This is a genomic window from Paenibacillus nasutitermitis (assembly GCF_014641075.1).
Taxonomy (GTDB): Bacteria; Bacillota; Bacilli; order Paenibacillales; family Paenibacillaceae; genus Paenibacillus_Z; species Paenibacillus_Z nasutitermitis.
Map to the genome: position 1 here is coordinate 1,903,160 of NZ_BMHP01000001.1, position 230,686 is coordinate 2,133,845.

Sequence of the window (230,686 nt, forward strand, 5' to 3'; positions counted from 1 at the left end):
CTGTGCTCGTGACTTCATTTATGACCTTCCAAGGTACGGAATGGGGACCGTTATCTGCCGCAGGCACATTTATTATGGTTCCGATGCTCATCTTTGGGATCTTCGTGCAGAAGCATTTGGTCAAAGGAATGACGATGGGAGCGGTTAAATAAAGATCGGGAGGAAAGTGCACATGGCTAATTTATCACCTATTTTCCGGCGCAGAGGGTTGATTGTATCCGCGCAAGCGCTCGAGGACGAACCGCTTCACGGCGGGGATACGATGGCCAAGATGGCCCAGGCCGCAAAGGCGGCCGGGGCCATCGGAATTCGTACGAACGGAGTCTATGATATCCGGGCGATCAAGGCTGCTGTGGACTTGCCCGTGATCGGCTTGATCAAACGGGTAATCCCGGGCTCGGACATCTTCATTACGCCAACGGCGGAAGAAGTATCGGCAATTCTGGACGCAGGCGCGGAGATCGTGGCCATGGATGTAACAAACCGCGAAGGGCGGCTGGATGCCGTCGCCGAGTTGTTTGCACTCGTCCATGAACAAGGCGCGGCGGTCATGGCCGATGTGTCCACCTACGAGGAAGGCGCTGCCGCCGCCAAGCTGGGTGCGGACTTTGTCGGGACGACGCTGTCGGGGTATACGTCCTACAGCGAGCAGCTGGAAGGACCGGATCTGAATCTGCTTCGCCGCTTGAGCGGGGAACTGAACATTCCTGTCATCGCTGAAGGCCGAATCTGGACACCGGAAGATGCGGTAGCCGCCCTGGATGCCGGAGCCGACTACGTGGTCGTCGGCAGTGCTATTACCCGGCCGCAGCTCATTACAGCCCGGTATGTCAAAGCGATTCGGCAGAAGCTCGGATAGGGGGAAGAGCAAGATGGGCATTTATTCTCACGACCCGGCATCCTTATATGCGATCGGTGTGGATATAGGGGGGACGAAGATCAATGCCGGCATCATCAGCCATGATGGCAAGACGCTTTATTCCGAAAGCCTTCCAACGCGGGCGGGCGAGAGTCCGGTCGTGGAACGGATTGCCATTGCGGTGTCCCGCCTACTGGCTTGGGCGTATGGGAACGACCCGCGGATCGCTCTTAGGGGAATAGGCATCGGGACTGCAGGGCAGGTCGACTGGCAGACAGGGACGATCCGGCACGCATCCGAATTGCTGCCGGGGTATACCGGCACGCCATTGAAGGCGTTTATGGAGCAAAGATTTGGCATGCCCGTCCATGTCGATAACGACGTCAATGTCCTGGCCTTGGCCGAGTTGTATGCCGGCGCGGGCAAGGATATCAGGCAGATGATCTGTCTGGCACTTGGAACGGGAATCGGCGGTGTCATCGTTGACGACGGTAAAATTATGCACGGCAAATGGGGAGGTGCCGGTGAAATCGGTCATATGAGCATCGATTTTCGCGGGCTTCCCTGCATTTGCGGCAGCAGAGGCTGCCTTGAGGCCTATGCGTCCGGAACCTCAATCGCAAAGCGGATGAATGAACGGCTGGCCGAAAGGGGCACGCAAGCTTCGGATGGACCGCGCAATACGCGAGGGATCATCGCAAGCTGGCTTTCGGGGGATCCCGACGCGACCGCAATCATGGACGACGCGTTCGAAGCGCTTGGAGCAGCAATCGCAAGCCTGCTTCACATCTGCAATCCGGAGCTGATTATTATCGGCGGAGGACTCGCGGATGTCGGCGAACCGCTGCTGCGGCGAATCGAGGAAGAAACGCACAAGCGGGCGATGTCTTCCTTTCAGTCCGGCGTCCGGATTCTGCCGTCCAGCCATGGAAGCTTGGGCGGCATGATTGGGGCTGCAATGCAGTTGTGGGAATATGAATAAGACAATAGCCCAGGTTGGGCAATCCTATAACCAGCTTGCCAATAGAGAAGGGGCTGACCCAAAAACCATCAGGTTTTTGGGTCAGCCCCTTTGTGTTATACCAAAGCATGGACAACATCAGATTCAACTAACCGCCACATCACCTGTTATCGCGCTGGAAGTCTTCATCCCATTTGTACTTTTCGTTGTAAATGGTCATAACCTCTTCATATAAGGGGCCGTTATTCGCGGTCTGGCTGCTTTGTATCATTCGATAGAGCCGCAGGAAACGGTCTTTGGGAAGCTTGCGCGCATAGCGCAGCAGCAAATGCGGATAAAGCGTAATATATCGCTTCATTCGGACTACGGCACCAGCAACGCCGATGAGAATGCTCTCGCCATGTTCCATTTTCAAAATCTGGGCCTCATGCAGCAGGATATACCGGAACGCATTTTCTTTCAGCAGGTCCCGCCTTATTTTCGCGAGTTCTCCAATATATTCGACAAGGTCGGAATTAAAATGATTCATCAGGAGCGGGTCCAGCATGAGATCCATATCTTTGCGCAGCACAAACGATTGCAGCAGCAGAATTTGCTCGATCCGAAGCTGGTCCGTATGGACAAGTGCTCCGATTTCACGCAGCATTTCATAGGCAAGCGGTTTATTGCCGCTTTCAAACACTTTAATGGCCGCCTCCCGGTCCTTAACAAGGCCGTTACAGAGGGCATAAGCCTCATTTTGAAATAATTTTTCCAATTGTACATGCAATAAAGCAAACTTCGTCCGCCGCTGAATCGTCCATAATAGAGCGAGCAGCAGCAAGCTTCCTGCAACAAACAGGATCGTCTGTTTTGTGGACTCGCTCAGCGCTATGCCGACAAGCATGATCAACAATACGACGAACCAATCTTTCCACATGGAGCGCTGCAGCATGGAGGCAGCCCTTTTCTCCACGTTTTGCAGGGCAGCATGGCCGCATACCGGGCAATCCGCCTCTCCCAGCACAGTGAAATGATTGCAGCGGCGGCAAATTTTAAGCTTCCTATAAGGGTAGCGTGTTTTAATATAAGGAGTCAGCAGTACCGGCAGCTTCTTCATCATTCGCGGTCACGCTGCCCGCTGCTTCTCAGGATGGAAATGACCAGCTTATTAAGCTGCTCGGGAGAAGGTGTTCTTTTCAGGCGTGAACGGTAGATAATAGCTTTGAAGATGACATAAAGAAACAAAATTCCAAGACAGACGTATGTAACCATATGCTGTTCCTCTCATACCGTAAAAGTGATTTCCGGGAATCTATCAGTTATACTTACATTTATAGTATATCATTATAAGGGTAGCGGTGACTAACCGTGACTATTGGACCAGCATAACAGATCTGCTTGTCCTATCGCGAAGGAGTACAAACATGAATCGACTTAGACGTATTTCACTTCAAATTATTGCGGTCTCCGCCGCTGTTCTGCTGCTGCCTTTCATCAGCTTATCCCCGGTGCATGCAGGACAGGATACCTCTCAAATCGATGCGGTGCTGGTGCTCGATGTGAGCAAATCGATGAGCACAAGCGATCCGGGGAAAATCGGGAATGAAGCGATGAAGATGTTCATCGATATGCTGTCGGAGCAGGGCAATCAGGTTGGAATCGTGGCCTATACCGATCAGATCGAGCGTGAGAAGGCTCTGCTTAATATCAAGTCGTCAGCGGATAAAAAGAATCTCAAGAGCTTCATTGACCAATTGAACCGCGGCGCCTATACGGATATCTCCGTCGGCGTGAAGGAAGCGATACAAATTCTCGACGATGGAGCCGATCCCAATCACGAACCAATGATCATTGTGCTTGCTGACGGCAACAACGATTTCAATGCCAGTACGGGCAGAACACAAGCCAAGTCCGATGCGGATATGGACAAGGCCATTAAAGAAGCGAATGACAGCGGAGTGCCGATTTACACGATTGGGCTGAACGCGAACGGCAAACTGAATGAAGCGGCATTGGCCAGAATTTCGGATCTGACCGGCGGCAAGTCGTTTGCTACCGCCTCGGCAGATGATCTGCCGAATATCTTGAGCGAAATATTTGCCAGCCATCTGGAATTGAACGTTGTGCCGGTCGATTCCATTACTGCGGACGGAAGCTACCAGAACGTGAAAATTTCCGTGCCTAATGCGAATGTGCTGGAAGCGAACATTTCCATTATGTCAGCCAAGCCTGTTGAGGCGAAGCTTGTCGATCCGTCCGGCAGCTCAATTGCGATCCCTTCGGATAATGTCCTGCTGTCGAAGTCGAAGAGCTACACCTTGCTCAAGCTGCTTAAGCCGTCTGAGGGCGACTGGACCCTGCAGATCAAAGGCGTGAAGCGCGACAAAATCGACATTAATCTCGTCTTTAACTATGATTTGACTCTGGCGATAGACCCCCTTGCATCGACAACCTATTCGCAGGGCGATAAGGTGCCATTCAGCTCTTATCTGGTTAGCGGCGGAAAAAAACTGGAGGATAAGACGCAATACAGCAACATGAGCGCGGTGCTGCTCGTTAAAGATTTGGATACCGGTACAACCCAGGAATTTCCGATGGAAAATGCCGGCGATCATTTCGAGGGAACGTACAAGGTGGCCGAGAAGCATGACTATGAAATCAGAGTGAAGGCCAAGGAGGCAAGTTTCTTCCGCGAGACGGATCCGGTAACCATAACGGCTAAGGCAGGGACATCGGGGCAAACAACTACGCAGCCGGCTGGCAATGATAAGAAGCCGTTTCCGGTTGTCCCTGTCATTCTAGGCGTTGCAGGTCTTGCGGTCTTGCTTGTAGCTGCTTATTACGTGCTGAAGCTCTTGAAGCAGGCGAACCGCGGTTTTGTCGGGCAACTCGTCATTGAAATTCGCGATGAAAATACAGGCGACAAAACCTCACCGCAGTACAAAAAATTGTCCGCCTTCAAGGGAAAGCTGCTTCTCCACCAGCTGCTGCAGCTGGCGCCTGAGCTGAAGGAGACTGATAAAGTGGTCTTTAAACCGGGCAGCAACGACCGCATTGTGCTGCATAATGGTTCCACGTGCACGGTTGAGAAGTCGGGAAGGGCGGTCGATGCCTCCCGCGATTTGGAAATGAAGAGTGGGGACCGCATTACGGTAACGCTTGCGCAAGTGGACAAAACCATATTTATCGAATACCTCGTATAATAGTACAAACCCAATAAATAGAGACGCAAATAACCTGAGGAGGTCATAACAAATGAAACCAATTGTAAGGGAACATATACAGCAGTTGGACGTTTCGCTCGGCGGAGGTATTGTCAGCGAGAAAATCCGGGTGGATACGATTGATAACCCGATCTTGATTATCGGACTGGGCGGCACCGGCATCGATGCGCTGCTGCGTTTGAAATATCAGATCAACCGCCGCTTTAAGCTGCCGGCGGATCCGGTCTCCAAAAGAAAACGCGATAAACCCGACAATGTGGAATTCCTTGCCTTTGAAACAAATGAACAGGACCGCAACAAGAAGTATAGAGGGATTGGTTTGGATCCGATCAATGAATTCGTGCTGCTGTCCAATGCCGAGGTCGGAGGACTGCTGCAAAACCGCAGTATCCTGGAGCCCTACATTACCGATTGGCTGTCGCCGGAGCTGAGCATTACCGATGGGATGAACGGTGCGGCCGGCGTGCGCCAGGCAGGACGGCTGCTGTTGTTTACGAAGATCAACCAGGTCGTGCAAAGCATCGACAAAAAAATCAAGACGTTGTCTGTCGGCACGAATAAGAAGCTGATGGTATTTCTGCTAACCGGCCTATCCGGCGGAACGGGCAGCGGCTGCTTCCTCGATATTTCGTATATCGTCAGAGGCATCATTGAGCGCGATCACGGCTCGGCGGGAATTGACCGGGTCAATACGCTTGGTTATTTGTTCACGCCGGATATTAATCTGGCCAATAAAAGCCTGAGCGATCATACGCGCGAGTACATTAAGAAGAATGGCTATGCCGCACTGAAAGAACTGGACTACTGGATGAATGTGGACAGCCGCGGAGAACGGTTCAAGCAGCAATACGGCAGCATTCTGAACGTTAACTCGCCGCTTCCGCCATTCAACTTATGCCATCTCATCTCAGCTACCAATGCGGAAGGCAAGCTGCTCGAAAATGCCTATGATTACTGCATGAATGTGACAGCGGAGAATATTACGAACTTTATTTCCAGCGAGGAAAAGCAGTCCGGCGAAGAATTTGCCATTCATGACTATATCAGCAACATTCGGACGAACATCGCCCAAATGAACAAGATGTATCCGGCCAATTACGACTACAACATTATTGGAGCTTCCTCAGCGGTTCTGCCGATTGAAGAAATGACGACGTATCTGGCCTACCGGCTCTTCAATAAAATGGATAAAATGTTCGAGAAAGCGCCAAGCCAGGACGATGTGGAGAAGTTTGCCCGCAAGCTTGGAATCGATCTCGATACGATGATGAAAACATTCGATTCACGCGTGCCCGAGCCGCTGCCGGGTTTTGAGAACAGCGAGCGCTTAAGCTACAGCAACGTAATCAAAATGCAAGCCGTGAACATGGATACCGAGCTGGAACAAAACTTTCTGGCCCGTGCGCGCGAGGAATATATCAAAGCCAAAAAACAGCTTCCAGGCGAGATTGTCGGGCAATTTACCGAACAAATCCGGCGCACGTTTCTTCATCCTGAGCAGGGACCGTTCTATGTATCCCGTCTCATCTATACCGAGAAAGGCTTTTGTTTGCTGAAGATGCTGCTCTCTTATATTGAGACGCTGCGCGAGGGACTGCTTCGGCTGCCGCGGGAAATCGAAGCGGCCAGAGAACAATCAGAGGAGCGCATGGGCGATGCGAAGAGCGCCTTTGTCTCCAAGGATAAGAAGAAAAATAACTATATTGAAGCGAAAATCAATGAATACTGGCTGCACGCCGATGTTGAGCGGATGGAGCAGCTGATTGAATTTTATGAGGATCTGCACCAGCTGCTGAACAACGAGAACAACCGGATCTATAATGTGTTCACGGAAATTTTAAACGTGCTGAATTCGATTTTTGCCAAAAACGGCGACCTTCTCACAAATGGGGAAGAGCAGGCCGACCATAAAGGCAACAAAACCTATTATTGGAATATTGTCGGCGTGCCGGATATTTCCGATGTGATCAGCCGTTTAATGGATAAGAAAGACGGGGACGATCTGATCCGCGATTTCACGCAGGAGCTGCTGGACCATTCGAATTTGTGGGTGAAGGAACAGGAAATCGATATCGTCAGCTCGATCTCCGAATTTCTTACCGATAAATTCGGCGACCTGATTACAAAATCAATGGAAGAATTCCTTGTCATGAAGTATGGGAACGATGAATCGATTGAGAAATTTGTCGAGCGCCATATTGCGAGCAAGCTGGATGAGGAAGCCGTACCGGTATTCCATCTGAGCAACAGCTCGGGCAATCTGCATGTTCCATCATGGGGCTTCGTATCGGTGCCTGTGCAGGCGCCCAGCATTTTGCGTGGCATCCGGAACTATCAGAATAACTCGATCGGCAAATCCCATTTCACAATCAAGGAAAGTGAAGTGAAAAACCGGATATTCTGGTTGAATACGAGGAATGGCGTGCCTTTGTTTGTTTACACTCCGTTGAAGGTATATGAGGAAAACTACGAGCGCACGATTCTGGACAAGGAAGGCATCGGACGCCATCTTGTACAGACGGACCGGGTCAATTGGACGTATTTGCCGTCGCCGATTCCAGAGAAATCCTGGGGAGATACGTACGTCAATCCGCGCGTGAAGAGCTATAACTCAAGAGTGCGCGCCGAGTTTGGAAAAGCAGAACGCTACCGCATTATTGAAGAGAAAGGCATCGATAATAACACGAGCAGCCGATATTCCGTTCGTTTCTCGAAACCATTTCAGCTGTCTGATGCGCTAAAACCTTTCAATATGCAGCTGGATGCGGATAAACCGAATCTGGGCGAAGTCAAACGGGCGTTGAATGAGCTGAAGCGGATTCTATCCGAAGGGCTGGACCATGAATCAACCAAGGATATATTCGGCAGCTTTACCGAAGAGCTCGCGCAGGAAAATCTCATCCGTTCGCCGGAGCTGCTTGCACGTGTCCGTGAGGAACTTGCGAAATACGAGTCCATTTCGGCGAAGACGGCTGAGCTTGAGGCGCTGCTTCTTCAGCATCAGGATGAGGAGAAATGGCTCGATCAGTTTATCGAGGCTTTGTACACGGAGACGATCACCAAGAAAGGCGCGCTCTACTTGTACGACCGTGAGCCGGAAGAGGAAGCGTGGCCGCCTTTCGCTAATTTAATGAAGAGCAGCAGCTATGTCGAATATGAGGTATTCGAGAGCTTCCGGAAGCTCGATGACAAGAGCCGAAGCACACTCATGCGCAAAGCGGCGCGGCGGGTAACGGAACTTACGGCTACGGAGGATACGGCCCTGCTGCTGGCCAAGCTTGAGGAGCTCCTCGCCACGTTCCTTGATGCGCGCGAGCGTCTTGAATATGAGAAGATCGAGCTGGCTAACGGCGACGATTTGCACCGGTTCTATAAGGAAATGACAACCAGGCTTAATGAAATTCGCAGGAAGTTGAAATAGTGATGAGAGCAATGCTGGAACGATTTGCGTCCGACTATTCGGCAGCCGAGCAGCAAATAAGCGGTCTTGAGGATGATCAGAGCAGCATTCATTATCCGACCGTCTTTCTATATATCGGTGATGAGGCGGGGCATGCGATAGATCCGATGATTCAGTCGAATGAAATGAAGTGGGATAACAATGCCGGGGTTATTTACTTTCATGTAACATCGGGTGAAACGGATGCCGGCGTCGCAAGTGGCCATCAGGCTGATCACATTTCAACACACAGCAGTAATAATGATGGCCGATCCGCTCCCAAAGTCATGCGGGTTGGGCTAACCGGATTAGCGACGGGGTATAGCGATAACCGGACAAGACGCAAGGACATAGGAGCCGCTTTCCAGGGAGAAGAAAGCTATTTAATCAAGCTTAACCGGGCTCTGAGGCAGGTCAGCGATACGATTGCAGATTACGGACGTCTGTACGCCTCCTTTGATCGTCTTCACCTGGCCGTTATCACAAGGGTTGACGACCCGCTCAATGTGCTTGTACCGGAAATATCGCTGCTTGCGCAAGCGATTTTTCTGCAGCTGTTCAAATCGGTGCAAATGGATCTGTATGCGTTGATTACCGAACGGGAGCAATCGGAGACATTCGGATATGCCAGCGCGGCGGGAATCAGCTTCCTGAGGGAGCTTGAAGGCATGCAGCGGCCGGATTATTCGTACTCCGCGCCGCTGCTCATGACCGGAGACGGCTTATCCATTCCGGTTACCCATAAGGCGTCTGCATTGTTTGACCTTGTCTATGTCTTATCCGACCGCAACGAGCGGGGGATTACAACCCTGAACGGGATGAGGGACAACTATGAGATCATTTGCCATATTCTGTTGTTGAAGAACAGGAACAGGAAAGATGCCCAGGTCCAGTCCAATGACGTGAGTTACAATAACTCATCTTTCAAAAACAGTCTGATGTCCGAATCGGGCAGGCAGGGTTTCGTCTCGGCAGGGCTGGCTAAGGTGAAGCGTCCCAATTATTCGATTGCTTTAACTGTGCTGTACCATTTTCTCAAGCAAATTAAAGCGCGGCTGCAAAATGCGCCCGAACCAGGCATGAAGGAGAAGTTGGCCTTGTTCGGGCTTGATTCCGCTGCGCTTGCGGCGCGGGTGGACGCCCTCGTTCCGGAAGAGGATAAACTGGCCGATATGACGGGGCTCTTGACTAGCGGCATCCGGTTTGATCAGCTGCGGCGCATGTCGCTGCGCGAGGCCGAAGAAGCTTTGTTCGGTGAAGGCTGCGACAATTTCTTCCGAAATCATTTTACTCGTCAAGCCGAGGAACGTCTTGGGTTGACAAATGCTGCACAAGAGCTGCGGCGAAGCGTTAACCGTACGATACAGGAACAACCGCAGATCAGCTTTTATCAACTTTCCGAGTGGACAGGCGAGAAGAATGAGGCAGGCAGTGTGCTGGAAGCCGTGCGCTCGCGGATGCGAGATTTGGTCCGAGAAATCGATCTCGCCCGGGATGAGCTTCAGCAAACCCGGGAAATGCGCGTCGAGGACTTGAAATTTCAACGGCTTCCATTTATGGACAAGCAGAATTTACGCGCCTTTATTCGCGCTTTTCTCGATACAGTCTATCTGCTGAAATGGAAGCTGCTGCGTTTGGAGACTGAGCTTGACTTGGTCCGGAGGTTCGCGAGCGAGCTGGAGCATATGCACGAGGAATACCGAATCCGCGTTGTACAAATGTCGGCGCTTGCGGAAGAGTTCAAGGCGGCGGCGCTGCAAAGCATTCAATCCGCAGATGACTATATCGGACAAAATATATTCGAATATTATGAGCGTGTTACCGAGAATGCGATGATGGAGATCGAAGAGAAGCGTGGTGCATCGGTATTCTTCGAGGAGCGGCACTTGGGCAATGTGTTGGAGCTTCTTGTGCAAGGCGGACAAGCATTTGCAGAGCGAATGACTATGGTTTGCCGCAAGCTCATATTGACCGCAGAGCCCTTTGCCCAGACCTTTGAGGAGGAACTTCTGCTGCGGGCGAATGTATCTGTTGATTACAACAACCGCAAGGCTCTATCAAGGGACGAGCTGTTCCATCGTCTCTACCGGACACTTGAGGATAACGCGGTTATTCATATCCGACTCCTCGATTACACACATGAACACCGATACGAGGAAAAATACTTGTTCGGAGACCGGGAGACCGAGTTTATCCGCTATGCACTTGGCGTTGACGAAACGTCCCGCATTTACAAGCTGGGCTGTGTGCATGAGAAGCGCAGCAGCGGGGTTGAGAAATTGAATATTATGGGCGGCTTTCACTTGGAAGATTTGATGTATTATCGAAACGGCAAAGTCTATTATGAGACCTATTTACAGAATGGATATGAATTCCATACGCTTCATCCATCGCTTCTGCCTGAGCTTCGCTAAACCGGGATACATGGATAATCGCTGCGGTCCATTAACTAGAGCAGAAAGGGGCTGTCATTCATGCAAAGAAAAATAAATATGCTGCTTCTGTTGTTCAGCTTAATAGGCGGAGCAATTGGATTCGCGGTCGGCGAAGTTTTGCTCAGCTCGCTGCTGGGAGATTGGCCGCGTTTTATCGTCGTCGGTCTCTATTTTGGCGTTCTCGCATTGTGTATTGGACTATCCTGTCTGATTGCCGAAATGATTGCCCCCCGTTTGAACGGGTCTTCCTGGAGACAACGCTATACCGGTTTATCCTGGAAGCTTCTCGTGCCGGCAACGCTTGTATTGCTGTTTATAGTCGGCGGTATGCTTCAGCTTATTTACGGGCTGCAGTTTGGAGGCACGAAGCAGGTGAAAGATATCGTGCTTGTGATAGACAATTCGGGAAGCATGCTGGAGAACGATCCGGACAATGAGCGATATGCCGCGGCAAAGCAGTTGATTACGAACATGACAAGCGACAAGCAGGTGGCTGTCGTTGTTTTTAGCAATACCGCCGAATTGCTGCAGCCCTTTATTCGTCTGCGCTCGGAGGCCGACAAACAGTCAGTAAATACCGCCATTGATGCACTCGAACCGACTGAGGGAGGAACCGACTTCAGCCTGGCACTGGCGGAAACGCTGAAAACGATCGAAAGCCAGAAAAATGCCAATCGCGGCACAATGGTCATCCTACTGTCAGACGGCTTCAGCGAATCGAGTATTAATCAGCAGATCGAGACTTATAAAGAGAAGCAAATCGCCGTCAATACGATTGGTCTCAGCGTTGCAGATGCCAGAGGCTCCGCTTTGCTGAAGCAAATGGCCGATTCCACGGGAGGAAGCTATTACGATGTATCGGAAGCAAAGGGACTGACACTCGTCTTCCAAAATATATACGATAAGCTCGATAGCCGGACATTATTAACAGAACGTACAGACGCGATAGCAGACAGCACCTTTTACATGCTGCTTCGTATATTGTCGCTGGGCATTATCGGAATAACTGTCGGGGTATCGCTGGGATTGTTGTTCGACAACCGCTTCCTGGCGGTAAGCTTTGGCGCTGGCGGTCTCGTCGGCGGTTTGCTGGCAGGTTATATTCTGGATACTGGCTTATCCGGGCATGGGTTCACGGACGGATTCTGGCGTTTTGACGCTGCGCTTATACTGGCGGCTATTATCGGATTATTTACGCTCATTGTTCCAATCAGCGAAAATTCCGGCACAAGGCCCCGTGGCGGCGGAAGAAAACGAATCGGCAAGGACATGCCCGCTGCGGGCATGGGTGGACGGACAAAGGATAGCCGCAGTCATGGATTTTAAACGATGCGGGGGGCGGATATAAATGCGGTTTATCGATGCGGAGCATGATTCTCCGGTCATCAGCGGCTTGACCCGCGAGGTCGAAGAGGACATGTGCACGCTGCGCTGGATTTGGCCGCGCAGCATAGATGCGGTGTACATCCGGAAAACTTCAGCAGAGCAAACGGAGCCCGCCGCCGGAGATACGGCCAACCTGAAGCTGTATACGAGAGCGGAATATAAAGCGAATAACGGCTACCACAGCCGGATTGAAGGTATCGGGCGTTATTGCTATACGGTTTATGCCTGCCAGGAAGGGAGCGGCGGCCCCCAGCTTGTCCTGCAGCAGGATCGCGGGAACAGCATCGAAATCAGTTCCGGCAGGGCTAAAATATATTATACGATTTCGGATAAAAGCGGTTTTTGGAGAAAATTCAAAACGATTCAAATTCAGGTGACGTCAGAGGTCCCGATCGCGAAGGACGTACTCTGCTATGTCAAAAAGCAGGGTGGATATCCCGTGAATAAAGAAGACGGTCTGTTGTATCCGTTTGTCGCGTCATTTGCAGCAGGCAGGAACGTACTGCCTGCCATTGAAGTTGGTAAACAGGATCATATCCGGTTGTTTTTCACCGATGGCCGGAAATACGGGCAAATCTATGAGTTGATTTCCGTTTAGAAGTCCGGTGAATAATAGGCGAAGCAGGAGGAAAACGATCTGGAGAAGCGTTAGCTGCAAGCTTTCAGCAAGAAAGCTGCTTCGGAAGCATTCGCTTCCGGACTTTGTACCCTGAATTTATCCCATAGGGTGCAAAGCGGTTCGTAATAGAAATAGTGAACCGCTTTGCACCAGAGGTATCCAAATTCAAAAATTCAAGGGTACAACAGCGATCGGAAGACGTTTCCGCATGCACGGCCTAATCACCAGACTACTAAGAGAAGGAGGAAGAAGCGAATGGGCATTTTCGATCTATTCAAAAAAAAGCCGGAGGCGAAGCAACGGCCGTTGTTCTATGATATTGTCTGTCCCTACTGCTTCAGCAAATTTACGCCGGAAGATGTCGTGTTTCGAGCTGCCCATTCCCGTGAGGACGATGAGGATTATGCGCTTGGCGAAGACGAGGAACTGAACAAATACCGCGAACGCTTTGGCCTCGATTCCGTGCATGATATGGAGGCGGTGCTCCGTCCGCAGGATGTGCCCGAGGAGCATCGGATCTACTCCGACCATGTGCTGATCGGGATCAATGACCGTTATGGCGAGCTGACACGCAGAAGGCTTTGTCCGAGATGCCATAACGAGCTTCCGGTGACGGCTGGCAAGGTGCCCAGCAATATTATTTCCATAATAGGCGCGTCCCAGGTTGGCAAATCGGTCTATATGACGGCATTGATCCATACGCTGCAGAACACGACGGCGAACCATTTCGATGCCGCCTGCATGCCGCTAAACGCCGAGATCAGCCGAAAGTTCCGCACCAATTACGAGGAACCGTTATTCGAGCGCGGCGATCTGCTTGCTTCCACTCAGAAAGAGAAAATGCAGGAACCGTTTATCTTCCAATTCGTCTTTAAAGACGTTACGAAGCCGCCGCTTACGCTCGTGTTCTTTGATGTGGCAGGCGAGGGTATGGTCGAACAGGATTATCTTGGGCTGCATGGCCAGCATATTAAGAACTCGGCTGGCATTCTGCTGATGGTCGATCCGCTGCAAATTCGATCGATCCGCGAGAAAATCAGAATGAACCTCGGCGACAAGCCGGGAGAATGGGTCTCCCAATACGACGAGCCGCGCGACGTGGTGCTGACGATGTTCGGCGATTTCATCGCTTATCAGGAAAATAATAAAACGGATATTCCGACAGCCGTTGTGCTGACGAAAAGCGACATGCTTCATTCGCTGAAGGATGAAGATGGCGAATACATTAAATCGAACAGCAATATTTTCAATAATATCGTGCACCGCAATTTCTTCAACTTGACGGAATTCGAAAATATCGACGGCGAAATCCGCCGCTTCATCGAGAAGGTCGACCGGCCGTTCAAAGGGACTATGGACGTCTATTTCAAAGACACGGCTTATTATGCAGTATCCGCACTGGGCAGCAATCCCGTGGATCAGAAGCTGCAGACCGTCGTCAGTCCAATCCGGGTGGACGAGCCCTTCATTTGGCTGCTTTACAAGCTGAACTACATCGAGGGGAGAAGAGAATAGTGCGCGATTCTAACCCCGGCAGGATGATCCAGCAGCAGATGTATGCACGGGAAAGACGCGGTATTTTCAGGTCTGCTGAAGGATATGATACGATCGCCAAATCCAGCGGCTTAGACCCTTCTTTTATCAAAAAAGTGCTGCATCCGTTATGTGTCTATGATGCCCCGGCTGAACTGGCAGCGCGCGGCGAGAAGGACGAAGCCGCATATCCCGAAACGATGCATTTGCTCCATCTGGATAATGGCGATATTGTGCTTGGGCGCAGCATCTATCAGGCAGCGGATTTCACCGGGCTCCGCAGTGCGTTCTTCACACATAACTATATCATACCAAGCGGTCACGAAAGCGGATCCGAAAGGGATTATGAGAATTGGCTGCATGCCTACTTCGCGGATCGTTATGATATCGATAACGGCACGGAAATTGCAGAATTAGCCAGCCTGCCGATTCAATCGGCTGCAGCCGCTAAATTTCCCTATCGTTCCTTGTTGGAACAGTTGAACATAGGAGAGAAGGCATTTAAGCAGCTGCTGTTTGCGGTAATGGCCGCAGTCGGCGGCAAGAAGAAGATTTACATTGCCCTCGATGTGCCGATTGCGCAGGTTTCTATTCAAGCCAAACAGCTGCTGGCGCTGCTTTATCAAAGCTTGCCTTACGCCTATCGCAAGCAGCTTGGTTTTATCACCTATGCAAAAGAGCCACAAAGCCGGAAATCGGTGCACATTACATTCGTTGAACAGGGGAGCCTGCGCCCGGGGGATCGGAGCATCGAGAAGGATTATACGTTTGATTTCGTTAACGGCCGAATCATGAATGTCGATTTAGAAAGTATGGACCAGCCGTATTTGGATTTCGCATGGGACAATCTGGGGCGGCCTGAACGTGCGGACAGCTTCTTCCAATTTGCCGAGCTGATGCTTGCAAACATGGGTCCGGAACGTCAAATCGCCGCGGCAAGCTATCATGAGTTATGCGTCATCTATCAAATTGAGCAAGGAAACGATACGCTGTACGAAACGCATAAATCTGCGGTGCTGCGGGGATTGATCGATTATTTACAGCCAATCCGTTCGCTGGATTCCAAACTGCGGTTGAATGATTTGTTCCTGTCCCGTTTTGATTATGAATTTGATCGTTTGCGGAAGGGCCAGGTGCCGGAACCGTTCATTGCAGATGCTTTTAAGGAATATAACCGCATCGACGGAAATAATATCGAAAGTAAATTGGTTACTTTTTTCATCCTGGCCCTTAACAATGCGAATCGGAAAAACGATCCTGAGACTGCCGAGACCTTCTATACAACCATAGAGAGCAGTCCTGACTTGAGTAAATCATTCTTCGCAAAGCTGCTGACGGATTCGCGAACAGCTGACAGCCTGTTCATTCCCTTTCTGGAGAAGAAGCTTATGGCTGCAGGGGGAGCGCAAATCGTTCTGCAGCTGATCGAGCAGTGGGGAAACGTCCATCCGGGGCTTTTCCGTTATGAATTATTCCATACACTTGCGCACGAGCAGTTGATGGAGAAGATCGCCCGTGAGCATCACTCGTTAGCGGCGGCAGATAAGATTCTCGAGCAGCTGCGCAGGCTGAAAGATGAAGCCTCTTCAGGAATAAAGAAACAGCTGCTTTCGCATGAAGATGTTGAGTTGTACCAGGACCTGGAGCTTGAAGTTTACCGCGCGATGCTTGCCGGTCTTGATCTGGACAAGCTTTCCAAAGATCAGCTCGCATCTGTGGAGTTCCTTCAGCATAAGGATCAGATTCAGCGCTGGAACGTACAACTGCAGGTTCCAGGGCATAAATCCGCCGCATATGAGCTGCTTACGCTGTACGAATGGTTCACGCTGCCAGAGCCGACAGCAGCAATATTCAATCGATTGTCCTCGACAGAGGCAGAGCGGGTGCAGCGGATTGGCCGCCGGCTGTTGGCTGGACAGGTGGAGCCCGCCGGGTTTTCGCGGATCGTGCTTGCTTATTTGCGCAGCCCTGAAATGGAAACCGTAGATTATGCAGGGCTGCTCGAATATATGGAGCAGAACGCTCCGGATAAAGAGACCCTGTACCGTTTTTTTCAGTGGTCGGAGAAGCATCGTGATTTCATGCGGCCAAGAGGTTTCGTGCCGGCGTACTCGAAAGCTATTATCGGTTATTTTCTGAAATATGACCGGAATGCTTTCAAAAAGCGGGCGAATCGGAAGCTGCTTCTCAATATGTCGGGAACCTCCCTTACAGCTGTATATAAGCAGGCGGAGCTGGAGCTTTCCTCGCCGCTGGCCAAATTTTTTCGCAAGAATCGTAAATTGACGATGTTTACTTCCATTATGGCAGTAGGCATTGTTCTGGTGATCGCCGGGCTCCTCGCATTATCCGGCAAGGAGGAAGCGAAGCAAGAGGGTGCGGCTTTGCCTGAGGTGCAGCCAACGACTGAACCAGGCGTCGTTGAATCAGATACGGTTGTATATGCGGAGCAATCTCCGGCTACCGAGGGGCAAGCGGCGGCAACCTCCCTGGTTTTCTTGTTCAAGGACGCGGCTGCTTGCAGCCGTTTTGCGCCTGGTTCATTAACGATCGAGCCGCCGGGTGCTGAAGCGATTGAATATACGGAGCTTGAATTTTCTCCCGCCTGCAGCGATGATGTGCCGGGAAACAATACGACGGACAATCAAGCCGGGGAACCGTCGCAGCCGACGGGATCTGCAGATGCACCAACGGCGGATTCCGCAACTCCACCGGCAGCTTCGAATGAAGAAACGCCCGATGCAGGGGCTGCGGTTGATACTGGCAGCAGTGAAAAGACCGGATCAGCCAATGATGGCACCTCCGAATCGGAGAATACTGCAGGAACGATCTCGGAGCCAGAGCAAAGCGGCAGCATGGAGGATGAACTGGAAGGCTACACCAGCCGGGTTGTTGTCCGCCTCGGCAAGCAGGCTGAGATTCCGGATGATAGCATTATCCAGGTAGGAGAAGCCAAATACAAGCTTACGGTACTGAAAGTTGTTGATAAATAACGGGCGGGGATAAACAAGAAAGCTGAAGAGCTTCAATTTTCCCAACGAACCATCTTTCGGGATATCGATCCCGATGGAAGTATGACGATGCGAATTCCTGATTATAAGCCGCTGGAAGCTCGATGGCTTTGGCCCATACTTCTTAGTTCGGCTTCGGCGCCGAAGTCATGGGGCCTTTTGCACTGCGAGGGATACTAAAAGAACAGCTTCAAAATACGCTCCAACTTTATGAAGAAGGATCCTAAAAGAACAGCTTCAAAATACGCTCCAACTTTATGAAGAAGTATGACAGACAGTTGTCATACTTCTTTCATTTGTCGAATCATCCGGTACAATTGCATATAACCTTCCCCGAAAAACCTTGCTGTCGCCATTGTCGGTACATCAAGGTTTTTCGGCATGGCATCGCCGCGGACACCGACCTGCTGAATTCGACTAATGTTTCGTTATCGAAGTTAAATATCGGTTATATAATCTTGCTCCCCCCGACCTTATGATGAGGTTGTAAGAAGTTTACCTTTCAACGAAGGGGGTTGATGGAATGAGGTCTTCCTATAAATATTTGCAGCAGGACGAGCGGGAAGGCGTGCTTCTCGCGACCATTCGGCGGGAAGAGAAGCTCAATGCGATGAACGACGACTTGATGGCTGAACTGACCGACTGCTTTCAGCGCCTTCAAGAGCGGCACGATATCCGGGCAGTCGTCCTGACCGGCACGGGAAAAGGGTTTATGGCCGGGGCTGATATCGAGGGATATAACGGCTTCGATATCGGTCGTTTTATCGCGTTCCAGCAGAAGGGGCGCAGCTTGTACCGTGCAGTCGAGAGCTGCCCGCAACCTGTCATCGCGGCCGTTAACGGTTACGCGTTAGGCGGAGGATTCGAGCTCGTGCTCTCCTGCGATTTGGTCATTGCCTCGGAGAAGGCGAAGTTCGGGCTTCCGGAAGTGAAGCTGGGACTCGTGCCTGGGGGAGGCGGTATTCAGAAAATCGCGCGGATCGTCGGTCCGTTCATGGCAAGAGAGCTGACGATGACCGGACGGTTCGTGACAGCGGAGGAAGGCAAGTCGCTGCAGTTCGTTAATCAGGTAACGGAACCGGACGAGCTGCTCGAAACCGCGACCGCGTTCGCGCGAACGATCGCGGATCAGGCGCCGTTGGCCGTACAGGCGTTGAAGAGACTGATTCACGAAGGCCGGGACGCTAGTCTCGAAACCGCGCAAGCGTATGACCGGTCTTATCTCGCCAACCTGTTCCATAGCGCGGACGGGAAAGAAGGCATCGCGGCTTTCTCGGAGAAAAGGACACCCAATTTTACCGGTAAATAAGCCGCTTCCTTGCGCGCGGGCCGAGGAAAGAGTAGGAGGATGAACAATGGATAAGGCGCTTGCTGGCGTTAAGATTTTGGATTTTACGCATTTGCTGCAAGGACCGTTTGCTACGCAAATGTTCGGGGACCTCGGTGCGGACGTGATTAAGATCGAACGTAAAGGCACCGGGGACAGCTACCGGGCCTGGACGTTCTTGAAATATTGGGTCGGCGGAACCGAATCGCCGTGCTATTTGGCTTTTAACAGGAATAAGCGGTCGCTGGCTTTGGATCTTAAAGCGGCCGCAACGAAAGAAATCATCGGCAAGCTGGTGGCGGAATGCGACATCGTGGTGGAGAACTTCCGTCCGGGGGTCATGCAGAAGCTCGGTTTCGGTTACGAGGATCTCAAGAAAATCAATCCGCGGATCATTTATTGCTCCAGTACGGGTTACGGGCAGGACGGCCCTTACGCCGATCGTCCCGGTCAGGATTTGATGATCCAGTCGCTGAGCGGTCTTACGACGCTGACGGGACGCCATGAAGATCCGCCGATCCCGCTAGGTACGGGAATCGCCGATCAGCTCGGCGCGTACAACATCGTATACGGGCTGCTGTCGGCTTTGTACTACAGGGAGAAAACCGGCAAAGGACAGAAACTGGAGATCAATCTATATCAATGCTTGCTGACTCACCAGCTGCAAGAGTTCGCCGTTACGCTCAATTCGGGTAAGCTGTTCGATCGCCCCCATTCCGGCATCGCCCACCCGGGGCAATCGGCGCCGTTCGGCATTTACCGTACGGCCGACGGCTATATGTGCATCTCTGTCAATCCGATTCCGGTACTGGCCGAGGTGCTCGAAGACGAGGGTTTGAATGCTTATGACGATCCCCAAACGCTCTACGATAAGCGTGACGAAGTGTTTTTCCGCATCCAAGCGAGCGTGGTGAAGAATACGACGGCGTATTGGGTGGAGACAATGCTGAAGCGGGATATGTGGGTATCCGAAGTCAAAAACCACCTCGAAGCCGAACTGGATCCGCAAGCGGTCCATCTTGGCGCGTTCGCTTCCTACGAGCATCCGACCGCCGGGACGGTACGAACGGTCAACATTCCCGTGAAATTCAGTGAGACACCCGGGGAGATCGATCGCCATCCGCCGCGGATCGGGGAACATAACGAGGAGATTCTGCGGGAACTCGGTTATTCGGACGAAGAGATTGCCGGCATGCAGCGCGACGGTGTTCTGTAATCGGCCGAACGGAGGTATTATTCGATGGTGAAGCTAAGAGGCATGACGTGGGACCATATCAGAGGTTATGCGCCATTATTGGCCGCGACGGAGAAGTTCCGCGAATCGCATTCGGGATTCGAGATCGCGTGGGATCGCCGTTCCTTAAAAGACTTCGGGGATTATCCGATAGACCGGCTCGCGAGGGAATACGACATCCTGCTGATCGATCATCCGCATGTCGGTATCAGTTCGAGTCAGAACGTGCTCGTTCCGCTTGATGACTCCATTCCCGCATCTTACTTGAGGGATCAGGAGGAGAACTCAGTAGGACCGAGCCACATCAGCTACCGGTGGGGAGATCGGCAATGGGCGCTCGCGGTCGACGCCGCCGCTCAAGTGGCGGCCTACCGACCCGACTTGATGAACGAGCAGGACCTACCGCGTACATGGCAGCAGGTGCTGGTTCTGGCCAAGCGGATGGCCGGAGCTACCGGAAGCCGAGTAGGGTGGCCTCTGGGCCCAACCGACGCCATGTGCAGCTTCTTGAGCCTATGCGCGGGCATCGACGGCCCGACGTTCTTCGACGAAGGCGTAGGAATAGAAAATTCCGTCGGCGAAGCTGCGATTGATCTGCTCTTCGAAATCCTACCGCATTTGCATCCGACTTCGCTGGACAGCAATCCGATTCAAATGTACGATCGGATGGCGTCCAGTGAAGAGATCCATTACATTCCTTGCGCGTTCGGATATACGAATTACGCCAGGCAGGGCTTCGCCGCGAAGCTTCTGCGTTTCGCCGACATTCCGGCGATTTCCCGCGAGCCCCGCGGCAGCTTGCTCGGCGGTGTCGGCATCGCGGTATCGGCATTCTCCTCGCATGTTCCGCTCGCGGTCGAATTCGCCATGTTCGCGGCAAGCGAAAACGTGCAGCGTACGCTTTACGTCGAGAGCGGCGGTCAGCCGGGTCATGCCGATGCTTGGTGGGATGCGAAAGCGAACGAGATGTGCGGCGGCTTTTTCCAGGGTACGCTGCGTACGATGGAATTAAGTTATATGCGGCCGCGCAACAAGTATTTCCCGGAATTCCAGGAGAAGGCCGGAATACTTTTGCACAAGGCGCTTAAGCGGAGATCCACAGGGAATTTCGACTCCTCTGCGGGCACCGTGGAAGCCATGAATTCGCTCTATCTGCAATGTCTGTCCGCCGAAAAAACTCATTAAGGTTTCGTTATCGAAGTTAAATCTCGGTTATATCCTATATTCATCCGCGCCATTATGATGAAATCGTAAACACTTACACATTATTGGGGGGTTCAGCTATGAATAAGAAGTTAATCGGTACCGGTACTGCAATTCTTGTAACCGCTAGCATTCTCGCCGGATGCGGCGGCAACAACACTCCTGCCGATTCATCGCCGGCTAACACGACGTCCGGTTCCGCATCGGCGGTATCGGACAAGCCGTTCGCGGGCCAGACGGTCACTTTGGTTACGGCCAACCATCCTTGGACTGAAGCGATCACGCCGCTTCTGCCGGAGTTCGAGGCTGCAACGGGTATTAAAGTCAAAGTCGAAAATTACTTCGAAGATCAATTGACGCAGAAGTTGACCGTGCAATTCACCGCGGGTTCGGAGACGCCGGACGTCTTCATGTACCGTCCACTCCAGGATGGCCGCCTTTTCTTCAAGAATGGATGGGTCGCTCCGTTAGACGACTATACGAAGGTAGATGCCGATTACGATTTCGCCGATATCTCCGCGTCGGCGGTCAACACAACAACGATCGATGGCAAGCTCGCCGGTATTCCGATCATTACGGAACGCGGCGTGTTGTACTACCGGAAGGATCTGTTGGAGCAAGCGGGTATTTCGGTGCCGAAGACGCTCGACGAGCTGGTCGCCGCCGCGAAGAAGCTGAACGATCCGGATTCCGAAATGTACGGCTTCGTCGCACGGGGCCAACGTTCTCCGCTCGTAACCCAGCTCGCTTCGTACATCTTCTCCGAGGGTGGGGACTACATCACCGATGGCAAAGCGTCCATCAATACACCCGAAGCGGTTAAGGCAATGACGACTTACGGCACGCTGCTTAAGGATTACGGACCTCCCGGCGTACTTAACATGTCTTGGCCGCAAGCGTTCGGCGCTTTCGCACAAGGCAAAGTCGCTTTCCTGACGGATGCGGATTCTCTATACACGAACGCCATCGATCCGGAGAAATCGAAGATCGGCGACAAAGTCGGCTTCGCATTGTTCCCGGCAGGAGCAGCGGGTTCCAAGCCGGTGAACGTAACGGCATGGGCACTGTCGATTAACGAGAGATCGAAGAATAAAGAGGCCGCATGGGAATTGATCCAATGGGCGACCAACAAGGAAAATGTCTTGAAGACGCAGCAGAAAGGAAATCCCGGCGCCCGGACTTCCGTATGGGACAACCCGGATGCGACGAAGACGTTCCCGGAAGAGCTGGTGCCGATCATTAAACAATCCATCGCCAATGGCGTAGGCCATGACCGTCCGCTCGTTGTGGCTGTCGGCGAAGCGCGCGACGCTGTCGGAGAAGTCGTCATGAAAGTGATCACCGGCGATAAGGACGTTCAAGCAGCGGCGGATAAAGCAAACGCCAATCTGCAAGCGATCATCGACAGGGACAATAAAAAGTAACTTTCTCTTATAGGGGCTTGAGACCCCGTTCAAGGGCCATAGGTTTTCGAACATGGCCCTTGAAACGGTTTTGGAAAGGATGATACGCATGGGTTATAATTGGACCGATCGCAACTTGAAATGGATGTACATCCTGCCCGCGCTTGTTTTTGTGCTTGTCATGATGCTGTTTCCGATTGGTTATACGGTATGGATCAGCTTTTACGAGTGGAGCATGTCCGCGGTTACGCCGCCGGAATTCGTAGGGCTCGCGAATTATATTGAACTGTTCAAGGACGAGCGGTTTTGGGACTCCGTATTTAATACGTTTTATTTTACTTTTGTCGCGTTGTTCGCCGAGATGGTTCTCGGTCTCGCGATTGCGGTGTTGTTCAATCGTTCCTTCAAAGGAAAAAATATTGCGAAAACGCTGTTCCTGCTCCCGATGGTCGCTACGCCTGTCGCCATGGGCCTCGTGTGGATGCTGATCTACGAACCGACGATCGGCGCCGCCAATACGATTCTGAAGTCGATCGGCATTGAGCCGCAGCTCTTTCTCGCTTCCATGACGCAAGTTATTCCGTCCTTGATCGTGGTCGACGTATGGCAATGGACGCCGATGGTCGCGCTTATTCTCATGGCGGGGTTGTCCACGCTGCCCGTGGATCCTTACGAATCGGCCGACGTGGACGGAGCAACCGCATGGCAGAAGTTCGTTCACATTACGTTGCCGCTGCTCAAGCCGACGATCATCATTGCTCTGATGCTCCGTTTAATAGACGTGCTAAAGACGTTCGATATCATCTATGCCACGACGCAAGGCGGTCCTAACTTCAAATCGGAAACACTTAATATTTATGGTTACGTGCTTGGCTTCCAATACTTCAAAATGGGATCAACTTCCGCTCTGCTTGTTATTTTCTTCTTGATCGTTATGGCGTTCACGCTGTTGCTGATCTGGTTGAAGAAACGATTGGAGGCGGCGTGATGAATAAGAAGAAAACGACGAAGTTCATTCTGGCGGCGTTGACCGTGCTTGTCCTACTCGTATTCGTGTTTCCATTCGTCTGGATGTTACTCGCATCCTTCAAGACGCAATCGCAGATTATGTCCAGTGACCAGACATTCGTATTTACGCCGACGACCGATAATTACGTCAACGTATTCCAACAATATGATTTCCTGAAATATATCGTGAACAGTATGATCGTCGCAGTCGTTTCGACCTTGCTGTCACTACTGCTCGGATTGCCGGCGGCTTATTCGATCGCCAAATACAGATTGCAGGGCCTTGGGCTCGTTATCCTTGTCGCCCGAATCGTGCCCGGCATTTCGTTCCTGATTCCGTGGTATATTATTTTCTCGAAATTAGAATTGGTAGACACCTATGTGTCGCTCGTATTGAGCCACATGCTGGTCGGCTTACCGTTCATCGTCTGGATCATGATCTCTTTCTTCGAGAAGCTTCCGCATGAGGTGGAGGAAGCCGGGGCGATCGACGGTTGCTCGCCCCATCAGGTGTTCCGGCGCATCGTGCTGCCGATGTCCGGCGCGGGTATCATTACGTCTTCTCTGTTGTCCTTTATTTTTTCGTGGAATAACTTTTTGTTCTCGATCATTCTAGCCGGCGATAAGACGAAAACGTTACCAATTGCAGTATTCAACTTTATGTCCTATGCTGAGATCAACTGGGGCGGGTTAATGGCCGCGGCCTGCATCATTACCCTTCCCGTGCTCGTTATAGCCTTGATCGCCCAGCGGTACGTGGTCAGCGGACTTTCCGCGGGTGCCGTCAAAGGATAAGGGATCTGCAGGCTCGGGAATAGCAGCGCCCCTCTCACATCCTAAGGGGGAGAGCCGATGTTCAAGCATCATACTTTTCGCAAAATGGTTCTCCTGCTCTTCCTTCTGCTGCTTCCGATCCTGATTTTGTACAGCGTTTCGACGAGTACGAGTACGGAAGTCGTGCGCAAGCAAATCGAGACGACGAACCTGAATCAACTGACGTTTCTCATGAACCAGTTGGATACGAATGTCGAACAGCTCTCCATGTTTCCGGTATTGCTGAGCTACGATCCGTACATCCGGGAATACCTCGATCGCCGTCCGGCTCTAGAGTTCGACGCGCGCAACGCGGAATACCGGATTATGGAGAAGCTGAGCTTGCAAAGCGTATCGAACGGTTGGAAGAACGACTTGTCCGTGATCCTCCCTCAGGAGCGGCGAAACCTATCTTCTAACATCTTCTTGATGGATTCCGATCGGGAGATGAAGGGACCCGTCTATACGCGTTGGACTTACCTGGCGGAAGAGGATGGCAGCGACAAGGGAGGCCGGTATTTCGTTCACGAGATCGGCGAACCCGCCAATGAAAGGCTTAAGGAATCGACCAGCGCCGTATTCCGAGTGCGATTCGGCACGAATAATCTAACCTCGATGCTTGACGCGTACAAGAACGGCAAGAACAACGATCCTTTTTTGTACTTGCCAGGCGAGAGGCCCGTTCTGAACGGTTCTTCTTCCGAGAAGCAAACATGGCAATTGATCGATCTCATACAACGGGATGCGATTACCGGGTCCGATTCCGGACAACGGCTCATAAAGCTGGGCGAGGAGCAGTATCTCGTCAGCTACGTAAAGTCCAAGCAATTGGGCTGGTACCTGATCGATTATACGCCTTACCAGAGCGTCATCACGCCGATTACGGAGCAACGGAACTTCTTCTACGTCATTATTGGCCTGTTGCTCGTCTTGGCGGTCGGGGCTTCGTTCCTGCTGTACAGGAACGTGCAGCGTCCGCTCGGGAAACTGATCGGCAACGTGCAGCGGATCAAGCGGGGAGACTATTCTGCTCGCATTCGTTATCAGGCCAAGAATGAGTTTGACTACCTCATCTTCCAATTCAACGAGATGGCGGACCAGATTCAGCTTCTTATCGAAGACGTCTACGCGGAGAAGCTAAGATCTCGCGAAGCGACGCTTAAGCAGCTTCAATCACAGATCAACCCGCACTTTTTGTATAATTCGCTGTTCTTCATCATTAATTCTGCGGCGATGGACGATCGGGAGTCGGTCGTGAATATGTCGCAGAACCTGGCACAGTATTACCGTTATACGACGCGGGTGGAAAATCAATCCGTGACGCTGGAAGAGGAATTGGAGCTCGTTCGCAACTATCTGAGCATCCAAAACCTGCGCATGGGTCGCGTCCAGTTCGAGATCGACGTGCCGGAGAAGATGCTCGCGTTGGAGTTGCCGAGGCTGATCTTGCAGCCCATCGTGGAGAACGCGATCGTCCACGGCATCGAGAAGTCGCCGGACGGCGGGATGATTACGATTACGGGCAAGCAGGATGATCGGTACAATATGATTTTCGTGGAGGACGACGGAGCCGGCATGGAGCCGGAGCGGCTGCGCGATCTGCAGGCCGAACTGACGCAGCAGATGTCCGAAGAGATCGGCTGCGGGACCTGGAACGTGCACCGTCGCTTGCAATACCGATTCGGCGGGCAATCGGGCTTGACGTTCGAACAGCTGCCGTTGGGCGGCTTCAGCGCGACGATCAAGTGGACGCGCGGCGAGGATGAGGAAGCGCCGAAACATCCGGACAAGGAGGACGAGTAATGCAACTGTTAATCGTGGACGACGAGTCGCACGTTGTCGATCGGTTAGCGACGACGATCGATTGGAAGAGTATCGGAATCGGGCAAGTGTATCGCGCTTATTCAGGTCACGAAGCGTTGGTCCTACTGGAGCAATTCTCGATTGATATCGTCATAACGGATATTCAAATGCCGGGGATGTCGGGGCTTGATCTTATTGCCCGGATCAGGCGCGAGTGGAGCAAGACCAAATGTGTTCTCCTGTCCGGCTACTCCGATTTTCATTACGCCAAGGAAGCGATCCAGAATCAGGTCGAGGATTACTTGCTCAAGCCGGTGACGGAGCAGGAGCTGCTGGATACCGTCGCGAAGCTGCGGGGGAAATTGTTCGATGAATGGGAGCAGATTCTGTCCGTTCAGAACCTGACCCGGACACTGAACGAGAATATGCCGCTGCTGAAGGGTAATCTGCTGCTTGAATTGCTTCAGGGAGCGGTAAGGAGAGAAGAGACGCTTAGGGAGAAGATGTCGGCATTGGCTTTGCCGGACTTATATGGACAATCCTGTTTTCTCATGCTCGTCCGGTTGGAGGAGACGTTCGCCGATTACGATTATCGCGGTCAGTCGTTGATCGAATACGCCATCGGCAACATGGCGGAGGAATTGTTCAGCGGAATGTTCCATCTCTGGCATGCGAAGGACGCGCACGACTATTTGATTTTCTTGGCGATCGCTGATGAACGTGTAGAGACGGGACAACGGGGGATCGTATTCGAGCGGACGGCGTCGCAATTGCAAGCGGCCGTGAAAAGCTACTTGAAGGGGAACATCTCTGTGGTCGCGAGCGAGTCCGGCCTATTCCCGAGCGAAGTACCGGATCTATACGACGGTTGCGTATCCGCCGCGCGCAAGAGGATCGGCAGCGAGCAGGGCTTGTTCATGCGGGTCGCAGGGGAAACCTCAGGCTTTGACGTCGAATCGCTCCGCTGCCTGTACGAGCCGCCGACGCTCATACATTTGCTTGAAGCCGGCCGCTGGGATGACATGGCAGAGAAGCTGGAGCGCATCTTCGAAGAGCTGAAGAACAAGTCTTCCAGCCCCCATTCGCAAGAGCACCTGCTTGAAGTGTACTTCGCCGTTTCTTCCGCATACTCGTACATTTCACATAAGAATGGACAGCCCTTATCCGACTTGATCGGAGAGGACTACGGGAAATTGACAACGAACGGTATTCCGTTCCGCTCTATTCCGCATTTGCGGGAATGGTCGTTGCGAGTGCTGCAACGTTTGTCGGAAGACAGGGACCGCGAGATGAAGGACAGCCGTTCCGATCTCATCCGCTCCATTCATAAATTCATCGACGAGAATCTGTCGAAAGACGTGACGCTGCAGGGTATTGCCGATCATGTTCATATGCATCCGGTGTATATTTCGAAAATCTACAAGCTGGAGACAGGCGGGAACATCAGCGATTACATTCAGCAATTGCGTATGGAGAAGGCCGTATACTTGCTTTCGAACAGCCGCGAGAAGACGTATGAGATCGCCGCCAAGCTCGGTTATCAGCGTCCTCATTCATTCAATTACGCCTTTAAAAAATATCACGGGGTGACTCCGCAGGTATACAGGGATCAACAGAGGAGAGGGGCAAATGGCCAATGAAGCTGACCTTTCGCTGGTATGGCGATTCGGATCCGGTAACGCTGGTCGACCTCCTCCGCAAATTCCGGAGATGAGGGGAATCGCGGGCGGCTGTATACGTCGGTAGAACGTCGTCGCAGGCGGATCGAACGAGGCGTTATATGTTATACTCGTCTCATCTAAACGGTTAGACCGGAGGTTTCAGATCAGGATGAGTACGATCAAAGATATCGCAAGGCATGCGGGCGTTTCCGTCGCGACCGTGTCCTATGTGCTAAACAATACCCGGTACGTCAGCCCGGACAAGAAAGAACGGGTAATCGCGGCCATTCAAGAGTTGAACTATGTTCCGAATGCCGCTGCCCGCGGGCTGCGAGCAAGGGAGAGTCGGACAATCGGACTTATCGTCTCGGATATTTCCAACCCGTTCTACCCAGATCTTGCTAAAGCTTGCGAGGACGTCGCGCAGCGACACGGTTACGCCGTGCATATGATTAATACGAACGATGAGCCGGAGCGAATGAGGCAAGCTGTGTCGCAAGCCCGCGAAGGCAAGATCGACGGGCTGATCGTCACGACGGCGCTGGAAGCGGATCGCGAGCTGTTGGAATCGCTTCTGGACCGAGGTTTTCCCGTCGTATTGGCGCACCGCCGTTTGGAGGGACTGGGCGCAGACCTGATAGAATCGGACAACTTCGGGGGCGGCAAGATCGCCGCTCGTCACATGCTTGCGCTAGGTCATCGACGGATCGCATTCCTGTCGGGCGTCGAGGGTTCCCCGATCAGCGAATGGCGCGTCGCCGGGTACCGGCAGGCGATGCGGGAAGCAGGGATCGACGTACGGCCGGAATGGGTGTTGTCGGGTGAAGCCAAATACGCGCAAAGCTACGATCGTACGATTCAATACGCCGATATGGCCGCGGATGCCAGACCGACCGCGATCATCAACGTAAGCGACATAGGGGCGATGGGCGTGCTTGACGCAGCTGCCGACCGCGGGTTACGGGTTCCGGGAGACGTTGCCGTCATGGGATTCGACGATCTATTCCTCGCGGCATTCCGATCCGTTCAACTGACGACCGTGCGTATTCCGCGCTACGAGCTGGGAGGACAAGCGACGGAGCTGCTGCTGAAACGGATAGGCAAAGCGGAAGCGGAGCGGCGGCATGTCGTATTACCGGTAGATTTGGTCATACGGAAAACTTGCGGCGGCGAAGGATGATGAAAGAGCAGGAACTCCGTCGATGTTAGGTTCTTCGTTACTGTCCAGGCATCCCTGAATAAAGGAGGACCTGAGCAGTAACGGGAAATCCAGTTATTTTTATCGGGACGCTGATAGTTGTAATAAAAAATCAAGAGAAATTTTTTTCAAACTCCATCTAATCGATTAGATGGTCGTGAACATTGACTTAAGGAGGAAGCAATCATGAACGAAATCGTTTTTCATCCGGATCGGGATTTGGATTTGATCGGCGTCGGCCGACTGTGCATTGATTTGAACGCGAATGAGATCAAAAGGCCGATGGAGGAGACGAGGACCTTTACCAAATATGTTGGCGGATCTCCCGCGAATATTACGATCGCAGCGTCCAGGCTGGGATTGCGCAGCGGGTTTATCGGCCGCGTGGCCGACGATGCATTCGGCCGGTTCATTACGGGTTATCTGCGCCAAGAAGGAATTGATACGGCCTGCGTCGTGACCGATCGGCCGGGCAGCGTGACGGGTTTGGCATTTACGGAGATCAAGTCGCCGACCGAATGCGGCATTCTGATGTACCGAGATCATGTTGCCGATCTGAACCTGGAGTCGGGCGACGTGGACGAAGCGTATATTCGGCGAGCGAAGGCGATTATGATTAGCGGCACGGCGCTGGCGAAGAGCCCGTCGCGCGAAGCGGTGTTCCGCGTGATCGAGCTGGCTCGCAAGCATGAGGTCGTATTGTTGTTCGATATCGACTATCGTCCCTATTCTTGGGCATCCAGGGACGAGATTTATACGTATTGCCGACTGGCGGCGGGGCAATGCGATGTCATTCTCGGAGGCCGGGAAGAGTTCGACCTGCTGGAAGAGGCCGGAGGCGCGGAAGAGGAAGACTTCGCCACGGCCAAGCAATGGTTTGCGCATCGGGCGAGGCTGGTCGTCGTGAAGCATGGAGGGGACGGCTCGATCGCGTTCGAGAGAGGCGGAGGCGTCTATCGCGCCGGCGTGTTCCCCGCGCAAGTTGTCAAGACGTTCGGAGCCGGGGATTCGTTCGCGGGGGCCTTCATCTACGGACTGATGCAGGGATGGGCCGTAGACCGCTGTCTCGAATATGGCAGCGCGTCCGCTTCCATTGTCGTTTCCAGCCATAGCTGCTCTGAAGCCATGCCCTCTAGGGATCAGATCGACGAAATTATTCGAAAGCATATGCCATCACAACTATCTCGGGAGGGAACCCATCTATGAATCAGATCCAAACTATACGTAATTATATCGGCGGCGAGTGGTTGCCATCGGCTTCGAACCGAACGGAAATCGTACCGAATCCGGCGACGGGCGAGATATTGGCTTACGTGCCGTATTCAACGGCGGAAGACGTCCAGGCAGCCATACAGGCGGCTGTGGAAGCGTCGCGCCGATGGCGCAGGGAGCCGGTTCCGAAGCGGGCGCGAATTCTGTTCAAGTACCAGCAGATTCTGGTCGAGCACTGGGACGAGCTGGCCAGGCTGATCACGATCGAGAATGGCAAGAGTTATGGAGAAGCTTACGGGGAAGTGCTGCGCGGCATCGAATGCGTCGAATTCGCAGCGGGTGCGCCCACATTAATGATGGGCAGCGTACTGCCCGATATCGCAACGGGCATCGAATCCGCGATGTACCGTTATCCCATCGGTGTCGTGGGCGGCATAACTCCTTTTAACTTTCCGATGATGGTTCCCTGCTGGATGTTCCCTCTGGCGATCGCTTGCGGGAACACGTTCGTGCTGAAACCGTCCGAACGAACGCCGCTACTCGCGAACCGGCTCGCCGAGCTGCTCGCGGAAGCGGGCTTGCCTGCTGGCGTGTTCAATATCGTACACGGGGCGCACGATGTCGTTAATGAGTTGTTGGAGAACGAAGGCATCAATGCCATTTCGTTCGTCGGTTCGCAGCCTGTCGCGGAGTACGTCTATAAGACGGGTGCGGCGAACGGCAAACGCGTGCAGGCGCTGGCTGGCGCCAAGAACCATTCCATCGTTCTGCCGGACGCCAATCTGGAGCTTGCGGTGAAAGAAATCACGAACGCCGCTTTTGGCTCGGCCGGAGAACGCTGCATGGCTTGTTCTGTCGTCGTCGCCGTCGGGGACGCAGCGGATAAGCTGGTCGAGGCGTTGCGGCAGTCGGCTGCGAATCTTACGATCGGCAACGGATCGGAGCCGAATGTATTCCTCGGTCCGGTGATCCGCGAATCCCACAAAGCGCGCACCCTATCTTATATCGAGCGGGGTGAAGCGGAAGGTGCCGAGCTGGTGCTGGACGGCCGCGAAGTCGACGCCGCGCGCGGCGAGGGCTATTTCGTCGGTCCGACGATCTTCGACCGGGTCCAGCCAGGGATGAACATATGGACGGACGAAATCTTCGCGCCGGTGCTGTCGATCGTCCGCGCGGATACGCTTCAGGACGCGATCACGATCACCAACCGCTCCGAATTCGCGAACGGCGCTTGCCTCTACACCGACAGCTCGGCCGCGATCCGCGAGTTCCGCGATACGATCGACGCAGGCATGCTGGGCGTGAACGTCGGCGTACCCGCCCCGATGGCGTTCTTCCCTTTCTCGGGCTACAAGAAATCGTTCTACGGCGATCTTCATGCGAACGGGCGCGATGGCGTGGAGTTCTACACGCGCAAGAAGATGATCGTGCAACGGTAAGTTCCGACAGCAGTTCGGTAATCCATTCGATAGAAAAGGGCGGTTGAATGACTATGGCAAACTTGAATTTATTCGATTTGACGGGAAGAAAGGTGATCGTAACCGGGGCGGGCCGCGGTTTGGGACGGGGTATCGCAGCGGCGCTGGCTACGGCGGGCGCGGAAGTCGTTATCCTCGATATCGCCGATGCGGCAGTGAATACCGCGACTGAACTGGCCGCAAGCGGTCTGACCGTGCACGTGGTGAAGGGAAATTTGATGGACAGAGCCGATTTGGAGCGCGGCTTCCGGGAATCCGTTGACGTTCTTGGAGGTAGGGTCGACATTCTCGTCAATAACGCGGGCATGCACGATCGCAGAGCTTGTCTCGACCTTCCGGTCGAAAGCTGGGACAAGGTGCTGGAGCTGAACATTACGGCGGTGTATCAGCTTTGCCGCTTGGCGGGGGCGATTATGGTCGGCCAAGGGAACGGAAAAATCATCAACATGGCGTCCATGCTCAGTTTCCTGGGCGGCTTCAACGCTTCCGCGTACGCGGTCAGCAAGGCGGGCATCGCCCAATTGACGAAATCCTTGTCCAATGAATGGGCAGGACGCGGCGTGCAAGTCAATGCCATCGCTCCAGGTTATATGGCGACGGAGATGAATACGGATTTGCTTCATGACGACGTCCGTCTACCGCAGGTCAACGCGCGCATACCGGCCGGACGCTGGGGCAATCCAGACGACCTGGCGGGCGTCAGCATATTCCTTTCGTCAGCCGCTTCCGATTATATATCGGGAGTGATCGTGCCCGTTGACGGCGGATACTTGGCGAGATAGGTGGGCCTTTGAAAAAAGGAGCTGCCGATTCCATGGATACCATTAGATTGGATCCTGTTGAAATATGATTTTAATCTTAAATTAGTAATTGTCGAATACAAACAGCTTACCCGGTTATCCGAGTAAGCTGTTTGTCATTTAACAACACGACATCACCGTTGATGTAATCAAATTCATCCATAATAGGATATACATCGAATGCACGTCAGCTCCGTCAACTCCTCCGTAATTTGCCGAGCCGCAGCGACGACCCCCCGTACATAAATCAAAATAAGGTACCTCGCTGGATTATTAGTAAGAAAGATCATGAACGAAGGTTCTCATTGGGTTACATTAGAGCAGGAGGGGGGGCGAATGTCGACGTATGAAAGTGTGATTCAACTAGTGGTGGATGAGATTGATGTCAGTTTAGGAGGGAATATGAAATCTCCAGGTGCTTGAGCTTCGGTCAGATACCAGAGCAGCTCATGAAGTTGCCGCATGATCGGGAATACCTCGAACATTTGCTTCGCGGCTTCCGGGGGCTTGCCGTCATTCTCGTCCCTTGAAGGTAGCTTCGGAAAGCTTCTGTCCTGCGCTGAAGCAATCATACACCGTATACAAGCCGAAGCAATTCTCGCAATCGGCCTGCATTCTAAGTCGGTTCAGGTCGGGAATAGACTCTGCCCAGAAAGCTATCCTGTGATAAGGAATGGGGGGATGGGAATGAGAAAATTTTAAATATTTATTACCTTTATTATCGTGCATTATTCGAAGATAGCGGCTGGAAACATATTGCTGGCACGAAAGGTTCGAAATATCAGTATTTTATAGTTCCCTTTTGTCGAGTTACCGTTTTAATAAACGGTCTGCAGCCATGATCCGAAGGAGTGAACAACCATGTTAGAAAAACGAATACAGGCATCTGCTCCCTTATTAAGGAGGCATGGAATCAGATCTTTGTGCTCGAAATCCTTGCTGTCTTCCTTTTTCATAACCGCTGTGTTCTATATGTGCTCGGGATGCGAATGGTCGAATCAGCGCGGATTAAATGACAGCAGTTCACACGAAAAGCCCGCTATTTCTATTGTCATCAGCAATCTTGGAATGACTTTTCCAGCCGGAATGGACGAAAATAACAATCCCTACTTGAACTACATCGAGAAGATGAATGATCTGGATATTAAAGTGAGTACTCCGCCGCCGGAGGTGTATGAGGAGAAACTGGATGTCATTATGTCCTCCGGAAATTTGCCCGATCTGCTCCATACCTACAACTCTGTCTGGTTTAATCATTATGCCATGCAGGGAAGCCTTCTTTCCCTCGATGATTTGATTAACCAATACGGACCCAATCTCAAGGAAAAAATCCCGGACTCGGTATGGGACAGAGTCCGGTACAACGGGAAAATTTATGCTGTCCCAAGCTTGAATGAGGTCATCGGCAATGAGATTATGTATGCCCGCAAGGATTGGCTGGATCGTTTGGGATTGAAGCCGCCCGTTGCACTGGATGACTATTACGAAGTCATGAAGGCTTTTACCAGAAATGATCCCGATGGCAACGGCAAACAGGATACGGTAGGGCTTACCCTGATGACGGACATGAGCCGGTCTTCGCCTTTCTTTGGCGCATTTGGCACACAGCTGAACGCCTGGTTCGAGAGGAATGGCAAGCTCGTAAACGGCAGCATTATGCCGGAAACCAAGAAAGCGCTCGCATATTTGGCCCGCTTGTATCATGAGGGGCTGCTCGATCGCGAATTCCCCTTGAATCTGCATAACAATTTGTATGAGAAGGTGGAGAATGGAAAGGTCGGCTTGTTCTCGGCCACCTGGTACGATACCCGAGGTCCCATTGCCGCCAATATGAAGAAAGATCCAAATGCCCGGTGGATAGCCCTGGACTACCCGACAGGTATCCACGGTGAGAAAGGCGTGAACAGCCAGGATAATATACGCGGATACAACGTCATACCCGTCGGAACCAAACATCCGGAGCTGGTCATCAAAATGCTGGATTTCATTGCCGGCGACTATAAGAATTTGAAGCTGGGCTTTGAGAATGAGATCTGGACAATGGAGAACGGACAGATGGTAACGGATTTTGCGATGCATGACCAACATCTGTACAGAGGCATTTATCAATCGTTAGTGGATGTGCCGGACCCTGTATTGTTCAAGGAAAGACTGGACTCGCTGGGTGATTTTCATCTGTATGATAATTTGCAAACGATTGAACAGAATCTCATAGAAAATGAGTTTTACGGGATTCCTACACCGGCCATGAGCCACTATGACAAGCAGCTGAAGGATCTGCAAGACGGTTTAATCAATATTATTATGGGCATTGAGCCCATAGATGCCTTTGATCGGTTTGTGGAGCAATGGAAGCAGCAGGGTGGGGACGAAATAACTAAAGAAGTGAACGAATGGTACGGGAAACAAAAGAAATCGGGGAGGGGGCGGGATACGCAATGACTAAACTGCTGTACTGGATTGGAGAACGTTATTCGAGAAATATCCAGATGCGCCTTACGGGCTATTTTCTCCTTATCCTGCTTCCGCTGGTCTTGGTCAGTTTGTTTGCTATCGAGAAATCCCGCGATATTCTTTATGAGCAGGCGGTTGAGCGGACGCAGATGGCGCTGTCCTCCACGATGGACTATATTGATTTGGCATTGCAGAACGTGGAGGAGATCTCAGCCGTCATCGCTGCCGACCCCAGCATAATTGAGCTGTTGAACAAAAACAATTCGAATTTGTCGCCGGAATCGATCGTCGATTATTCGCTTATTCTCAAGCAGTTATCCAATTTGATTTCCGTCAATCGGTTTGTCTCGGAGATTTCAATTTACCATCAGGCTTCCCATATGCTTATCTCTACGAATTTTGGAGGGCGCCGGATTTTATCGGAACCTCAACAGGATTGGCTGGTTAATGCCTCCCGTACCAACGGGACGGGACTGCGTTATATGCTAGCGGATGCACAGGTCGCAGATGGGATGACGCTTGGCAGCTTGTTGAACGCCGACAGCCTCTTCCTGGTCCGTTCCATGGATTTATATAATACGGACCGCAAGTCCAATCTGTTGGTTGTAACCTTTAACAAGAACAAGCTTCTTAATGCAATCAAGGTGCTGCTCCCCTCGAAGAACACCCGGATAAGCCTGCGTAATGAGAAGGGAGAGCTGGTTGTGGAAACTGGCAGCGGCGGGGAATTGGCGGAGCAGCACATCGTTGACAGCGAAATGGCAGTTACGATTGACTCCGAATATTCACTCTGGAGGCTGACCCTGGTCCAGCCCAAAGAAGAACTTTATGAGCAGACCGATCAATTGCGTATGTTCACTTATACGATTATTGCAGTCAGCATTCTCCTGGCAGTGGGCATTTCGTGGGTGGTGTACAGCGGCATCGCCTCGCCCGTACACAAGCTTTCCCGGGGGATGAAGCAGCTTGGCAACGGCAAGCTGGATATCAAGCTGGAGAATAAACGAAAGGATGAATTCGGGTTTCTGATCGATTCATTTAATCAGATGACTATTTATCAGAAGCATCTGATCGAGGACCATTATGAGCAGCAGCTGCGGTTAACCACTACGGAGCTTAAATTTCTGCAATCGCAGATCAACCCTCATTTTCTGTATAACACGCTGGATTCCATCTACTGGATGGCCAAAAACTACGAGGCGGAGGAAATAAGCGAAATGGTCATGAACCTGTCCAAGTTTTTTCGTTTAAGCCTGAATAAGGGCAAGGAAGTGTTCTCCATCGAAGAGAGCCTGGTCCATCTTCATTACTACATCCGGATCCAGCAGCTGCGTTTTCTTGAAAATTTCACGGTGGCGTACCAGATTGCGGAAGAGAGCAAGGATGTACTGATCATGAAGCTGATGCTTCAGCCTCTGGTGGAGAATGCCATTTTGCACGGTATGGAGGGACGAACGAGCGGAGGTCTCCTGAGTATCTCCAGTTGGGTGGACGACAAGCAGTTCCTGAACATCAGTGTACAAGATAATGGAACCGGGATAGAAGGCAAACGTCTTTGCTATATTCAAAACGAGTTGAAGCAAATGGGGCAGCGCAGTTATCCTTCCCTGTCACAGGATCAAGAAAACGTCAAGGATCTGTTCGGCCTGCGAAACGTGTATACCCGAATGCAGCTGTATTATGGCAAGCAATCGGTGATGGCGATCCGCAGTATAGTAGGAGAAGGGACGACGGTTACTCTCTCGATTCCCCTGGACCGCTGTAAGGAGACTCTTCAGCAGCAAACCGGACTCTATGATCAAATGAAGGAGGAGGCATCCCTATGAATCTGATGATTGTGGAGGATGAACCCCGCTTGCGCAATGCGCTCGCCTATAATATGCCTTGGGAGGAACATGAGATCGACCTGGTAGGGGTGGCATCGAACGGGGTGGAGGCACTGAAGCTGGCCGAACGCAAGAAGCCGGATATCATGATCATTGATGTGCAGATGCCCGAGATGGATGGTCTTACTTTGGTGCGCAGGCTTCAGGAAAGGCAGGAAGCAAAGTCCTTTATAAAGATGATCATCCTTAGCGGTCATGATAATTTTGCCTTCGCGCAGGATGCGATGGAGCATGGGGTTACCCGATATTTGCTTAAACCGGCAGGTGAAGAGGAGATATTGGAGGCCGTTATCGAAGCCAGGCAGCAGCTGCAGGAGGAATTGGAGCAGTGGCAGAGCAAGGCGGCGCTGGAACAGAAATGGAAGGAGCATCTGCCAGTCCTGCAAAACAACTTTTTTCAAAATTGGGTCAATGGAAAGTTTGCAGGCTGGGAGGTATTAAAAATAAGTAGAGATCTCTATATGGAATTGAAGGAGGATGACCAGATCGGCGTAGCCGTTATTGATCTGGACCCGATTGATGACAATGACACGCGGTTCAATCCCCGGGATAGGCCGATGCTGCAATTTACGCTGCTATGCATGGCCAGAGAATTAATGTCCCATCCTGCCTGCTGGGTCAGTTCGGACGCCAACCATCAACTTCTGCTGGTATTTATTTTGGAAGCCGGACAATCTCCCCATGAAGCGATGCTTTTCTTAAACTCGGTCGTTGCCAAGCTGTTATCCAAGACGAAAGCTGTGCTCAAGGTTACCGCAAGTGCCGGCATCTGCTCGGCTGCAGGGAGCTTGGAGGAAATGGGTCTGCTGTATGCGCAGGCATGCAGAGCCCTGCAGCAGCGAATGGTGTTTGGGCCGGATATTGCCATCCCTTACCGGGAGGTTCTTGAGCGAAGCCAGCACAATCATTTTGCTCATCAAAGCCTGGAGAAGACATTGGAGATTGCCCTGGAATCCGCAGATGAGGATAAGGCATTGGGAGCATTGGCGGGATGGTGGGAGGAAGGGTTTAAACAATTTGAGTCAGCAGATGAAGTTCATGAGGCGGTGCTTTATCTGAGCAGCTTGTTTATCCGGATCATTCAGAAACAAGGCTGGATGGTCAGGAATGTCGTGGAGGATGATTTTATTTATTTTCAAAATGTGAAGCTGCTCAATACGCAGTTACAGACCAGGTCATGGTCAACCCGCGTCGTGAGTCATATCACCGCCTTCATGCAGAACCAGCGCAGGACGACCAGCAATCAGGTGGTGAAAGAGATTCTGGCGATATTAGATCAGGAAATGGAGCAGGAAATAACGCTGCATACCGTTGCAGAGCGGCTGTACGTGAATTCGTCTTATTTGAGCCGGTTATTCAAGCAAGAGATGGGGACTGTCTTCTCGGCCTATGTGCTGGAGCGCAAGATGGAACGAGCCAAAGCTATTTTGCAGGAAGGCTTAAAGGTATATGATGCCGCCCGCATGGTCGGCTATCGGGATGTCAGTTATTTCACCAAAGTGTTTCGCAAATACTGGGGCATGAACCCTGGTGAATGTAAACCTTAAAGGTCCGTCTTAGACCCGATTTGCTCCTAATGCGGAGTGAGTCGGGTTTTTTTGCCGAAAACTAAACATCAAACTACCAGAAATAGTAATGACTCTCGCCTACTCATCATCATCCGAGGCGTCTACAATTTAAAGTACCAAGTACGTCAAACCACCAAGAGGGGGAGTAAGATGAAGCCTGCGCTGGATAAGCTGCCGCCCACCCGTTCACGCCAGAGTTACTGGAGCCGGCTGTGGTCGGATATATGGCGGGAATGGGACCTGTATATCCTGCTCGTCCCGGGCATTTTGTTTATTCTGCTGTTCAAGTATACGCCAATGTACGGGATTGTTATCGCCTTCAAGGATTTCAACATTTTTACCGGTTTTGCCGACAGTCCCTGGGTGGGAGGCAAGCATTTCGAGAAATTGTTTACTTCGCCGGATTTTGCCCTGGTTTTCAAAAATACGGTGATCATCAGCCTCCTGAAAATCGGTATTCTATTTCCTCTGCCAATCATAGTAGCCTTGATGTTGAATGAAATGCGCCACCTATTATTCAAACGAACGATACAAACCGTCATTTATCTTCCTCATTTCTTGTCATGGGTCATTGTCAGCGGACTGTTCATCGATCTCTTATCGACGAACGGTGGTCTAGTAAACAAGCTGCTGGCAGCGATGAATCACGGACCCATTTCCTTCTTCCTCGACAACAGCATCTTCCGCAGCGTATTGATCACTTCGGCGGGATGGAAGGAGACTGGCTGGAGCACCATTGTGTACCTGGCGGCTTTTTCCAACATTGATCCCATGCTCTATGAAGCTTCCAAAATCGATGGTGCAGGCCGGATGAAGCAGCTGTGGCATATCACCTTGCCGGGAATCGCGCCCATTATCATCCTGATGTTTATTTTGCGCCTGGGCAGTATTCTGGAGGCCGGTACCGAGCAGATTCTTGTGATGTACAATCCCGTCGTATACAAGGTCTCGGATGTTATAGGGTCCTATGTATACCGAATGGGTCTTGGCAATCAGGATTACAGCTTCTCGACGGCGGTTGGCATGTTCGAAGCCGTTATTTCATTTACGCTTGTGATCACCGGTAATGCATTAAGCAGAAAATATTTACAGCGGGGAATCTGGTAAACGGGAGGAGGAACTTAGATGAATAGACGCCCAGCCGTTGAACTTGGGAAAGCAGCAGGCCTAAAAGGTGAGATTAAAAGCTCACTGGCGGAAAAAATATTCACCGTCTTCAATTATTTATTTTTTGTTCTGCTGGGCCTCACCACGCTGCTTCCTTTCGTTAATCTGATCGCCAAATCCTTCAGCAGCGAGGAGGCTGTCATTTCGGGGAGAGTAGGCTTGCTGCCAATAGGGTTTCAGTATGGCACTTATGGATATGTGCTGCAGGATGCGATGTTTCTTAATTCTCTGAAGATCTCTGTTCTCCTGACGATAACGGGGACGGTACTCGGTTTGCTGCTAACGACGATCACGGCATATCCGTTGTCTAAACTCAGGCTGCGGGGGAGAAAGTGGCTGCTGCTGATGTTTATATTCACGATGCTTTTCAGCGGCGGGCTGATTCCCACCTACCTGCTCATGAATAATTTGCATCTGGTCAATACGTTCCCGGTATTGTTCTTACCCGCCATGGTGAATGTGTTCAACATGCTGATTATCAAAAATTATTTCGAAGCACTGCCTGAATCATTGGAGGAATCAGCCAAGCTGGACGGAGCCGGAAACTTCCGGGTGTTCACGGCAATCATCCTTCCCCTATCCATGCCCGTGCTGGCTACGATTGCCTTGTTCTTTGCCGTAGGCTTCTGGAATGATTATTTTGCCTCTATGATCTACATTACAGATCCTGCGCTAAAGCCGCTGCAGCTGTATTTGAAGGAGCTGTTCGTATCATCGGGGGGCGATTTTCTCAAGGACAATGTGGATGCCGCATTGAATACCACGCCGCAATCCATTCAGGCGTCTTCGATCCTGCTGGCTACGATACCGATCCTGCTCGTTTATCCCTTTCTGCAGAAGTATTTTGTCAAAGGCGTTCTGGTAGGCTCGGTCAAGGGCTGATGGTAAGAGCATTAAAGGATGGTGATGCTGCTCCAATTGTGCCTTGATTAGTCTGTAGAAGATCGGATGTCAATTACGTTCATCACAAGAAGTCTAATATTCCACATTTCAGGAGGTTCAAGCATGATGAAGAGAACAGCAAGTCTTGCCCTTATTCTCGGATTAAGCTTAGTTGTCGCAGGCTGCGGCGGTTCGCCTAGTTCAGACCCGGAGCCCGCCCCCGCTGCGGGGAATACCGAAGGGGACAATGCAAATACAAAAGAAGAAACGAAGCCAAGCCTCCGCATGATTATGCAGTACAGCTTATTCGATCCTAACAAAGAATACACCGGCAATTACATCAAGGAAAAAACAGGCTATAACATGCAATATGAAATGCTGCCTGCGGAGAATGCCGATGAAAAGCTGAACTTGCTGATGGCCAGCAAAGAAAGCTTCGACCTTATGAAATTGAGCTCAGCCCAGTTCTATAACCTGGCTACGGCTGGCGCCCTGGAGCCGATTGACGAGCTTCTTGCCGAACATGGAAACTATATTAATCAGGCTATCAAGCCCGAATCATGGGGGAGCGCAACAATTGACGACAAGATCTACGCGCTTCCGGAGACGGGAGCAGGCGTCAGTATCGGGGAGGAGCTGGTTGTAAGGCAGGACTGGCTTGATGAGCTTGGTTTGAGCATTCCAACCACTACGGATGAGCTGTATACCGTACTTAAGACGATCAAGGAGAAGAAGAAAATCATACCGCTGACAGGCAGCAGAGATTCCATCTACGGGGATATCGCTGCAGCCTTCGGGGTCCTCACCGATTGGAAGGAAGTAAACGGCAAACTTGTCCACAAAGCCGAGCAGCCGGAAATGAAAGAATTTCTTGCTTATATGAACAAGCTGTACAGCGAGGGATTAGTGGACACGGAAATGCCCCTTAACACGGCGTCCAAAGCCATTGAGAAATTCTCCAGCGGTCAGGCCGCAGTCTATAAATTAGCTTGGTGGAATGCAGGCAGTACGATCAGCGCGCTGAACAAGAACACTCCTGATGCGGCTGTATCGATCATTCCGTACTTAAAGAACAAAGAGGGAAAAGCGGTTGTGGGAGCTGTAGCCAATACCACCTGGTTCATCGCCATCCCCAAAGCCTCCAAGCATAAAGAGGATGCGATGAAGCTGTTGAACGCCAAGCTGGAGCCCGAAACATTCAAGGGGATGGCGATCGGAATCGAAGGCGTTCATCATGAAGTAAAGGATGGAAAATATTATCCGATATTGCCCAAATTCAATGATGATCTGAGCAATGCCAGCGCATTCATGACAGGCGTAGATGAAGAACATTACCCGGTTTATTGGCAGGCACGTGTTCGCAAAGATCCCATTCTCCAGTCTTATTATGAAAATTTCCAGAAAAACGCGGAAGGAATCATCGTCGTCGATCCGATGTCCCTGGCTCCGCCAATCGAAGCGGTATCCAAAAACACGCTGAAGCTGAACAAGCTGCTGGACGACAATGTACTGAAGTTTATTGCCGGCACGGAGCCGCTGGATGCTTATGACCAGTTTCTGGCTCAATGGCACGCAGAGGGAGGCGCGGATATGGTCAAGGCCGCCAATGAATGGTATTCATCCGCGAAATAACAAAGATGACTCCTGATCAATCACAATCAGGAGTCATCTTTTTTTTGTTAATACCAGCTTATCGAAAGTTCATGCCGCTGTCAGACGGCGTGAATGGCTGGCCATGACAGTTCGATGCCTTCCTGCACCAGCCTTTTCTGAAAGCCTGCGAGCTCTTCTTCGCTGCTGCGGACATCGCTCGGTTTCATGTCATGATCCAGACAATAACCTGCACAATAACCAGCCGCTTCTCCAATGTTCCATTCCACAGGATGCAATCGGTAGCAGCCATTGGTAATATGGGTCACGCCAATGTTTTTACTTGCTGCCAGCACATTGCTCATACGTTTGGGTATGAGGCTGCCGAGCGGAATCTGAAAGGGGAGGGAGGAAATATCAATGTAGGACTGGCCGCCTGTGCTGGGATGCAGATCAATGCGATAACAGCCAATGCCGACGGAATCGTGGAACGATTCCGCTTGGCCGTCCGGCCGGCATGCGGTAGCTACATGCTGCTCTAGAACAGTGAATTCGGCCTCTATTCTCCTGGATTCACGAATATAGGGATACATCGCCATTCCGTCTGTTGTACCGACCACATCAGGCCGCAGACGGAGTCCGGGATATCCTGCTTTGCCATCCGGCCGGGGCGCAGTGGTCTGCAGCCAATAAAGCAGGGAGAGGCTGAGCTGCTTGGCTTGAAACAAATAGCGGGCCTTTTCCTCCGCACTGACATCAATAACCGGTCCCAGCCAATAGTCGTTTTGCGGCCAGTTCACCAGCGATATAGAGCTTGGGAAGGTTCCCGCCCGGAAATGCTGATGATCTACAATTTGACGGTATAGAAACAGGGAAAATTTGTCGGTATCCGCAAACAGCCCGTATTGAACCGGCTCCATCGTAGAAGGTCTAACCCCGCTCAGGCTAAGCAGCTTATCCGGCCAGAAGTCGGGCTTGTAATCCCGCCAAAACTCATACATTTCCGGTTTGGCAATCGTATGATCCTCACCATTCAGATGATCCATCGCAAAGCAGTAAGTAAAGCCCTGCATATTCATGGGTTGTGCCGGTCCTTCTACCGCATGAGGCTCACCGGTCCGGGATATGGATTCCGCTCCGGTCACATATTCAATCCCTGCCAGGGGCAGCAAATCGCCGCATTCTGTAGCATCCACATAAAAAGGGGCGAGCAGCAGCCGTTCATCGCCGGTGTCCAGGCACCTTACTGTAACCGAGCGGATCTGGTCGCCTATGGTCTCGGCTTGCTCAAGCACATAACGATACAGAATCCGAAGCTGGCCGCTGTGGATATACGGGGCCAGCATATTGTGCAGGACAGCTACCGCGGCTCGCGGCTCGTGACAAATACGGCTGACTGAGCCGCTTCCCGGATTCAAATGGGGGAGAGCCCTTGATTCGGCTGTAAGCGGAAAAAACTGCCGGTAATATTGACGAACGCCCTCGCGAAACTGCCGGTAACTCCTTGTGCAGCCAAAGGACTCAATCCAGGGATGCTCATCCGGCGGAACAGCCTGACTTGTCAATTGACCGCCAATCCACAACGTTTCTTCCGTCATGATAACGGTTTTGCCCGATTTCACCGCAGCTAATGCAGCTGCGGTGCCGCCAGTTCCTCCTCCGGTAATGACGATGTCGGCATGCAATTCTCGTTTCATTGCGCAGATCTCCTTTTGCTTAATGAAGTTAAAAGATGTGAGGCCAAGGCAAAGGATAAGAAGCCCCATCCGATCCTGCAAAGGGGACTATCTCCATTTTAGAAGCTGGCAGGAGAAAGGGATAGGGTAGCGGGATGACCATATATGGTAAAATGATGCGTTTTTTTGTTACAAAGAAAGTTGATATCTTACCAGGGATATCATTTTTTTTGCTCTATTCTAATACTGAGAAATCCAATAAACTGTCGTTGTAAGCGAGAATCCTTTTTTGGAGGTGTAATGATGACAAAGCTTGGCAAAGAACGGGAGGATCAGGACGGAAACAGAGGCGCCGCTTCTGCGAAGGCACCCCTGACGAGTAGGTTGACGGAAAAAACGTTCAGCCGCAGAAAATTTTTGCAGCTGAGCGGAGGCATCGCTGTGCTGGCGATGCTTCCAACGTTTACCCTTGGCGGCGGCAAAGCGGCGGCGGCCATACCGGCCAGTCCGCGCTTCTCACTCAGCGGCTCCGGTGGCGAGCTGTTTCGCGAGATAGCGCTTGGAAGTGTAACGGTCCTGCAGTCATTTGGTTTCGACAGTGTCAACAACGCGCTCTATACCGTACAGATTACGTACGGTTCTCCTGCTTCCTCCGGGGATTTGACCGTCACGAAGCTAAGCCTGACCGGGACGATATTGGGTCAAATGCAGCTTAAAGCCTTCGGGCACGGGGTATCGATCGGTGTCGAGCCATCCGGCACTTCAGCTTATTTATGGACGGAAACGGATGGCATCAGCGATGGTACGAACAGCTGGGGAACGAAAATATGCAGATTCCCTTTTGTTAACGGTACCACATTGTTCAATACGGATGCATCGCTTGTCAAATATACTGTACCGGGAACGGGAAACAACAGCTATACCTGCAATATAGACAATTATCATGGCAATCTGGTCGTCCGTTACAGAGACTTCACAACAAATCCGCGTTATGATGTGTTTAATCTGCAGGCCTTCAAATTAGGCGGCCGCACCCCGATTGCCAGCGTCTATCAACCAACGACGCTTGGTGTATTCCAAGGCTACTGCGTTTATGGAAGCTACCTGTATTTACTGGATGGAACGTCATACGGCTCCTCGAATCCATCACCTGGCAATGCGTATTTGACAACTGTAGATCTTAATACGGGAACGCAAGTGGACCGGTTTCTCACTCGCGCAGGGGGCTCGCTGGTCTATAGAGAGCCTGAGGGAATGGCAATCCATCTGACGGATCCGAATAATGAAAGCACAGGCCGATTATGTTTCGGGTTCGCCTCTGGCGCCGGCGGCGGCAGGAAAGCGACTATTTTTTACAAAAATTCGTTTGTATAGAAGATACAGCCGGTGTCGTCTTATCGCATACAGATCCCGTGGAAAGACAGTAGACTGTGCGCGATCATATATACGTAGCTTCGAGTTTGTTGGAATCACAGATCAGGCCCTTGTCACTGATGGGTGACAAGGGCCTGATCCCGTTGTAGTTAGAGGAGTGGAGAGTTACTCCGGAACATAGGTGCAGCTGTAGTCTTTATCCTTCCAGCTGTATTGAAGATGCAATTGATCATCGTTTCTGCCGCCAATCATTGTGAAAGGTTCTGCTGCAGGCTCTTTCAAATCCACCGTTATTTTTTCCCCCTTAGCCGTATAAAACCCGAACCATACCTGCGTATGATTTCCCTTAGTTTCATCGACAATGATCCCTTTCTTATTATTTGGAATCTCATCCATAATGCGAACCCTCGTAAAAACATCCGCCCTTGGAAGAAGACAATTCCCAGATTCCATCAAAATTAATTACATGCGTCTCCTTGATCCAATAACGTAAACTGCAGCCTATTTCCTCTTAAAAAGGCCGAAAATCCATACTTGTACAACATTACCCCCATCTTACCGGCTGGTAAATGGGTTTCAACGACTAATTTTCAAATTTGCCGGCGGTAAACGCTTCTTTCACAGATTCTCAACATACCGTTGATACTGTGTTGATACATAAGGATTACCTTATTGAGAAGGACCGATAGGGCAGGAAAGAGGTGGGAAATTTGCTCCAGGTGATAGAATTGAAGGCCGCTGCTGCCGATCAAAGCATCTCCTTCAAGGCTGAAGAGGGGACAATGACGGGGATCAGGGGAAGCGAGGGGGCTGCATCTGTTCTCGATTGTTTATACCGGACGGTCATTCCTGAAAGCGGCCAAATATGGTATGATTCCTCCCTCTACGGGAGTCTGGATTTGACCAAAGCGGCGATTGGCAAGATCGTGAAATTGCGCATTCATGAGATGCGTCAATTGGACTCCTTGACTGCAATGATCCCCCAATACCGTTTTTCGGTGCTGGATATTGTAGCCGAACGGCTGCTGCACCTGGGTGGTTCTGTTCAGCAAGCAAAAAAAGATTCACAGACCCTGCTGGAGCGGCTTCGAATAAATGAGCAGGTGTGGCACGCGTCACCCGCGGAATGCAGCAATGAGCAGCGGCAATATATATACTGGGCAAGGGCGCTGGTTGCCAGGCCCCGGCTTTTTATCCTGCAAGAGACAGCCGCGAATTTGTTGGATGGGGAGAGCAAACAAGCCATTTTGTCCATCCTTCAAGAAATGGCGTTGAAAGGAACGACTGTCATAGGTATATTCGAGGAGGCCGGATTATGGGAGAAGGCTGCCAGCCAAATGGTTGACACCCGCAAACCGGCATCCTCTAATGAGAGGGCCGTATATTCGTTCCCGGCCCTCACAAGCCAATGAGCATATGGCCCGCTTCACTTCCTGGTCGCTATAGGCGATCTCTATACTCCTGGGGAGTAATGAGCATTTCTTTCTTGAACACTTTAGTGAAGTAATGAGCGGACTCAAATCCGACATGCAAAGCCACCTCATGAATTTTCAGCCTCGGGTTAGCCAGAAGATCCTTCGCTTTGGACAAACGTTTATCTTTCAGGTAATCGGAAATCCGCACGCCTGTTATCTGCTTGTAAAGCCTGGACAAATAGGTAGGATGCAGATAGACGTGTGCGGCAAGCGTTTCGAGAGAAAGGTCTTCCGCCAGATGGTCGTCAATAAATTGATTGACATCCATCAATATTTTCTGGGTGCGGTCCTTCTGATCATCTGTTCTTTGCCGGAACAAAATCGCAGACAGCCTGCTGTAATAAACATCTGCCTCATCCCAGGAACGAAAAGAACCGCCCCGCAGCAAGAGCCCTGTATCCATAGCCTCTGAAACCGTATCGAGAAGGCTCCAATGGTTGATGTAAGCCAGAAACATTGCAGCCAGGGCATATTGGATTTCTACAACAAATGGATAATGGGCAGGGGAAGCCTGCAGAATTCGGGCTGTGTCTGACACATCATGATACAACTCGTTGAATTTTTCCATTTGACCGCCCATAAGTCCGGATTCCAGCTGCTTAATCGTCCTCAGCCGAAGGGCGATGTCCTGTTTGGTCAAGCCCTGCAGCAGGGAAGAGGAGGGCTCTTGCGGTTTCAGATCTGTAAGCAGCATCTCCTGACCATGGCCTAATCCTTGTTGAAACAATCGCTCCAATCTGAGATGCTGCGTAGCCATATCAGCCCATGCACAGCTGGAGCTGCTAATCGCAAGCGATATGGGCAAGCGCAGCAAATTTTTACAAGTCTCCTGAATATCAGGCATCATCCCTCGTACGAATGCCAGGCATTTATCCCAATCCTCCGTTTCCAGCTTCCGGTTCTTTGCGGCAGGCTGTATGAGCAATACCAGGTGGGAGGGTTTCATGGAGAATGAAATGGACCGGAGCGTACTTAAATATTCACGGGCAACATTCTGAATGGCATACATAAACAAGGATTGGTCCGACGGGCCGATATGGGCGGGCCAACGATCGATCCGGCCAATAACCACCAGGGCTGCGTCTTCGGCTGTCAAAGGAATATTCATATCATCGAAACGGTCCTGGTCAATCGACTTAGGGGACAGCTCACCTTGCAGCAGACTGTTCAAATATTCCTTCTGTATCAAGGAATTAGCGGCTTGAAGCTGCTGCTTCGCGCGGTCCAGCAGCTGCTCGGACACCACTTCCTTCTGCAGAAGCTTAATAGCTTTACTGACGGCGGCCAGAATGGGCTCGTCTCCTTCAACCTTCAGTATATAATCCAATCCGCCGTCTCGCATCGCCGTTTGTACATATTCGAAATCACTGTATCCCGTCAGGAAAATAACCTGGCAGCGGGGCCACAGCTTCATGATTTCTTTTTGCATCTCAATTCCGCTCATGCCCGGCATATGAATATCAGTCAGAACGATATCCATCTTGGTTGTGCTCAGGATCCGCAGTGCTTCCAACGCAGAATAGGCACGGTATACACCTAGATCCCCTTGGTTCCAATCCAAAAATTGTTCGTACAGCCCATTTACGATTCTTCGTTCATCATCAACAATCAGCAGGTTGTATATCATGAACCGGGACTCCGAAACTTGCAATCATCCCGGCGTGTTTGCCCTATAATCCGGCTTTCAGCAATCAGGTAATCGATACCGGTTTTGTCCAATTAAGCTCTCTCCCTTCCATAATGTTTTTATTATAAACGTAAATGACTGCTTAGAGATGGCTATACGGCAAGAAGTTGAGGAATGGCATACGATGTCAAAATATTACCGTGGTTGGCTTTCTATCTGATACCTATAATGTGAATGAGAAGTGTGAAGAGCAGTTTTCAAATTTCATGAGGGGGAATACATGTGACACGGAAACAACTAACAACATGTTTATTGGCTGCAATGACTTTTATGGCGGCTTGTTCCAGCAATTCGGAGAACACGCCAACCCAGCCGGACAACAATAAGGAGCCTGTGGCAGCCAATTCAGATCCGTCGGCCAAATACGATCCTCCTATTACGGTCACAACGGTAAGGGCGCAAGCCGATGTCACCGAATTTGCAGAAGGGGATACGATGGACAGCAACATCTGGACCAAGCATTTGCTCGATACATACGGTTTTCAACTTAAGAATACCTGGGTTACCGATTCAGCTGGCTACAAAGACAAGCTGAACGTAACGATCGCTTCAGGTGATCTGCCGGACTTCTTCAAGGTTGATGCCACGCAGTTCAAGCAGCTGGCTGATGCCGGGTCACTGGCGGATTTGACCGATGTTTACAACACCTTTGCATCTGACCTGCTCAAGGGAAAGCTGAATGAAGATGGGGGGAATACCCTTAAAGCCGCTACCATTGACGGCAAGTTAATGGCACTCCCATATGTAACGGCTACGATGGATGGCGCAGGCATGGTCTGGATCCGTAAAGATTGGCTCGATAATTTGAGTCTGTCCGCTCCAAAAACGATGGATGATTTATTAGCAATCTCCAAAGCCTTCAAGAACAACGATCCTGATAAGAACGGGAAAAACGATACGGTCGGATTAGGCATTACCAAAGACATTTTTACCGGGTACGGCGGCTTGAACTTCTTTCTGAACAGCTTCCATTCCTACGGGAAAATGTGGATCGAAGATCCGAAAGATAAAAGCAAGTTGGTGTACGGCGCCGTCCAGCCGGAAGCCAAGAAAGCGCTCAGTACCCTTCAGGAGATGTATAATGCAGGGGAAATCGACAAAGAGTTTTCCGTGAAGACATCCACACAGCTGACTGACGATATCGTGTCGGGCAAAGTCGGGATGGCCTTTGGAACCATGGCCAATCCGATTAATTATTTCAGCAAATCGGTCGCCAAGGATCCGAAAGCCAAGTGGGAGATGTATCAGTTGACTTCCGTAGATGACCAGCCCGTAAAGGCACAGATCAGCTCGGGAATTGGCACATTCTGGGTAGCCAGCAAAAAAAGCAAGTATCCGGACGCATTAGTGAAGACGATGGATGCATTCGTTCAGAAGCTGTTCAGCGACAAAGCGGAATTCAAATTTATGTATGACGGCCCTAATCTGAAATATCATACGTTCAAATACATGGATGTTCAGGCATGGGGCGCACGAAAAAATCTGGATGCTTATCTTGCGGTTAACGCGGCCTTAAAATCCAATGAAGAGAGCAAGCTCAATCCGGAGCAAAAGGGATATTATGATCAGGTGAAAGCCTATCAGGGCGGCGATGCCGCACAGTGGGGAACGTACAAAGTATTCGGTCCCGAAGGATCGCTCGGTCTTCTAGAGAACATTGTGAAGGACAATCTCATGTACCCCGATCAATATTTCAGCATTCCGACAGATACGATGGTTCAGCGTCAAAGCACACTCTCGGATCTGCTTGACGAGACCTACATGGGAATCATCCTGGGCGATTCCGTTGATACGTTCGATGGCATGGTGACGAAATGGAACCAATTGGGCGGAGAAGAAATGACCAAACAAGTGAATGAGTGGAAGTCCGCGCAGCAATAGGAAGCCGCAGTATGGACATGGAGGGAGCTTACCGTTCCCTCCATGTAATTGCCGGAAGATAAACAATAAGGCAGCGAGGAAGATTAATCATGAAAACAATCATAGAAAAGCCGGTGACCGGCTTGGAAACAACAGCTGTAAAAAAACGAACCCGATACAGCCGCTGGCCGCTGCATCTGATGATGATCCCAGGCATCATTCTGGTCCTAATCTATCATTACGCACCGATGCTGGGCCTGGTCATCGCCTTTCAGAACTTCAAGCCTGCGTTCGGGATATTCCGATCTGAATGGGTCGGGTGGGACAATTTCGAATATATGCTGCAGCTGCCGAATATGAGCCGGGTGATCTGGAATACGTTATATATCGCGTCGCTGAAAGTGATAACGGGATTAACATTCCCGATCGGAATCGCTATTCTGCTGAATGAAATCCGGATAACCGCATTTAAGCGAAGCATTCAGACACTCATCTATTTGCCGCATTTTCTATCCTGGATTATTCTCGGCGGCATTCTGATTGATGTGCTCTCGCCATCCAAAGGAATTGTCAACCAACTGCTGCACTGGATTGGAGTTGAGCCTGTCTTTTTTCTTGGAAACGCCAATTATTTTCCTTATGTGCTTGTCACAACGGATTTATGGAAAGAATTCGGGTTCTCGACCATTGTATATTTGGCGGCGCTGACTGGAATTAATCCAAGCCTGTATGAGGCGGCTGTTATGGATGGCGCAAACCGGATCAGACAAGCCTGGCATGTGTCCTTGCCCGGCATGACGCCAATTATCGTCTTGCTGGCGACGCTCAGCCTTGGTCAAATCCTGAATGCGGGTTTTGATCAAGTCTTTAATCTGTACAGTCCGTCCGTGTACGCAACTGGCGATATTATAGATACGTTCGTCTACCGTTTAGGTTTAGGGCAAGCACAGTACTCCCTGGCAACAGCGGTAGGATTATTCAAATCAGCGGTTTCTTTTATATTGATATCGTTATCTTATTTTTTAGCCTACCGGGCTGCCAACTACAGAATTTTCTAGTCTGCTATACGAATTTGAGGGGAGATCCATTTTGGTACACAACCGCTCATGGTTTGGACGCCTGTTTGACATCCTAAATCACTTTTTTCTGATTGCGCTTTCCTTGATTTGTATTTTTCCGCTGCTGCACGTGCTGGCGATCTCATTCAGCAACAGCATATCGGTTGGGGAAGTGTTCTTATGGCCTGTCGGCTTCACGACCGACGCCTACAAATATGTGCTGGATAAACCGGATTTCATAAAATCCGTACTGGTTACTGTGCAGAGGGTATTGATAGGAGTCCCCTTCAATATGCTTATGGTGATTCTGTTGGCATACCCGCTCTCGAAGGATAACAAAGCGTTTCCGCTGCGCACGTTATATGCCTGGTTTTTGGTTTTTACGATTTTGTTCAATGGGGGGCTCATCCCGAATTATCTCGCCGTTCGGTATACTAGCCTGCTTGATACGATATGGGCCTTGGTGCTGCCTAATGCAGTACCCGTCTTCAATGTGCTGCTGCTGCTCAACTTTTTCCGCAATCTGCCGAAAGAATTGGAAGAGGCCGCTTTAATAGACGGGGCAGGACATTGGGCTACACTTATTCGAATCTATTTGCCTTTATCGCTGCCCGCTCTTGCAACCATTACGCTGTTTAGCACAGTGGGTCATTGGAATGCCTGGTTTGATGGGATGATTTACATGAATTCGCCACTGCATTATCCGCTTCAGACCTATTTGCGAACCATCGTGATCGAGCTCGACTTTACATCGCTCGGCTCGGAAGATATTTTGAATCTGATGAACAGTGTATCAGAGCGAACGACCAGAGCGGCCCAGATCTTTTTGGGTGCATTGCCCATCCTTGTCGTCTATCCGTTCCTGCAGCGTTTTTTCATCAAAGGCATTGTGCTCGGAAGCGTGAAAGAATAAATCTCGATCTCCAACCATTGGGGAAGTTCGCATGTCCTGCTATTCGGCAGGACATTTTTCTTGTTTTGTCGAAAAGATCCTAGGAATGGAGGAGATCACGTAAATGCGTTGGTGGTGGGCGAAGCTTTCCAGTATCTATCCCAAATTATTATTGTCGTTTCTTGTTGTGATCACGCCGATCTATGTCTTAAGCCTGAAAATAAACGAATATGGAGAACAAAACGTCAAGAAAGAAATCAGGAATTCCATACAATCGAGGGTGTCGTTCTACATCCACTTACTGGACAGCGAATTCTCCCGAATTATCAGCATGCAGGAGGAGTATGTGAACGACCGCAGTCTGCGCACGCTCAGTCTTGCCGAACCGGTCATAAGCGATAAAGAGCGCCGGGACGCTATCATTTCCATTCACGATCAGCTTAACCGAATGATTCATACAAGCCCCTATATTTTGAAGGCAGGAGCCTTTTTGCCCAGTACACACAGATGGATCACGGATTCCATTCAATACAGCGAGCTTCCGGAAGAGCAATATCTTGCGTTGAAATCGATTAAGAACCGCTACGAAAACCCGTTTGTACACTGGCAGAACCGATTATTTATCAGTTTTCCTTATTCCAATCTTGCACTCATTAATGGACAGGAGCCGCAATTCCTGGTTGGGGTTGAAATCAATCAGACACAACTGAAGGAAGTGCTGAACCGCTTCGAAATCGATGGCAGCGGAGGCTCGATGCTGATTGACCAAGGCGGTGATTGGGCGGTAAGCAGTGACCATGCTCCAATTCCATGGCTGGATATAAAGCCCATTGTAAACACGTTTCCAAAGGATGTCCCTTCCTATGTGAAAGAGGTCAACATCGAAGGGAGCAATTACTTGTTTGTTGTGGAGCAGTCAGCCTCCCATGGCGTAACACTGCTCTCCTATATGCCCGAGTCGGCAATATTGGGCTCACTCAGTCAGTATCGTACCTGGTATTGGGCGTTATCCGCACTGTCCATTATCGTTATCGCTATATTTGCTTACTGGATTTTCCGGCAAATCCATCAACCCATGAGGCGCTTGTTGCGAGCCTTTCAGCGGGTGGAGAAAGGCAATTGGGGAACCATTCTCAGACATCGCAGATCAGACGAGTTCGGATATCTGTACATCCAGTTTAACTCCATGGTTGCCAATATGACCGAAATGATTCAGGAAGTGTTTGAGCAGAAATACCGGGCCAATCTGTCTGAGCTCAGACAGCTGCAATCCCAGATCAACCCGCATTTTCTCTATAACTGTTTCTTCAATCTCTACCGGATGGCGAAAAACGAGGAGAATGAAAATATCGCGCTTTTCTCTCATCATCTGGGTCACTATTTTCATTACATAACCAGAAATCAACAGGAGGATGTGCCACTCGAGGAGGAGATTAAATTCGCCATGAACTATGTCTCTATCCAGACCTTTCGTTTTGAGGATCGTATCGCTGTGCAAATCGGGCAGGTGCCGGATTCATATCGCAGATTCCGGGTTCCCAAACTTATCATCCAGCCCATCCTTGAAAATGCCTATCAACATGGATTTCGCAATACGATTGGTGATGGCAGGCTGGAGGTGAGCTTCAAATATGAGAAAGGACATTTGATGATCCTTGTAGACAATAATGGGGAGAATATCCCGGAACCTCAGTTTCAGGAGCTGCTGGCGAAGTTGAGAACAAATAGTCTTCATGTGGAAACGACAGGCCTTGTCAATGTCCACCGCAGGCTGCAATTAAAGTATGGCTCTGGCAGCGAACTGCTTATAACGAATGAACCGGGCCGGTTTCAGGTCCGAATGGCGATCCCGATTGACGAGGATATCATGACTCAGGATCAGTCAGTGGTATGAAACAACCGGTTATCTCATAGTGTCATAGTCGAATAACAGCAAATACAGTCCAAGACTGATTGGCTTCAGTTTTGGACTGTATTTGCTGTGCTATTCCCGCAAAAATAGTTGTTAAATCATGCGCAGATGTTAAATGGTCAGCGGGACTCTTGAATGACCTTGAACAAGCTGCCGCAGGTTGTGAAATGCATCGTTTCATGGACAATGGCAAAGTTAAACAATTCACCAGCGAGATTAAAAGTGAGCGGCCCCATGTGCAGCGGTGTATCCAGCGGCTTGTTCAGACGATCGGGCGAGATTTCGGAAAAGGCGCTTAGTTGCCGGGATAATTCCCCGATCAATTCCTCCTTAGATGGAGGCGCTGTTGTCCATTCCGCCGGTTTCGTGCCGGAGTTGAACAGAGCTGTATACGTTTCCGGGATGTCGGAGCTGTTATGAAAGCACTGTGACATGTATGAATCCATCCAAAAAATGATGTGACCGATGTTCCAGCGAATTGTATTATTAAATGCATCTGGCTTGATGTCGTATAGCTCCTCAGGGATGGCTTGAACCTGCTGCAGAACAAGTTGGCGTACGGTTTGTGCGGTAGTGATGATAATAGTGGACATCTAAAACTCCTCCTTTTGAATGGGCAATCGCTTGATATGTAGCCAGTATAGGCCTTGGAGGATCAAGGCATCAATGCAGTGCGGGTTACTAAAGTGTTAAGTACAACTTAACGATTAAGCATGGTGAGAATCTCTGGCAGTCTGTATAATAAGTAGGAGTTATGTAAAGTCCGATGAGGGGTGTGGGGAATGGAACTGAGACAGCTGCAATATTTTATGACGATTTGCGACGAGCTTCACTTCACGCGGGCTGCCGAGAAAATGGGTGTCAGTACACCCAACATCAGCCAGCAAATCAGAGGTTTGGAGGATGAGCTGGGTGTTCTTCTGTTCGACCGGATCGGGAGAAAAATCGTGCTCACCGAAGCAGGCGCGATTCTTAAGGAGCATGGCGCGGCCGTTTTCGGACATTTGCAGCAAGCAAACGATGCTATCTTGGATCTGAAGGCTACGAAAGGCGGATCGCTTTCCATTGGTGTCCTGCCTGGGGATGCCGATCTTGTGTTTAACTCTCTGCTGCTAAGCTTCCATCAGAACTATCCCACAATCTCTCTGGCGCTGCTGGAGACAACCAAAGTAACAGAGCAGGTGCTGGACCGCAGCATCGATATCGGCGTAACGATTGAACCTGTCTCCGATGAACGTCTTACGAAAACCCCTCTGTTCCGCGAGGAATTCGCCTTGGCGGTAAGCGTACGCGATCCTTTAGCCCGGGAAAGCTCCATACCTTTGAGAAAGCTTCAGAATATGAAGATGGTTCTGTTTCCGAATGACCACCAATGCCGCATATTAATTGACCAGTATTGCATGGACAAAGGGTTTCGTCTGCAGCCGCATATGGAAACCACGACCTTATTCTCGCTGCTCCATATGGTACAGAGCGGCGTCGGCGCCTGTATTCTTCCGCGGCTGCTGCTGGATAATCTGGCCAACCCGGACATCAAGACCGTGCAGCTGACCCAACCTGTGCCCAGCCAGGACATTTGTCTGATCTACCGCAGCGACAGATATGTCGGGTATGCCTTGCGAACGTTCATCAAGACGCTGAAAGCGTATGTGGAAACCGCGATCAATCAGGCGAAATCATCCTGATTTATTAGTTCTATTTAAGGAGGTGTACGATGGCAGAGACCTTATTGCTTGTAGAAGATGACCGGAACATAAGAGAGATTGTATCCGATCATTTAACAAGGGAGGGCTATCAGGTTGTGATCGCGATCGATGGGGAACAAGCCAAACGGTTTTTTTCGCAGGATGTATTTGATTTGATTATTCTCGATCTCATGCTGCCGGGCATAAACGGGATGGATTTACTGCAGCAGATAAGGCTAAAGAGCTGGATTCCCGTCTTGATCGTGTCGGCGAAAGACGGAGATGTGGACAAGGCGCTGGGGCTCGGTTTCGGAGCAGACGACTATTTGGCCAAGCCGTTCTCTCTGATCGAATTGACGGCCAGGGTGAAAGCGGCAATTCGGCGCTCTAAGGTAACCTCTGAAGCGAATGCCTTGAGTGAGGCTCGTACAATACTGATTTTCGATCTTATTATCGATTCGGACAATTTCTCTGTGAGGAAGAACGGAGTGGAAATCAAATTGACTGCGAAGGAGTTTCAAATTTTGCGGTTATTTGCGGTCCACCCGAACCGGGTATTCACGAAGGCGCAAATTTACGAACAAATTTGGAATGAAGAATACTACGGGGACGAGAACGTAATTAACGTGCATATGCGGCGGCTAAGGGAGAAGATCGAAGACAATCCATCCACCCCTAGATACATTAAGACATTGTGGGGAATCGGCTATAAGTTGGGGGTTCAGTGAATTGACAGCCTTCTTATGTGTAATTCTTCTCGTATCGGTGTTCATGAATGTTATGCAATACAAAGCAAAGAAGGAACGAAACTCAAACCTCCGTTACATATGCGGCAAGCTCTACGGCATCGTGTCTGACCGGACGAATGAACGCCTGTTGCTCGTCACGGCCGAACAGGAGTTAAGGGAATTGCTGATTGGGGTAAACCGGTTGCTTGCGTACATTCATGAGATAAACTCGGACAGTGCCCGGACGAAACTGTCGATGAGAAGAATGCTGTCCAATGTTTCACACGATTTGAAGACACCGCTATCAATCGTACTCGGCTATATCGAGACGATCCGCTATAATCGCGACCTATCGTCCGAGGAGAGGGACGTTCTATTGTCCAAGGCACAGTTGAAAACGGTGGAAGTGTCGGGACTCATAAACCAATTTTTCGATTTAGCGAAGCTGGAATCCGGTGACTGGTTGATAGACCGGAGAAGATTGCATCTAAACGAGGTTTGCAGGAAAAGTATGCTGGGTTTTTACGATATTTTTGAGGGCAAAGGAATTGAAGTGTCTATCGAGATTCCGGAAGCACCGATATTCATATACGCCGATGAAGAGGCGCTGCGCCGAATCCTGGACAACTTGTTGTCTAACGCCATCCGGTACGGGTACGAAGGCGGCATTGTCGGACTGACGCTGCATCATGATGACAGCTATGCTTATATAGATGTATGGGACAAAGGCAAAGGAATACGTGAAACGGATAGGGACCGGATATTCGAACGGTTGTATACACTCGAGGATTCCCGGAATTCATCGACGGAGGGGAGCGGTCTGGGGCTAACCATAACCAAGAAGCTGACAGAACAGCTGGAAGGCTTCATTGATGTGAACAGCAGTCCCTATGAACGGACGGTGTTTGCGTTGCGGTTTGCAAAGTTGAAGTAATTGTTTCTCATCGATGCATCCTCGAGAAGTAAGATTTTCTTAAGAATCGAGTAATAGAAAAGACAGAGCCCCCGGATAAAATGAGATACATAGACAGGGGAAGGAAGTGCACCATGACGTATATACTGCGAACACATCAGTTGACGAAAAACTACCGCGGGATGGAAGTCGTTTCAGGAGTGAGCATGAATATCCGGCAGGGTGAAATTTATGGATTTCTCGGCCCTAACGGCGCAGGAAAAACGACTGTGATGAAGATGATGACGAATCTTGTGAAGCCAACAAGCGGTGAAATCGAAATCCTGGGGGAGAAATTGACACCCACCTCGTACGAGGTGTTGAAAAGAATGGGCAGCATAATCGAAAATCCTATCTTTTATGAGAATTTTACGGCTCAGGAGAACTTGGAGCTTCATTGCGAGTACATGGGTTATTATAACAAGAACGCGATCCCTGAAGCGCTGGAATTGGTGAAATTGAAGAACGTCGAGCGTAAGCGGGTTAAAGAGTTTTCCCTCGGCATGAAGCAACGGCTGGGAATCGCGCGTGCCATTTCGACGAAACCCGAGCTGCTGATTCTGGATGAACCGATCAACGGACTCGATCCCGTCGGTATCCGTGAGCTGCGGGATTTGTTCCATTTGCTGAGCAGGCAGTATGGCATTACCCTGCTCATCTCCAGTCACATTCTGGGGGAGATGGAGCAGATTGCAGACACAATCGGTGTCATACGTGAAGGGAAGCTGCTGGAAGAGGTACCGATGGATGCGATTCGGGGAAGACAGACGGAATATATGGAACTGCATACTCCGGACATCACGAAAGCCGCATTCTTACTGGAGAATGGATTAAATGTGACGAATTTCCGGATCATTGAGGGAAGCAGCGTCATCAAAATCTATGACCTGAAAATTCCCCAAAGTGAGATGGCGAAGGCTTTAATCATGAACGGAGTATCCGTAGATTCCTTCTACAAGAAGAGCCACTCCCTCGAGGATTATTTCTTGCAATTAATCAAAGGAGGCGGCCAGCATGATGCATCTCATTAAATTGGAAATGAGAAAAATAAAGCTCGGTGGCATCCTCAGAACAGCGATTATTGCCAATTTGGTTATTCTCGGGTTCATCCTGCTCCTCTGTTCAGATGTCTCCGAAGGAGAGCTTGCTTTCAAGGACTATACTGAGGCGCTCGCTATAATTGAAATGTTCGTCAAAGCCACGTTTGTCATTTATGCTTCCGTCCTGCTTGCCAGAATAGTCGTGGACGAATTCAGGAACAACACGATTTCTATCCTGTTTATGTACCCTATCAACCGGAAAAAGCTGCTTTTGTCTAAACTTCTTATCGTCTGCACCTTAACTTTTGGATTAGTGGTCATATCCGATGTGCTTATATCTATGGGTTTCTACTTTTTCAATGAAAAGCTCCAGTTCGTGACGGATCCTTTGACGGCCGAGATTGTAGCGGATCAAGCGCTTCGACTTGTGGCCAATGCAGCAGCTGCAACTGGAATGGCGCTAATTCCTTTGTTTTTCGGTATGCGCAAAAAGTCGGTGTCGACCACCATTGTATCCTCTATTCTCATAGTCGCTATTCTTAATTCGGGCGGAACAACCCTGAGTTCCATCATCGTGGTTCCCATCATGCTCGGGTTTGTCGGTTTTTTCATTGCTTACTTATCGATACGCAAAGTGGAGCATATAGATATATAATCGAAAATCAAGATGTAATTGTTGTTTTGAAACAGTAGTGGACATAACGGAACGCGCGGAAGCTTGAGAAATCAAGCTTCTTTGTTTTAATGTCCCTACATTTTCTCGTGACACGCTATCTCTCAGTCAGTCATTCATGGATTCATGACATTTTAGGACAGCCTCTTATCATCTGCTATTTGGAAAAACTCGCAACATTTATGATCCTCATTCGTCTAATTGTTGATTGACCATCATTCAAAAATTCAGAATTATTTGGGCTAGGAGGCTGTAACATGTTTCGTAGATCACGACGACTTGCTCTAATAGGCACCGCCGCACTGGCTATCACGTTAACCCATCTCTTACCTGGTTCAACTGATGTTCATGCCGCGGCCCAAGTTCCTGTATCAAAGAGTATTAAGGTAACTTTTAACGGGAGCGAATATAAACCGAAATCTGCTCCATTTGTCAGCAGCGGCTCTGTATATCTGCCGGTACGAGATATGGGGGAACTGCTCGGAACCATGGTTGCCTGGAATTCAACAGACAAAACGGTGACGATGAACTATCCCGAGCTGACCGTGAAGCTCGTTTACGGCTCGAAGAATGCAGCAGTCAACGGCAAAACGGTCGCATTGACGGCGCCTCTGCTCATGGTCGAAGGACGAATTTTTGTACCGCTACGTTTCTTCTCCGAAGCTACAGGAGCAGGCGTGAAGTGGGACCCATCGCGGAAGACGGTGAGTATTACGCGTGCGGATGACTTCATCAAACAACAGGTGTGGAGCAGTATTTGGTTGAATCGAAAAACCGGCGAGGTGTATACAGCCCGGGATGAGCAATCTCCCGCTATTCTTGTCGGGAAGCTGAATGCCTCCATCAAAGGCAATGTTTCCTTCACTGAAGGGGGGATCGGCGGCGGGAGCGGGTCGGTTCTCACGATTGTCGATAATTATGGCGAACCACGTGTTCAGTATGATGCTTACGGTCTTTTCATTCAAAACAATAAGATCGTCAGTCAGAAGAAGGCGAGCTACTTTCAGCGTTATGAGCAAAATGCGAGTTATTTCCAAGTCTATCATCCAAATGGATGGCTCCAGTATTCGGTGCTGACCGATGGTAAGTCGGTGACCGTATTCAATGAGCAGGGCAAAGCGGTTAAAGAATACGATCTGCCGGCGCTTGCGGGCAAGGATGAGGTCTATTCCGTACTTGCAATCGGCGAGGATTATTTAGTTGTTCGTCCGAACCAGACCGGGCTCCTGACCTTGATCGACCTCAAAGACAATACCACGGTTGTGCTTGCCGACAAGCTTCTTACGGGCAAGGATTTGGATTATGCCCACAGCAACGATGTCCCGTATCATGGAGACGAGTTGTTATTCGCCGGCGATATGGGGTATGGCATGCTGCATTTCTATTACGATAGTCCGGTCGACGACAAGAAAGACAGCTACGTCCGCTTATCTTACGATCGGCCCTCCTATGAGGAAGAGCGGAATGCGCTGCCCAAAAATCGCAGCGTAAGCGAACTGGCTGCTGTTTGCAAGCAAGAGACCATAAAATCAGTGGACATGCAGGATGGAGATATCCAGTATATCCCTCTTGTTGGTGCAAACAAAGAGGACGGAAAATCCATAAACACTGTCTGCGGCATTTTGAAGAAATTCGCTTCCAAGGGTGTACAGGAGACAGGACAAGCACCCATTACGGAAACTTTTTTCCATGGTATGGGAATCAGTTTCACTGAAGGCGACTCTTTGGAATTGTATCCCGATTCAAAAGGGTTGGCCATCGATCTGGGAGACAATCAACGTCTCATTCTTGCCGACAGTCAGGTTAACCGTGATTTTGAAAATCTGAAAGTTTCACTCCCGCAAATATCGGTCGGACCCAATCCGGCCCATATTGGAGAAACGGTGCATATCACAGGCGCAAATGGTGAATTTTGGAGTGAAACAAGCGCAGTATCCGTCTATTGGATGCCGACCGACAGCTACTCCAACACGGATAAAAAAGCGCTTCTTATCTACACCGGGAAAGCGAAGTTTGGCCGCTATGATATTAAGTTCAAAATGCCGGCTTCCGGGAAAGCTTCCGACGGGTCAATGAAAGCAATCCCATTGGGCAAAGGCAGGATCAGCGTATATGATTCAGCTTCAATCGAGATGCTGCCTGCGGCGGCTTCAACGGCGAAAACAGGGAAATAGAAGCCGAATAATTACAATGAATTAAGGTGGCAACCCGTAAATGTAAATAGGGCTTCCCATCGTCATAACGATGGGAAGCCCTATTATTACTCAATTACTTTTAGCATAGGAGCATTGTATTTATCGGCAGGGGGGGGGGCCAACTTTTCCCGTTCCTTTTCTTTCTCTTGCATCTTCTTGATGAGCTGTTCATTAAATTCAATTGAAGGCTTATAGGATCCGTTATAAGCGATACCGAGCAGCTTCTTGTCATATCGTGATAAGGACATCAGGGCAATTTCCCCATTTTCGCCCGTCACATCGACTATCCTTCCGGAGAGTGGGCGTAGTTCCAACATAGCAATTGAGAAGAAATCATAGCAAGATCTGAATGATAGGATAGAACAAAATAAGAATCGGGGAGGGAACAACTTGAAGCTTTCACATCTACGTTTTTTGGTGCCCAATATCAGGGAATGTTTTTTGTTTTATCGCGACATTCTTGGACTTGAAGTCCGGTACGGCGATGAAACGACTCCTTTTGCCGAGTTTCATACGGGAAGCACAAATTTGGCGTTGGAATCCCCAAAAGATAGCAGCCATAACGAAGGTATGATTAAGCCGATTGAACCTAGCGCGCCGGATAAGGTTGCTCTCATTTTCAAAGTCGAGGACATTGACGCAACGTACGATCGATTAAAGAGCAGTAATGTTGAATTTGTGAAGGAACCGCATGACACACCTGAATGGGGGCATCGAGTAGCCTATTTTACTGATCCTGCCGGGAATTTGATAGAGCTTAATCAAGGCATTTAACCGTTAGGTCCGCCTGTTAAGGGTTGGAGATCCGGTTACGGAGGAAAAGTTCCTTTTCTTGGAGGGAGAGAGTTATGCTTGAGCATGGAAAATTCCATACCGTATCTTTCGGAACCCGTATAGCAGCATTTTTGTGGGATTATTTAATGATTGCAGGCTATATCATCGTGCTCGTCGGCATATCTTTTGTTGCACGGCCCCTATTAGTTCCACTGTTTACGACAAACCCTCTACAAGCTGAATTCACAGGGTTTCTTTTCATTACTCTGCCTGTATATCTTTATTTCGCCTTATGCGAAGGTTCGAAATTCCATGCAACATGGGGAAAACGAAAAATGGGCATTGTGGTGACAGGCAATAACGGTCAATCAATCGGACTCTGTACATCGCTATTTCGTTCTGCTCTTAAATTTATGCCATGGGAGCTCGCACATTTCACTATTTGGCATATGGTGATCCATTCCGGATATGCGGATTCCGTCATCTATTCTTTATTGGCTGCTGTCTACGGTCTGGTTCTCATCTACTTAATTAGTCCTTTATGGAGCAAAAACAAACAAACGGTTTATGACTTTTTGGCAGGGACCGTTATTAGGTCCGGCGATTAACGCAAAGAGATGTGGGCTGCCTTTTCATACATCGGAACCCGGTGCATATGGGTACGATACAGAATGATCTCATCAACGAGCCATCCCGGCGGATTGTCCATGTCATAAGCCTCTCGCTGCAATTGCTCATCCGTGTTCGGGGGAGAACCGTAATCCATCTGTCCGCTCGAATTATCGGCTAAAAGGAGTTCCGGCAGAATGAAAGCTTCCTTTCCCGTATATTTCCTGGCGAGGGTTAGGTGGGGGCTATATGCGCGATCCTCCGCCGGAAATCCCAATGGAGTCATCGTATCGACGATCAAATGCTGAAGAGCGCGCAGCTGATCCAGTTCGCCGCCGAGTCCTGCCCAGAGCACTCTCGGCTGCTCGGGATTACCGAACGTTCCCGTACCCGCGAGCGACAAGTGAAAGGGCTGTATCCTCCCGGAACCGACTTCGGACACTAAAGCTGCCTCCAATTCAGGGATGCGAGTCGCAGACGTATCACCCAGAAAATGCAGCGTCACATGCAGGTCTGCCTCGTTCGTCCACTTGCGAAATGGCAGTGATGAACGGACATCATTTGTCCAAGCGCTAATCCTAAGTTTCAGAGTATCCGGCAGCGGCACGGCTACAAACAAACGTTGAGATTCATTGGCTGGAGAGGGTGATGGTGTGGTCATAATGGTTCTTCCTCCTCATGATAAAAGTTCCGCTGTGGAATGATAGGAGCTTTAAAAGAATAACCGAATTCCGTCAGGAACATTTTATTTCCATTGAACTCGAACATCGCAGTCTTAAACGGGAGACGGCCACACTGTCCGGCGGTGAATCGCAGCGGGTCATAATGGTCCGTCATCCGGGCAGCTTTACGATATCATAATCAGGTTATCCATAGTGACTGGATAGCTTTTTTTTTGCTCTCGTGGCCTGGGATACGGTCCACCCTGGCGTCAAAACGATGGTTCGTGGCACACGTTCTCTATCGAATTCATGAGAATGATGATAAAATATTCTAAAACAAGGTAGCAACGGCTTTTGCTAAGATAAAGGTGTATGGGATGTTCCATCTTGTTATGTATGTTTTTTCCTGCTTATGTCAGTTCAAACAGCCGTCTGGATATTAGAATTGTTCCATGGTTGTTAGGTACGCTGTTTGGGGGCTGGAGAACAGGGTTCTACTTGTATGTGCTGATTATCCTGATTCGATTCTATCATGGACTAGATTTGGGTTTTTATACGACCATTCAGATTCTGCATTTGCTTGTATCGGTTGAAGCGGTCTTATTTTTCACCGTTTTAAATGAAACCATAAGGGGTATAATCAGAAAAAACCAGCAGCTGCAATCGGAAGCCAAAGATGCGGAAATCGCTTTCCTGCGTTCGCAGATTAAACCCCATTTTCTATTTAACACCTTGAATTCCATTGCTGTCTTGTGCATGATAGAACCACGCAAGGCAGAGGAATTGACGCTGGATTTCGCTCAGCATGCGGAATTTGAAGTGGATGCCAATCCCGATTTCCCAATCCCCCCCGCTGGTTCTGCAGCCTTTGGTGGAAAACGCCGTAAAACAGGGATTAATGTCCAATTTACACGGGGGAACCGTTAAGATTTCGATCAAATAACAAGCGGAACCGTTCATCACTATTATTGTTGAAGATAATGGAAGCGGTATGAGTGAAACAAAATTGGAGGAAAATCCGTAAACCCGAGAACAGCAAGAAAGGTGTTGGGCTCTGGAACATCAATCAACGCATTCAGCTTCTATACGGAAACAGACTGCGTATTGAAAGCGCGGAAGGAAGAGGAACCAAAGTTTCCTTCCACATCAATGCGCACTCTTCCCAGCAGATTGGAGGATGATGCAGATGCTGCGAGTTATGATCGTGGATGATGAAGAATTAGCTGTGCAACGTTTAGAGATGATCTTATCCGGTATCGACGATGTTGAAATAGGCCTTGCGTCCATGAACCCCCAGGAAGCCTATGATTATGCGAGAACCCATCCGGTTCATCTAGCTTTTCTGGATATTGCCATGCCGAAAATCAATGGATTGCGACTATCCACCTTATTACTTGAGCTTAATCCTTCCATCAGTGTAGTATTTGTAACCGGTTTCGATAATTATGCCATTCAAGCCTTCGATTTGAATGCGCTGGATTATCTAATGAAGCCTGTAACGTTGCAGCGGATGCTAAAAACGTTGGACAAGGCTAGAAAAAGATAGGAGCATCTGCGGCAGTGATCGTTCTGTATTATATTAGCTACCTATGACCACAATGGTGATATCATTAAGACAATCAGAGATAAATGGCATTCCGTTATTCCAACAAGTCACAATTGGTCGAGGACTCATTATCGTATTCAGGAAGGAAGGATTAAAATGACTTCTAACTCTACAATCAAATTAACCTCTTTATCGAGCAAGGGCGGATGCGGATGCAAAATAGGCCCCGCTGATTTGCGGCAGGTCATCAGCAGTCTCCCGCTGGCTGAACGTAATCCGAATCTGCTTGTCGGTATCGAGACAAGTGACGATGCGGGCGTATTCCGGATTAGAGATGATCTCGCACTTGTACAAACAGTGGATTTCTTTACACCTATAGTGGATGATCCTTATTCGTTCGGACAAATTGCCGCAGCCAATGCAATAAGCGACATTTATGCGATGGGCGGAAAACCGTTAACGGTATTAAATATCGTTGCGTTTCCGATCGCCACGCTAGATAAACAAATTCTGGCCGATATTCTCCGCGGTGCTGCGGACAAAGTGAAAGAAGCTGGCGCGACACTTGTGGGCGGACATTCCATCGATGATAAAGAGCCTAAATTCGGGCTTGCAGTAACCGGCTTGATCCATCCGGACCAAATCCGGACTAACGCAGGCGCAAAACCCGGAAACAAATTGATTCTGACCAAACCAATAGGCGTTGGCATCATGACGACTTCCATTAAGAAGGAACAATTAAGTGCAGAAGAAGTGGAGCGAGTCACCCGCGTTATGGCCACGCTAAATAAAACAGCAGCCGAGATTATGAACAATTATAAGGTACAGGCTTGTACCGATGTTACGGGTTTTGGACTGATTGGTCATGCGCTGGAGATGGCTAAAGGAAGCGGAGTGGGAATTAACATCGTTAAAGATGCGGTTCCTCTGCTCCCAAGGGTCAGGGAGCTTGCGGAAGCCGGATTTGTACCGGGAGGCACGAAGAATAATTATGCGTATATCGAGAGCGATGTTGTTTTTCCTGCAGACATGGACCAGACAGACCGGTGGATCCTGTGCGATGCCGTGACATCAGGAGGCTTATTGATAGCGGTCCCGGCAGAACAATCCGATCAGCTGCTGCATGACCTTAAGGATGCAGGTGTTGAAGCGGGAGTAATCGGCGAGACAACCATTGAACACGCCGGAAGGATTGTCGTTATTTAATGAGATTAAATATAAAAAAGAACAGCATGAAGGGGTCTTAAACCATGTTTCAGGACATCACGATTGAAGAATGGGCAGCACTCCGGGACCGGAAAGAACTCCTTTTAATAGATGTTCGGTCGCCTTCAGAATATCGAGATTCCACCATACCCGGCAGTTTGAATATTCCGCTATTCGACGATCAGGAACGAGCGGAAATCGGTACGCTTTATAAACAGGCCAGCGTTCAGGCTGCAAAAGAAAGAGGCCTGGAAATCGTTTCTGCCAAGCTGCCCGCTTTTATTAAGGAATTCTCCGGAATCCCTCAGAAAAAGTCTGTATTTTGCTGGCGGGGAGGGATGCGCAGTAAAACGACAGCGACTGTCTTATCTCTGATGGGGATAAACGCCTATCGGTTGAATGGCGGATACCGGGCTTATCGGCAGTGGGTCGTCGAGCAGCTCGACACCATGCAGCTTAACCAGCATTGTTTTGTCATACATGGGAACACAGGCAGCGGAAAAACGGCGATCTTACGAAAATTGAAGCAGCAAGGCCAACCTGTTCTCGATCTTGAGGGATTAGCGGGCCACAGAGGATCAATATTCGGGGAAATTGGGCTGAAAGCCCATAACCAGAAAACATTCGATTCGCTGCTTGTCGATGATTTGTTTAACTATAGTGGAGATGCTTACCTGCTATTTGAAGCAGAGAGCAGACGAATCGGGAAGATAACACTCCCGGATCTCATTGTGGGCAAACGGGCGGACGGGCATCACATTCTTATTGAGCTCCCGCTTGAAGCGCGTGTGCGTCAGATTGTGGAAGATTATAAACCTTGGGAGCATGCGGATGCATACAGGCATGCATTCCAACAAATCAAGCTCAAAATCCACACGCCGGTCGCGGCAGAAATTGAAGCCTGCTTGACTAGAGAACAGTATGCGGCGGCAGTGGAACTGCTGCTTGTGTATTATTATGATCCGATGTATTCGCATTCAGCGGGCAGGCATGACGAACCGTATACTTCTATCATTCAAGCTTCCTCGGCAGAGGATGCGGGGATTGAGCTTGAAGGGATTATAAACGAATTCATGAGCGTTCATGCGCTTAGGAAATGACGAAGCATCCCTGTGGATCAGTATGGATATGTGCAACCTGAAGCAGTCGCTGCTGACCATGGCTGTCTTAAATTATTTAGAGCAAACGAGGCTGCCGATCAGATCGGCAGCCTCGTTTGTATGTGGTAAGAATATAGGATCATCTTGTTGGAGGACCTGATCAGGAATCTCCAGCTTGCACCTATATTGCGCGCATACGATTGTTTCTTGGATTATGTTCCAGCTCTGCAAGACCCAATGCTTCCATTAACGGAGGAACATACATGCCGAATCTGCCGCGAAGGCCTTTTTTCAAGCCGTACCAACCGCCAACGGGGTTTTCGGAAGATCGGCCCCAAGCCTCGACTGTGCCTTCTTTTGCCGGCTTCTGCTCGTCAGCGCTGCCAAGCTCCATCCAGTCGCCATACTCCTTGAGCATCGCATATAAATCGTTAATACAGCGATAATCGTAGTGCAGAACCGTTTTACCTACCGTGCACACGATAATGGCCTGTTCGTCTTTCTCATCTTTATACATTTCATAATCCGAAGTCAGAGGAGGAGTCTTTAATTTCCATGGATCTGTCTTTGTGCCTTGTGCTGTTGACATAACATTGCTCCTTTGATTCATTTCATTCTTGTTCATTCAGAATAGCACAGATCGGTTAATCCTGCAGCTACGGGCCAGGATTTGCACCTGCGGCTTCCCCTGGTGTGATGATCATGTTATGGTATTAAGGAATAAATAGGCGAAAAAGGGGAGTTTCCAGTGAATGAGAACATTCGAATAGGATTAATTGGAGCGAGCTGGTTCGCAGATTTGTGGTTTTTGCCTGTTCTAACGAGGCATCCCCATGTGACCGTAGCCGCGATCTGCAGCAAGAACGGGGAGAGCGCACGTCAAATGGCAGCCAAATATGGCATTGCCGCAGCATATACGTCAGCCGAAGAAATGATGGATGCCGAACGTCTTGACGGAATTTGCATCATTACTCCCAATGATCTTCATCACCCGATTGTCATGGAAGCGCTCCAGCGCGGCTTGCATGTATTATGCGAGAAGCCGCTTGCCATCGATAGCGATGAATCCGGTGAAATGCTGCGGAAAGCACAGGAGAAGGGCGTTGTGCATAGTGTGAATTTCTCCGTGCGCGAGCATCCCGGGATTCGTTATCTCAAGAAGGCTGTCAGCGATGGGCGAATCGGCTGTTTTCTAGAGGGACGCTTCGAATATTCAGGTGATTATGGGCTGTCCGGCCCTCCCGGCTGGAGGGGATCTGTCAGAAGCGGAGGCGCTGGCGGAGTTCTGCAGGATCTGGGCTCGCATATTATCGATCTGGCCCAGCATGTGCTGGACGACCGGATTGTTGCTGTCTCTGCGTCCATGAGCTGCCTTGAGTCGGGCCGGCCGGTCAGATTTGTCGAGCGGACAAACCCCGATCAGGCAGCAGATTCGGTCTACGTGCAGGCTGAATTTGGCAGAGGCGGACATGGTGTATTCCAGACGAGCTGGATTCGTCCCCAAGGAAAAGGCGGCCAGACGATTACCCTTGAACTATTCGGGACAGAAGGCGCCCTGCAGCTCACAGCTACCGGATACGGCTATAAGATGATGTGTGCCCGTAAAGATGAAACATGGCAGGAGGTTGTTCTTCCCGAAGCACTGCCATGGGATCTATCGGCTCAACCGTCGGAAGACAGATTCCGCCCTTATCGGGATTCCGAGCGCAACGAAGCATGGAAATGGGCCGATGCCGTGATCGCTGTCAAAAGCACAGGCAGCACGGACCGCAGCCGTCTTCCCGGCTTTGAAGACGCTGACCGGGTACAGCGCGTCATTGACGCAGTCGTCCTGTCCGATCAGAGCGGCAGGCAAGAGGCAGTTACGGAATAGCAGATAGGAATTGGCTCGGCTCGGTTCGGTTCTGCCGATCGAATGAAGCAAGCTGAAGACCGTTTGGCCGAAGAGAGTTGTCTCTTTGGTCAGCGGACTTTGGCGTTATAGCGGTACGGCTTGCAGGCTATTCCCGCCTAGGACAACGCCGCCGCAGGGATTCATTCGTCAAGGAAACAGCCATGGAATTGAAAGCTTGCGGCTGCTGCTTTTCCATTTCAATGTATTCGTCAACACGAGCAGAATAAAGTAGAGCAGCAAAGAACCGGTGATCGACCCCGCAAGACTCCAAGCTAACGGAAATCCCCGGAAATTGAGATAATCAAATGACCAACTGCCGCATAATCCCATCAGCAGGATACAAAAACCAACCTTAACATAAGGCTGGATACTCCAATAAAATCCGATGGATCCAGAAATGGATATGAAATCAAGCAGCGTTTGCATAATGATCCCGATAGCGATGCCGCATGTTACGCCAATGATGCCAAATTGACTGCCAAATAAGAAAATTGAGCCTGCCTTGAAGGCAGTGGCTATGATATAGTTCCATAGCGTCGCATTCGCACGGCCAAGACCGAGCAGGATCGCGTGCATTGGCGCGTCGAAATAATGCAGAAAAAATATCGGCGCCAATATTTTCAGCAGAAGGCCTGCTTCCGGAGCGTTATAGATGAGCGTTGTAAGCGGAGTTGCCCATAGAAACAGGATCAGGGTAGCAGGTGCGCCGATAAGAAGCCCCAACCCAAGCGCCTGATTCATTCGTTCGTGGACAAGCAGGCTGTTCTTATTGGCCGCAGCTTCGCCGATCGCCGGTACCAGCGCAGTTGATAGGGATTGCGTAATGAATCCCGGCATGAACAAGAGAGGAAACGCATAGCCCGCTAACAAGCCGAATTGCTTCGTGGCTAAAGCGGTACTGATGCCGGCAAGCGCCAGGCTGCTCGTAATAAGCAAGGGCTGAAAAGCGCCGTATAATGAGTGTAAAACGCCAGAACCTGTCGTCGGCAGCCCGATTTGCAGCAGTTCCCCCAGTGTGCTTCTTCCTTGTTTCAGGTTGCCGGACCAGGTCTCGCCCGGAACCTTTGTTTCGCCGTAAATCTTGTAGCTGATCACCAGGAACAAGAGGCTGATCATTTCGCTTACGACAGACGCGGCCATCGCACCGGCAGCCGCATAGGCGATACCGTACGGCAATAACAGATGCACCATTGCCAGCACACAAGCGATCTGTACCGTATGTTCGAGAACATCGGAAACGGCAATGGTCTTCATCTGCTGAATGCCCCGGAAATATCCTTTGAGCACCGCGGACACGGCGACAATCGGAGCGATGGGTGTAATCGCCAGCATTGCGTAATAAGCTCGTTGGTCACTCAGCAGAATCGATGCGATCCACTCCGATCCGAGCAGCGAGACGGCTGTCAGAGCGACACTCAAGGTGCCGGTAACGGCAAGCGAAATATGCAGGATACGTCTGACTTTCGTCCGGTCGCCGCGCGCACATGCCTCCGCGACCAGTTTAGAGATCGCTACAGGCAAGCCGAGCTCCGTGATCGTAATCACGAGCGGTACGAGCGGATGCGCCATCATCAAGAGGCCAATTCCCTCAGCGCCCAAAACGCGGGCAACAAACATGCCGCTGATAAAACCGAGAATACGGTTGATGAAAGCAGCGATAGACAGGATGAATGTACCTCTCAAGAACGATTGTCCCGGTTGTGCCATAGCTTGGTTCCTCCAGATCCTCGAATACTTAAATGTATTCATCATTCGGAAAAGCATGCGAACGAGCTGGTTGGCAAATGGCATGAATAAGAAAAAAGTGACGCGGCAGGGTCGATCCATGCCTCACCACTTTGGAATTAAGAGAGTGCTTTCAAATGGCGAATAACCTCGTACGCAATAATGAACGCCCGGCGCAACAAAATGAAAGGGAAACGACAGCTTGCGCCATACCGTCGAACACGCTGCGCCGGAATTTGATCCGATTGCAATCCTTTTCTATCATTCTTGTGAACGCTGCTCATTGTTTTCCTTCATAAAGATTGAGTTGTCGGCTGGAATATAAAAATATAGACTAATAAAATAAAGAGGGAGTGATCGTGAAGGCGCAGTTGGATGATCCAAATAGGATACGTTGAAGTTGACCGGAAAGGAAGAGTGCTAAGATGACACTGCAGCAACTGCGGTATGTGATTGAGGTAGCCAACCGCGGCTCCATGAACGAAGCCGCCAAGCGGCTGTTTATATCCCAACCCAGCCTCTCCAACGCGATCAAGGAACTGGAGGATAAAATTCAAGTCACTATATTTGAACGGACAAATAAAGGCATTTCGCTCTCCAAGGAGGGAGCCGAATTTCTCGGTTACGCGAGGCAGGTGATCGAACAAGCCGAATTGCTGGAGAGCCGTTATCTCAATGCGAAGCCATCCCCTCAGCATTTTTCGGTATCGACCCAGCATTATGCGTTTGCGGTAAATGCCTTTGTGAAATTGGTTCGCGAGCATGGCCAGAACGAATATGAACTGGCTTTAAGAGAAACCAAGACCCATGAAATTATCCAGGATGTCAAAAGCCAGCGCAGCGAAATCGGCATTTTGTATATCAATGAATTTAATGCCAAGGTCATCAACAGGCTTCTCAAAAACGCTAATCTGAAATTTACAAGCTTGTTCAACGCAAAGGCGCATGTATTTATCAGCGTTCATAACCCTTTGGCTCGTAATGCCTTCGTCACACTGGATCAGCTCGACGATTATCCTTATTTATATTTTGAACAGGGAGAGTTTAATTCGTTTCATTTCTCCGAGGAAATTCTCAGTACGCTTACGCGCCGAAAAAGCATCTGCGTCAATGATCGGGCAACTTTATTCAATCTCTTGATCGGTTTGAACGGCTATACGATATCGACGGGCGTGCTCAGCGCCGATTTGAACGGAAACGAAATTATTCCGGTTCCGCTGGCAAGCGACGAGACGATCCATGTGGGATGGATCTGTCATCAGAATGCCGCTCTTACCAAGCTGGCTTCCGCTTATATCGATGCGCTGCATGAGACTTTAGTTTGACCGTCAATCTGAAATGTATCATGAACATCAACATCAACAAATGGCAGGTGTTTTCACAAATCGTTGCTATTTCCTGTGATTGTAATCACAAGGGACCTTCTCCTTCCTATATATACTTTGTTTATACCAAGCGAATGAAAGCGAGGAGAAGATCATGCTAAGCAATCAAACGATTCAAATTATTAAATCAACCGTACCCGTGCTGGAAGTGCATGGGACTGATATTACAACAAGGTTTTATCAACTGCTGTTTACGAATCATCCGGAGCTCTTGAATATTTTTAATCATGCGAACCAGAAGCAGGGAAGACAACAGGCGGCTCTAGCGAATGCAGTGTATGCAGCCGCACTGCATATCGATAAACTGGAGACGATTCTTCCGGTTGTGAAGCAGATTGCGCATAAGCACCGCAGTCTTGGTATTAAAGCAGAGCATTATCCCATAGTAGGGGAGAACTTACTTGCGGCCATCAAGGATGTGCTTGGCAGCGCCGCTACTGAGGAAATTTTGCAGGCTTGGGCGGAAGCATACGGTGTCATTGCTGATGCCTTCATTAGCGTTGAGGCGGAGCTCTATGAACAAGCCGAACGGCAAAGCGGAGGCTGGACTGGATTTAGATCGTTTCGGGTGGAGCGGAAAGTGAGTGAGAGCGATGTTATCACCTCATTCTATCTGGTTCCACAGGACGGGCAAGCTATCGCAGCATTCGAACCGGGGCAATATATCAGTGTGAAGGTGGAAATTCCAGGAGAGACGAATACGCATATCCGCCAATACAGCTTGTCTGACGCTCCCGGCAAGCCCTATTATCGGATTTCGGTTAAGCGGGAGGAAGGCATAAAGAATAACCCTGATGGGCAGGTATCGTTGTATCTGCACAATCAGGTTGAACAAGGAGATGTTTTGTGGCTCTCTGCTCCTGCTGGTGAGTTTACAGTAAATCTCAGCGACAAACGCCCTGTGGTCTTGATAAGCGGCGGAGTTGGATTAACGCCGATGGTCAGTATGCTTCATACACTGGCAGAGATGAATCCGGACAGACAGGTTACGTTCATTCATGCTGCTCAGAATGGCCACGTTCACGCGTTGAGGGAGCAGGTGGAGGAGCTTGCGCTACTGCACTCGCAGGTTTCCATCTATTGGTGCTACGAAAAACCGACGGAACAGGATAGAGCGCTGAAGGCTTTTCATAAAGAAGGCTATATCGATTTGCCATGGCTGCAGCAGGTCGTACCGACGAAAGAAGCCAGCTTCTATTTCTGTGGCCCTATCCCTTTTATGAAGGCTGTGAACAGCGCTTTACAGAAGTGGGAAGTACCTGAGGCAGATATTCATTTTGAATTTTTCGGTCCTTCTAGCAGCTTGTAACCGGAGGTAAAGACTTAACTCCCTGATAAATAAGCGTGAAACTGACCATAAAAAATATTTATAAAGGAGGCTTAGCTGCAGATTGGCTGCGGAGCAGCCGGTTGATCGTTTCGCGGCGGAGGCCGATGAACTGACCGATTTCGTCCTGTGTCAACACATCCGTCAAAGTGGCGGGTGCGATGTAGGCAGCGAACCAGGTTTGAAGCTTGCGCAGCTTCTCTGCCGGTGAGGATTCCGTTAATTGGTCGATTCGCTGCTGCATCATACGCAGCTTATCCTGCAGCAATAAGGCAATGGAGCGGCATTTCTCCGGATGTCGCTCCAGCTCCTCATACCATTCCACATCGGACAGAACCTCGATCTCGCACGTAACGAGTGCAACTGCCGTACCGTAATAAGGGTTGGGACTGATGAGAGAATGATGCGGTATGATCTCATCCGGTACGATGATATTAACCAAAATCAGGGTACCGTCTTTATGGACCCGGACAATTTTCAGCAGACCACTCCTCAGATGATAAAGCGGCCCTGATTCTCCTTGCCGAAACAATGTTTCACCCTTGTGTAAAATCATGAATTCCTCCATGTATAAACATATTCTGGCCGCGATATACGCTATCGGAATCCAAATTTTCATTGTAATTATTATCCCTTGATTCATCTTTTTGATTCTAGAACAAACGTCTGGCGGCAGTCTGTTTGAGCTTGCGAACACGCACCTCAAAAGACGCCGCAAGGCGTTTTTCTTTCAAAACTCCCAGGTATTGAAAATAAAATCGAATCAGTTATTTGAGTGCGCATCTAAATCATCCGCCAAGAAAATAATTCCATCTATATTAGCATTTTTGTATGCTTTTTACAATGTTTATTGTTGAATAGTGTGACTCAAGATCAGCTTCAGCTGTTTGGGTTAAAATGTGGTCAATCCACCTGGTTATAGTTTTTGGCTATATCTAGTCATAGTTAATTAGATCTACGCTATTGGCTTGGGGATATGTTATCTTTCTCGTATTGATTCTATTTGAGGACACAAGAGGAGAGAATAGCATATGAAGAGCAGTAATTTGGGTTATCCCCGCATTGGGGAGAAAAGGGAATGGAAGAAAGCGCTCGAGGCGTACTGGTCCGGAAAATTGGAAGAAGAAGCTTTTCACGCAGAGCTGAAGGCGATACGGCTTCGTAATCTGAAAAAGCAGAAGGAGCAGGGAATTGACTGCATTCCTGTTGGAGACTTCAGCTATTACGATCATATCCTGGACACCGCTACCATGTTCGGCATTGTCCCCGGGCGGTTTGGATACGAGGGAGGCAAGCCGGACCTGCAGACTTACTACGCGATGGCACGCGGAACTCGTGAAGCGACAGCCTGCGCGATGACGAAATGGTTCAACACGAATTATCATTATATTGTGCCGGAATTGGAAGACAGGCAGCCTCAGCTGACCGCAAACCGACCGCTTGAAGCATATCGCGAGGCGAAGACCGAGCTTGGCATTGAAGGCAGACCGGTCATTGTCGGCCTTTATACGTTTCTGAAGCTGTCAAAAGGCTATACCGCAGAGGAACTGGAGAGCTGGATCGACCGCTTGCTGCCTTTGTACGGTCAAGTGCTCCGCGAGCTGGAAACGGAAGGGGTAGAATGGGTTCAGATCGATGAGCCGATATTGGTTACGACGCTTGACCAGGATGAAATGAAGCTTGTTGCCCGTATTTATGACAAGCTGGCGAAGGAAGCGCCAGGCGTGAAGCTGCTGCTGCAAACCTATTTTGAAGCGGTCGATTATTACAAGGAAGTCGTTGCGCTTCCCGTTCATGGCATCGGACTGGACTTCGTGCATGACGGCGGACGGAACCTGAAGGCGGTCCGCGAACTCGGATTTCCATCCGATAAGGTGCTCGGCGCAGGGCTGATCGATGGACGGGGCGTTTGGCGGGCAGACTTGACGGAGATACTGGAGACGTTAAACAAGCTTGCTGAAAAAGTGCCCGCAGACCATATCTTCGTCCAGCCGTCCTGCAGCCTGCTGCATGTTCCAGTTAGCGCAGCGCAGGAGCAGGGACTTGAGCCGACGCTCCGTGAAGCCCTCGCATTCGCGGGCGAGAAGCTGGAAGAGGTTGCTTTGCTGGCGAAAGGCGCTCATTCCGGTCCGGATGCCATTCGCTCCGAGCTGGACACATCTGCCCGCAGCCGCCAAACGCTGCAGCAATCGCCATCCCGCAATCGCAGGCAGGTGCATGAACGGATGACCGAACTGGCCTCGCAGCCGTCAACTCGTCAGGGGAATGTTCAGACTCGCAGGGAAGCACATCAGAAGCGATGGAACTTGCCTCTGCTGCCAACAACGACGATCGGAAGCTTCCCGCAGACCCCTGAGATTCGCAGCTCAAGGCAGAAATGGCGCAAAGGAGAATGGAGCGACGCACAGTATGAGACGTTCATTCAAGAGCAGATCAAAACTTGGATCGGACTGCAGGCGGAGCTTGGCCTCGATGTGTTTGTGCATGGCGAATTTGAACGCAATGATATGGTGGAATTCTTTGGAGAGAAGCTGGCTGGTTTCGCCTTTACCGCTAACGGCTGGGTACAGTCCTACGGCTCCAGATGCGTGAAGCCTCCGATTATCTATGGGGATGTCGAATTCACAGCGCCCATGACTGTCACCGAAACCGTATACGCCCAATCGCTTACGGCAGCGCCCGTAAAAGGAATGCTGACCGGACCGGTCACCATATTGAACTGGTCCTTTGTACGTGATGACAAATCCCGGGAAGAGGTCGCTTATCAAATTGCTTTGGCGCTAAGAGACGAAGTAGAGGCTCTCGAAGCTTCCGGCATTGGCATGATTCAGGTGGATGAGCCGGCCATACGCGAAGGATTGCCGCTTAAACGGGAGCAAGGGCAGCAGTATCTGGACTGGACAGTCCGGGCGTTCCGGCTCTGCACCTCGACGGTGAAGGATGAGACGCAAATCCATACTCATATGTGCTACAGCGATTTTCATAATATCATCGATTCCATCAGCGCGCTGGATGCCGATGTCATCTCGATCGAGACCTCGCGCAGCCATGGTGAGCTGATCGAAAGCTTTGAAGCCTATACGTACGATAAAGGGATCGGTTTGGGGGTTTTCGATATCCACAGTCCGCGAGTGCCGCAAGTGGAGGAAATCGGCCTGATGATCGACCGTGCTCTGCGGGTACTCGCTCCCGATCAGTTCTGGATCAATCCGGACTGCGGTCTCAAAACCCGCAAATACGAGGAAACGATCGCCTCGCTTCGCAATATGGTCCAGGCAACGGAACAGGCGCGCGAGAAATATGCCGTTAAGGCTTAAGAACAATTTATTAAGCTCCAGTCCTACGGGTCGCGAAAGCGCGCCCGTTTTTTTTCTGCATTTCGACGCATGTTTCTCTTCTCGATCTATCATCTGATATCAATAACACTAGGCAGCGGTTAATGCCATCCCATATAATTAGAATGATCTGCATTCCATGAGAAGAAATCAGTACCCACTGCTCTAGTGATTGACAGAAGTAACTACTTAAACAATAATTGCGCCAGAAGGGCAGAAAACGAGGATACGTTATGAATAAACCCGCATTAAGCTATACCATTTGGTTCTCGCAGCGCACGGGCAGCACCCTGCTTAACAAAGCACTTGCCTCGACGGGGGTGGCAGGCGATCCGGGAGAATGGCTGCATTTTCAAGAGCGGCATCCGTCAACCTTAACTCGCGAAAATCTTGAGCAAATATGGCAGGACGGGACGACCTCTAACGGAGTTTTCGGGTTGAAAATTAATTTTGAACAAAGATGGATCGACGCATTTCGTGAAATGTTCGAGTTGCCGCAGGAGGTTTCACGGGCAGAAGTATGGAGTACCGCATTTCCGAATTGCAACAGGCATATCTATATGACGCGCCGGAACAAAGTCCGGCTTGCCGTATCGTGGTGGCGGGCGATTGTCACAGGAGAATGGCACCGCGAATATGGCGGCAAACCGCAGGAGCATGAGATAGCGGATAAATACAATATTGACGCGATTTCGCATCTGCTCATGGAGAGTACAATGCGTGAAGCGGCGATTGAAGATTTCTTCACTGAGTCTGGCATCTTGCCGCTGACGATTGTCTACGAAGATTTTATTCTTGATTACGAAGGAACGGTGTTGAAGGTATTGGAATTTCTGGGTATTCCCTTAAACAACATACATATATCCCCGCCATCGTTTGATAAGCTGGCCGACGATACGGCCGAGCAGTGGGTGCAAAGGTTTCGGGATGAATGCCAGAAGAATTGGGAAGATAAAAGGTGGTAATTGGACCCCGATACTGCGACGAGAGTCATGCAGGCATCACTTAAGAAGATTTTTGCAGCGTATACCGAATGGTAGTTAGGCAAAATAACCGCCCTGAAAGGGCGGTTACGCTGACAGTATCTGTATGAATCCAAATCCAAGCTGTCTGCTTGTCATGTATATCGCTCAGGAAAGCAATTCAGCTTTTGCTATCGTGAACGAGACTGTGGTTCCAACGCCCGGTTTACTTTCAATTCTCAGGCCGCTGCCGCAAAACTGCATCAAACGCCGATGCGTATTCAGCAAACCGATTCCTGAGTGTGTTTCCATTTGCCGATCAAGGACATGCCGGATCGTTTTCTCATCCATGCCCACGCCATTATCGCTAACCTGTATCTCAACAGAACGCTCCAGATTGGTAACTCTGACTTGGATTTCCCCGCCTGTACTACGCTTCATGATTCCGTGTATAACCGCATTATCCACGAGCGGCTGGATGGTCAGGGGAGGGAGGTAGAGGTCCACTTCATCGTCAACATCCCATACAACTTGAAGTCTGTCCTCGAACCGTTCTTTCTGAATATACAAGTAAGAACGAACTAGCTTAAGCTCGCGTTCAAGCGGTACAGCCCGGTCGGAATTCCGGAAATCGATGCCAAGTCTGAAGTATTGGGTAAGTTCCTCAATGAGCGCATCCATCTTCTCCGTGTCAATTCTGCTCAGAGCAGATAAAGCTGTGAATGTATTGATCACGAAATGAGGCTTGATCTGAGCCTGCAGTAAAGCCGCTTCCATCCGCAAACGTTCGTTCACCGATTTTTTCAGATTGGTCAACGACCTGACCCTCGACATTAGTTCTGTCGCATGCACCGGTTTTGTGACGTAATCATTGGCACCGGCGCGAAAGCCCGCTTCAATGTCCTCTTCCCGACTGCTCGCCGTCAAGAGAAGCACGGGCAGCTCGGCAAGGGAATACCGTTCACGAATACGCGCAGTCAATTCATACCCGGACATTAGCGGCATAATGACATCGGAAATAATTAAATCCCATCTACCTTGTTCCAGCAGTTTGAGTGCTTCTTTGCCGCTGATTGCCGTGGACACCTCATAAATTTCATCCGTAAAAATCGTCCTCAGCACATTCAGATTGACTGGATCGTCATCCACTGCGAGCAATCGAATCCGGTCTGGAGAAGAATGAGGAGCAGGTTTCTCACTGGGAGTCTTCATGGTGGTGGCAGCCCCGGCATAATCACTTGCAGCCATTTCTGCCGCTGCGGTTAATGGTGCCGCAAATTCGCCAATATCCCTTCCCGGAATAAGTTTTAAAGTAAACGTGAATACAGTGCCTTCATCCGGTTGTGAGCGAACGCTCAGAACTCCTCCATGCATCTCCACAAGTTTTCTGCAGATACTGAGTCCCAGCCCTAGACCGCTGTTTCGTGAAATCGGATCTGAAGATGCCTGTTCGTAAGGCTCGAACAGTCGGACCAGCATATCCGATTCAATTCCGATGCCTGTATCCGCAACCGAGATGCTCGCCCATCCGTCCATGACCTCCGCTTGTACGGAGACTTCGCCCGCATGCGAATACTTAACGGCATTATGCAGTAAATTGAACATGATTTGATTCAGTCTGTATTCATCGGCATGAACAAGCGGGAAATGGACCGGTATCCGGTTATTCAGTTGAATCGGCTTGCCTTCCGTCATGAACCGAAGCATATCGATTACGCTTGAAGCTGCGCCATGGACTGACGCGGCAGACAGGTTCAGGCTGATCCGGTTTTCCCGCAGTCGGGCCATGTCCAGCAGATCGTTGAGCGTATAGGACATACGCCGTCCGACTTCAGCAAGCAATTTCAGATCATTGACGCTGTTAATCCCCAGCTTGCCTTGTTCCCGTTCAAATAATGACTGTGAAATGTTGATCATGCCGTGCAGCGGATTGCGCAGCTCATGAGCGACGGTAGACAGAAAATCATCCTTCGCTTTATCGGCCTGCATGAGAGTGACCGCCACTGTGCGCGATTCCTCCGACATTCGGAAATAACGCTTGAACCAGAACGACGAAAAACAAATCATGGCTACAATAAGATCAAATGGATATGCAATCATCTCGATCCCAAATGTGTTGATAATGATTAGCCAGACCAGACTGTTGATTGCCGCGACCGCAGCCAGAAGCAGAAAGATGTTATCAAGGTCGATGCCGGCTGCCGACTTGTACATGTAGGCAATCGTGATGGTGCAGGGGATGAACATCAGGACGAAATATAATCCTTCCATTTGCTGCACAACAGCCAGAGGCAGCAGCAAAACGGAAATAACCGCAACTGCACCTAATAAATGGTAAATCCGTGAAAACCATCGCCGCAGCAATAACGGCAGCTTGTCGGAAATCAATTGATACAGAAAGTAACCGCCGGATAACATGCCAAGATAAATGACCTTTAAGCTCCATTCGAATGTGAACGGCACCCACGTATACAACAATCTTTCTCCATCCAGTAAAGTTGCGAGAATAATGCACATCACCATGAGGGAGAAATAAAGCAATCTTTTGTCCCGGCCGCCCATCAGGTAAACGATAATACCGTATAAAACATGTATCGCATAAGCTATGCAAGCAACCCAGACCATATTACCGGAAATGACCAGGTCTTTTCTCAGAGGCTCTTCCAGCCCGAATTTAATGGAATGGACGATCCCCCCGCTGCGAAGATTGGCGAAATTCGAAACCTGAATAACAACCTCTATTTCACTTTGGTCCTCCAGGGTGAAATACGAAGTATAAGGAATGTCTAACGGCGTATAAAGCTCTTTGCTCTTGGCGGGTTGACCGGAATGACCCAGAAGCTGCCCGTTTATATACACTTCCGACGAGCTCTTGATAGTCGGAATATGGATGCCAAAAGACTTCCCTTGGCGTGGATCCACCTGGATGTTCAAACGGTAAGTGCCGAAGCCGAAATTTTCGTTGCCGTACAGCCTCTCGTCGAACCGCCATTTTCCAGGAACCTGGATCGGTCCGCCTGGAGAGGGAGTGTCTGCAGTGCGCACGCCATTCTGATACATAAATGCAAGCGGATAGAACTCCCATTCGCCTTTAAGCGGCAGAGAATGTTCAGTCAGTGAAGTCCATTTCCGCAAATCCACTACGCCTTTCACCGCTGCCGGATTATGGACAGATGAATTGGCTTGAAGCCACAGAAATCGAAAGCCTGTCAAGACTATTAAAAAGAGTATCGTAATCATCCATATTTTGTTTGGTTTCATCATAGATTTTACAATTCGACATCATTTTCAATATACCTCTTGCCTGAAATGAGTGTGGTACGATTCTATCATCTCGCCCTAGTATTTTACAGATATTACACAATGATAATCTCCAAATGCTATAATTGGCTGAATTGGTAAGGAGGCATAAGCAATGACAAGTATTCTTGTAGTTGAAGATGATGCGCATATGTTGGAAATGATTTTAAAAGTTTTAAGCTGCGAAGGGTATCGTGTCCGGGGAGCGGTCCACGGCAAAGAGGCGCTTGTGGAAATGGAACACTCGCCTGCGGATCTGGTCGTGCTTGATGTCATGATGCCAATCATGGACGGGTGGGATTTGTGCCGCGAACTGCGGCTGTTGAACCCCGATCTGCCGATTATCATGATTACGGCCAAGCATGAGACGAGTCAGAAGGTGAAGGGATTCGGCTTAGGCGCCGATGATTACCTGGTCAAGCCTTTTGACCCGCAGGAGTTGGTGGTCCGAATAAAAGCGGTGCTGCGCCGGTACCGGATTGCAGCCGATAAGCTGGTCAAATTGGGCAGCATCAAGCTGGATCGGCTTCGGGGGACCGTTTCGGACGGCAACCTGAATTGGAATTTGCCGCTTAAGGAGTTCGAGCTGTTGTATCAGCTAGCAAGCTATCCCGGCCAAATCTTTTTGCGGGAGCAGTTAATCGAAGCGGTATGGGGATTCGACCACGAAGGGGACGAGAGGACGGTCGATGTTCATATCAAGCGGCTGCGGGAGCGGTTTGCCGCCTTCACCCATCTGTTCCGCATTGTAACGGTTCGCGGTCTCGGATACCGGCTAGAGACGGAAAGCTATGATTAAGAGCTTATATTTAAAGATTGTACTGCTCTTTTTCGCTGCAGTGGCGATCGGTCTCGGAAGCGCCATTCCGATAACCGTATATTTGTTTAAAGATCAAATCACGCAATCCATCCAGCACGATTATGCGGTTCGAGTCTGGTTAATATCGGATGCTTTTCCCCGGCTTGCACCATCCGAGCGCGACCTCTTTCTGAAACAGTTTTCCGAAAAGCAGAAGGTATCCCTGTGGTTATATGATCGGAACGGGCTGCGCTACACATATGGCCAGACAAGCAAGTCCAGCCTTACTAGCGAGGATATCCGCCGCATTCAGAACGGTGCCGAAGTCGTGAGGCAATCATCTGTTCTGCCCCTGCCCACGAGCCTGTACATGGGTTTCCCTTTACAAGCAGCGGATGAGCAGTTGGCACTTGTGATCCATCCGGTAGGCTTTAATAATTCTCAACTGTTTAAGATTTTGGGTGTTTTGATTTTGATTGCGATTGTGATCGCCAACACCAAGTTCATTCTCTTTACAAGCGTAGTGGTGAAGCCCTTAAAAGCATTGTCGGCCGCAACCAGAAAAATTGCCAAAGGAGACTATAGCATTGATCTTCCGACGAAGAGCAAGGATGAATTGGGCGTCTTGTCGGCACAATTTCAACAAATGGCCCACGATATGAGCCAAGTCGAAAAGATGCGCCAGGAGTTCGTTTCCAACGTGTCCCACGAACTTCAAACACCGCTTGCGTCCATTTCGGGTTTTGTTTCCATCCTGCAAACAAACGGTCTTGATGAAGCCGAGCAGCGGCGCTATCTGAGCATAATCCGGTACGAAAGCATGCGGCTGTCCCGGCTCAGCGAGAACATGCTCCGGCTGGCCACGATTGATTCGAACCATAATCCCTTCCATCCGTCACTTGTTCGGCTTGACAGGCAGCTGCGCAGTATTGTCTTAGCCGCGGAACCACAATGGGCAGATAAACGCTTAAATATTCACCTCGAGCTTCCAAAAACGGCGATTCATGCGGACGAAGACCTGCTGAGCCAGGTATGGCTCAATATTTTCAGCAACAGCATCAAATTTACGCCGGAGGACGGTGATATCTCAATCGAGCTTCAATCCGGAACTGGCGAAATCGGCGTCGTTATTCGGGATACGGGAATCGGCATTGCCGAAGAAGACCGCAAGCGTATCTTCGAACGATTCTATAAGGCTGATAAATCACACAACCGCGAAGCGGGGGGGAGCGGGCTGGGACTCGCGATCGTAAAGCGCGTGGTCGAATTGCACGGCGGCCGGGTCGAGATAGACAGCGCTGCAGAGAAAGGAACGGCGGTAACCGTTTTCCTTCCAGCCGTGTAAACCCGATCAACCAGCGAGCAAAAAGGTGAACGAACCGTTCACCTTTTTTTTACATTTTATCCCATTTGCTTCATATTTCGTTCATAAAGGGTGCGTAGTATCGGTTGTGGAAGGAGATTTAATTACACGGAAACTTACTGGAAATCGCCGGAACGTCACTATCATTTTAAGTAAAGGAGTTACCTTCTATGAACGACGAATCATGTATCGTACAAACTTCTCTTGGCACACTTCAGGGGATTCGAAGAAATGATGTCATCCAGTTTCGTGGTGTTCCCTATGCCAAAGCACCTGAGGGGGAATATCGCTTTTCGCTGGCACGCCCTGTATCTGCCTGGATCGGAACTCGGGATGCAAGCATTCATGGCTGTATTGCACCGCAACCGCCTTCCCCCTTACGTCAAGCTATCGGAGAATCATCTGAACCGCCTCAAGGGGAAGATTGCTTATCGCTCACAATCTCAACTCCTGCTGTAGATCAGGAAAAACGCCCTGTTGTCGTTTGGTTACATGGAGGTCATTATATGACCGGTGCCGGGTCGCTGGACTGGTACGATGGAGCAGAACTTTCTAAGGATGGAAACATCGTTACCGTAGGCGTCAATTACCGGCTCGGCGCTTTTGGATTCTTGCATTATCCGGGGATTAGCAATGGACTAATGGGGATTTCCGATATCCTCGCAGCTCTAACATGGGTTCAAGATCATATTGCGCATTTTGGCGGCGACCCTGATCAGGTCACCGTCATGGGGCAATCCGCGGGAGCCCATGCCATTATGTGCCTATTGGCCATGGGAGAGGCACGAGGTCTTTTCCAAAGAGCTGTTCTACAGAGTGTGCCCGCAAGTCTTGCTCCATTATCAGAAGCAAAAGCATTGGAATATGGAAATCGGCTGCTGGATATCTTGAATGTTGATCAGAGTGATCCAAAAGAAATCACCGCACAATTGATTACCTTGCCAACTGCCCAGATCATACAAGCATCGGGAAAATTGGCTAAGGAAATTGAGCGTTTTGGTCAAATTACGCTCCCTTTTATGCCTGTTATTGATTCACTTTCTACGACGGACCATTTTATTGAAATGGCTGCAAAAGGTGCCGGCGAAGCAGGTATTGAACTCATTGCGGGTACCAATAGAGAGGAAGCAAATATTCTTTTAGGGAATCTGAAAGCCCTTGATCCCGCTTTGGTTCGTGAGCGTTTTGTTGCTTTGACCGGGAAAGAAGAAACAATCGAATTATACCGCCGGCGGCGGCCTGGTAGTACAATTATCGAACAGGTATCCGACTTGGTCACTGACTATACATTCCTGTTCCCCGCTCTAAGATTAGCAGAAGCCGTTCATGAAGCCGGCTCACGTACGTGGTTATATCAGTTTGATTGGGCACCGTACGGATCTCCTTTTAAAGCCTGCCATGGCATAGAACTGCCGTTTGTATTCGGAAATTTCGAAGCATACAAGGATGTACCGATATTGAAAGGGGCTATTCCAGAGGTTGTTGCAGATTTAACAACCGCTGTTCGGCGCGCATGGTTAGGATTTATTCAAACTGGCAATCCCGGCGTATCCATCCCATGGCCAGTTTATGAGCCTGCTCAGAGACAAACCATGCGGTATGCTTCTGTTATTGGTACTGCAGGTGACTTAGCTGAAATAAATCGCGCCGGTGTACGTTAGAGATGTGTCTAACATGTCACTCGATTCATGAATCGAGTGACATGTTAATTTTGGCCGCATGATTTCATCAAAATGTTCGAAAGAACAGCCTAAAAGGGAGGGAGAGCAATGACAAATAAAACAGGGATGGCCCGGCTTTTGGAAATCGCCGGGGAGAAGCGCGGACTAATACTGCTCTCCGGCCTGTTATCTTCGGTTAGCGCCGTTTGCATGCTGGTGCCTTACGCTTCCGTCTTTTTCATTTTGAAAGAGTTGCTTGAGCACGCAGCATCTCCGGCTTCAGCTGACGGCGCGAAAATGATCCGCTTGGGCGTTATCGCTTTAATCGGCCTGGCGGCGGGCCTTGCCACGATGTACGCGGGAGGAATGGTTTCCCATATCGCCGCTTTTCGTATTCTTTACGGTCTCAGGGTCAAGCTTGCCGGCCATATCGGCAAGCTTCCGCTTGGCTGGCTGAACGGCAAGTCGACGGGAGCTGTCAAGACAACGCTGGAACAAAACGTGGAGAAAGTGGAAACGTTCATTGCTCATCATTTGCCCGATCTCATCCATGCTGCTGTGACCACGGTTCTGATGATCGCCGTGATGTTTACGCTGAATGTTTGGTTGGCGCTTGCGTGCTTCGTACCGATTGTCCTCGCTTTTGCGGTTCAGATCGCACTGATCAGCGGACCGAAGACGAAAGAAAATCTCAAACTTTGCCATGATTCGCTGGAACAGATGAATGCTTCTGCCGTCCAGTATGTGCGGGGGATGCCGGCCGTCAAGGTGTTCGGGCAAACCGTTCAGTCGTTTCGCCAGTTTTATCAGGACATGCTGCATTACCGTGACTATGGCGTGAAATTAACGGATCAGTTTCAATACGGTTCCTTGATTTTCAAGGTGATTCTCGGCTCGCTTGCCGCATTTATTCTGCCTGTCGGCGTGTTTTTATTAAGCCGCGATCCGGGCAGCGTCGCCTTCGCCACCGTTCTGCTGTTTTTCCTGGTCATGGCGCCGGGTGTATCCACTCCGATGTTCAAAATCATGTTCCTGGCCGAAACGCTCAGAGATATTAATGAAGGCGCCCAGCGCATCGACCGCATACTGGCGGAAGGTGTTGTGCCGGAGCCTGAACATCCGAGGCGGCCGACTTCATTCGATGTTTCGTTCGAACATGTCTTTTTTTCGTATGAAACAGATTCTTCCGATCGCAATGTGCTTGCGGATATTTCCTTTACCGCCCGCCAAGGGGAAGTGACGGCATTGGTCGGCCCGTCGGGAGCGGGCAAATCAACCGTGGCCAATCTGGTGCCTCGTTTCTGGAATGTGAGCACGGGAGCGATCCGCATCGGAGGTGTGGATATCCGCGAAATCGCGACCCCTGATCTGATGAACACCGTCGCATTCGTGTTTCAGGATTCGTTTTTGTTCTATGATACCGTATACAACAATATTGCAGTCGGACGGCCGGACGCGCCGCCCGAAGATGTGTACGCCGCGGCGCAGGCGGCGCAGTGTCATACGTTTATTGAGGCCCTTCCGCTAGGGTATGACACGCAGATTGGAGAAGAAGGCGTCTATTTATCCGGCGGGGAAGAACAGCGGATTTCCGTGGCCAGAGCGATTCTGAAAAACGCTCCCGTCCTCGTGCTTGATGAAGCGACGGCTTTTGCCGATCCGGAGAATGAGCATGAGATGCAGCTGGCGTTGAAAGCGTTGATGAAAAATAAGACAGTTATCGTCATCGCTCATCGCCTGTCCACTATTCAGGATGCGGAGCAAATTCTCGTAATGGAAAGAGGAGAAATCGTCGAGCGGGGAAGGCATGAAACCCTTCTCTCTGCTAACGGCTTATACGGAAGCATGTGGCGTTCTTATCGCCATGCGACACAATGGCATATGGGTAAAGGGGAGGCGGACGATGAACATCAACATGCTGCGCAACATCACAGCGGATAATCCGCGCTCGCTGATCAAACCTGCTTTTTTCACAACCGTTGCCAATCTGGCAGGCGTAATCCCTTTTGTGCTGTTGGTGGAAGCGGCGAGATTGATCTTTAATCCATTTGTCTATCCCGAGATGGCGCTTGATATGACGCGGCTCTGGTGGGTATGCGGCGCTCTGGCGGCTTCGCTTGTTCTCTTGTTCGCCTGTGAAATTCCCGCCTATCGCGCCCAATACCGCGACGCATACAGTGCAGCGGCGGTCGGACGGTCAAAGCTGGCCGAGCATTTGCGCAAGCTTTCGCTAGGATACCTGAACAAGCGGGATCCGGGCGATCTGGCAAATATGATGGTGGGTGATTTTGCGATGCTTGAACATGGCATCTCCCATTTGGTTCCGCAGATGATCGGCGCCGCCGTCATGCCGGTTGTGGCCTTGATTGGCCTGTCTTTTCTCGACTGGCGTCTGACGCTTTCCCTGTTCGCGGTGCTGCCGGTGGCCATCCTGCTGGTGCTCTTGACGTCGGGTATCCAGCGTAAACTCGGCTCGCAGCATATGCGGGCCAAGATAGATGCCGGCAACCGGCTGCAAGAATATTTGAACGGAATCCGTGTAATCAAAGCGTATAACTTGACCGGAGAACGTTTTGTCCGGCTTGAAGGGTCATTCAGGGAATTGATGCGACAGAGTATCCGTCTCGAAGGAATGTTGGGGCCGATTGTACTGAGTGCGGTTGCCTGTGTTCGTGCCGGTCTTACCCTGATGATCATGGCTGGCGTTCAACTGCTGCTCGGCGGAAGCCTGGATGTTATCACATTCGTGGCGTTCCTGATCATCGGAACCCGAATATTCGATCCGCTGACGACAGCTCTCGCCGGTTATGCGGAGTTTCGTTATCTCGAGCAAGCGGGCGAACGCATCGTGCAGCTTTTGAGGGAACCGGTCATGCAAGGGGAGCGGCAGCCCCCTGCAGATCATGATATCGAATTGAAACAGGTTACATTCGGCTATCAGGATCAACCGGTTCTGAGAGACGTGAGCGTAAGCATGCCGGCTGGTTCATTCACCGCATTAGTCGGCCCTTCGGGCAGCGGCAAAAGCACCATTCTTCGGCTCATTGCCCGGTTTTATGACCCGGAGAATGGGGTGGTGACGATGGGCGGGGAGGATGTTCATGCCATGGACCCGGAAGCGCTGCTGCACAAAGTATCTATGGTATTTCAGGATGTGTACCTTTTTCAGGATACGATTGAAGGCAATATCCGGTTCGGACGAAGCGGCGCAACGCGCGAGGAAATCGAGGAAGCGGCGCGCCTTGCTTGTTGTCACGATTTTATCATGAAGCTTCCAAATGGTTACGACACGATGGTAGGCGAAGGCGGAAGCACATTGTCAGGCGGTGAAAAACAGCGAATTTCCATTGCCAGGGCGATGCTGAAAAATGCGCCGATCATTCTGCTTGATGAAGCAACCGCTTCTCTCGATCCTGTGAACGAAACTCAGTTTCAGAAAGCGATTGACCGGCTTGTTCGAGGCCGAACTGTCATTGTTGTCGCTCACCGGCTCAAGACCGTGCGGCATGCCGACCGGATTGTTGTACTGGATCATGGGCGGATCGTGGAGCAAGGCCGCCATGACGAATTACTCTCATCTGACGGCTTGTATGCCAGGCTGTGGAGACGGCAGCATGATGAAGGCGAGTGGCCGATGACTCCATAATTTTTATCCAGTGGAAGGCTGACCGGAGAAAATAAAGTATTTGAAAAATAAAGTATTAGACTGACGAGTTTCAAGACAAGACACCTTCAATAGCAACATTATCTGTCATGTTATAGATATCTAAAGGTGGTAAATAATTCAGAATTCTTATATATTGTTTTTGGAATGAAATTATTTGTAGATCCATGATCACATTTTTCTCTCTCGAATTTCAGAAAAAAGACTAAATACAATACGACAGCCGCGTACGGCTTTGGGACGATTTTAAATGAGTCGCTCGGCCAAAGCGCATATCTTAAGCCGTGGCGGCTGCACAGGAGGAGCGATTTGAACATGCTACACCCATTACTCAAGAGGTCTCACGAGTGGGAACCCGTACCGTTCGGAGAATCTGGTGATTTCGTCTACCGTCGTAATGACAATCTTGCTTACGCGAAGATTACGCCACCTGCGGGTGTCGCTGACCTAGCTGGTGAACGTGATCGCCTTCTTTGGCTCAGGGGCCGAAGCGTCGCTTGCCCGGAGGTAGTGGAATGGAACGAGGGGGAGGAAGGGGCTTGTTTGGTGATGACAGCGATCCCTGGAGTCTCCGCTGCAAATCTGTCGGGAGCCGATCTGCTCGATGCATGGCCGTCTATGGTACAGCAGCTTGCTATTCTTCACAGGTTGTCGGTTGATCAGTGCCCTTTTGAGCGTAGCTTGTCGCAGATGTTCGGACGCGCCGTAGATGTGGTGTCGCGCGGTGCCGTCAATAGCGAATTCTTGCCCGACGAGGATAAATACACACCACAAGACGAACTTCTGGCGCGTGTAAAAAGAGAACTTCCGGTTCGGCTAGATCAAGAACGCACTGATCTGGTAGTCTGCCACGGTGATCCTTGCATACCCAACTTCATGATTGACCCTGATAGCCTTCAATGCACTGGCTTGATCGACATGGGACGGCTCGGGACAGCGGATCGCTATGCAGACTTAGCGCTGATGGTTGCCAATGCAGGGGAGAGTTGGACAGAGCCAGAAGAGGCCGATCGCGCGTTCGCTGTCCTCTTCAAGATTTTAGAGATCAACACTCCAGATCACGAACGCCTAGATTTTTATCTTCGACTGGATCCATTGACCTGGGGCTAATCTCTCTGAATGGCTGTAAGATATTGAGAATCTTTATATTCATTTCTTTAAGGAGGATTATTACTTTGATTAGTTCGGAAACCAAGGAAGTCATTGATAACTATATTGAAGCCTATAATTCGTTTGATATCCCGGGAATGATTAAACACTTACATAAGGATATACGGTTCAGAAATGTTTCAAATGGTGAAATTGATATGGAGACAAATGGTATCCGAGAGTTTAGACAGCTCGCGGAAAAGTCCGCCAAGATGTTCTCTAGTCGTCGTCAGACAATAATAAATTGTAATGCAATAGATGACAAAATAGAAGTAATCATTGACTATGAAGGGATACTTGCCATTGATTTCCCGAACGGATTAAAAACAGGAGACAAGATGCAACTGAAAGGGAAATCAGTATTTAAAATTGAAGAAGGAAAAATATCACTAATTGAAGATTACAGTTGATTAGAGGGCTGCGACAGGCAGTAGATGGGTGCCCTGTTGCGGCCCTCTTTGTGTTTTCCATTAAACGGTGTGCAAACGGGGAGTCGGGGAATTCAGTGGCAAGAAGCACGGAGCCAGCTTTTAGAGTGGCGATCGGGTCGTGTTCAGCTCTTGGAACGTTGGCGTTTGCGGAAAGCCGCGACGCTTTCACGATGTGCGCATGCCTCGGAACAATAACGCTTGGATTTATTCTTGGATGTATCGATAAAGGCTTTCTGGCAGGAAGCAGAGGCACAAATTCCGAATCTCTCCGTTCCATACTCAATCAATACAAAAGCAAGCCCCATTACAGTCGTAGTAGCCAACCAATAAGCGCACCCATCCTCCTCCGATTCGAAATGCAGATGATAGGGCCCATGGTGCCAGCTTATTCTTGGCGTCGCCCCGCTGATGCGCAGCTGCTCATTCAGGAGCGCCGCTGTATCCTGTGCCTTCTGTTCTCTTGCCAGCTCGAACACCGTGCGCAAAGATTTTCTGAGAGAGATGACGATCTCAACATCCTCTGGACGAACAGGCCACGATTGAACGGTTTTCCGATGAACCGCGATAACGGCATCCCCATCAAAATCTCTATTCTTATCCGAAGCCAAATCCATGACAAACTTCTCGCTCTCTGCGAGAAATTGCCTCAATTCTTCAGGCGTCGATAATCGATCCGTATTCGTGACGGGGCAGAGCGTATTAATGAGTTCAACCGCAAGATGTACGGATAACGACTCGTAATAGGTAAAATTCATTTTACATGTCACCACCATCTTTTTATAATCGATACAGTCAATTTCATTTTAGCATGTTACATATCGGATTAAAAGCAGAGAGGAAGAGGAATAGCTATGTCAGTGATTGGCAAAGAGGAGAAGACCGCAGAGAAAAAATGGTGGGCGCTCGTCGCCGTATGTCTCGGATTATTTATGGCTTTACTGGATGTTACGATTGTGAATGTCGCTTTGCCAGCTATACAAAGCGAACTTCAAACGGATTTCACTGGTTTGGAATGGGTACTCAACGCTTATACCTTGGTTTTTGCCGTGGCGCTGGTTACAACGAGCCGGCTGGGTGATATATTCGGGCGGAAGACGCTATTTGTATTGGGAATCGCCGTATTTACAATTGGATCGCTGTTATGCGGATTATCCGGCGATATTACAATGCTGAATTTCTCGAGAGGCATTCAAGGTTTGGGAGCTTCTGCAATGACGCCGTTATCGCTTGCGATAATATCGGCGACATTCAGTGGGAAGCAGCGCGGAATCGCAATCGGGATATGGGGAGGCGTAAGCGGTTTGGCTACGGGGATCGCCCGGTAATTGGCGGTATTCTGGTTAAGCATATTGGGTGGGAATCCATCTTCTTCGTGAATATCCCCGTCGGTATTGTGGCGATTTCGCTAACGTTATGGGCAATCAAGCAGTCCAGGGACGAGTCGGCAGCCCGCCGAATCGATTTGTTCGGGTTCAGCTCATTCACCGTCTTCATGTTCTGTCTCATCTACGGATTGATTCAGGTCAATCAGGAAGGCAACGAATGGACCTCTCCGGAGGTGTGGTGGTTGCTTGGAATTTCTATTCTTGCTCTTGTCGTATTCATCGCAGGCGAGCTACGATTAAAGCACCCGATGGTCGATCCTCGCTTATTCAAGATTCCCAGCTTTACGGGTTCCGCGATTGCCGCTTTTTGTCTGAGCGTCGGGATGTATGCATTGCTATTCAATCTCAGCATTTACCTGCAAAGCTTTCTCGGTTTGGATGCGCTGGAGACAGGCGTCAAGCTCATCGCATTTACGGCAATGGCTCTGCTATTTGGTCCGCTGTCTGGCGCACTGATGGGAAAAACAAGTCCCAAATCACTCGTCGTTGTGTCTATGGTGCTGCTGGCAGCCGGGGTTTATTCCATGTCCTTCCTAACGCATCATAACGATCCTGCCAAATGGATTGTTCTATTGCCAGGATTTATTATTGCCGGGATTGGCAGCGGATTAATCAACCCGCCAATTTCTAACCTGGCAATCGGAACGGTACCGGTGCAACGAGCGGGTATGGCATCAGGCGTGAGCAATGTGGCTCGACAGATGGGCAGCGCATTCGGAATTGCTCTTTATGGGGCCATACTGTCCAGCCGATTCAGATCTCTTGTTACGGACGGCATTCAGTCATTACAGGACGGCCAGCTTGCAGAATCGGCGAAGGAGCAAGTGATTCAAGCAATCGAGTCGGCAGGACCGATTGCAGGGAGCAACGGTCTGACGGGCATGGAGCAGTCTGCAATATTCGAGAACGATCCGTTGTTTGACACCTACCGTGAGATTGCTCGCGCATCCTTCGTTGACGGAACGATTGGCATTATCAAGATCGCATCTGTGATTCTGGCAACCGGCGCTGTGCTTTGTCTTGTTCTGATCCGCAAGAAGGATTTGCGGCATTAACCTGTGGCACTTGTGTGCAATGAGCCGGAAACTTGGATTCCTTTCAGGAGAAGGAGCTTAACTTCACGTGAATGAATTTAATAATATTCATTCATGTTAACAGGTACTACCTTTCTAATAATAAAGAGAATCGATAAATCACACAACCGTGAAGCGGGTGGGAGCGGGCTGGGACTTGCGATCGTAAAACGTGTTGTCGAATTGCACGGCGGCCGGGTCGAGATAGACAGCGCTGCAGGAAAAGGAACGGCGGTAACTGTTTTTCTTCCAGCCATGTAACCCGATCAACCCATACAATCGAAAATAGAGCGAGCAACAGGGTGAACGATCCGTTCGCCCTTTTTTACTTTTTATCCCAAACGATTCATGTTTCGTTCACAGAGGGTGCGTAGTATCGGTTGCGGAAGGAGTTTTTTTATGCGAACTTACTGGAATCGCCGGAACCTCACTATCATTTTAAGTAAAGGAGTTACCTTCTATGAGTAACGAATCATGTTTCGTACAAACCTCTCTTGGATCTCTTTTGGGGATTCAAAGAAATGATCAGGAAAAACACCCTGTTGTCATTTGAATTAAATTCTGTCTTGAACATTAAATAAAGGCGGTGTCTCCTATGGGAAATAATGATAAACGAAAATGGTGGGTACTTGCAGCGCTGGCGCTTGGCTTGCTCACTATCGGGCTGGATATGACAGTACTGAACGTGGCGTTGCCCACGCTGGCTACTGAGCTGAAATCGTCGACGAGCGATCTTCAATGGATAGCGAATGCATACACGCTGGCGCTCGCGGCCCTGCTTCTTCCTGCTGGCATGCTGGGCGACCGATATGGTCGTAAAAAATGGTTGCTGATTGCATTCGTCGTCTTCGGAGTGGCCTCTATCGGCTGCGCCTACTCGCCAACGTCTGAAATGCTCATTGCGATGCGGATTTTGCTGGGACTTGGCGCGGCCTTCCTCATCCCGCTGTCCATGTCTGCGCTGCCCGTGTTGTTTACCGGGAAAGAGCGGACTAAGGCGATGATGATCTGGGCAATGGCGAACACGCTTGGCATTCCTCTCGGACCGATCGTCGGCGGCTGGCTTCTTCAGCATTATTCATGGGGTTCGGTGTTTCTCATTAACATCCCGATTGTAGTTGTAGCGCTGGTTGCCCTTGCCGTATTGATGCCGGAATCCCGCAGCGAGCAGCGTCGGCGGTTGGATCTTCCCGGCATCCTGACTTCCAGCGCCGGTATTGTTATGGTAACGTATGGCGTCATCCGAGCGGGAGAGAGGGGATGGGACGACTCCTTGTCCCTGTTGACCTCGGTCGTTGGCGTATTGCTTATATCCGTTTTCATTCTATGGCAACGTCGTAGCCGCAATCCGATAATCGATCTATCCTTATTTTCTTCCAAAAGCTTCACCTGGGGAACGCTGCTGGCCACGCTGGTCACCTTCGCCATTTTCGGTTTGTTGTTCGTGCTGCCGCAATTTTACCAGGTCGTCATGAATGCCAACCCGCTGGAAACCGGCCTGCGTCTGCTTCCGCTCATCGGAGGGTTGATTGTTGGCACCAAAATGGCTGAGAGGCTGGTCTCCCTGAGCGGGACCAAGATGATCGTGTCGATTGGATGCGCCGTGATGGCCGGAGGGCTGTTTCTAGGAACGGCTACGAACGTGGAAAGCTCGTTGTGGTTCATTTACGCATGGATAACCGTAACCGGTCTCGGGTTTGGCCTGGCGCTTCCCATCGCAATGGACTCGGCGCTCGGCGTGCTTTCTGCCGAACGAAGCGGCGTTGGTTCCGCGTTGATCATGGCGTTGCGGCAGGTCGGCGGCGCGTTCGGCGTGGCGCTCCTCGGATCTGCGTTCAACTACAGCTACCGCAACGGACTTGTACTCAGCTCGCTTCCTGCGGAATTCGGCGATGCCATCCGGCAAAGCGCATCGGCAGGTGTCGCTTTCGCTCGGCAACAGAACTCCGCGACGATTTTGGACAATATTCAGTACTCCTTTATTCACGGCATGGAAACGATGTTATGGATTTGCGGCGGCATTGCAGCGCTCGGCATCTTCCTCGCATTCGTGTTCCTGCCCGCACAATCCATTGCGGCAAAACAGTCGCAGCCCATGACTGGAATTGCTGTCAGCGGCGAGAAAAACCATTGAACCCGGAGAAGGAGTGCAATGAAAAATAAAACAGGTGTATCCTGAACGCTGGAAATCGCCGGTGAGAAGCGCGGACTGCTAATCGTCTCCGGCCTGTTATCGTCGATAAGCGCCGTTTGCAAGCTGGTGCCTTACGCATCCGTTTACTTCATCCTGAAACTGCTGGAGCACGCAGCATTCCCGGCTCCGGCAGACGGAGCGAAGATGATCCGCTTCGGCGCAATCGGTTTGAGCGGCTTCGCCGCTGGCTTGGTCACGACGTATGCAGGGGTTGCGACAGGATGTAGACTGGCACTCTGTCGCAGCTCTTTTCTGCCAAACACTAGACGGGTCTTGGTGCTTCTGCAATGACGCTGTATCGCTAGCGATAATTTCGTCGACGTTCAGCGGGAAGCAGCGCGGGATCGCAATCGGAATTCAAGAACGATCCGTTGTTTGACAGCGCGGTAATCGGTATGATTTAATGTGAATGAATTAAAAAATATTCATTTTGAAGGTTGAGTGCTGATGGATATAAAGGCGGACATTTTTAAATATGGAAAAGCTATGTTCAGTACAAAAGGGTTCAAGAAAACGAATATTAAAGAAATAGCCGAATCAGCCGGCATAGGTGTTGGAACTTTCTATAACTATTATGCATCCAAAGATCAGCTGTTTTTGGAAATCTATATCCAGGAGAATGAGAACCTGAAGAAATCGCTCATGGAATCGATTGATTTGGATCAGGAGCCTTTGAAAGTCATTAATCAACTGATCATGGGGAATATCGGGGCTATTCAAACAAACCCCATTCTGAAAGAATGGTATAGTCAGGATTTCTATAAGAAACTTGAACAATACTATCAAAATGAAGGCAGCAAAAATATGGATTCCTTTCGTGATTTTTATATGGATTTATTTAAAAAATGGAAAGATCAGGGGAAGATCAGAGAAGATATCGACGAGGATCTATTGCCCGTTTTCTTTGATTCGCTGGTCTACATCGATACTCACAAAGAAGACATTGGCATTCAACATTTCCCCAAAATTATTCAATATTTAGCGGAATTTATTATGCAAGGCCTAACAAATCATCAAAAATAGTTCGAGCATTCTTTTTTTAACACAAAGTGAATGAATTAAAAAATATTCATTCACATGAAAAGGTACTACCTTACACAACTTGAGACGGGATTGATTGAAATGAGAAAGAATTTTTTAGCAATAATCTTATGTGGTCTGTTCATCTTCCCCCTATTCATCTCAGCGGGAAGTGATGGAAACATGCAAGCAGAGCGATCTGGAACTCCAGACTTTTCCGAAGTGGATGCGTATATTGCCCGTGAAATGAAACGGCAACGTCTTCCGGGGTTGTCTCTCGGGATTGTACAGGGGGATCGCATTCTTTACCTTAAGGGATACGGCCAGGCTGATTCATCAGGTCGTCCTGTAACACCTGAAACACCTTTTGGAATAGGCTCGATCGGCAAATCAGTTACGGCAATGGCCGTTCTGCAGCTTGCCGAAACAGGGAAAATTGACTTAGATGCGCCTATCCAGCGCTATATCCCCACCAAATACAATGGTGCAGAGTTTATTACTGTACGTCAATTGCTTAACCAAACAAGCGGATTCTCCCAAATCTCAACGTTCAGCAACACGCTGTCAAGCATCAACGATCCAGATCAAGATGCTCTGGAGAAAAACGCCATGTCCTATGCGGAAAGGTTTTTAAAGCAAACCAATCAAGGCGAACATTCCTTCCGGTATTCGAACGCCAATTATGTACTGCTTGGCTACATCGTGCAGCAAGTATCCGGCCAGTCCTATGGCGACTATGTAAAGGAACATATTTTCAGCCCTTTGTCTATGCATGACAGCTACGTTACGCTCGATGAAGCCGCTGAACACGGACTGGCAACGCCCTACCGTCGAATATTTGGATACAACGTTGCTTACGACGGCCCTTATGTTTATATCCCGGGGGATGCGCCGGCGGGCTACCTTTATTCCAGTGCGAAGGACATGAGCCAATACTTGACTGCCCAAATGAACGGCGGCCGATTTGAAGATGATTCTGTGCTCTCTTCGGAAGGCATACGACTTATGCAGACCGAACCTGTTCCGGATACATACGCCATGGGTTGGATGACAGGTCATATTAACGGTATGCCGGTTATCGGTCAGCCGGGTGGCTCGGTAGGATTTCAGGCCCAAACTTTTATCTTACCGGAACAACAACTGGGAGTAATCGTATTCGCTAACGTACTGGACGCGATCGATGCCTCTTGGCCCAACAAAACACATGTCATAACGACTACCCACATTGCCTCCGGGGTCATAAATTTACTGAATGAACAACCGATTGGAGGATCCGGTTTAAGCATGTCGCAGAAGTATTGGCTTATAAATATACTAATACTCATACTCAGCGCATGGTTATTATATACAACCATTCGAACTGCGAAGCGCTGTCTTGGGCCGTGGAATCCTGACAAATCTGGCCAAACTGAACTATCTATCCCATTTATAGCAAAAATTATTCTGGATTTTGCAGGTCTGGTTATTATTCTGTTGCTCAGTATGACGCAAATTGTGCCGGTATGGCATATTGCAGAAATCTATCAGCCGGACCTAATCCTATGGTTGAAGATCATGATTGTACTATTGGCAATGAAAGGAACCATGGAAATCATTCGGTTGATTCGTTCGATTCGGCATGAAAAAACATCAAAGTTGAAATATTGAGAATTAGTGGGGTACCGTCAGCAAAAAACCGATCCTGTTCAGGACCGGTTTTTTGCATTTAAAACCATCCTGGGCGATCACCTGGTCTGACTAACCATACCGGCGCAGTATTGACTCAGACTGACGCCGATTACCCGCTTGAACGCTCTGCCGAAAGTATGAACATCCGAGTAGCCGACAAGGTTCGCGATCTCCCCTACAGACAGGTTTGTCTGGACGGCAAGACTCTTGGCTTCCTCAATGCGCATTAAAGTCAAATATTGCATGGGCGTCAATCCATAGATACGTCGGAATTGACGGATAATGTGATTGCGGCCAATGCCGGCGATCGCCTCGAGATGCGCAAGCTTCACGTCCTCCCGATAATGCTGCGACATGTGCAGCCACACGAGGTTCATACGGCTTCGCGCCAGATCGTTGGTCGGGGCATTGGTATCATCAGATTCGAGCCGATGCAGTTGAAGCAATGAAGCTAAGATGTCAAGCAGGATCGACTGGCACTTCATGCGATGCTCCCTCCCTGGCTGGTGATAGAACGCCGCAAGCTGGGACAGCTGTTTCTCCAAAGGCTTATTGTACCAGTTCCCCCGGCAATGGGCATTGCCGAACCAATCCTCGAATTCCGAATGATTCGTACCCATATGGAAGACGAACGAATAACAGATATGGGAGATATCCGGAGCGCTGCGGATTTCATGCCGTTCATGCGGCCGAATAAGCAGCAAGGTTCCGGGTGTCATCTCATAGGATTGACCTTCGATGATATATTCAACCTCACCAGCCTTGCAATATTGCAGCTGATATCCGCGAAGTTGACGCGGCGGCAGCTGCCAGCCGAGAGGCGCAACGAAGAGATGAGCAAGCTCAATATAGGGCGGAGTCAAAAAATCCTTGAACATATGTGCACCCACCTGCCTGACGGAGTGATTTCGGCAACCATAAGAACACTTTAACTAAAGACGTTTCCATTGCTCTACTTTTATAATAAAACAAGAAATTGAAATAAGAAAGGTGGCGTAAGGGAAATGAGTGTAACTTTTAAGGATGTTGAGAAATACCGGCGGGATGGATTTGTTCTGGTTGAGGGGTTATTTTCGCCTGATGAGATTCGTAAAATGATTCATGAGGTAGAGAACGGAAGCGATGTTGCCGCTTCGGCGGAGGGAGTTGTTGATCGCTCCGGAAGAGCGGCTCGTCTAGCAATCTGGTTCGATCTCAAGAAGGATATCTGGGCGGGGGCCAGTACATGTCCGAGAATCGTCAACACGGTACGTATTCTCCTTGGTGAAGATGCAGCTTTTTTCCATGGAAAAGTGATGATGAAGGAAGCGAAGACGGGCGGCGCTTGGGAGTGGCATCAGGATTATGGCTATTGGTATGAGCAAGGATTCGTCTATCCGAACATGATCAGCGCTTTCGTGGCACTGGATGAAGCAACCGTGGAGAACGGCTGTCTGCAGGTACTGAGCGGATCGCATCACATGGGGCGGATGAATCATGGCAAAGCTGGGGCGCAGACAGGGGCCGACCCGAGTCGGATTAATGAAATCAGCAGCATGTTCGAACGCGTGCATGTGACAATGAAGCCAGGCAGCGTATTGTTCTTCCACTCCAATCTGCTGCATTCGTCCAGCTCAAATGATTCGGATCACCACCGCCGGTCGTTCATTATGTGTTATTCGGCTTGCAGCAACCCGCAGCTGCTTACTTCCGGCGAGATGAAGTTTAGAGAACCCTGTCCGGTCGATACAGATGCATCCATACTGAAATTTCCAGGCTAAAAAATCAACTGCGCCTAAAGACGCTTAGGAGGTCGAACGATCATGGGATTAAAAATCGGCGTGGTAGGCGCGGGGCAATTCGCTCCCTGTTTTATCCCGCTTTTCCAGGCTCATCCGAATGTGGATGAGGTCTATCTGGCTGAGCTTGTTCCGGAGCGGCTGCAGAAAACCGCCGAAACTTTCGGAATCAAACAAACTTTCGGATCGCTTGAAGAGCTCTGCCGAAGCGATGTTGATGCGGTCGCAATCTATACGCAGCGCCATCTACACGGCGAACAGACGCTTCAGGCTCTGAGGGCCGGCAAACACGTATACTGTGCGGTGCCGATGGCGCAGACGTATGAGGAGATGTCCGCCATCATCGTAGAAGTGGCGAAGAGCAGATTGATCTATATGACCGGTGAAACAAGCTACTATTACCCGAGTACGATCTATGCGCGGGATAGATTCGCGAAAGGTGATTTCGGCGACTTCGTATACGGCGAAGCCCAGTATATCCATGACATGGATCATGGCTTCTATGATGCCTACCGCTACTCGGGCGGCGAGCAATGGAAACGGACGGCGGGAATTCCCCCCATGTATTATCCGACTCACTCCGTCAGCATGATTCTATCGGTAACCGGCGCCCGCGCCACGAAAGTGGCTTGCCTCGGCTATGTCGACAAAAGCGGGGATGGGGTGTTCGGCAAAGGCAACAATCTCTGGGACAATCCATACAGCAACCAGACGGCGCTCGTACGGACGTCCGATGGCGGCATGGGACGGTTCAATGAATTTCGGCGTGCCGGATGGGCCGGCAAAAATAGCGTTTATATGAGTATGTTCGGAACCGAAGGAAGCTTCGAGGAGCACGGACTATCTCAAGTATGGACCACATTGTCGCATGAGTTGACAGACGTCAGCGACCTGCTCGACTGTCCCGTGCATTATCGGCCGGAAGGTCTAGGGCATGTCAATGCCGAGCTTCAAGCGGATTTCATGAAAGGGATGGCCAAAATCCATCCGGTGGAACGGCTGCCGAAGACATTCGAGAATAAGCAAAACGGCCATTTCGGCTCGCATCAATTTCTTGTCGATGATTTCGTTAAATCAATCGCCTCGGGCGATCTGCCGCCTAACCATGCCTGGAATGCAGCGAAGTACTGCGCCCCGGGCCTGGCCGCCCACGAGTCTTCGCTGAAAGATGGAGAGTGGCTGGAATTGCCCGATTTCGGCTCACCGCCGGCGGATTGGCGCTTGCTTGATCCTTATCGCATATAAACCATTTTGCTTGGCGATTCACCGTTTTTCCGCAACGGACAAGGAAGTTCAATACTAGCAAGGATGTGACGAAATGTCACATCCTTATTTGAGTATTATCCCATGCGGATGTAAGCCGCATATACCCGCTCCTGCCGTATGAAATGTTCTGGTCAAACCCGCATGAGCCCGATATGATGGTGATTAATCGAAGCAATGAATGAGGGTGATAGCGTTGAATGGGGAACCTAACGGATTTAGGCTGCTGCGAATCAGCACATGGACGATTTATGCGAAGCTGGTGCTTTCATTTCTGCTTGTCGTTATTCCAATTGTACTGGTTAGCTTCGGCATGAACCGGTCCAGCGAGGAGAAGGTCAGGCATCAGATCGGCAGTTCGATGGATTCCAAGGTGAACTTCTACTTGCAAGCCTTGGAGAGCGAATTTGCCCGCATCAATCAGTTGAAGAATGAGTTCATCAATGACGAGGATGTCATCGCGCTCAGTACGATCCCGGAAGCTTACGATAATTTCGACCGCCAACAGAAGATTATCCAGATTAGCCGAAAGCTTCATTTCTTCAAGAATTCGAGCCTGTATATGAACCGCGTGAAGGTGAACATTCCGAAGCTCGGCCGGAGTATTGATTCCGAGAGCATGTCCGATGTCATTCCGATGGCAGATATCGCTGCGGTACGCCGATCGGCTCTCGAAGGACTGTCGCTTGTGCAATCGGACGGCAAACTGCTGATGGGAATGACTTATCCGCAGGACGAGCTTAGCGATCCCTCCTATGCCTTTCTGCTGTTGATCGAGATCTCCGAAGATGAGCTTAGAAGGTCTCTGCAAAGCATAAGGGGATCGGAAGGGGCCGGGGCTATTCTGTTCGCCGATAATGGCAGCTGGAGCCTGTCCGGCGGGAATGCAGACGAAACTCCGCCTACATGGATCGAGGCCTTGCGGTCTTCCAGCCCGGATCATCAAGCCGTTCGGGGGCAGCAGCGCATACGCGAAGGCGACTTGCGATTGATGGTGTCGTATGAGCATTCGGCGCTGCTCAGCGCTACATTGGCTGTGTACGAATCGGAGACAGCGGTGCTCGGGCCGCTGGCTGAATACAAGGAGTGGCTGCTGGCTATATTAGTCGTTTCGACGGTGGTCATCGTGTTTTTCTCATATGGCATTCACAGACTGATTCACCGTCCGCTTCAGCGCCTCGTTATCGCATTCCGCAAGGTGGAAAGCGGAAGTCTGGATATCGCGATCCATCGGCAGCAGCAGGATGAATTTCAATATTTGTTCACGCAGTTCAACGAGATGGTCAGGAAGGTCAAGTCGCTGATCATCAACGTATACGAACAGGAAATCCGTGCGCAACGCCTGGAGCTGAAGCAGCTTCAGTCCCAGATCAATCCGCACTTTCTCTATAACAGCTATTATGCCATATATCGGTTGGCTGAAAATGAAGATCTGGAGAAGGTGGCGATCTATACCCGGTATCTGGGTGACTACTTTCAATATATTACCCGAACGGGCTCTGACGAGGTGACGCTGGAAACGGAAGTCCGCCACGCCCGTGCTTATGTGGAAATCCAGATGCTCCGTTATACGAAGCGGATCCGGACCTTCTTCGGGGAGATTCCTCCTGGAGCGGAAGACATCCCCATACCGAAAATGATATTGCAACCGATTATCGAGAATGCGTATCATCATGGCTTGGCGAACCGGACGGTGGACGGGATCGTCGACATTTCCATGTTATGGAGAGGTGAGCGGCTTGTCTTCACCGTTGACGACAACGGCAATGAACTAACGGATGGGAAGCTGGCTCATCTGCGTGATTTGTTGTTGATCGGGGAACCGGAGGAGACGACGGGAATCGTTAACGTCAACCGGCGGCTCGGGATTAGATACGGGCGGGAATCCCGCCTGATCGTATCGCGGTCCGATCTTGGCGGTCTGCGTGTAGAGTTGGTCCTGATCTTGAAAGGAGGAAATCCGAATGTACAGACTGCTGATCGTGGATGACGAGGAGCTGTTCGTTAACGGCTTGGCTGAGATGCTGGTGCAGGAAGTAGGGCTTAATGAAGTGGAGATATGCAGGGCATACAGCGCGGAAGAAGCTCTGGAGTGGTTCAAGCAGACCAAGATCGATATCCTGATGACGGATATTCAGATGCCTCGAATAAACGGGCTCGAGTTGCAGAAACGAATCCATTCCTACTGGCCCCGCTGCAAGGTGGTGTTCCTGACGGGGTACGATAATTTCTCCTACGCCCAGGAGGCGATCCGAAGCGGCGGAGCGGATTATTTGCTTAAGACGGAAGGGGACGACACGGTGCTTGCGGTCGTCCATAAAGTCATCGCGCAACTCCATGAAGAGGACCGGGCTGAACAGTTGAGAAACCGTGCAGAGAGCATGATTCGTAAGGCGAATGAGGCACTGAAGCAGGAATGCCTGATCGATCTGATTTCCGGAGTTTCCAATCCGGATAGTCTGGACTGCCAGTTCAAGGAGTTGAACATTCGGCTTAACGGGAGCAGTCCTATCATGCTGGTAGCAGGCACTGTTGATCAATGGAAGGAGGGCGCTACGCTCAGGGACAGATCGATTTACCTGTTTGCCATCCGGAACGTAGCCGACGAGAAGCTGCAATTCCGGTTCCTGACCGAATCCGTCCATGTGGACCGTTCCCGGTTGATCTGGTTTATTCAACAGAAGGACGAGGAAGAAATCACCTCCCGCTATGTGCAAGGCGTGCTCGAATCCGTTCAGACGACATGCCGTGAGTTGTTCGGGGTGAAGCTGTCGTTCGCCGTTGCGAGCAAGCTTGTAAGCTGGGCACTTCTCGATCAGCAAGTGGAGCGATTACAGCTGCAGCTGCTCCGTCATGTCGGCTTCGAGCAGGAGCGGCTGCTGATCGAGGATGAGCCTGCCGGAGAACCGGAAGCAGGCAAGACAGCGCTTCCAGCGCGGCGGATCCGCAAGGATATCGAGATGCTTCAGTTCCATCTGGAGCATAATCAGCAGGAGACATTCCGTGAGGCGTTGATAGCTGTCATGATGGTGCCGGAATCGGAGGAGAATGCCGAAAGTCTTACAAGACTTGAAATCCACTCCGGTCTGACGGCGATGTTTATCTCTTATTTGCGGCAGTGGGCGCTGCGGGGCAGCGTGGAAAAACAGGTGGATCTGAGCCGGCTTTTCCGATATGACCACATGATGAGCTGGCACGATACCTGTCTGTACTTCACCGAGTTGTCCGAGCAGATCTTTCATCATCGTTACCACGACTGGCAGCGTCATGGCAGCGATCTCGTAACAATGCTTCACAAATACATCGGAAGGAATATCGGTGGTGATTTAAGCCTTACACAACTGGGGCGGATTGCCAACCACAACCCGGCTTATCTATCCCGGTTATACAAACAGCTGACGGAAAGGGGATTGTCGGAGGTGATCGCAGAGCGTCGGCTGGAGAAGGCGCAAGAGCTGCTGCGCGACCCCGCATTCAAAATTCACGAGATTGCCCGCAGTATCGGCTTTGAGTCCATGAAATATTTTCGCAAATTTTTCCGCGGGTTAACGGGCATGAGTCCGCAGGAATATCGCGAATGGAACAAAGAGGTAGACGTAGAGCCTCTAAAGTAGAAAATAGAGCCGTTATGCGCAGATTCCTCTCCTGCTATAGTTAATGAATAGAACGACACACTGCACATAAGGGGAGTATACGATGGAAAAAAAGCTATTGAAGGCAGTGGCTGCTGTAATGATCTGCTCCAGCCTGCTAATGTCCGCTTGCAGTAATAACGGGAGCGGGAATGGAAAAAGCGGGAATGCAACGACCGGATCGACGAACGAGGCAGCCGGAAACGGGGATGAGAAGAAACAGCCGGACGTGACCGCCGATCCGATGGCAGCTTACGATCCGCCGATCGAGATCAGTATGGCCAGAGGAATAAGCCAGGCTAATAAGTTCAGACCTGGAGAAGACATCAGCAACAATCCATGGATCAAGGAGTACGCATCGCGACTAGGAATTAATGTCAAATACTCATTCACCGCAAGCAGCGACGGCAGCCCGAGTCCTTATACTCAGAAGCTGAACGTCAATATCGCTTCAGCCAAGCTGCCAGATATCTTCACGGTCGACAGCAAGCAGTTTGCCCAATTGTCTGCGGCGGGGAAGCTTGCGGACCTGTCTGAGATTTACGAACAGACTGCAACAGACGAGATTAAAGAGAATTATAGCCGGGACAAGGGGCTTGCTCTGAAGTCAGCCACTCAGGATGGCAAGCTGTACGGGCTGCCGGTTCTGCGCGGAGGAGACCTTGGCGCGGCGCAGATGATATGGATTCGTACGGATTGGCTCACGAAGCTTAATCTTCCCGAGCCGAAGTCGATGGACGATCTATGGGCGATCGCCGAGGCGTTCACAAACAACGATCCCGACGGCAATGGCAAGAATGACACTTACGGGATTGCAATCAATAAGGAGATCTACTCAGAGAACACAGGCGCCGAAGGATTCTTTCAGGGCTATCATGCCTATCCGGGATTGTGGGTGAAGGATGCTTCCGGGCAGCTCGCATACGGCAGTATCCAGCCTGAGATTAAGACGGTGCTTGCCAAGTTGAACGAGCTGTATAAAAAAGGGGTTATTGACAGGGAATTCGGCGTGAAGGACGTTTCCAAGATCAATGAAGACATCGCCCAGAACAAATTGGGCATCATCTCAGGGATAAATTGGAGCAGCTATTACCCGCTGAATGATGGTGTACAGAAAAATCCGGAGATGGATTGGAAACCGTTCCCCATCCTCTCGGCGGATGACAAGCAAGCATTGGTAGGTGTTCCGTTTAACGTGGGTACGTATCTGGTTGTACGCAAGGACTTCGCCAATCCGGAAGCACTGGTCAAGATGGTCAACCTGTACTTCGAAAAGTTCAATTCTACCTCGCCGGAGGATTTCAAGAACTTCAATAATGACAGTACCGGCGATCAAATCGTCTCGATGTTCAGCCAAGCCGCGACGATGGGCATGATTCCGATCAACTATGATCTCACAATTGCCAAGGCACTAAGGGAAGCACTGGCTTCTGGAGATTCCTCAAGCCTGCAGCCGGATGTACTGGATTATTACAATACGATCCAGAGCTTCATGAAGGGCGACCGGACACAATGGGCAACGAATAAGCAGCGCGGCGCCGAGAATTCCTCTTATGTCATCTGGGAGCAATACAACCAGAACTACATGCTGCCCGAGTTCTACGGGGCTCCGACGAAGACGATGAATGAGAAGTGGAGCACATTGCAGAAGATGGAGAAAGAAATCGTGACGAGAATTATTATGGGAGCGGCTCCGGCCGAGGAATACGACAGCTTTATCAGCAAGTGGAAGGAACTGGGCGGCGACATGATCACGAACGAAGTGAATGAGTGGAAGTCGCATCAACAATAAGGTAATCATATTTTTGGGGGATAGAGAGGATTGGGTTCGCTCAATCTTCTCTTCCTATCCTAGGAAGGTGCGAATGAAGCGTGAACCGAAGAACTCGAACATTACCGCTGCATCTGATGCTGCTCCCGGCATTTCTGCTCGTTCTTATATACAGCTATTTACCAATAGCGGGCCTTGTGATCGCTTTTCAACGCTACAGCCCTTTGGAGGGATTTCTCAATTCTCCCTGGGCGGGGTGGGACAACTTTACTTACGCTCTGAGCCTTCCCGATACGATGAATGTGATCGGAAACACGTTATATATCGCAGGGTTGAAGGTCATAGCCAACCTGGTTGTTCCTTTGATCGTGGCTTTGCTGCTAAATGAATTGCGCCTTGTTATCGTCAAGAGATGGGTGCAAACGCTCATTTATTTGCCTCACTTCCTCTCATGGGTCATTCTGGCGGGGATTCTGACGGATATTTTGTCCCCTTCCGATGGCCTAGTCAATCACGTACTGACAGCCGTAGGGCTGGATCCGATTTATTTTCTCGGGAGCAACGCCTGGTTTCCTCCAGTATTGATTTTATCCGACGTATGGAAGGAATTCGGATTCGGTACAATCATCTTTCTGGCGGCGCTGACCGGCATCAATCCTTCGCTCTATGAAGCAGCCCTTATGGATGGAGCTAACCGTTGGAAACAGACGATTCATATTACTTTACCGGGCATCGTGCCTATCATCGTACTGCTTGCAACCCTGAGCCTCGGAAATGTATTGAATGCCGGCTTCGATCAGGTATTCAATTTGTATAATCCAACCGTTTATCAAAGCGGAGATATACTGGACACGTTAATCTACCGGATAGGTATCCAGAATACGGACTACAGCGTCGCGACCGCCCTTGGACTGTTCAAATCGGTCGTATCCTTCATCCTGATCTCATGCTCCTATTGGGCAGCCTATCGCTTCGCCAATTACCGGATCTTCTAGGAGGCAGAACATTGGAAACAAAATTAAACCGGGGCAACCTCGTGTTCAACGCCTTGAATATAGTCTTTATGCTAATACTGGCGCTCCTATGCGTTATTCCCGTTATCCATATATGGGCGCTATCGTTCAGCTCCAGCTCGGCTGCAGCCGCAGGCGAGGTTTCGCTGTGGCCCGTGGATTGGAGCCTGAACTCATACAAGTATGTGCTGCAGAACGATCAATTTTTCGATTCCGTGCTTATCACACTGCAGAGGACATTGCTCGGCACGGCAATCAGCATGATTCTATCCATCCTGACCGCCTATCCGCTGTCGAAGATGAGTACGGACTTCCGGTCCCGGACGTTCTATGCCTGGTATTTCGTCTTTACGATCCTGTTCTACGGCGGTCTGATTCCGTGGTATATCACCGTCCAGATGACCGGGATTATGGACACGATCTGGGCATTAATCCTGCCGGGAGCCGTTCAGGTATTTAATGTGATCCTGCTGTTGAACTTCTTTCGCGGGCTGCCCAAGGAGCTGGAGGAGTCCGCCTTTATGGACGGCGCCGGTTATATGACGACGTTATGGCGCATCTATGTGCCGTTGTCCTTGCCCGCTCTTGCGACGCTGACCTTGCTTACCGTCGTCTATCATTGGAATGCATGGTTCGACGGTCTAATCTTGATGAACTCTCCAGAGCGTTATCCACTCTCGACATACCTGCAGACGATTGTCATCCAGAGCGACTTGACCCAAATCAACTCGCAGACGGCGCAGTTCATGACGACGATTTCCGACCGGACCGTGAAGGCATCCCAGATCTTTCTCGGAGCGCTCCCGATTATCGCTGTCTATCCTTTTCTGCAGCGCTTTTTCGTTAAAGGGCTTGTGCTGGGGAGTGTGAAGGAATAGAAGTTGAGGGAAGTCGTCACAAATCGTATAATCGTACACAGCGTAAGGCAAAAAGACAGGACCACCCATTCAGCGGGTGGTCCTGTTTGTACCGTTGATGTTCGTTCGCGGTATAACTGGAGTCATTTCCGTCCACTCGCCTCTATAGTCGTCATCTCGATTTAGAACGACAAGCTGCAGCTGGTACTTTCCATTTTCGAAAAAATGAGTTATTATAGATCCATAATATCTTTAATGGAGGTGCGAATTTGAAATATTCCCAGGCAACCGACTATGCGCTCCATGCGATGTTATATCTGATAAGCGCGGCTCCTGATAAGCCTGTGGGCGTACAACTGCTTGCAGGAAGGCTGGGCGTTTCGCAAACCTATCTATCCAAGATGATGACCAAGCTCGTCAAAGCCGGTCTGATTCAGTCCGCACCCGGTGCAAATGGCGGTTACCGTCTCAGACGCAAACAGGATGAAATCTCTTTTCTCGATGTTATCCACGCGATCGAAGGAACCGCTTCTTTATTCGAATGCAGCCTGGAACACGGAAGCGAATGTCTGATTCAGCAGGTTGTATCCGAAGCCGAGCGGCAGATGGAGCAGTATTTGGATCAAAAGAAATTAGGGGATTTGGTTAATGTAATGAAGACGGAGTTATAATCCGTCCTTTTTACTGGCTTAATTAAAGACATAATCGATCCATTATAACTTTATTAAAATGGAGCAAACGAAGAGGAGAATGAACATGATGTATGATTGTATCATTATCGGCGGGGGACCAGCGGGTCTGAATGCGGCTCTTGTGCTGGGCAGGGCAAGAAAAAAGGTAATTGTCATTGATGAAGGGCGTCCGCGTAATGGAGTTACCCGCGAAACGCACGGTTTTCTGACCCGGGATGGAATTAGTCCAAGTGAATTTCGGAGAATAGCGAAAGAACAAATAGGCCGCTATCCATCTGTCTCTTTCGCAGAGGATGCTGCTGAATCGATTGAAGGAACAGATGGTGGTTTTCAAATAGCAACAACTAAGGGTACTATATATCAAAGCCGAAAGGTTCTCTTTGCTGCAGGCAAGAAGGATCTTCCCCTGAATATCAGCGGCTTGGAACCCGTGTATGGCAAAAGCGCCTTTGTCTGTCCATACTGCGACGGCTGGGAATTAAGAGACCAGCCGCTGGTCTTGATTGTCAAAGGGGCGCATGCGCTGCATCTGGCTAAATTGATAGCCGGGTGGACGAGCCAATATACAATCTGCACCAACGGTCCTGATGAACTGACGAACGAGGAGCGGGAAGAATTATCCCTCCATCATGTCGCTGTATTCGACTCCCCCATTCGGAATATTGAATCCAGAGATGGCCAGGTTGAGCATGTTGTACTGGAGGATGGGACTATCATTCCTTGCACCGGAATATTTTTTGGTCCCAAGCTTGCTGCCGGGTCCTCTTTGCCGCAAGCAATAGGCTGCATGATCTCTGAATTAGGAACCGTCATCGTGGATTCTACAGGCAAAACGAATATTCCGGGAATATACAGTGCGGGTGACGCGGCAACGGAAATGTACCAAGCTATAACAGCGGCATCCATGGGCGCCTTGGCAGGTATCGGTATTAACAATGAATTGGCCATAGCTAATTGGGATATTAGCAAGCCTTGACAAGTTGAAAGCCTCATCCATCTATGGTAAGTTCTAACGAAGCAAATAGGCAAAGATGGAGCTGGAATGCTTCCTCGTCACCCTTTGTATGAAATTCGGCCGGATTTTAGCAGCTCAGATTACACCACAAATCAAAGGAGTGTTTATGAAAAATGAAAAATACGCACAAAAAAAGAAAGGTGCTTCCACTAGTACTGGCTACTGCTATTCTAGCGTCGCCTATGGCCATGTCGTTTAGTGATCATACGGCGGCGGCGGCGAGTTCAAAATTTAAGATTATCGAGCAGCCATTTCGTATTGAAGGCCTAAAAAAAAGCATCGGAACAATCAATAATGACTCTTCAACCTACATTGCGCTGCGTAGCCTGAATACGGCCCTGGGTCTGGTTACCGATTATAATAAGGCGACCCAGACGGTTAAGATAACAGGAAATGGCCGGCTGCTTGAGATTAACCTGAAGAACCAGTCCATAACACTCAACAACCAATTGATCTTCGGACCTCCCTTGATTGTGCAGGATAATACAACCTATCTGCCGCTTCGTTTCCTGTTGGAGCGTATGGGTTATGAAATTTCCTACGAGAACGATACCAAATTAATAGGTATGGATAAGATTTCAGAAAATGATTTGCGCATACGATCAGAAGTTATCGGCGCTGACGGAGACGGCAAGTCCCTATCGGTTTATTATCCTGTGATCTCCGGATATGAGAATTCGGAAGTCCAACAGAAGATTAATGCCTTTCTCAAACAGCAGGCAGACAAGCATGTAGCAGACGGATCGAAGGAAATGAATGCGGCTGTGCAGGAAAACAACAAAATCCTGGCCAAAGATCCCAAGGCCACGGTCCGGCAGCCCAGCTTAGACGGCAGATATACAGTAACGGCGAATGAGAATGGAAAACTAAGCCTATACGTGGATTATTATATTGATATGGGAGGGGCGCATGGAATTACCTCTCGCGTTCCTTACACATTTGATTTGACAACGGGCAATCTGCTCTCATTGAAGGATGTAGTAGAAGGCAATGCAAATTATATATCAATTATCAATAACAAGATTAATGAACAAATTAAAAGCAGGAAGCTTCCTTTGCTTACTCCCTTCAAGACGATCGAAGCAGACCGCGATTATTTCCTTAACCATAACGGGGTCGTGATTTACTTCACGCAATATGAATACACCTCCTATGCGGAGGGAATGCCGGAGTTTGTCATTCCTTATTCAAACTTTAAATAAAGGGATGCTGGTTCTCCATTACGCACACCGGAATCTTTCTGGTCGTCCAGCCGCATCTTGATCGAAAGGGATTTTCATACATTCAAGCACGATGAGGAAAGGAGGCTGTGCCTCCTTTTTTTTATTGGCCTGCCTTTATACATAAATTTGATTTTAGTGGAGAAGAAGGAAGTAGGCCTACAGGCACGTATGCAGAATGCGGGTTCCGGACTCGAGTAGTTAAACAAGCAAGCCTTGTCTCAATGCGGTGCAGGGGAAGCCACGGACTGTGATCCAGCCCGACCAAGATATGAGAACGCATAGCATTAACAGAACATAACTGAACAAAAATAATTAATCCAAATGCCGGGTTCTGGCGTTCGGGTTATTTTTATTGATATCGATTTGTAAAGCAGGAACTAGACTGAGGTCTGGTCTTTTTTCAGACTCGGAACGGATGCCGCTGAGGGAGGTTTACGTTTACAATAGAAGCAACAAATCAGAAAGAGTGGTTGAATCCTATGAAACATACTGCTTTCCAAGCATGGAAAATGCTCGTAATGTCATTGCCAAAGGGAATAGTCTCCTTCGCCGTGGCTGTTGCAGGTTTAGCGATAAGTCTGCCGCTCTCGGTCCTTATAGTCGGACTGCCTTTACTTACTCTAACACTTGTCTTTTGCCGGAGAATGATGGAATCGGAGCATGAATACGCATCAAGCTGGATCAAGGGAAAGCCTGTTCATCTTGAAGCGAAGGGAAGTTCGGAAGTTGCCGGGAGTCAACGGGGATTAAAATCCTTTTTGTCCGTGTTGGGACAAGGTCGCTCCTATAGAGGTTTGCTATACAGCATTCTACAATTGCCAATCGGGATTGCCGCATTTACGGTCGCAATTGTGCTGCCTGCCGTTGTTTTGGCACTCTTGCTATCGCCGCTGGCATATGAGGTGAGCCTGCGAATGTACGATTTCAATCTGTTCCCGACAACCTGGAACTGGACCTGGAATGGAAAGCTGCCGAATCTGGAACCCTACCAGCAATCTTGGGTAGTCGGTGGCATTGGCGTATTATTCGCCTTGCTGCTGCCCCTGACTCTGCGGGTACTCGGCAGATTCTATGCCTCATGGCTGCAAGAGATTGCCGGCTCGGACCGTCTGCATACTAATGAACAACCTGCATCAGTGTCGCAATACGAGGAGTCGCCCCAGGAGCAATACCCTGACGCACATCAGCTCCGATTGGTCTCGGGACTGAACGGAGGACGGCCTGATCCCAAGGACTCAGCCACCCGTGCCGAGATGATGCAGCTGATCAACAAGCTCTAGCTTTTTAGATAGTAGGAGAAACGGGAATTAATTCGTACAGATCGGTTACACCACAACGGAGTGTTTCGGCGATAGAAATGGCTGTCTTCAAAGGCATGATCCGCTTCTTGTCGATATAATCGTTTAAGCGCTCTGGCTTATAGAATAACATGCTGGCGAGCTCGTCTAACGTCATACCTGCTTCTTGCAGCCGTAGAGCAAGCAGGCAGCTCCCTAATTCGATTTTCATGCTGCTAAAACCCCGTTTCCAAACGAAAACCCTTCAATTTGAGATTGAAGGGTTTTTCATATTTAGCATACCTAGTGCTTATTTTCTGCTTTTTCATTCGAAAGATTCATGATCTCCAGCAGTTTGAAAAATAAACTAAGCAGAATCGATACAACCGTTGCCAATGCCATACCCTTCAGTTCGAAATTTCCCCACTTCAAGGTCGCACCGCTGAGGCCGATTACAAGAACAACGGTCGTCAGGATCAAATTGACCGGTTTCGAATAATCGACTTTGGACTCCACAAGCATCCGGATCCCGGAAGCCGCAATTACACCGAACAGCAATAGGGAAACACCACCCATGACCGGCTGCGGAATGTTTTGAATCAAAGCCGCTAATTTGCCCACAAAGGAGAGGACGATCGCAAAAACCGCCGCTCCGCCGATTACCCAAACCGAGTAGACCCGGCTGATTGCCATAACACCGATATTTTCACCGTAGGTCGTATTTGGCGTTGACCCCGCAACAGAAGATAACATCGTCGAAACGCCATTTCCAAGCAGCGACCGGCTGAGACCGGGCTCTTTAGATAAATCTTTGCCTACCATATTACCGGTTACGATCAAATGACCGATATGCTCGGCAATGACAACCAGGGAGGCAGGGGCGATAATCAGAATGCTCGACCAATCAAATTTCATCCTGTAAAAAGTAGGGAACTTGAACCACTCAGCCGACTGCCATGTATCTGCTATATGTACGAGACCAAGCATGGCAGCAAGTATATAGCCAAGTATGATCGCTACCAGGATCGGAATGACCTTTAAGATACCACGAAACACAACGGAACCCAGCACACCAACCAAAAAAGTGAAAACAGCGACCGTAACGGAGGTTGGATCGGGCGTCCAGTTAAGCGGCGAGTCGCTGGAACGGATAAATCCTGCCATGCTGGATGCTGTCGGAACCAGCTCTAATCCGATAACGGCGACTATTGCTCCCATTGCTGCCGGCGGGAATACGACATCGATCCATCTGGTCCCGACCACCCGGATCAATAAAGCCACAAGGGTGAAGATCACGCCGACAACCAAAAACCCGCCCAGCGCATAACTATACCCTTTGGAGCCAATAACGAAGAAAACCGGTGAGAGAAAAGCGAAGCTAGAGCCCAGGAAAGCCGGAATTCTTCCTTTCGTAATCAAAATGTAAAGCAAGGTACCGATTCCGTTCATTAACAATATGGTTGCCGGATCCACTTTGAATAATATAGGAACCAGAACGGTGGAGCCAAACATGGCAAACAGATGCTGCAAACTTAGCGGAATGCTTTGGCCGATGGATGGGCGTTCATCCACTTGAATGATGCGGGACATGGGGATCCTCCTTATGTATTTTCAACTCAATTATAGTATCATATTTTTCCCCTCTTGCATGTACCAAGGCTAAAATATCCGGGAGTCGAGACTGGAAGCAATCCGCTCCAGGCTCTGTTTAGCAATTGAGGAGAAATTTCGAGAGCGGGAACATGGTATGGTTAGCTTAATCAAGGATACCGAGGAGGAAGCACATATGAATATGACCGATATATTAATCGCTGAGCTGAAAGGGGAGGCGGAAGCAACCCGGAGAATACTCGAGAGGGTACCAACTGACAAGCTATCCTGGAAGCCGCATGAAAAGTCAATGTCATTAGGCATGTTAGCTCTGCATATCGCAGGCTTGCCGGGCGGCTTGGCGGAATTTCTGAATGAACCGATTCGCGAAGTCCCGGTCATTCCATTGCCTGAGGCAGCCTCGCTCAGTGAAATCCTCTCGACTTTTGATCATTACAGGATCATTGCTGAAAACATGCTGCTCGCATGGGGAGAAGCCGGACTTACGGAGACATGGAAGCTCACTCATAAAGGTGTCGCCATTATGGAGGTACCCCGAATTGAAGTCGTTCGTACTTTAATGTTCAACCATTGGTACCATCACCGCGGACAATTAACGGTTTATCTGCGGCTGCTTGAGGTTCCGGTCCCTTCCATATATGGTCCCACCGCCGACGAGAATTAACACGCTGTCGAGAAAATAAATGATATTCTTCGCAATCGTCAGAACGTGGCCTTATGGGTCATATTCTGACGATTTGTATATCCATTTCTGCCGCAATGGTTGGGTCGATTTAATTTACATAAGCAATTTATATAAATTTGTGATATAATTTTATTTATGAAACCTAAAACAGACGTTAACGAAATGATCGTTAAGGACTTTGCCATGGTAATCGAGGACTTTACAAGAATTTTCATTCGGTTGCCAACCATAGAGAAGTTAAGCTTCACTACACTGTCCGTCCTGCACACGCTGTCACACAAAAGCCCCATGAGGCTGAACGATTTGATTGCTACTGAACAGGTGACACAATCTGCAATTACACAGTTAGTCACCAGGCTCGAACGCGATGGGCTGGTTGAGCGCAAACCGGATCCAAGTGATGGACGCGCAGTCCTGGTCCACATCACAGCTCTAGGCGCGGGGATCATTGACTCACGCCGTTCCGATCGCATGAAGCGTATCGCCAGTTTTTTTGAAGGACTCGCTCCCGAGGAGAGAGAGGCGATCGCTTCCGCACTCCCCGCACTGACGCATCTGGCTCAGCTTGGACGGTCTTTATGAACACTCAATCGAGTCATCCATTTCAAACTTAGAGGAGGAAAACTCTTGAATGAATCCTATTTCGCGCTTGAACCGACTCCTATCTACGTTCCCGATGAGCAGCTTGCTGATCTTGAAGACCGGCTGAAATCCACCAGATGGCCGCTTGATGCCGGCAATGACGATTGGTACTATGGTGTCAGCAAAAGTTATCTGCATGAACTGGTTGATTACTGGATCAATGAATTTGACTGGCGCAAATCCGAAGCTGCGATCAATATCTATGAGCACTACAATGTGGATGTGAATGGGGTTCCGGTGCACTTTATGCGCAAGCCCGGAGTGGGTCCCAAACCAATTCCATTGATTCTGACCCACGGGTGGCCATGGACGTTCTGGCATTGGTCCAAGGTCATCGATCAACTTGCAGACCCCGGCGCCTTCGGCGGCGATCCGGCTGAAGCCTTCGATGTCATTATACCTTCGCTGCCTGGTTTCGGTTTCTCGACTCCTCTGCCGAACAATCCGGATATGAACTTCTGGAAAGTCGCCGATCTATGGCATGAGCTTATGACAAACGTCCTTGGCTATGATAAGTACGCTGCAGGGGGATGTGACATCGGTGCCCTCGTGACAGGTCAACTCGGGCACAAATATAGCAGCGAACTTCACGCCATCCATATCGGTTCCGCGCTAAAGCTGAGCTTCTTTAATGGTGATCGCGCTTGGGATTATTCGGGCGGACAGCCCCTGCCTGACGACCTCCCCGAGGATATACGCGCCGGGATTCTGAAGCTTGACCGCCGTTTCGCCTCTCACCTGGCCGTACATGTGCTTGATCCGGGTACGCTTGCCTACGGGCTCAGCGACTCGCCGGCAGGAATGCTTGCATGGATCCTTGAACGATGGACGAAATGGAGCGATAATGACGGGAACATCGAGCAAGTCTTTTCGAAAGATGATTTACTCACTCATGCGACGATTTTCTGGGTGAATAACGCGATCGAAACCTCGATGCGTTACTATGCGAATGCTAATCGCTATCCATGGACGCCTACACATAACAACTGGCCGGTAGTGGAAGCGCCAACAGGCATAACTTTCGTGGGTTACGAGAATCCCCCTGGCATAACGACCGATAATCGCATTCAGAGCTTCCTCGACAGTGACCGGGCGCAGTGGTACAACCATGTCAATATCGCGGTTCATGAGCATGGAGGTCATTTCATCCCCTGGGAAATACCGGACAAATGGGTGGAGGATCTGCGCCGCACCTTCCGTGGACGGCGATAAGCATTTATTAGTAACTGAATTCCCTGCGCGCGATTCATCGTTGAACTGGTTGATGGGCGGTACATATCCATCTTAAAAGGCGCCTGATTTTCTTCGAGTAAGGAGAAAATCAGGTGTTTTTGTTTTTTTAGTCTGTATCCATTGAACCGGATAAAGAGGGCATATATTCCCATGTAAGATTTTTGTAAGTATGTTAGATTAGGTTATGAAATCATAGACTTAAAGTCGCCGAGGAGGTATGCAGAACATGAGTTTGCTAAAAGATTGGCGCTTGCGGGCGTGGCTGTCACTCTGTCTGGTCCTGACATTGCTGATGCCAGTTTCAGGGTATGCGGCGGAAGGTAAAGGGACGGATGAACCAGCGTCATTGATTACAGGGGCGGGAGCTGCGGACTCGTTCGAGCAAATCTATCAGACAGATGGAATCATTCTGGATTATGATGGCTTGCAGGCACTTGTCTATCAACCGCTGGATCAGACGATTTCGATTTCAGCTATTGATGGCAGCGCTTCCGAAATCATTGCAAACGGAATTACAGCAAGGCCGGATAAAGCCCAATTGACAGAGGAGGGAGCTTTGTTCCATCTGCCCGGGGTGTCTGGTGAATCCAAAGAGTTCAGAAATGGTGTACTTCAAACACTGCAGGCATACAGCTGGGTATCCAAAGGACCTTACCTCGTTTATTACGACAGTTCAGGAGACGACGGTTCACTCGATAGTCCAGGTACGAACGGCCTTCGCTTGCGCCACGGCAACCAGATTGAATCGATCGTAAATCCGCAAAATCATTATTATCCGCTTGGCGGGTATGATGTTAGCGAGGATGGCACGGTGGCTTATTCGTTTGTCGGCCAGCTGTTCCGGTATAAGGACGGTCAGAGTCAACCGCTGACAGAACCTCTCACACAGCCGGATCTCAACGATCAGGATAATTCCGAAGTCAAGGTGGATGGAACATCCATCATGTTCACCTCCTATAATCCTGATCCTGCCGTGAAGCTGCTTGCCGGGGTACAACTGGTTACTTTGGCGGGTCCTTATGATGATTATTTGTATTATTACCAGGAAACTCTCCGAAACACAGGATTCGCTATAGCAGAAGGATGGTCGGTCTATCCTAAAATGGACGAATCCGGCCGGTATTCAACATTATGGCTTCGTTCCCCGGAATGGATTGAGACTTCCATCGTATCGGAACCCGGAACCAATAGGGTAATAGCGGTATCTCCTTCAGGCGAAGTTGTATACGGACAAGTGGAGGATGGGGCCACCCGTTATGAATTAAACCGGCTTAATCCTTCAACGGGGGAACGCGAGAGTGTCGAAGTTCCATCAGGCCGCGCGAAATGGATCGACGGCGGCTGGCGTTTCTTGACAGATTCGGTTGTGTACCAGTTGGGAGCAGGCCAAGAAAATCCCGAATCGCTGCTTGTGGATCCAGGCAATCTGGATTTGCAGACAGGGGATGAAAGCCAATTGACGGTGACGGCCCAATATGCCGGAGGACAAACGAAAGACGTTACACAAACCGCTATTTATACGACATCGAACGCTGCTGTCGTATCCGTATCCGATAATGGTGCGGTCCTCGCGCTGGCTTCGGGTACGGCCGTCATTACTGTCACCTATGGAGGCCAACAATCGTCTGTTCAAGTTACGATTGAGAACCAGCCGCCTACCGTGCAATCGCTTCGTTTCTCGCCTGCTTCGTTGAACATGACAGCAGGCAATGCCGAACCGTTCACCGTATTTGCGCTCTACAGCGACGACACGCAGCGGGATGTCACGATGGATAGTGAATTTTCCTCGTCCGATTCATCTGTGGCTGCTGTAGCGGCAAATAAGAGCAGCATAGATGCCATAGCTGCAGGGAGCACCGTAATAACAGCTGTCTACGGCGGGAAATCCGCTGATCTGCAGGTTCGTGTTGAACCTGAGGCTGATATCGTCAAAGAGCTGGCCCTTCTGATTAAGAACGAGAAGATGAAGGTCGGCAAGAGCAGGCAGCTCGTTGTGTATGCTTTTCACAGCAGCGGGGAGTGGGGTGAGGTAACTTCTTCGGCTGAATATGCCTCTTCCAATCCTTCGGTCGTAACCGTCAAGGCAGGGGGGAAACTCACTGCAAAATCGCGTGGAACAGCAATCATTACCGTCACGTATGGCGGTGTGGAGCGGTCCTTGACGATCACAGTCAAACGCTGACCATCTAATCATTCATCAGCAGAATTCTACAGAAAGTTTCGCAGATTAAAATGATTCTGTTTATAGTTAATCCAAAAGGAATTTGCTGTGCCGTAGGCGCTGCAGATTCCTTTTTTCCACCCAAGACAATTCTGTAATATATAATAAGGGATAGATATCGCATCATCTTACATCATTTGATGAAGGGACGGAGGTCGAGCACAAAGTATGAACAAGCCTTATATTTTTAAAGAACAGGAAACCGAAAATATCATCAAGCATTTTGGCCGTGAATTTTATGAGGACGTTGCGAGGAAAATGGAACGTTTTGCGCATAAGTGGACATTAACTTCTTTTGAGCTTATTCCTTCCTATTCGGCAAATCTGGTTTTTAAATGTCATGCAGCCAACTACGGTCGTGTTGTGTTGAAAATAGGCAGGCCTTCTTCAGGGGAAATAAATGCAGAATTTAATACGCTGCGTCACTATAACGGCAAACGGTTTTGCAAAGTCATAGATGCTGATATTGAGAACGCCCTTCTTCTCGAAGAGTGTGTGGAGCCAGGAAAGCCTTTAAGGGAAGAAACTAATCTGCACCAAAGACTTGCAGTATTTTGTTCGCTCTATGATGGCCTGCATCTACCCCCTGACAAGGAGAACAGCTATCCAGCTTATTCAGGGTGGGTTGGCAGGATAACGGAATACATGAGCAAGCGGGAAGATTGCATAGAATTATATGGGCATATGAAAAAAGCACAAGATATTCACACTTCGATATCCGCTTTGTATTCTCAAACGATGCTGCTGCATGGCGACTTCCATCATGATAATATTTTGCTGGGAAAAGAAGGAGCGTACATCATAATCGACCCTAAAGGTGTACTAGGCGACCCTGTATTTGATATACCTCGTTTTATCCTCAATGAATTTGACGATGAAATAACGGCGGAAACCTATAGGAAAATAAACGAAATCATAGCTATCCTGGAAAAAAACCTTCAGATTCCAAACGCTATCTTAAAACAATGCCTTTATGTTGAAACCGCGATGGGGATTTGCTGGAGCGTCGAAGACGGCTCAACACCGGAGGAATATCCTGGTCTGCTCAGAACGGTTGCTTTTGCAGAATCATTGTTGGGTACTTGATTGGAGGAAATTCAGGTCATCACAAGAAAAGGACAGATCGAATAATTTCATTCGTTCTGTCCTTTTTCGAATGTGACATTAGTCTGACTACATCAATTTGTCCTTATAGGATTCCTGAAACCACTCATAATTCTCAAGTATACGTTCCTGGTCCGTATCATTTAATGCTTGATATCGGTCGACTACGGAACGGAGAAACGAAGATGGGAGCGACTGTCCAACGGGTTGCAGACTATCCGTGGACAAGTTATCCATCATGGCCCCTAATAATGCGGCAGGAGCATGTGACACCTGTTTGCGAATGATCTCCATCGCGAGCTCAGCATCACCTTCATAAAGCAGATTAAATGCAACCGCTTGGAGGAATTCATCTCCCAGGTTTTCTGCCAGTATCTTCGAGCAGGAAGGTACTGCTGCTTCTGTATCTCTTATAGATAATTCCGTTAAAGCTGCCGCGGCTTCTTCAAATATTTCCAGACGGTTTATAATGACCATCAATTCGTCATTATTCATACCGGAAATATAATCCTCATAATTAACGATTCTGTCCAGAGCGGTTGCGTTTACCATCGGATCGTTATTTTCCATCTTGCACCTCCATATCCTAACTCGTCATTGGGATCAGCTTGACCGTTACTAAATAAGGTTTGCCGTCAACCATCTTCCACGTTGATAATGTCTTGAGTTTGCCACTCGGACCCTCAAGCACGCTTGGGACATCCAGCGTATGATCAGGCTTTACCTGTTTACCCACATCCATTAAATGCTTTGCAATGGACTGGTTATTTTCTATTGTATCATCAAGCCCTACAGATTCGAGATTTTTCCTCATATCATCCGAGCGCTCAAAATTATGTTTCATTTTTTCAAGACTTTTAAGACGGGATGCGTTCTTGGGGTCAGCATCAAATACTTTCCGCTGTGTCTGTTTTAATTGCTTCAAATCGCGAATCTCTTGCTTCACATCCTGAATATTGACATTGACCTTGCCTCTCAAATATTTTTCTATTTTATCAACAGGTACGATCGTGTTGCCGTCCGTAAATACCTTGATGGCTTTCCCGCTTTGCGGAGCAATAACCTCTTCGGTTTTAAGCTGTGGCGGTTTGGGCCTAACCGGTACATCGACATCCGACTTCCGTTTGCCGATCTTATCCAATAGCTTGCGCACATAGCCGCGGCCTTTGCTGCCTAACCATTTAAGCCCTTTGCCAAAAGGAATTCTACTTAGAATAATACCTGCAACCACGGAAAGCATGTTTTCGGGAGTCAGCAGTCTCTTCGGATCGCGGATATAACCGGCAATTTCATGACCGCTTCCGGCGATTCCTGCTCCTGTCAACGCGATGCCCAGAGCCGGGAAGAATCCGACGGCCAGCATCGACAAGGCAATGGCTCCGAGTATAATCGCACCTTGTTCATACCATTCCAGCCGATCCCACCAATTCTGCAGCGAATCAAACATGCAGGCGTAGCAGGACGTTTCGCTTCCATCCGTAAGGGTCCCCATGCTTGCAAATAAGCCAGCGGCCAGCAGCAAAATGACAGCAAGTCCCGTCAACGCCTGATAAAGAACTTTCACCCGGGCCTGGAGAGGCTCCTGACGGCCTGCCGCTTCCTCATTCCCATAAAGCAAATGAAATCCAAGCTCTCTGCGCTCCCGGTAAAAGCCTAGCCAGTATGCGAATTTACTCCGTTCCAGGCAGATAGAGCGGGTCATGTTGAACAGCTCAGAAAGCGGATTTAGAAAAGTCTCGTTCGGCAGCGACGGAAGACGTGTCTGTATCTTGTTTAACGCCATGTAATCGGCAATAAGCGATGCGGCCAGCATCAACAGTAAGGCCGGCTTTGTTTTATAGCCGCTTCCAGTCCAATCATGAATCCGTAATACCCAGTCGGGCAGCTTGAATTGGCCATTATAAGCCGCATGATCCAGAATGGACCAGAGCAAAAGCACGACAGGGAAGAGAAAGACCCATTTCGTCAGTCTCGTCCGCAGCCGGAACGCAATTCCGAATCCCAGAGCGATCATGGCCGTATGTACGGGATGACTGACCGTCATAAGCGTAGGCAAAAAGCTTTCTTCGAAGTATCCGGGAAACAGCGTGAAAAAATCCCAATGGATTGTCTTCCCGCCCAGCCATGTTGAACTGTAATCCCCGGGGCCGGAACTGAGCCACCTTCGGGAGAGCTCTTCCATCAATTGGAAGCCGACGCCAGTTGCTGCACCTATGAGCGTGTAATCGCTTAAGCTCAAGGCGGAAGCCCGACGTGAAAAGAACAGGAAAAGGCCCAGCGGAAGAAGCTTCCATAATTCTTCGAATATAGGCGTGATGACAGCAACAGACCAAGTGTCGGAGGTGGTGCCGCCGAACAGGCCATGAAAGATATTGACGGTAAGCGTCGTTAACGGTACGACCAAAATAACACCTGCTAGAACGAACAAAACGATCGGTTTCCACGGAAGTGTCTTGCTCCGGCACAGAAACCAAAATTGCAGCAGCACATAAATGGACCATAAATATTGAACCATCATGGTACGCGAATCTTTCACGAAAAACAAGCTTAAAACAAAGATGATAAGCGACAGCCAGGAAAAAATCGTATAAGCCGTTTTGATATACGGATATTTCTCAATCCATCTTCGGCATGTTCGAAAGATAGACTCAAGGTAATCCCGAATCCCAGTTCGAATGGACCAGATTGAATTCACTTATGTTCGCCTCCTTGGGAAACCGGCCTCATGCGAACGGGACGTCTCCCTTGACGAGGGTCCGGCCGTAAAGCAAAAATACACGGATGAGAACCAGGTTGCCGATCGATCGGAGCTGCGGTTTATCGAGTAGGTCCCGCAACTTAGCTGACAAGGAATACTAGTATTATAGACATTGTGAGAAAATATGACAAAAGGCGCAGGTCTCAAATCTGGTGGACATGGTCGATAAATTCCCGGGAATCCAGGGTGATATATTAAATAGTATGCTCTATTTTTCAACATGCCTTGACGTATACAGTTCAACTATATATTATGGAAATATACAGCTCGACTGTATAGTGTGAAAGAATAGAACCAGCTATGACATTCATAAGGAGGAGCAAGATGAACCGGGATAAAAACTTGCCTTTGACAGAGACGGTGTATTACATTCTGCTGGCGCTAATGGAACCGTCGCATGGCTATTTGATACTGCAAAAGGTCGAAGAATTGAGTGACGAACAAGTCCGTTTAGCTGCAGGCACTTTATACGGAGCGATTGAAAACCTGTTGAAACTCAAGCTGATCCAGCCAGTGAAAAGCGAAGACAAGCGTCGCAAGGTTTACCTGATCACGGAAAAGGGAAAAGAAATATTGCTCTCAGACATGCAGAGAATGCAGCACATGATTGAGATCACGCAGACAATGGTAAAAAAAGGAGGGCTTAAGTAATGAAGATATTTAAATTATTTATGAATTATGACAAAGAAGAACGATACCTGGAGGAAATGGCCCGGAAAGGAAATAGGTTAACAAAAAAGGGGCTCTTCTATACGTTCAAGAAACAAGCGCCGCAGCAGATGGCCGTTCAGATTGATTACCGTCAGTTAAAAAGAAAGCAGGATTATCAGGATTATTTATCTTTGTTTGAAAATGCAGGTTGGCTTCATATTGCGGGAACACGTTCCTCAGGAGAGCAGTATTTTATGAAAATGAGTATTGACAGAGAAGAGGATCTTGCTATATTTTCAGACAGGATATCATCCGCGCGGCGTTATCTGAAAAAAGCCTTCCACTCTATGATTCAGGCATGTTGTATGCTCCTGATTATTGCATTATTTCAGTACTGGGACATCGTTGATTTTACAGGATTATGGAATCCGCAAGAATTTTTCTATACACCGGGACTATGGGAAAAAACGGGCAGCGCATTTAGAAAAAGTTTTTTATTTGAATTGATATTTGTCGTTATCTTCCGGTTCGGCCCCCTATTCCTGTTAGCGTGCAATCTCATTCTCGTTGCCATATTAGCTGTCTGGGCCTTTAAAGTGTATCGTCAGGAACAAGAATCTATCACATATTGAAAATATGCCCGGACTCATTAATAAAATAAGGGGCAACATGCTAGCGCCTATACAGTCAGTGAGGTGGACGAATGAAGAATGATGGATTATGGCAGGCTGGCGTTCGGTCCGTGGAACGGGAAGAGATCCGTTTTGCCCCGAACACCATATGGCAGGTGCAGGCACAAGGCTTCCGGGTGCAATTCATTTCGGATCTGCCTTTTGAACTTTATGCTCAAGATCAAATTATGATAACTGCAGGGGAAATGGGTACACCTTCCTGGGCAGCTTTTATCGGGACAGTCGTGGAATGCAGTTCGGATTCCATCCTGCTGCTTACGAGTCCCGAATACGAGAACAGGCTAATGGACATACGAAAGTTCGAACGCAAGTTTTCTCCGCATCTTTCCTTAATTGGAGCCCGGGAAGTTATGGACAGGTTCGGTTTCTTCCCATCCTTTCATTATGATGAAATTACGAAGGTAAGTATGGAAGTCTCCGAACAACATGACTCTCAGAAGCATTTATCCGTAACGATTAACTATACATCTGCAGGTGAAATGGAGCAGCCAATTGACTTTTATTTCGAGGACATCGAACCAGAAAATAGTTCTCCCGTTGAGGCATGCAATATTTGCCTGCAGCTAAGTTTCGCTTACGAAGACGAGCGGATTCGCGTGGAACTTGATGCCGTGACCGGATTCGCTGCATCGTTTCTTTGCCGCAGAATAGTTGTTCAATTCCATGACTCGTGATGAACCATTCAAGTTGTATCATACTTTAGCCAAGCTTAATAACGAGCCTTTAGGGGGATTAACTTGCTTAATAAAAAGCTGTAGCCTTTTGCCGATCTTTCAGAGCATATGGATGGTTTTGAGATTGTATCCACTCAATTTGGCTGGGATAGCTGCGTGTATGTCCTGCTCAACAACCGAAACCCGGGAGGGGGGCGGGGAAAGATCATTCCAGTGGACCCGAAAAAAACGTATACCTGCAAGGTGCTGATTATTAAAGAAAATGTCATTGAGACTGTAGTGATGGAAGGCCAGCAGTTCAATTATCATTATGTCCAGCCGCTTCGGAATCAATTGCTTTTGGTCGGAACGACCAGCACATATTATGGCAAGGATAAATACGACCTGAACGCCAAGGTGTGTGATTACAATGGGAGCACCATTCGGGAGTTCCTGCTTGGAGACGGGATTCAATCGGCAGCAATGGCTGGGACAAGCCAATCGGTGAGCAGGGTCTTGTCGCCTGGGATGAGTATGGCAATAAACGATATGAGGACCAAACGGCATATATTGCCGATTGTTATGCAATGAATGTAGTCAGCGATGAGGAGGTCTGGTTTTATTACTATACGGATTTCTTGTTGGGCTGTGTCTCGGGCGGGCCCGAACAGGCTAAGGTCTCCTTTATAAATCCACAGATTTCCGGCTCCTCAGGATTTTGTACGGATGGCAATCACTTTCTATTTGACACAAGATCACATTCTTTAATAATCAGGGAATGCCGCTTATTCCGTTCGCTCAAGATTACCGTAAAAATCGAATGTTGTTTTGTGAAGTTAACTTACTGTACCAGGTACAGATCGAGGAGTTGCTCAAAGTATTGTAAGGTTGCTGCGGAATTGGAAAAAATCGGTTGACTTTGGAATATCATCTGATATATTAGAATTAAAAAGACCAGCAGGTGATCACATGCAACAGAACTTGAACGCTTTGGATAAAAATCACCTCTCTGCTCATCAAGATATAAAAGAGGCTGTATATATCCTTTTGAAGAATATGATTATGAAAAGGGAGTTCACGCCCAACGAACGCATTGATTCAGCAGAAATCGCGGGCAGATTGGGCATAAGCCGTACGCCGGTACGCGATGCACTAAATATGCTGGATGCCGAAGGTTTTATACGAACCGTCCCCCGGCAGGGGATATATGTCAAAGGCATCTACAGGAAGGATTTAATCGAACTGTTTCAATATCGGGAAATGGTTGAATTGTTTGCGATTGATGCAGGTTTTGACCACTTGCAAAGCCAATCGGACCAAATCCTGTCCATTAACCGGCAATTCGAAATTCAGCTCGACCCTCATCATTATGACGGAAATCAGGTGATGGAATGCGATATTGAGCTGCATCGGATGATTGTGGCTTCAGCCCGGAACGAGACGATCGAAGAGGCCTATGACAAATTAAACGGACATGTTCAGATGGCACGGGCCTATTACTTGCAGGATATGCTGCGCATTCAACAGGCTCATCAGGAACATCAAGCTTTTATCCTGGCCCTGAAAGCGGGGGATAAGGACGCTGCCAAGGCGGCAATGAAATATCATTTGGACCAGACGCTTGCGAGCCTGTTGGGGATTATCGATATTTACAAAGTGTTTTAGGCAGTGTTCCAGTTCAGAGCTGACGTTAAATGGAGAGGGCTTTCGTGAACGGCAGCTCTTTTTTTAATAATGGTGATATATCAGATGATATTATAAATACAGAGGAGTGAACATAAGTGGAACATCTTATCGCTGCCGCGGAATTACGCAACCGCGTCATAAGCAAATTAATCGCGCTGCATATACCGCTGGACCATGCCGAAATCGTTGCAGATGTGCTTGTTCATGCTAATCTCAGAGGCGTCGATTCACACGGCGTTATGCGTCTTCCTCATTATGTATCTACGATCCAGTCGAATGGCATCCATCCGAATCCGGCAATTTCGTTTAGTAGAACGGGCACTGTTTCAGGTATTGTAGACGGCAACGATGGTTTGGGGCATGTCATCATGCATCGTGCCGCACAGGAAGCCATACAGTTGGCGAAGGAGCATGGCATGGGGGCGGTGTCTTCCATCAACAGCAGTCATTGCGGTGCGTTGTCTTATTTTGCCCAGATGGCAATTGACCACGGTATGGTGAGCATAGTCGTAACGAATACAGACAAGATGGTAGCCCCTTTCGGGGGAACGGAAGCTTTTTTTGGAACAAACCCCATCGCTTTCGGATTTCCTGCAGCAACAAATCCTCCAATCATACTGGACATGGCTACGAGTTCGGTCGCTTACGGGAAGATTCTCGATGCCCGTCAGAAGAATATGGCTATACCGGATCATTGGGGGATCGATGCCAACGGACAAGCAACGAATGATCCGCATCTCATCACAACACTGCTGCCCTTCGGTGGCGCTAAAGGGTATGGCATCAATCTGGTGGTGGATATTTTGGCAGGAGTGCTGACAGGTTCTCCATTCGGACCGCATATTGCTCCCATGTATGGCGATGATCTTAGTATACAGAGAAAGCTCGGGCATTTTATGCTTGTCATGGATCCCGGGAAGTTTAGCCTTCAATCCCATTTTGGCAGTTACCTGGATCAATTGATCGATGAATTACATCAAGCCCCCGCTTCTCAGGAGAACGGAAAAGTTATGCTTCCCGGTGAAATTGAATCCATATGCGAGAAGAAAAGATTGCAGGGAGGTATCCCATTGGATACCGGTTTATATCATTATTTGATGTCATCTGCGTTGTAATTCCAGAGCCAGTTTGCACAGAAGTATAAATAGGGAGGCGAATGAAATGGGAAGGTTGTCCGGCAAGAATGCAATCGTTACTGGCGGGACTGCAGGGATCGGGGCGGGAATCGCTAAGATGTTTGCCCGGGAAGGTGCGAATGTGTGTATTGTAGGCAGGAATGCCGATAGAGGAGGCAAGGTTGTGCAGGATATCGAGTCTTGCGGCGTCAAGGGTCTGTTCGTTCAAGCGGATGTCAGCGCGACACAGGATGTGCAGGGATTCGTTCAACAAACCGTTGAACAGTTCGGAAGCCTTCATATTATGGTAAACAACGCGGCCGTCATTCATCAATCCAAAGTGGTCGATACAAAGGAAGAAGACTGGGACCGTATCATTAGCAACAATCTGACGAGTGTTTTTCTGGGCAGCAAATATGCAGCCAAAGCGATGATCAGCCAGAATATACAGGGAAGAATCATTAATGTTTCATCTATCCATGCAGTCCTGTCAGAACCGTCTTGCTCCGCTTATACCGCTGCGAAAGGCGGCATTGAGTCTTTCACCAGAACGTTGGCGTCGGAGCTTGCACCGCACCGGATTACAGCGAATATTCTTTCCCCGGGCGCGACCTATACTGAACTGACAACGCCTATGTATACGCCAGCCGTTAAGGAAGCGCTGTTCAAACGAATCCCGTTGAAAGCGATTGCGCAGCCGCATGATATCGCTTATGGGGCGTTGTTCCTGGCATCTGACGAGTCCTGGTATATGACCGGATCCACGATGACGATAGACGGCGGATATATAATGGACGGCAGCCTGCCTGACGCGGCTTATTGGGAAGAATGAAATGATTGTCCGCCGGTCTGATAAACAGCCGGGGAATGGTACAGTCCAAGCAACCACCATAACTGCCAGGGAATCCAAACACCCCGGCGGTTATTTGGCTTTTTGTGCTATGCATGCGGTTGGACGGTTTCGTGTTTCTTTGGTATGGTGGTCCATATAATAAAAAATAATCAATTGGAGGCTATGTATGCAGAAACACATGATTGCAATGGGTGATAGCTTGACGGAAGGCATAGGCGAAGAGGTGAATAATGTTGAACTCAAGAGCTGGGTCATTCATTTCTCTAAGCAGCAGCCAACAATGCAAGTCACAAATATAGCAAAACGGGGTTTAATATCCCGTGAGATCCGCGAGTCGCAGTTGGACAAAGCGATCAGCTTGAAGCCGGATCTAGTCAGCTTATTCGCTGGCGGCAACGATATTCTCAAAGGCAAGTGGAATCATGAGCATTTTCATGAGGATATGGAATATATGATCCACCAGCTTGCAAATGGAACGAATGCATCCATTATCACATGCACCTTGCCAGATTTCACACTGAGGCTTCCGATTCCAATAGAAAAAAAAGAAGCCATCCAGGCCCAAACGCTCCAGGCAAACGATCGTATTCAATCGTTAAGCCAGCAGTACGGCTTATGTCTAATTGATTTCTGGAATCATCCCTTGTCGAAAGATCCTGACATTTGGTCAAGCGACGGGATTCATCCAAATTCAGTGGGTTACCAGAAAATCGGTCAAATCGTATACGAAAGCTATAAACAATGGAGCCTAAGCCATTCGTAAGATGCATGAGGTCGAGCCTCCGAATCGTGCTCGCATACAACGGCAAAAAGCCAACTCACCACGATTTGGCTTAGCGTCTTTGCAGCCGCGAAAGTCAAGGCGCAGATGCTTTTCCTCTTTTGGGGAAGGAAGGGGGACTGGAACTCTAAATGATAGCAGCCGGCAACAGGAAATTATAATTGTAATGTTGAAAAAGTATATAACTCAGGAATGAGCAGCAGCAGATGCTTTGCCCCTATATGCAAAAGATATTCATGAATAATATTGACATTGTAAAAAATAAACCTCAAAATAGATTTTCAGCAGTGTGATTTTATGTTTACTCGATGGAGGGCAAAAAAAAAATGGCAAAACCCAGAGGCGGCAGCATACTTGGAACTATTAGAAGCATCTACAATTCGCTTACAAAATCGGAGCAGAAGGTTGCGGATGTCATTCTCGCAGAGAATGAAAAAATTATTTACAGCACGATTACCGACTTCTCGGAAATATGCGGGGTGAGCGACGCTACGGTTTTGCGATTTTGCAGATCGGTCGGCTTCAAGGGTTATCAATCCTTCAAACTGGAGCTGGCGATAGAAATAGCCAATATAAAAAATGAGGGAGAACAGGAAGAGCATAGCGAGATAACGGGGGAGGACAGCCTCGAGGAAATCGCGCGAAAAACGATAAACAGCAATTTATTTGCCATTAACGAAACGATGTCTTTGCTGGATTTTAAGGCGCTGGACAAAGCGGTGGACGTAATTGTCCATTCCAGAAAAATCAGTTTATTCGGAGCCGGGCTGTCCCAGATTACCGCACAGGATGCAGTCTTTAAGTTTATGCGATTGGGGCTGGATGTCAGCGCTTATGCGAATAACCATATTCAGCTTATGCAAGCATCGCTGCTCTCGTCTTCCGATGTTGCGATTGGGATATCATTCTCGGGTAGTACCCAGGACACGTTCGAAATTCTGAATGCAGCTAAAAATACGGGAGCCAAAATCATTTCCATCACGCATCATGCCAAATCACCGATAACAAAAATATCTGATATTGTATTGATTCACGGATCCAAGGAAGGACCGCTGGAGGGCGGATTATTGTCTTCCAAGGTATCCCAGCTTGTAATTGTCGATATTCTTTTCAACTCCATATTCAAGCGGATGAGTGAAACCGCAAATCAAAATAAAGAATTAGCTCTGAAGGCGTTATCTGAAAAGTTGCGGTAACGCCTTTTTAGAACCATTTTTAGCGTATAAAAGAAGGAGCATGGATTTCTATGCCTTGTTATGAAGAAAATATTCATATATTATATTGACAATGTTGAAAATAAACAACATAATGAAAATGTAATTAAGAACAGCATTTACCAATGCTATAGGAGAGTTAATATGTGTATGACAATTTGCGGCATGCTTAAACGAGGCTTAATCGTTTCATGCCAGGCCCAGGAGGACGAAGCCCTCTATGGCAACGGAATGATGGCACGGATGGCCTTGGCTGCGGAGGCGGGAGGCGCAGTAGGACTAAGAGTGAACGGAGCCGAGGATATTAATGAAATTAAAGCGTTAAGCAAACTTCCGATTATCGGCATCATCAAAAGGGAGTACCCCGGTTACGAAACTTTTATCACGGCAACAATGAAAGAAATCGACGAGCTTGTCCCGGCAAATCCGGATATTATTGCCATCGATGCTACGCTTCGGGCAAGACCGGGTTATGAGACTCCGCAATTATTCATCGAAGCCATCAAAGCCAAATATGAAACGGTTATTATGGCTGATGTTTCCACACTCGAAGAAGGAGTGATCGCCTGGCAAGCGGGCGCTGATCTGATCGCAACAACCTTATCCAGTTATACCCCTTATACGCTTGGCAGGGAGAAGCCTGATATCGATTTGATTCGCAGACTGGCTGAGAGGATTCCTATACCCATCATTGCTGAGGGAAATATCGCGACACCAGAGCAAGCGCTTACATGTTTCAAGGCAGGTGCTTATGCGGTAGTTGTTGGCGGAGCGATTACGCGGCCTGATTTAATTACAAGAAGATTTGTGGATACAATTGACCGAGCCATCGATTGAAGCAGCATGATTAATTGATTAATTAGCGGGTGAACCAGGCATCAGCGGTCGAGGATACGCTTCGTGGATCTATGATTTACATGAGCTGGTGCCTGTTAATTATTGCTTGTTTGCGTTAAAAAAATGGGGGAGGCAAAACGAATGAAAAGAATGGCTAACGTGGCATTGGCAACATGTATGACAATGGGTCTGATTCTGGCAGGATGCTCGGATAATGAGCAGCCGCCAACGCCAACGCCAGCGAAGAATGGGAATGAAACTCCGGCAGTTTCTGAGAACAATGACACAAAAAAAGATCCGGCTGTCAAGGAATTCGCCAACAAGGAACTGGCCCTGGATGTATTTGACGGGGGAGACGGCACATCATTCTGGCAGGAAATGGTGAGGAAATTCGAGGACGAGTACCCTGGCACCAAAATTACGATCTCAAGTGCAGTAGGCGAAGTGTTCAAAGACAAAATCAAGGCCAAATTTCTGTCGGGCAATGAACCGGATTTCATTGTTTCTCCCTTCGTTTCCACGTATGCCGGGGACGGTGTGCTTGCCGAGCTGAACGATGTATTTGACGGCAAAGCACTCGGTGAGGAAAGGACGGTAAAGGAGAAAATCCTGCCGGCGCTTCTGGACATAACAACGCCACTGGGTGACGGGAAGGTTTACTATGCTCCTACAGGCTACAGCATTGCTCCCATGTATTACAATAAGAAGTTGTTTGCCGACAAAGGCTGGACGGCACCTAAGACATGGGACGAGTTTTTCGCGATGGGCGAACTGGCAAAAGCTGATGGCAAATCCTTATATACCTATCAAGGAAACTACCCTGGATATATCGGTCAAATCCTGCTTCCTATGATTAATAGCCATGCAGGCGATGCGGCAATGAAGAAAATATTTAATTATGAGCAAGATGCCTGGAAGGATCCAAAGGTTAAAGAAGTGTTGGAAGTTATTCATAAACTGGTCTCCCCAGCCTATCTGCTGCCTGGAACAACAGGTTTGACGCATAAACAGGCTCAGCAGGCGGTGCTGGATGATAAAGCGTTATTCATTCAGAACGGAACGTGGTTCGAGAATGAAATGAAGGATACGATTCCGGCAACATTTGAATTCGGCTCTATGGGCGCGCCTGTATTTTCCGGGGATACGCCTTATGCGCAGGGAAGCAACGGCTGGTTCTTCATTCCGAAAAAGGCCAAAAACCTTGAGCTTGCGAAGGAATTCCTCCGTTACATCTATACCGATGAGAATTTAAAGCTGCATGCGCAAATGACTGGTGAAGTTCCAGCTACTGTAGGCGGTCTGGAACTTGTGAAGGAATACCTGCAGCCGTCGGTGGTCGAAGCTCTGTCCATATTCGACACGCATAAGATTACATCGGCTGACGGCTGGGCTACGCTTCCGCCTACCTCAATAACAACAGAAGCCGCTATTTATAATCCGATCACATCCATGGCTAACGGAAAGCTTACCGTTGACCAGTGGGTCGACAAGATTGAAGCCTCGTTTGCCATTATTAGAAAAGAACGGGACGCAGCTGCGAAATAAGTAATTTTGCAATGCCAGAAGGTGAAAAAGCTTCCAGGACGAAAGACAATCATGCCTGGAAGCTCTTTTATCCTGGCAGGAGCCATCATTTTAGGGGTGACAGCATGAAGGAAAGAGGAAGATATACATTTATTGCTTTTTGCATATTGCCAGGGCTCATCTTGTTCAGCGTTTTTTTCATGTATCCCATTGTTCGCTCCTTTACCATCGCTTTCTATAGATGGAGCGGACAGACAAAAAGCACAGAGGTGTTCGTGGGATTGGCTAACTTCAAGACCATGGCCAATGATCCCGTATTCTGGATTACGGTGAAGAACAGCTTCGAGCTGCTGCTTATTATCCCCGTGTGCACCATTGCGCTTGCTTTGTTGTTTGCTGTTTTATTAACAAGATTCCGACTGAGGGAGAAGCTGTTCTACCGTACTTCCCTGTTTTTCCCTAATGTTCTGTCCGTTGCGGTTATTGGAATATTGTGGCAATACATCTATCATCCAACGATGGGAATGCTCAATTCATTCCTCACCGCCATCGGGCTAGAGAATCTCACTCATGTTTGGCTGGGCGAAGGCGGAATCGATTTATTGGCTGTTGCAGCTACGATGCTCTGGGCGGGAACAGGATTTTATCTCATCTTGTTTATTGCGGCGATCGAAAGCATTCCCGAGCAATATTATGAAGCTGCTGCTCTGGATGGAGCGGGTCAGGTCGCCCAGTTGTTCCGTATCACCCTTCCGATGATCTGGGAAGTCATCCGGGTTGCGATCGTGCTGCTCCTTTCCGGCGTTTTCTTCGGCAGCTTCGCTTTCCTGAAGGTTATGTCTCCTAACGGAGGCGACAATTACTCCACGGAAACGATGATCACTTATTTTTACAGGCAGGCTTTTACCAATTACAACATGGGCTACGCAACGGCAATAGGCCTTGTCGTCTTTTTGATCGGTTTGGCGATGGCATTGATTGCCAACAAATTAACAAGGAAGGAAACCGTCGAGTTCTAAGGGGTGACTAATATGAAAAAAGTTCTACTGCGGTTCTCGGCACGGGTCATTCTGCTGGCTTTTACAGCCGCGGTTGTGCTTCCGTTAGCATGGTTGATCTATTCTTCCTTGAAAGTCAATGAGGAATTTCTGAATCCTTGGGCTCTCCCAAAGCAGCTGCATTTTGAAAATTATACGAATGCTTTTGTAAAGGCCAAAATGGGAACGTATTATCTGAACTCTATTGTCGTTACGTTGGTTTCGGTGCTCGGCTCCTTGTTTATTGGCTTGACTACCGCTTATGCGATCATGCGTTTTTCAAATCCATTCACCAGGTTTGTGAAAAATTATTATTTGTCCGCTTTTTTTCTTCCAGCGATTGTAGGTTTGATACCGCTGTTCATATTGCTGAATTCGCTCCAGCTGTTGGATAACCGCTTCGGGTTGATTCTTATCTATATCACCATTGAGATTCCGTTTTCCGTCTTTGTACTTAGCGGATTTATGGCCAATTTGCCAAAGGATTATGAGGAAGCAGCATTTATCGACGGGACTTCCCGTTACGGAGCGCTTTTCAAAGTTGTCGTACCTTTGACTGTACCGGCTCTGGTTACGGTCTCGATCTTCGTTTTCCTCGGGCTTTGGAATGAGTTTGTATACGCTTATACGTTTTTGATGTCCGAATCGAAAATGACCCTGCCGGTAGGCTTGAACAATCTTGCCGCGGTAGCCAAATACGAGACAGACTGGGGCCAGTTGTTTGCCGGCCTGGTAATTGTACTCATTCCTACACTCGTTTTCTATATTCTGCTGCAGAAGAGAATTACCTCTGGCGTTTCGGCAGGTTCAATTAAAATGTGAGAATCTAGAAATTATTTCGGTTAATGGCAGAAAGGAGCGTTGGTTATGGACAGATACTTTGCTAAGGTCGAAGAGATATTTACCAAGGTCATCGAGTCCCAGGTGGACGCGATGAAACAAGCTGCAAGAGCTTGCTCGGAAGCTATGTCAGCCAATAAAAAGCTGTTCTTTTTCGGCACGGGCCATTCCCATATGCTTGCTGAAGAAGTGTATTACCGCGCAGGTGGGCTAATGAACGTCATCCCGATATTGGAGACGGCGCTCATGCTTCACGAGGGAGGCCCCAAAAGCACGCGAATTGAACGATTGGAAGGTTATGCCCCCATATTGCTTGATGAATACAAGGTCGGCCAGGATGACGTCATTTTTGTGATTTCCAATTCCGGCTTGAATGCCGTCCCCGTGGAGATGGCTCTTGGAGCGAAGCTTCGAGGAGCCACGGTTATTGCCTTGACGAATTTGCAGCAGTCGAGCCAGGAGCAGCCAAGACATTCGAGCGGCAAAAAACTGTTTCAAGCAGCGGACATCGTGCTGGATAACTGCGGCTGCATAGGAGATGCGGCGGTCCATATGGATTCGCTTCATGTGGCGGTCGGACCAACCTCTACAGTCATCGGCGCCTTTATATTGAACAGTATTATCGTTCAGGCAGCACAAAACGAAGTTGACCAGGGGCGCCGTCCCTCCATCTTCCTAAGTGCCAATTTAGCAAAAGGAGATAGCTATAATGCCGGATTGATGGATAACCTTGTTTCTACATCTGACACGATGGAAGAGGTGTAACCCCTGTGAGGGATGATGTGAGTTATGAGATTGGAACATACAGTGTTGATATTACGCCGCCGCTGACGATTCCATATTTGGCAGGCGACCCCAGGCATAGCTTCTTCACGGGAATTCACGATCCGCTCTATGCCTGCGCAGCCGTTATTTCTGACGGTTATCGCATGGTCGCGCTCGTAAGTATAGACGGTATCGGTTTCAGCAATGGGCTGTTAGGCAAGGATCGCGATTTTACCGATGAACTAAAGCAGCGAATCGAGCAGGCAACGGGGATTCCCAAGGATTGTGTGATGTTGATGTCCGGGCATATCCATTCCACGCCGGATACGCTGGATTTCAGGCCTCTAAGGGAAATTCCCGCCGCGTTATCTTGGCTGGAAACGCTCAGCTCCCAGATTTGCCAGGCTGTAAGTCGTGCGGCAGACCATAAATTCAAAGCGCGGCTAAAGGTCGGAAAAGGATCGGCGGAAGGGCTCATCCACAATCGGCGGGATGGGGATGAGCTGGACAGCGAGGTTATCTTGTTGTTATTTGAATCCTGCGATCAGGACAGATGTATTATGCTGGTCAATTATGCCTGTCATCCCGTTATCGTTCAGGTGCAGGAGTTGGTTTCGGCCGACTTTATCGGTTCGATGAGAACAGCCTTATCATCGGAAATAGCAGGTTTGGAGGGCTGCCTGTTCATTCAGGGCGCATGTGGCGAAATCAATCCAGCCGTAGGCTGTACCAAAGATTTCCGGGATGTGGAGCAGTTCGGCAGAGCTCTCGCGAATGAAGTCATGTCTATCTATCATCAAATCGCCGATTCAGGATATGAAGCTCTTCCTGTACAAGTCGCTGCTTTGTCGCAGACGATACAATTGGCTTCCCGGCCGCTGCCGTCAGTGGAAGAAGCATATCAGATTAGCGAAGATCCGGCTGCCAGAGAAGAGGCCTGGTGGAGAATCCGGGAAGGGAACTCGCCTTATACAGCCGAAATTCAATTCATCAGGCTGGGCAATTGCATTATTGTGGGAATACCGGGGGAGCCGATGTGCATGATGGGGCTAGCGCTCAAGGAAATGTTCAAGCCGTTGACCGCTGTACCCTCAGGTTATGCGAATGGATATCTCGGTTATCTGGCTTCCTACGAAGATTGGCGGCAAGGCGGCTACGAGGTGGAGCTTGGCCCATGGTCAAAGGTAGGTCCTGAGAGCTACGATGATATTATGAACAAGATCAGTCAGATGAAGGTAACACTTATAACTAACTAAATGGGAAACGGGAAGGTGAACAACATGGGCAATAATACGATCGGTGTCATAACGAGGCATACAAGCGATTTCCAGGATATTCTGATGAAAGCTCCTGTTAATCTAGTCGTAATGAAACCGAATGAGCTCACTTTACATGATCTGGATGCGATGGACGCTATTGCGGTTATCGGAGGAACACATGAGGAACCGCTCATATTTCTTCCCAGAGACCGGGTAGTTCTCGAAAAACAGCTCAAGAATGGAAAAAGGATATTCAGCGAATTTTGCGGAAGTATTGGACACTTGTATTTTGCGCCTCCTGTAACAACGAGGTTCGACCGTTTGATCTTCTGCGGGGAAGAAGGGGACATCGACGGGCTGCTACCAGGTGATCTTCTGGAGGAGCAGTGCAATCTGAGAATCAAGCCCCATGATATCGCCTGCTCCACAAACAGACCGATACTCCAGTATGCCAACGTCAAGGCACACAGCCATATGGAGAATATTGAAAATCTACCTGGGAGCATTTCGGACCGGGCCTTATGGTTCGACGATCCCGAGAACCTGCTCGTATGCAATTTCCGCATGGCCGACTGGGTCAAAACCCGTTTTGCGCCGCGGGAGAAATGGAGAAGTGTCGTCGACTACATTGTCAGCTGGTTATGCGGCGTACCGGTTAAGCTGGAACGCCCGGATGAGGCATACCATTTACGTGCCAATGATTCTTCAACACCTCTGGACCAACAGGTGGCAAGCTCCGTTGCTCAATCCATCGCCTGGTTCTCGGACGCGCAGATGCTCGTCAATGAAGGCAAAGATGGCGTGAAAGAGGGATTAGGCACAGAAATTTACCCTGGCGGCAAACAACGTGAGCTTGCCTGGATCAGAGCGGACTGCACAGCGGAAACTTCGCTTGCTTTCTATATGAATTATTTGCGGACGGGAAATGACAGGGATAAGGAGATATCGGATGCCTTGATTTCCGTTTGCTTCGATTTTATGCAGTACAAAGATAATGGCCCCTTAAAAGGCATGCTGAGGTGGACCGAAGAAGCTTGGGGCGTTTGCTACCAGGACGACGCGGCCAGGGTTCTAATTCCCCAGCTGTTGAAATGCCTGTATTCAGGCAGCAAGGAATACCTGGATGAATGTGTGGATGCGTTGCAGTTTCTGGTCCGGACAACCGGGACCGACGGAACCCGTGTCCAGAGGACTGACAATATTAATTTGACGGAAGAACATCTCAGCCTATTAGCTTCTACGCCTGGCAATTATTTATGCGCACACTATAACGCCTTTTATCTTGGAGCTCTCCTGTTGGCTTATAAAATAACAGGAATAGAGTCTTTTAAACAGGTAGGCATCAACGGCCTGGAAACTTTAATGTCCGTCTATCCCGATACACGCAGAGAGTATAGCGAAACACAGGAAGTTTGCCGGCTTATTATGCCATTGTCCTGGTTGTACTGGATTAGCGGTGATGACAGGCATAAGGAATGGCTTTACAAGGTAACGGCGGATCTACAGCGATTCAGGCACGAATCGGGTGGTTATCTGGAATGGGATACCGGCTACAGTTCAGACAGAAATGAATCCAATGAAGGGGAAGAAAGCACCTTATTGACCAGGAATGGGGATCCGGTTGTTGATTTGCTGTATTCGCTTAATTGGCTTCCAATGGGATTCGCTCAAGCCTACTTCGTGACCAAGGATCCTTATTTCAAGGAGCTGTGGGAGGGAATTGCCGCGTTCTTCCATGCCACGCAGATTCAAAGCAGCAACAAACAGATACATGGCGCTTGGGCAAGAGCTCTGGATGTGGAACTCATGGAAGTCTACGGTCTGGCTGCCGATGTAGGCTGGGGGCCATGGGCTATCGAATCAGGCTGGACCGTGGCGGAAATTTCGGCAGGATTGAGCATGGGACTGCTGGAGAAGGATTTAACGAAGCACTACGGATGATGACTGTGGAGTAGGCGTTCCCGTAGCAGTCGCCAATGATATACATGCCCTCGCTCCGGGTGAAGAAGGCCGTATCGGGAAGGGCAACTACCGCCGAAGAATTCGACGGTAGTTGCCGCTTGCCATATCTCCCATCCGCTTATTGGAGGCTATCAGCCGGCTGTGGAGCTCACAGTACGGTATACGGAATATGTAGCCGCAGGGCTAACGAATGTAATGCATAGCTTGAATCCGAGAAAAATCATGATGGCGAACGAGCGGGAGTCGTCGGCGCGTCGTGGCTGGTATGGTAAAAGATCACTTAAACGGAAGGACACAGGTACGTTATCATTTAAAATTCGAAAATGATGTAAGCGCTTACAGGAAAGGGAGGTGGTAACAGGGCCTGCAGAACTTGGAAACTAGCCGACAAGAATAGGCCATCAACATGTATCCAACCAAGATTTTTATCTTATCAAAAATGGTGGAGGGAGATTTTTAATGTCAAGGATTAAAGTTGTGTTTCGCAGAGTGGCCATAACCGCGATTGTGGCGTGCTCGCTTATTCTCGGGGGACTATCCGTCTACGCCGCCGCAGATGTTTGGACAGAGTCTTCTTACATCAACGTATTTAACGATGCGGTTAAACCTCAGGGAGCGACCAGTTCCATTCAACTCGTCGCCGCCAAGAATGAGTTTGAAGCCGCGCAAATTGTTGTGAGAAGCGCATCTGCCTATACGATTAACGGTGTTACTTTCACTAATCTGACAAGCGGCGGCAATACAATTGCCTCGAGCAATCTCAAGTACCAATTTATACAATGCGCGACGCTTACCCAGAATTCATTTTTTTATTATGTGACTCGACCAGCACCTGGATGTTTTCCGGATGACTTTACGAATGCGGCCTCACTTTCTGTCGGCGCCAATACGACTCAGCCGATATGGGTTAGGGTGAAAGTGCCTGCAACTGCAGCGGCAGGGATCTATACCGGGACGGCTACGGTCAATACCTCTGTAGGGACCTTCCCCGTAAGCGTTACCGTTGAGGTACAGAATGTAACAATGCCTGAAGCTCAGAACGGTGTGTTCAATAATGCAATGTGGATGCAATTTTTTGGGCCTATTTCCTGGGATACGGTCAATGGCGATGATATTAAGATGACCTACGGTTGGGATAGGTCTACACCCGAGTGGTGGACCCTTATGAGCAGCTTCGCTCAATTCATGAAGGACTACCGGAACAACAGCCTTCCGGTAAATATGCATCATTTGCTTCTTGATGGGGGAACCACCCTCAACGCTAACGGAACATACACGTTCAACTGGAGCAAATTCGATGAGGTGATTCAATATTTCATTACCAATGGTGCAGTCAAAAGATTAGAAGGACTATTTATGGTTCAAAACAATGGAAGTGCAAAGTCGCAGGCACAAATCATCGACCGGAATGCCAGCGGCGCTTCATTCAGAAATTTCGTCGACTGGGATTCTCCCAAGGCGACGGCTTGGATTGATGCCTATATTCCCGCGTTGAAATCACATCTGGATTCCAAAGGCTGGACGGACATGTGGTGGATGCATGTGGAAGATGAGATTGGTACGCAAGGCCAAGTAGATGCCTATAAATCTATTGTCAACCGGATGAGACAGTACTGGCCGGGAATCAAGGTCGGTGACGCTATGCTGAGCCAATGGGCAGTGGGACAAATCCAAAATCATGCGGATCTGTTTATCCCATATACTTTACTGCATGAACAGAACAAATCGTTTTACAGCAATTTGCAGGCCAACGGCAAAGAGCTTTGGTATTATAACAGCGGCGGACCCTTCGGCAATTTTACAAACAGGGCGATCGACCAGCCGGTATGGAGCCAGCGTACTAATATCTGGAATGCTTTTAAGACAGGGGTTACAGGCTATCTCCATTGGGGCTATAATCACTGGGATTATCCGGCCGTGGTTTCCAAGGGAGACGGGTTTATCGTCTATCCGGATGTTCCCGGCAACAAGCTTCGCGCCAGCATGCGGCTGGAAGCGCTTCGTGATGGCATCGAGGACTACGAGCTGCTGAATATTGTGAAACAGTCCAATCCGGATATTGCCCAAGGAATAGCGGACAGCCTCGTCACTTCGGCGGAGAGATATTCAAGGGATACGGATTACATGAGCCGTATGCATGCTATTCTTGTCAGGATGGCGGCAGGGACAGGGTTCAGCACTGATCTGGCTGCAGGGAAGACGGCCGCCGCATCCTCGCAAGCTGCAGGAGGCGAGGCAGCCAAGGCAGTGGACAGCAATTCGACGACCTCGTGGCAGTCTTCTGCTGCTGGAACACAGTGGATTTCGGTGGACCTGGGCGCTCAGAGCCAGGTTGACGCCGTTAGGCTCAAATGGGGAACCAACTATGCAAGCAGCTACAAAGTCCAAGTTTCCTACAACGGAACAAGCTGGGCCGACGCCGCTGCTGTAACGAGCGGCAACGGAGGGGATGATTTTGTAGGCATTAATGCCAAAGCCAGATATGTGCGTATAAACGCTTCAGCCGGTAATGGCAGCGCTTATGTATTATCCAATCTCGAAGTGGGAGGAAACGCTCTGCCCAGACCTAATCTTGCTGGAGGCAAGACTTACACCTTGTCTTCGCCTCCAGATCCGGCCTACCCCGATGTCAACTACAAATCAACCGACGGAGTTGTCGGATCAAGGTTTGACGATAGCAAGACATGGGCAATCCGTTTGCAGAGTGGAACGACTCACTATCAAAGCGTCACAGTCGATCTGGGATCCATCCAGACAGTGGATCAAATCAAGTCCAGAGCCTATGAAGTCTATGAATGGGACTACCGGCCAGAATATGTAGATTTCTTTACTAGCACGGACGGGGTTAACTTCATTCATAGAGGCGTGCTGTTTAAACCGAATGCAGAGAGCGGAGCGGTATATAATTTTACATTCGCTCCTGTATCCGCAAGATATATCAAAACAAGCTCTTTTAAGACCTATGGATCGCTATCGGATTATATATTTATTGATGAACTCGAAGTTTACGGGCCGTCAACTCCGCAATCGCAAAATTGGGTTTACTGCGCTAGCGAAGGAAGCACATGCAGCTTCAGCGGCACCAAGGCCGTCCGTTATGGAACGAATGGAAAGTATAACGTCGGTCTTTTTACAGGCTCGACTGTCTGCAATAATGCTATAGTAGGCGATCCTGCCTACGGAAGCCCTAAGTCCTGTGAATACGATGCGATTAGCGGTCCAAACAATTCATTAACGGGCTTCTCCAGCAGCCAGGGCACTAATAATTGGTCCTACAAATATACGAATGATCTTAACACGTACACCAATTTGTCCTGGAGCGCGGCAAATAATCGATGGGAAGGTCTAGGATCCGCTCTTGTCGGCGGTGCTTGGCAGCATCCCGATGTTACGACCAAATCAGCACGCGTTTGGACCGCTCCGGCTGCGGCTACCAAAAATGTGTATGGGTCTATCAAAAAACAAACGGCCAACGGAAACGGGGTAAATGCCAAGATCATGAAGGGCACAACACAGGTGTGGCCTTCCGGAAACGGGTACCAGTTTGTAGCAGCCTCAGATACGACGGGCGTCTCCTTTAACTTCAATGTGAATGTAGCTGCCGGAGATAATCTCTATTTTGTTCTGGACAGCAACGGTGATATCACATATGATACGGTATCGTGGGATATTACAGTGAATTAGTGTAGAGTCCAAAAAGTCAAGAAACAGGAATTTTCAATCTGATTCTCTTAAACGATCCTCTCAAAGAGCCCTTGGAACCGAATTTGGATTCCAGGGCTCTTTGCTTGTATTGATATCTATCAGGAGTCGATATCGGATGCCCTGAAAAACTGGCATGCCGAATCGGCATTCTTAAAGATCGGTGATGGCGAGAAACTGGCGTTGCCTTTCATTTTAATACTTATTATAGTAGAGTTGTTGCCATCAATAACTTGAAAATAATCATCCTGACCCGATTGTTTTGTTGAATCTCTCATCAAGATTGCCAGTTGCATAGATGGAAGTAAGAGGATAATAATGTATTATTGGGAATCAAGAACAAAAGGAGGAGAGTGGAACCACTGAAAACAAGCGAAGAAACGACTGCATTATTTCGTGAAGCGCTGCATCAGTTCGTAGAAAAGATCCAACGGGATGAGCAGGTTATTGCCGCCGTACTTGTGGGGAGCTTGTCTTATGACCAGGTGTGGGAGAAGTCGGATATCGATCTCAAGCTGATCGTGCAGGATCAGAAGCTGGCAATTAGTTTCACCTGTTTCGTCGAGCAGGAAGTGCCTATTAATACGACCATCCAGACACGCAATGAATTCAAACGCTGGGTCGAACGTTCTGTAAGCGGTTCCTTCGGCCATTCGATGCTTTCTCGCAGTACGCTGTTGTTTACTAAGGATGATTCCATCACGGAATACTTCGAGCAGATCCGATATGTTGGTGAACGCGACCGACAGCTCCAACTGATGCTGCTTGGGGGTTATGCACTTGGAACACTTGCCAAGGCTGAGAAGTGGTTGTACGTTAAGAAGGATCCCGCCTATAGCACATTTTGGATCATCAAGATGATTGATACACTTTCGCAAATCGAGGTGCTGATACATGGCGATATCCCGATGAGAGAGTCTGTCCAGCAGGCAATGGTCTTTAATCCCGCTTTCTTTGATGCAATCTATACGGATCTGATATGGGGACAAGGATCCGAGACCAAAGTGTATGAAACAATTGAACGGATTCAAGCCTATTTGAATGAACGTGCTGAACGATTGTTCCAGCCGGTGCTGGACTATCTGAAGCAAGAGGAGGACGTTCGCTCGGTGACGGAAATCGCCTTAAAGTTCGGCAAGATCATTCATCTCGATCCTGGAAGTACAACATCCATATGCGATTGGCTGGTCGATCGGGGATTATTGGTCAAGCTGGATACGCAGACGAAAGCAACACCCAAGAGCAAAGTGATATTATCGGAGCCTGCCTATTTGTTCGGAAGCGAAGAAGAGACGATATGGAAGTCAGGTGGTGCATGGTGAGGCAGTTCATCGAAGTACGGGGAGCCAGACAGAATAATCTGAAGAATATTGACGTCGATATTCCGCGGGATAAACTGACCGTCATAACCGGTGTGAGTGGATCAGGCAAATCCTCTCTTGCATTCGACGTCATCTACGGGGAAGGTCAGAGGCGGTTTCTCGAATCGCTCTCGACCTTTGCCAAGAGCCGGATGAATCAGCTGAAGAAGCCTGATGTTGACTTTGTCTTTGGGTTATCCCCGGTCATTGCCATCGAACAGAAGAAAGGCATCGTTAATCCGAGGTCGACGGTGGGCACAATGACAGATATTTATGACTTTATGAAACTGCTGTTCGCTTCGGTTGGGGAGGCCTGCTGTCCCTTCTGCAAGCATCCGGTTCCGACTCGGTCTGCCAGCCAAATGATCGATCATATTCGCCAGCTTCCGCAAGGAACCGTACTGGAAGTACTCGCACCGATCTATAAGATTTATGGGGAGCACTATGATACCACATTCGATGAAATCCGTTCCAAAGGTTTCCGGGCGGTACGCATTGATGGAGAGAGCCGGAATCTTGGCGATCCGATTGAACTTGATGAGGAAGCCGAATACAAAATTGAGGTTGTCATCGACAAAGTGATCGTACAGGCTGATGCGTTCAAGGCGCTTGCCAAGACGATTGAGAACAGCTTGAAGCTGGTGGGAGAAGGATTTATCCGGTTCGAAATCGACCGCGTACCGGAAGGTGAAGAAGTGGATTTCGAGCGATTTTATCACGACTTTGCTTGTCCCGAACATCATCTGACCAAGGGAGAAATGAACGCTAATTATTTCTCGTTCAACGATCCGGACAGCGCTTGCCGGACCTGCGGCGGAATTGGCACCTTCATGCGGGCGGAAGCCAGGTTTCTGATCAAGAATCCGGATAAAAGCATCAACAAAGGCGCGATTGATCCGAAATTGTTAGGGCTAAGCGGCGGAACCTGGATTTGGGCGCTGGTCCGCAGTATGGCCGCTCATTATGGCTTTAGCCTTGATACTCCTTACGCCGAACTGCCGGATCCGGCTAAACAGCTCTTGATGTACGGCTCCAAAGGCGAAAAATTCCCATTCCTCCCGGGAGAGGATGCCTCCAAGTCACAGACTCGGCATGCCGGTAAGCTGATGAACTTCGGCGGTATGGTTCATATCATCAACTGGTGGTATAAGCTTTATCTGAAACGCAATGCACGATCTACAATCGACGATGAATTTTATAAAAGGGTAATGATTGAGCATACATGTCCCGACTGCGAGGGGAGAAAACTCCGCCCACAGCGATTCTGCGTGCAGGTAGGAGGTTCAGATCTGCACCAATTATGCCATTGCTCACTCTATGAATTGGATGATTATCTGAATGGATTAACGTTTGCATCTGAACGGGTAGTTGTCGGCCAGCAAATTGCTGCCGAGATTCAATCCAGGGTGAATCTGCTGCTTGATATCGGCCTGGACTATCTCAGCCTCGGCCGTCGTTCGGACACGATCTCGGGAGGAGAAGCACAGCGGATTCGGTTGTCCACGCAAATCAGCTCCGGGCTCATGGGGATGTTATACGTGTTGGACGAGCCCAGCATCGGGCTGCATGCCCGGGACAGCGTACGCATTATTGATACGTTGAAGAAGCTGCGGGATATTGGGAACACGATTATTGTGGTAGAGCATGATATGGATACCATCAGCAGCGCGGATTATATCATTGAAATTGGTCCAGAGCCCGGTGCTCTAGGTGGACGCATTATAGCCCAAGGCACGGCGGAGCAGCTCCAATCGCATCCGGATTCGATTACGGGTTCGTATATGTCGGGGACCAGCAGAATCAATATTCCCGCCAAGCGGCGCTTGCCGGCAGGACCGATGCTATCGCTGCGCGGTGCAAGAGCGAACAATCTGCGCAACGTGGATCTCGACGTTCCGCTCGGCGTTCTCGTGTGCGTTACAGGCGTCTCGGGTTCAGGAAAAAGCACGCTCATCAACGAAGTCATCAGCAAGCAGCTTTATGCCAACTTCCACGATGCGCGTATCATTCCCGGCGAGCATGATGAACTGGCCGGCTATGAGTATTTGACCGGCATTATTAACATCGATCAATCTCCGATCGGCCGAAGCTCGCGTTCCAATCCGGCTACATACGTTGGCTTCTTCGATAAGATCCGTGATTTGTACGCAGCAGCCGCTGCTGCCGCGGGCAAGACCTTAACGAAGAATGACTTTAGCTTCAACCAGAAAAATGGAGGACGGTGCGAGAATTGCCAGGGAGAAGGAACGGTGACGACACAGCTTCAGTTTATGCCGGATGTCGAATCGGTATGTCCGGTCTGCCATGGCTCGCGGTTCAATGAGGAAATACTGGACGTGCGCATCAAGGATAAGCATATCGCGCAGGTTCTGGAGATGAGTATCGGGGAAGCGGTCGGATATTTCGATGATCAACCCTACATTTTACATAAATTAAAGGTGTTAGACCAGCTTGGGCTCGGATATTTGCGTCTAGGCCAATCGTCTACGACACTGTCCGGCGGCGAGGCGCAGCGGATTAAGCTGGCAACCGAACTGAGCAAGATCAAGCGCGGATCGCATAATCTTTATATTCTGGATGAGCCGACGACAGGGCTTCACTTAAGCGATATCCAGAAGCTTATCGATTGTCTTCAGCAGCTTGTAGATGCAGGTCATTCCGTCGTAGTCATTGAGCATCAATTAGATTTAATCAAGGTGGCGGATCATGTGATAGATATGGGACCAGAAGGCGGCAACAAAGGGGGAATGGTCGTAGCGGCCGGTACGCCGGAAGAGGTCGCCTTGATGGATGGCTCGTGGACAGGCAAGTATTTGCGCGAGGTGCTGGAAGCAGTAGGGGGATAATAGGTTCGAAGTGTTTTTGTGAATCGTAGCAACAAGGAAAGGAGCGACTGAGATGGGCTCGCGTTTGATGCATTTAATAATCGGCGATATGGTAGCTTCCAGTCTCGATTTCATTCATAACAAAAGGGCTTTTTTGATAGGTTCAATCGCTCCGGATGCCTCCTTTGGGGAAAGGAAAAACATCACCCATTTCTTTGAAGGAGATATCGACAAGGGCACGCGGCACATTAATTACAACCGATACATGGATAACTATTTATCAGATGATAAAAATGATTACTCCGTTGGATATTTGACTCATTTAATATCCGACCAAGTGTGGATGGAGCATATTTATTATCCATATGGATTAAAGCAAAGGCAAGAGTCAGACCCTTATTTCCTGCAGAAATGGCATTCAGATTTTAGAAAGATGAATACGAAATTACTTTGTCATTTCAATTATCACAACCTGAAAGAATGGCTGGTAATAGATGATGCTGATGATGCCCCGGGAGAAATTGAAGATATAACGATTTCTGATTTACAAAACCTCATTGAAGAGATGGCCGGGGATTTTAATATTATTGAGCAAAACAAACACTGTGAGCTTGAAGTCTATCGGTTTAACGATATTATCGAATACATCAATCTGTCGAAAATAAAGGCTATTGCTGTAATTGAGGAGAATAGGCGAACAGAGTGATCGTGTAACTTAGTTGATTAAGGAAATAAAATAAGCAGAAGGTGGTGATATCGTGAGTAAAGATCTTGCTTACTACATGACACAAAACTATAACGCCATTACGGAATATATTCCTAAGAACCACAATAATCATTCAGACTATTATTTTGGTCTCATAGAAGAACTGCCTGGATGTCATGCATTCGGTAATACGATGATTGAATTGCTGAAAGAAATCGAAGTTGTTAAGAAAAAGTATTTTGAATTACGGTTAAAGGATGGAGAGTTCATACCCGAATCTGGCGATATGAGTCTACGCCGACCATCACGTGTGAGAGTCCGACTTCTGGGAACGGTTGAGGAAGCGGAAGAATAATAAATGGTTAAGTTAACGAGGAACGGTATAAATAAACACTCTGTTCTTGTCGAGTTTGTTGAACCCGTTGTTATAGGCGAAAAAGATCTGTTCAAACTGTAGTGATTCAGGCGGGCTTCAAGAGGATATACAGCAAGTCGAATTGTTCACATTCTTGCTCACTATTTTGGATTTACTACTCATTTTCCGGACGAGTTCGAGGGCTAGGGGATTAACGCAATTTTACTACAATGATAGGTTCCATGGATTGACAGGTTGCTGCACCGAACTTATAATGAATACAAATAAATACATATAAAAAAGAGTGGAAAAGTTTGTTTTAAATCGAAGCATGGCGAACGTTACAACCTAATCAAAGGGAGAGTATAACATGGCTGCTATTACTACCTTCAAAGCAACGGCGCATTTACAAGATGGCGTTAAAGTGAAAACCACTTCCAGACATTTCGAGTTGACAATCGACGAGCCCAAGAGTCTGGGCGGAACAGATACCGGTATGAATCCCGTTGAGGCTTTGCTTGCCTCGTTAGGTGCATGCCAGTCTATCGTTGCCAGAGTATATGCACCGAAATTTGGCATTAATCTTCAAGACTTTCAAGTAGATGTGGAAGGCGATCTGGATCTGGATGGTTTCTTCAACAAATCTGCGGTCCGTCCAGGCTACTCCGACATCCGTTACACATTCCGTATCAAAACCGATTCACCGAAGGAAAAGGTTGAGGAGTTTGTTTCGTTTCTGGAGAGCAAATGTCCGGTTGGAGATACCCTTGCTAATCCGGTTAATCTCACCTTAGCTGAAGTCATCATTGAAAATTAATCGAATCTCATAAAATATGCAATGAAGCTGGGATTGGTCAGATGATGACCGGTCGCAGCTTTTTTATTTTTTTACATGCTTCCCCAAATATCGGCCTAATTATCTGGCTATCTGGCAGAGTCCCGCAGCCCACGGTTGTCATCAATATCCGCTTCGAGTGGCCCGTTATATGTTATGATTTGATGAACGGAATGATCTTTTATGGGCTGGGAGGGCCGTTTTCCTATGAATGAGGCAATAATGGAGAGATTGAAGATTTTTCTGCTTCGGGAGGATAATCGCACATTAGTGGGAAGCCCGGCGAGCCAGGAAGAAATCGCCGATGCCCAGCAGCGGCTGGGTGTTCGATTTCATGAGGACTATGTTCAGTTTATCCTCACGTTTGGGGGAGCTTATGCCGGTCTGGCTGTACATGCATTCACGAATGGGACAAGTCTCGGAAATGAAACGGTTGTCGACTTGACGCTGGAGTTCCGGGAGCAGTTCAAAGAAGTACCCGGCGCAGAGATTATACAGACGAGCTACGTAATCTCGATGGATGGTTCAGGCGATCCGATTATGATCAATCAGGCCGGAGAGGTATACATCTCTTATCACGATAACGGCGAAATTCATCGCCTGGCGGATTCCTTTGAAGCGCTGATCGAAGAATGTTTTTATGAATGGTGAGTCATACATGTATACGACAGATTTTTTCTGGAGGTTAGCCAGCAAGTCATTGACTTCAAATATGGCATATGGTATTTTATAGTTACCAAATTCTAGGAAGAGGTGAGTGCGATGAGAACCATTCAAATGATTAAACATCATTTAAAAGGCATTTCATCTCGCTCATCTAATCGGCGGAAGCTTTATTGCTGACGGACATGTTTTTTTAACGTAAAAACATGTTTTCATTCAGTAAAGAGCTAAGACCATGGGCAGTTGATGCCATGGTCTTTTTTGCGTTCAAATTGAAAGGGGACGATGATTTTCAATAAGATCAGAATTGCATATGGCGAGGTACTTGAGAACTTTAAACCGATATTAAGGCAGGCTTATCAGAGCATCTATATCTATCAGTTGAATCGTACAACTGAACATGAATCGCAAATGCGCGAGGCCATTAAAGCTACTAAGGAGACTTTGGCGTTTTTCTCCAACCATTTGCCGTATTCTAAAGCCAAATATATATTTGCTCTGAACAGAGCGGATGAAATGGCTCCATTTGATCTCATAATGTGTTTTGATCAAGCGATCTTTGAAATGCATGTATGGGAAACGTTATCCGAATTGAAGATCAAGCAGGGACAATGGGCCAAAAACAACGCTTGGAGCAAGGAGCTTCGCGATTTATTGAATGAACGTCAGGAAGTCCGGCCGCAAGACAACAAATTAAATGTTGAAGAGGAGTTTTTGGTAAGTGGAACTCCAGCAAGTAGAGGAAGAGCGCAGGGACGAGCTTATATCGCGATGGACACGGAACATTTTCATGAAATAAAAAAAGGAGATATTCTGGTTACAACGATGACAACCCCCCATTTTATTGAGGTTGCCCATCTGATTTCCGGTCTTGTTACAGACCGCGGCGGAGTCGTTTGCCATGCGGCGATTTTAGCAAGAGAGTTCAATATTCCTTGTATCGTAGGATGTCAAACGGCAACGGCTGCTATCAAGAATGGCGATCGCATTCGCTTGGACGCGATCTCCGGCATTGTCGTACGCGTGATCCAATGAAGTGAAGTTTGTTTTTGAGGAAGAAATGGGTTGATTACATTTCTATATTCTTTTTTTGAATTTCTGTTTTGATGACCTTTGTTCTTGCGAACTTATCATACAGCGCTCTTTTCTCTTTTGTAAAAATTGCTGTAAAAATGTATACAAATATGAAAAAATAAATTAGGCCGCCGATCAGGTAATAACGAAATGGTACTTCTCCATCACCTATATACACCAAGTGATAGGCAAGGAAGTGTGACAACTCCCAAGGGAGGAACTTTAATACAGTACGATAGACCATCTGTTTAACTGAAACCGATGTATTGTTTTTATTGACTACTTGAATGCCAACTTTTCGTTTTCCAATAGACTGCCCGCCAATTACGGAATCACTAATGATGAAATAAAGAGACACTGGAAATGTAACCATGAAGAAACCAGTTGCTTGCGCTAATATCAGGGAACCTGTAAATAACTGTTGAATAGAAGGAAATACGATATTAATAAGAACGAGAATCATAAATAACCTAATATGAAGATGTAATCGATCATAAAAGCTTTGAAACGAAGGAAAATGTTTGCTTGCATTCACATACCCCCTTAAAAAATCTCAACAGATGCTTTATTGAACTTATTTTTAAATTATACCTGTAGTAATAAAAAGATGTACAACGTATTTTTTTACGGTCTCCCGTATCATTTTGAAGAAATTGAAGCCCAGTTAATGAGTCATATAACGGTACGATCAGCTTGACAGGCTGGCAGTATCACAGTTAACATCGATATAAGAGATCCTTAATAGGGATTATTGAACTTACACAAAGGAGACTAATGTTATGTGCAGCCAACATGCTGAAGATCATCGGAATTCGGGGGTACGCGATGACAAACTGAATGCCGCCGCCATGCCTGGAGCCGGAGCACTATCTTTGCTGAATCCACGGCCCGGAGAGCGAATCCTGGACTTGGGCTGCGGGATCGGGAATTTGACGGCCGCGATCGCAGCCACTGGAGCGATACCCACGGGTATCGACAAGTCGGAGGAAATGGTGGGAAGAGCAAGGCGGAAGTTCCCTGAACTGAATATACAAACGGGGGATGTTTGTTATTACCGGACAGATAGTTATTATGACGCTGTGTTCTCCAATGCAGTGATACACTGGATCAAGGATGCTCCAGCTGCCGCCCGTTCGATCTGGCTCGCCCTGCGGGATGGCGGCCGATTCGTGGCAGAATTCGCCGGAAGCGGCAATGTCTCTGTGCTGACCACCGCCATGGAGCAGGAGCTGGAAGCTCACGGTTATGCGTGGGCGGGGCGGAATCCCTGGTATTTTCCTACCATTGGCGAATACACAACTCTGCTGGAGCAGACAGGCTTCCGCGTTACATTCGCGCAGCACTTCGACACGCTTACTCCGATCAAAGGCGAAAACGGGATACGAAAGTGGTTGGAAAGTTTCAGCGAGTATTTCTTTCAGGACGTCACCACAGCAGACAAAACGTCGATCTTCCGCTCCATCGAAGCAAAAGTTGAACCACATCTTAACCTGGAAGGTCAATGGATGGCCGATACCAGCCGACTGCGCATTGAAGCTATGAAGAAACCTGCTCGAATTCCTCATGAATGAATATTCGATACCCGGGTGGAAATACTGGAAAAAAGCAATACAACACATTGAGGAGCTTACGTATGCAAAAAAGCGATTCGAATCAGACCGATTATCCTAACTATGATGGTAACAATCCGAATGCTTTTGTTAACCAAATCATGGACATACTGGACAATCCACCTGATCTAGTGGATCGTAGGTTTAACTTATCACCAAACCTTCACGGTTATTGTGTTTTTATTGAAACATTAGTCGATAAAAATAAAATAGAACGTGAGTTGCTTCACTTCTTGTCCGACGAATCTTTGAACAGTGAATGGGAATCATCTGAGCACTTCATAAACACGTTGCAAAGCCGAATTCCCTTTAGTTCTATTTCGGTAAGCACCGACTACAAACGCTGTGTCCAGAGTTTACTAAATGGAAGTTGTTTATTGATTATTTCTAATACAAGCCAGGTGCTGCTGCTGGATATGTCCAAGATGATTCACCGTGAAATATCGGAGCCACTGATAGAATCGACCATTCGTGGACCACAGGAAGGGTTTTCTGAAAATATTGCAATCAACTTGTCTCTCCTGCGCAAACGGATTAAATCTATTCATTTTCGGATTGAGCAGTTCGTAATCGGTACGGAAACGGAAACGAAGGTTATCTTGCTCTTCCTAGAAAATCTTGCCCCATCAGAAGTTGTGGTTGAATTCCGCAAACGCATAGGCTTGATCCAGATCGACAGTATTTTGGACAGCGCATATGTAGAAGAGTGGATTCAGGATAAAAAAACTTCCCCATTTTCGACCTTGTTGAATACAGAGCGGCCTGATATTGTAGCATCCCACCTATTGGAAGGTAAGGTTGGTGTACTGGTTGACGGAAGTCCAAATGCATTGATTGGTCCAGTCACTTTTTTTCAATTCTTTATTGCTCCGGAGGATTATTATCAAAGAGCCGATATCGCTACTCTCCTGCGTTGGCTGCGAATGCTTTCTTTTATGCTGTCCATATTTGTTCCTGCTCTCTACATTGCCGTTGTTACCTATCATCATGAGCTTCTTCCTCATTCTCTTCTAATCAATATCTCTGCACAGCGAGAAGGGGTTCCTTTTCCCGCTTTTATTGAGGCGCTCATCATGATGGTCACCTTTGAAGTGTTAAGAGAAGCAGGTCTTCGTATGCCCCGGATAGCCGGGCAAGCCATTTCCATTGTTGGCGCGTTGGTATTGGGTCAAGCTGCTGTGACTGCAGGGCTCGTTTCGGCGGCAATGGTTATTGTTGTAGCCGTCACGGCCATCTCTAATTTTGTGGCACCCAACTATAGTTTTGGCATTACACAGCGGATCATTCAATTTCTCTACATGGTGCTCGCTGGGTTTATGGGGTTGTTTGGTATACTATGCGGTGTATTGTTTACGGTTGTTCATCTGGCTTCGATTAAATCGTTCGGCGTCCCTTATCTTTCGCCGATTGCTCCGACTATCGTAACTGACTGGAAGGATATCCTTGTGAGAGTGCCTCGACCATGGATGAAAACTTATCCTCAATCGAATCAAACAAAGAAAAAACAAAGGTGAAGCTCATGAACGTTTTCAAAAGAAAGATAATGATGATCGTAGTCAGTTTATGCTGCTTAACCGGGTGCTGGGATAAGGTTGAGATTAATGAATTGGCAATCGGAGAGATGATAGGGACGGACATGGACCCGGAGACCGGTGCACAAACGGTTTATTATCAAATTGTTAACCCAGAGGCGGTTACTGCTCAGAAAGGGGGCGGCATCAAATCCCCCGTTTATACATATACAATCGAGGCACCTAGTATAGGGGAATTAGGGCTGAAAGTGGCCAACATTTTGCCGCGAAAGCTGTTTCCCGATCATTATCAGTCGATCATTTTTACCGAACGATATGCCCGTCAAGGGCTGCTGCCTTTTATCAACTTTTATGAGAGACAGTACAACAGGCGCTCTGATCTTTACTTATTGATTACGGATTCGCCGCTCACCGACATGATGATGACATATCCCCCACTGGACAGGCTACCGGGGCATGCACTGCGTGCTTTAATTGAGAACCAATCCGAATCTTCCGGGACTGTAAGCAAGAAATCCCGTGTCAAAGACCTTGTGGAAAATATGGAGTCCTCCATACTTACCGTATTGCCTATTGTGAGTCTTAACGGATCGAAGCCGTTGTCCACATCAGATCGATATGAACAGATCAATGCTAACGAGGGTAACTTCAGATTGAGTGGCGGTGCTGTATTTAAGCAAGACCGAATGATTGGGAAAATGAAATTGAAGCAGATGGCGTATTACCTTTTATTGAAAGGGCAGAGCAAGGTGCTTTTTGAAAGGTTGACGGTAAATGGCCGCAACGTTGATCTCCAGGCAACCCAACCGAAAGTTCATAAGCGCTTGTACATCATATCTGGAGTACCCGTTTGGAAAGTCGATATCACGACCCGTTTAGTCATCATCAACAATGAACAACAGAATAAGTTGACCACAGAAAATTTGACCCGGATCCAAGAGGCTTTTAACTTGAAAATTGAAGAAAAAATAACCGAATTTTATCAAAATACGATAAGAAATCAATGGGATTTGTTTGGCTTGGAGGACAAGATTAAGTACCAGCGCGGCAAAAAGTGGGAGGGAGTACACCAGCAGAAAAACAGTTGGAATCAAACGGAAATTCAGATTTCCGTAAAGAGCAAGATTAACGATATTGGTGAAATTATCAATCCGTATAAAGGGGTTAAATGATGGAGAATGGTCAATTAGGCGCAGGACAGTTTTTTATCTTGATATTTGGTTATATACTCGGGACTTCCTTTTTTTTTAGTCCCGGGGGGCTAATTGGCGTGGCCAAACAAGACGCATGGATCATTCCTCTATGGGCTGGGGCTGCTGGTGTACTTCTGTCACTCCTCTGGATTAAGCTTGCCAGCCTTTACCCTGGACTCACAATTGTCCAGATTTGTACCCAGGCAGCCGGAAAGGGAATCGGCGGGTTGTTCGCTCTGCTTTATATAGGGTACTTTGTGTTTCTTTCCGGCTTTATCATTCGAAATCTTGGCGATTTCATGAAGCAGACCCTATTCCCCCTTACACCTTTAACTGTATTTCATGTCATGTTTCTCCTCATTATATGTTATGCGGTAATTAAAGGAATTGAGGCAATTGCAAGAACGACACAATTATTGTTTCCTCTCGTTGTGCTGATCTTTCTATTCGTATTTTTTATTGCGCTTTCTGAATGGAATTGGGATCGGTTTCAGGGAATGTTTCGAATGAACGTGTGGAAGACAATGAAAGAGACCCGGTCCATAATTGGTTATCCGTTTATGGAAGCTCTCGTCTTTATGATGCTGTTTCCATATGTCCGGAGCAAAATCAAAGCAAGCTTGATACTGGGAATTGTAGTTGCTACGTTGCTGCTTAGTGGAACTGTTTTTTTTACGATAGGCGTACTCGGCGTCACTCGAGCTTCTCATGATACATACCCATTATTTGTAATTGTACAAGAGATTCACATCGGGACGTTTTTCGAACATTTGGAATCGACGATGGCGCTTATTTTATTGTGTGCTATTTTTATTAAACTGACCGTTATTTATTATTGCGCTTCGCTTGGGCTATGCCAATTGTTTCGGGTAGACAATAGATCATGGCTGGCGTTTTCGCTAATTTTGTTAATTTCCGGGCTCTCGTTGGGGTATGACAATGTTCTGGAAAATATAGAATTTAGTAAACGGTACGATTTTGAATACACGTTGATTTTCGCCATTGTTATCCCTTCACTGCTGCTTTTAATAACTTGGATCAAGCGACTTGCAGGAAAACACAAGGCAGGTTATTCATCGTGATCTGGTTTATACTTTTCTTTGCGACAGCTTTGATTATCAGCATCGCCGCGATGGTTCAACAGCAAAGAGGCGCGAAGGAAATCATGTTGTTCGTGTCGATTTGTTTACTTGGTTTTGCGGACTGGATAAGCATTTTATTAGAGCGACCATTCAAGCCGAGTCGGTTGATCGCCATACTCATTGACTGGACCGGTTTATAGACTTGGAGAAGCCATAATCAACAAAGGAGCCGCTGCCGGCACAACCCATTAGTAATAATGCCAGCAGCATTCTTCGGGTTTTTTATCAAACACAAATCCTTTGAAGGATGTTGTACGCAAATGATGTGTGTCAGTACGTTCAAGATACTGGATTTTGCAGCATAATTGCGGATCAATATACTGGATACCCTTTCTATAAACCGTGTGGATCTTCTCTGCGTTTTTTAGAAAAGCCAGTTTCTCATCTACAGTGAAACCAAATTCCACAACGGCGACAGGCTTATTTTTAACCGTTCTGAAATGAAGCCCCACAACCAGCGCAAACTGTGGTGAAGTGCGATATCCAAGTATGACCGTATCAATGGTTTTGAAGTTTTTGATTTTAAGCCAATCAGCCGACCTTGTGTCGGTTACATACTTGGTATCGATACGTTTTGCAACGATTCCTTCCAAATCGCGTTCAACAGAAAGGGAACTCAGTTTTTTTCCATGTTCGTGGATGTACATCGTCGGTGCAAGGATTTGGGACGGCTCAATGATCTCATTAATCACCTTTTTTCTTTCCAGGAGTCCATCGTTTCGGTGATCCCCCGTAGAGAAAAGGACATCGAAAACGATGAACGTCGCAGGATTTGTTTGTCGCGCATCATCGATTTTGTTCAAATCGCTTAGTCTTCCTCTGTAAGCAAAGTCATCAAAAACAGGGCGTTCTCCTCGAAAACAGACCCCTTCGCAATCCAGTATAGCTGAATGCGAATGAATCGAATCCTTCATCTCACTTGCCTCGGGAAACTTATGAGTCACATTTCGGCCACTGCGTGTGAAAACTTCAATGCGCTTGCCTTCCTTATGAATAAAAATCCGCCAGCCATCCCATTTGGGTTCGAATATCCAATCCTGATGGTCAAATGCATGTGTCCCCATCGTAACAAGCATTGGTTTGATTGGTGTAAATAACATCGATCACTCACCGCTCTCCATTTTCTCAAAGAAACTCTTTCACACCTTCCACTTTGTGGTAATATGGTGTTGAATTATGAAGCTAAATAATAGGAAGAAAACTTCTCAATTGAAATTGAAGAAGGGAGCTGCTTGTGTGAATAGTCACGTTCTTTTAAGAATTATTCCCGGGGTTCTCCTTTTAATTCCAATTGTATTGTCTGTCATTCATAAAAAATGGGTACCTGGCTTTATATTTCTTGCCGGCTACTTATTTGGATTGAAACGTCGGTTATTCCAGAAAGGTGATGTGAATGTCAGGTAAGAGAGATTTATCACGTTCACAGCATTTGGCAATGGAGCATATTACACAGTGCGCCAGAACCCGAAAATGCGAAGCTCAAAAGTCCATTAAGGAAGTTCTTCGGATGTCAAACATCCCGTGGAATACATTTGAAGTTGCAGTCACGAAGCTATTGTCGAACGCGATGGTCGCACTGCATTTTCATCCTGATCGGCCAATTGCCGGCATGAACAGTGTGGCGCAGGCATTGCTTGAGCAGGGAATCTATAAGAATCAGTTCGAAACTCATATTTCCAATGGCAGCGTATCCGCTTATTCAGGCGGTGCCCGGGATCTTTGGGAGAAACAGATGTTTGGAGGCGCTTATCAGTTAGATGGTGTGACCAATAGCCAACGTCCAAAATACGGCGCGCTGGATGTAATGCTGCACCCAGATGGACCGGCCCCGCGTTTTGGGTCATGTTATTTCATTCTCTCGCCAAAGGTTTCCCATCGCTGCACGTATACGTATTTGGATTCGCATCAAGATCCAAAGGAAAAAGGTACGTATGGTGAGTTTGATGATATTTTAGCAGCGTTGTTTAAAGATGCATTTTTTCGGAATGATGCGATCGGTGAGAACAATCTGACGCCGCGGAAATTGATTGAGCATCTTTTGTATAATCTTGAAAAGCCATTCAAGGATCCTTCAAAGCGTGAGCCCAATCGAAACCTGAACCACTATATCGAGGCCCAGGTTCACGATGATATTATGTTAAATGATGACGTAGAAGTGCTAGTTGCCGATCCTTCGTTTCAGGGCACTTTCATAGGAGATGTATTAGAACAAATATGTCTGAAATATTCCATTGCACTATATTGGCATATGGGATTTGCCATGCGTGTAGAAGAAGTTCCCCCGGATTTCAGGGGACCAACCATGCCCTCCTTAGCGAAACGGATAGCACGGAATGATTATATCGATGCCAGTGTGGTCGGGGTAGCTGTCAACGATTTAAAACGTAATCCAGCCATGTGGAGCGATAGGGGGGGGTATGAAGAGGTACTTCAGGAATTAAAATACATGTGGCATATTTTAGTTCGATTTGGCAGCCCGTTTTCACGTGAATGAATATAAAAAAATATTCTAACGAATAACGGAAATGGTGGGACAGATGAATAAGAGGCAACGATTAAGCTGGTGGCAGCGCTGCGGGGACAGATTAATACTATCGCTGCCGAGTATGTGGTTATGATAAACTTGATGAAAACCTACAAATAAGGACGTGTTAAAATATGAATTTCGAAATAGTTATGCAGGAGCTTGAAGCTCTTAGCAAGGAACGGACCAAGAAAATATACCTATCGAACGGCGCGCACGAACCGCTTTTTGGTGTGGCCACAGGCCAAATGAAACCCATTGCCAAGAAAATCAAAAAAAATCAACCTTTGGCTGAACAGCTTTATTCCACGGGGAATTACGATGCCATGTACTTTGCCGGCATAATTTCAGATCCAAAAGCAATGACTGAAGCTGATTTTGAGCGTTGGATCGATGCGGCTTATTTTTATATGCTATCCGATTATGTGGTGGCCGTAACCTTGGCAGAAACAGATATTGCACAAGACGTTGCCGATAAATGGATCGCAAGCGGCGAAGAACTGAAAATGTCAGCAGGGTGGAGTTGTTACTGCTGGCTTTTGGGTAGTCGGCCGGATGATGAATTTTCCAATAGCAAACTTTCCGCTATGCTTGAACAGGTGCAGCAGACGATTCAAGATTCTCCCGTGCGAGCAAAATACGCAATGAATAATTTTATTTACACTGTGGGAGTATCCTACTTGCCCCTCCATGATAAAGCGGTAGAGACAGCTAAGGCAGTTAGCCCCGTTGAAATCAAACAGGAGAAAGGTAAAAGCAAGTTTCTACACGCTTCCGAAAATATTCAAAAGGCAGTAGAAAAAGGGCAGCTTGGATTTAAACGCAACTATGTAAGATGTTAGAACGCCAAACCATTTGCAGGGGGCTGAAAGGTTGGAAGGATCAAAAAAACGAAGTGTCGCGGCACTCATCAAGCGAAGAGGTTTTCGTCAATTTTTGAATCTGTGCCTCAAGTATAAATATTGGTATTTGCTCGTTATTTTGTTCCAATTGGGAGGCACGGGCGCCTCGCTAATGCTGGCCGAAACAAGCAGACGTCTATTTGACGGGGGAACAAACTTGTCACGGCACGAGCTATATACGCTCGTTGCCGGTATTTTCGGTTTCGTTGCACTTGGACTCGTCTGTACGTTATTTGCCCGTATATGCAATCAAATCATTAATACCAACGTCGTTTTCTCGATGCGGCAAATCGTGCTCACCAAACTGATTGATTTGTCGCTAAGCGAGCACGAAAACCGGCATAGCTCACGCTCCAAAAACTTGCTGTTTAACGAGCTTGAGGTATTCAAGCAGTTTATCGTTTTTGATATGCTCAAATTGTTAGCGCTTCCAATTTCATTTATTGCAGTCGGGATCTATTTGCTGAACGTTAACCCACTGCTCGGAGTAGTCGCAATTCTGGTTGGACCTTTGCAGCTAATCAGCAATTTTGCTGTAAAAGAGTCATTCAAAAACCTGGTAGCCAAGCAGCAAGAATATGGCGGCGAAGTGTTTTTCCATTTGGGAGAAACGCTTTCCGGCATGCGTGAAATTAAGATGAATCAACTGGAGTCCACGGTTATTCATCGATTTCAAGAAATCTGTCAACGTGGAATCCGGCTCTGGGTCGCTATTGAGAAAATGGAGGCGACTCGCGAACTCTTGCGTATACTGCCGGAGAAATTGGGTTACATGTTCGGTATTGGAGTCGGTGCGATTCTTATGGTGAATGGCCAGATCGGTCCGGGAGCATTGGTGGCGTTTATAACCTTGCTTGATCGGGCTACAGAGCCATTTTCCAGTATTACCGCAATCGTTAATTCACTGCAAAGAGTGTCGGCCGGAACGGAAAGCTTGCTTGATACGATGGAAATGGATTCCGAGGACAAAGGGGGGGATCGCATTTTGCTGCCTGAACCGCCTGCTATCGAGTTCGAACATGTTTCGTTTGCCTATCCAGAGGGGCTTCCTGTTCTGAAAGATATCAGCTTCCGTATAGAAGCAGGACAGTCCATGGCTTTGGTCGGGCCAAGCGGCGGCGGAAAAAGCACCATTATCAAGCTGCTCTATCGTGTTTATACGCCTCAAACAGGCACGATCCGAATTAATGGCGTACCCATTGAAAATTATTCGCTTGAATCACTGCGCGGCTGTTTGGCAGCTGTGACACAGGATATTTACCTGTTTGATGGCACGATACGGGAAAATATCGCGATCGGGCGACAGCAAGCCAGCGATTCGGAAATTCGGTTCGCGGCGGAGTTGTCCCAGTCACTGGAATTTATTCAGGACTTGCCGGAACAATTTGACACCAGAGTCGGCGAAAGAGGGATCAGACTTTCCCAGGGACAGAAGCAGCGGATTGGCATTGGGCGTGCGATTCTGCGACATGCTTCCATTCTCATTCTTGACGAGCCAACTTCAGCATTGGACGTTGAAACAGAAACCCTGTTTCAAGAGCGGCTTGCCGACTGGTCGGGAGCCAGTACCAAAATCATCATTGCGCATCGGCTTACCACAATTCGCCATGTCGATGTGGTGGTGTTTCTGGAGAAAGGACATATTAAGGAAGTCGGGAGCCCTGGCTCATTGATTCGCGAAGGCGGCAGATTCATGGATTATTGGCATAGGCAGCAGGTAACCGAGTTTGCGGATTAACCTATGCGACGCTGCTCAAAATGCAAGGTTTGTATTTATTCATTTAATCTGGTACAATAACTGACGAACGTTCGTTAGTTATTGGGTTAGGAGGAACTTTCACTGAAAAGCAATGAAATTAAGGAGGCCGCTCTTAAATTTTTCACGATTCATGGATATGAAGGAGCATCGCTTTCTCAGATCGCTGACGAAGTGGGTATGAAAAAACAATCCATTTACGCACATTTCAAAGGCAAAGATGATCTTTTCTTGCAGGTTTTACGTGATGCGAAAGAGACCGAGTTGTCCTCAAAACTCCAATATTTCAGCAGCATTGGCTCACAAAATCCCGAGAAAGATTTATACGGATTTCTGCATTTAGTCATTGCTTTGTTCAAAGAAAATGAGCAGTTAAAGTTTTGGCTGCGTATGTCTTTTTTTCCTCCGGCTCACCTTGTAGGCGCGATTGAAAAGGAAGTCGTCGATATTGAGAATAAGGTGCAGGCAATACTGGAAATTAAGTTTCATGAATGGATAAAAGCCGATGCAATCGCCCCGGATTCACCCAAAATACCGACCCTTGCCTTCATGGGAATCATTGATTCCATTATGCTGGAGCTAGTGTACGTCAATGATGAGAAACGGCTGAAGGATAAATTGGAAGCCTCTTGGAAAGTATTTTGGAGAGGGATTTCACTTCGCTGATTTATAATAGAACGAGGTCAATAATCATGAAGAAAATAAAATCACAAAAAGCCGTATTAATTATTCTTCTAAGCAATATTTTCATTGCCTTTCTGGGCATCGGCCTTGTTATCCCCGTCATGCCGTCCTTTATGAATATCATGCATCTATCGGGAAAAACGATGGGGTATCTTGTCGCGGCATTTGCGGTGGCACAACTGATTATGTCGCCATTCGCAGGACGCTGGGTAGACCGTTTCGGCAGAAAAAAAATGATTACAATCGGCTTGCTTCTCTTTGGCACCTCGGAACTTGTATTTGGTTTGGGTACGAGTGTTTCGGTGCTGTATTTATCGAGGATTCTGGGCGGTTTCAGCGCTGCCTTTATTATGCCCGCAGTTACGGCGTATCTCGCTGATATTACTTCTATTGAGGAACGTCCGAAGGCGATGGGGTATTTGTCTGCCGCCATCAGCACCGGATTTATTATCGGGCCAGGTATCGGCGGATTTATTGCAGAATACGGCATTCGCATGCCTTTTTTCTTTGCGGCAGCCTTTGCCTTTATCGCATGTGCTTTATCCTTGTTTATTCTAAAAGAACCGCTATCCAAGGAACAACTTGCAGAAATTTCGGCGAATACCGATCAAACCAACTTTTTTAGCGATTTGAAAAAATCGCTTAACCCCGTTTACTTTATTGCCTTTGTCATTGTATTTGTACTCGCTTTTGGTTTATCCGCCTACGAGACCATTTTTAGCCTGTTTTCCGATCATAAATTCGGCTATTCGCCCAAGGACATTGCAGCCATTATTACGATCAGCTCCATCTTCGGCGTCATTGTGCAAGTATTTATGTTCGGAAGAATGGTCAACCTGATAGGCGAGAAGAAAATGATCCAATTCTGTTTAATCGCTGGAGCGGTATTGGCGGTGATGTCTACCGTGATTACCGGTTTCTGGGCAGTGCTGACGGTAACATGCTTCATTTTTCTCGCGTTTGATTTGCTTCGTCCGGCATTGACGACATTTTTATCGCGGGCTGCCGGAAAAGAGCAGGGGTTCGTTGCCGGAATGAACTCAACTTACACAAGCTTGGGCACGATCGCCGGGCCGGCGATGGGTGGGATTTTGTTTGATGTCAATATCCATTATCCGTATCTGTTCGCAGCCGTCATTATAGTCATTGGCCTCGGTATTACAGTCTTCTGGAAAGAAAAACAATGGGCATAAAATGTTTCCGTTCCGGTTGGTACGGGTTTAATCGGACTCTCATATAGGGAGTCCGATTTTTTTGTTTCCACTTCCTGGGAACCACGCTTAAACAAAGTATCCCAAACTGCGAGAGCCTTTATGATCAAAATTTACTTTGCAATTATCCACGGATTGGTATTAATATAATCCTCAAAGCAATTAGGGGGAATTAGGCTATGAAACTGGTTCAACTGATACGATCAAGATTGCATTACAAAATGATCATTATCTACTCGCTTCTGACATTAGCGCCTTTAATCATTGTAAGCGCTACATTTTATTATAACTCAAAGCGTATTCTTGAGAATAACGAGGACCAATCCTTTAAACAAACATTTTCTGAAACTTCCGACAAGATTGATGGCGTATTGAAGGCATTTGCGCGGCAGGCTTCCGACATCGGCGACAACCGTTTGGTATACACGCTTTTGCGGAATGCGGCTTCACCGGAAAGATATCCTCTAATGCCTTCCGAACAGTCTGCGCTTGAAGAGGGCGTCGAACAAATGCTGCAGATCGAATTGGAAGATATGCAGCGCAGCATTGGCGATTTCGCGAATTCAATCCATCTCTACAATAAGATAGGCAATCATTATTCCGCAGGATCCAATCAAGATGTTCAATACTATGAAGCGATGAACATTATGCCTTTCGAAAAGCAAGGTGTTCCTGAATGGGCTTTTTTTGTTGATCACCGGCGTATGATTTGCAATATGCAGCTTATTGATACCGTAACGGGAACGCATCTGGGACTCTTGGTTATTATGTTGGATACGGAAAAGGTAAAGGCCTTATTTGGCACTTATCCGAAAAGCTCTTTTTTTATTACAAACGCAAACAATGTCGTCATGTCCACTGATGATTCTGAAGCAATCGGTCAGCTGCTTCCAATGGCCAAAAAGAGCACGACGATTATGACGGAAAGAAAGTCCAAGGGAACCGATTTCAAATATATTAGCCGCATTCCCATTTCAGAAGCTAGTGCGGGTATTCGTAAGCTAGCCGTATTTTCGATTGTCATTACGTTGGTTTCATGGATCGCGGTCATGGTCATCACCCACTACGTGCTCAGGAGAATCACAAGCCCAATAACTACTTTAAGCAAATTAATGCGAAAGGTGCAAAAAGAAAATTACCAGCTCATCGAAAACTTCGGTTCGCATGACGAGATTGCACTGCTATGTAACAGTTTCAATAAGATGATCATGGAAACAAGGGATTTGATTCAGAAAGTGTACAAGGCCGAACTGATTCAGAAGGAAGCGCAGCTGACAGCGATCCGGACTTACTTTAATCCGCATTTCTTACATAACACGCTTGAGTACATAAGCATATTGGCCAAATCAAAGGAGAAGATCGATTTGATCCCCAATCTCGTCAAAAATCTTTCCAGCATATTTCGTTTTTCAATCGCTCCGGGAGAAGCTTTCGTATCCCTGGAGGTAGAAGTGAAATTCGCTCAGATTTACCTGCAAATCCATCAATACCGGTTCGAGGATCGTTTTGAATACCATCTGGACATACCCGATCACTTGAAGCTAGTAAGCGTGCCGAAGCTCATCCTTCAACCCATTATCGAGAATGCTTTTATACACGGCATCGATCATATTCGCCACAAAGGTCGAATCGATATTCGCGCATACGAAAGCAATTTTAATCTTGTCATTGAAGTTGAGGATAATGGCCGGTTAGCCGATGGGGGAATGTCTGGGACGAAAGGGATGGGGTCGGGATTGAATAGCATTGAATCGAGGATTAAACTCCATTACGGGGATCGCTTCGGACTTGAGAAGTTACAGGGTGCTCATGGAATGATCATTCGGCTTCAATTGCCGATTCTAATGAATGACGATGAAGAGAATTCACCAGGAAAGGAAGACGACAGCAGATGAATATATTCGTGGTAGATGACGAAAAAGCAGTTCGGGACTATATCGTTTCCCTTCCCGAATGGGAGCATCTTGGCTGCAAAATCATTGGACAGGCGGCTGATGGATGGGAAGCTTATGAAGCTTTGATCGAAATGAAGGAACGCATTCCCGACATCCTGATATCCGATATTCGTATGCCCGTCATGGACGGAATAGAGTTGTCCAGGCGTGTTCTGGAAAAATTCCCGGATATGAAAGTGATATTCCTGACCGCCTATAGCGAATTTAACTATGCCAAGCAGGCTGTTAAGCTTGGAGTCTCGGATTTCATCACCAAGCCCTTTCACGAAAGTGAGCTGCTGGACAGCGTCAAATGGATTAAAGAACATCGGCTGGATCGTCAGAATGCGGATTTGATCCGGCAGGAGGAATGGATTCAGACACTGCTAAACCCGGATTTGTCGGAGCAAGCCAAGTCAGCAGCGCTTGGTCAGCCGGAGCTGTTAATGAAATCGGCTGTGTTCCTGTCTATTGAAATCGACAATGTGGATTTTCTGGATTACACGGGAAAACCTTTCTCCAAGCTTACGTTGCGGGAAAAAATATTTGAGGTCATGTCTTTCTGTCCTTTTCCTTACTGGTCGGCTCTTTCGCAGAGCGGAGTATATTTGATCCTGTTTACACCGCTTACTCTTCCTCAGGACGAAACGGCACATGAAGCAATGGATGTTGCCCGCCGGATTCTGGAGACGAGCAATGAATCATTAGGTTTTAGCGTTTCAATTGGAATCAGCGATTGCTTAAACTCCGCGCTGGAGCTCAGAAGAGGACTTGAAGAAGCGAAGAGTTGTCTGGATTATCGGATGTTGATTGGCCGCAAATCGATCATAGCTTTTCCAGCCATGAGATCCCTCAAGGAACAAAAACGGGCGCAAATGGAAATTAACCATACGGAATTAACAGAAGTACTGCGCAAAGGGGAAGTGGAGCTTATCCCGGATTATTTGAATAAAATGAATAGGATATTTCTGCTGGAGGGTCTGAATAAAAAACGGATCCAAGAGGAATGCATGGAAATGGTAACGGTGACTGGCAAAACACTTCTCGCGTTCGGCTTGCAGCCGAACCCTGAAGAGATGTTAGCCGTTCGTAAAAGTGTTTTATCCTTTACGATTCTCTCCGACTTGATGCCGTTCATGCAACAATTTTTGGAAAAAGCAGTATCGGTCATTGGGTCTGTCAAACAGAAAACGTCCGGAAATTTAATCGATCATGTAACGAAGTTTATTGAACTCCGGTACATGGACGACATTACTTTGCAGCTCTTGGCAGATGAACTCTTTATTAATTATTCCTACCTCAGCAGGCTTATCAAGAAGGAAACAGGCCAAAATTTCAGAGATTTGTTATGGGAATACCGCGTTGAAATGGCTAAGATTAAGCTCTCGACGACAAACCTTAAGCATTATGAGGTTGCATACGCGGTGGGATTTAAGGATCCTGCCCATTTCAGTCAATTATTCAAGAAATTAACGGGCAAAAGCCCGGGTGAATATAAATCATAAAGAAAAATACAGAACATGTTTTGAAAAATACACACATGTCGATTGATGGCGAGTTCGTTTAGTCTAGGAAATAGGAAAGGGTTCTACTTAAACAAGTGAGCGCTTATCCTTAAAAAGAAAATTTGCGGGAGGTCACAAAGTGAAAAAGAGAAAGACTCTTCTTCTGTCCATTACGCTATTAATGACGATGGCGTTATCGGCATGCGGAGGAAATGAAGCTCAAAGCCCAAAAGAATCGGGCAAAAACGGATCGGCAGAGAGTGCTCCTGCCAGTGATTCGAATGACAATGCATTTACCATTCGTGTTGGAGCCTGGTTTATCGATGATCGGCCTTACATGCAAGAGTTTAAAGCGAATATCGAGAAAGCTTACAAAGCGAAGCAGCCTAACGGTACCATCCAATGGGATATTACGCTCGGCGACACCTATTCCGACAAATTAAAGGCGGAGTTAGCTTCGGATACGGCACCGGACGTATTCTTCCACCAAGGACAAACCGCAAAGTTCGGTGAAGTCGGGTATTTGGCGGATTTATCAGGCGAGTCATGGGCGGGTAAGCTTAATCCGGGTACGAAAAGCTCCTATCTTTTTCAGGATAAAGTCTATTCCCTGCCGATGGGGGTTGCCTCCAGCGGAATATGGTATAACAAGAAGATTTTCAGCGATCTGGGAATCCAGGTACCCAAGTCGTGGCCGGAGCTTGAGAAGGCTTTCTCCGCGATTAAAGCAGCAGGCATTACTCCGGTTGCTGCAGGATTCAAGGATATCTGGACAGCTCAAATGACCTTTAATCTCTGGATGCAGCCCTATGGGAACGAAAGCAGTCCCACCTACGGCAAAGATTTGTATGAAGGCAAGAAGACGTTGGAAGGACCTGAAGTTCAAGCGGTCATGACTCATCTGCAGGAGATGGTAGAAAAGGGGTATCTGAACAAGACTGCACTCAGTATTGATTGGCCGCAATCCGCAGAACTGTTCACTTCAGGGAAAGCGGCCATGATCGTACAAGGTCCCTGGATGCCCGGAACGGCGAAGGAAAATTTCCAAACCAAAGGACATGCGGCATTTGATCTCGGTTATTTTCCTTTCACGACGGATAAAGGATATGCCAAATTATCTCTCGGAATCGACCAATCTCTTTCTGTCAATGCCAAAACAAAGCTGATGCAGCAGGCGAAGGATTTGGTCAACGTCATTGCCAGTCCTGAAGTCTACGGTCCGTTTAACGTGGGAGGCGGGACGGTTCCCGCTATTCAAGGCATGCAATTGAATTACCCGGACACGGCATTGAATGACCTGCTAAAGGTTGTTGAAGAGACGGATTCCGGTATGGGATATGAATCTTACTTGCCTGCATCCGCATTGACATCACTCGTGGAGACGTTCACGAAAGTGGCATCCGGAATTAAGTTTAATCCCGATGACTTGGCAGAAGCACAGAAAAAACTCGAAAAAGATAAAGGGACGGTCATCGTTCCAGCAGAGTAAACCATAATATTCTAATTCGACCGGCCGGCTGAACAGACGGCCGGTCGAGTATTAAGCAGGTGAAAGAAGTTGAATAATCGAACACGCGATTGGATGACCGGATTACTATTCATCCTTCCAGCAACAATATTGTTTATAGCTTTTGTTTATTATCCGTTTGCGCAAAGCATTTATTACTCGTTCACGGAGTGGGATTCGATTCGACCGGCAAAATATATCGGATTGGATAATTATGTGTATCTTCTCGATGACTCCAAGATGCTAAATGCTGCGAAGAATACGCTGCTGATTACGGCCTTCGGGTTAGCTATACAGAACCCGCTTTCGCTATTGTTGGCTGTTTTGTTGAATCGATCGTTTCGTACCCGGGCATTTTTGCGAACGGCCTTTTATTTACCGGTCGTTGTTAGTCTCGTCGTTACTTCGATCGTATGGGGCAGCATTTTACAGTATGATGGATTGCTTAATGCCTTGCTTGAGCGAATTGGACTGGCGGATTGGAGCCGTGATTGGCTGGGCAATTCGCATACCGTATTTCCGACGATTATTGCCATGACGCAGTGGCAGGGGCTAGGTTATTGTGCCGTAATTTATTTGGCGGGGCTCCAATCGATTCCGCAAGAGCTGTATGAAGCCGCCAAGATTGACGGGGCCAATACGGGGAGACGTTTTGTCCACGTAACGCTTCCGCTGTTAATGCCTGCCATTACGATCGTCGTTTTCCTGACTATTATCGGAGGGCTTAAGATGTTTGATATCCCTTATGTCATGACAGGCGGTGGACCTGGCTCATCATCCTATACGCTGACACTTGCGATTTATAACGCTGCGTTCCGTGAGAACACCTACGGTTACGCAATCGCAGCTGGTATCGTCCTCATGATATTCATTATGATCGTTACGCTCATTCAACTGAGAATTACGCGTCGAAGAGAGGTGGAGATTTAATGGACACGCTCTTTTCAAAGCGGAGAGATTACGTTGGAATGGTATCGGAACTTGTATTCATTGCGGTGGCATTGCTTTTTCTATTTCCGATTCTCTATCTTGTAATGGCCAGCTTCAAGGAGCCAGGCCAGTTCTATGACCCGCTGGCATTGCCGGATTCTCTTTATCTAGGACATTATGTGAAAGCCTTTGACAAAGTAAACGTAATGTCAGGCTTTATGAATACCTTTGCCATCAGCGCGGGTTCAATCGGCCTCATCATTATCGTCTCTTCCATGGCGGGTTATATTATTGCTCGTATGCCGCACAAGTTTTTTCAATTCCTGTTCTACTTCTTCATCTCCGGGATGGTGATTCCGCTTCAAACAGGAATGATCCCGATCTTTAAAATGGGGGTCTCGCTGCACCTCATAGATACACGCACCTTTATGATTCTATTGTATACGGCGGGTGCAATCCCGATGGCTACGTTTATGTACGCGGGATTTACAAAGTCTGTGCCCCGAGAGATCGAAGAATCGGCTGCCATGGACGGATATAACAGGTTTCGCACGTTCTGGTTTATTATTTTCCCATTATTGCTCCCGGCAACGGGAACTCTGATTATGCTGAACATCTACGGAATATGGAACGATCTATTCGGACCCTTGCTCTACTTAAAGAATCCGGCGAAAATGACGCTTATGGCGCAAGTGGTTCAATTTAAAGCGAATAACCAATCGATCGACTACGGTCCGATTTTTGCGCTGTGCGTAATGGCGACTTTGCCTTTAATTATCCTGTTTCTCTTTACGCAGAAGTACATGATGAAGGGACTCATCATTGGATCGGTTAAAGGCTGAGATGACCGCATGATTATGAGGGATGGAGGAGCGAAGGTGCAACGGTTCGACTTAAGAGACTTGCGTTGTGAATACAGGGTAAACCCTGTTGGAATTGGCGTTCGTATCCCGAGATTCAGTTGGAAATTAACTGGATCCGGACGAGGGATTAAACAAACCGGCTACCAGATACAAGCTTCGGAAGGTGATCCGCGGTTTGAGACATTGACATGGGATAGCGGACACGTCCAATCGGATCAATCTGTTCATATTCGATATGAAGGTCATCCTCTCAAGTCCCGTACTCTATACTACTATCGCGTACGCGTTTGGGATTCGCATTGTCGCAAGAGCAATTGGCTAACGGCTTTTTGGGAGACGGGTATGATGGATTTCGCCGAATGGACGGCACAATGGATAACCTTCGACCATGAACAGAACAATCGCTCGCCGGAAGCTTCCCCGATGTTTCGAAAGACCTTTGAAGCAGGCGCGAATCTTCTATCCGCGCGCATTTACGCAACAGCTTTGGGGATATACGAACTGGAATTGAACGGGGAACGCTTGAACGAAAACAAGTTCCTACCTGGTTGGACCAGCTATCATAAACGTCTTCAAACTCAAACCTTCAACGTAACCGGTCTCATTCAAAAGGGCAGGAACGCGATTGGAATTACGCTCGCGGATGGTTGGTATAAGGGGAGAATCGGCGGGCATCCAAACAATTTCTATGGGGATCAAAGAGCGGCTCTGCTTGAACTGTACCTGGTGTATGAAGACGGAAGGCAAGAAATCGTCATAACGGACGATAGTTGGCGGTGCGAGACGGGTCCAATCATCATGGCTTCGATCTATGACGGGGAAACGTATGACGCCCGGTTGGAGAAGGATGGATGGAGCAGATCCTCCTATGCGGATCATGATTGGCTCCCCGTCAGCATCCTGGATCATAGTAAACAGATGCTGATTCCTCAGGAGAACGTACCGACCCGAGTGATGAGGGAATTGAAGCCGGCCGGTTTGCTTCGTACGCCGACCGGAGAAGATATACTTGATTTCGGCCAGAACATGGTTGGCTGGGTTTCTTTTTCACTGACGGCACCGGAAGGGACGATCATTGAATTGGCGCATGCCGAAGTATTGGACCGGGATGGCAATTTCTATACGGATAATTTGCGTTCAGCGAAGCAAACAACCCGATACGTGTGCAGAGGAAGCGTAAACGAGTATTACGAGCCCCGTTTTTCGTTTCAAGGGTTTCGATATGTTAAAGTAACCGGTTATCCAGGAGATATGTCCCTCGAAGCCTTTACAGCCCACGTGATCTATTCCGCTCTGGACGAGACGGGAACTTTCGAATGCTCGGACGAGTTGGTCAACAAGCTGCAGAGCAATATCGTTTGGGGACAAAGGGGAAATTTCCTCGACGTGCCTACGGATTGTCCGCAGCGTGATGAAAGACTTGGTTACACGGGCGATGCGCAAGTGTTTATCAGGACGGCAGCGTTTAATATGGACGTTGCCGCGTTCTTTACGAAATGGCTTAGGGATTTGAAAGCGGATCAGCTTCCGAATGGAGGCGTTTCGAACACGGTGCCTGATACGCTGCCGGGTTGGGATCTGCATTCGGCAGCAGGTTGGGGAGATGCCGCCGTTATTTGTCCATGGACATTATATCTATGTTATGGAGACAAGCGGTTGTTGGAAGAACAATACGGCAGCATGAGGTCATGGGTAGAATTCATTCGGAGTTTGGGGGAGCAGGAGTTTCTGTGGAACAGCGGATTTCAGTTCGGCGATTGGCTTGCGCTTGATGCTCCGGCAGGCAGCTACGCGGGTGCGACACCGAAAGATTTTATAGCAACTGCGTTCTATGCCCATTCAACGGATTTGCTGGTTAGAGCCGCGCAGGTTCTGGGTTATGTTGATGATGTCGCCAGGTATACGGAGCTGCGCAATAGAGTTATCGAACATTTCAACCTCGAGTTCGTCTCGAAGAACGGCAGACTTGTTTCTCCGACCCAGACTGCTCATGTACTGGCCCTCAGCTTTGGATTAGTTGAAGATAATGTTCGGGCGAGGGTTGAACAAAGTTTAATCCAGCTTCTAGAACAATCGGATCACAAGCTGACAACAGGGTTCCTGGGCACGCCTTACCTTTGTTCAACTCTAACGGATATCGGTCGAACCGACTTGGCTTACAAGCTGGCGCTCTCCAGAGAATTCCCGTCATGGCTGTATTCAGTCGAGCAGGGGGCAACAACGATTTGGGAGCATTGGGACGGTCAGAACGCAGACGGATCGTTCTGGAGCGCGGATATGAATTCATTCAATCACTACGCTTTCGGTGCAATTGGTGATTGGTTCTATAGGGTAGTATCGGGGATAGATACGGATGCAGAGAGTTCAGGCTATAAGCATACGGTTATTCGTCCCAGACCAGGAGAAGGCTTACATTATGCGCGAGCCTCCTTTCAGTCTATGTATGGGGAAATCCTGTCGCTATGGAGAATTGAGGATGGGAAAATGACCATCCAAATTACGTTGCCGCCAAACACGACCGGCACGGTCTTTTTGCCCAATACCTGCCAAGAAGAGGTGACAGAAGGGGGGGATCGGCTAATCGAAGCGGATGGAATACGACAGGTAACAGCTCAGGAGAAGGACGTGCGGTTGGAGTTGGATTCGGGCTCGTATCAGTTTCAATATGCGTGGCGCCTATAAACTGCAGGCTTAAATCGAGGAGGAGAAGAAGAGTGAAAAGACGGGTTATGTTGTGGATGGCTTCGGTCTTGATATTCAGCTCGCTTGTCGTTACCCCACTGTCAGTATACGTTCCGAAAGCTCACGCCGCCGCCTATACGACTGAACTATGGAAAGCTGTGGATATCATCCTGCATAGTTCAAAAAGCTATTCAAACCCTTATATAGATGTAGAAATAAATGCCACATTCATCGGTCCCGGCGGAATCAGCATGACCCTGCCAGGATTCTGGGATGGCGGGGATACGTGGAAGTTCCGATTTGCGCCTACCGTGACAGGGAATTGGTCTTATGCTACTACGGCTTCTGATCCGACGGATACCGGGCTGCATGGGCAAACAGGAACCGTTGTGAGTCAACCTTATACCGGTTCACTGGAAATTTATAAACATGGATTCGTCAAAGCCGATTCTTCGAATCGATTTCTGACCTATAACGATGGGACGCCTTTCTATTGGCTTGCGGACACGCATTGGATGGGATTGTCTTACCGGGAAAAATGGGGGGCTTCCAACGACCCCCGATGGTCGTCCCAATATAAGGGGATGGTTGACCAACGGGTCAAACAAGGGTATTCCGTTTATCAGATGAACTTTTTTGCTTTCGAGCAGGGCGATGTTGATAAAAGCGGAACCTATAATGAAGGCGGCCATGTTTGGAACTATACCCGGTACGATTCAAATGCATCCAGTTTTATAACCTCCAGCAGTCAATACGATAGCTATGTTGCTCATCCAAGTAAAGCACTGGACGAACGAGAAGGGACGATGTGGAAAGCAGCATCGAATACGTATCCACAGTGGTTTTCCATTGATCTTAAATCAGTCACGGCACTTGGTAAGATCGACACGCTGTTCGGAGAAAACGACACCTGGAAATACAAAATTGAAGGCTCCGCGGATAATATTACTTATACAACCCTGGCCGATCGGACAACTGGCGTTTCGGGAGACTCCTTCTCCGATTCCGTTACGGCGAATGTCAGGTATGTAAAAATCACCATTACGGGAACAACCGGAGGGAGTACGCCATCGATCCGGGAATTCAAGGCCTATAATTCGGCAGGTTCTATTTTGAATTGGAAGGGGTTCGCATCGGATTTGAATCCCGGCTTCTGGCAAAATTCCGATCTTCGTATCCAGTATGCAATCGATAAGGGACTCGTCGTGGCATTGGGAATCGATTGGGGACGGCTGTTGGACAGCGGCAATGAAGCGGATTACAAACGGATGGCCCGTTATATCGTTGCCCGGTATGGCGCTTATCCAACAGTTTGGACAGGCGGCGGGGAGTATGGTCAAGGCAGTGCGGCCAGTTGGAAAAACGTACTCGATTACACGTATTCGATAGATGCTTACAAACGAGCAAATACGCTTCATAATGATTACACGAACACGATTTCATTCCGTAATGACAATGCCTATCATTTTGATTTCCTGCAAGGCGGTCATGGTGTGTTAAGAGATAAAAGTTATTGGTTGGAACATTACAACGCGACTCCGACCAAGGTTGTCATCGAAGGAGAAGCCAATTATGAGAACATTAATGGTATACCTTCCTCCTATACGAGGGAAACAGCCTGGAATGCGAATATGGCTGGCAGTGCAGGATTTTCTTACGGTTCTGAAGGATTATGGCAGGCAACTTGGGATAGCAATGACATATGGCAGGTGTGGGGAGGGCTTCCGACTCCTTGGTATGAAGCCATAGATAAGCAAGCCGGAGAACAAATGCGTTACATGAAAGACTTCTTCGAAGCAGTAAACTGGTGGACACTACAGCCAAACAATTCGGTTATTTCCTGGAGCGGAGCCCCAACGGGAACGCAAGAACCAGCTGCAAAAACAAACACAGATCGATCATCAATTGTTGCGTACTTGCCCTCAACGACGACGGCATATAACGGTACTCTGAACGGGTTGAATGCATCCGCAACTTATATGGCCAAATGGATGAACCCACGAACCGGCAAATACACGACAATAAACGCAGGATTTTCTCCGAATACAGCGGGGCAATGGAGCATTCCCCCTCAACCTTCGGTAGAAGATTGGACGTTATGGGTGGCCAGGATATCAAATTCGGTGGCATCTCCTGTTATGAATATTGGCGGCGGCACGTACGATTCTATGCAAGGCGTAACGATTGCTTCAGATACTAGCGGGGCAACCATTCATTATACGACTGACGGATCGACGCCAACTCTGGCAAGTCCGGTATACACCAGCCCATTACTTCTTACATCTCCTCATCCGGAGACGATCGTCATTAAAGCGATTGCCGTGAAGAGCGGAATGGTTAATAGTCCTCAAGCCATTGAATATTATAAACTCCTAACAGGGAATTTGGCGCTTAATCGGACCTACAGCAGTTCTTCCCAATATGACATAAATCAGACAGCAGGGAAGGCCTTTGATGGGACGGCTTCTAATTGGCAGGCGGCATCCGGGAATTACGCGAACGAATGGTTACAGGTGGATTTTGGCAGCAATGTAACCTTTAATACCGCCATAATCAGCGAATACGGCAATCGTACGACAGGGTTCCGAATTGAATACTGGAATGGTACAACTTGGGCAACAGCCTATACCGGGACGTCTATTGGCAATTATGGTTCTCCTCGAACGATCACTTTTCCAGCCGTAACTGCGAGTAAAGCGCGCCTTTATTTTACAGCTGGCACAAGTTTTCAACCCATTATTTACGAGTTTGAGCTATTAAATCGAAATCATGCTTTAAACTTGCCGGTATCCAATTATAGCAGCTCTTCACAATATGATAGCAGTCAATCCGCTTATCAGGCATTTGACGGGTCACCCACGACCAACTGGCAAGCCAGTAATAACTTGTTCTCGGGACAATGGCTCGCGGTCGATTTCGGACAACCGGTTACCTTCAGCAAAGCGGTGCTAACCGAATACGGCAACCGTACGACAGGCTATAGAATCGATTATTGGAGCGGCTCGACCTGGACAACAGCTTATACGGGAACTACAATCGGCGATGTCAACACTCCGAAAACAGTCACATTTCCGGCTGTCACCGGTAGCAAGGCCCGGCTCTATTTTATATCCGGCACCGGACAACCCATTATCTATGAATTTGCGGTCTACTAAAAAGAGTATCCACATAAACATTATTACGAATGAAGTCCGCTTAAGCAGCGGGCTTTTTTTTATCAATTTCCCGTTCAAGATTAGTGCATTAAGGGGTACCGCCAACAAAACGCGAAAAACGTACGCTAAGCAATAATTATAACGAAAATCGCATAAATTTGTTTACGTGTTCTCGGTGATGGTATAAAAAACTATTGGGGAAAAAGCCGCAGGCTATGACTTGATAAATAAAGTCGTAGACTACAGCTTCTTCATTTGAACGTTTCTGTTTGTTTTACTTAAATAAACAGGAGTACCTTCTGGTGTTACTGATCCACTTTCCACTTTACCAATTTCTGAAATTTACGAATTGTTAGCCATAGCTAATTCCCAAGCGTGAATGTAATGTTTCCCCCCGACATTGACGTAGTCGGCGAACTCTGTTTCTGTTTCTATTTCAGGCCCTGGTGCAGGATTTGGTTTTAATTGTGAACAACCAGTTATCATCGATTTCTAGACGATTACTCAGTCTAAAGGGTTGCAGGGCAACTACACTATTCTACCCGTGGTTCTTCTTAATCGTCGCTCGTCTACATAAAAGTGAAATAAGACACCCGAGTCCATTTTGATATGCTCCCCATACGGTAGACAGGTGAAATAATAAAAACCTGTTACTGTAAGGGGAGCATTCTTTGTGTCTAAACCTAAACTTAATGCTTTAGAGAAGTTGGCTATCCTTCAAGAGATTGAAAGCGGCCATATTGGTAGGAATGCCGCTGTTAGAAAATACGGCTTTAGCAAGTCCACTGTAGCGCAGTGGCAACGTCGTTATCATTTGTACGGTTACGAAGGACTAGAGATCCCCAGTCATAATCGTAGTTATTCTGAAGAGCTTAAACATCAAGCGGTGATGGATTATCTGGGTGGGGGATTGTCGCAGTACCAAATTATCGAGAAGTATAAGATCGCCAGTCGAACCCAACTTACCGATTGGATTAAGAAGTATAATGGTCATAGCAGCTTAAAAGCTTATACAGGGGGAACGCCAGCTATGACCAAGGGACGCTCGACAACATGGCAGGAGAGGATCGACATTGTCCTATACTGCCTTGCATTAGCGGTCATTAGAAATAAGAGTGTCATTCCTTTATGGTTGTTCGTAAGAATACACAACTTGAATGAACAGCTACATGAACTCATAGAGCATTCAGAAAGATCCGATAGCCAACGAACAATTCTTGACAAGTGCAGACATAAATAATAAAATTGCTCCAAACGAAAGGGTGTATTCCATATGCATTTCACGGAAACTGTTAAATTATATCCCAAGAGCTGCTCCGAACAAATCGATAAAACGATGAAGCGTTGTCCGGAGCTTAATCAAAGAGCATCATGCTCTTTCTTCATCGACTGATAGCCTTCAAATTTTTGCGTGGAATTCCATGCTTATTTGGTTGTGCCGTCGGTCGATAAGATGATTAAGGGGCTGTAGACAATAATTCGTCTACAGCCTTTTGTGATACTATGTTCAGTTTCTAGCTGAAGATCGTATTGCTGTACCTATTGTAGAGTACAGAGAAGCAGAGGGCTTGTGCCGAAAGGTGCAATACCCTCTGCTTTTTTGTTTAGGCGTGCCCAGAGGCACGCATCTTCTAGCCGGTGGAAATCCGGTCGCGGGAGGGGCCAAGCCCCCGCGTAGCTAGGATACTTGCGTATGGCGAAATCTGTGCGCAAAAGCGTATCGACAAAAGTACCTGTCAGAGACAGGGCGAGCAACATGCCAGGCCGTAACATGAAGTGAATCCTGCCGCGTCGTCAAAAAGGCCTCGCAAGAGGGAAAAGAGGAAGCCGAGTCTCGCTAAACTGGACCGAAGGCCATGGAAGCTGTTAGGAACTTGGAGCGACAGCGAGGAATCCTCCGGCGTATGGGGATCGGTATGGCATGAAAGAGGATGCAGTGAACTGGGGAGACCCTCCCCTGCACGGTTTTTTTTTGAACCCGTAAAGAGGCGCTCTATAAGCCCGGAAGGTGAAGTGAGCCGTCTGCAGGAAGGGAGTCCGAGGGGCTCATACTACCAAAGAATCGCAGGACAACATAACCTGCGGGAGGGAAGGAGCCCTGCTTTGTTCACGTTTCTTAAGGAGGTACGAGTCAGTGAATGCCAAACGGCTAACAACACCAAAGGAAAACGTTCAACAACTCCAAGAGAAGCTAGGTCATGCGGCCAAGGAAAGCAAGAAACGCAGATTCCACGCGCTGTACGACAAGATCTACCGGATGGATATCTTATGGGAAGCATGGCGGAGGGTTAAGGCCAACAAAGGATCGGCGGGTATCGACGGTGAAACGCTGTCGGACATCGAGAAGAGGGGAGAGCATCTCTTTTTACTCGAATGCCATCGAATTCTAAAGACAGGCAACTACCACCCACAGCCCGTCAGGCGTCATTACATCCCGAAAAAGGACGGGAAGCAGAGGCCTTTAGGCATTCCCACCGTCCGAGATCGCGTCATACAGATGGCGACGAAACTGGTTATGGAGCCGATCTTTGAAGCGGATTTTCAGGAATCCTCGTATGGATTCCGTCCGAAGCGAGGCGCGAAGCAAACGCTCGATCGAATCCGGAAAGCATGCAACCGCAAAGGCAATTGGGTGGTTGACGTCGACATCCAAGGCTACTTTGACAACATCAACCAAGAGAAGCTTATGAAGCTGGTGGAAATGCGAATCAGCGATAGACGTATCGTGAAGCTAGTGCGGAAGTGGTTAAAGGCGGGGGTCATGGAGGAAGGAACGGTGAGACGCTCGGATTTGGGAACGCCGCAGGGCGGTGTTATTTCACCGCTCTTGGCGAACATCTATCTGAACTACTTCGACATCCTGTGGGAACGACACGGCAGCGGAACCGGGGAACTTACGCGTTACGCGGATGATCTCGTGGTTGTGTGCAAGACAAAGAAAGACGCAGACCGAGCGTACGAAATCATTCGTGCGATTATGGATCGTCTGGAGCTAACCCTGCATCCGACTAAAACGCGCATTGTCGGACTTTGGACAGGAGAAGAAGGCTTCGACTTTCTGGGCATGCACCATCGTAAAACGAAAGCCGAAACGTCGAGAGGACAAGTGTACTACACGACCCAACAATGGCTGGCTCGGAAAGCGGAAGATCGAATCCGGGAGGTAGTAAAAGAACGTCTGGCTCCGCCGAACATGAGGCATAAATCATTTCTCGAACAGGTGGAATGGCTGAATCCCAAGATTCAGGGGTAGAGGAACTATTACTACACGGCCTACAGCCAATTAAAGCTGGCAAAGTTGGACGGGTACATTTTGCAGAGGCTTACGAGATGGTATGCCAGGAAGAGGCAACGCGCAAGGTGGATGGGTTCGTTTCAAGAAGTGAAGCACATGGCCAAACATTATGGACTCAAGACGCTCTTGTAATCTGCATGCACATGAATGACGAACATCGGAAAGCCGTATGAGGGAAAACCTCACGTACGGTTTGATGAGGAGGGGCAGATTTCTCTGCCCTTTACTCTAGAAAGGAGAATATAGTATGAGTTTACTTGATGTAATCGATATGTCGCATTCCTTTGGCGATAAAACACTGTACAAACAGGTAAATTTTGAGTTGTGTAAAGGGGAACACTTAGGTGTGGTTGGACAGAACGGAACAGGAAAAAGTACGTTGATCGGCATTTTGACAGGCGAGATTATTCCCGATAAGGGGACTGCAAAATGGCAGCCCAACATTCAAATCGGTTATCTTGACCAATATGCTGTTATCAATGGAAGCCATACGATTTTGAACTACTTGAAAACGGCATTTTTGGATTTGTTTGAACTTGAAAGAAAGATGAACGCACTCTATGAAGAAAGCGCCATTACTGGCAATGAAGATCAACTGCTGAAAGCCGCAGAACATCAGGAGCAGCTCGAAATGCATGATTTTTATTCTTTAGACAGCACGATCAATAAAGTGATCAACGGCCTGGGGCTTAACGCCATCGGAATTGACCGTCCAATTCGGGAGTTAAGCGGCGGGCAGCGTGCCAAAGTGATTCTGGCAAAGCTTCTCTTAGAAAAACCGGATGTCTTATTGCTTGACGAGCCCACAAATTTTCTTGACAAAGGGCATGTTGATTGGCTAGCTGACTATTTAGCGACGTTTAAAAATGCATTCGTTGTTGTATCACACAACCAGACCTTTCTTGAAAAGGTTTCAACTTGCATTTGCGATATTGAAGGCGAATCGATCAAAAAATATCATGGTAAATTCTCGGATTTTCTCCGACAAAAGGAACATTTACGGGAGGATTATATTCGGCAATACAATGCCCAGAAGAAAAGAATCGGAAAGACGGAAGAATATATCCGGAGAAATATAGCTGGAGTTAATTCCAGAATTGCTCAAGGACGACGAAAACAGCTTGAAAAAATCGATAGAATCGCTCCACCGGGTTTTGCCTCTAAACCATCAATCCGGTTTCGTGAACTTCCTCTTTCCGCACAGGTGGTGCTCAGGGTAAATGATCTGGAGGTTGGATATGTTACATCTCTGCTGCCCAAATTAAATTTTTCAGTTACGGGAGGGCAAAAGCTTGTGATTACCGGTTTTAACGGAATCGGAAAATCAACTTTGCTCAAAACATTGATTGGAAATATTCAGAGTGTATCCGGCGGTTTTCGGTTTGCGGAACAAGTCAAGATCGGTTATTACGAGCAGGACCTCATCTGGGAGGACGATGCAATGACACCGATCCAGATCATATCGGCGCGTTATCCTAAACTGAGCATGAAAGAAATTCGCCGTCATTTGGCACAATGCGCTTTAAAGGACACCCATGTTTCACAGACCATCTCTACATTGAGTGGAGGCGAGCAGTCAAAGGTGAAATTATGCCGCTTGCTGCTTTCACCATGTAATATGCTAATCCTGGATGAACCGACCAATCACTTGGACGCTGAAGCAAAAGACGCTTTGCAAAAAGCTTTGATTCAATTTGACGGAAGTTTGATACTGGTTTCTCATGAAGAAAAATTTTATCAAGGATGGGTTGATAGTCTTCTCAACATAGAGGATAGCATGCTGTGAACTCCATCGAACGACTAGGTAACGAAGAACTGAAAAAACGAGGAGTGTAAATAGATTTATGAGTAACAACGACAACGAGTGGAAAAGGAAAATTATCCTGTTCCTGACTGCACAAACAATATCATTATTCGGTTCATCATTGGTTCAATATGCGATTATTTGGCATATTACCCTTACGACCACATCAGGAGTTATGATGACGATTTCCACTGTCTGCGGTTTTCTGCCGCAGATTGTCATATCCCTGTTTGCCGGCGTATGGATTGACCGTTACAATCGCAAAAAAATGATTATGCTGGCTGATGGGATGATTGCATCCGTGACGCTTATCATGGCGGTATTGTTTTTAACGGGTTATCAATCTATCTGGCTGCTCTTTATTCTATTGCTTATTCGATCGGCAGGAACCGGAATACAAATCCCGGCTTATAACGCTGTTATTCCCCAGATTGTCCCAAAAGATAAGCTTATGAAAGTAAATGGAGTAAACAGCAGTATTTCGTCCTTGATGATGTTTCTTTCACCGGCGGCAAGCGGGGCGATTCTCTCCATAACGACAATTGAAGCGACGTTTTTTATTGATGTTATTACCGCAGTCATCGGGATTAGTATCATGCTGACCATTGCCGTACCCTCTCATGCAAATATGACTAGTCGGCACAAATCTAATTTGCTCGACATTAAACAAGGGTTTGTATATTTGAAAGATCACACCTTATTAAAACGATTGCTCCTTTTTCTGTTTGTCATTATGATTTTGATAAGTCCAGCTGCCTTTTTAACGCCCCTCATGGTGAGCCGTTCCTTCGGTGGGGAAGTGTGGAGGCTGACGGCAAGTGAGATGACCTTTAGCGCTGGAGCAATAGCCGGAGGCATTGTGATTGCAACTTGGGGAGGTTTCCGAAACCGCATGCATACCACTATATTAGCGTGCGCTTTCTATGGCTTGCTGATGGTAGGGCTGGGTGTCGCTCCGGAATTTGTCATGTATTTATTGTTTAACTTTTTAATTGGAATTACAATGCCCTGTTTCAACGCGCCAATTACAGTATTATTGCAGGAAAAAGTTGAGTCTTCCATGCATGGCAGAATATTTAGTCTTGTACAAGTTTCAAACTCCTGCGCCTTGCCGTTAGGGATGGTCTTGTTTGGTCCGTTGGGGGATATTGTGCGGGTGGAGAGTATACTCATATTTGCTGGGATCATGGTGGTTGCCTGTGCACTTTATGCTTTATTTAGCAAACGTTTCATTGCAGAATAGAGGCATGAGTAGCAGTAAGGCATTGTAATTGTTTGCGTGACTAAGATCCAGGGACCGATGAGCTAATTGGTTCATTGGGGTGATATGTTCGACCTTAGATTTGACATACTGTATTGCCAATCTTGAAAGAGGTCGCATCCTTTTGAAACATTAAGTTAAAATAACACCGGGGTTTCCTGGTGTTATTTTAATGGAGGAATTTTGAGTGACTCATTGGTTCTACACGGATAATAATACTTGCCATCCGACGGCAGGATCTACAAATATTTTTCATTCATTAAGTTAAGGAGATTAAACAGCGATGCTCCGGGTAGTACGACTCGGACCAGCTTAGAGTAAGAAAAAACGCCAAGTCGATCACGTCCGAGGGCTTAGCGTATATTTTCGTTAAAATGTTGGCGGGACCCCATTAAGGACGTATGTATAAATTAATGGCGTTAAATAAATTGTCGAATCACGCGAAATAAAGCTGTCCATCCAGCAATTAATTATTTAACCGCATTAATTAATGGCGTTAATCAATAGCGGATACTACGACAGAGGTTTCATCAACGATTGGTAACAGCAATAATATATTCTATTGCAGCAACTATTTATTGTAAAACAATAAATGATGTGTTAAAGTCAAATTAAATTTAATTTGATAATAAGTGAGGGGCTTTTTATGAAACAAGGAACAACACTCTTCTTAAAGGCGGCTGTTATTTTACTTGGAATCCCGGTTCTTGCTTTGTGCATATTCGTGGTGCCTGAAATCGCGAATTTTGCAGCAGAATTGTATTCAAGATCTTATATGAAATATTACGTTTTCATCGATTTGTATGCAACGGTGATCCCTTTTTATTTTGCTTTGTATCAAGCTTTTAAACTTTTAAGCTATATTGACAAGAACAAAGCTTTCTCGGAATTATCTGTACAGGCTTTAAAAAAAATAAAATACTGTGCGATCACCATCAGCGTTTTGTATGTGGCGGGCATGCCACTGTTTTATCTCATAGCTGAGAGGGACGATGCCCCAGGTATCATCGTAATCGGAATGGTCATCATTTTTGCCTCCTTGGTGATTGCCGTTTTTGCTGCTGTTCTCCAAAAGCTCCTTAAAGAGGCGATTGATATAAAATCAGAAAATGATTTGACGGTCTGAGGTGAATAATATGGCGATTATTATCAATATTGATGTGATGCTGGCCAAGAGAAAAATGAGCGTAACCGAACTTTCGGAGAGGGTTGGCATAACAATGGCTAATCTCTCCATTTTGAAAAATGGAAAGGCAAAAGCGATCCGATTATCTACTTTAGAGGCGATTTGTAAGGCATTAGAATGCCAGCCTGGCGATATATTAGAATACAGAAGTGAGGAAGATACCACCATTATCGAGTAGTGTCTAAAAAACAGTCGGGGAATAAAGGGCTTTTTATTTTATTTTGAGGAGCACTCTGCCTCTACCGTGTCTTAGCTCACTCTTCGTATGTGCTTGGCGAACGGAATCCAGATCAAATACATTTGGTGCTTCCGTTTTGATCACCCCGCTAGCCATCAGATTGGCTAAGGCAATAAAATCTTTACGATGCGGAACTCCCATGACGAAAGCGCCAGTTACCCCAATTAGAGCCGCTTGTTCCTCTGAAGGCGGTTGAACCAGGGAAACAAGCTTCCCGCTTTTTTTTAAAATAGACCAAGCCTGGTTTTGGACTTCCCCACCAACGTTATCGATAACCAAGTCCACTTTCTCTTTTAGTTCATTCAGTTTCACCTTGGTATAATCAAACACTAGATCCGCTCCGAGCGATTCGACAAACGAAATATTGGACGGAGAAGCAGTTGCCAGCACGTAAGCTCCACGGTTCTTGGCCAATTGTACCGCGAATTGGCCTACACCTCCGGCGGCACCTGTAATTAGGACTTTTTGATCCTCCTGTAAATTGCCGATATGAAAGAGAGCTTTCCAAGCCGATGCTCCTCCGCCGGGAATCATGGCAGCTTCTTTAAAACCCAGATTTTCCGACATTGGAAAGATCTCGGTTTCTTTGCCAATCGCATACTCTGAATAAGCTCCCTTTACATTACCAAAAACAAATTGCCCTACTTTAAAGCCAGTTACGTCAGGTCCAAGCTGTGCTACGACACCGGATACAGCAAACCCTGGGACATAAGGAAATTCAACTGGGAAAAATGCTTGCGCAAATCCGCTGCGGATTGCACAATCCAACGGAAGCACACCAGCATAATGCACCTCAATCAATAGCTCGCCTGGTTGTGGTGCAGGAATCTGCGATGATTCGACGCTAAGCACATCTGGCCATCCAAAAGAATGAACAAAGACGGTTTTCATCATGATCACACCTTTCGAATAGAATAAGATAACTGACACATGCACTTGGTCATGGTCATGGATCACATGGTAAACTATAGAGTGCGCTCCATAGCAATACTCTTTCGAACTTTGCTATAATAAACGTATGAAAGAAAATTATTCGAGCAAGCAAGTTTCCCAAGCGACGGGATTAAGCATACATACCATGCGTTATTACGAGCGGATCGGATTAATTGACGGCATCGAACGCGATAAAAATGGGTATCGTCTATTTTCGGAATCCGATATCGGCTGGTATAAATTTTTGAATTATTTTCGAGCGATGGGAATGCCCATTCAAGAGATGCAGAAATTTGCCGCCATGAGGAATCCGGTAGTCTCGACGTTAACGGCCCGCCGGGAATTGATGGAAACGTACCGCAAAAAAGTTTATGAACAGATGAAAGAATTAGAACGCACACTGGTGAATATCGATCACAAAATAGGCTATTTCAAAATATTAGAGGAAGTGGAAAAAAGGAACACGTACGAGTAATTCATTACGAATCCATATCAAGATGGAAAGCAAGGGAATTGACGGGGACACCCCTATTGTCGGTGAATAATCAGATTTTCTATCAGACAGGATTCAACAACAAGTGGCTTCCGGTCATCCGGCAGCCTCTTCACGTATGCGGAGTAGCCCATCGATCCTTATGCTCTGATTATTCAGTATGACCAATGGGCAGCTTGATCGTAAAGGCAGAACCGACTCCGAGAACGCTGTGTACATCGATCATGCCTTGATGAGACGCCACATATTCCTTCGCGATAGCCAGACCGAGTCCCATACCGCCGTTATTCCGGCTCCTCGCTTCATCCGTCCTGTAGAAACGGTTGAACACGTGAGGGATATGATCAGGCGCTATGCCTTGTCCGGTGTCCGCAATCTCAATTTGTATGAAATGAGAATCGTTTGAAACGGGAGCTTTGACAGTTATCGAAACCGTTCCGCCTACCGCTGTATAACGGAATGCATTCCCTATGATATTAATAAACACCTGTATCATGCGGTGTTGGTCTATCCGGACTTGCGGTAAACTCGGTTCTGCAGTAAACGAAATCGATATATTTTTATCTTCGGCATCCTGCTCAAATCGTTCAATCACGCGTCTAAGCAGAGCAGGCAGATCGGTCGCTTTCAGATTCAACTGCAGCTTGCTGGCCTCGGCAAGAGAGAGCTGATGAAGGTCGTCTACCAAGCGAGTCAGCCGAATGAGCTCGTCTTGGATCGGAAGCATGTTTACGGGTTCAATGAGACGCCCTTCCTGCTGAATCAGATCCAGCTTGCCCCTCACAATCGTGATTGGGGTCCTGAGTTCATGCGCAACATCCGCGACAAGATTCCGGCGAACTTCCTCTGCCTGCACCAATTGACGCGTCATCGCATTCAATGATTTGGCAATTTTTCCATACTCGTTGTCGGAATAAACCGGTGCCTCTGCGGTCAGATCACCTTTTCGTAAACGGTCAATAACGGGAATGATTTCACTTAATGGCCTTGTGAGACGTTTCGCCAGCCAGTAGGCGGCTACGAGTGAGCTGAGAACCAGGATTGCACTGCATATAAGCAACAGGACGGTCACCGAGCTGCCGATCCCGGTCTGGATGATAGCCAGATTGGCCGCTTCCGGATCGGAATAATATAAAACGGCTATGGTCTCATCTTTGAATTCGATACGTTTCTGTATACCGAGCCTTTTTATGCGCTCTTGTGACGCGTCGCCTTTGGCGAACAGCGTTCTTTTTTTTGGCGTCATGAGAATGACGCTCGAATCGGGACGCCCCAAAGAAGGCATTGATTCCAGCTTCAGCTGAATGCCGTCCAACGTTTCGCCTTGTTCATAATGATCGACAATCACCTTCGTGATCTCCTTGATCTCACGACTCCTGTCGGCAAAAGGGATGTGCTCGATGGTTGGCTTTACCACAAATAGCGTAACCAGCACAAACGCTGCAGCCATGGCCGCAATAAAAGCCGTCAAGGTCCAAAATAGTTGTCTCCTGACGCTCATAGCCGATCTCCGAATCGATAGCCGAATCCGTATACCGTTTGGATATATGCGGGATTAGACGGGTCATCTTCGATTTTTTTGCGTATCCGGCTGATGTGGGCATCGACCGTACGCTCGTCGTTCAGGATGTCATCTTCCAGCGCAGCATTCAGCAACTGGAGACGACTGTATACGATTCCGGGTTTGGTTGCCAAAGTGAGCAGCATTTTAAACTCCGTTGGCGTAAGCTGAACTTCTTCATCGCGTTTCCAGATCCGGCACTGAGACTCGGATAGTGACAGCCCGCCACGGCTCAGCGTTTGCTGGTCCGATCCGCTGTCATCCACTCTCCGCAGTACTGAACGAATCCGGGCAACAAGCTCCCGTAGAGAGAAGGGCTTGGTCAGATAATCGTCGGCTCCCACTTCAAGGCCTACAATCTTATCAGTTTCCTCCGTACGCGCCGTTACCATGATAATACCGATGCGGCTTGATTGACGCAGCTGCCGGCAGACCTCAATGCCACTCATCCCCGGCAGCATCCAGTCCAACACGGCCAGGGACGGTCTGAATTCTCTTGCTTTCTCAAGTGCTTCCGTTCCGGATCTGGCAGTTACAATTGTATAACCTTCCTGGCGCAGAAAAGGGACCATGAATTCGATGACTTTTTCCTCGTCATCTACGATTAGAAGGGTATGGGACAAAAGCATCTCACCATCTTTCTACAGACTATCTTCGGTCCATTATACCCGCATTTATCTTTTTTTGTAAAAATTCACAGGAAGCGTAACCCCTCGTCATAAGTTCACAACATTTAGCTGTTAAGATCATTTCATCAGGAGAATCCGGTAAGATATTGCAGGTAAGGCCTCCGTAAAAAAACAAGAAGAGAGGAATGAGTTTCATGAAGCAATCAACCGTAAACAGGGGGGCTGGCTTTTGTTTTTTAGGCGTGGCTGGTCTTTTTGTCATCTGCATCATGACCCAAATCTTTATCGCAGGAATGGCGATTTTTACAGACTCATCGTACTGGCACAGCCACATTGTATTTGTCCGGATATTTGAGTTATTCCCGATTGTAATGCTTCTTCTTTCATTTATTGGTAAGATTTCGACATTTTTGCGCTGGATGAGTGTGTTGTTACTTGTATTCGTCTTTGCACAATATTTTACTGCTAATTTTGATGGAGCAGGTGCGGTTCATCCACTCATTGCGGCAGTTATGCTTTGGGTTTCCATAGTTGTGACTGTGCATGCAAAAAGAAGCATGTTCCCAAAAAAGGAACATGTCCAACCTGAAGGAGTTGAAATCCAATGAAAGAAAAACTAAACTGGTCCCTTATTATAGGGTTGGCGGCGTTAGCACTTGTAAGACCGCTCATGAGTCTATTAGGGTGGCTGGAAAAAATCGGACAGCCAACAGCGAGTATAAGCATTTCCATCGTGATTACCATTATATGGATTGCTGTAGCTGTGTTAGGTCGGGCTGAGCGGCCGCTGATTCACTTAACATTTACCGGTTTAGCCTATGGGGGATTTGCGATTGTAATCAGTGCCATTCTATCACCTATTCTTGATGGCGAACTGCGGGGACCGATTACGAATCCGTTCGCCCTGGTAAGTGTGCTTGCTACCAACGCCATTTGGGGATTTCTCGCGGGACTGGCTGCCGCTGCGATTCAAAAAAAGCTCAAAATAACGGATTAGAATGTTTAAGCAAGGCACGGGGCATTACGATCTCATCTCATAATCCAAACAGAGCAAGGTATAAGAAACCGCAACACTATGTGTCTGCTACAATTAAACATGAGTCAAAAATCCGTATCGCCTTGCTCTATCCTGATCTGAATGAGCTTGTACAAAGCGACCTGATGCAAGAGTCGATCCGCACAACCGGAGCGGTAGTTATGGGACATAGAACCTTTCAAATGGCCAGTGATCCTGATTCCTACGCTGATCATTATGAGTTTCAGGTACCCCTTTTTATCATCACAGAGCAAGTGCCAGAGAGAAAACCAAAAGAGAATAGCAATATAAGTTTTACATTCGTAGATACTGTCGAAGCTGCAATTCAGCAAGCCAAACAAGCCGCCGGAGAAAAAGAAGTCACTGTAGTTGGCGGTCCGAACGTAAAGGCCGGCCTCGTGGATGAATTGCAAATTGGTATCATGCCTATCTTGCTAGGTAAGGGACAGCGGCATTTTGAACACCTTGAAGACATGCAGATCATGCTCAAGAAGACGAAAATCGTTGAAACGGGCCAACGTACTGACATTTGGTTTACTGTTCTAAAGTAATCATACCTTTCATTCCTCGATTTTCACACGAATTGAAGGGCGCGATAACGTTGTTCTATAGAAGGAAAGTAAGAATTTATTATAAAAAGTTTGTCGAGTGACAAGGTCATTCTTCCTTAAAAGTCGCGTAGTTGTGGCTTTTTTTTATTTTGACTCTGTTGAACTCATAATTGATTCAGGGTCATTAGCAAACCGCCTTATTACACGCTGCATCATACAATGTTACGGTCGGATACGCTTCGGTAAAAAGCAATTGCTCCCCGGACAATGAGAACGTCTATTCGACCCCCATCACTGAAATTTCCGAGATTTTATAGACGTAAAGAATCATTTTTTCGGGAAGATTGATCAAATAGGTGTACACCGGGTAATACATATAATATGATCAGACAAAGTATTTTTGTTCACTAATATGATTAAAGTCGAATTATATCGATAAATGGGGGTATACATGCTGATAATGAGGAAGATTATCGTTATATTGGGAAGTGTCTGCTTACTGGTTGGGTGTACGGATTCAAAAATAACGGAAACCGCAGATTTAAAAATTGAGGGAAAGTGGAAGCTTGCAGCCGGCAGCCAATCGTCAGATTGTTTTGCCGAGATGAGATTTTTTGAAAATCCTGAATCAGATTGGGACCCTTTATCCGTTCATGAAACGAAGGACAACTCTACCAAAGTATGGTACGGGGAATACGAGAAGAAAGGAAATGATATTCAGATTGTTTTTCACGAGCCCAAAGCCGAGCCTTTCAATATGGCCGCAGACCATAGCGGAGACGAATTAAAACTTCGGTATGAATGGAAATCGGCAGAGCTAACCTGCTCGTATCAGCCTAATTAACAGCTGTAATCTCGGGACCTCGGTTATCCCATAACGAGCCCCAAGTAAATATGGACCCCCGGCTGATATGAGGTACATGCATATCGCGGTAGGGTAAAGGCTAGGATAAGACAGCCATGGTTAGTTGAACAAACGATGCCGCCGTCCAATCCTTCTTTTATATCGCAAAATGACCATTTTACGTTGTTAGTCAATTGGTACTGAGAAGTGATCACACCTTCCAAATGAAATACCGCTTACAAAGCAAACGAAGTACCGCATACAAAGAAGATATGGATTACGGAGGGAGATAGCATGACACAAATGAAGCAAGTGCCACAACCTAAAACCTACGGTCCGCTGGGCAATCTGCCGATACTGGATTCCGCAGCACCGGTCCAGTCGCTTGTGAAGGTCGCTTCGGAACTCGGGCCGATCTTTCAATTTCAGTTTCCCGGCGGTCGCAAGGAGCTGTACGTCTCCGGCCATGAATACGTTAAGGACGCGTGTGACGAGAAGCGATTTGATAAACGAGTCTGGGCACCGCTCCAGAATGTCCGTCCTTTCACAGGTGACGGTTTGTTTACAAGTGCTACACAGGAGCCAAACTGGAAAAAAGCCCATAACATCCTGCTCTCCAGCTTTAGCCAGCGTGCAATGCAAAACTACCATACCAAAATGGTTGATATCGCCATACAACTTACCCAGAAATGGGCTCGGCTCAATCCGGACGAACCCGTGGACGTTCCTGCCGACATGACTCGTCTGACATTGGATACCATCGGTCTGTGCGGATTTAATTACCGGTTTAACAGCTTCTATCGCGAAGACAATCATCCTTTTATCGGAAGCATGGTGCGGGCTCTCGATGAGGGCATGAACCAGCTTCACCGTCTGGGCATACAGGACCTATTTATGATTAAAAAGAAACGGCAGTTTCAGCAGGACATACAATCCATGTTCTCCCTTGTGGATGAACTCATCCAAGACCGCAAGAAGCATGGCGGTGAAGAAGGGGACTTGCTTGCACATATGCTCGAAGGTGTCGATCCCGATACAGGTGAGCGTCTCGATCATGAGAACATCCGTTATCAGATGATCACGTTTCTTATCGCAGGTCATGAGACGACAAGCGGATTGCTTTCCTTTGCCATTTATTATTTGATGAAAAATCCGGAAGCCTTGCATAAGGCGGTCAGCGAAGTGGACCGTGTGCTGAAAGATCCCATTCCGACCTACAACCAGGTCAGGGACCTCAAATATGTCCGTATGGTTCTCAGCGAGTCGCTGCGCTTATGGCCGACGGCGCCTGCCTTCTCGTTATATGCAAAAGAAGATACGGCAATCGGCGGAACCTACCCGATCAAGAAAGGAGACAGCGTGACAGTCCTAATTCCGGGACTGCATAGAGATACCCGGGTGTGGGGAAACGACGTGGAGGTGTTTAGACCAGAGCGCTTTGAAGATCCGAGCAAGGTGCCGCATGATGCGTACAAACCATTTGGTAATGGACAACGCGCTTGTATCGGACAGCAGTTTGCTCTGCAGGAAGCAACATTGGTGCTTGGCATGGTTCTCAAATATTTTGAACTGATCGAAGACCAGCATTACGAACTGAAGGTCAAAGAGACACTCACTTTGAAACCGGAAGGTTTCCATATTAAAGTTCGAAGCCGTCAAGACGTGAACGCTCTCTTGTTTTCGGGAGGAGGTAAGGGTGCAACGGCCGTATCGGAGAAGCGGGAATATGCCAGGTCTGATATTTCTGCGACAAATGCCCATCATACACCGCTGCTTGCTTTGTTCGGGTCCAATCTGGGCACGGCTGAAGGAATTGCCAGAGAGGTAGCGGATACTGCGAAGCACTTAGGGTTCGACAGCAAGGTTGGCGCACTGGATGACTTTGCCGGAAGGCTTCCGAAGGAAGGGGTTGTAGTGATTGTTACTGCCTCGTATAACGGACAGCCGCCTACTAATGCTAAAGCTTTTATGGAATGGCTGGAGATTGCGGATCTATCTGAAATCCAGGGCGTTCGTTATGCGATTTTCGGCTGTGGGGATCACAACTGGGCAAGCACATATCAGCGCATTCCCCGCTTGATTGACGAGCAGCTTGAGGAGAAGGGGGCGCAGCGAATGATTCCAAGGGGCGGAAGCGATGCGAGCGGCGATTTTGAACAGGAAGTCGTTGAATGGACGGAGCATTTATGGCCGGATCTGATGCAAACGCTCGGATTGCCGGTTATAACGGATAAACAGTCGAAGCTCAGTACCTTGTCCATCCAGTTTGTCCAGGGAACGGCTGCCGTTCCACTGGCAGAAACCTACCAAGCGGTGACCGGGCGCATCGTTAACAGCCGCAATCTGCAGCATACGGACAGTGGAAGGATCACGCAGCATATTGAAATCTCGCTGCCAGAGGGAACGGACTACAACGAGGGAGATCATTTGGGGGTTCTGCCGTTCAATTCAGCTGTGCAGATTCGACGAGTACTCCAAAGATTCAATCTGGATGCAGACGCCCACCTCATATTGTCTGCTGAAGGAAGAAGCGGTGCGCATTTGCCGACAGGCGTTCCTGTCCGTCTTGACGAACTGCTGTCCCGCTGCATAGAACTGCAGGAGCTTGCTACAAGGGCGCAGATTCGAGAAATGGCCGCATATACGGTATGTCCACCGCATGCCAAAGAACTTCAAGAACTGCTTGTGGAAGCGGCCTATCAGACCGATGTGCGGGCAAAACGGATCACCATGCTTGACTTGCTGGAACAGTATGAATCCTGCGAGCTGCCGTTTGAGAGATTTCTTGACCTCCTGCCCCCTTTGAAGCCGAGATATTATTCGATTTCCAGCTCTCCGAAGGTCAGCCAAAATACGGCAAGCATTACAGTCGGTGTCGTTCGGGACAGTGCTTGGAGCGGTCGGGGAGAGTATCGGGGCGTTGCTTCCAACTATTTGGCCGAATTGGGGACAGGCGCAGAGATATTGATGTTTATTCGTTCGTCTGAATCGGGCTTTGCGCTGCCAGAGGACCCGGCAACACCAATGATTATGATCGGTCCGGGCACGGGTGTCGCTCCGTTCAGGGGATTTATCCAAGCCAGACAAGCGCTCCGTAAGGCTGGGCAGGAACTGGGTGCTGCTCATCTGTACTTCGGCTGCCGCAATCCGGAGCACGACTACCTTTACCGCGAGGAATTTGACGAGGCCGAGAATGAGGGTCTCGTGACATTGCATACCGCCTTCTCGAGAGTAGAAGGTACGCAAAAGTGTTATGTCCAGCATTTGTTGAAGCAAGATGTGGAAATGCTGCTGCCTTTACTTGAGGCAGGAGCTCGAATGTATATATGCGGCGACGGCACCCGTATGGCACCGGAGGTGGAACAAACGCTGATTGATTCCTATCGGGATCGTCATGGCGTGAATGCCGATGATGCTGCCGCCTGGTTGTCCGGGTTGGAATCGGCGGGACAAGTTGTAAAAGACGTTTGGGCCGGGTGATTATGAACTGTGGTAAAGTTACGCAGTGGTTGATCTAGTTCGGCGAAGCTATCGAAGCTGTACTGATTTTCGCTTTGCTCCAGCGGTATCTATTTGAATAGAAGTAGCCATAAAAAAATGCCTGTTTCTTATGCCTTTGCAGAAGAGACAGGCTTATTTGACTTGGGAACGATGGAATCAGAACAGAAATAGCGTACACAGACTCACCTCCTGGGGATACTGTCACATCAGCCGGATCACCATCAATGCTTTAGACAAATGATGTGATTGGTAAAATGAACTTGACATGTTACACATCTGCAACTAATATGGTGATATACAAAGTCCATTTAGCCTATTACAAGTAAAGGAATTACCTATCATGAGAAACGAATCATGGATCGTATCTTATGAGCCGGATCAGAAACAAACCATGCGAGAATGCTTCTAATACTATCGAATAAGGAAGTGGAAATAATGAACCTGGATATTAATATTCTGCATCATATTGGGCTAATCACATCCAATATGAACATCACCATTGAACGTTATGAGAAGCTTGGATTTTCTTTTACGCCTCTATCATTGCCGAGAATTCCTTTAAAGCCAGGGGGCGAACTAGAATCGCTTGGAGTTGGAAACCGATGTGCAATCTTTCAGAACAATTATCTGGAAGTGTTAGGTGTTGTGGATAAAGCCAGATGGGATACAATTACAGAAGCTCAGCGTGGACCCTATGATATCGACAAACCACTCCGTCGTTTCGAAGGCTTGCATGTGATGCATTTTGGCGCAGATGATCTGGAAGCCGTTCATAAGAGACTGATAGAACAAGGGACTTCATGTTCTGACATTAAACCTTTTCAGCGAATCGTTGATACACCCGATGGAAAAAAAATGATGCATGCCAAAACGGTTCATTTCCCAGAGAATGCGAATCCAGAAGGATTGATTCAAATCGCACAACATGTTACACCGGAATTGGTGCTTCAACCTCGTTACATGCAGCATGCCAACGGGGCAAAAACCATTATTGAGATTATCGTGTGTACAACCAATCCCAGTGAATACGCTGCAAAGTACGAACGATATTCGGGACACAAAAGTGAACAGAAGGGCAGCAGCTACATATTGAATCTAGGCTACTCAAGTGTGAGAGTCATTTCACCTGAAAATATGGGAGATATCCTCCCCGGACGTCTTCCTCCCGCACTACCTTTCTTAGCAGGGTTTACTGTTGCTGTAACAGATCTTCATACTACTCGTAACGTATTAACGGATAACCAGATACCATTTGTAGATAATGGTGAACGTTTAATCGTTCGCTCCGAAGATGCTTGTGGCAGCGCGGTTCTTTTCGTTAACGAATAGCTTGCACGTGACGGTTGGATACAAAGGGGCCAGCCGGCAGTGCCAGCCGACATCAGTCAGGACTGCCACTGCCGGCATAACCTACCTGCTTTCATAATTAGTCTTTGTCAAAATAATCTTCTTGCAATTCATTCAAACATTCAATAAATTTTTCCCTGAAATTTTGATTTCTTTTATATTCCGGCCATGCAACCTTATAGTAAGGCAATAACTTCTCATGAGGGACAATGCCCCAATATAGAATTGAGCTTTTCATAACCTCCGTGGCGCCAGCCCTTAACATCTGTTCAACGATCTCCCAGCTTTCCGATTTGTCATTGCAATTGCGAGTGGCATAGATTGCGGTCGTTTGTATATTCGAGTCGGTGTGGCACAAGAAGGGTTTAAAGTTTTGGAGTGTAATTGCACCGGAAGATTCCAAAACATACCCCACATAACGTAACATTTCCGTGTCGTGAACCCGGTCAAGACTTTGAACGATCACTTTAATAAATTCCTCTAAATCAACTGATTTACCATACCCGTTCAGAATTATTAAAGCTTGTAAAAAATCCTCATTACTACCCGAATGCAGTAGCTCCAGAAGACAGTCTCTTCCCGCATCAATAGAGGTTTTGCAGATTAACCGAATAGCTGTGGGGCGATCATTTTGTCTTTGCTTGGCAATGTTTTTCAAAAAATCAATGGTTGGCTGGGAAATTTTCTTGAACTTAAACATGCCATCAAGCGCTTTTGATCTGATTTCTTCGTTTGGGGCGTTTTGATAAACTTGTATCAACGCATTTTCATCGCCAGGCATTCTGCTGCCAAACCATTCGTTATCATAATCCAGAATAATTTCGTCCAGCCAGCGCTCATACCAGTCCAGAAAGTTGTCTTCATAGACGAAGAAAAAAGGACGATCAGGATAAAAATCTGATGTGTACACGATTTCCCCCCTGTGCTTACCATCAACTACGAGATACATATCATATTCGCAGCCTTGCGTGCCAATGCACAACATGCCACTCATCACTCTATTACGGGCGGCATCGAATTCCAGGTCGGAGATGTCCTCATCATTGAACAGGGGCTCAGTCAGTTCGTTCCATTCCTCTTTTGTCATTCCGGGGTGCAGAACGCATTTTGCAGCGAGCACATTTCTATCGGTATAGGAAGTTGCCTTTTCAATCGAATACATCCCGTAATATGGACCGGCACCTCCATTTCCGATGTTCGTTAAAAACTGCGTATAAGGCTCCGGGAGTGTGACCTGATTCTTTGCTTGCCAGCCCGCAAGCTCTTTTGTTGTAAGCTTTTCATAAACCATGTATTTGTGTGACGATGCTCCAAACACCAAAAACGCCGTATCTTCGCACAGAGCCTTCTCGAGTTTGTTTTTTATTCGATCAAGTTGCGATTCTTTCTTCCAAAACAACATTATTAATCCCCCTTGATGATTACAGCCGGGTTTCCTTCGTCTCCTTATCCAGCAATTTCAGCAGATGCGGAAATCGGTATTCGCCGTACATTCTCTGTATGTGCCCGGCTGCGTCGGCCAGATCGATGCCGACAGTGGTTATATATAAAGGCTTGGCACTGCTGCCTCGGTATATCTTTTTGACAAAAGCCTCGTTATCGCGAAAGGCATTTTTCGCAACACCAATCACTGGAATCTTCCCGGAAAAATGTGTGTAAACATAATGTCCGAGCCCGGGCTTTTTCTCATTGTTTAAGTACACATAGCCATCCACAACGATGGTATGTATTTGGCTGATATCCGTAAGTTTCAACAGCTCCTGTATGCAAGGGAGCTCTCGTTTATAGAAATAGCCCATTTCGTATTCGTGTGGGGTTTCCGTATAGGACACGATGATTTCAAGTGGTTTAGAATCTTCCCAACCTTGAAAAATAACCCCCACTGATTTCGCTTTATTTTCCTCATAATACACATCGACAGCGATGATCATTGACAACGATTCCTACCTTTACGCTCATTTATAGCTTTAATTCATAGCCAATATATCAATTTTTCCAACAAGGGGGAGCCGGATAGGGTGGCTAACGGGACGGGAAGCTCTAGCTCAATGCCAACAAAGAGACGCCGCCGCGATCGGTGGGCTGTCTAACACCGTTATCAGGCGGTCATCAAGAACCGAATGAGATTAATCGCTCGATGTCACAAGCCGCGTTTCCAGCCTGCAGGACGGACGCCGATACATGCATCTTACTGTCCTCGTCCTGCGGGTCGCCTTTGATTTGGTGACAACTGGAAAGTCGCCATCTATACTAAACTTATCAAGCCTATGGAAAAGAGGAGCCGTCTTTACATGAAAATCTTACTCGACATCGACCCGCGCAACGAAGAAACCACGGTGACGATTCACTGCAAAGAATTGACCCCAGCCATCCAGGAGATCCTGGAGTACCTCAACAAGAATGACACTGATTTGATCGTCGGAAAGGATGGAGAGAACCAGCACTTAATTAAGCACGAGGAAGTACTCTACTTTCGTACGGAAGGTGATGTGGTCACAGCCGCCACCTCAGAAGGAATCTTTAAAGTAAAAGAAAAATTATATGAGCTCGAAAACACCCTTCCCTCCCACCGGTTTATCAGGATCTCAAAGTCCGTTATTGCAAACCTGTATGCAATGAGCCATTTTGAACCATCATTTAACGGGACCCTTTGTGTTCACTTTAAATCAGGTGAAAAAGAATATGCTTCGCGTCATTACATTGGCCGAATTAAAGAAGTTTTAAAAATGAACAGGAGGGAAACGAAATGAATTCATTTTTTTTCAGAAGCATGATTGGCATATTCTTCGGGGCCTTTATTGCTGTAATGACTACAAGTGCGCTTATTTATTTCGGTGGACAATCGGAAATAGACGGACTGCTTTTTATTAAAAATGCATTTGGTTATATATTCTGCGGCTGGCTGTTTACTGTCACACCCCTCTATTTTAAAATCCGCTCACTTGGCCTGCCCATGCAGACGGCTCTGCACTTTCTAACAGTCACCATCGGCTACTTGATTATAAGCCTTTTGATTGGCTGGATTCGGATTGATGTAAAAAACTTTATGATTTTCCTGGCAATCGCTATTTTGTTTTACGCCATCGCATGGATTGTGTCTTATCTTTATTTTAAAAATGAATCGAAAAAGCTGAACAAAGATCTTAGAAGGCATTGAATAAAAGGAGGATAAGCATGGAGAGTGTCATTACAGTTAAAAACCTATCGAAAAACTTTGGCGGGACCAAGGCAGTAAAGAATCTTTCCTTTACTGTTTACAAAGGTGAAATCTTCGGGATTATCGGGCCGAACGGCGCAGGGAAAACGACCACCCTCGAAATTCTGGAAGGATTATCTGATCCAAGCGAGGGAGCAGTGGAAGTCCTTGGTCTTGTTCCCAATAAGCAGCTCCGGGAGTTAAACAAGAGAATCGGTGTCCAGTTTCAGGCCACTTCGATCCAGAAGAAAATGAAAGTAAAAGAAGCGCTGGATCTCTTTTCTTCATTTTACGATAAGGCCACGAAAAAAGATTATGTAATAGAATTGCTTGGCTTAAACGAAAAGCTGAACGTAAAGTTCGATGACCTGTCCGGCGGATGGAAACAGCGGGTAACTCTTGCTTTAGCCACCCTCCATGAGCCTGAAATCTTATTTCTTGATGAGCCGAGTATGGGGCTTGATCCCTCAGCAAGGCGGGAAATGTGGTCATTGATCCGACTGTTAAGGGACCGTGGAAGTACCATTGTGGTAACCACGCATTATATGGAAGAAGCGGAGCAGCTGTGCGACAGGGTGGCGATGATTTACGGCGGCCAATTAAAAGCTTTAAACTCCCCTCGAGGATTATTAAATGAAGGTGATGCTGACTGTCTGGCCTTTATCAGTGAAGGACTTAACTCCGAATATTTAAGCTCGCTTCCCGGCGTGGAGCGCGTTGAAAAGAATCAAGAAGAATTTAGAGTGTTTTGTGATGACCAACAGACAACGGCTTATCACATTTTCAGTTACTGCCATGAAAAAGGCATCTCATTGTCCAGCTTCAGGTTTGAGAAAGGCTCGCTCGATGATTTATTTGTCCAGTACCTAGAAAAGGAGAAGATCGGATGAAGGCAATCGTAAAACTCGCCAGCATAGAAACGAAAATGTTCTTTAGAGACCGTTTAAGCATGTTTTGGACGTTCCTCTTTCCAGTTGTGATGATTGGGCTGTTTGGATCCATGTTTGTAGGAGATAACATGAGCCAAAAGGCTTTCGCGGAATATTTTGTTCCTTCGTGGATTGGCGTCAATATCGTAACCACTTCCTTTTTTACACTGGGAACTGTTTTAACCAATTACCGGGAAACGGGCGTATTGAGAAGATATCAATCAACACCGCTCCAGCCATGGAAAATCCTCGCCGCTCATACCTTTCAAGGGACCGTCATTTTTGCTATATCCGCCATGCTTCTAATGGTTTTTGGTATGCTTTTCTATGATTTAACCCTGCCGGCCTATATCGGAAGCACCCTGCTTTCATTGCTTATTAGCATCCTGGCCTTTTTCCCGTTTGCTTTATTTCTGACTTCCTTAGCAAAAAACACTCAGGCTGCTGCCGCAATCAGTTCGTTATTTCTAAATCTGATGCTGTTCCTGTCAGGTGCGACATTTCCGCTGGAGATGTTGCCGACGGTTCTTCAGTATGCAGCGAAAATCCTCCCGCTCTATTATGTCATTCAGTTGCTGCGGGGGACGTGGACAGAAGCGCCAATTACGGAATATGGCTTTGAAGCTGCTGTTTTGATTGGCATTGCGATTGTATCTGTTGTGCTTGCTACACGGTTTTTCCGGTGGAGCGGGAAGTAGGAATATTATAAGGAGTTTCGCGATTGTTTGTGAGAAGAAACACGAAAAAAGCTCGCTCGATACGAGCGGGCTTGGGTTTTCAAATAAGGCTATACTGTGGCTTGAGATTGATCACAATGTGAAAGCAGCAGGAAATTGCATAATAATGCCTCTAGTCATTACATCTGCCATTTCTAGCGCTTGTTTTTGAATTTGGTCACTAACAGCTACATTTTGGACGAAATCACCCGATAATCGTGACGATACTTCTTTGGTCAATAGATCCAAGTGTTCATGCATCATGTTCCGCCATTCGTTTTCATTCCAATAAGGATTTATTTTTGCCAGAAATCCAGCTATTTCATCTGCATTTGCATACCATCGTCTTTGTGCATCAGCCGCGGCGCTAGTGTTACCGGCTTGTAAAGCTTTAACCAATTCAACAGCGATGGTTAGATGTGCTGTTAACAACTGGGCAAATGTATTGGCGATATCCGCTCCGTAAAAGGGCTTAAGCGCAGATGCGAAATCAGTTGGGTTTCGCAAAAGTCTGTTTACCGTCGGTACCTCATCCGGAAGTCGACCAACGATACTATTTACAGCTAATCTCGTCCAATATACATGCTGTTCCCACAGTGAGCGCAAATCTTGATTCAACTTCAACATGGACAATGTCAAACACCTATCATGACTTTGTCTGTAAGGCGAAAACAGATTTCCAGGATAACTATAATACACTTGAAACACACCACCCCAGCCCAATTTACGACAGTATATGGGGGAGGGTGTTACATGTGTGCCTGACTTACACATAATTCTATCAGGCTATAATCTTTGAATTGATCTCTCTATGCCATAGCTGTTCAGTGATCCGACTGCTGAACGTGCCGACAGTGCGATGAATGTAATCACCGGGTGTCCCGCTGCCTGAAATCATGAAGAGACTCGCACCAGTGATAAAGAGATAAGGTTAACAACGGAACTATACAAAACTTTCGGATGTAACGTTACCCCTTTGGGGGAGAGCAGCTTAAACTCGCGATTGACAAATGGAAAGTGTTGGCATAAAATAATGTCAGTAAGAACTGACAGTCATTATTATTGGAGAGGGATTATGGACATGAAAACCGGAAAGCAAAATACAAGTACGCGGTTGTTGCAAGCCGCTATTAATCTCATCTCGGAAAGAGGCTACAATGGAGTAACTACAGAAGAGATCGCCACGGCAGCCGGTCTAAGTGAGAAGACCCTTTTTCGCTATTTCGGCACTAAGCTGAATCTTCTTGAATCTTCCTTCGACCACTTTCATTACACTGAAGATATGAAAAAAGTGTTTCAGGAAGGTCTTGTTTGGGAACTTGAAGCAGACCTCCTCACAATATGCAGTGCATACCATGAAATCATGAACCGCGATCGAAAGTTGGTCATGATCAGTCTGAAAGAATCCGCTCTACTCCCAGACTTTAAGAAACGAATGCATCAACATCCGCTACAGCTTTTAGAGGTTTTGAAGCAATATTTCATTGGCATGGGGGAACGGGGAAAGATCATTCGTACAGATCCGGAGTTGCAGGCTTTTACCTTCATGATGACGCACTTTGGCGCGTTCATTAACGATTTGGATAGCGGTAAACATTATCCGAATATAAGGTTGGAACCCTTCATGCAAGAAAGCGTTCGAATATTCGCTAGGGCCTTGACCCCCTAGTTTTCACTGTGTCATTACTCCAGTAAGTACTGACAGACAAAAATCTTATTTAGGGGTATACTAGCGCTCACCTTAAATATGGGGAGACGCTTTTAACCAAATAAATTGATGGAGGAGAATACAGGAATGGCGGAAAACAAAACGGAAAGCGAGTTGTTTATTACGCGCGTCTTCGATGCCCCTCGTGAAACAGTATTTAAGGCGTGGACAGAAGCTGATCGTTTGGCTCAATGGTGGGGCCCCCAAGGCTATGCGTTAGAGGTGGAGAAGCTTGAACTATTTCCCGGCGGCCAGTTTCTCGGTTGCCAAAGATCCCCTGAAGGGCATGTCATGTGGGGCAAGTTCATGTACAAAGAAATCATCGCCCCGGAGAAGCTTGTTTTCATTCAGTCGTTTTCCGACGAAAAAGGCAATACCATCAGAGCTCCGTTTAGCGAAACCTGGCCGCTTGAAGTGAGCAATCATCTAACCTTTTCCGAAGAAGACGGCAAGACGACGCTTACGCTTAGCGGAGGTCCTTATCAAGCGTCGGAAGATGAACGTGCTGCTTACGAAAGCATGCGGCCTCATATCCAGCAGGGACTTATGGGCACCTTGGATCAGCTTGATGCTTACTTGAAGCAGACTTAGAGCTATAAACATACTCATTAAAAAGGGAGAGACGACTCTATGAGCCACAATCAAGAAGTTACCTCATTTATTGAATGTCTTAACCAACCTTGGCAGATCGAAGTATGCAACCGGCTTCGCCAATTGGTTCATCAATCGATTTCGGAAGCGGAAGAGCGTATGCAATACAAAAAACCTCACTTTTTGAAAAACGGTCAGTACGCTGCCGTGATTGCTCCATCCAAAGATTCGGTTGCTTTTATGATTATGAATGCGAAAGATCTTGAATTACCGAAAGGTCAATTCGAAGGTCCACCTGAGAGGAAATGGTTGAAAATTCGCGAAGGCCAATCCCCAGATTATGATTTATTATCCGAACTGCTTGTTAAAGCATCGAGCACACTTTAAATGCTCTGATGTCAGGGTGAAAAAGCCCGTCACTCGCAGAAAGCCTGTGCAAGCCGATAGAATCGGTGTTGCACAGGCTTTCTAACCACTTATAGCATTTTCTGTATTCCCTCACATCGTATCGTCCATGTTCCATCCTGAGGAAACCCGGGAGCGGTTGAATCAGGTCCTCCAATCCAGCCGCCAGCCATCATTGCAACGGCAGTCAGCAGGCCGCCATTTCCAGGTAAATAGATCGGCAGTCCGCTGGTCTGATAGTTATGTCCGTTAAATAGATACGTATTTTTCGGCCGATCTATCATTAGAAGGTCTATGGCTAGCTTGCCTTCCCCAAGCCGTGCTGCAGTCATCGCCATCATTGGATAGTCCCAGCCCCAAGTATCGTCCCAATTCCAGCTGCGTATGACTTCGTGAAGCGTTCGCCTCATCGTTTCCGAATCCGTCATAAAGCCAGGCAAGACGCCAAGCGGAGCAAGCATCGTCGGATGGTCATCGATGCCGGATGAGCCGCTGAACGTATCTGGGACCGTTTCGGCTGCTACATATAGACCGTCGGATACAGGAAGCGGAGACAGATGTTCCAGCACTTGATCCCATTTGTCCACTCGAGCCAATCCGAGCCTTTCTCTCCAGCAGTTTGCCGTTGATAAACCGAATGCCCAGTATGCCAGCTCGAAGGTCGGGTTCATGGTAACCGCATGATCGAAGAGTTCCTGCGCCGGCGCGACCGGCGGACCCAGGACATATCGCTTGCGTACGTCGTCCCATTCCGCGAAAGAGGCCATGAATTCCGCGCTTTGAAATACGATGTCGCGGTACCGTTCAAGCGTGCCGCTATCCTTTCGTATTTGATAAATAAGTTCAGCAAAGTATATAGGATGCGGCTGTTGCCAGATCAGAAACGGTTCGATATAGCAAGGAGCATTAATGCCTTCTTCCGTTACGCACTTTGGCCAGCGGGCCCCCTCATACCCTTGGGAGTATGCCAATTCTTTTGCTTGGGGAAGGATCTCAAGATACCAGCCCAGGTTATTCTCCAACATCAGGGGACGGTTCCATAACGCAAAATGAACGGAATGCCACCAATGCATCTCAAGATGAAATTTTCCAGCCCAACTATTCATTGTCAGACCCGTTTCCTGCGGAGGAAGCGAACCGGACGACTGCACGGCAGTCAAGTACTGTGAAAGCACGATCCGCCGTTCCAGCTCATGGGCTCGAATATCCTCGCTTTCGGCTAATTCTATAGCGGCTCCGTTATTCCAGAAGTGTTCCCAATGCTTCTTCGAGCCTGAATACACTTCTTCGAATTCGGGAAGAGGAGCGGTGTTTACTCCTTGAGAATAACGAATGACGAGCTCTACTTCTTCAGCATCAGAAGCCAGTAAAAACCGATGAGGGTCGGCAGGATCGAGCTCAAGTGTGCCCGCGGACCATTGCACTGCAATCCAATGTTGGTCATGATCCAATGTTCTCTTTAGGCGAACTGAGCATTCGGTCGAGTCCATAATCTTGGTCCGGTGCGCATCCGCACGGTCCCAAACAGCGCCAGATCCCCCAAAGGATGCGCTCCCATAGGGGAAATGCAGGGCCAGTTTAAGTTGACCGGATAACAGGAGCCTGGATCTAACCCGTATGGCAAGGATGTCTTCATCCTGATGGCAGCATGTCTCTACCAAGACGATTTCGTCTGACAAAGAGAAGCTGCTGAAGATCACGCCTGTCCATAGATCCAGTGTTTGATCGATATTCTGTATATTCTCCGGCGCCGCCGGGTTACCTGAAGGAAGAGACAGATGAAATTTGACCGCACCGAGATGCAGACGGTGAGGGTTCGTTCTCAACCATTTGTATTCCTCGCTGGTTTCATTGCGGGGAACATAGGGAAACCCGACAGGTCTGCCATTGAAAGTATGAAAGTATGTTTTTTGAAATTTATCCGTCGCGTAGCCATTCGGGTTCGGTGAGGTATGCCAGCCCCAATTGGATAGATGGCCAAGCTCTACTCCGCCGTTCCCGTAAAGCATGGGGAATGTCTGCAGTCCCGTCGCATCAACGGTGAATGCATAATTCCCGTTGCCGACGGTTAAAGATGAGAAAGGGTCGAAGCCCTTGACGACAGGGTTGTGACGTCGTACCAGTGTTTCACGATTAATCGTTTGCATTCTTAAATCGAATCCCTTTCTAATATAATGTATTCGCTTACAACACTATACACTCGTGTGCAGAATTACTCAAAGGGTCTTTTTTAAGATTTTACTGGGTCATTTTTTAGTTCTAAGCCATCAAAAAGTAGAACCCTAAATTTGCCCTAGTAAATACCCAAATCTGCCTGTTTGATTTGTAAGCGTTCTATTATATCTTATTGTAAGCGCACCAATTTCTTTAATCGCTTCGAGTGTATGCGCTACAAAATCATTGCTAGGGGGATCAAGTATGTTCGGAAGAAAAAGACTCATCATCTTGACGATGACTACCGTGTTATTGGCCAGCCTCATTGCCGGCTGCTCTTCGAACGAAACAAAGAATGGTCAGCCGTCAAATGCTGAGCCAAATTCGGGAGCACCCGCGGAAACGGCTAACCAGGAACCGATCGAAAATGAAATCGTCGACATCGAATTTTGGATCGGGAACACTGGCTTCAAAGGCATTGACAAAGGCAGTCCCGAGTACAATCTTTTAGCCGAGCAGACCGGGGTTGGCATTATCACTCCGTATGTCGAATGGAACGGAGGGACGGACTACCTGAATGCGTTAAACGTGAAAATCGCGTCAGGCGAGATACCTAACCTCTTTGCGCCCTGGAACGGCAATGAAGCGGAGCTCGCAAAAAACGGCGCACTTGCCGATCTGACAGACCTCTTGCCAAAATATGCACCGAACCTATGGAAGCTGATCCCGGAAAGCGCGTGGAACATCGTTAAAGCGAACGATCCGACAGGTAAAGGGCGCATCTATTGGGTACCTGGCGTGAATACGTACGAAAAAACGACTGGCTTGATTCGCAAAGATTGGTTGGACAAACTAGGCTTGCCGATGCCAAAGACGCAAGAGGAATATGTCAATGTTCTGAAGGCATTCAAGGAGAAGGACCCGAATGGCAACGGCAAAGCGGACGAAATCCCGACTGGCGGCCGGGCTGAAGCCCGCTGGATGGACCATCTATTCGACATGTACGGCGTCGCGATCAGCGAAGGCTATCCGGAATGGGACGTCTACGAAGGGGAACTGACATACTCCGCGGTTACGCCAAACATGAAGGACGCACTCGCCTTTATCTCCAAGCTATACAAAGAAAAGCTGTTGGACCAAGAAACGTTCTTGAACGATAAAGCGGCTTGGGACGGCAAAATCGATGCTGGTTTGGTAGGAAACTACTATCACTGGGGACAGGCAAGCTTCGAGCACACGAGTAAAATCGAACAAGCGACAGGCGTAAAAGCCGACTATTCCGTTCTTCCCGTCATCGAAGCGCCTGGGTATGAAGGCAAAGGATTTATTACCACGAAACAAGTCGGTTTGCCACAGTATGTGGTCAGTGCCAAACAAGACGAAAAGCAACTCATGGCGAGCTTGAAATTCCTCAACGCACTTGCGGATCAATCGAAGTGGTTCGATCTGTACATGGGTGTTGAAGGAATGCACCACCAAGTCGTGGACGGCAAGAAAGTTCTTTTGCCCGAAGACAAGAGCACGCAGCAACTCAAGGGAGCGAACGTGTGGGACCAATTTGGCACGACGGACTTCCAGGAACGACTGCTGCTCGATAACGCAACACCTGAAAATAAATGGCAATATGAACAAAGCATCCGCAATATGAAGGAACTTCAGCCGTTCGTCAAAGTCATTGGGGGCAACGGATTGCCAGCAAGTGTATATGACGACTATCCCGATATCAAGAATCGCACGCTTTGGAATGAATACGCAACGAAAATCATTATCGGTACGTATCCGATCGAGAAGTTCGACGAGTTCGTCGAGAAGTGGAACAAATCAGGCGGCGAAGAAGTCACGAAGAAAGCCAGAGAGTGGTATGCGAAGGTCGGGAAATAATTCCTGCTGTTGGTAGCTCGACATGAAGAAAGGAGGGCAGCCTGCTCCGCTCGGGCTGCCCTTCTTGTTACTCCAACATGATCTGTCAAAAATTAAGGGGTGAGGAATATCTTTATGGTTCATCTTCGAAAATACTGGCCGTTATATCTGATGGTATTACCTGGCGTAGCGTTCTTCATCATTTTTCGTTTCATACCGATCGGAGGCTCTTTTATTGCCTTCCAGGATTATTCCGTATTTCATGGCATAAAGAACAGCCCATGGGTCGGCTTTAAACATTTTGAAATATTGTTCGACTCCCCGAGCTTCTACCGCATCTTGACCAATACGATCATTCTTGGGTTACTCAAAGTCGTGATCCTCTTCCCGGTGCCGATCGTTCTGGCTCTCATGATCAATGAAGTCAGATTATCGCTCCTGAAGAAGGGATTTCAGACAGCGCTCTATATTCCGCATTTTCTCTCTTGGGTCATCATCGCGGGAATTACGTTCGACATGTTCTCGCTGAGCGGCATATTTAATACTTTGCGCGACTTGTTCGGTTATGAACCGAATCTGATCATGCAGCAGGAGCAATACTTCAGATGGATCTATGTCCTGACTGGCATTTGGCGAGATGCGGGATGGGGGACGATCATTTATTTAGCGGCGATCAGCTCCATGGATCCACAGATTTATGAATCTGCCATTGTGGACGGCGCTTCCAGACTAAAGCAAATGCTCAAAATCACGATCCCGCTGCTGCTTCCAACGGCAACCATATTATTTCTGCTCGATCTCGGGAACTTCATGGAGCTCGGCTTCGATCATGTCTATAATTTGCTCACGCCAATGACCTATTCCGTTGGAGATATCATCGACACTTACGTGTACCGGACGGGCATCCAGGAAATGCGATATAGTTTCGCTACTGCCGTCGGATTGTTCCAAGCGGTTATCGGTTTTATTTTGGTGATGATCTTTAATAGGTTATCAAAGAAAGTTTCCGATGGAGGGTTGTGGTAAAATGATATCGATATCTTTCGGCGAGAAAATATTTCGTATGATCGTCATAACCGCACTATGCGTCGTATCGGCGATAGCCATCATCCCGCTTTTATCGGTGCTTTCTGTATCGCTCAGCTCCAAACTGCCCGTGGAATTAAATTTGGTGACGATCTGGCCCCGCGAAATTACGCTGGACTCCTGGAAGTATATGATCGACAGGGCTGATTTATGGAAATCGTTCGCCGTAACCGTCATTTCGACCGGGATCGGAACCTTCCTGTGTCTGCTAATCACGGCGCTCACGGCTTATCCGCTATCGAAGAAAGAATTCGGCTTCGGCAAAATCGTAATGGTGCTTGCCATTATCACCATGATATTTAAAGCACCGCTGATCCCTTATTTTCTTACAGTGAAAGGGATCGGGCTGTATAATAATCCGCTCGTTCTCGTTATACCTCATATGCTGACCGCGTTCAATTTGATTATTATGCGAACATTTTTTAAGCAATTTCCCTCAGAGCTGGAGGAGGCCGCCGTTGTTGAAGGAGCCGGATACTTCAGGGTTCTGTTCAGTCTTGTGCTGCCGCTCTCGAAAGCGGTACTCGCGACGCTCGGGTTATTCTATGCGGTTACGATCTGGAACCAATTTCAGACTCCTTTGTTATTTATTCAAAATCCAGATTGGTTCCCGTTGCAGATTAAGCTTCGTCAATTCATTACAAGCGATAATGAAATGCCGATGATCGGAGATTTATCACAGTTGAACTACAACACCCGAACGTTACGCGCAGTTACGATTGTCTTCTCCATTACTCCAATTCTTCTGGTTTATCCTTATCTGCAGAAGTATTTCGTGAAAGGCGCCCTGTTAGGCTCCGTTAAAGGATAATGCATCTATAAAACTTGGAAGCAGGGATCGTTATGTTGAAGAGGATACGACAACGAATAGCTGAGATGAAGTTGCGCAATAAGCTCCTGGTGAGTTATTTCGTCGCTTCAGTCATTCCGATTGTCATAATCAGCTTAACGATCTACCGTCTTTCGGCCGACAGTATCGAAGAGGCGTCCAAGGAGTTTACTTCGATGTATATCTCGCAGGCCACCACGAATTTGGACGACTTTGTACGGCGATTCGACCAATCCACCCGTTCGGTATTGGTAGAGCGGGACATTATGCGTATATTAAGCAGCAAGCCAGCTGACAAGATGGATGAATTAATACAGAACAAAGAGGTAATCCAGCGCTTTTTTTCTAGGACGTTGTTGGTATATCCGGAGATGAAGACGATCACGTTGGTCAGCAGCTTGGGCCATATCTATCATCACACCAGAGCTCCGGACACCATCAACGCAGCGGCACTGCAGGAACAGAGCTGGTACAGGCACATACGAGATACTGAGCGGCAAATATTCATTACACCTGTGCATAATCGTTCCTATTACAATGGCGACAAGGAAGGTGCCGCATTCACCGTCGGGCGAGTGCTGTGGAATTATAACGGCTCCTATGCCGGAATGATTCTAGTCGATTTGGATCCGAGTGAACTGATTCAACTAAATAAAGATTTTATCAAGCTGGGAAACCGATATGAAATTCGACTTATTATTACAAATATTGCCGGTGAGATCATCTATCATTCCGATGCGGCAATGGGGCGGCGGCCATGGAATGAAATGATCGGCCAATCGTACAAAGCCGGCGACGCGAAAAAAAAGGGCGATCGAATCGTCCTTTTCGACCTGGCAGACGAAGGCAAACTCCTGATCAGTGCGGAAATTCCGATTCACAAGCTGCTTGCCGGTATCAATGGGGTCAAACAGGTAACGGTATGGGCGATTATAGCGTGTCTGGTTTTTATCGTTTCCATTTCATTTACGAACAGCTATCGGATTACCAAACCGATAAATGAATTGCGAAAGAGCATGAAGCAATTGGAGCTGGGACATTACTCCACGCTTATTCAAGTTCCTTCGTCAAACGACGAAATCAGCAGTCTTGTCACGAGCTACAATAAAATGATTTTAAGAATAAAAGAGCTGATCGAAGACGTATTCATCTCAGGGATGAAGCGAAAGCAGGCCAAGCTCCTCGCCCTGCAAGCCCAGATCAATCCGCATATGCTTTTTAACACGCTTGAATCGATTCGCATGAAAGCCGTCGTGAAAGAGCAGGATGAAATTGCCGAAATGATCAAGGTATTGGCACGGATGTTCAAACTTTCTCTCGGTAAGGAACGCGAACGAAACCTTGTGAGGCATGAAGTCGAATACGCGGCCAACTACATTTATTTGCAAAACATTCGATACGACAACCGGTTCACATTGGAAATCCGTCTTAGCGAAGAAGTGCTGAACACGCCGATCATCCCACTGGTATTCCAGCCGGTCGTGGAGAATAGTATCAAACACGGTTTCCAGAATTACGATAAGCGCTTGCATATCCTGATCGAAGAAATACGCCTGGATTCCTCTGATGCGCTGATCCGAATCACAGACAACGGAATTTCTATTTCGCAGGGAAAAGCCCGTGAAATCAATGCTATTCTGCAGCATGCGGAAACGAGCTTTCATGATCCGGATCCGGAAGATCGCGACACGGATTCGGGCATCGGGCTTCGAAATATCGCCGAGCGACTCAAATTGCAATACGGTGAACGTTATTATTTGAAAATCAGTGAGGAACGGGGAGCAGGAACGGTTGTCGAGCTGCTAATCCCCCTCCTCTAGATCGAAGGAAAGGCAAAGGGGACATGTCCATGTACACGGTCGTTCTGGTCGATGACGAAAAAGGGATTATTGACGGGTTGAAGGTGATTATGCGCCGGTATCTGCCGACATGCGAAGTGATCGGCTGTGCGTATGACGGGGAGGAAGGCTTTCGGACAATCGTCGAATTGCGGCCCGACATCGTCATTACCGATATTCGGATGCTCCGAAGTGATGGGCTGGACATGATTGAAAGATTGACAAGGGGTGGATCGGATTCCAAATTCATCATTTTGAGCGGCTATTCGGAATTCGAATATGCACGAAGAATCATGCGATCGGGGGTCAAATATTATCTAAGCAAACCAATCGAAGAAACGGAGCTTCAGAATTGCGTAAATGAGCTCATCCAAGAGATCGAAGTGGATAGAAGGGATGAAAGGGAGAATAAGCAAACCGCTGGCTCCGGGGCAGGTCAACCATCCTTATACGAGACAGAGATGCCGAAGAGAAAAGATGTCATTTCGGAGATCAAGCAATACGTAACCGAAAACTTCGATCGGAACATAAGCCTCGCAGATTTATCCAACCGATTTTTCATCAACCTTCATTACCTTAGCCAACTGTTCAAAGAGAAGACAGGCCAAACGTATTTAGAGTATCTGACTCAGGTGCGAATCTCGCGTTCCAAGGACCTGCTTGCGAGCAGCGACCTGAAAATCTACGAAATTTGCAAAAGAGTTGGGTACTCGGATTCAGCGCATTTCTCCAAAGTGTTTGAAAAAGCGGTCGGCTGCAAGCCTAGCGATTTCAGGAAAATGCATACTGAAGAACATCGTAGTTGAGGTACGGCCATGAAGACACGGCCACTCTATGCAGTGGATAAGTTAGTATCCTAACAATAGAGAGTGGACCGAGTAGGAAAAGTCGCTCAACTGCGGCTTTTTCTTTTTATGAGAAGTCGTGAAAACGCCAGTTAAATAATCGCCATACATGGGTTTAAGGCACCACAGAGTGCTAACGCCTAGTAGGCCAGCCGTCCGCAACGCTTCGGAATCGAGCGCGGCAACGGGGGCGGCTGGCCATGCGATCGGAGAAAGGAGATGTCCTCTCGTATCAGTTCAATATCTCGACGTAACGGACAGTTCCATCATTTATTCCAATAGGTCTTCCATATGGAGAGTAGTCCCGAAATAAGTAGCGTGCCCGTGACTTTTTGGCAACCCGTCCACATCGGTATCAAACAGCAGTTTGGTTTGCGAAAATCCCCCGGATGATAAGAAAGTTGCTCTAAGATCCATTTCTCCCTGTCTGAGACCGGTTGATTGCAAGTCAGCCTCATAACGGGTTTCACCGAAATAATTAAGATTCAGGCTCTCCGTTCCATTGTAGTAACTCAAAGCGTCATCACTATAGTTCACGTATTGCGTTTGCGTTGTGATCGTAAAGTTTGGATTCATTTGGTACGCATAAGTCCTGTAGCCGGAATGCCTGCCTTTAATTTGCACGTTAACATTCGAATTAATGGAGTCCAGTACGCTTAAATCCGAAATGCCATACGGGATATTATCCGGTGTAGTTTGAACGGGTACGGGAGCAAGCGGCTGGTATTCAAGAAGGGTTACTCTCTGGAGCCGTTTTACTTCAGTCCCGGTGCCTCTGTATATTTCCTGCCACAATGCATGTTTGTTGTCCGGATGCCAGGACATGGGTGAGGCAAACACCCAATTGGCTTCTGTATTCAGCGGCACTCCTTGATATCCAGGTTGGTACTTAGAACGATTAATGTTGATCAGCACCGGACCGATATTACCTTCTCTGAAACGACGGACATCAGATACTGAATACGTATACAGAATTCCATTAAGAGGCCCTAAGTTCAATGCACCATGGGGTCTGGGCAATAGACCGAATATTGCTGGATCGGTATCCTCAGAAAATCTGGTGCTCATCACAATTCCCAGACGTTCATCCGGAGAGAAAATGGTTGTTTCATCATATCCGGGAGTATTCGTGATTTGCGTCAAGTTGTCAGATGTCAGATCCTGCACGATGGAATCGGTTGTACTTCTATTGAGAGCCCCAACAAGGGAAATTGCGGTCCCTCCCTTGACGAACTGCTTAACTTCTCCTCCCCGTAAGGTATTCGGAATAACAAAGCCCGGGTTATTCGGGTCATCTCTAAAGGCTTCGACCGTACTAATAATCTTCACATTATCAACAACATATTTATCCGTATTACGGACCAGGGAACCGATCAGTACAGCAGAACTAAGGTCTGCGCGGAGTGTTGTCCAACTTATATGTTGATTGTCTGGTGCAATAATGACTTCAGACCAAACACGAAATGTATTGGGACTATTAGTGAGGCTGGAGGGGTACTCGATCGGAATGAATTGTGTGCTTGAACAGTTGTTAATATTGGGTGAGCATTCAAGTACATAATCTCCCATTAACACACGTTTGTTATCCTTGAACGGCAGAAATCGGAGACCACTTGGACCTGGTGGGAGCACTCCGGAGAAAATCACATTAAAGTTCGATCCGTCATCATTGAGAAGCGCTATGTTAATGTAATCCGCAATGTTGAGGTCATTCGCAGTCTTATACGAGATCAATATCTTCCCTGAATATGTGTAATGTGCTTCCCGAAGTATTACGTAACTTGGTAAAGGGACTGTATTAACTGCAACATCTCCAATACCATCAGAATTGAAAAATGAGTTGGTGGTAGCTTCAGATTCGGTTGAAGCGGATGCATTTGCTGATAATGATAAAATAAGAACTGCGATCATCAGAACGGATAATAATCGTTTCTTCATCATTTTTGCCTCCAATTTTGAATTTCTGGTAATGAGGGAGAGAGGGGCGTTTCGATACTTACTGATTAAAATAATTCAACCTCCTTTCGCCGTTTGTGGTTTTGATCGTGCTTTTTGACTGGAATGATTCCGCTTACATAACTGTACTTACAAATAATCCATCGTTCAATTGGTCATTTTTAAGTGTTTTCATGGCATTTTTAAGAAGATTGGCGATATCGTGATCAAGAATGATCAGGTCATGGAATTGTTCGACTTTTTGGACGGTTGATTGCATATCGTTATCTCTATCCGTTGACGTGTATACGTGTATACACGTATACTCAATTTATAAATCATCAACTGGCTAAGGAGTTGAATATGAAATGCCTTTAAAAATGCCCATCACTCCTGTTCGCAATTTAGGTGAACAAGCATATGAGAGCATAAGGGAGTCCATTATATCGTTGGAATTGTTACCAGGACAAATTGTGCAGGAAAACGAACTGGCTATTTCACTTGGCATAAGCCGTACTCCCGTGCGCGATGCCTTCCACCTACTAATTTCCGAACAGCTCATCGAAGTACTTCCTCAACGTACAAAGAAAATTGCCAGTATATCGGTTTCTAAAGTGTTGGAAAGCAATATAGTTCGACTTAGTCTTGAGAGCACAGCATTCCAATTGGCAGCCAAACAATGGGGTATGTCTGAGGATTATATAAAAGTAGATTTACAGCTTGAAAAGCTATTGGATGAGCAAAAGGAGGCAGCCCAGCTTCAGAATACAGCTCTTTTTTTACGTCTTGATGAATGGTTTCATAAGCAGATTATGCTCTTGGCAGGGAATCAGACGTTATTTGAAGTCGTCCACCAAATGCGGGGACATTTGAATCGATTCCGCTTCTTGGCGATGAAGGAGCTTGTTTTGACGAAGGGATTAGTCCGGGAACATGAAGAGATTTTCGCTTGTTTAAGAAGTAGAGATGAACGTGGCGTCGTTCAGTTACTGGAAACGCATCTCGGAAGAGTGAAAGAAGAAATCCCTTCGCTAAGAGAGAAATTTGCTAGTTACTTTCAAGACTAGCAAACAAGAAAATTAATATACGCAGAGGAGCGAGTATCATGTCATGGTTATCTATCCAGAAAAAGCGGGATTATGATCCATTATCCAAGTGACCTACAATGTTAAGAAACGTAATACAGTTAGATGGCATTGTTGTGCGGGAAGGAAATAAACGATAAATGTACATCCGAACGATCTTTAATCAAGATGATCCCAACATGAAAGTCATTATTACACTGCTCCTAATGATAAGTTTCTTGACCATTCTTTTCGCGATCGGAATCGGACCGGTATCCGTTCATGCGTTGACCGTCACAAAAATCGTTCTGAGCAAGATTCCGCTTGTCTCCGACTATATCGATAAAGACTGGAACCGGCTCGACGAGAACATTGTGTGGACCTTGCGAATGCCGAGGGTATTGCTGGGCATGATTGTCGGAGCATCACTTGCGGTGACCGGCGTAACGATGCAAGCATTAGTTCGCAACGCGCTGGCCGATCCCTTTATTCTTGGAGTCTCGTCAGGTGCTGCAGCTACCGCTACTTTAGGCATGTTATTCGGGGTCTTCGCTTTTCTAGGCAAATATTCTCTCTCGATCAGCGCATTTCTAGGAGCTGGAGCGACGATTATAATTGTCTATGCCATTTCAAGAGTAAACGGTAGGATCAACATTACTCAACTCCTGTTATCGGGCGTAGTAATCGCCATGATTATGGATGCTATCACGAATATCATTACGCTTAGCGCACCCAATGCCTTGGGGCTGCATAATGCCGCTTTTTGGATGTCTGGGAGCTTGGCTGGAGCCAAATGGGGATATCTCACGATTCCCTTGATCGTTATTGTAATTTGTATGGGCATTCTCATGATTCTCTATCGAGCATTGAACGGCCTATTATTAGGCGATGTGACGGCTGCCACATTAGGATTTAATGTTAGCCGTTTGCAAAAACTGTTTGTTATTATCACAGCTCTATTGGCAGGTGTCACGATCTCAGTTAGCGGTTCCATTGGTTTCGTCGGTTTGATGATACCGCATTTGTCGCGTTTGCTCGTCGGATCCGATCATAAGCGGGTCCTCATTGTCAGCGCGCTGCTTGGCGGAATTCTTGTTGTTTGGACAGACGTAGCCGCCCGCATGGTTGCCGCTCCTCAAGAATTGCCGATCGGTTTGTTAACTTCATTAATCGGGGGACCATTCTTTATTTGGCTCTTGAAGAGAAGATCTCGTGAATAAAAGAGGGATATGATGAAACTTCAAATCGAAGATTTAAGCTTCTCCTATACCGAGCACAAAATGATTGAGGACATTAACCTTCACGTAAATAACGGTGAGCTTGTTGGCATTATCGGTCCTAACGGCAGCGGCAAATCAACCGTGCTCAAAAATTTGTATCGAGCATTTAAGCCCGATTCTGGCGTGGTATTGTTAGACGGCGAAGATATGCTGAAGATGAATATCAAAAAGAGTGCCAAAAAAGTTGGTGTAGTCGGTCAGGAAAACACCGTGCCTTTTGACTTCAAAGTGGAAGATATCGTCGCGATGGGACGGAGTCCTCACAAGAGGTTATTCGAAGGTGAAACACAATCAGACAAAAACATTGTACACGAAGCCTTAGGTCATGTAGGGATGCAAAACAAATCCAAACGGAATTACAGAAATTTATCCGGTGGAGAAAAACAACGTGTACTGCTCGCAAGAGTTCTGGCTCAGCAAACCGATTTACTGCTGATGGATGAACCAACCAATCATTTGGATATTTACTACCAGCTGCAAATGTTCGATCTACTCAAAGGATTGGGAGTAACCGTTCTGTCCGCCATCCATGATCTAAATATGGCAGCATTGTATTGCAATCGACTTTATGTGCTTAAAGCAGGCCGTTTATACAAATCGGGAACACCGGAGGAGGTTTTGACATCGGAAACGATTCGAGATGTTTATGGCGTTAGAGCTGATGTCACGAACCATCCTGTAACCCGGAAGGTTGCCATAACCTATTTGCCCGCGAATCTATAATAATAAAAGGGAGCTGTACAATGAAGAAATGTTTTGCAGGAATGCTAGGAATCTTGGTCATACTGGGGGGAGTGCTAGCTGGCTGCGGAGCATCCTCTAATAATGAAACAGGAGGGAATGTTTCAAAATCTTCAATGGCTTTCGAATATAAGACACTCACTTTCGATAATTATGGAAGAGAAGTTACGATCACAGCCAAACCAACCAAAGTCCTAACACTGGGACCCAATACGACGGAATTATTCGTTGCGTTAGGTTTAACCGATTTTATCATTGGCAATAGTCTGGACAATCATAGTAGAGGCGCATTACCCGAATACGAAGGTGATTATGCAAGGATTCCCGAACTGACCTACGGATCTGCAACTAGAGAAGCTGTCATCACAAGCGGGGCTGACTTCATTTACGGGATCGATTGGGAGTTCGGCAGTGAAGGATTGGACGAGAAGGAATTAGCTGGTATGGGGATCCCTTCCTATAAGAATAGCGCATCAACGATGGATGATATTTACCAAGAAATCAGGGATATCGGTCAGATTTTTGAGATTGAAGTGACTGCTGAACAATACGTTACGAAGCAACAAGAACGAATTGCAGCAGTCCAAGAAAAAATTAAGGGCAAAGAACCGGTTAAAGTATTAGTCTATGATAGCGGCGGAGATGGCGTTTTCACAGCAGGCAAATCAAATTTTGAAACTTTATTGATAGAATTTGCCGGAGGCAAAAATATCTTCGACGATATTGCAGATCAACAATGGACGACGGTAAGTTATGAAGAAGTGTTAAAACGTAAACCGGATGTCATTCTCATCCATGACTATGACATTCCTTCCTTGGAGCAAAAAATATCAGATATTAAAAATGATCCTGCGCTCTCCCAATTAGAGAGTGTACAGAACGGAAACTTTGTAGCAATTTCCTTGGAAAGTGTATTGCCAGGCAATCGTATGGCCTACACAGTGGAAACGTTAGCCAAGGGTTTTTATCCAGAGCTCTTTGATTAACTGATTACACCTTTATTCAAATCACTTGATAAAAGTACATATAACAGTATATTAAAATATATGCGCCAACAAAAACATTTACATATTTAAAGCCGCATAAATAGCGGCTTTTTCATTTTAAGTATATAAGATCCTGTCGCGACTCAATGACAAGAACTTATAGACTTTGCCGGAATTGACAAGACCTTGGATATTTATCTGATTAGATGAGTTTCTAATGTCTATCAATATCGACAGCCTTAGGTGACAACAGAATGTGGTGCACCGTTTGGGCTAAGAAGGAATTGAAGCGGGTCATGTAGAATCTTTACGTTAAAACGTTGGGGGGAATCCGGTGGACCGAGAATCCAAATGGCAGCTGCGGAATCCAAAGAGATCAGTATTCAAGTGGCTGATGGATTCAGACCCTTCGATCCGATGGCAGGTTATGCGTGACTTGATGAAAGCTCCCGATGAGATCGTCGCCACAGAGCGCGCACGGGTTGCGACTGAGGGTTGGGGAGCCCGTCTCCTTTCTTCGCAGTCGCCTGAAGGTCACTGGTGGGCTGACAACGATCCGTGGCCTTGGAAGAATACCTTGTTCACATTGGTAATGTTGAAAGACTTGGGTCTGGATCCGACAAGCGAGGAAGCTCGTAAATCAATCGGTCTGGTACGAGACCGAATAACTTGGTTGTATCATGACAGCAGACCATTTTTCGGGGGCGAGGTTGAGCCTTGCATCAATGGGAGGATTTTGGGAGTTGGCGCTTATTTCGGTGAAACGAGCGACCAACTGGTCGACCGTCTCCTCCGCGAACAACTAGAGGACGGAGGATGGAACTGCGATGCCCCGCCAAGCCGACGTTCTTCATTCCACAGCACCATCTGCGTTCTGGAAGGATTATTGGAGTACGAGAAGGCCAACGGAGCCGACGCTGTGGTGACCGAGGCCCGTATCCGTGGGCAAGAGTATCTTATAGATCGAGGCATGTTCCGATCCCGGTCAACCGGCAAGGTGATCGATCGCAATTGGATGTTGATTTCATTTCCGACTACCTATCATTACGATATCCTTCGTGGTCTTGACTACTTGCGTTATGCCGGTGTGAATCCTGATGATAGGATCGCTGAGGCCGTCGAATTAATCGCGAAGAAACAACAACAAAACGGACGTTGGCCGCTGCAAAACCCGCACTCCGATCGAATCCCCTTCGACATGGAAGGGGAGGCAGGCACGGCTAGCCGCTGGAACACACTCCGCACCTTGAGAGTGTTGGACTGGTATTCGGCTGGGCGGAACACGATAGGTCAATAAAATCAAACGGCAGCCGGTTTTTTATGATTCTAATCGGGACATGAAACCGTCGAGTCGGTTATGGAGGATCTTATGAACATTACGGGTATACAATCGGATTGGAAAGTGGAAAAAATCGAGTTTACCAAGTTAACGGGAGAACGAGCCAGAAGCGCAGGGGCCAATGGCAGAATCGGCATTCATGGAAAAAGCTGCGCAGTGGATATCGCCCGAATTACAATCGATGGGCAAACGGGCTACGGCAGCTCAATACATATGACGCCGGAATGGGCCGAAGTCATAATAGGCCAGCGATTGCTTGACTTATTCGACGACCGGGGAAGATTGAGTGAAGCCTATCGTTTGCAATTGGAATATCCAATCTTGGATTGGTTAGGACACAGACAAGGCAAACCTGTATATGACTTGGTGTCGGGTGCCCACATGGAAAAGGGGGTCCCATTGGTTGTCCCCTGCTATGACACCTCTCTTTACTTCGACGATTTACATGTGCCCGATGAGAAAGCCGCGGTCGCGTTGATGCAAGAAGAAGCAATGCAAGGTTATGCAAAGGGTCAACGTCATTTTAAAATCAAGGTTGGCCGAGGCGGACGCCATATGCCGCTATGGGAAGGGACAAAACGAGATATCGCGGTCGTACGTGGGATTTCGGAAGTGGCAGGTCCCACAGGCAAGATTATGATCGATGCCAATAATGCATATAATTTGAACTTAACCAAAGAGGTCTTGGCGGCTTTGGCAGATGTGAATCTGTATTGGCTGGAAGAAGCATTCCATGAGGATGAAGCCTTGTATGAGGACCTTAAGGAATGGCTCCGTCAACGTGGACAGAATGTGCTTATCGCAGATGGAGAAGGGCTCGCCTCACCGCATCTTATTGAGTGGGCGACTCGCGGCCGTGTCGATGTGCTGCAGTACGATATCATCTGGCCAGGCTTCACGCATTGGATGGAATTAGGGGAGAAGTTGGATGCGCATGGTTTGCGGTCTGCGCCTCATTGTTACGGCAATGCTTACGGCATTTACGTATCGGGGCATTTGTCAGCCGCGGTGCGGAATTTCGAATTTGTGGAATACGATGAGATTACAATTGAAGGAATGGATGTATCCGGATATCGTATCGACAACGGAGAGATTCATATTCCGGAAACGCCGGGATTCGGCATCATGTTCGACGATGAACTTGTAACAAATCTTATAAAGCGATCCGGCTGGTCCCTGAAAAGCCGATAATAAGCCAGAGGATATAATAATGTTGGAGTATAGATGTCTATATGGATAAGCGCTCTTGCCTTGCAAAGCGCTTATTAGTGTGCCAAAGAGCCCCGATGATGGGATTCATGGATCATTCCCCCTTCCTAAATATTGCCGATACCCCCAAGAACAGCTCATTGTTGTGTAACATTGCTTGTTAGGGAGATCAATTCATTAGAACCTGTTTAAATGACTGCAACAAGTAGGCGGCGAGTTAAATCTATATGTTCATAAATAACTACTGATCATGACAGGAGTTGTCACTATTAAGAGTTACACTATCAGGGAAAGATCAATCCTAAAGGATAAAGGAGCTGTATAACGATGGAAGTGCAACTGACCCCGTTTATTATGCTCGACGGCAGCGCCCGGGAGGCAATCGCCTTTTACGAGGATGCACTGGACGCTAAGGTGGTATTCAAGCAGACCTTTGGTGAAGCGCCAGGAGAAGCAGGTCAAGAAGTGCCGGAGCAGGCGAAGGAACGATTGGCCCATTCCATCCTGAAGATCGGAGGAGCGGATCTGTTTGTCGCCGATACGGACCCGGGGGTTCAATACGCTGCTGGCAAGCAAGTGAACATTTGCGTCTCCGTCGCCGATAGGGAACTGGCCCGGAAGTATTTTGAGGCGCTAAAGGATGGCGGACAGGTGGATCTCCCCCTGCAGGAGATCCATTTCAGCCCGGCGTACGGGATGGTGACCGACAAATTCGGCGTCACCTTCCAGATTTTCACGAAGAGGGCATAATGGATAACTTGCAGCTGTCGAACGGCAGATCTCCATGCATATTCTTTTCGCGGTGAGGTGACAACAGTCGTCGATAGTCCGAAGACAAGAACATACAGACATTGAAAGCCGCATAATTGCGGCTTTTTTGTTTTAAATAAAAAAGTATCTTATAACGATACGAGCCAGCCATGTTGCCGTTTATCGGTGTTTTATTGTGTTATTTGATTATATATTCCTAAAAATGGGTAATACAAAGCTGCAGCACTGTTTGGGTCCAATACACCCAGGAAAAGGGCTGATTATGCGTTGAGAGAAAGGAGTTCTGTGTTTAGCCGCCATCAGCCATTTTCCCGCTTCGATCACCCGGTCAGTCAATGTGCAAAGGAGGAGGAATTACATTGTTTCAGGAACGCTTAGCTCTTAGCAAAAGGAGCTTGTATATTTTTACCTCTGTTGTTCTCGCCATTCTTATGTTCATCATACCGGCCCTGCCTGCAGCCGCCGCGGCACCTGGCAAAACCGTTAACGCATCGGCAAAGCTCGCGTATAACCTAAAGGGGCTCAAGCAAAATGTGGCCGTACAAAAGGCATATATCGCAGACAAGTATATCTATGTGACGCAGCGCTCTAAGGGTACTTGTTATCTGTCCAGATTGCGCATTAACGGGAAAGACGCTAAGTACGTAGACCAAATGACCGTCACCAATACCGGTCATTGCCAAACGCTTGATATGTACACATACAATGGGAAAAATTATTTCTACTTCAGTTCCAAAGCAGATTCTTCAACAGAGCAATACTGGTCGCTCCAGGTGGCAAGACTTCAATATAAAGCCGGTTCAAAGGTAGATTATACGAAGCTTAACCGGTTCGTCTATTTGAATTACGCTAATAAGACCGGCAAAAGATTAGGCACAACCTATAGAGTAGACGGCGGTGGGAACAGCAAATATACGTATTTACGCATACAGACAAAGGAAAAAACCGTCACCTGGTCCATTTACAGCACAACGGCCTTGAACAAGCTTTTGGACAGCAAAGAGCAGGTTCGAATGGACAGTGCTGCCGCTGTTAAAGCGAGCGTAGCGAGCTTCACACAATCCGGCAACCAAATTATAAGACCCAATGGATCTTTTCAGGGTGCCGACATGCTGGGGAAAACAAATATTTACACCTCAGGGGGCGCCGAAGGCCAAACTCCTCAGATTGCCATGATGAACAACTCAGGCGCGTACAAGACGCTGGTAAAAATCACTAATGTGGGAAAACATGAAATCGAGGGAGTTCAGACCAAGAACGGGAACGTATATTTTACCATTGTAACGGACCCCAAGAATAAGAAAAACACACAGAAAATTTATTATGTACCGGACTCTAAATTTTAAATAACGGTATGGATGAGATAATGTATATATCCTAAATAGTGTAAAATAAATATACAAGAGTATTATCGCATCAATTAAGAGGGAACTTTTATTTCAATCCGGATATGCGGAAATATTAAAAGTTCGACAAGAATATATAGTCTTGAAAAGCCGCAGCCGCACAGAGTGCGGCTTTTTTTAATACTTGGCTGAAATTGATAACTGCGCCGATACCATAGCCACAGCAAGGCAAAGAGCGGTTCGAGGAATTGATCAGGTTCGAGCGTCAGTGTTTCAGATGCAGTTGACTCCTCTCATCGTGCTTGAGAATGGGGACAATGGAATGGTTGTATTTCGCTCGGGTTGAAATTTTCCGTACGGGTGGGATTGGGGACGAGCGGATTCTGACAAAAGTCGGGGCCAATCGAATTTCGGTGGCCCGTCGCATTATTTACGGGCAGTAGTTTAGATTTTATTCCCAAACAGGGCGGCCAGTCTCGCCAGCCCGCCAAGAACGATTGTTTGTGCGAACTTAGGTGGCCCGACGATATAACCGTCCATCGCCCCCCAGAGTGCACCCAACCATAGCGGATTCCGGGGAATACCTTTTCGATTTATTTTTTCTTCGCATTCCAGCTTGCAGAGGAGCTCGAACATCTTCCAATGGTTACCCGGCGGCCTTATCTCATGTAACATGACAAGAGGGTCACCGCCTACCTTCCAGAACTGATGGACCTGCTTAGGAGACACGACCACTGTAGACCCGGGTCCAGCCATTGTTTCTTTATCGTCAATCTTGAATTGCATCGTGCCTTGCAAGACGGAGAACGTCTCTGTCAAGACGGGGTGCCAATGTGGTCCGTTAATCGCGCCGTTCTTGTAGATACGGTGCTCTACCAGCAAATACTCGCCTTGCTCGTCCCCTTCCAGACAGGTAACGGTTTGACCGTCAGGGTAGAGAAGTACTCGGTTCATGTGACTTGGTTTCATTGTCTAAATCGCCTCTTCTCACTGTTTATATAGATAAGTCTGAGTTGAGTGGGAAAATGTGACACAAAAACGCTAATCGCTAATAATGGGAAAGGGATATAAAAAGGGGGATGATGTGTATGGATTTAACCGCTCTTTTTCAATCCTATAGAAATCTGTTGTTCGCCATTGCCTATCGTTTACTAGGTTCAGCAAATGATTCCGAAGACATGGTGCAGGACACTTTTGCCGATGGGCAGCAAGCAGGCTTGCGCCAATGTGAGAGCTTATTTATGTAAAATCTTATATAACAAATGTAAGGACTTTATGAGAGCGGATGCCAGGGTCCGTTAAGACTACCGCGGGCCTTGGCTGCCTCAGCCCGTTCAGCTTGAACGGGCACTACAGAGGGATACATGGACCTGCAAACAGCGGCTGATCAAGACTCTTTAGACGAGTCCTGGCCAGCCGTTGTTTCATAAACTGCGCTGCGTGCGAAGACCGTCACATATGACGGCTGTTATGCCGGCCGAGAAACCGGCCTCCCCGGTCATTTGTTCAATGGCTAGCAGGGACCCGACCATCAGCGCTTTTACATGATCTGCACTTATATCCTTTCGAACGGCGCCGCTCTGCTGCGCGCGTGTGAGAAGCTTTCCCATCACGCCCTTCAAATTGTCAGATATGCCGGAGGCAATAGCCGACATATCGATTTCGGTACTGGACAAGGCCACCGTCAAAGCTTTGTTGGCTGCTCCACCTTCGATCACTCGAGAAATGTAACGAAAAAAAGCTTCTCCCGGATCATCGTGATTGAGCAGAGATTCCGCCTCCTCAACGAGTTTTTGCTGGTATCGGTGGATGACCGCTTCAAAAAGCAGTTCCTTGGTCGGAAAATTACGATAAACTGTGCCGATTCCTACACTGGCCTGCCGGGCGATTTCCTCAATCGGAACGGAAAGTCCTTCAGCGGCGAATACGGAAAAGGCCGCATCCAGAATGCGCACACGGTTTCTCTGGGCGTCGGCGCGGAGCGATTTGGTTGACGTATTTGTATGATCTGAATTCATTTTGTTATCCACCTCTTGCTTCCATTTTACCCGATCTAATTTGAATTTGACAAACGGAATTCAGATTCCGTATAATTAAGCGGAACTTACATTCCGTTTAAAAAAAGAGACAAATATAAGAGATTTAGCAAAGAGGTGGATATGCGATGCGTGTGAGCAGAAAAGTCGTTATTTCCCGATACGGCGGTCCGGATGTATTAGAAATCGCTGAAATTCCAGTGCCCGAACCAAAGCCGGGTGAAGTGTTGATTCGCAATATGGCAACTACGGTCTCTATCGGGGATGTATGGATTAGAAGCGGACAACTAGCGCTTCCGTTTCGGAAGAAAGCGCCTAAATCCCCGGTTACGCCCGGCTCTGAAGTTGTCGGTATCGTCGAGAAGATAGGAGCCGGCGTTTCCGCGTTTCGCCTCGGGCAGCTGGTCGCCGCGCTGACCGTCTCTGGTGGAGGCTACTCAGAACATGCTTGCCTGGACCAGAACGAAATCGTAGCGGTTCCCGACGGAATCGAGCCAGATGATGTGGCCTGCCTGACGCTGAATTACGTGCTCGCATACCGGATGCTCCATCAAGCAGCCAAAGTCCGGAAGGGAGAATCCATTGTCGTCCTTGGCGCTTCAGGTTCAATCGGTACCGCTCTACTCCAACTGGGGAAGGTATCCGGGCTGGACATGGTCGGTACGGCATCGCGAACGAAACATGATTTCATATCAAGTCTGAGCGCCGTTCCAATCGATTACAGGCACAAGGATTTCATACAGGAGATCAAAAGCATCCATCCCGACGGCGTGAATGCAGTGTTCGATGGTGCAGCCTCAGATATCGGTAAATCATACAGTCTGTTAAGAAGAAATGGCCGGCTGATCGTCTATGGCTTCGTTTCCCCGCAACCAAAACAGATGCTGCCGAGACTCATGAGGCTATTAGCGCTTCGCCTGGTACCAGACGGAAAAAAAGCCGCCTTTTACAGCTTGCTGCTCGCGCACAGGAAAAACCCTCAGGTGTGGAAGGAAGATATGGCAGTACTGTTTCAATTGCTCCGCGACAAGTCAATACAGCCGGTTATCGCACACCGTTTCCCAATTGAGAGCATCAGATCGGCACATGAGACCCTTGAACGTGGGGCCGTCCCCGGAAGAATCATTCTGACGATGAACAGCTAACGGCCACAACAACATTTAACATCTACCAATCAACCGCGCGCACGCGGTTTTTCTTTTTGTTGATTGAGGGCGGCTGGCGATATACATTCTTGTCCTTTGAATTTTTATGGTATTTTCCGACATCGGAGGCGCTGCCCTGCAGTTTTTTTTCGCTTATTTGGCCGAAACGGTTATAGACAATTCGATTAAATCCATGTATAGTTGTATACATGAGTAACCAACCGTTCAACGTTTCAACCATTCTTTAAGAAAAGAGGTCCTTGATGAAACCGACATTGGACGATTCCCAACCCATCTTTCAACAAATCGCCCAAATGATCATGGACGAGATTGTGGGGGGCCAATTAAATGAAGAGGAACAAATTCCTTCCGAAAATGAATTGTCGCGCTTCTATAACATCAATCGGGCGACAGTACGCAAGGGTCTCCAGGCTTTGGTGGATGCACGGATTATTTATAAACAGCGGGGGATAGGCATGTTTGTAAAGAGCGGAGCGAAGCTGCAATTGTTAAAGGAACGCCAGCATCACTATCGTGAACAATTCGTCCTTCCTCTGTTGGAAGAAGCGAAGAGAATCGGATTAAGCAAGGAATCGGTCGTTCAATTGATTTTGGAGGAGGAGTAATGATGATAGATGTAAATGAAGTGGTGTATTCGTACGATAACGTTTCTGTTCTCGAAAAAGTATCGTTCGAGGAGAAGGAGCCGGTGATCGCTGGGCTGTGGGGGCGCAATGGCGCCGGCAAAACAACATTGATGAGATTACTGGCCGGTCATCAACGGCCTCACGGCGGAACGGTTCAAGTTATGGGCTTGGCACCATACGGTAACCCGGCGGCAGTTCGGCATGTTTGCTACATGCAGGAGGATCATCCGTTCAGCGTGATATGGTCGGTACAGGATGCGCTTCGTTTCGGCCAATATTTCAATGCCCAGTGGGATCAGGCTACGGCAGACCGTCTTATCGAAACGTTCAGATTGGACCGCAAGAAGAAAGTATCCAAACTGTCCAAAGGGATGAAGTCTGCGCTTCAGTTTATTATCGGGTTATCCAGCCACGCCGACATAACGATACTCGATGAGCCGACGAACGGCCTGGATGCCGGGATGCGAAGAAGGCTGTATGAGGCATTAAGGGAAAGCCATGAGGAATCGCCTCGTCTTATTCTGATTTCGACCCATCATATTGAAGAAGTCCAGGCGCTCTGCGAATCGTTAATCGTTATGCACAAGGGCAAGCTGCTGCATCATCAACCGATTGACGAGTTCCGCGAGCAAGGCATATGGTTGGCTGGCGAACAGAGCGCGGTGGCGAGCGTAATTGACGGTCATAAAGTGCTGGAACAAAGCGCGTTGGGATCGAAAATCAGGGTGATGCTCGACGCCCCCTATTCGAAGCAATGGAAAGAGCAAGCGCAAGCCAGTGGACTTACGATTGAAAAAGCGGATTTGCAAAATTATTTGCTGAATATAACGGAAGATGCAGGGGTGAATGTATGAACTCACGGAACGCAGTGATGCGATTGATATTTGAGGATGCGAACTGGTATTTTGTAAAACTTATGCTGCTGTTCATTACCGTTCCGTTGACGATCGTATGGATCATTGCCGGTTTGGTCTTCGGCCTCGATCGGGAAACGGTTGCCGCGATATCCGGGCCTGCGTACTTCTTTTGCGCCGGTTTCGGTCTCTTCGGCTTCAAGTCTCTCTTTGCGATATCGATCGGAATGGGAAGCACACGGGAGCAATTCCTTAAAGCTTTCTACAGCGTGGGCTTAGGGGGCGTTATTTTCAGTATCTTGTGTCTGAATATTTGCCAATACGCGCTAGTCACGATCTATCAATGGAATTCGGTAGAAGCCGGCATTCTGCATGCTGCAAAATTGTTTCTCAATGAGTATCATTTCTTCAACTATTTGTGGATCGATTTGATGGTAGGTCTGGCATGCTTCGGTCTAACTTTTTTCGGCTATGCCATTGTGTATCGGGTTGGATTTATCCGCAGTGTCATCATGTTAATGGTCGTAACGGTCGCAGGTATATTTCTATATTATGGAGGCACTATTTCCGCTTTGTTCGAATGGATATCGAATTTCAAGATGAGTGCGATGGCAGTCGTTTCATGCGTCGGGGCGGTGAGTCTGGCTGCGCTATTCATTACATATCCGATGCTGCGCCATGCGCCATTGCATCCGATGCCGAGAAAAGGAAGATGAAAAAGTAGATGATCACGTATGCGAAAGACGGCTTGAAAAGTTAGCCTTTCAGCTGGTTTGAAAATTTGCAAAAGCCGCCGGCATCGATGAAGATGCTGGCGGCTTTTGCGGTCGTATCCGGACTAGTTCACATGATTGAATTGCGGTAAATAGTCGCGATTGGCGGCAAACATTTCGTCGACCATCTGTTTGATCTCGTCTAAGCTCAGTACGGCGGCAGTGAGCGGATCGTTCACGATGGCGTGGAACACTTTGCGCGGATCGCCAGTCATCGAACCTTCGACTGCAAGCAGCTCGTTGATCGCGTTCACCGTGTTGAGCGCAGTCAGCTGAGGCGGCAGCGCGCCGACGTGAATTGGCTCGAAGCCGGCTTTGGAAGCGAGTACAGGCACTTCCACACAAACGTCCGGCGGCAAATTCGTAATATAGCCCTTGTTGCGGATATTGCCGTAAAACTTGAACATCGTGCCATCACCGAACATGGCATTAAAAATCTCCGATGCATATTCATGGCCGCGGTTCAGGTCGATCGGCTCATCATTGAGCCATTTGATGATTTCGTCCTTATCCATCGTTTGCCGGTTCAAGTATTCGTCGAGAATATATGCATGCACGCCGGGATTCCAGTTCGTGCCGTGAGTGCAGTACTTTTCGATTAAATCCGGCCGCTTGCGGAACCAGGCGTTATACTCCGAATTATGCCCACTCGATTCGGTAACGTAATAGTCGAGATGCAGGAACATCTCGTTGCGGACCAGCTCCGCGTTGTAAATGTCCGGCTGGCTTGTAATCTTTTCGCGAATGAGAGGGATAGCGTCCTTGCCGTTCCACTTGTACTCGAGAAACCATGCCTGGTGGTTGATGCCGCCGCACAAATAGCTGGTGTCTTTGGCCTCCGCGCCGATCCAGCCCGCCAGCATTTCCGCCGTTCCTTGAACACTGTGGCACAGGCCGACCACGTTTACCTTCGTATAGTTCTGCATCGCATTGCACAACATCGTCATTGGATTCGTGTAGTTGAGGAACACCGCGTTCGGGCATATCTCCTCGATATCGCGGCAAATGTCCAGCATAACCGGGATTGTGCGCAGCGCACGGAACACACCTGCCGGCCCGCGCGTGTCACCGACATTGATGTCGACGCCGTACTTTTTCGGAATTTCAATGTCACTCCGCCATACATCGACGCTGTTTGCAAGGATCGTACAAACAACTCCGTCGGCTCCTTGCAGCGCCTCTGCCCGATTGGTTGTCGCGATCACCTTTGCCGGGTAGTTGCCGGCTGCGACTATTTTATCCACAGCCTGCTTGATATAACCGAGACGTTCCTCGTCGATGTCCATCAATGCGATCGTACAGTCCGCAAACGATGGAAACGACAAAATATCCCGCACCAAATTTCTTGTAAACCCGAAACTGCCAGCCCCGATAAACGCAAACTTTTTCATTTGACATACCCTCCCGCAATTTGTGAAGTAGCTAGATTCACTATATTCATCATAGCGGAATGGAGCGGAAAAAAAATGGCGCAGGGTGAGATAAATATGTCATAATGTGAGATGATCAATTCGAAATAATGTTTGGAGGCTGCGGCGGATGACCCAAAAACTTGAACTGACCTATCGGCAGCAATTGGATTCCAACTTGGAATATTACTACTCCGGCTCGGAGCGTTGCGCGCCTGGACACTCGTACGGCCCGGCGGTTCGCCAATATTATTTAATTCACTATGTGAGGAGTGGCCGTGGCATCTTTCGCGTATCCGGTAAGGAGCATTCGCTTCGGGCGGGGCAAATCTTTCTCATCAATCCAGGCGATGTAACGTATTACCAGGCAGATCTCACCGATCCGTGGCATTACAGTTGGATCGCTTTCCACGGCCTGGAGGCGGCCACCAATCTGCGGCAAGCTAACCTTACGGCGGAGTCGCCCGTGATGGCGCTTGCACATGTCAATTTTATGTCCTGCTTTGAAATGCTGGAAGATGCCAAAAAATTGTCCGAAGGCCGGGAACTGCGCCTGACTGGTGGCGTGTATATATTTTTGTCAAGTCTGTTGGAAGCAGCGTCAGGCAAGTATGCACAGCCGCTGCCGAAACCGCGTGGACAATACGTGAGAGCGGCGATCGAGTTTACGGAGAAAAACTTCTCCCGCCACATGACGATTGAAGAGCTTGCCTCTTACATTGGACTCAACCGCAGCTATTTGTGCGCCATATTCAAGGAAGAGACGCAGCTCTCACCGCAGCAGTATTTGATTCGATACCGGATGGAGAGGGCCTGCGAGCTGCTCGAGAACGAGTCGCTCTCAATCGGTGACATATCGCGCTCGGTCGGGTACGACGACCCGCTCGTTTTCTCCAAAATGTTCACCAAGCTGAAAGGCATGTCCCCGCGCGAATACCGCAAGCAGTCGGCCGCGCCAATCGATGAGGCCACCAAAAGGATAAATCAAAACCACAATTCCAGTTTGTAAACCTATCGGAGAGTGAAGTCATGGACAGACTCACTCTCCTTTTTTGTTTCATTTACAGTTCCTTCAACCAGGCAGCAAGGGCTACGCCAATCTCATCGGGCGAGTCTTCCTGGGGATAATGGCGTCCACGAACGTTGATCTCGGTTTGAACGGGCCAGCTGCGGCAGAAATCTACATGAGTGGACGGCAGCGTACCTGGATCACAGTTGACAAATAGTTTTGGAATCGAGCTCTGTGCTAGCCATTCGCCGTTTGTGGTGACGATCTCCGTCACATCAGCCGGATCGCCATCAAATGGCAGTTGCCGCGGCCAGGTTAGTGTAGGTCGGCGTCCTTCGCCGGGCTGGATGAAAGGCCGACGATATTCAGTCATCTCTTCCTCCGTCAATTTACGCAGAATACCGATAGGAAGGTTAGTCTCAATGAAAGAGTTTTGTTCCAATACCATCTGTTCACCTTTCTGGGATCGCAATGCCTGGAAGATATTCCGTCCCGTTTCGGGGAGTTCGCTCCAGCTGCGGGGTTTGATAATTCCTTCCATGTAGGCGATTCCTTTCACGGCCTCCGGATGGCGATACGCCCAATCAAATCCCAAGACAGACCCCCAATCGTGCACAACAAGGGTAACCCGCTTGTGAACACGAAGTTGTTCCAAAAGGGCATCGAGATATCGGCGATTCTCGACAAACGTGTACGAATCGGGACCACTATCAGGAAGTTTCTCGGAGTCCCCCATACCAATGAGATCAGGAACAATGCAGCGGCCGAGAGTTTGAGTATAAGGAAGAATGTTCCGCCAGAGATAAGAGGAAGTAGGGTTGCCATGCAGGAAGACAATCGGATCGCCACTTCCTACCTCCACATAGGCCATTTCTAAACCCAACACCCGTTGACGTTTCTTTTCGTAGGGGAAAGACGCACGAATCATACAGAATCTCACCTTTCATTTATAATTGAATGCAAGTACATACTTTCGTTAATTGCGAAAGATAAGCTCCGAACGGAGCTGCTTAATGAGTAAAATAAATAGTATTAGGGACTTAGAGCCTTAGCAAATAAACGAACGCTTTCCTCAATAAATTCGTTCAGCGTTTCTTCCGAAACCGCTTCTTTCCTATTCAGGCTGCTGATAAAAGCCCCAAAATTCATCCACATAAACGATAAAGCTTGGATTTCAGGATTTGAAGTGACAACTTTGCCTTGTGATGACATGGTAGTCAGATATTCTGTGAGCAGATTTTTCAATTGCTCGGGGTTACTGGAAGCCTCTTGAAGAACGGCATCGGGTAGAGTACTGCTTCCTTTTAGCGAGATTGAAAGTAGTTTTTTGTTCCGGTTCATGATGTTATGGTACGTTCGACTGAGTGTAAGAAGATCTTCATGAAGATTTCCTTTAAGACCTTCGTAAAAAAGCTTTGTCATCTCATTGCCATAGTGAAACCGATTGAAAGCGGCCTCTAGCAGTTTTTCTTTTGTTCCGAAATGCCGAAATAATGTGACTTCGTTCACTCCGGCAGAGAGTGCGATTTCTTTGGTCGTTGTACTGTCATATCCTTTTTCAGCCATGAGGTTTATCGTTGCCAGCAATATTTTTTCGCCTGTAGTTGGATTAGCGCTCATGAATCCCCCTTATTAATGCAAGTGCTTACTTTCATCGATGATTAAATTCTATATTGAGTGAGGCGACATGTCAATAGATAAGGGATTGGAACCGTTCCGCACGAAAAGAACTTGCAAGATTACGTTTGTAAAATTCGGTCTCGATCCACCAGAATATCGTAAAAAAGAATTGACAGCGGGGAAGAAAAAAAGTAATGTGATTTTAGATACAGGTATATAACATGTTTTTAAATGCCACATCAGAAGAAAGAAGGTTGAACCATTCATCATTGCAGTTCGGCATCATCGGATTGGTTTCTATTCATGTGTAGCATTTCACGGAAATTCTGTACAAAACCGATCACCTTTACCTTGTACCCGACGGTGAAATTGTGACAGCGTTTCCAGGAAAAACTCGCATGAAGACAGACCACAATCAATCTTTTGGGCTGAAGGACGAAAGTCAATCGATCATTATAACAGAGTGGAGAGGATCACTATATGAGAATGGCCAGAATAGGCGTGCTGTCGGATCAACAGGCCACCGGGCGCCGCCATCGTTACGGTATAAATGTATTTGAAACGTATATTGGTGAAGTGTTAGCACATGCAGGCCTGCCTTTTCAATGGATCAACCGGGCAGAGGATATTCAAGTCTATGATCCGGATGTATTAATCATTGCGCTTGCAGAGGAAGACCCGGAGACGGAGGAAGCGATCTGGGCATATTCGGAACAAGGTGGCACGGTGATATCCTATGGGGGCTTGAACCGGCTTGCCACAAGACTGGGCTGCTATGAACTGCGGGAATTACCGGTCGGCTATACACACCCGGAT

General features: G+C 48.1%; 192 protein-coding genes and 4 pseudogenes (2 of these 196 cut by a window edge). 162 read left to right on the forward strand and 34 right to left on the reverse strand.

Annotation, left to right across the window (positions count from 1 at the left end; genetic code table 11):
* The 3 genes in view from IEY46_RS08090 to IEY46_RS08100 are tightly spaced (at most 20 nt apart) and all read left to right on the forward strand, a layout consistent with a single transcriptional unit that may run on beyond the window.
* A protein-coding gene (locus IEY46_RS08090; RefSeq protein ID WP_188990801.1) for a carbohydrate ABC transporter permease crosses the window boundary here: on the forward strand, nucleotides 1-152 show its end. 664 nt of this gene lie to the left of the window's left edge; only the last 152 of its 816 coding nucleotides appear in the window; its start codon lies beyond the left edge, outside the window; the stop codon is at nucleotides 150-152.
* 20 nt (nucleotides 153-172) lie between these two features.
* Complete coding sequence (locus tag IEY46_RS08095; RefSeq protein ID WP_188990803.1) at nucleotides 173-859, forward strand: N-acetylmannosamine-6-phosphate 2-epimerase; 687 nt, start codon at nucleotides 173-175, stop codon at nucleotides 857-859.
* 13 nt (nucleotides 860-872) lie between these two features.
* Nucleotides 873-1,841 (forward strand): ROK family protein, encoded by a 969-nt coding sequence (locus IEY46_RS08100; RefSeq protein ID WP_188990805.1) that lies wholly within the window; start codon nucleotides 873-875, stop codon nucleotides 1,839-1,841.
* Nucleotides 1,842-1,980: 139 nt separating this feature from the next.
* On the opposite strand, the gene IEY46_RS08105 is transcribed toward IEY46_RS08100, so the two are convergent.
* Together IEY46_RS08105 and IEY46_RS08110 are read right to left on the reverse strand one after the other, a co-directional pair.
* Nucleotides 1,981-2,922: an FmdB family zinc ribbon protein gene (locus tag IEY46_RS08105; RefSeq protein ID WP_188990807.1), complete on the reverse strand. Its 942-nt coding sequence runs from the start codon at nucleotides 2,920-2,922 to the stop codon at nucleotides 1,981-1,983.
* Nucleotides 2,919-3,074: a hypothetical protein gene (locus tag IEY46_RS08110; RefSeq protein ID WP_188990809.1), complete on the reverse strand. Its 156-nt coding sequence runs from the start codon at nucleotides 3,072-3,074 to the stop codon at nucleotides 2,919-2,921. Before IEY46_RS08110 ends, IEY46_RS08105 begins: the two co-directional genes overlap by 4 nt.
* Nucleotides 3,075-3,226: 152 nt before the next feature.
* Here IEY46_RS08110 and IEY46_RS08115 point away from each other — a divergent pair, with 152 nt between their 5' ends.
* The 19 genes from IEY46_RS08115 to IEY46_RS08205 all read left to right on the forward strand — a co-directional run bounded on the left by IEY46_RS08115 (nucleotide 3,227) and on the right by IEY46_RS08205 (nucleotide 32,571).
* Nucleotides 3,227-5,005: a vWA domain-containing protein gene (locus IEY46_RS08115; protein WP_188990811.1), complete on the forward strand. Its 1,779-nt coding sequence runs from the start codon at nucleotides 3,227-3,229 to the stop codon at nucleotides 5,003-5,005.
* Between the two features lie 52 nt (nucleotides 5,006-5,057).
* A complete protein-coding gene (locus tag IEY46_RS08120; RefSeq protein ID WP_188990813.1) occupies nucleotides 5,058-8,447 on the forward strand; it encodes a tubulin-like doman-containing protein in 3,390 nt (1,129 codons plus the stop codon).
* A 2-nt stretch (nucleotides 8,448-8,449) separates the two neighbouring features.
* Entirely contained in the window at nucleotides 8,450-10,879 is a 2,430-nt protein-coding gene (locus tag IEY46_RS08125) for a transcription initiation factor TFIID (protein WP_188990815.1), read from the forward strand.
* Between the two features lie 60 nt (nucleotides 10,880-10,939).
* A complete protein-coding gene (locus IEY46_RS08130) occupies nucleotides 10,940-12,226 on the forward strand; it encodes a vWA domain-containing protein (RefSeq protein ID WP_188990817.1) in 1,287 nt (428 codons plus the stop codon).
* Between the two features lie 22 nt (nucleotides 12,227-12,248).
* Nucleotides 12,249-12,884, forward strand: a complete 636-nt coding sequence (locus IEY46_RS08135) for a beta-mannanase (RefSeq protein ID WP_188990819.1) — start codon at nucleotides 12,249-12,251, stop codon at nucleotides 12,882-12,884.
* Nucleotides 12,885-13,160: 276 nt separating this feature from the next.
* Nucleotides 13,161-14,420, forward strand: coding sequence for a TRAFAC clade GTPase domain-containing protein (locus IEY46_RS08140; protein WP_188990821.1), 1,260 nt, complete (start codon nucleotides 13,161-13,163; stop codon nucleotides 14,418-14,420).
* Complete coding sequence (locus tag IEY46_RS08145) at nucleotides 14,420-17,431, forward strand: GAP1-N2 domain-containing protein (RefSeq protein WP_188990823.1); 3,012 nt, start codon at nucleotides 14,420-14,422, stop codon at nucleotides 17,429-17,431. The genes IEY46_RS08140 and IEY46_RS08145 overlap by 1 nt, the downstream gene beginning before the upstream one ends.
* Before the next feature lie 541 nt (nucleotides 17,432-17,972).
* Nucleotides 17,973-18,758: an enoyl-CoA hydratase/isomerase family protein gene (locus IEY46_RS08150; protein ID WP_188990825.1), complete on the forward strand. Its 786-nt coding sequence runs from the start codon at nucleotides 17,973-17,975 to the stop codon at nucleotides 18,756-18,758.
* Nucleotides 18,759-18,804: 46 nt separating this feature from the next.
* The gene (locus IEY46_RS08155) at nucleotides 18,805-19,992 is read left to right on the forward strand and encodes a CaiB/BaiF CoA transferase family protein (protein ID WP_188990828.1); all 1,188 of its coding nucleotides are present in this window, start codon (nucleotides 18,805-18,807) and stop codon (nucleotides 19,990-19,992) included.
* Between the two features lie 24 nt (nucleotides 19,993-20,016).
* Nucleotides 20,017-21,195, forward strand: a complete 1,179-nt coding sequence (locus IEY46_RS08160) for an ABC transporter substrate-binding protein (protein WP_188990830.1) — start codon at nucleotides 20,017-20,019, stop codon at nucleotides 21,193-21,195.
* Nucleotides 21,196-21,293: 98 nt separating this feature from the next.
* Nucleotides 21,294-22,637 carry an ABC transporter substrate-binding protein gene (locus IEY46_RS08165; RefSeq protein WP_188990832.1) on the forward strand — a complete coding sequence of 448 codons (1,344 nt, stop codon included), beginning with the start codon at nucleotides 21,294-21,296 and terminating at the stop codon, nucleotides 22,635-22,637.
* 88 nt (nucleotides 22,638-22,725) lie between these two features.
* Nucleotides 22,726-23,604, forward strand: a complete 879-nt coding sequence (locus tag IEY46_RS08170; protein WP_188990834.1) for a carbohydrate ABC transporter permease — start codon at nucleotides 22,726-22,728, stop codon at nucleotides 23,602-23,604.
* Nucleotides 23,604-24,419 carry a carbohydrate ABC transporter permease gene (locus tag IEY46_RS08175; protein ID WP_188990836.1) on the forward strand — a complete coding sequence of 272 codons (816 nt, stop codon included), beginning with the start codon at nucleotides 23,604-23,606 and terminating at the stop codon, nucleotides 24,417-24,419. The genes IEY46_RS08170 and IEY46_RS08175 overlap by 1 nt, the downstream gene beginning before the upstream one ends.
* A gap of 57 nt (nucleotides 24,420-24,476) precedes the next feature.
* On the forward strand, nucleotides 24,477-26,240 hold the full coding sequence (locus tag IEY46_RS08180; RefSeq protein ID WP_188990838.1) for a sensor histidine kinase: 1,764 nt from the start codon (nucleotides 24,477-24,479) through the stop codon (nucleotides 26,238-26,240).
* The gene (locus tag IEY46_RS08185; protein WP_188990840.1) at nucleotides 26,240-27,880 is read left to right on the forward strand and encodes a response regulator transcription factor; all 1,641 of its coding nucleotides are present in this window, start codon (nucleotides 26,240-26,242) and stop codon (nucleotides 27,878-27,880) included. Before IEY46_RS08180 ends, IEY46_RS08185 begins: the two co-directional genes overlap by 1 nt.
* 190 nt (nucleotides 27,881-28,070) lie before the next feature.
* The gene (locus tag IEY46_RS08190; protein ID WP_188990842.1) at nucleotides 28,071-29,081 is read left to right on the forward strand and encodes a LacI family DNA-binding transcriptional regulator; all 1,011 of its coding nucleotides are present in this window, start codon (nucleotides 28,071-28,073) and stop codon (nucleotides 29,079-29,081) included.
* A 204-nt stretch (nucleotides 29,082-29,285) separates the two neighbouring features.
* Nucleotides 29,286-30,305 (forward strand): 5-dehydro-2-deoxygluconokinase, encoded by a 1,020-nt coding sequence (iolC, locus tag IEY46_RS08195; protein ID WP_188990844.1) that lies wholly within the window; start codon nucleotides 29,286-29,288, stop codon nucleotides 30,303-30,305.
* Complete coding sequence (locus tag IEY46_RS08200; protein WP_188990846.1) at nucleotides 30,302-31,750, forward strand: CoA-acylating methylmalonate-semialdehyde dehydrogenase; 1,449 nt, start codon at nucleotides 30,302-30,304, stop codon at nucleotides 31,748-31,750. Before iolC ends, IEY46_RS08200 begins: the two co-directional genes overlap by 4 nt.
* Before the next feature lie 53 nt (nucleotides 31,751-31,803).
* On the forward strand, nucleotides 31,804-32,571 hold the full coding sequence (locus IEY46_RS08205; RefSeq protein WP_188990848.1) for an SDR family oxidoreductase: 768 nt from the start codon (nucleotides 31,804-31,806) through the stop codon (nucleotides 32,569-32,571).
* A 440-nt stretch (nucleotides 32,572-33,011) separates the two neighbouring features.
* Here IEY46_RS08205 and IEY46_RS08210 read toward each other — a convergent pair.
* A pseudogene (locus tag IEY46_RS08210) lies at nucleotides 33,012-33,204 on the reverse strand (pentapeptide repeat-containing protein); the annotation flags it as partial.
* Nucleotides 33,205-33,450: 246 nt separating this feature from the next.
* On the opposite strand from IEY46_RS08210, the gene IEY46_RS08215 reads away from it, so the two are divergent.
* The 6 genes from IEY46_RS08215 (at nucleotide 33,451) to IEY46_RS08240 (ending at nucleotide 42,178) form a co-directional block, all read left to right on the forward strand.
* Nucleotides 33,451-35,031, forward strand: a complete 1,581-nt coding sequence (locus IEY46_RS08215) for an extracellular solute-binding protein (RefSeq protein ID WP_188990850.1) — start codon at nucleotides 33,451-33,453, stop codon at nucleotides 35,029-35,031.
* Complete coding sequence (locus IEY46_RS08220; protein ID WP_188990852.1) at nucleotides 35,028-36,869, forward strand: sensor histidine kinase; 1,842 nt, start codon at nucleotides 35,028-35,030, stop codon at nucleotides 36,867-36,869. Before IEY46_RS08215 ends, IEY46_RS08220 begins: the two co-directional genes overlap by 4 nt.
* Nucleotides 36,866-38,476 (forward strand): response regulator, encoded by a 1,611-nt coding sequence (locus tag IEY46_RS08225; RefSeq protein ID WP_188990854.1) that lies wholly within the window; start codon nucleotides 36,866-36,868, stop codon nucleotides 38,474-38,476. The genes IEY46_RS08220 and IEY46_RS08225 overlap by 4 nt, the downstream gene beginning before the upstream one ends.
* Nucleotides 38,477-38,647: 171 nt before the next feature.
* Nucleotides 38,648-39,604: an ABC transporter permease gene (locus IEY46_RS08230; RefSeq protein ID WP_188990856.1), complete on the forward strand. Its 957-nt coding sequence runs from the start codon at nucleotides 38,648-38,650 to the stop codon at nucleotides 39,602-39,604.
* 18 nt (nucleotides 39,605-39,622) lie between these two features.
* Nucleotides 39,623-40,546 (forward strand): carbohydrate ABC transporter permease, encoded by a 924-nt coding sequence (locus IEY46_RS08235; RefSeq protein ID WP_188990858.1) that lies wholly within the window; start codon nucleotides 39,623-39,625, stop codon nucleotides 40,544-40,546.
* A gap of 123 nt (nucleotides 40,547-40,669) precedes the next feature.
* Entirely contained in the window at nucleotides 40,670-42,178 is a 1,509-nt protein-coding gene (locus IEY46_RS08240) for an extracellular solute-binding protein (RefSeq protein ID WP_188990860.1), read from the forward strand.
* 80 nt (nucleotides 42,179-42,258) lie between these two features.
* On the opposite strand, the gene IEY46_RS08245 is transcribed toward IEY46_RS08240, so the two are convergent.
* Nucleotides 42,259-43,833, reverse strand: coding sequence for an FAD-dependent oxidoreductase (locus tag IEY46_RS08245; RefSeq protein ID WP_188990862.1), 1,575 nt, complete (start codon nucleotides 43,831-43,833; stop codon nucleotides 42,259-42,261).
* A 282-nt stretch (nucleotides 43,834-44,115) separates the two neighbouring features.
* Here IEY46_RS08245 and IEY46_RS08250 point away from each other — a divergent pair, with 282 nt between their 5' ends.
* The gene (locus IEY46_RS08250; protein WP_188990865.1) at nucleotides 44,116-45,186 is read left to right on the forward strand and encodes a phage baseplate protein; all 1,071 of its coding nucleotides are present in this window, start codon (nucleotides 44,116-44,118) and stop codon (nucleotides 45,184-45,186) included.
* A gap of 165 nt (nucleotides 45,187-45,351) precedes the next feature.
* On the opposite strand, the gene IEY46_RS08255 is transcribed toward IEY46_RS08250, so the two are convergent.
* A complete protein-coding gene (locus IEY46_RS08255; RefSeq protein WP_188990867.1) occupies nucleotides 45,352-45,582 on the reverse strand; it encodes a hypothetical protein in 231 nt (76 codons plus the stop codon).
* 323 nt (nucleotides 45,583-45,905) lie between these two features.
* Between IEY46_RS08255 and IEY46_RS08260 the strand changes: the two genes are divergently transcribed.
* The gene (locus tag IEY46_RS08260; RefSeq protein WP_229750207.1) at nucleotides 45,906-46,598 is read left to right on the forward strand and encodes an ATP-binding cassette domain-containing protein; all 693 of its coding nucleotides are present in this window, start codon (nucleotides 45,906-45,908) and stop codon (nucleotides 46,596-46,598) included.
* A 28-nt stretch (nucleotides 46,599-46,626) separates the two neighbouring features.
* Here the strand turns inward: IEY46_RS08260 and IEY46_RS08265 are convergent, their stop codons facing one another.
* A complete protein-coding gene (locus IEY46_RS08265) occupies nucleotides 46,627-48,288 on the reverse strand; it encodes a response regulator (protein ID WP_188990871.1) in 1,662 nt (553 codons plus the stop codon).
* Nucleotides 48,289-48,570: 282 nt separating this feature from the next.
* Between IEY46_RS08265 and IEY46_RS08270 the strand changes: the two genes are divergently transcribed.
* From IEY46_RS08270 to IEY46_RS08285, 4 genes are all read left to right on the forward strand, one after another.
* Complete coding sequence (locus IEY46_RS08270) at nucleotides 48,571-50,229, forward strand: type 2 periplasmic-binding domain-containing protein (RefSeq protein ID WP_188990873.1); 1,659 nt, start codon at nucleotides 48,571-48,573, stop codon at nucleotides 50,227-50,229.
* An 89-nt stretch (nucleotides 50,230-50,318) separates the two neighbouring features.
* Nucleotides 50,319-51,266: an ABC transporter permease gene (locus IEY46_RS08275; protein WP_188990875.1), complete on the forward strand. Its 948-nt coding sequence runs from the start codon at nucleotides 50,319-50,321 to the stop codon at nucleotides 51,264-51,266.
* Nucleotides 51,267-51,297: 31 nt separating this feature from the next.
* Nucleotides 51,298-52,179, forward strand: coding sequence for a carbohydrate ABC transporter permease (locus tag IEY46_RS08280; RefSeq protein WP_188990876.1), 882 nt, complete (start codon nucleotides 51,298-51,300; stop codon nucleotides 52,177-52,179).
* Between the two features lie 103 nt (nucleotides 52,180-52,282).
* Nucleotides 52,283-54,052, forward strand: coding sequence for a histidine kinase (locus IEY46_RS08285; protein WP_188990878.1), 1,770 nt, complete (start codon nucleotides 52,283-52,285; stop codon nucleotides 54,050-54,052).
* A 137-nt stretch (nucleotides 54,053-54,189) separates the two neighbouring features.
* Here IEY46_RS08285 and IEY46_RS08290 read toward each other — a convergent pair whose 3' ends face one another.
* On the reverse strand, nucleotides 54,190-54,663 hold the full coding sequence (locus IEY46_RS08290; protein WP_188990880.1) for a DinB family protein: 474 nt from the start codon (nucleotides 54,661-54,663) through the stop codon (nucleotides 54,190-54,192).
* A gap of 189 nt (nucleotides 54,664-54,852) precedes the next feature.
* Here IEY46_RS08290 and IEY46_RS08295 point away from each other — a divergent pair, with 189 nt between their 5' ends.
* The 6 genes from IEY46_RS08295 to IEY46_RS08320 all read left to right on the forward strand — a co-directional run bounded on the left by IEY46_RS08295 (nucleotide 54,853) and on the right by IEY46_RS08320 (nucleotide 61,322).
* The gene (locus tag IEY46_RS08295) at nucleotides 54,853-55,755 is read left to right on the forward strand and encodes a LysR family transcriptional regulator (protein WP_188990881.1); all 903 of its coding nucleotides are present in this window, start codon (nucleotides 54,853-54,855) and stop codon (nucleotides 55,753-55,755) included.
* Nucleotides 55,756-55,784: 29 nt separating this feature from the next.
* A complete protein-coding gene (locus IEY46_RS08300) occupies nucleotides 55,785-56,483 on the forward strand; it encodes a response regulator transcription factor (protein ID WP_308422782.1) in 699 nt (232 codons plus the stop codon).
* A 52-nt stretch (nucleotides 56,484-56,535) separates the two neighbouring features.
* Entirely contained in the window at nucleotides 56,536-57,417 is an 882-nt protein-coding gene (locus IEY46_RS08305; protein ID WP_188990883.1) for a sensor histidine kinase, read from the forward strand.
* 113 nt (nucleotides 57,418-57,530) lie between these two features.
* Nucleotides 57,531-58,466, forward strand: coding sequence for an ABC transporter ATP-binding protein (locus IEY46_RS08310; protein WP_188990885.1), 936 nt, complete (start codon nucleotides 57,531-57,533; stop codon nucleotides 58,464-58,466).
* Nucleotides 58,450-59,130 (forward strand): ABC transporter permease, encoded by a 681-nt coding sequence (locus tag IEY46_RS08315; protein WP_188990887.1) that lies wholly within the window; start codon nucleotides 58,450-58,452, stop codon nucleotides 59,128-59,130. Before IEY46_RS08310 ends, IEY46_RS08315 begins: the two co-directional genes overlap by 17 nt.
* Nucleotides 59,131-59,405: 275 nt before the next feature.
* Nucleotides 59,406-61,322, forward strand: a complete 1,917-nt coding sequence (locus tag IEY46_RS08320; protein WP_188990889.1) for a stalk domain-containing protein — start codon at nucleotides 59,406-59,408, stop codon at nucleotides 61,320-61,322.
* Between the two features lie 86 nt (nucleotides 61,323-61,408).
* Here IEY46_RS08320 and IEY46_RS08325 read toward each other — a convergent pair whose 3' ends face one another.
* Nucleotides 61,409-61,621 carry a hypothetical protein gene (locus tag IEY46_RS08325; RefSeq protein ID WP_229750143.1) on the reverse strand — a complete coding sequence of 71 codons (213 nt, stop codon included), beginning with the start codon at nucleotides 61,619-61,621 and terminating at the stop codon, nucleotides 61,409-61,411.
* A gap of 112 nt (nucleotides 61,622-61,733) precedes the next feature.
* Here IEY46_RS08325 and IEY46_RS08330 point away from each other — a divergent pair, with 112 nt between their 5' ends.
* On the forward strand, nucleotides 61,734-62,117 hold the full coding sequence (locus IEY46_RS08330) for a VOC family protein (RefSeq protein WP_188990893.1): 384 nt from the start codon (nucleotides 61,734-61,736) through the stop codon (nucleotides 62,115-62,117).
* A gap of 74 nt (nucleotides 62,118-62,191) precedes the next feature.
* Nucleotides 62,192-62,725 carry an RDD family protein gene (locus tag IEY46_RS08335; protein ID WP_188990895.1) on the forward strand — a complete coding sequence of 178 codons (534 nt, stop codon included), beginning with the start codon at nucleotides 62,192-62,194 and terminating at the stop codon, nucleotides 62,723-62,725.
* On the opposite strand, the gene thpR is transcribed toward IEY46_RS08335, so the two are convergent.
* On the reverse strand, nucleotides 62,722-63,387 hold the full coding sequence (gene thpR, locus IEY46_RS08340) for an RNA 2',3'-cyclic phosphodiesterase (RefSeq protein WP_188990897.1): 666 nt from the start codon (nucleotides 63,385-63,387) through the stop codon (nucleotides 62,722-62,724). The genes IEY46_RS08335 and thpR overlap by 4 nt on opposite strands.
* A 397-nt stretch (nucleotides 63,388-63,784) precedes the next feature.
* Here thpR and IEY46_RS08350 point away from each other — a divergent pair, with 397 nt between their 5' ends.
* The 4 genes from IEY46_RS08350 (at nucleotide 63,785) to mnmH (ending at nucleotide 67,240) form a co-directional block, all read left to right on the forward strand.
* A complete protein-coding gene (locus IEY46_RS08350) occupies nucleotides 63,785-64,315 on the forward strand; it encodes a histidine kinase (protein ID WP_229750208.1) in 531 nt (176 codons plus the stop codon).
* Nucleotides 64,316-64,565: 250 nt separating this feature from the next.
* Complete coding sequence (locus tag IEY46_RS08355) at nucleotides 64,566-64,934, forward strand: LytR/AlgR family response regulator transcription factor (protein WP_229750144.1); 369 nt, start codon at nucleotides 64,566-64,568, stop codon at nucleotides 64,932-64,934.
* Nucleotides 64,935-65,090: 156 nt separating this feature from the next.
* A complete protein-coding gene (selD, locus tag IEY46_RS08360) occupies nucleotides 65,091-66,140 on the forward strand; it encodes a selenide, water dikinase SelD (RefSeq protein WP_188990904.1) in 1,050 nt (349 codons plus the stop codon).
* Between the two features lie 44 nt (nucleotides 66,141-66,184).
* Nucleotides 66,185-67,240, forward strand: a complete 1,056-nt coding sequence (gene mnmH / locus IEY46_RS08365; protein WP_188990906.1) for a tRNA 2-selenouridine(34) synthase MnmH — start codon at nucleotides 66,185-66,187, stop codon at nucleotides 67,238-67,240.
* 181 nt (nucleotides 67,241-67,421) lie between these two features.
* Here the strand turns inward: mnmH and IEY46_RS08370 are convergent, their stop codons facing one another.
* Nucleotides 67,422-67,829: a DUF6855 family protein gene (locus tag IEY46_RS08370; RefSeq protein ID WP_188990908.1), complete on the reverse strand. Its 408-nt coding sequence runs from the start codon at nucleotides 67,827-67,829 to the stop codon at nucleotides 67,422-67,424.
* Nucleotides 67,830-67,988: 159 nt separating this feature from the next.
* Between IEY46_RS08370 and IEY46_RS08375 the strand changes: the two genes are divergently transcribed.
* On the forward strand, nucleotides 67,989-69,113 hold the full coding sequence (locus IEY46_RS08375) for a Gfo/Idh/MocA family protein (RefSeq protein WP_188990910.1): 1,125 nt from the start codon (nucleotides 67,989-67,991) through the stop codon (nucleotides 69,111-69,113).
* A 168-nt stretch (nucleotides 69,114-69,281) separates the two neighbouring features.
* Here the strand turns inward: IEY46_RS08375 and spoVB are convergent, their stop codons facing one another.
* Nucleotides 69,282-70,841, reverse strand: coding sequence for a stage V sporulation protein B (gene spoVB, locus IEY46_RS08380; RefSeq protein ID WP_188990912.1), 1,560 nt, complete (start codon nucleotides 70,839-70,841; stop codon nucleotides 69,282-69,284).
* 443 nt (nucleotides 70,842-71,284) lie between these two features.
* Between spoVB and IEY46_RS08385 the strand changes: the two genes are divergently transcribed.
* On the forward strand, nucleotides 71,285-72,184 hold the full coding sequence (locus tag IEY46_RS08385) for a LysR family transcriptional regulator (RefSeq protein ID WP_188990914.1): 900 nt from the start codon (nucleotides 71,285-71,287) through the stop codon (nucleotides 72,182-72,184).
* Nucleotides 72,185-72,338: 154 nt separating this feature from the next.
* Nucleotides 72,339-73,553 (forward strand): NO-inducible flavohemoprotein, encoded by a 1,215-nt coding sequence (hmpA, locus tag IEY46_RS08390; protein ID WP_188990916.1) that lies wholly within the window; start codon nucleotides 72,339-72,341, stop codon nucleotides 73,551-73,553.
* Nucleotides 73,554-73,611: 58 nt separating this feature from the next.
* Here the strand turns inward: hmpA and IEY46_RS08395 are convergent, their stop codons facing one another.
* A complete protein-coding gene (locus IEY46_RS08395; RefSeq protein ID WP_188990918.1) occupies nucleotides 73,612-74,127 on the reverse strand; it encodes a Crp/Fnr family transcriptional regulator in 516 nt (171 codons plus the stop codon).
* A 475-nt stretch (nucleotides 74,128-74,602) separates the two neighbouring features.
* Here IEY46_RS08395 and metE point away from each other — a divergent pair, with 475 nt between their 5' ends.
* Together metE and IEY46_RS08405 are read left to right on the forward strand one after the other, a co-directional pair.
* Nucleotides 74,603-76,888, forward strand: a complete 2,286-nt coding sequence (metE, locus tag IEY46_RS08400) for a 5-methyltetrahydropteroyltriglutamate--homocysteine S-methyltransferase (protein WP_188990920.1) — start codon at nucleotides 74,603-74,605, stop codon at nucleotides 76,886-76,888.
* A gap of 251 nt (nucleotides 76,889-77,139) precedes the next feature.
* Nucleotides 77,140-77,871 carry a Stf0 family sulfotransferase gene (locus IEY46_RS08405; protein ID WP_188990922.1) on the forward strand — a complete coding sequence of 244 codons (732 nt, stop codon included), beginning with the start codon at nucleotides 77,140-77,142 and terminating at the stop codon, nucleotides 77,869-77,871.
* A 165-nt stretch (nucleotides 77,872-78,036) separates the two neighbouring features.
* Here IEY46_RS08405 and IEY46_RS08410 read toward each other — a convergent pair whose 3' ends face one another.
* A complete protein-coding gene (locus IEY46_RS08410; RefSeq protein ID WP_229750145.1) occupies nucleotides 78,037-81,132 on the reverse strand; it encodes a hybrid sensor histidine kinase/response regulator in 3,096 nt (1,031 codons plus the stop codon).
* 151 nt (nucleotides 81,133-81,283) lie between these two features.
* Between IEY46_RS08410 and IEY46_RS08415 the strand changes: the two genes are divergently transcribed.
* The 7 genes from IEY46_RS08415 to IEY46_RS08445 all read left to right on the forward strand — a co-directional run bounded on the left by IEY46_RS08415 (nucleotide 81,284) and on the right by IEY46_RS08445 (nucleotide 90,214).
* Nucleotides 81,284-81,967, forward strand: coding sequence for a response regulator transcription factor (locus IEY46_RS08415; protein ID WP_188990924.1), 684 nt, complete (start codon nucleotides 81,284-81,286; stop codon nucleotides 81,965-81,967).
* The gene (locus tag IEY46_RS08420; protein WP_188990926.1) at nucleotides 81,960-83,312 is read left to right on the forward strand and encodes a sensor histidine kinase; all 1,353 of its coding nucleotides are present in this window, start codon (nucleotides 81,960-81,962) and stop codon (nucleotides 83,310-83,312) included. Before IEY46_RS08415 ends, IEY46_RS08420 begins: the two co-directional genes overlap by 8 nt.
* A 188-nt stretch (nucleotides 83,313-83,500) precedes the next feature.
* The gene (locus tag IEY46_RS08425) at nucleotides 83,501-84,991 is read left to right on the forward strand and encodes a carboxylesterase/lipase family protein (RefSeq protein WP_188990928.1); all 1,491 of its coding nucleotides are present in this window, start codon (nucleotides 83,501-83,503) and stop codon (nucleotides 84,989-84,991) included.
* A gap of 108 nt (nucleotides 84,992-85,099) precedes the next feature.
* Nucleotides 85,100-86,932 (forward strand): ABC transporter ATP-binding protein, encoded by a 1,833-nt coding sequence (locus tag IEY46_RS08430; protein ID WP_188990929.1) that lies wholly within the window; start codon nucleotides 85,100-85,102, stop codon nucleotides 86,930-86,932.
* Nucleotides 86,901-88,637 carry an ABC transporter ATP-binding protein gene (locus tag IEY46_RS08435; RefSeq protein WP_188991809.1) on the forward strand — a complete coding sequence of 579 codons (1,737 nt, stop codon included), beginning with the start codon at nucleotides 86,901-86,903 and terminating at the stop codon, nucleotides 88,635-88,637. Before IEY46_RS08430 ends, IEY46_RS08435 begins: the two co-directional genes overlap by 32 nt.
* Nucleotides 88,638-88,970: 333 nt before the next feature.
* Nucleotides 88,971-89,765 (forward strand): APH(3'') family aminoglycoside O-phosphotransferase, encoded by a 795-nt coding sequence (locus tag IEY46_RS08440; protein WP_188991812.1) that lies wholly within the window; start codon nucleotides 88,971-88,973, stop codon nucleotides 89,763-89,765.
* A 65-nt stretch (nucleotides 89,766-89,830) separates the two neighbouring features.
* Nucleotides 89,831-90,214 carry a nuclear transport factor 2 family protein gene (locus tag IEY46_RS08445; protein WP_188990931.1) on the forward strand — a complete coding sequence of 128 codons (384 nt, stop codon included), beginning with the start codon at nucleotides 89,831-89,833 and terminating at the stop codon, nucleotides 90,212-90,214.
* 143 nt (nucleotides 90,215-90,357) lie between these two features.
* On the opposite strand, the gene IEY46_RS08450 is transcribed toward IEY46_RS08445, so the two are convergent.
* A complete protein-coding gene (locus IEY46_RS08450; protein ID WP_188990933.1) occupies nucleotides 90,358-90,990 on the reverse strand; it encodes a CGNR zinc finger domain-containing protein in 633 nt (210 codons plus the stop codon).
* 96 nt (nucleotides 90,991-91,086) lie between these two features.
* Here IEY46_RS08450 and IEY46_RS08460 point away from each other — a divergent pair.
* From IEY46_RS08460 to IEY46_RS08480, 6 genes and pseudogenes are all read left to right on the forward strand, one after another.
* Nucleotides 91,087-92,675 (forward strand): annotated as a pseudogene (locus IEY46_RS08460) (MFS transporter).
* Between the two features lie 93 nt (nucleotides 92,676-92,768).
* Nucleotides 92,769-92,954, forward strand: coding sequence for an ATP-binding protein (locus tag IEY46_RS08465; RefSeq protein ID WP_188990939.1), 186 nt, complete (start codon nucleotides 92,769-92,771; stop codon nucleotides 92,952-92,954).
* Nucleotides 92,955-93,288: 334 nt separating this feature from the next.
* The gene (locus tag IEY46_RS08470; protein ID WP_188990941.1) at nucleotides 93,289-94,827 is read left to right on the forward strand and encodes a DHA2 family efflux MFS transporter permease subunit; all 1,539 of its coding nucleotides are present in this window, start codon (nucleotides 93,289-93,291) and stop codon (nucleotides 94,825-94,827) included.
* Nucleotides 94,828-94,875: 48 nt separating this feature from the next.
* Nucleotides 94,876-95,097, forward strand: a pseudogene (locus IEY46_RS36275) (ABC transporter ATP-binding protein); the annotation flags it as partial.
* A gap of 237 nt (nucleotides 95,098-95,334) precedes the next feature.
* A complete protein-coding gene (locus IEY46_RS08475; protein ID WP_188990943.1) occupies nucleotides 95,335-95,910 on the forward strand; it encodes a TetR/AcrR family transcriptional regulator in 576 nt (191 codons plus the stop codon).
* A 99-nt stretch (nucleotides 95,911-96,009) separates the two neighbouring features.
* Complete coding sequence (locus IEY46_RS08480; protein WP_188990944.1) at nucleotides 96,010-97,554, forward strand: serine hydrolase domain-containing protein; 1,545 nt, start codon at nucleotides 96,010-96,012, stop codon at nucleotides 97,552-97,554.
* A gap of 77 nt (nucleotides 97,555-97,631) precedes the next feature.
* On the opposite strand, the gene IEY46_RS08485 is transcribed toward IEY46_RS08480, so the two are convergent.
* Nucleotides 97,632-98,453, reverse strand: a complete 822-nt coding sequence (locus IEY46_RS08485; protein WP_188990946.1) for an AraC family transcriptional regulator — start codon at nucleotides 98,451-98,453, stop codon at nucleotides 97,632-97,634.
* A 126-nt stretch (nucleotides 98,454-98,579) separates the two neighbouring features.
* On the opposite strand from IEY46_RS08485, the gene IEY46_RS08490 reads away from it, so the two are divergent.
* The 11 genes from IEY46_RS08490 (at nucleotide 98,580) to IEY46_RS08540 (ending at nucleotide 112,099) form a co-directional block, all read left to right on the forward strand.
* The gene (locus IEY46_RS08490) at nucleotides 98,580-99,335 is read left to right on the forward strand and encodes a phytanoyl-CoA dioxygenase family protein (protein WP_188990948.1); all 756 of its coding nucleotides are present in this window, start codon (nucleotides 98,580-98,582) and stop codon (nucleotides 99,333-99,335) included.
* Between the two features lie 42 nt (nucleotides 99,336-99,377).
* Nucleotides 99,378-100,598 (forward strand): Gfo/Idh/MocA family protein, encoded by a 1,221-nt coding sequence (locus IEY46_RS08495; RefSeq protein WP_188990950.1) that lies wholly within the window; start codon nucleotides 99,378-99,380, stop codon nucleotides 100,596-100,598.
* 214 nt (nucleotides 100,599-100,812) lie between these two features.
* The gene (locus IEY46_RS08500) at nucleotides 100,813-102,606 is read left to right on the forward strand and encodes a sensor histidine kinase (RefSeq protein ID WP_229750146.1); all 1,794 of its coding nucleotides are present in this window, start codon (nucleotides 100,813-100,815) and stop codon (nucleotides 102,604-102,606) included.
* Entirely contained in the window at nucleotides 102,581-104,230 is a 1,650-nt protein-coding gene (locus tag IEY46_RS08505) for a response regulator (RefSeq protein ID WP_188990954.1), read from the forward strand. The genes IEY46_RS08500 and IEY46_RS08505 overlap by 26 nt, the downstream gene beginning before the upstream one ends.
* Nucleotides 104,231-104,312: 82 nt before the next feature.
* A complete protein-coding gene (locus tag IEY46_RS08510; RefSeq protein ID WP_188990956.1) occupies nucleotides 104,313-106,040 on the forward strand; it encodes an extracellular solute-binding protein in 1,728 nt (575 codons plus the stop codon).
* Between the two features lie 116 nt (nucleotides 106,041-106,156).
* Entirely contained in the window at nucleotides 106,157-107,014 is an 858-nt protein-coding gene (locus tag IEY46_RS08515; RefSeq protein WP_188991814.1) for an ABC transporter permease, read from the forward strand.
* Nucleotides 107,015-107,082: 68 nt separating this feature from the next.
* On the forward strand, nucleotides 107,083-107,910 hold the full coding sequence (locus IEY46_RS08520) for a carbohydrate ABC transporter permease (protein ID WP_229750209.1): 828 nt from the start codon (nucleotides 107,083-107,085) through the stop codon (nucleotides 107,908-107,910).
* A 248-nt stretch (nucleotides 107,911-108,158) separates the two neighbouring features.
* A complete protein-coding gene (locus IEY46_RS08525; RefSeq protein ID WP_188990960.1) occupies nucleotides 108,159-108,560 on the forward strand; it encodes an RrF2 family transcriptional regulator in 402 nt (133 codons plus the stop codon).
* 79 nt (nucleotides 108,561-108,639) lie between these two features.
* Nucleotides 108,640-109,557: an NAD(P)/FAD-dependent oxidoreductase gene (locus tag IEY46_RS08530; RefSeq protein ID WP_188990962.1), complete on the forward strand. Its 918-nt coding sequence runs from the start codon at nucleotides 108,640-108,642 to the stop codon at nucleotides 109,555-109,557.
* Nucleotides 109,558-109,709: 152 nt separating this feature from the next.
* The gene (locus IEY46_RS08535; RefSeq protein ID WP_188990964.1) at nucleotides 109,710-110,798 is read left to right on the forward strand and encodes a PdaC/SigV domain-containing protein; all 1,089 of its coding nucleotides are present in this window, start codon (nucleotides 109,710-109,712) and stop codon (nucleotides 110,796-110,798) included.
* Nucleotides 110,799-111,337: 539 nt separating this feature from the next.
* On the forward strand, nucleotides 111,338-112,099 hold the full coding sequence (locus tag IEY46_RS08540) for a sensor domain-containing protein (protein WP_188990966.1): 762 nt from the start codon (nucleotides 111,338-111,340) through the stop codon (nucleotides 112,097-112,099).
* A 4-nt stretch (nucleotides 112,100-112,103) separates the two neighbouring features.
* Here IEY46_RS08540 and IEY46_RS08545 read toward each other — a convergent pair whose 3' ends face one another.
* Nucleotides 112,104-112,328 carry a helix-turn-helix domain-containing protein gene (locus IEY46_RS08545; protein ID WP_188990968.1) on the reverse strand — a complete coding sequence of 75 codons (225 nt, stop codon included), beginning with the start codon at nucleotides 112,326-112,328 and terminating at the stop codon, nucleotides 112,104-112,106.
* 71 nt (nucleotides 112,329-112,399) lie between these two features.
* Nucleotides 112,400-113,686: a uracil permease gene (gene uraA, locus IEY46_RS08550; protein WP_188990970.1), complete on the reverse strand. Its 1,287-nt coding sequence runs from the start codon at nucleotides 113,684-113,686 to the stop codon at nucleotides 112,400-112,402.
* A gap of 196 nt (nucleotides 113,687-113,882) precedes the next feature.
* Between uraA and IEY46_RS08555 the strand changes: the two genes are divergently transcribed.
* From IEY46_RS08555 to IEY46_RS08575, 5 genes are all read left to right on the forward strand, one after another.
* A complete protein-coding gene (locus tag IEY46_RS08555; protein WP_188990972.1) occupies nucleotides 113,883-114,371 on the forward strand; it encodes a DinB family protein in 489 nt (162 codons plus the stop codon).
* Nucleotides 114,372-114,527: 156 nt separating this feature from the next.
* The gene (locus tag IEY46_RS08560; RefSeq protein WP_188990974.1) at nucleotides 114,528-114,974 is read left to right on the forward strand and encodes a MarR family winged helix-turn-helix transcriptional regulator; all 447 of its coding nucleotides are present in this window, start codon (nucleotides 114,528-114,530) and stop codon (nucleotides 114,972-114,974) included.
* A 45-nt stretch (nucleotides 114,975-115,019) separates the two neighbouring features.
* Complete coding sequence (locus IEY46_RS08565) at nucleotides 115,020-116,246, forward strand: epoxide hydrolase family protein (protein WP_188990976.1); 1,227 nt, start codon at nucleotides 115,020-115,022, stop codon at nucleotides 116,244-116,246.
* A gap of 247 nt (nucleotides 116,247-116,493) precedes the next feature.
* Nucleotides 116,494-118,449: an Ig-like domain-containing protein gene (locus IEY46_RS08570; protein WP_188990978.1), complete on the forward strand. Its 1,956-nt coding sequence runs from the start codon at nucleotides 116,494-116,496 to the stop codon at nucleotides 118,447-118,449.
* A 207-nt stretch (nucleotides 118,450-118,656) separates the two neighbouring features.
* On the forward strand, nucleotides 118,657-119,574 hold the full coding sequence (locus tag IEY46_RS08575; RefSeq protein WP_188990980.1) for an aminoglycoside phosphotransferase family protein: 918 nt from the start codon (nucleotides 118,657-118,659) through the stop codon (nucleotides 119,572-119,574).
* 87 nt (nucleotides 119,575-119,661) lie between these two features.
* Here IEY46_RS08575 and IEY46_RS08580 read toward each other — a convergent pair whose 3' ends face one another.
* Together IEY46_RS08580 and IEY46_RS08585 are read right to left on the reverse strand one after the other, a co-directional pair.
* On the reverse strand, nucleotides 119,662-120,162 hold the full coding sequence (locus IEY46_RS08580; RefSeq protein ID WP_188990982.1) for a hypothetical protein: 501 nt from the start codon (nucleotides 120,160-120,162) through the stop codon (nucleotides 119,662-119,664).
* A gap of 16 nt (nucleotides 120,163-120,178) precedes the next feature.
* Complete coding sequence (locus IEY46_RS08585) at nucleotides 120,179-122,287, reverse strand: PrsW family glutamic-type intramembrane protease (protein WP_229750147.1); 2,109 nt, start codon at nucleotides 122,285-122,287, stop codon at nucleotides 120,179-120,181.
* A gap of 387 nt (nucleotides 122,288-122,674) precedes the next feature.
* On the opposite strand from IEY46_RS08585, the gene IEY46_RS08590 reads away from it, so the two are divergent.
* The 25 genes from IEY46_RS08590 (at nucleotide 122,675) to IEY46_RS08705 (ending at nucleotide 149,701) form a co-directional block, all read left to right on the forward strand.
* Complete coding sequence (locus IEY46_RS08590) at nucleotides 122,675-123,001, forward strand: PadR family transcriptional regulator (RefSeq protein ID WP_188990984.1); 327 nt, start codon at nucleotides 122,675-122,677, stop codon at nucleotides 122,999-123,001.
* On the forward strand, nucleotides 123,001-123,633 hold the full coding sequence (locus tag IEY46_RS08595; protein WP_188990986.1) for a DUF2812 domain-containing protein: 633 nt from the start codon (nucleotides 123,001-123,003) through the stop codon (nucleotides 123,631-123,633). The genes IEY46_RS08590 and IEY46_RS08595 overlap by 1 nt, the downstream gene beginning before the upstream one ends.
* Nucleotides 123,634-123,704: 71 nt before the next feature.
* Entirely contained in the window at nucleotides 123,705-124,367 is a 663-nt protein-coding gene (locus IEY46_RS08600; protein ID WP_188990988.1) for an Imm50 family immunity protein, read from the forward strand.
* A 213-nt stretch (nucleotides 124,368-124,580) separates the two neighbouring features.
* Nucleotides 124,581-124,937: a hypothetical protein gene (locus IEY46_RS36280; protein ID WP_229750148.1), complete on the forward strand. Its 357-nt coding sequence runs from the start codon at nucleotides 124,581-124,583 to the stop codon at nucleotides 124,935-124,937.
* Nucleotides 124,916-125,263, forward strand: coding sequence for a hypothetical protein (locus IEY46_RS37255; protein ID WP_505812634.1), 348 nt, complete (start codon nucleotides 124,916-124,918; stop codon nucleotides 125,261-125,263). The genes IEY46_RS36280 and IEY46_RS37255 overlap by 22 nt, the downstream gene beginning before the upstream one ends.
* A gap of 52 nt (nucleotides 125,264-125,315) precedes the next feature.
* Nucleotides 125,316-126,011 (forward strand): GntR family transcriptional regulator, encoded by a 696-nt coding sequence (locus IEY46_RS08610; RefSeq protein ID WP_268239490.1) that lies wholly within the window; start codon nucleotides 125,316-125,318, stop codon nucleotides 126,009-126,011.
* Nucleotides 126,012-126,127: 116 nt separating this feature from the next.
* Entirely contained in the window at nucleotides 126,128-127,147 is a 1,020-nt protein-coding gene (locus IEY46_RS08615) for an Ldh family oxidoreductase (RefSeq protein ID WP_188990992.1), read from the forward strand.
* Nucleotides 127,148-127,193: 46 nt separating this feature from the next.
* Complete coding sequence (locus IEY46_RS08620) at nucleotides 127,194-127,979, forward strand: SDR family NAD(P)-dependent oxidoreductase (protein WP_188990993.1); 786 nt, start codon at nucleotides 127,194-127,196, stop codon at nucleotides 127,977-127,979.
* Nucleotides 127,980-128,166: 187 nt separating this feature from the next.
* Nucleotides 128,167-128,763 carry an SGNH/GDSL hydrolase family protein gene (locus IEY46_RS08625; RefSeq protein WP_188990995.1) on the forward strand — a complete coding sequence of 199 codons (597 nt, stop codon included), beginning with the start codon at nucleotides 128,167-128,169 and terminating at the stop codon, nucleotides 128,761-128,763.
* A 344-nt stretch (nucleotides 128,764-129,107) separates the two neighbouring features.
* Nucleotides 129,108-129,977: a MurR/RpiR family transcriptional regulator gene (locus tag IEY46_RS08630; RefSeq protein ID WP_188990997.1), complete on the forward strand. Its 870-nt coding sequence runs from the start codon at nucleotides 129,108-129,110 to the stop codon at nucleotides 129,975-129,977.
* Nucleotides 129,978-130,139: 162 nt separating this feature from the next.
* Nucleotides 130,140-130,832 (forward strand): N-acetylmannosamine-6-phosphate 2-epimerase, encoded by a 693-nt coding sequence (locus IEY46_RS08635; protein WP_188990999.1) that lies wholly within the window; start codon nucleotides 130,140-130,142, stop codon nucleotides 130,830-130,832.
* Nucleotides 130,833-130,973: 141 nt separating this feature from the next.
* Complete coding sequence (locus tag IEY46_RS08640) at nucleotides 130,974-132,377, forward strand: carbohydrate ABC transporter substrate-binding protein (RefSeq protein ID WP_188991001.1); 1,404 nt, start codon at nucleotides 130,974-130,976, stop codon at nucleotides 132,375-132,377.
* Nucleotides 132,378-132,481: 104 nt separating this feature from the next.
* Nucleotides 132,482-133,375 carry a carbohydrate ABC transporter permease gene (locus tag IEY46_RS08645; protein WP_229750150.1) on the forward strand — a complete coding sequence of 298 codons (894 nt, stop codon included), beginning with the start codon at nucleotides 132,482-132,484 and terminating at the stop codon, nucleotides 133,373-133,375.
* Nucleotides 133,376-133,387: 12 nt separating this feature from the next.
* Nucleotides 133,388-134,215: a carbohydrate ABC transporter permease gene (locus IEY46_RS08650; RefSeq protein WP_188991005.1), complete on the forward strand. Its 828-nt coding sequence runs from the start codon at nucleotides 133,388-133,390 to the stop codon at nucleotides 134,213-134,215.
* Between the two features lie 45 nt (nucleotides 134,216-134,260).
* The gene (locus IEY46_RS08655) at nucleotides 134,261-134,998 is read left to right on the forward strand and encodes an SIS domain-containing protein (protein ID WP_188991007.1); all 738 of its coding nucleotides are present in this window, start codon (nucleotides 134,261-134,263) and stop codon (nucleotides 134,996-134,998) included.
* A 5-nt stretch (nucleotides 134,999-135,003) separates the two neighbouring features.
* The gene (locus IEY46_RS08660; protein WP_188991009.1) at nucleotides 135,004-136,254 is read left to right on the forward strand and encodes a hypothetical protein; all 1,251 of its coding nucleotides are present in this window, start codon (nucleotides 135,004-135,006) and stop codon (nucleotides 136,252-136,254) included.
* Between the two features lie 24 nt (nucleotides 136,255-136,278).
* Nucleotides 136,279-138,198, forward strand: a complete 1,920-nt coding sequence (locus tag IEY46_RS08665) for a hypothetical protein (protein ID WP_229750151.1) — start codon at nucleotides 136,279-136,281, stop codon at nucleotides 138,196-138,198.
* Nucleotides 138,199-138,678: 480 nt separating this feature from the next.
* A complete protein-coding gene (locus tag IEY46_RS08670) occupies nucleotides 138,679-141,903 on the forward strand; it encodes a glycoside hydrolase domain-containing protein (protein ID WP_188991013.1) in 3,225 nt (1,074 codons plus the stop codon).
* Between the two features lie 371 nt (nucleotides 141,904-142,274).
* On the forward strand, nucleotides 142,275-143,243 hold the full coding sequence (locus IEY46_RS08675; RefSeq protein ID WP_188991015.1) for a hypothetical protein: 969 nt from the start codon (nucleotides 142,275-142,277) through the stop codon (nucleotides 143,241-143,243).
* Entirely contained in the window at nucleotides 143,219-146,128 is a 2,910-nt protein-coding gene (uvrA, locus tag IEY46_RS08680) for an excinuclease ABC subunit UvrA (RefSeq protein WP_229750152.1), read from the forward strand. The genes IEY46_RS08675 and uvrA overlap by 25 nt, the downstream gene beginning before the upstream one ends.
* Before the next feature lie 52 nt (nucleotides 146,129-146,180).
* Nucleotides 146,181-146,813, forward strand: coding sequence for a zinc dependent phospholipase C family protein (locus IEY46_RS08685; protein ID WP_188991017.1), 633 nt, complete (start codon nucleotides 146,181-146,183; stop codon nucleotides 146,811-146,813).
* Between the two features lie 52 nt (nucleotides 146,814-146,865).
* Nucleotides 146,866-147,168, forward strand: a complete 303-nt coding sequence (locus IEY46_RS08690; protein ID WP_188991019.1) for a type II toxin-antitoxin system HicB family antitoxin — start codon at nucleotides 146,866-146,868, stop codon at nucleotides 147,166-147,168.
* A 370-nt stretch (nucleotides 147,169-147,538) separates the two neighbouring features.
* Nucleotides 147,539-147,985 (forward strand): OsmC family protein, encoded by a 447-nt coding sequence (locus IEY46_RS08695; protein ID WP_188991022.1) that lies wholly within the window; start codon nucleotides 147,539-147,541, stop codon nucleotides 147,983-147,985.
* A 225-nt stretch (nucleotides 147,986-148,210) separates the two neighbouring features.
* Nucleotides 148,211-148,654, forward strand: coding sequence for an SMI1/KNR4 family protein (locus IEY46_RS08700; RefSeq protein ID WP_188991024.1), 444 nt, complete (start codon nucleotides 148,211-148,213; stop codon nucleotides 148,652-148,654).
* Nucleotides 148,655-148,951: 297 nt separating this feature from the next.
* A complete protein-coding gene (locus IEY46_RS08705) occupies nucleotides 148,952-149,701 on the forward strand; it encodes a PEP-utilizing enzyme (protein ID WP_188991026.1) in 750 nt (249 codons plus the stop codon).
* 34 nt (nucleotides 149,702-149,735) lie between these two features.
* Here IEY46_RS08705 and IEY46_RS08710 read toward each other — a convergent pair whose 3' ends face one another.
* Nucleotides 149,736-150,275, reverse strand: coding sequence for an RDD family protein (locus IEY46_RS08710; RefSeq protein ID WP_229750153.1), 540 nt, complete (start codon nucleotides 150,273-150,275; stop codon nucleotides 149,736-149,738).
* Nucleotides 150,276-150,519: 244 nt separating this feature from the next.
* On the opposite strand from IEY46_RS08710, the gene IEY46_RS08715 reads away from it, so the two are divergent.
* The 4 genes from IEY46_RS08715 to IEY46_RS08730 all read left to right on the forward strand — a co-directional run bounded on the left by IEY46_RS08715 (nucleotide 150,520) and on the right by IEY46_RS08730 (nucleotide 155,157).
* Nucleotides 150,520-151,311 (forward strand): class I SAM-dependent methyltransferase, encoded by a 792-nt coding sequence (locus IEY46_RS08715; protein WP_188991028.1) that lies wholly within the window; start codon nucleotides 150,520-150,522, stop codon nucleotides 151,309-151,311.
* A 62-nt stretch (nucleotides 151,312-151,373) separates the two neighbouring features.
* Nucleotides 151,374-152,864 carry a spore germination protein gene (locus tag IEY46_RS08720; protein WP_188991030.1) on the forward strand — a complete coding sequence of 497 codons (1,491 nt, stop codon included), beginning with the start codon at nucleotides 151,374-151,376 and terminating at the stop codon, nucleotides 152,862-152,864.
* Nucleotides 152,813-154,054, forward strand: a complete 1,242-nt coding sequence (locus tag IEY46_RS08725) for a Ger(x)C family spore germination protein (protein WP_229750154.1) — start codon at nucleotides 152,813-152,815, stop codon at nucleotides 154,052-154,054. The genes IEY46_RS08720 and IEY46_RS08725 overlap by 52 nt, the downstream gene beginning before the upstream one ends.
* The gene (locus IEY46_RS08730; protein ID WP_188991035.1) at nucleotides 154,054-155,157 is read left to right on the forward strand and encodes a GerAB/ArcD/ProY family transporter; all 1,104 of its coding nucleotides are present in this window, start codon (nucleotides 154,054-154,056) and stop codon (nucleotides 155,155-155,157) included. The genes IEY46_RS08725 and IEY46_RS08730 overlap by 1 nt, the downstream gene beginning before the upstream one ends.
* Before the next feature lie 248 nt (nucleotides 155,158-155,405).
* Here IEY46_RS08730 and IEY46_RS08735 read toward each other — a convergent pair whose 3' ends face one another.
* A complete protein-coding gene (locus tag IEY46_RS08735) occupies nucleotides 155,406-156,317 on the reverse strand; it encodes an ATP-dependent DNA ligase (RefSeq protein ID WP_188991037.1) in 912 nt (303 codons plus the stop codon).
* A gap of 293 nt (nucleotides 156,318-156,610) precedes the next feature.
* Here IEY46_RS08735 and IEY46_RS08740 point away from each other — a divergent pair, with 293 nt between their 5' ends.
* From IEY46_RS08740 to IEY46_RS08825, 18 genes are all read left to right on the forward strand, one after another.
* Nucleotides 156,611-157,711 carry a DUF3626 domain-containing protein gene (locus IEY46_RS08740; RefSeq protein WP_188991039.1) on the forward strand — a complete coding sequence of 367 codons (1,101 nt, stop codon included), beginning with the start codon at nucleotides 156,611-156,613 and terminating at the stop codon, nucleotides 157,709-157,711.
* Between the two features lie 164 nt (nucleotides 157,712-157,875).
* A complete protein-coding gene (locus IEY46_RS08745) occupies nucleotides 157,876-158,583 on the forward strand; it encodes a DNA alkylation repair protein (protein ID WP_188991041.1) in 708 nt (235 codons plus the stop codon).
* Between the two features lie 31 nt (nucleotides 158,584-158,614).
* Nucleotides 158,615-160,381: an ABC transporter ATP-binding protein gene (locus IEY46_RS08750; RefSeq protein ID WP_188991043.1), complete on the forward strand. Its 1,767-nt coding sequence runs from the start codon at nucleotides 158,615-158,617 to the stop codon at nucleotides 160,379-160,381.
* 117 nt (nucleotides 160,382-160,498) lie between these two features.
* A complete protein-coding gene (locus IEY46_RS08755; protein WP_308422787.1) occupies nucleotides 160,499-161,065 on the forward strand; it encodes a TetR/AcrR family transcriptional regulator in 567 nt (188 codons plus the stop codon).
* Nucleotides 161,066-161,088: 23 nt separating this feature from the next.
* A complete protein-coding gene (locus tag IEY46_RS08760; protein ID WP_188991822.1) occupies nucleotides 161,089-162,276 on the forward strand; it encodes an MFS transporter in 1,188 nt (395 codons plus the stop codon).
* Nucleotides 162,277-162,473: 197 nt separating this feature from the next.
* Entirely contained in the window at nucleotides 162,474-164,189 is a 1,716-nt protein-coding gene (locus tag IEY46_RS08765) for a sensor histidine kinase (protein WP_188991045.1), read from the forward strand.
* Nucleotides 164,186-165,733, forward strand: a complete 1,548-nt coding sequence (locus IEY46_RS08770) for a response regulator (protein ID WP_188991047.1) — start codon at nucleotides 164,186-164,188, stop codon at nucleotides 165,731-165,733. Before IEY46_RS08765 ends, IEY46_RS08770 begins: the two co-directional genes overlap by 4 nt.
* Nucleotides 165,734-165,872: 139 nt before the next feature.
* Nucleotides 165,873-167,222: an ABC transporter substrate-binding protein gene (locus IEY46_RS08775; RefSeq protein WP_188991049.1), complete on the forward strand. Its 1,350-nt coding sequence runs from the start codon at nucleotides 165,873-165,875 to the stop codon at nucleotides 167,220-167,222.
* 69 nt (nucleotides 167,223-167,291) lie between these two features.
* A complete protein-coding gene (locus IEY46_RS08780; RefSeq protein WP_229750155.1) occupies nucleotides 167,292-168,170 on the forward strand; it encodes a carbohydrate ABC transporter permease in 879 nt (292 codons plus the stop codon).
* 38 nt (nucleotides 168,171-168,208) lie between these two features.
* Nucleotides 168,209-169,012, forward strand: a complete 804-nt coding sequence (locus IEY46_RS08785; RefSeq protein WP_188991053.1) for a carbohydrate ABC transporter permease — start codon at nucleotides 168,209-168,211, stop codon at nucleotides 169,010-169,012.
* 15 nt (nucleotides 169,013-169,027) lie between these two features.
* The gene (locus tag IEY46_RS08790) at nucleotides 169,028-171,715 is read left to right on the forward strand and encodes a family 78 glycoside hydrolase catalytic domain (RefSeq protein ID WP_188991824.1); all 2,688 of its coding nucleotides are present in this window, start codon (nucleotides 169,028-169,030) and stop codon (nucleotides 171,713-171,715) included.
* A gap of 32 nt (nucleotides 171,716-171,747) precedes the next feature.
* Nucleotides 171,748-174,870, forward strand: a complete 3,123-nt coding sequence (locus IEY46_RS08795) for a discoidin domain-containing protein (RefSeq protein ID WP_188991055.1) — start codon at nucleotides 171,748-171,750, stop codon at nucleotides 174,868-174,870.
* 673 nt (nucleotides 174,871-175,543) lie between these two features.
* Nucleotides 175,544-176,110: a helix-turn-helix domain-containing protein gene (locus tag IEY46_RS08800; RefSeq protein ID WP_188991057.1), complete on the forward strand. Its 567-nt coding sequence runs from the start codon at nucleotides 175,544-175,546 to the stop codon at nucleotides 176,108-176,110.
* A gap of 894 nt (nucleotides 176,111-177,004) precedes the next feature.
* Nucleotides 177,005-178,123 (forward strand): group II intron reverse transcriptase/maturase, encoded by a 1,119-nt coding sequence (gene ltrA, locus IEY46_RS08805; RefSeq protein WP_229750157.1) that lies wholly within the window; start codon nucleotides 177,005-177,007, stop codon nucleotides 178,121-178,123.
* Between the two features lie 289 nt (nucleotides 178,124-178,412).
* Complete coding sequence (locus IEY46_RS08810; protein WP_188991059.1) at nucleotides 178,413-179,951, forward strand: ABC-F family ATP-binding cassette domain-containing protein; 1,539 nt, start codon at nucleotides 178,413-178,415, stop codon at nucleotides 179,949-179,951.
* 58 nt (nucleotides 179,952-180,009) lie between these two features.
* The gene (locus IEY46_RS08815; protein ID WP_188991060.1) at nucleotides 180,010-181,212 is read left to right on the forward strand and encodes an MFS transporter; all 1,203 of its coding nucleotides are present in this window, start codon (nucleotides 180,010-180,012) and stop codon (nucleotides 181,210-181,212) included.
* Nucleotides 181,213-181,876: 664 nt separating this feature from the next.
* Nucleotides 181,877-182,356: a DUF2975 domain-containing protein gene (locus IEY46_RS08820; RefSeq protein ID WP_188991062.1), complete on the forward strand. Its 480-nt coding sequence runs from the start codon at nucleotides 181,877-181,879 to the stop codon at nucleotides 182,354-182,356.
* 10 nt (nucleotides 182,357-182,366) lie between these two features.
* Nucleotides 182,367-182,594, forward strand: coding sequence for a helix-turn-helix domain-containing protein (locus tag IEY46_RS08825; protein ID WP_188991064.1), 228 nt, complete (start codon nucleotides 182,367-182,369; stop codon nucleotides 182,592-182,594).
* Between the two features lie 33 nt (nucleotides 182,595-182,627).
* Here IEY46_RS08825 and IEY46_RS08830 read toward each other — a convergent pair whose 3' ends face one another.
* A complete protein-coding gene (locus tag IEY46_RS08830) occupies nucleotides 182,628-183,548 on the reverse strand; it encodes an NADP-dependent oxidoreductase (RefSeq protein WP_188991066.1) in 921 nt (306 codons plus the stop codon).
* Between the two features lie 124 nt (nucleotides 183,549-183,672).
* Here IEY46_RS08830 and IEY46_RS08835 point away from each other — a divergent pair, with 124 nt between their 5' ends.
* Nucleotides 183,673-184,062: a MerR family transcriptional regulator gene (locus tag IEY46_RS08835; RefSeq protein ID WP_188991068.1), complete on the forward strand. Its 390-nt coding sequence runs from the start codon at nucleotides 183,673-183,675 to the stop codon at nucleotides 184,060-184,062.
* A gap of 169 nt (nucleotides 184,063-184,231) precedes the next feature.
* Here the strand turns inward: IEY46_RS08835 and IEY46_RS08840 are convergent, their stop codons facing one another.
* Nucleotides 184,232-185,581 carry a sensor histidine kinase gene (locus tag IEY46_RS08840; protein WP_188991070.1) on the reverse strand — a complete coding sequence of 450 codons (1,350 nt, stop codon included), beginning with the start codon at nucleotides 185,579-185,581 and terminating at the stop codon, nucleotides 184,232-184,234.
* Nucleotides 185,578-186,264, reverse strand: a complete 687-nt coding sequence (locus IEY46_RS08845) for a response regulator (RefSeq protein WP_188991826.1) — start codon at nucleotides 186,262-186,264, stop codon at nucleotides 185,578-185,580. The genes IEY46_RS08840 and IEY46_RS08845 overlap by 4 nt, the downstream gene beginning before the upstream one ends.
* 200 nt (nucleotides 186,265-186,464) lie before the next feature.
* On the opposite strand from IEY46_RS08845, the gene IEY46_RS08850 reads away from it, so the two are divergent.
* The 6 genes from IEY46_RS08850 (at nucleotide 186,465) to IEY46_RS08875 (ending at nucleotide 193,531) form a co-directional block, all read left to right on the forward strand.
* The gene (locus IEY46_RS08850; protein ID WP_188991072.1) at nucleotides 186,465-186,878 is read left to right on the forward strand and encodes a DUF6220 domain-containing protein; all 414 of its coding nucleotides are present in this window, start codon (nucleotides 186,465-186,467) and stop codon (nucleotides 186,876-186,878) included.
* The gene (locus tag IEY46_RS08855; RefSeq protein WP_188991074.1) at nucleotides 186,875-187,267 is read left to right on the forward strand and encodes a hypothetical protein; all 393 of its coding nucleotides are present in this window, start codon (nucleotides 186,875-186,877) and stop codon (nucleotides 187,265-187,267) included. The genes IEY46_RS08850 and IEY46_RS08855 overlap by 4 nt, the downstream gene beginning before the upstream one ends.
* A gap of 80 nt (nucleotides 187,268-187,347) precedes the next feature.
* A complete protein-coding gene (locus IEY46_RS08860; RefSeq protein WP_188991076.1) occupies nucleotides 187,348-187,857 on the forward strand; it encodes a dihydrofolate reductase family protein in 510 nt (169 codons plus the stop codon).
* 451 nt (nucleotides 187,858-188,308) lie between these two features.
* Complete coding sequence (locus tag IEY46_RS36290; protein WP_229750159.1) at nucleotides 188,309-188,701, forward strand: hypothetical protein; 393 nt, start codon at nucleotides 188,309-188,311, stop codon at nucleotides 188,699-188,701.
* A 294-nt stretch (nucleotides 188,702-188,995) separates the two neighbouring features.
* A complete protein-coding gene (locus tag IEY46_RS08870) occupies nucleotides 188,996-192,181 on the forward strand; it encodes a bifunctional cytochrome P450/NADPH--P450 reductase (protein ID WP_188991080.1) in 3,186 nt (1,061 codons plus the stop codon).
* 456 nt (nucleotides 192,182-192,637) lie between these two features.
* Nucleotides 192,638-193,531, forward strand: coding sequence for a VOC family protein (locus IEY46_RS08875; protein WP_188991082.1), 894 nt, complete (start codon nucleotides 192,638-192,640; stop codon nucleotides 193,529-193,531).
* 97 nt (nucleotides 193,532-193,628) lie between these two features.
* On the opposite strand, the gene IEY46_RS08880 is transcribed toward IEY46_RS08875, so the two are convergent.
* Together IEY46_RS08880 and IEY46_RS08885 are read right to left on the reverse strand one after the other, a co-directional pair.
* Nucleotides 193,629-194,951: an SMI1/KNR4 family protein gene (locus IEY46_RS08880; RefSeq protein ID WP_188991084.1), complete on the reverse strand. Its 1,323-nt coding sequence runs from the start codon at nucleotides 194,949-194,951 to the stop codon at nucleotides 193,629-193,631.
* 19 nt (nucleotides 194,952-194,970) lie between these two features.
* The gene (locus IEY46_RS08885) at nucleotides 194,971-195,480 is read right to left on the reverse strand and encodes an endonuclease V (RefSeq protein WP_188991086.1); all 510 of its coding nucleotides are present in this window, start codon (nucleotides 195,478-195,480) and stop codon (nucleotides 194,971-194,973) included.
* A 360-nt stretch (nucleotides 195,481-195,840) separates the two neighbouring features.
* On the opposite strand from IEY46_RS08885, the gene IEY46_RS08890 reads away from it, so the two are divergent.
* Genes IEY46_RS08890 through IEY46_RS08905 form a run of 4 tightly spaced genes read left to right on the forward strand, consistent with a single transcriptional unit; the run spans nucleotide 195,841 to nucleotide 198,372 of the window.
* Nucleotides 195,841-196,299: a LytTR family DNA-binding domain-containing protein gene (locus IEY46_RS08890; RefSeq protein WP_188991088.1), complete on the forward strand. Its 459-nt coding sequence runs from the start codon at nucleotides 195,841-195,843 to the stop codon at nucleotides 196,297-196,299.
* Complete coding sequence (locus tag IEY46_RS08895; RefSeq protein ID WP_188991090.1) at nucleotides 196,296-196,706, forward strand: DUF3021 domain-containing protein; 411 nt, start codon at nucleotides 196,296-196,298, stop codon at nucleotides 196,704-196,706. Before IEY46_RS08890 ends, IEY46_RS08895 begins: the two co-directional genes overlap by 4 nt.
* A gap of 17 nt (nucleotides 196,707-196,723) precedes the next feature.
* Nucleotides 196,724-197,635, forward strand: coding sequence for an ABC transporter ATP-binding protein (locus IEY46_RS08900; RefSeq protein WP_188991092.1), 912 nt, complete (start codon nucleotides 196,724-196,726; stop codon nucleotides 197,633-197,635).
* Nucleotides 197,632-198,372 carry an ABC transporter permease gene (locus tag IEY46_RS08905; RefSeq protein ID WP_188991094.1) on the forward strand — a complete coding sequence of 247 codons (741 nt, stop codon included), beginning with the start codon at nucleotides 197,632-197,634 and terminating at the stop codon, nucleotides 198,370-198,372. The genes IEY46_RS08900 and IEY46_RS08905 overlap by 4 nt, the downstream gene beginning before the upstream one ends.
* 111 nt (nucleotides 198,373-198,483) lie before the next feature.
* On the opposite strand, the gene IEY46_RS08910 is transcribed toward IEY46_RS08905, so the two are convergent.
* Nucleotides 198,484-199,017 carry an acetylglutamate kinase gene (locus IEY46_RS08910; protein WP_188991096.1) on the reverse strand — a complete coding sequence of 178 codons (534 nt, stop codon included), beginning with the start codon at nucleotides 199,015-199,017 and terminating at the stop codon, nucleotides 198,484-198,486.
* A 454-nt stretch (nucleotides 199,018-199,471) separates the two neighbouring features.
* Between IEY46_RS08910 and IEY46_RS08915 the strand changes: the two genes are divergently transcribed.
* From IEY46_RS08915 to IEY46_RS08925, 3 genes are all read left to right on the forward strand, one after another.
* Nucleotides 199,472-200,059 (forward strand): TetR/AcrR family transcriptional regulator, encoded by a 588-nt coding sequence (locus tag IEY46_RS08915; protein WP_188991828.1) that lies wholly within the window; start codon nucleotides 199,472-199,474, stop codon nucleotides 200,057-200,059.
* Nucleotides 200,060-200,185: 126 nt separating this feature from the next.
* Nucleotides 200,186-200,689, forward strand: coding sequence for an SRPBCC family protein (locus IEY46_RS08920; protein WP_188991098.1), 504 nt, complete (start codon nucleotides 200,186-200,188; stop codon nucleotides 200,687-200,689).
* 39 nt (nucleotides 200,690-200,728) lie between these two features.
* Nucleotides 200,729-201,076 (forward strand): DUF1801 domain-containing protein, encoded by a 348-nt coding sequence (locus IEY46_RS08925; RefSeq protein ID WP_188991100.1) that lies wholly within the window; start codon nucleotides 200,729-200,731, stop codon nucleotides 201,074-201,076.
* Between the two features lie 89 nt (nucleotides 201,077-201,165).
* Here the strand turns inward: IEY46_RS08925 and IEY46_RS08930 are convergent, their stop codons facing one another.
* Entirely contained in the window at nucleotides 201,166-203,241 is a 2,076-nt protein-coding gene (locus IEY46_RS08930) for a glycoside hydrolase family 65 (protein ID WP_188991102.1), read from the reverse strand.
* A 271-nt stretch (nucleotides 203,242-203,512) separates the two neighbouring features.
* Here IEY46_RS08930 and IEY46_RS08935 point away from each other — a divergent pair, with 271 nt between their 5' ends.
* The 5 genes from IEY46_RS08935 (at nucleotide 203,513) to IEY46_RS08955 (ending at nucleotide 209,667) form a co-directional block, all read left to right on the forward strand.
* Nucleotides 203,513-205,129: a type 2 periplasmic-binding domain-containing protein gene (locus tag IEY46_RS08935; RefSeq protein ID WP_188991104.1), complete on the forward strand. Its 1,617-nt coding sequence runs from the start codon at nucleotides 203,513-203,515 to the stop codon at nucleotides 205,127-205,129.
* Nucleotides 205,130-205,243: 114 nt separating this feature from the next.
* Nucleotides 205,244-206,134 carry an ABC transporter permease gene (locus IEY46_RS08940; RefSeq protein ID WP_188991106.1) on the forward strand — a complete coding sequence of 297 codons (891 nt, stop codon included), beginning with the start codon at nucleotides 205,244-205,246 and terminating at the stop codon, nucleotides 206,132-206,134.
* A 1-nt stretch (nucleotide 206,135) separates the two neighbouring features.
* Nucleotides 206,136-207,005, forward strand: a complete 870-nt coding sequence (locus tag IEY46_RS08945; protein ID WP_188991108.1) for a carbohydrate ABC transporter permease — start codon at nucleotides 206,136-206,138, stop codon at nucleotides 207,003-207,005.
* Between the two features lie 32 nt (nucleotides 207,006-207,037).
* Entirely contained in the window at nucleotides 207,038-208,843 is a 1,806-nt protein-coding gene (locus IEY46_RS08950) for a sensor histidine kinase (RefSeq protein ID WP_229750160.1), read from the forward strand.
* Between the two features lie 29 nt (nucleotides 208,844-208,872).
* A complete protein-coding gene (locus IEY46_RS08955) occupies nucleotides 208,873-209,667 on the forward strand; it encodes a response regulator transcription factor (protein ID WP_188991112.1) in 795 nt (264 codons plus the stop codon).
* A gap of 309 nt (nucleotides 209,668-209,976) precedes the next feature.
* Here IEY46_RS08955 and IEY46_RS08960 read toward each other — a convergent pair whose 3' ends face one another.
* Entirely contained in the window at nucleotides 209,977-211,647 is a 1,671-nt protein-coding gene (locus IEY46_RS08960) for a hypothetical protein (RefSeq protein WP_229750161.1), read from the reverse strand.
* A 362-nt stretch (nucleotides 211,648-212,009) separates the two neighbouring features.
* Here IEY46_RS08960 and IEY46_RS08965 point away from each other — a divergent pair, with 362 nt between their 5' ends.
* From IEY46_RS08965 to IEY46_RS36890, 9 genes and pseudogenes are all read left to right on the forward strand, one after another.
* Entirely contained in the window at nucleotides 212,010-212,708 is a 699-nt protein-coding gene (locus IEY46_RS08965) for a GntR family transcriptional regulator (protein WP_188991116.1), read from the forward strand.
* Nucleotides 212,709-212,866: 158 nt separating this feature from the next.
* Nucleotides 212,867-213,925 carry a FecCD family ABC transporter permease gene (locus IEY46_RS08970; RefSeq protein ID WP_229750162.1) on the forward strand — a complete coding sequence of 353 codons (1,059 nt, stop codon included), beginning with the start codon at nucleotides 212,867-212,869 and terminating at the stop codon, nucleotides 213,923-213,925.
* Between the two features lie 12 nt (nucleotides 213,926-213,937).
* On the forward strand, nucleotides 213,938-214,708 hold the full coding sequence (locus tag IEY46_RS08975) for an ABC transporter ATP-binding protein (protein ID WP_188991832.1): 771 nt from the start codon (nucleotides 213,938-213,940) through the stop codon (nucleotides 214,706-214,708).
* A 20-nt stretch (nucleotides 214,709-214,728) separates the two neighbouring features.
* On the forward strand, nucleotides 214,729-215,712 hold the full coding sequence (locus tag IEY46_RS08980; protein WP_188991118.1) for an ABC transporter substrate-binding protein: 984 nt from the start codon (nucleotides 214,729-214,731) through the stop codon (nucleotides 215,710-215,712).
* Between the two features lie 334 nt (nucleotides 215,713-216,046).
* Complete coding sequence (locus IEY46_RS08985; protein WP_229750163.1) at nucleotides 216,047-217,009, forward strand: hypothetical protein; 963 nt, start codon at nucleotides 216,047-216,049, stop codon at nucleotides 217,007-217,009.
* A 72-nt stretch (nucleotides 217,010-217,081) separates the two neighbouring features.
* Nucleotides 217,082-218,242 (forward strand): enolase C-terminal domain-like protein, encoded by a 1,161-nt coding sequence (locus IEY46_RS08990; RefSeq protein ID WP_188991120.1) that lies wholly within the window; start codon nucleotides 217,082-217,084, stop codon nucleotides 218,240-218,242.
* 345 nt (nucleotides 218,243-218,587) lie between these two features.
* A complete protein-coding gene (locus IEY46_RS08995) occupies nucleotides 218,588-219,010 on the forward strand; it encodes a VOC family protein (protein ID WP_188991123.1) in 423 nt (140 codons plus the stop codon).
* Between the two features lie 380 nt (nucleotides 219,011-219,390).
* Nucleotides 219,391-220,377, forward strand: coding sequence for a helveticin J family class III bacteriocin (locus IEY46_RS09000; RefSeq protein WP_188991125.1), 987 nt, complete (start codon nucleotides 219,391-219,393; stop codon nucleotides 220,375-220,377).
* A 221-nt stretch (nucleotides 220,378-220,598) separates the two neighbouring features.
* A pseudogene (locus tag IEY46_RS36890) lies at nucleotides 220,599-220,717 on the forward strand (nuclear transport factor 2 family protein); the annotation flags it as partial.
* 104 nt (nucleotides 220,718-220,821) lie between these two features.
* Here IEY46_RS36890 and IEY46_RS09005 read toward each other — a convergent pair.
* Nucleotides 220,822-221,346, reverse strand: a complete 525-nt coding sequence (locus IEY46_RS09005) for a cupin domain-containing protein (RefSeq protein ID WP_229750164.1) — start codon at nucleotides 221,344-221,346, stop codon at nucleotides 220,822-220,824.
* Nucleotides 221,347-221,465: 119 nt separating this feature from the next.
* Between IEY46_RS09005 and IEY46_RS09010 the strand changes: the two genes are divergently transcribed.
* On the forward strand, nucleotides 221,466-221,624 hold the full coding sequence (locus IEY46_RS09010; RefSeq protein ID WP_188991128.1) for a sigma factor: 159 nt from the start codon (nucleotides 221,466-221,468) through the stop codon (nucleotides 221,622-221,624).
* 177 nt (nucleotides 221,625-221,801) lie between these two features.
* Here IEY46_RS09010 and IEY46_RS09015 read toward each other — a convergent pair whose 3' ends face one another.
* Nucleotides 221,802-222,395: a TetR/AcrR family transcriptional regulator gene (locus IEY46_RS09015; protein ID WP_188991130.1), complete on the reverse strand. Its 594-nt coding sequence runs from the start codon at nucleotides 222,393-222,395 to the stop codon at nucleotides 221,802-221,804.
* A gap of 146 nt (nucleotides 222,396-222,541) precedes the next feature.
* Between IEY46_RS09015 and IEY46_RS09020 the strand changes: the two genes are divergently transcribed.
* The 4 genes from IEY46_RS09020 (at nucleotide 222,542) to IEY46_RS09035 (ending at nucleotide 225,775) form a co-directional block, all read left to right on the forward strand.
* Complete coding sequence (locus IEY46_RS09020; protein ID WP_188991132.1) at nucleotides 222,542-223,558, forward strand: zinc-binding dehydrogenase; 1,017 nt, start codon at nucleotides 222,542-222,544, stop codon at nucleotides 223,556-223,558.
* Between the two features lie 263 nt (nucleotides 223,559-223,821).
* The gene (locus IEY46_RS09025; protein WP_188991134.1) at nucleotides 223,822-224,184 is read left to right on the forward strand and encodes a GntR family transcriptional regulator; all 363 of its coding nucleotides are present in this window, start codon (nucleotides 223,822-223,824) and stop codon (nucleotides 224,182-224,184) included.
* Nucleotides 224,184-225,059, forward strand: a complete 876-nt coding sequence (locus IEY46_RS09030; protein ID WP_229750165.1) for an ABC transporter ATP-binding protein — start codon at nucleotides 224,184-224,186, stop codon at nucleotides 225,057-225,059. The genes IEY46_RS09025 and IEY46_RS09030 overlap by 1 nt, the downstream gene beginning before the upstream one ends.
* Nucleotides 225,056-225,775: a hypothetical protein gene (locus tag IEY46_RS09035; RefSeq protein ID WP_188991137.1), complete on the forward strand. Its 720-nt coding sequence runs from the start codon at nucleotides 225,056-225,058 to the stop codon at nucleotides 225,773-225,775. Before IEY46_RS09030 ends, IEY46_RS09035 begins: the two co-directional genes overlap by 4 nt.
* A gap of 122 nt (nucleotides 225,776-225,897) precedes the next feature.
* On the opposite strand, the gene melA is transcribed toward IEY46_RS09035, so the two are convergent.
* Nucleotides 225,898-227,223 (reverse strand): alpha-galactosidase, encoded by a 1,326-nt coding sequence (gene melA / locus IEY46_RS09040; protein ID WP_188991140.1) that lies wholly within the window; start codon nucleotides 227,221-227,223, stop codon nucleotides 225,898-225,900.
* A gap of 148 nt (nucleotides 227,224-227,371) precedes the next feature.
* Between melA and IEY46_RS09045 the strand changes: the two genes are divergently transcribed.
* Complete coding sequence (locus tag IEY46_RS09045) at nucleotides 227,372-228,250, forward strand: AraC family transcriptional regulator (protein ID WP_188991142.1); 879 nt, start codon at nucleotides 227,372-227,374, stop codon at nucleotides 228,248-228,250.
* Nucleotides 228,251-228,302: 52 nt separating this feature from the next.
* Here the strand turns inward: IEY46_RS09045 and IEY46_RS09050 are convergent, their stop codons facing one another.
* Together IEY46_RS09050 and IEY46_RS09055 are read right to left on the reverse strand one after the other, a co-directional pair.
* A complete protein-coding gene (locus tag IEY46_RS09050) occupies nucleotides 228,303-229,178 on the reverse strand; it encodes a haloalkane dehalogenase (protein WP_188991144.1) in 876 nt (291 codons plus the stop codon).
* A 104-nt stretch (nucleotides 229,179-229,282) separates the two neighbouring features.
* Nucleotides 229,283-229,870, reverse strand: coding sequence for a TetR/AcrR family transcriptional regulator (locus IEY46_RS09055; protein ID WP_188991146.1), 588 nt, complete (start codon nucleotides 229,868-229,870; stop codon nucleotides 229,283-229,285).
* A gap of 480 nt (nucleotides 229,871-230,350) precedes the next feature.
* Here IEY46_RS09055 and IEY46_RS09060 point away from each other — a divergent pair, with 480 nt between their 5' ends.
* On the forward strand, nucleotides 230,351-230,686 hold the 5' portion of the coding sequence (locus tag IEY46_RS09060) for a polysaccharide deacetylase family protein (protein WP_188991148.1). The gene runs 1,377 nt beyond the window's last position; 336 of the gene's 1,713 nt are visible here — the first part of the coding sequence; it begins with the start codon at nucleotides 230,351-230,353; the stop codon falls past the right edge of the window.

What these genes read in the sequence shown, in the direction of transcription:
- IEY46_RS08305 (WP_188990883.1), top strand. Translation starts at nt 56,536, where the DNA reads ATGCAATACAAAGCAAAGAAGGAACGAAACTCAAACCTCCGTTACATA.
- IEY46_RS09050 (WP_188991144.1), bottom strand. Translation starts at nt 229,178, where the DNA reads ATGATTCGTGCGTCTTTCCCCTACGAAAAGAAACGTCAACGGGTGTTG.
- IEY46_RS08150 (WP_188990825.1), top strand. Translation starts at nt 17,973, where the DNA reads ATGAGGTCTTCCTATAAATATTTGCAGCAGGACGAGCGGGAAGGCGTG.
- IEY46_RS08385 (WP_188990914.1), top strand. Translation starts at nt 71,285, where the DNA reads ATGACACTGCAGCAACTGCGGTATGTGATTGAGGTAGCCAACCGCGGC.
- IEY46_RS08745 (WP_188991041.1), top strand. Translation starts at nt 157,876, where the DNA reads ATGAATTTCGAAATAGTTATGCAGGAGCTTGAAGCTCTTAGCAAGGAA.
- IEY46_RS08180 (WP_188990838.1), top strand. Translation starts at nt 24,477, where the DNA reads ATGTTCAAGCATCATACTTTTCGCAAAATGGTTCTCCTGCTCTTCCTT.
- IEY46_RS08595 (WP_188990986.1), top strand. Translation starts at nt 123,001, where the DNA reads ATGAAGATATTTAAATTATTTATGAATTATGACAAAGAAGAACGATAC.
- IEY46_RS08225 (WP_188990854.1), top strand. Translation starts at nt 36,866, where the DNA reads ATGAATCTGATGATTGTGGAGGATGAACCCCGCTTGCGCAATGCGCTC.
- IEY46_RS08105 (WP_188990807.1), bottom strand. Translation starts at nt 2,922, where the DNA reads ATGATGAAGAAGCTGCCGGTACTGCTGACTCCTTATATTAAAACACGC.
- IEY46_RS08955 (WP_188991112.1), top strand. Translation starts at nt 208,873, where the DNA reads ATGTACACGGTCGTTCTGGTCGATGACGAAAAAGGGATTATTGACGGG.
- IEY46_RS08635 (WP_188990999.1), top strand. Translation starts at nt 130,140, where the DNA reads ATGTGTATGACAATTTGCGGCATGCTTAAACGAGGCTTAATCGTTTCA.
- IEY46_RS08895 (WP_188991090.1), top strand. Translation starts at nt 196,296, where the DNA reads ATGAATTCATTTTTTTTCAGAAGCATGATTGGCATATTCTTCGGGGCC.
- IEY46_RS08495 (WP_188990950.1), top strand. Translation starts at nt 99,378, where the DNA reads ATGGGATTAAAAATCGGCGTGGTAGGCGCGGGGCAATTCGCTCCCTGT.
- IEY46_RS08900 (WP_188991092.1), top strand. Translation starts at nt 196,724, where the DNA reads ATGGAGAGTGTCATTACAGTTAAAAACCTATCGAAAAACTTTGGCGGG.
- IEY46_RS08370 (WP_188990908.1), bottom strand. Translation starts at nt 67,829, where the DNA reads ATGTCAACAGCACAAGGCACAAAGACAGATCCATGGAAATTAAAGACT.
- IEY46_RS08120 (WP_188990813.1), top strand. Translation starts at nt 5,058, where the DNA reads ATGAAACCAATTGTAAGGGAACATATACAGCAGTTGGACGTTTCGCTC.
- IEY46_RS09025 (WP_188991134.1), top strand. Translation starts at nt 223,822, where the DNA reads ATGAAACCGACATTGGACGATTCCCAACCCATCTTTCAACAAATCGCC.
- IEY46_RS08970 (WP_229750162.1), top strand. Translation starts at nt 212,867, where the DNA reads ATGTACATCCGAACGATCTTTAATCAAGATGATCCCAACATGAAAGTC.
- IEY46_RS08250 (WP_188990865.1), top strand. Translation starts at nt 44,116, where the DNA reads ATGACAAAGCTTGGCAAAGAACGGGAGGATCAGGACGGAAACAGAGGC.
- IEY46_RS09010 (WP_188991128.1), top strand. Translation starts at nt 221,466, where the DNA reads ATGGATTTAACCGCTCTTTTTCAATCCTATAGAAATCTGTTGTTCGCC.
- IEY46_RS08115 (WP_188990811.1), top strand. Translation starts at nt 3,227, where the DNA reads ATGAATCGACTTAGACGTATTTCACTTCAAATTATTGCGGTCTCCGCC.
- IEY46_RS08355 (WP_229750144.1), top strand. Translation starts at nt 64,566, where the DNA reads ATGATGCAGATGCTGCGAGTTATGATCGTGGATGATGAAGAATTAGCT.
- spoVB (WP_188990912.1), bottom strand. Translation starts at nt 70,841, where the DNA reads ATGGCACAACCGGGACAATCGTTCTTGAGAGGTACATTCATCCTGTCT.
- iolC (WP_188990844.1), top strand. Translation starts at nt 29,286, where the DNA reads ATGAACGAAATCGTTTTTCATCCGGATCGGGATTTGGATTTGATCGGC.
- IEY46_RS08915 (WP_188991828.1), top strand. Translation starts at nt 199,472, where the DNA reads ATGAAAACCGGAAAGCAAAATACAAGTACGCGGTTGTTGCAAGCCGCT.
- IEY46_RS08705 (WP_188991026.1), top strand. Translation starts at nt 148,952, where the DNA reads ATGATTTTCAATAAGATCAGAATTGCATATGGCGAGGTACTTGAGAAC.
- IEY46_RS08870 (WP_188991080.1), top strand. Translation starts at nt 188,996, where the DNA reads ATGACACAAATGAAGCAAGTGCCACAACCTAAAACCTACGGTCCGCTG.
- IEY46_RS08695 (WP_188991022.1), top strand. Translation starts at nt 147,539, where the DNA reads ATGGCTGCTATTACTACCTTCAAAGCAACGGCGCATTTACAAGATGGC.
- IEY46_RS09045 (WP_188991142.1), top strand. Translation starts at nt 227,372, where the DNA reads ATGACCCAAAAACTTGAACTGACCTATCGGCAGCAATTGGATTCCAAC.
- metE (WP_188990920.1), top strand. Translation starts at nt 74,603, where the DNA reads ATGAAGAGCAGTAATTTGGGTTATCCCCGCATTGGGGAGAAAAGGGAA.
- IEY46_RS08140 (WP_188990821.1), top strand. Translation starts at nt 13,161, where the DNA reads ATGGGCATTTTCGATCTATTCAAAAAAAAGCCGGAGGCGAAGCAACGG.
- IEY46_RS09030 (WP_229750165.1), top strand. Translation starts at nt 224,184, where the DNA reads ATGATGATAGATGTAAATGAAGTGGTGTATTCGTACGATAACGTTTCT.
- IEY46_RS08815 (WP_188991060.1), top strand. Translation starts at nt 180,010, where the DNA reads ATGAGTAACAACGACAACGAGTGGAAAAGGAAAATTATCCTGTTCCTG.
- IEY46_RS08665 (WP_229750151.1), top strand. Translation starts at nt 136,279, where the DNA reads ATGGGCAATAATACGATCGGTGTCATAACGAGGCATACAAGCGATTTC.
- IEY46_RS08545 (WP_188990968.1), bottom strand. Translation starts at nt 112,328, where the DNA reads ATGAAAATCGAATTAGGGAGCTGCCTGCTTGCTCTACGGCTGCAAGAA.
- IEY46_RS08415 (WP_188990924.1), top strand. Translation starts at nt 81,284, where the DNA reads ATGACAAGTATTCTTGTAGTTGAAGATGATGCGCATATGTTGGAAATG.
- IEY46_RS08670 (WP_188991013.1), top strand. Translation starts at nt 138,679, where the DNA reads ATGTCAAGGATTAAAGTTGTGTTTCGCAGAGTGGCCATAACCGCGATT.
- IEY46_RS09015 (WP_188991130.1), bottom strand. Translation starts at nt 222,395, where the DNA reads ATGAATTCAGATCATACAAATACGTCAACCAAATCGCTCCGCGCCGAC.
- IEY46_RS08610 (WP_268239490.1), top strand. Translation starts at nt 125,316, where the DNA reads ATGCAACAGAACTTGAACGCTTTGGATAAAAATCACCTCTCTGCTCAT.
- IEY46_RS08310 (WP_188990885.1), top strand. Translation starts at nt 57,531, where the DNA reads ATGACGTATATACTGCGAACACATCAGTTGACGAAAAACTACCGCGGG.
- IEY46_RS08580 (WP_188990982.1), bottom strand. Translation starts at nt 120,162, where the DNA reads ATGGAAAATAACGATCCGATGGTAAACGCAACCGCTCTGGACAGAATC.
- IEY46_RS08720 (WP_188991030.1), top strand. Translation starts at nt 151,374, where the DNA reads ATGCAAAAAAGCGATTCGAATCAGACCGATTATCCTAACTATGATGGT.
- IEY46_RS08625 (WP_188990995.1), top strand. Translation starts at nt 128,167, where the DNA reads ATGCAGAAACACATGATTGCAATGGGTGATAGCTTGACGGAAGGCATA.
- IEY46_RS08645 (WP_229750150.1), top strand. Translation starts at nt 132,482, where the DNA reads ATGAAGGAAAGAGGAAGATATACATTTATTGCTTTTTGCATATTGCCA.
- IEY46_RS08830 (WP_188991066.1), bottom strand. Translation starts at nt 183,548, where the DNA reads ATGATGAAAACCGTCTTTGTTCATTCTTTTGGATGGCCAGATGTGCTT.
- IEY46_RS08290 (WP_188990880.1), bottom strand. Translation starts at nt 54,663, where the DNA reads ATGTCCACTATTATCATCACTACCGCACAAACCGTACGCCAACTTGTT.
- IEY46_RS08125 (WP_188990815.1), top strand. Translation starts at nt 8,450, where the DNA reads ATGAGAGCAATGCTGGAACGATTTGCGTCCGACTATTCGGCAGCCGAG.
- mnmH (WP_188990906.1), top strand. Translation starts at nt 66,185, where the DNA reads ATGTTTCAGGACATCACGATTGAAGAATGGGCAGCACTCCGGGACCGG.
- thpR (WP_188990897.1), bottom strand. Translation starts at nt 63,387, where the DNA reads ATGACCACACCATCACCCTCTCCAGCCAATGAATCTCAACGTTTGTTT.
- IEY46_RS08175 (WP_188990836.1), top strand. Translation starts at nt 23,604, where the DNA reads ATGAATAAGAAGAAAACGACGAAGTTCATTCTGGCGGCGTTGACCGTG.
- IEY46_RS08185 (WP_188990840.1), top strand. Translation starts at nt 26,240, where the DNA reads ATGCAACTGTTAATCGTGGACGACGAGTCGCACGTTGTCGATCGGTTA.
- IEY46_RS08570 (WP_188990978.1), top strand. Translation starts at nt 116,494, where the DNA reads ATGAGTTTGCTAAAAGATTGGCGCTTGCGGGCGTGGCTGTCACTCTGT.
- IEY46_RS08835 (WP_188991068.1), top strand. Translation starts at nt 183,673, where the DNA reads ATGAAAGAAAATTATTCGAGCAAGCAAGTTTCCCAAGCGACGGGATTA.
- IEY46_RS08910 (WP_188991096.1), bottom strand. Translation starts at nt 199,017, where the DNA reads ATGTTGAAGTTGAATCAAGATTTGCGCTCACTGTGGGAACAGCATGTA.
- IEY46_RS08265 (WP_188990871.1), bottom strand. Translation starts at nt 48,288, where the DNA reads ATGATATACAACCTGCTGATTGTTGATGATGAACGAAGAATCGTAAAT.
- IEY46_RS08620 (WP_188990993.1), top strand. Translation starts at nt 127,194, where the DNA reads ATGGGAAGGTTGTCCGGCAAGAATGCAATCGTTACTGGCGGGACTGCA.
- IEY46_RS08740 (WP_188991039.1), top strand. Translation starts at nt 156,611, where the DNA reads ATGTCAGGTAAGAGAGATTTATCACGTTCACAGCATTTGGCAATGGAG.
- IEY46_RS08440 (WP_188991812.1), top strand. Translation starts at nt 88,971, where the DNA reads ATGCTACACCCATTACTCAAGAGGTCTCACGAGTGGGAACCCGTACCG.
- IEY46_RS08715 (WP_188991028.1), top strand. Translation starts at nt 150,520, where the DNA reads ATGTGCAGCCAACATGCTGAAGATCATCGGAATTCGGGGGTACGCGAT.
- IEY46_RS08320 (WP_188990889.1), top strand. Translation starts at nt 59,406, where the DNA reads ATGTTTCGTAGATCACGACGACTTGCTCTAATAGGCACCGCCGCACTG.
- IEY46_RS08940 (WP_188991106.1), top strand. Translation starts at nt 205,244, where the DNA reads ATGGTTCATCTTCGAAAATACTGGCCGTTATATCTGATGGTATTACCT.
- IEY46_RS08335 (WP_188990895.1), top strand. Translation starts at nt 62,192, where the DNA reads ATGCTTGAGCATGGAAAATTCCATACCGTATCTTTCGGAACCCGTATA.
- IEY46_RS09035 (WP_188991137.1), top strand. Translation starts at nt 225,056, where the DNA reads ATGAACTCACGGAACGCAGTGATGCGATTGATATTTGAGGATGCGAAC.
- IEY46_RS08230 (WP_188990856.1), top strand. Translation starts at nt 38,648, where the DNA reads ATGAAGCCTGCGCTGGATAAGCTGCCGCCCACCCGTTCACGCCAGAGT.
- IEY46_RS08735 (WP_188991037.1), bottom strand. Translation starts at nt 156,317, where the DNA reads ATGTTATTTACACCAATCAAACCAATGCTTGTTACGATGGGGACACAT.
- IEY46_RS08890 (WP_188991088.1), top strand. Translation starts at nt 195,841, where the DNA reads ATGAAAATCTTACTCGACATCGACCCGCGCAACGAAGAAACCACGGTG.
- IEY46_RS08995 (WP_188991123.1), top strand. Translation starts at nt 218,588, where the DNA reads ATGGAAGTGCAACTGACCCCGTTTATTATGCTCGACGGCAGCGCCCGG.
- IEY46_RS08485 (WP_188990946.1), bottom strand. Translation starts at nt 98,453, where the DNA reads ATGTTCAAGGATTTTTTGACTCCGCCCTATATTGAGCTTGCTCATCTC.
- IEY46_RS08730 (WP_188991035.1), top strand. Translation starts at nt 154,054, where the DNA reads ATGGAGAATGGTCAATTAGGCGCAGGACAGTTTTTTATCTTGATATTT.
- IEY46_RS08255 (WP_188990867.1), bottom strand. Translation starts at nt 45,582, where the DNA reads ATGGATGAGATTCCAAATAATAAGAAAGGGATCATTGTCGATGAAACT.
- IEY46_RS08200 (WP_188990846.1), top strand. Translation starts at nt 30,302, where the DNA reads ATGAATCAGATCCAAACTATACGTAATTATATCGGCGGCGAGTGGTTG.
- IEY46_RS08275 (WP_188990875.1), top strand. Translation starts at nt 50,319, where the DNA reads ATGAAAACAATCATAGAAAAGCCGGTGACCGGCTTGGAAACAACAGCT.
- IEY46_RS08510 (WP_188990956.1), top strand. Translation starts at nt 104,313, where the DNA reads ATGGAAAAAAAGCTATTGAAGGCAGTGGCTGCTGTAATGATCTGCTCC.
- IEY46_RS08880 (WP_188991084.1), bottom strand. Translation starts at nt 194,951, where the DNA reads ATGTTGTTTTGGAAGAAAGAATCGCAACTTGATCGAATAAAAAACAAA.
- IEY46_RS08515 (WP_188991814.1), top strand. Translation starts at nt 106,157, where the DNA reads ATGCTGCTCCCGGCATTTCTGCTCGTTCTTATATACAGCTATTTACCA.
- IEY46_RS08650 (WP_188991005.1), top strand. Translation starts at nt 133,388, where the DNA reads ATGAAAAAAGTTCTACTGCGGTTCTCGGCACGGGTCATTCTGCTGGCT.
- IEY46_RS08790 (WP_188991824.1), top strand. Translation starts at nt 169,028, where the DNA reads ATGAGGGATGGAGGAGCGAAGGTGCAACGGTTCGACTTAAGAGACTTG.
- melA (WP_188991140.1), bottom strand. Translation starts at nt 227,223, where the DNA reads ATGAAAAAGTTTGCGTTTATCGGGGCTGGCAGTTTCGGGTTTACAAGA.
- IEY46_RS08965 (WP_188991116.1), top strand. Translation starts at nt 212,010, where the DNA reads ATGCCTTTAAAAATGCCCATCACTCCTGTTCGCAATTTAGGTGAACAA.
- IEY46_RS08885 (WP_188991086.1), bottom strand. Translation starts at nt 195,480, where the DNA reads ATGATCATCGCTGTCGATGTGTATTATGAGGAAAATAAAGCGAAATCA.
- IEY46_RS08450 (WP_188990933.1), bottom strand. Translation starts at nt 90,990, where the DNA reads ATGAATTTTACCTATTACGAGTCGTTATCCGTACATCTTGCGGTTGAA.
- IEY46_RS08770 (WP_188991047.1), top strand. Translation starts at nt 164,186, where the DNA reads ATGAATATATTCGTGGTAGATGACGAAAAAGCAGTTCGGGACTATATC.
- uraA (WP_188990970.1), bottom strand. Translation starts at nt 113,686, where the DNA reads ATGTCCCGCATCATTCAAGTGGATGAACGCCCATCCATCGGCCAAAGC.
- IEY46_RS08980 (WP_188991118.1), top strand. Translation starts at nt 214,729, where the DNA reads ATGAAGAAATGTTTTGCAGGAATGCTAGGAATCTTGGTCATACTGGGG.
- IEY46_RS08590 (WP_188990984.1), top strand. Translation starts at nt 122,675, where the DNA reads ATGAACCGGGATAAAAACTTGCCTTTGACAGAGACGGTGTATTACATT.
- IEY46_RS08155 (WP_188990828.1), top strand. Translation starts at nt 18,805, where the DNA reads ATGGATAAGGCGCTTGCTGGCGTTAAGATTTTGGATTTTACGCATTTG.
- IEY46_RS08430 (WP_188990929.1), top strand. Translation starts at nt 85,100, where the DNA reads ATGACAAATAAAACAGGGATGGCCCGGCTTTTGGAAATCGCCGGGGAG.
- IEY46_RS08095 (WP_188990803.1), top strand. Translation starts at nt 173, where the DNA reads ATGGCTAATTTATCACCTATTTTCCGGCGCAGAGGGTTGATTGTATCC.
- IEY46_RS08575 (WP_188990980.1), top strand. Translation starts at nt 118,657, where the DNA reads ATGAACAAGCCTTATATTTTTAAAGAACAGGAAACCGAAAATATCATC.
- IEY46_RS08855 (WP_188991074.1), top strand. Translation starts at nt 186,875, where the DNA reads ATGAAAGAAAAACTAAACTGGTCCCTTATTATAGGGTTGGCGGCGTTA.
- IEY46_RS08535 (WP_188990964.1), top strand. Translation starts at nt 109,710, where the DNA reads ATGAAAAATACGCACAAAAAAAGAAAGGTGCTTCCACTAGTACTGGCT.
- IEY46_RS08235 (WP_188990858.1), top strand. Translation starts at nt 39,623, where the DNA reads ATGAATAGACGCCCAGCCGTTGAACTTGGGAAAGCAGCAGGCCTAAAA.
- IEY46_RS08220 (WP_188990852.1), top strand. Translation starts at nt 35,028, where the DNA reads ATGACTAAACTGCTGTACTGGATTGGAGAACGTTATTCGAGAAATATC.
- IEY46_RS08395 (WP_188990918.1), bottom strand. Translation starts at nt 74,127, where the DNA reads ATGATTTTACACAAGGGTGAAACATTGTTTCGGCAAGGAGAATCAGGG.
- IEY46_RS08930 (WP_188991102.1), bottom strand. Translation starts at nt 203,241, where the DNA reads ATGCAAACGATTAATCGTGAAACACTGGTACGACGTCACAACCCTGTC.
- IEY46_RS08470 (WP_188990941.1), top strand. Translation starts at nt 93,289, where the DNA reads ATGGGAAATAATGATAAACGAAAATGGTGGGTACTTGCAGCGCTGGCG.
- IEY46_RS08905 (WP_188991094.1), top strand. Translation starts at nt 197,632, where the DNA reads ATGAAGGCAATCGTAAAACTCGCCAGCATAGAAACGAAAATGTTCTTT.
- IEY46_RS08285 (WP_188990878.1), top strand. Translation starts at nt 52,283, where the DNA reads ATGCGTTGGTGGTGGGCGAAGCTTTCCAGTATCTATCCCAAATTATTA.
- IEY46_RS08765 (WP_188991045.1), top strand. Translation starts at nt 162,474, where the DNA reads ATGAAACTGGTTCAACTGATACGATCAAGATTGCATTACAAAATGATC.
- IEY46_RS08640 (WP_188991001.1), top strand. Translation starts at nt 130,974, where the DNA reads ATGAAAAGAATGGCTAACGTGGCATTGGCAACATGTATGACAATGGGT.
- IEY46_RS08405 (WP_188990922.1), top strand. Translation starts at nt 77,140, where the DNA reads ATGAATAAACCCGCATTAAGCTATACCATTTGGTTCTCGCAGCGCACG.
- IEY46_RS08655 (WP_188991007.1), top strand. Translation starts at nt 134,261, where the DNA reads ATGGACAGATACTTTGCTAAGGTCGAAGAGATATTTACCAAGGTCATC.
- IEY46_RS08725 (WP_229750154.1), top strand. Translation starts at nt 152,813, where the DNA reads ATGGATGAAAACTTATCCTCAATCGAATCAAACAAAGAAAAAACAAAG.
- IEY46_RS08935 (WP_188991104.1), top strand. Translation starts at nt 203,513, where the DNA reads ATGTTCGGAAGAAAAAGACTCATCATCTTGACGATGACTACCGTGTTA.
- IEY46_RS08300 (WP_308422782.1), top strand. Translation starts at nt 55,785, where the DNA reads ATGGCAGAGACCTTATTGCTTGTAGAAGATGACCGGAACATAAGAGAG.
- IEY46_RS08425 (WP_188990928.1), top strand. Translation starts at nt 83,501, where the DNA reads ATGAACGACGAATCATGTATCGTACAAACTTCTCTTGGCACACTTCAG.
- IEY46_RS08295 (WP_188990881.1), top strand. Translation starts at nt 54,853, where the DNA reads ATGGAACTGAGACAGCTGCAATATTTTATGACGATTTGCGACGAGCTT.
- IEY46_RS08990 (WP_188991120.1), top strand. Translation starts at nt 217,082, where the DNA reads ATGAACATTACGGGTATACAATCGGATTGGAAAGTGGAAAAAATCGAG.
- IEY46_RS08245 (WP_188990862.1), bottom strand. Translation starts at nt 43,833, where the DNA reads ATGAAACGAGAATTGCATGCCGACATCGTCATTACCGGAGGAGGAACT.
- IEY46_RS08555 (WP_188990972.1), top strand. Translation starts at nt 113,883, where the DNA reads ATGAATATGACCGATATATTAATCGCTGAGCTGAAAGGGGAGGCGGAA.
- IEY46_RS08480 (WP_188990944.1), top strand. Translation starts at nt 96,010, where the DNA reads ATGAGAAAGAATTTTTTAGCAATAATCTTATGTGGTCTGTTCATCTTC.
- IEY46_RS08465 (WP_188990939.1), top strand. Translation starts at nt 92,769, where the DNA reads ATGTTAACAGGTACTACCTTTCTAATAATAAAGAGAATCGATAAATCA.
- hmpA (WP_188990916.1), top strand. Translation starts at nt 72,339, where the DNA reads ATGCTAAGCAATCAAACGATTCAAATTATTAAATCAACCGTACCCGTG.
- IEY46_RS08135 (WP_188990819.1), top strand. Translation starts at nt 12,249, where the DNA reads ATGCGGTTTATCGATGCGGAGCATGATTCTCCGGTCATCAGCGGCTTG.
- IEY46_RS08190 (WP_188990842.1), top strand. Translation starts at nt 28,071, where the DNA reads ATGAGTACGATCAAAGATATCGCAAGGCATGCGGGCGTTTCCGTCGCG.
- IEY46_RS09020 (WP_188991132.1), top strand. Translation starts at nt 222,542, where the DNA reads ATGCGTGTGAGCAGAAAAGTCGTTATTTCCCGATACGGCGGTCCGGAT.
- IEY46_RS08350 (WP_229750208.1), top strand. Translation starts at nt 63,785, where the DNA reads ATGTTTTTTCCTGCTTATGTCAGTTCAAACAGCCGTCTGGATATTAGA.
- IEY46_RS08100 (WP_188990805.1), top strand. Translation starts at nt 873, where the DNA reads ATGGGCATTTATTCTCACGACCCGGCATCCTTATATGCGATCGGTGTG.
- IEY46_RS08165 (WP_188990832.1), top strand. Translation starts at nt 21,294, where the DNA reads ATGAATAAGAAGTTAATCGGTACCGGTACTGCAATTCTTGTAACCGCT.
- IEY46_RS08540 (WP_188990966.1), top strand. Translation starts at nt 111,338, where the DNA reads ATGTCATTGCCAAAGGGAATAGTCTCCTTCGCCGTGGCTGTTGCAGGT.
- IEY46_RS08785 (WP_188991053.1), top strand. Translation starts at nt 168,209, where the DNA reads ATGGTATCGGAACTTGTATTCATTGCGGTGGCATTGCTTTTTCTATTT.
- IEY46_RS08810 (WP_188991059.1), top strand. Translation starts at nt 178,413, where the DNA reads ATGAGTTTACTTGATGTAATCGATATGTCGCATTCCTTTGGCGATAAA.
- IEY46_RS08945 (WP_188991108.1), top strand. Translation starts at nt 206,136, where the DNA reads ATGATATCGATATCTTTCGGCGAGAAAATATTTCGTATGATCGTCATA.
- IEY46_RS08410 (WP_229750145.1), bottom strand. Translation starts at nt 81,132, where the DNA reads ATGATGAAACCAAACAAAATATGGATGATTACGATACTCTTTTTAATA.
- IEY46_RS08215 (WP_188990850.1), top strand. Translation starts at nt 33,451, where the DNA reads ATGTTAGAAAAACGAATACAGGCATCTGCTCCCTTATTAAGGAGGCAT.
- IEY46_RS08315 (WP_188990887.1), top strand. Translation starts at nt 58,450, where the DNA reads ATGATGCATCTCATTAAATTGGAAATGAGAAAAATAAAGCTCGGTGGC.
- IEY46_RS08505 (WP_188990954.1), top strand. Translation starts at nt 102,581, where the DNA reads ATGTACAGACTGCTGATCGTGGATGACGAGGAGCTGTTCGTTAACGGC.
- IEY46_RS08875 (WP_188991082.1), top strand. Translation starts at nt 192,638, where the DNA reads ATGAACCTGGATATTAATATTCTGCATCATATTGGGCTAATCACATCC.
- uvrA (WP_229750152.1), top strand. Translation starts at nt 143,219, where the DNA reads ATGGAAGTCAGGTGGTGCATGGTGAGGCAGTTCATCGAAGTACGGGGA.
- IEY46_RS08850 (WP_188991072.1), top strand. Translation starts at nt 186,465, where the DNA reads ATGAAGCAATCAACCGTAAACAGGGGGGCTGGCTTTTGTTTTTTAGGC.
- IEY46_RS08920 (WP_188991098.1), top strand. Translation starts at nt 200,186, where the DNA reads ATGGCGGAAAACAAAACGGAAAGCGAGTTGTTTATTACGCGCGTCTTC.
- IEY46_RS08700 (WP_188991024.1), top strand. Translation starts at nt 148,211, where the DNA reads ATGAATGAGGCAATAATGGAGAGATTGAAGATTTTTCTGCTTCGGGAG.
- IEY46_RS09055 (WP_188991146.1), bottom strand. Translation starts at nt 229,870, where the DNA reads ATGAGCGCTAATCCAACTACAGGCGAAAAAATATTGCTGGCAACGATA.
- IEY46_RS08420 (WP_188990926.1), top strand. Translation starts at nt 81,960, where the DNA reads ATGATTAAGAGCTTATATTTAAAGATTGTACTGCTCTTTTTCGCTGCA.
- IEY46_RS08840 (WP_188991070.1), bottom strand. Translation starts at nt 185,581, where the DNA reads ATGAGCGTCAGGAGACAACTATTTTGGACCTTGACGGCTTTTATTGCG.
- IEY46_RS08600 (WP_188990988.1), top strand. Translation starts at nt 123,705, where the DNA reads ATGAAGAATGATGGATTATGGCAGGCTGGCGTTCGGTCCGTGGAACGG.
- IEY46_RS08950 (WP_229750160.1), top strand. Translation starts at nt 207,038, where the DNA reads ATGTTGAAGAGGATACGACAACGAATAGCTGAGATGAAGTTGCGCAAT.
- IEY46_RS08520 (WP_229750209.1), top strand. Translation starts at nt 107,083, where the DNA reads ATGCTAATACTGGCGCTCCTATGCGTTATTCCCGTTATCCATATATGG.
- IEY46_RS08240 (WP_188990860.1), top strand. Translation starts at nt 40,670, where the DNA reads ATGATGAAGAGAACAGCAAGTCTTGCCCTTATTCTCGGATTAAGCTTA.
- IEY46_RS08975 (WP_188991832.1), top strand. Translation starts at nt 213,938, where the DNA reads ATGAAACTTCAAATCGAAGATTTAAGCTTCTCCTATACCGAGCACAAA.
- IEY46_RS09005 (WP_229750164.1), bottom strand. Translation starts at nt 221,346, where the DNA reads ATGAAACCAAGTCACATGAACCGAGTACTTCTCTACCCTGACGGTCAA.
- IEY46_RS08960 (WP_229750161.1), bottom strand. Translation starts at nt 211,647, where the DNA reads ATGATGAAGAAACGATTATTATCCGTTCTGATGATCGCAGTTCTTATT.
- IEY46_RS08130 (WP_188990817.1), top strand. Translation starts at nt 10,940, where the DNA reads ATGCAAAGAAAAATAAATATGCTGCTTCTGTTGTTCAGCTTAATAGGC.
- IEY46_RS08630 (WP_188990997.1), top strand. Translation starts at nt 129,108, where the DNA reads ATGGCAAAACCCAGAGGCGGCAGCATACTTGGAACTATTAGAAGCATC.
- IEY46_RS08475 (WP_188990943.1), top strand. Translation starts at nt 95,335, where the DNA reads ATGGATATAAAGGCGGACATTTTTAAATATGGAAAAGCTATGTTCAGT.
- IEY46_RS08560 (WP_188990974.1), top strand. Translation starts at nt 114,528, where the DNA reads ATGAAACCTAAAACAGACGTTAACGAAATGATCGTTAAGGACTTTGCC.
- IEY46_RS08170 (WP_188990834.1), top strand. Translation starts at nt 22,726, where the DNA reads ATGGGTTATAATTGGACCGATCGCAACTTGAAATGGATGTACATCCTG.
- selD (WP_188990904.1), top strand. Translation starts at nt 65,091, where the DNA reads ATGACTTCTAACTCTACAATCAAATTAACCTCTTTATCGAGCAAGGGC.
- IEY46_RS36290 (WP_229750159.1), top strand. Translation starts at nt 188,309, where the DNA reads ATGCTGATAATGAGGAAGATTATCGTTATATTGGGAAGTGTCTGCTTA.
- IEY46_RS08825 (WP_188991064.1), top strand. Translation starts at nt 182,367, where the DNA reads ATGGCGATTATTATCAATATTGATGTGATGCTGGCCAAGAGAAAAATG.
- IEY46_RS08205 (WP_188990848.1), top strand. Translation starts at nt 31,804, where the DNA reads ATGGCAAACTTGAATTTATTCGATTTGACGGGAAGAAAGGTGATCGTA.
- IEY46_RS08110 (WP_188990809.1), bottom strand. Translation starts at nt 3,074, where the DNA reads ATGGTTACATACGTCTGTCTTGGAATTTTGTTTCTTTATGTCATCTTC.
- IEY46_RS08490 (WP_188990948.1), top strand. Translation starts at nt 98,580, where the DNA reads ATGAGTGTAACTTTTAAGGATGTTGAGAAATACCGGCGGGATGGATTT.
- IEY46_RS08925 (WP_188991100.1), top strand. Translation starts at nt 200,729, where the DNA reads ATGAGCCACAATCAAGAAGTTACCTCATTTATTGAATGTCTTAACCAA.
- IEY46_RS08820 (WP_188991062.1), top strand. Translation starts at nt 181,877, where the DNA reads ATGAAACAAGGAACAACACTCTTCTTAAAGGCGGCTGTTATTTTACTT.
- IEY46_RS08530 (WP_188990962.1), top strand. Translation starts at nt 108,640, where the DNA reads ATGAACATGATGTATGATTGTATCATTATCGGCGGGGGACCAGCGGGT.
- IEY46_RS08160 (WP_188990830.1), top strand. Translation starts at nt 20,017, where the DNA reads ATGGTGAAGCTAAGAGGCATGACGTGGGACCATATCAGAGGTTATGCG.
- IEY46_RS08685 (WP_188991017.1), top strand. Translation starts at nt 146,181, where the DNA reads ATGGGCTCGCGTTTGATGCATTTAATAATCGGCGATATGGTAGCTTCC.